Source organism: Nocardia sp. BMG51109 (assembly GCF_000526215.1).
GTDB lineage: Bacteria > Actinomycetota > Actinomycetes > Mycobacteriales > Mycobacteriaceae > Nocardia.
In genome coordinates this window covers 5,802,183-6,028,417 of the sequence record NZ_JAFQ01000004.1, presented here as the reverse complement: position 1 = coordinate 6,028,417, position 226,235 = coordinate 5,802,183, and the positions used below count along the sequence as shown (strand labels likewise).

Below are 226,235 nucleotides of genomic sequence, written 5' to 3'. Positions count from 1 at the left end.
ATCGCCCCCATGCTGGACAGCGCGAACGACTCGGTGGCCGCCGGGGTGAACAGCCCGGAGAAGCTCGTGGCGATGAACGCCGACAGCCCGCCGATCTCCCCGCCCTGCGCGATCAGCGCCTCGACCAACGTCTGCGGCTCACCGCAGGCCTGCCCGACCACGATCCGGTCACCCGGCCGCAGGATCTCCCGCAGGTCCAGCTCGTCGGGGGTCATCGCGCCCGGCCGTTCGTCTCGGCGGACCGCAGCTCGGACACCACCTGCGCGGTATCGGCGCCCAGCCGCGGCGCCGGTCCCGCGACCCGCCCGGGCGTGCGCGAGAACCATGCCGGCGGCCCCGGAAACCGCACCGGGCCATTCGGGCTGTCGACGGTCTCGAAGAATCCGGAGTCGAGCAGATGCGGATTCTCGAACAGGTCGTCCAGCGAGTTGACGCGGGCGGCCGGAATATCCAGGGCGCGCAGGAGTTCCAGCCACTCGTCGGTGGTCCGCTCGGCGAAGGTCTCGCCGAGCCGGGCGTAGATCGTGTCGATCCGCGCCGCCCGCTGTTCCAGGGTCGCGAATTCCGGTCCGGCCCAGGGCGGTTGCACCGCCTCCACGAACGCCGCCCACTGCTTGTCGTTGTAGACCAGCGCGGAGATGTGGCCGTCGGCGGTGCGGTAGGGCTTGCGGTTGGGCGCCACGGCGCGCGGGTAGGCCGCACTGCCCAGCGGCGGGTCGAACATCGCCCCGTTCGCGTGTTCCACGAGCATGAACGCGGCCATGGTCTCGAACATGGCGACCTCGACCTCCTGCCCCTCCCCCGTGCGTTCGCGATGGAACAGCGCCATCGTCGTCGCGTACAGCGCGGTCAGCCCGGCGATCTTGTCGGCCATGATGGTGCCGACATAGCCGGTACTCCCGGTGAGTTGCCGCTGGACGTCCGGCAATCCGCACTCCGCCTGGATGGTGTCGTCGTAGGCGGTGCGACCGGCATCGCGACCGCGCCTGCCGTAGCCGTAACAGTTGGTGTAGACGATCGCCGGGTTCACGGCGGCCACCGCGTCGTACCCGAAGCCCAGCCGCTCGACCGCCGCGGCGCGCATCGAGTGGATGAACACGTCGCTCCCGGCGATCAGATCACGCAGTGCCGCTTCACCTTCCGCGCTCCGCAGATCGAGCACCACACTGCGTTTGCCGCGGTTCACGTTGACGAAGACACCGGCCATCCCCCGCTCCGGACCCACCGAGATGTAGCGGGTGTTGTCCCCGGCGGGCGGCTCGATCTTGATGACCTCCGCGCCCATATCGGCCATGATCTGTGTGCAGTACGGACCCATGACCATCGCCGTCAGGTCGATGACACGGATACCGGACAGCGGACCTGCATATTCCATCGCCACGTCCTTGTTCGCGACCGCACCGGCACCGGGGACATCGGTCTCGCTCTCGGCGCTTTCCGGTCTATCTGATGAATCTTTGTAAGGATAGTGATATCAAGGACTGCGTGGACAGTGTCAATGGCGGCGGCCCACGCGGTGTCAACGGCGACGGCCCACGGGAAGGCGACGGCGGAGGCCCGCCGGGTCCCCCGCGGCCGATCGCCCGGGTGCTGGACGCCGCCCTCGCCGCGCGTCCCGACGCCCCGGCCGTCGAAGCCGCCTCGGGCGCTTGGAGTTACGCCGAACTCGACGAACAGGCCGAGCGTGCGGCCGGTGCGCTGTGGTCGCTGGGCGCGCGGCCCGGCGACCGGGTGGCGGCCTGCCTGCCCAACGATCTCGACATCGTGGCCGCCTTCCACGGTGCGCAGCGCATCGGCGCGGTGTGGGCGGGTATCGGCGAGGCGTTGTCCGGGAGCGAACAGCGGCACCTCGCCGACCTCATCGATCCGGCGGTCGTACTCGCCGGCGCGCGCTGCCGGGTGGAATCCCCGGCGACCGTCGATCCCGAACGCTGGGCGTCGCTGCTGGGCGCCGGCTCGCAGGCACCGCACGTCGACCACGACATCGACGCCCCGGCCGGAATCGCCTTCACCAGCGGCACATCCGGGCAGCCCAAGGCGGTGGTGCACAGCCAGCGCAACCTGATGCTGCCCGGCGCCGCCCTGGTCGCCACCCGCGGCTGGGGCCCGGACCTGCGCAAGGGCGACAGCTTCCCGTTCACCGTGCTCAATATGCTGGTGCTGTCGACCCTGCTCACCGCCCAGGCGGGCGGCTGCGCGGTGGTCATGGATCGCCGCGACGTCGACGGCGTCGCGGAATGGATTGCCGCGCACCGGGTCACGGTCTGGAACGGCGCACCCGCCCAGCTCTACGATCTGGCGCGACAGCCGCATCTGGATCTCGGATCGCTGCGGGAGGTCTGGAGCGGCGCCAGCGACACCCCCGACTCGGTCCGCACCGCCTTCGCCGAGGCGCACGGACCGGTCCCCCGCGCCACCTACGGGCTGACCGAGGCGCCGACCGTGGTCTCGATCGACCCGCCCGGCCGCGACTGGCTCTCCGGCGGCAGCGGCCGGCTGCTGCCGCAGTACGACGTCGCCGCCTACGACGACGACGGCCACCGGCTGCCCCCCGGAGAGCCTGGCGAACTGCGGCTCGCGGGCACTCGCACCGGCCCGTGGGCCGGGCTCTGGACGCCGCTGCTCGGCTACTGGGAGGGCGGCCGCGTCCGCCCGGCCCCGCCCGCCCCGATCCCGACCGGCGATATCGGCACCGTCGACGCCGAGGGCAATCTCTCGGTGCTGGACCGCAAGAAGATGGTGATCATCCGCGGCGGCGCCAACGTCTATCCGCTCGAGGTGGAGCGCGTCCTCGGCGCGCACCCGGACGTCGCCAAGGCCGCGGTCTGCGCGGTGCCGGACGAACGGCTCGGGCAGAAGGTCGCCGCGATCATCGAGAGCGTCGGCTCCGCAGTCGATTTCGAGGAACTCGCCGCACTGTGCCGCCGCGAACTGGCGGGCTACAAGGTGCCCGAGATCTGGACCCGGGTGGACGCCCTGCCGATGAACGCCATGGGCAAGATCGAACGAACCCGCCTCGCCGAACTCGTCGCACCCCCGGCCGGGAGGCAGCCGTGAGCACGCCGCTGGACCGTCTCGCCCACCTCTTCGGCCTCGACGGCCGGGTAGCGATCGTCACCGGCGCGTCGTCCGGGCTCGGCGAGGTGGTCGCGGAATCGCTCGCCGCGCTCGGCGCCCGGGTCGCGGTGGTGGCCCGGCGCGCGGACCGGCTGGCCGAACTCGCCGCCCGGATCGACGGCCACCCGGTGGCCTGCGATCTGGGCGAGGGGGTCGACGCGGTGGTTCCCTCGGTGACCGATGCGCTGGGGCCGCCGGAAATCCTGATCAACGCCGCCGGGAACCGCTTCGGCGAGGATCCGGCGGAGTCCGAAACCCCGGACGCGATCGAGCGGACCCTGGCGCTCAACCTGGTGGCTCCGTTCCGCCTGTGCCAGGCGGTCTTTCCGCATATGCGGGACGTCGGGCGGGGCTCGATCGTCAACGTCTCCTCGATCAGCGGCCGGGTCGGCATCCCCGGCATTCCCCAGGCTTCCTATGCGGCAAGCAAATCCGGCATCTCCGGCCTGACGACCGAACTGGCCGTGCAGTGGGCGCGGCACTCGATCCGGGTGAACACGGTGGCGCCCGGCTTCTTTCGCAGCGAGATCACCGACAGCCTCTACGACGACGAACGCGGTGCCAGATATCTGCGCCGCAACACTCCGCTCCCCACCGAGGCGAAGGCCGAGGACATCGCCGGCGCGATCGTCTGGCTCGCCGGAGACGCGGCCCGCTACGTGACCGGTCAGACCATCGTCGTCGACGGTGGCTGGACCGCGCGCTGACCAGCACTTCCGGCGACCGCCGGTTGACACCCCACACCAATGGAAATACCATTCGCCACAGTGGAGAATTATATTCTCATGATCGACACATGTAGTGCACAGCGTGCACAGCGTCGTCGTCCACGGGCGAAGAAAGGACTCGCCGGCGAATGTTTGCGGCATTGCTCATCGACAAGAACGAGGCGGGCCAGCAGGTCACGCTGACGAACGTGGACGAGGCGAACCTCCCCGAGGGCGACGTCACCGTCGACGTCGCCTACTCCACCCTCAACTACAAAGACGCCCTGGCCATCACGGGGAGCTCGCCGATCGCCCGGTCGTTCCCGATGGTGCCCGGCATCGACCTCGCCGGGGTCGTCACCGACAGCACCCACCCGGACTGGTCCACGGGCGATCAGGTGGTCCTCAACGGCTGGGGCGTCGGCGAGGGACACTGGGGCGGTCTGGCCCAGCGCGCCCGGCTGAACGGCGACTGGCTCGTACCGCTCCCCCCGGAGTTCACCGCCCGCCAGGCGATGTCGATCGGCACCGCCGGTTACACCGCGAGCCTGTGCGTCGATGCCCTGCTGCGCCACGGCATCCGGCCCGATCAGGGCGAGATCCTGGTGACGGGTGCGACCGGCGGCGTCGGCAGCATTGCCATCGCGCTGCTCACCAAGGCCGGGTTCACGGTCGCCGCCGCCACCGGAAAGTCCTCGGAGACGGCCTATCTCCAGCAGCTCGGCGCGGGCACCGTGGTGGACCGCGCGGAACTCGGTGAGCGCGGCAAGCCCTTGCAGAAGGAGCGCTGGGCCGGCGCGATCGACACCGTCGGCAGCCACACCCTCGCCAACGTCTGCGCGCAGACCCGGTACAACGGTGCGGTGGCGGCCTGCGGGCTCGCCCAGGGCATGGACTTCCCCGGTACCGTCGCACCCTTCATCCTGCGCGGCGTCACGCTGCTGGGCGTCGACAGCGTGAAGGCCGACAAGCAGCGCCGCCTGGACGCCTGGGGCCGGCTCGCCCGCGATCTCGACCCGGCCGCGCTGGACTCGATCGCCCGGGAAGTCACTCTGGCGGAGGCGATCCCGACGGCGGACAAGCTCATCGACGGCACCGTCCGCGGGCGCTACGTCGTCGACGTGAATCGGTGATCAGGAGTATTCATGACCGACAAGACCGAATCCACCGTCGAACTCGACCTGAGCGATGTCGACCACCGGGTCGGCAAACCGGTCGGCGGCGGCCAGCTGTGGGATCCGTGCAGCACCTCGGACATCCGCCGCTGGGTGATGGCGATGGACTATCCCAACCCGCTGCACTGGGATCAGGAGTTCGCCCGCGAATCGCGCTACGGCGGGCTCGTCGCACCCCAATCCATTGCCGTCGCACTGGATTACGGGCACGGTGCCCAGCCTGCCTGCGTGGGCCACATCCCGGAGAGCCACCTGATCTTCGGCGGTGAGGAATGGTGGTTCTACGGCTGCCCGGTCCGCCCCGGCGACCAGCTGTTCCAGGAGCGGCGGTTCCACGACTACAAGGTCACGGACACGAAGTTCGCCGGGCCGACGATGTTTTCGCGCGGCGACACCACCCACCGCAATCAGCACGGCGCGCTGGTGGCCCGCGAACGCTCCACGGCCATCCGCTATCTGGCCGCCGAGGCCACCAAGCGCGGCATGTACGAGAACCAGCTGGGCGCGGTGAAGAGCTGGACCGCGGAGGAACTGGCCGCGGTGGACCAGCTGCGGCACGAGTGGCTGCTGTCCAATCGTGCCGGTGTCTCACCGCATTTCGACGAGGTCAAGGTCGGCGACAAGCTGCCGCGCCGGGTGATCGGGCCGCACACCCTCGCGAGCTTCACCACCGAGTACCGCGCCTTCCTGTTCAACATCTGGGGCACCTTCCACTGGACCGCGCCCGCGGGCATCGAGGATCCGTGGATCTACCAGGATCCGGGCTGGACAGAGGGTTTCGGGTTCGACGAGGAGGGCGCCCGGATCGATCCGCGCAAGCGCGACGGCCTCTACGTCGGCCCCTCGCGCGGGCACATCGACGCCGACAAGGCCGGCGAGGTCGGCATGGCGCGCGCCTACGGGTACGGCGCCACGATGGGCGCCTGGTGCACCGACTATCTCGCCTACTGGGCGGGCCTCGACGGCATGGTGCGCCACACCAAGGCCGACTTCCGCGGTCCCGCGTTCGAGGGCGACGTGACCTATTTCGACGCCGAGATCGTCGGCAAGGACGCGGATTCGGCGTGGGGTGTGCCGCTGGTGCAGGTGAAGCTGCGGCTCACCAATCAGGACGGCGGTGTGCTGGTGAGCTGCACCGCCGAAGTCGAGTTGCCGTACTGACGCGGCGGACAGGGACGGAGCGGACCGTGACCAGCGGGGCCAACGACACCACCGATACCGGAATCGCGCGGGCGATCGCGTCCGGCCCGCCGCTCGCCGAGGAACCGGCGCTCGGGCCGCTCACCCTGCCCGGTTTCCTGCGCGAGGTGACCGAGCGTTACGGCGGCCGCGAGGCGCTCGTCTTCGGCGACACCCGCTGGACCTACACCGAGTTGTGGGAGCGGGCCAACGCCGTGGCCCGTGCGCTGCGCGCCTGCGGTGTCGGCAAGGACAGCCGGGTGGGCGTGCTGATGACGAACCGGCCCGAGTGGCTCGCGGGCGTCTTCGGCGCCGCGCTGGCCGGCGGGGTCGCGGTCACGCTGAGCACCTTCTCGACTCCCGCGGAGCTGGATCATCTGCTCGACATCTCCGGGGTGTCGGTGCTGCTGTTCGAACGTGCCGTTGCCGGTAAGGATTTCGCGGCCGTGCTCACCGAACTGGAGCCGCTGATCGGCGAGTCGGAGCCCGGAGCCGTGCGATCCGCGAAATATCCCTTCCTGCGGCATCTTTCGGTGGTCGGTGCGCCCGCGGCCGGTGCCATCGAGAGCTGGGCGGATTTCCTGGCCCGCGGCGACGGCGAACCGCAGGAGCTGATCGATGCGGCCGCCGCCTCGGTGCGCCCCAGCGACACCGCGGTCATCTTCTTCTCCTCCGGCTCCACCAGCAAGCCCAAGGGGATCCGCAGCGCCCATCGGGGCGTCGCCATCCAGATGTGGCGGTTCCGCCGCATGTACGACTTCGGCCCGGACGACGACGTGCGCTGCTGGACCGCCAACGGCTTCTTCTGGTCCGGGAATTTCGGCATGGCACTGGGCGCGACGCTGGCCGCCGGCGGCTCGCTGGTATTGCAGTCCACCTTCGACGCCGCCGAGGCGCTGCGCCTGATGGAGGCCGAGCGGGTGAACTTTCCCGTCGCCTGGCCGCACCAGTGGGCCCAGCTGGAGGGCGCATCCAACTGGGCGGCAACGGATCTGAGCAGCCTGCGGTTCGTGGACGTGTCGACGCCCGCCGCGCGCCACCCGCGCACCTCGATCGCCTACACCGAACCGGGCCACGCCTACGGCAACACCGAAACCTTCACCATCACAACGTGTTACAAGGCCAACACCCCGGAAGACGTGATCGCCGGAAGCAGCGGTCTGCCGCTGCCGGGCAATACGGTCGAGATCGTCGACCCGCTCACCGGCGACCTGCTCGCCCGCGGCGAACGCGGCGAAATCTGCGTCAAGGGACCGACTCTCATGCTCGGCTACGTCGGCACGCCCCTGGACGAGACCCTGGACCCGGACGGCTACTTCCACACCGGCGACGGCGGCTACCTCGACGCCGACGACCGCCTGTTCTGGGAGGGCCGCCTCACCGACATCATCAAGACCGGTGGCGCCAATGTGTCCCCACGCGAGGTGGACGAGGAACTGATCCGGTATCCGGGCGTCAAGGTGGCCCGCACGGTCGGCGTACCCCACGACACCCTGGGCGAGGTCGTGGTCGCCTGCGTCGTCCCGCATGCCGGAAAGACTTTGGACGCCGAGGAGATTCGCGCCTTCCTGCGCGAACGCCTCGCCAGCTACAAGGTCCCCCGCCAGGTCCTGTTCTTCGGCGAGGAGGACATCGCCCTCACCGGCAGCGCCAAGATCAAATCCAGCGACCTGCGCAAGCTGGCGACGCAACGTCTGGCAGGTTGAGCTGCCTCCCAGATTCGCGCAGCAGTACGAGGGTTTGCTCTTGTCGGCCGTCCCTACTTCAGGGTGCCGTCGGCGATGAGGGTTCGCAGGTGGCGGCGGTCCAGTTTGCCGGAGGGGAGGATCGGGAGGCGGGCGCTGGTGGTGACCACCCAGCGGGTGGGGACCTTGTAGGCCGAGAGTTCGGAACGGGTTCGGGCGGTGAGGGATTCGAGGTCGAGGTCCGAGCCGGCGGGGATCACCACGGCGCAGACCTCCTCGCCGCGGGTCGGGTGGTCGAGGCCGACCACCACGCATTGCAGGACCTCGTCGAAGGATTCGATCACCGCTTCGACCTCGCGCGGGGACACGTTCGCGCCCGCCGGCTTGATCAGCTCGCTGGTGCGGCCTACATAGAACAGGCGGGGGTCGCGGGGGATCCGGTAGACGAGGTCGCCGGTGTGGAACCAGCCGTCGGCGTCGAAGACCGTCGAGCGTTCGCGCTTGTTGTATCCGGCCATCACGCCGATTCCGCGGATGAGCAGTTCGCCGACGGTCTCGTCCGGAACATCGCTGCCGTCCGGGGCGGCGATCCGGATGTCGGTGTGCGCGAAGCTGCCCGCGGTTTCGGTCAGGCTGCGGTGCACCGGGTACTGCCCGGGCACGCCGACCATCGCGAGATCCAGTGGTCCGTCCCGCAGCAGGGGTGCGCTCGACAGGTCCCGATCGGCGAAGGTCGGGTGCTCGCGGAGGCGTTGGGTGAAGGCCGGCCATCCGATCACGCCGGTGGCTTTCTCCCGTTCCATCAGGTCCAGCCCGGGGCCTGGATCCAGGCGCGGCAACAGCAACAGCGTGGCCGGTTCGTGCAGCGCACCCGTCACGGCGAGCATGCCGCCGACCCAGAACAGCGGCATCGCGCACAGTACCCGCGGTATTCCGTCGACTCCCGTGGCGTGGCGGATGGCGGCGGGCCAGGTGCTCGTCTGCCGGACGAGCGTGCCGTGCGTGTGCACGACGCCTTTCGGGTCGGCCGTCGACCCCGAGGTGTGGATCATGATCGCCGGATCGGCCGGCGACACCTCGTCTTCGACAGACGCCAGCACCTCCGGCGACACGGCGGTCAGGTCACTGCTCCACCGGCTCGCCCACCCGCGCGCGGCCTCTCCGGTCAGGACGATCTCACGCAGATACGGCGCCTCCGGCAGCTGCAAGCCCCCGGCCGACGCCCGAGCGAGATCGGGAAGCGCGGCCTCGAGAATCGCGCCGGTCTCGGTCCCGAGCACCGCATCCGCCGCGACCAACAGCTCGATATCGGCCAGCCGCAACACCTTCCGGATCTCCCCCGGCGCATACATCGTGCTCAGCGGAACGGCCACCGCGCCGATACGGCAGAGGGCCAGCCACCAGACGACCCACTCGCTGCCACTGGTGAAGAACAGCCCGACCCGGCTCCCCTTCCCCACCCGCGCATACAGCAACCGCCGCGCGATCTCGGCGGAACGCCGTTCGGCGGCCGCGTAGGTCAGCTCACCATCCGGGGTCACCACATAGCGCTCGCCCCCGAACTCGGCGACGCAGCGCCGCAGCAACGCGGGAACGGTCGGGCACGATTCGGCAACTGACGACGACACCCCACCCAGTGTAGATACCCATTACCCATTTGAGAGAATAACGTTTCCACCGCGTCGTCTCGGAGCCACTACCGCGTCCGAGACCGGCAGCAAGGCGTACTCGCCCAGTGCCGGTGAGCACATCGAGCCGTATCGACTGCTGGATGCCGGGCGTGTGCCCATCGACGGTGGGCCGGCCGGCGGCGACCCGCGTCAAAGACCCCGCAGAACACGATCGAGTGCCGCCCGGCCCGCAGGCCCCCAGTGCGGCTTGCCGCCGGGAAGGCCCCGATCTCCGTTCTGCCCCATGAGAATCAGGAACAGACTCTTCAGGGCGGCCAGCCCGCGAGCGCGCCGGATCGCCGACTCGTCCGCGTGCGCGTAGCTGTCGAAGAACCCTGCGGCCGTGCCCGCGGGGAGCAGCACCCATGCGGCGGCGAGGTCCCACGCCGGATCGCCGGCGAACATGTCACCGAAATCGACGATGCCCGAGAGCGTTCCGTCCGAGACGACGACGTTCGCCGGATGCAGGTCGCCGTGCACCCACACCGGCGGGCCCTCCCACGCGCCGGCCGCGACGGCGTCGTCCCAGACGGACCGGACGTCGGTGGCGATGTCGTCGAGGGCAACGGCCCGGAAGAAGTCCTCGAAGCCGTCCGTGCAGTCGCTCGGATGGGCGCCGCGGTCCGTGGCGCTCGGCGCCTCGGCGGGCGCCTCCACATGGAGCGCCCGGAGGAAGCCCGCCAGCGTATCGGCCGCGTGCGCGCCTCGGCTGATCGAACCGTGGTCCAGCGGCTCGCCGGGAACCCACGTCATCACGGTCCAGTGCTTGGGGAAGAGTTCGGACGGTTCACCGCACCGCACCGGGGTCGGCACCGGCAGCGGCAGGCGCGGAGCCAGCACGGGCAGCCACCGCCGCTCCTTGAACTGGAGTTCCGGGGTCAGGTCCATGCGCTGCATGCGCACGACCAACTCGTCCCCGAGACGCCACATCTGGTTGCCCCAGCCACCCGCCACCTCGCGGATCGCCAGCCCGGCAAGGTCCGGATGTTGCTCCCGCAGCAGGTCGCGGACCAGCTCTGCGGTGATCTCGGTGTCGGTCATGCGAAGTCACAGTACCGAGGCGTTCGAGCACACGGTGACCATGGACCCGCCCGCGCACACCCGCACGAGGGGCCGACCTGCTCGGCGTCCCGGAGGCCGAGACGAATTCCGCGACACCCCGGCTGGGCACCCGAAGCCGGGCAGCAGGGTCGGCACGCCGACGCACACTGGTTCCGTCTGTCGCCGCGCCGCAGGTCCCGGCGCAGGCGGCCGGGCCGGTCTCGACAGTGAGCACGCGTTCGACCGACGGCGGCGATCCGGCCGGAGGCCCGCCATGCCGAGCCGGGCGGTCCTACGGCGCTGTCCGCGAACCGGTTCCGAGCGCTGTCCGGTCCGGTTCGTGGGCGTCATCGGCCGGGGCCGCCTCCACCGGGCCGTTCACCCGGCGGCCCGGTGCCCACAGGCCCAGCACGACCGCGAGCACCAGCACCGCGGAGCCGAGCAGGAGGCACGCGTTGTGCAGTCCGTGCATGAATGCGCCCTCTGCCACTTCGGCCAGCGGTTTCGCCTGGGGCCCAATGTGTTCGGTGACCTCCAGCGCACCCGCGAGGGATCCGGAGACCGGGCCGCGGATCTGTTCGGGGACCATCGGCAGCACCTCGTCGATGCGCTCGCTGTAGCCGGCGGCGAGGATGCTGCCGGACAGGGCGATGCCGATGGCGGCGCCCACCTCGCGGGCCGCGTCGTTCACGGCCGCCGCGACGCCGTCCTTGCCCTCGGGCGCGCCGTCGACGATCGCGGCCGTCGCGGGCGCGGCCGAAAGCCCCAGGCCCACACTCATGATCAGCAGCGGCCACAGGATGTCGGTGAAGGTGCTGTCGGTCGACAGCCGCGACAACAGCAGCAGCGCCACACCGACGGTCGCCAATCCGGCCGCGGTCGGCAGCCGCAGCCCGTACCGCTCGGCGAGCCACGGCGCGATCACCGACAGGATCACCATCGGAGCGATCATCGGCGCCATGGCCAGCGCCGACATCAGCGGCCGGTATCCGAGAATCAGCTGGAAGAACTGCACGATCAGCATGAACAGGCCGAACGACACGAGGAACTGGATCGCGACCGACGCCGTCCCCGTACCGAATCCGCGCAGCGCGAACAATCGCACGTCCAACAGCGGATGCTCCGCCCGCAACTCGATCAGCGCGAAGGCCACCCCGGCCGCCACCCCCGCGATCGCGGCCGCGAGCACCACGGGATCCGTCCAACCGCGTTGCGGCGCTTCGAGAGCCGCCACCACGACCAGTCCGACGGCGGCCGCCCCGGAGACCGCGCCCCACGGGTCGAAGGCCGGACGCGCCGCATCCAGCGATTCGGGAATCGTGCATCCGGCGACCGCCAGGACGACACCGGAGATCGCCATCGCCACGGAGATCGACGCCCACGACCAGAATTCCATCAGCACACCGGAACCCAGAATCCCCAGCACGGCACCGACACCGACGGTCCCCGCCCAGATTCCGATGGCGACGTTGCGCCGCTCCCGCGGCAGGCTCGAGGTGAGGATCGACAGCGTGGACGGCATGACGAGCGCGGCCCCGACGCCACCCGCGGTGCGCGCGCCGATCAGCCACATCGGGCCGCCCATGAACAGCGGAACGGCCGACGAGACCGCGAACACGACGAGCCCGACGACGAGGATCAGCCGCCGCCCGAACCGATCGCCGAGCGCACCGGCGGGCAGCACCAGGCAGGCGAGGGCGAGCGTGTAACCGTCCACGACCCAGGTCAGCTGCGCTTGCGTGGCACCGGTTTCGGAGGCGATCTCCGGCAGTGCCGTGTAGAGCGCGGCCATGGACGCGATGACGAGCGCGACGGCCGAGCAGGCAACCAGCACCACCCATCGCAGCCGGGTGGACCACGCCGTCGCTGTCGTGCTCACCAAACCTCCCTAGAAACGAAACCAAAAGTATCGCTACGCTACTAGGAGTATCATAAGTAGGCCGACTCGCACTGTGAGCCCCGTCGCAGCAGGCATCCCGAGGAGGAATTCTTCGTCCATGACCACGACCAGCGCCGGGTCCCACGATCTCGATCCACGGAAGGTGCGCTCCCGCGCCCGGCTGCTCGACGCGGCCACCGAACTCCTGCAATCCGGTGGGCTGGAAGCGATCACGATAGACGCGGTCACCCGGCTGTCCAATGTCGCCCGCACGACGCTGTACCGGCATTTCGACAATGTCGTGCACCTGCGCACCGCGACGCTGGAGCAGATGCTTCCGGCGGTGGTCGAATCCCCGACCGAGGGCACCCTGCGCGAGCGGCTGATCGAACTGCTCGGCCGGTGGGCCGACGTGATCAACGAGGTTCCGCTGCATCTGACCACCCTCGCCTGGCTGGCGACCGCTGAGGACGCCACGCGCACCGGCTCGCTGCGCCACCATCTCGTCGAGAACTACCGCCGCCCGTTCGACGACCTGTTCGACTGCGACGAGGCCCGCACGATCCTGGGCGACCGCGAACTCGACTCCGTACTGCCGCAACTCCTCGGCCCGATCGTGTTCACCCGCCTCAGCGGTCTGGGCTGCGCCACCCGCACCGACTGCCTCCGCATCGTCGACGATTTCCTGGCGGCGTGCGCGGCACCAGGCACACCGACTCGCTGAACCGGGGCGAGGTCGTGCCGATCGGAAACCGCTCGTCCGCCCGGCCGTTCCGGGGCGGTCTCTCCGGGACGAGTGTGGCGATGTTTCGACCACTACTCTGTGATACAGTCTAGTAGTACTCGGTACCACCGAATAGTGATTCCGATCGAAGGAAGGCTGCCACGGACAACTTGACGGAGATGCTGAAAGGCACCCTCGAAGGCTGCGTCCTCGAAATCATCGGCGGCGAGGAGACCTATGGCTACGCCATTACGCGCCGGCTGAACGAACTCGGTTTCGACGATGTCATCGAGGGGACGGTATACGCCATCCTGCTGCGGTTGGAGAAGAACGGGCTGGTCGATGTTTCGAAGCGGCCTTCCGAGGTCGGCCCGCCGCGCAAGTTCTACACGCTCAACAGCGCGGGACGCAAAGAACTCGCGGAGTTCTGGGTGAAATGGGAATACGTCTCGGCACGCATCAATGAGCTGAAGGAAAGCAAGAAGTGAACTTCTGGGAGAAAATCACAGGCAACGATCTCACCAGGGAATACAAGGCCTTCGAGGCCCGGGCCGAGGCCCTTCCGGCCGAGTATCGAGCGGCGTGGGAAGAGATCAAGGCTCATCTCTTCCCCTTCGGGGACTTCACGGGTCGCAACCTGATGCCGATCCTCGACGGCGCCCTGGGGCTGCTCGAGGAAACGGCATCCGATGGTCAGAGCGTGCACGAGGCGGTGGGCGACGACATCAAGGGCTTCTGCGCGGCGATCGCGGGCGAAGAGGGAGCCAAGAGCTATCGCGACAAGTGGCGTGAGCAGCTGAACAGGAACGTGGCCAAGAAACTGAGCCGGCTGGGAGCATAGCGTGGGCATCCGCGACATCATCGAAGGTAAGCGAGAGTGGCGGGCGCACATGGCCCGCGTCAAGGCACTCCCGCCCGATTACCAGATCGTCTACAAGGAGATTCAAAAGTACTTCTTCAAGGTCGGTCCGGTCGGCCTGGTCGACGGCACCCTGCTCTCGGACCTTCTCGATTTCTTCGACGAGGGAGTCGCGGCCGGCACCCGGGTCACGGAACTCATCGGCACCGACGTCGCGGCATTCTGCGACGACCTGATAAAGGACTCCCGAACCTTTGCCGACATCTACCAGAAGTCCATCAGCGAGGAGGCCGGTAAGGCGAAGTAATCTCCGTGGTCCGACCGTCCCGACAGGCCGAGTTCGAGACCGATCTGTCGACCTACCGGCGCGGCCGACATAGGGTGGGGCGGGAGGGCGAGACGACGGGGTCTGCCCGCCCACGGAAGGAGTACGCATGATCGCCGTTATCGCCGAGTTGACCGTCCAGGCGGGCAAGGGGGCCGAGCTGGAGGCCGCGGTGGCCGAACTCGTCGAGCAGATCCGGCGGAACGAGCCGGGGAATCGGGAGTATCGGCTCGTGCGGTCCAAGCAGGATCCGAACTCCTACCGGATCTTCGAGCTGTACGACGATCAGGCCGCGCTCGAACTGCACGGCAAGTCCGACCACTTCCGGGCCGCGGGGAAGCGCTTCGCTCCGCTGCTGGCCGCCGCGCCGAAGATCGAGTACTTCGACGCTGTGTGAGAGGACGCGGTGTGAGGGTCAGGGGTGCTGCCGGACCGCCGTCAGCGCCTTGCGGGCGGCGACCAGCACCGGGTCCCAGACCGGCGAGAACGGCGGGGCGTAGCCGAGATCCAGGGAGATCATCTGCTCCACGGTCATCCCGGCCGTCAGAGCCACGGCGGCGATATCGATGCGCTTGCCCGCCCCCTCGCGGCCGACGATCTGCACGCCGAGCAGCCGGCCGGTCCGGCGTTCGGCGAGCATCTTCACCGTCATCGGGGCCGCGTCGGGGAAATACCCGGCGCGGCTGGTGGATTCGATGACCACGGTGACGTACTGCAATCCGGCGGCGCGAGCGTCCCGCTCCCGCAGGCCCGTTCGCGCGACCTCCAGATCACAGACCTTGCTCACCGCGGTACCGACCACACCGGGGAACGTGGCGTAGTCGCCGCCGACACCGGAACCGATGATCTGGCCGTGCTTGTTGGCGTGGGTGCCCAGCGGAATGTGCCGTTCGGCACCCGACATCAGATCGAGCACCTCGACGCAATCGCCTCCCGCCCAGATGTTTTCGTGGCCGCGCACGCGCATGGCCCGATCGGTGAGCAGACCGCCGTAGGCGCCCAGCGGTAGACCGGCGGCGCGCGCGAGATCGGTGGCCGGGTGGACGCCGAGGCCGAGCACGACGATATCGGCCGGGTACTCGGCGGCGCCGGTGCCGACCGCGCGGACCCGGCCCTCGCCGTCGGTGCGCAGGCCGGTCACCTCGGTGTCACCGATGACGCTGATTCCCATGCCCTGCATGGCTTTCCGGATCAGCACGCCCATATCGGGATCGAGGGTGGACATGGGCTCGGAGCCACGATTGATCATGGTCACCCGGAAGCCGCGGTTGATCAGCGCCTCCGCCATTTCGACGCCGATATAGCCCGCGCCGACCACCACCGCCTCCCGGCCGCGCGCCGAGTCGAGGCTGTCGATGAGTTCCTGCCCGTCGTCGAGGGTCTGCACGCCGTGCACGCCCGCGGCATCGATACCGGGCAGCGGCGGGCGGATCGGGGCGGCGCCGGTCGCGATCACGAGCTTGTCGTAGCCGGTCCAGGTTTCGTCGCCGGACTCCAGGTCACGGGCCCGGACGCGGCGGCCGGGAACGTCGATCTCCAGCGCCTCGGTACGCAGCCGCAGGTCGATGCCGCGCTCGCGGTGCTCGGCCGGCGTGCGGGCGATCAGATCGTCCCGGTCGCCGACATCGCCGCCCACCCAGTACGGGATGCCGCAGGCCGAGTACGAGGTGAAATGCCCGCGCTCGAACACCACGATCTCGAGCTCGCCCGCCTTCTTCAACCGCCGGGCCTGCGACGCGGCGGCCATCCCGGCCGCATCCCCACCGATGACCACCACACGTTCGCTCATGCCGGCAACGTTACGAGATGCCCGAGCGACCCCGGGTGCGCAGCGCCGGGCGGGCGCTGGCGATGACGCCCATGACCACGTCGGTGTACAGATGCAGGCCCGGGTCGATCGGCGGAAGGTCCGAGTCGTCGGGGACGGCGGCGTTCACGAACACCCCCGCGGTCCACCGTGCCTGCGGATCCAGGGTCCGTTGCGGTCCCTGAGCAGCTTGGCGATCCGGACCCACGAGGCGCCCGTGAGGGCCGAGGACGTGATCGGCGGCGGGGAGCCGTCGATCATGAAGTCCTCCCACTCCATCAGATCGAAAAGGAACTGGCCCCCCTTGACCACCGGCCATCGGGACACGGTGTCGATCAGCCGCGCCGCGCGGGCGGGATGGCGCCGGCGAAATCCTGCCCCGCGCCGGGCGAGGGTGCACAGGAAGCCGCGCAGCCAGTCGTTGCTCTCGCCGAGCAGCGCGATCAGGTCGTCGTCCCCGCGACGGTCCGGCTCGTCCCCGCCGGCACTCCGGGTGCCGCTCACAGGGGCCTCGTCGTGACGTAGTTGGCGATCTGCCGGAGTACGCCCTTTCCCTCGCTCTCGGGGAGGAATCCGAGATCGTTCTCGAACCGGGTGATTCCCCGGCGCGCCAGCCGGTCGGCGACATCGAGGGCGTAGTCGATCGAGCCGTACCGGCGCATGGCGAGGAGGATTCGTTCGGCCTCGTCCTGCGACTTGTCGGTGCGCTTTCTCGCGAGTGATCGCCTGAGCCACACCAGATCTCGCGCCGACGCCACACGCATGAGGTGGATCAGCATGACGGTGCGCTTACCCTCGAGGAGGTCACCGAGCGCTTCCTTGCCGTACAGCTCCTGCTCACCGACGAGGTTGAGCACGTCGTCCTGGATCTGGAAGGCGATCCCGATCCATCGGAACGCCTCGTTCAGGGCGTCAAGGCGGCCGGGAGCGGTCTCACCGGCGCACACCGCACCGAGCCGGCACGGCGAGATGCAGGTGTACCAGCCGGTTTTCTTGGTGCTCATGTGGTAGTAGGCGCGGTCGGTCCTGGGCACCGCGTTGCGTCGTATCCAATCCAGTTCTATCGCTTGCCCTTCCACGGTTTCCCGGCACATGTGCAGGGTCTCGTGGATCAGGCCGAGTGCGCGCGCGAGACCCAGAGTGTCGAGGTTGGACAGGATTCCGTCGATGGCGAGAAGATTCAGTCCGTCCCCCGCGTTCACCGCCAGCCCGATGCCGTACTTCTCGTGCAGGGTCGGTTTGCCGCGCCGGTGGGTCGACTCGTCGGCGATGTCGTCGTGCACCAGGAATCCGTTGTGGAACAGTTCCAATGCGGCCGCGGTGCGCACCGCGTCGTCCGGACGTCCCCCGAAGGCGGCGCAGGCGGCGATCGTCAAAGTCGGCCGCAGCCCCTTCCCCTGTCTGGTCGGATACGAGCGCACGAGATCGTACAGGGCGGCCTTCGGATCCCGCGCGGGGATCAGCCGAGCGATCTCGTCGCCGACACGGTCGCGGCAGGTGCGCATCGTCTCGAACAGATCGGCGTCCCACACCGGCGACGTCTTCCACCATCCCGTGCCGATAGTGCCGTCCCACAGCGATTGTGGGCGCTGATTGATCGTGCCGAGGGCCAATTCCGTGGCGCCGTCGGGCGATCGCGCATCGAGATAATCGAGGGCCCGCCAACCCGACTGTCGCGGTAGGGCGAAAGCCGGAGGACGGGGCCAGCGGTTCTCCGGCCGATCCGGGTGGCCGCCCCACAGGCGCGGCGATCGGTCGCGGTAGCGCCGCCACAGTTCCTGGACCGCACGAATACCCGATGCCCGCTGAGACAGCACCCGCAGCGCCCGCCACGCCGCCAGGACGTCACCGCGTTCGCCCCGGACATCGAGGCTGGCCGGCATCACCTCGTCGGCGGGGCGGCAGGACAGATCGAAGACGAGATTCATTGCCCGCTGGTCGAAGTGCACCTCGACGTCGGGCTCGGCGGACCTGCCCGCCGTCGTCTCGAGCCGGCTGCGGCGAACGCGCAGCACGGCATGTGTGTCGTCGCCGAAGTGCAGTTGCAGCAGGAGGGTGCCGAGTTCCGCTGCGGCGGCGGCGATGACGGCCGGTGCGCGGCGGGAGAGTTCGTCGATCGTGCCGGCCAGCACGTCGAATCCGGTGATCGGTTCCGCCGCGGTGTCAGTCGCCATCGGCACCGCCGGCGAATTCGACGATCGCCCCGGCCGTGAACGTGAACTCGGCGCCACTCACGACACCCGACACCGTGCACGGGCCGAGCACCTCGTGGACGCTGAACGGGAGCAGGCTCGATTCGGACGGATTGACGATCCTGCCCGCGGTCTCGGCCTCCATCGCGATCAGGAGGTGGTCGGCTCCCAGGCTCGCCGCGATCGCGAGATGCTTGGGCACGGGCGCCGTCGGCGGTGTTCCGAGCGTTACCGAGAGCGGCGGGCAGGTGTGCACGCGGTCGCGGGAAAGCAGGCCGGCGACGGCGACCTCGATGCGACGCCGCGGAAAGTGGCGGATCATCCTGCCGCGCCGCCAGAGCATCACCGATCCGGTGGCGGCATCATCCGGCCGGCTCGGCTGCACAAGCGTGAAGACGACCGAATAAGGCGGCGGCCCACCGGTTTCCACGGGTGCGTTGCAGAATCCGAACACCCATCCGCCGAGGTCCGGCCACGTCCATCTGCCGCGAACCCGTTCGTGGTAGCCGAGCATCCGGACCTCCGAGCGCATCGTGCGGGCGGTGTGCACGGTTCCGGTCGCGACGATGCCCGGCTCGGATTGCCAGCGGAGGTGCTGGCCCGGGCCGCACGGTGCGCACTGCGACGTGCACGGCCGGCCCGTGCGACTGAGATTCACGTCCACCAGCGGTGTCCGTGCCTGTCCCTGCATCCGCAGTCGGCCCGGCGAACCCGGATGACGGAACGACGACCACGGCTTGTCGGAGACAGGGGCGTTGAACTGGCTGGACTGCCACCCCGCCCGGCCGTCGTGCACCAGCAGGATCGCCATCTCCTGAGGCCGTTCCCTCCGCATGCCCGACGCGCCGAGAAAGGATTTGTTCGCGATGACGGACACGTTTCCGTCGGCGGACCGGAACGCGTAGTGCAGCCAGCGGCGGTCCAGCTCGTGGACCAGCGGCGCGTGCGGGAATGGGCCTGAGGGCCCCAACTCCGGCGATGACCCCATTCCACGAATTCTGTTGTGTCGTAGCCCGATACGCTACCCGGAACACCGGATATAATTAGGGGTTGCCCGTCTTCGTGCTGCCGGACCGACCTGATGCCGTGCGCCGCAATCACAGTGCGACCCGCGGCACCCCGCAACGCACCGACGCGGCGCAGAGCCCGGCCGTCGGCCCGGACGCGGCCGCTGAGCTGTGCCGGATGCTGAGCGAGCGCGCGCCCGGCTGGCGCGGCGACGTGACGCGCGGCAAGTTCGAGCTGAACACCACCGTGGCCGGGAACCACGCTGTCCCCTCCCTCTTCGTGCCGCAGCACGAAGCAGGCCGCCTCCAAGTGCACGAGGCACTCGTCAGGGCGGTGCTCCCGGTGGAGATACCGCAGTTCCCACGCCCGTTCCAGGGTCAGCTCCATCAAGGACGCCTGGCACAGGAACTCGGCCAGCTTGCCCTCGGCATAGACAAAGTGTCGGCAGGGCACCGGCTCTGGCAGCGTCATTGGCTCGGGTCACCACCCGAACCGTTGTCGCTTCGGCCGGTGGCCGGACCACCCGGCCCACCGTCGCCGGTGCCGGTCGGGTCACCACCCGCCGAACCTTCTCCGGCACCGCTGCCAGGAGCCGTCTCGCCACTGCCTCCAGCGGCCGTCGCGGCGCTCCACCCCTCCGGCCACACCCGCCGGGGCGGAAACTCCGCCCCGTCCGCCTCATCCCCCTGTTCCTCCGGCAGTCGCAGCTGCCCGGTTCGAACTGCCGTCACCAACTCATCGAATGAATGGACGTACCAGCTCAGTTCAGCTGCATCCCGCTCGCCGTGCTTCGGGTCGTGCTGCCGGAAGGCATACAACACATACTTCCAAACGAGCCAAGCAACCCATTGCCCGTACGATGACGGGCTGAGCGGTGCATCATCCTGGTACACAATGTCTTTGGTGTGTCCGCCCGCTTCACGGTCGATGAACCAGGTGTACAAGCTCAGCTGTTCATTGAGCTTGCTCATGTCCTTTGGTCGCTGCTCATAGACATGCCGCCAGATCCCCACAAACTCCCGCGCACCCCGGAGCATCACCGTGCTCGGTTCTTCCGCCCCGGCGCAGACCCGCAGAAACGGCCCGGCATCCGGCAACGGCGTCTCCGGCGTCGCTTCCACCGGCGGCACCGTGAAAGCAACGGGCCGATCCGGGCTAGAGCCATAGAAGACATGATGCACGGGGCGTTCGGCTGATTCGGTCGGGCGGTCAGAGGGCATGGCCGGGTGGTCGTCAGGCATGGGGCGATGTATCCCTTCGGTAGGAGTGAATAGGAAACGGAGGGGTGGACACGAAGCGCAAAGCAGACAGTGGACGAGCGAAAAGGGTTGGGTAAACCTCGTCATCGACAGTCACGACGAACTCCGGAAAGCCCTGCGCCAGTTCATCAGCCACGTTCTCGGCCTGCTCAGCCGAAGCCTGGAAATCCAAGCAGAGCGCACCGGATTCGATGTGGATGTGCCGGATACGCCGGGGAGGCCGCGGGAGACGGAGAGGCCGCATGGCGCATCACAACCCGGGCGGAACCCGTTGGCCCGCTGCAATATCCGCGATCAACAGGTCGTAAGCCTCGGCCACCACGCGCAGCCAGTTAGCCGCTGGTTCGATGCCATCACCGCTGGAACCGGCATCGACTTCGTCCCAGAACTCGGCCATCCGGGCCACCACATCGCCGACGGTTTCGGTATGCACCACAGCCGCACCCGCGATGGCGTCTTCCGAAGCCTGGCGTTTGCGCAGCTGCAGCACTTTGGCCGCTACCGCGTCGTCGATGACGCCGACGATGATCTCCCGGTCTTCCTGAGCGGCCACGAGATCAGCGGCGGCCTGGCGCAGCGCTTCGGTACCGGTCGTCGTTTCGGCCAGTACCTTCAGCGCCAGGCGGTACTGCCGCTGGCACTCCACCAGATCAGCGGCCGGATTCAGTATGTCGGCAGCGGCCATCGAGGTCACTCCGGCGAAGGCGGCCAGCACCATGGCCGACGAGGGGAAGAGATCAAGCGGCGCCCACTCGGGAATGACCGTTGGTGCATCCGCAGCGCTGGCGCCGCTCGACCGATCCCGAGGTGCGCTGTTATCAGGTGATGTCGTCATCGCCGATCACCGCGGATGGATGGGGGAGGACACGACGCGGCCGGCTTCAACGAGAACGTGCAGCGCGGCGCTCTTACGCGGGCACTTTCCGGCCCGGCAGGCGACGTGGAACTGCATGATGGTGTGGGGTGCGCCACGAGGCGCTGTTATCCATATTGGAGGTGGAATGACTCCGAAGTGATTGTGTCGCAGCACGATTGCTGTAGCTGAGGGCAGCCTGGTCCGGGAGACGCCGGGGAGGGTGGGAGCAGCCCTGACAAAGCCGGGACGCGTCAGTACTGCCGAATGGTGTGGGTCCGGCAAGCGTGGGACAAAGGTAGACGCGAGAAACCAGTGGTAGAAGCCCCTCGAGGTTATGCGCCGGCTCGAACTCGGTGGATATGGGCCGGATAGCGGTGCGCACCCGTCGCCTGTGAGGGCGGCGGGGAACTTTTCCGTCGGTGTCTCATAGTCCGGCGGGGAGGTCACGGTGAAGGTCTGCGGCGTAGCCGTGACGATGCCGCAGGGGTAGAGCTGGCTGCCTCCTGTCCCGAATGGATGACAGTGAACGTGGGAACCATCCCGTCTCGCCCACCGCACACCGCTGCCAGCGGTGTGCGGTGGGCAGGCCCGTCGTCGGCTGGTGGGGCGTGGGTGGGGCGGAGGGGTCGTAGTAGTCGGAGGCCGGGAGAGCCGGTCACAGGGCGAAGGACCCCAGTGGATTTCAGCGGAGAGGGGCTGTAATGGCCGGAGGCGCTTGTGAATACGGGTGAATCGTGGCCGGACTTCGACGAAGCCTGGTCGCGAGTACGGCGGATGCAGGCCAAACTGCACTGGTGGGCGATCCGGGATCCGGGTCGCGTGTTCGAGGATCTGCACAATCTGGTGAGTGATCCGGCGTTTCTGGTGCATGCCTGGGAACGGGTGCGTAGCAACAAAGGTGGCCGAACCGCCGGGGTTGATGGGGTGAAGCCTGCCTCGATCCCGAGGAACTCGATGGTCTTGTTGTCGCGGCTGCGAACGGAGTTGAAGGACCGGAGCTTCCGTCCGGACCGGGTCCGGGAGAAGTCGATTCCGAAACCGGGCAGCACGGACAAGAAGCGCCGGTTGGGGATACCGACCGCAGGCGACCGCATTGTTCAGGCGGCGTTGAAGTTGGTACTCGAGCCGATCTTCGAGGCGGATTTCCAGCCCGGTTCCTACGGGTTCCGCCCGAATCGTCGCGCTCAGGACGCGATCGCCGAGATTCACTTGTTCGGCAACCGGGGTTACACCTGGGTGCTGGAGGCCGATATCGAGGCGTGTTTCGACCGGATCGACCACACGGCCCTGATGGACCGGATGCGTCACCGGATCAGGGACAAACGCGTTCTCGCCCTGGTCAAGTCGTTTCTCAAAGCAGGAATCCTCAGCGAGGACGGCATCGACCGGGAAGCGCTCACCGGAACCCCGCAGGGCGGGATTCTGTCGCCTTTGCTGGCGAATATCGCCCTGTCGGTGCTCGATGACCACTATCAACACAAGTGGGATGCCTTCTCTGCCGGGAAGCCCTCGCCGAACGCGGGCTGGCAGGGACGGCAACGAGAGCGCCGCAACGGGGGCGCGACCTACCGGCTCGTCCGCTACGCGGACGATTTCGTGGTCCTGGTCAACGGCGAGAGACACCACGCCGAACAAGCCAGGACCGAGGTCGCGGACATTCTGGCCCCGATGGGTTTGACCCTGTCGGAGCCGAAAACCCATGTGGTGCACATGGATACCGGGTTCGACTTCCTCGGCTGGCGCATCCAGCGCCGGACGAAGCCGGGCACGGTGAACAAGGCAGTGATTCACACCTATCCGTCGAAGAAGTCGCTGGCTTCGATCATGCGGAAGGTGAAGTTTCACACGCGCAGATCCGCACCCTACAAGACGTTGGCCGACATGCTCTTTCACCTGAACCGAACGGTCCGGGGCTGGTGTCTCTATTTCCGACACGGTGTCTCGTTTGCTACCTACCGCTACCTGCAGCACTACACGTGGGTTCGCGCCATGAGGTGGCTCTACAAGAGACACTCGCGCCTGAGCTGGCGCAAAGTGCTTCGCCGGTATTGCACCCCGGCTCCGATGCGCCGCCCAGCAGAGAACGGGATCGTGCTCTATAACCCGACCGACACCGGAATCGAACGCTACCGGTGGCGTGGCTACACCATCCCGACACCCTGGAGCAACGCGGCACAACGTCTGGCGACAACCACGCCAGCATGAATTCCATGGAGAGCCGGATGCGGTGAAAGCCGCACGTCCGGTTCGGAGGGCGGTCACGGGAAACGGAACTGCGGCAACGCAATTACCGCGCCCGTGATCGACCCTACCGCGGTCGACGCTGAACGGCCGATCGGGCGCGTAGTGGGTTTCCTGCTCGGTCAGCGCGAGGGTGTGGTGCATGGCCAGGGTGTGCATGACGATTACCTCCGGGTAGGCAAGCTTGGGATCGAAAAGCGGTACCCGGCACCAAGGGCTCTTGGCCACCTACCCCGGCACCTATGGCGGGGCGCACGCCTGAAAGGGCTACGGCGCCAAGGCTTGGGGCCGGGTACCGGCCTGACCGTAAGCCGGGTTTTCAGGCCGCTACCGGCCGAAATAGGCAAACCCCCTGAAATATTGGGAAAACCGTATAAGGTGCGTTCACGGGGGTGAAAACCCCTGACCGGCAACGAGTCCCGAGCGTTTAGCCGATCTTGCAGATACACGTTCATTCAAGGAACGGAGATAGCAGGATGCACCTGACAACCGGCGAGGTCATCCGCCGGATCCGCAAATCGCTCGGCATGACGCAAACCGAGCTGGGAGCCGTCCTCGGCTACACCCAGCCCGTCATTTCGCAGCTGGAGCATGACGGAGCCGCCATCCACGATGTGCGGGTTCTACGCCGTATTGCCAAGGCGCTCCACGTTCCGCTTGCCATACTGGTGGTGGAGTCAGACGAGGAGGCGGATGTGAACCGTCGCAATTTCCTACGAGCCAGCGCTCTCGGGGCCGGAACCGCCGTGACTGCCGGGGCCGCGGGACACGCAGCTGCAGCAACGTCATCAACGGGCAGTGTCCAGGTTGGGGCCACTGATGTCGCTGAAATAACTGCCAGCACCAACCAAATCCACGAACTTGACCTGCTGGTCGGTGGTGACCGGCTGTGCCGGGTGGCGGCCAACGAAGTCCGCTACGTCGAGCAGCTGCTCGACAACAGTACCTACACCGAGGCGGTCGGGCAGACCCTGACCAGCGCTGCCGCTGAGATGATGACTGCCGCAGGTTGGGTTCACTACGACGCCGGCCGTTTGGACCAGGGCCGACGCTACTACGCCGATGCCGCTCAAGCTGCTACCGCGGCCGGTGACGGTATTGCGGTGGCGCATGCCCTTGGCAACGCCAGTTCACTGCTGACTGAATGGAACGGTGGCACGCCTGCCGGTACCCGGCAAGCGGTGCAGTATGCCCAAACTGCTTCCCGTGCGGCCATGAGTCAAGGTGGCCCAAAACTGCGTGCGCTCATGGCCATTCGCGAAGCCGATGCCCTGGGGATGCAGGATCCGAGCGGCAATAAGACGGCGGTTACCGATGCCCTGAGCCGGGCGTATCGGGCATACGAATCCAGTCGGGGATTCGATCCGGAGTGGGTCTATCTGCCCGACGCCTTGCTCAGTGGTATGACCGGCATCATGCACATGTACGTCGGTGAACATAAAGCGGCGTCGGAGCAGATCCAGGTAGCAATTGACGGGTCAGCGGCTTGGCCGCGTGAGCAAGCCGAATGGTACGTGCAGTTGGGGCGCAACCTGGTGCAGGCTGGCGAGATTGCCGAGGGGTGCCAAGTTCTCGCCGAGAACTTTGGGAGTATCCAGCAGATTGCCTCTACCCGCGTTCACCAGAAGCTCGATGCGGTGGCGACCGTGGTCCGGCCGCATGCGCAGGTGCCGGAGGTACGGGAGTTCTTGGGGATGATGGCGGCGCGTTGAAGAAGTGAATCCGGTTCATCACCTGGGCGCGTATCGCCTCTGGGGGCCGCGAAAGAAATTCGTGTGCTTACCGCCTGCGCTCAGCGGCGGCGGCGATCATCGCGCGGGCCTCGTCGCCATAGGCGGCTTGCTCGGCGAGGGTGGCGAACGTCTTCTCGTGCAAGGCGATCTCCGATGGCCGGGTAATCGTCAGCTCCGCGCTGACGGTTTCGGTCAGCACCTGGGTACGGTCGTAAATGACGAAATTTGTTGCTGGTAAACGGTATTCGGCAGTGAGCGGTAGGATGCCGAGCCGGATACATGGGTGGGCGATGGTTTCACTCAGGTGGTCGAGCTGTCCGAGCATGACCGTGTTGTCGCCGACGGTGCGGTAGAGCGCCCATTCACCAATGACCATGTGGAAGCGGCGCCGACCGCTACGCAGTACTCGCTGCCGCTGCATGCGGGCGGTCAGCGCTTCGTCCAGGTCGTTTCGGCCGTCGGTGACAGCAATGCAGGCGGTGAGCACGGCGCGGGCATACGCTTCTGTTTGCAGCAGGCCGGGGATGACATCGGGTACCCACCAGCGGATGAACTTCGTCTGACCTTCGAGTTCGATGGATTGCCGTTGCCGGTGCGCGTGTCCGGCGGCAACGGTGCGTTGCCATTCGAGATACATGGCACGCAGGTTACGAAGCGACGCCACCAGGTCATCCAGCACGGCCGGGTTGCCGACCGCATCGCACCACCGAGCGAGGTCATCCTCGGTCGGGCTTTGTTTGCCACGTTCGATTCTGGAGATCTTGGACGAGTGCCAGCCGCAGGCGCTCGCGAGGTCGATGCCGGACAGACGGGCATCTCGGCGCAGTTCCCGCAGGCGTGCGCCGAGTGCCGCTCGTGCCTGGTCGACATTCGTCACGCCCGAACGTGCTCGCTCGCGACGTAGGCGGCATGGTCGATGCCGTACGGCCACAAGCTATCTCGTGCCTCGACAGCCCACCCGACAAGGTGCGGGTCGGTGCTGATCGACAAACCCATAAACGCGCCGTCGTCGGCGAACGTGGTGTAGGCGACTTTAGCCTGGTCGAACAGCCAATAGTCATCAGCAGGGACTGTGGCCGGCTGAACTTGATGCCTCGGCAGCCAGCGCACGGTTTCGCCGGTTTCGACGTTGTCGTCGGTGTTGTCCAGCAACCATCGCACATAGTCGGAATGCGGCACCGTGACCACGCGCAGTCGCTCCAGCGCGACGCCGCGCCCCGCGGTTTCGATCATCAGCTCGTCCCACGCCCGCCAGGTGTCGGGTTGCTCCTCACGTTCGTACGGTTCACCGGCTGCCCAGCGGCGGAGTGCTTCGGCTTCGTCCGCCACGGCGTAGCTGTCGCGCACTTCGAGATGGAAAGCGCTGTCCATGGTTTCGCGAAACAGCGGCTCCCAAATGTCGTCTCCGGTGACGTGGAGCATCAGCACACCTCTACGGCGGTTTCGTGGTCGTCGAGTGTCAGCTGCCCAAGTATTTCCGAGGTGACCGGTCGACCGGGAACGAGGATCATGCCGGGCGTGTCGGTGGCTTCAACCGGCAACGCCATGCCCGGCTCGAGCCAGTCGAGCAGTCGATGAGGAACAGCGACGGCATGCCCATCGGCGATGCGATCGCCTTGCACGACGAGGCCGAAATCCGCAGCGTAAACGGCGGGGCAAGTGCCATGGTCGGAGTCGGATCCAAGCAAGCGGAGTGTTGTCATGAGGAGGCTTCCTTTGCGGAACCAGAAGGAGGGGATACGCAAATCGTCAGGCATCCACGCCGATAGCGTCAAGATGCCGCGCAAACAGCTGCAAAACTGTAGAGCGGCACCGCCGTCCGCTCATAGTCTGCGTGTTCAGGCACCCGAGACCAGGTGCGCTCGATCCTCAGTCGGCCCGCTGACCATTCGGAGAGAGGGCCGGTGATCGGCGGGTGGAGTAGCGCTGGCCTCGGGTCGCCGTGCCCCAACCGACTGAGGAGCGACCATGACTGCGAAGCGACGGATCGGGCTGATGATGATCACTATCAGCACCTCTCGAACGTCCCCAAGGCTGGGGTGCCACCTCCCCCAGCCTTGGGGATCGCCACCGATTGATGCGCTGGCTGAGGGGAGTGAACCGTGATGCGTCAGTACCTCGTCAAAGTGCATTGCTGCGGCAGCCGATGGCTGATCGAAGTGCCGGCGATTACCCGCTGGACACCCGTCGATGACAAGAAGGCCATCGCCCAGACTGCCAAGGCGATGATCACCGCGGTTACCGGAGCTGCCGCCGGATCCTTCGGTGTCGATCTCACCGAGGACCGGGTGGTGAGTAGCATCGAGGAGTACACCGCCGGTGCGCCCACGCTGCAGCGTTGGGATGGGGCGCCGGTGATGGCGGGGCCGCCGGATGCGGCGTAACTACGCGACGAGGGGCCACCTGGCATCAACTGAGTGCTTTGGACTCTAGAGGCCCTTGTGTCGTCAGGGAACGATGGTCGAACAAGCGCGGGGATCGGGTGGCTATCGCGTTCAGAGCAAACGGGGGATCGCTGGTAAGGCAGTGGTCACGATTAGATAGTTGAGAGTGCCATGGAGCTTTCCGCCTACCAGCAGGCGGCGCACGAGACAAGTCAGCTGCCTGAAGGAGGGCCGCGGGCGGCGTTGCAGCCGATGCTGGGATTGGCTTTTGAAACCGGCTCGATTCTGAACGTGTACATGCGGTATCTCCGGGACGGTATCGATATGGCGTCAAATTTGGAGATTCTGCGCGAGGAGATCGGCGACCTGCTCTGGTATGCGGCGGAGATCGCGACCGCAAGCAATCTGGATCTGAACGAAATTGCGGCCACAAATCTTAAGCGCACAAGGGATAGGTATCCGAGTCCCGCCAAGCCCGTTGATCTGGCGAGCCTCCCGGTCTATGACGCTGACAGCCCGGAAATCGAGCGTTTCCCCCGAAAGATGGTGTTCGACTTCATCGAGCGCAAATCACCGAACGGTTCCGTCGTAGCGACCATGGAACTCGTCAGCGCTGAGCCCAACACTTTCAAAGACGGGCCGGTGAGTCTGCCGAATGGCAAACAGGTCGGTTATGCGGTCGGCAAACAACTTGGCGATCCGCTGACCGATAACTCTCGCTATTCTGATGGCTATCGCTACCACGATGCCATCCACTTCGGTTTTATGGCCGTATTCGGATGGTCGCCGAACTCGCGGGCGCTGCTACGTATCAAGCGAAAGTCCGATCCGGTGAAAGACGAGTGCGAGGACGGCGCGCGTGCCATCTTTGCCGAAGAGGGCTTGGCGGCCGTCCTGTCAAAGCTCGCCAAGCGACGGCTCGGCTTTCTGCATGAGATGAGTGTCGACGGCGAGGTCGTCGAGGCAGCGCGAGCAGCTGCCGCCGATCTGGAGGTGGGGGATGCGCCAGCATGGCTGTGGCGACGGGCGATTGCAAGCGGCTTCCGTGCTTACCACCAGCTCATGGAGAACAAAGGCGGCTATCTGATCGCGGACCTGGACGAGCGCACACTGACCTACAAAAAAGTTCACTAGGTTGAATCGGCGGAATGAGACACCTTTGGATGACGTAGCCGATAGCCTCCGAATGAGGGGCGCTATTATGCGTCTTCACACTGCCAAGACGGCCGCATACCGTGATGCCTGGAAGAAGCGCGGTGAGGTGATCGGTGTGATGGCGAACATCGCTCGCAAAGTGGATAGGCTGGAATACGTTTCGGCTGGAGCCGCGGCGACAGAGGATGAATCGTTCGCCGATACTGTGCTCGATCTGTTTGTGTACGCCGTGAAGTATCTAACATTTCTTGCTGATCGGGATGCGGCCATTGCCGGACGACTATACGGCGATACAAGCGTGTTGCCGCCGTACAGTGATGGAACTGCTGGGTTCGATGGACTGGTTAGACAGATTGACTTTTCGCCGCACGATTCGCCAGTATCCACGATTCCGGCCGCAGTTCAAGCCGTAACAGCGACCTTTAGCGAACTTGAGCAATGCTTCACATTCGGTCGGCTTGCGCCGATTGAACGGCGTTTCCGCCTTGGACAGCATCTTGTGCGTGACGCCGTGGAACTGCTCGACGTGGTGAACCGTGATGCGCTCGCTCAGCTCACACTTGCTCTGCGTCCCTACAGCTCGGACAAGCACCCGTGAACGCCACCGATTACGACAAACTGCTGGAAGATGTGGAACAGGAGCTACTTGGCGGCGCGCGGTCGGTCGGCATCATCGGGCTGACCCGCACCACCGCGCGCTTGATCAAATCGCTGACGCCATCCGGACTCATCGCTGCCGTGGAGGCCATCTACACGCCTGAACCGTGCCACCTGCCGGTCACGGTGCCGGTTCGGACGGTCGACGCGCTGGCGAGCGCTCACCATGATGTGCTCGTGGTCGCCGCCGATGAGGAGAAGGAAGATCTCCTCTTGGGCGCGCTGCCGTTTGTGACTAACGTGCCGAAAGTCATCATCGCAGGTTATGGGCATCTGGCGTTCCGTGATCTCGTGTTCCGTGAGGAGCTGATGCAGGTACTGCCACCAAGCCTGGCCAACGGGTATCCGAACAGCCTGATTCACCTGTACCAGTGCCTGCTCAATGCTCACCGCCTCGGGCTGGACGGCGTGGTGGCCGAGTTCGGCATGTTCAAGGGCGGCACCACCATGTTCCTGTCACGAGTCATCGAACGACTCGGCCGGCCGTGGCCGGTGATCGGCTTCGACACCTTCGGTGGCTTCCCGCCACGTCGCAGCGCTCTGGACATGTACGACCATCCCGACTGCGTGTTCACTGACCTCCGCGGAGTCGAGCGGTATCTGGCAGGACGAAATATCCGGATCGTGCCAGGTGACATCGTGGAAACGGCTCCTCGGCTGCTCACGCACGATGTCATCCTGAGCTTCATCGACACCGACAACTACAGCTCGGCCAAGGCCGCACTTGCGGTACTACAAGATCGCACTGTGGTGGGTGGTGCCATCGTCTTCGATCACTTCACGGGCGTCGATCGATTTCGCTACACTCTCGGCGAGCGTATCGCAGGCCGGGCGCTCCTCGACGATCCGCGGTACTTCCACCTGCACGGCACGGGCGTCTTTTATCGGCAGCGGTAATTGCGTAGAATGGGAATACTATGAAACGGCCCCCCATTCCCCGAAAGGGGATTTACGAGTACTACTGGCAGTTTGCCTCCGAGCGTCAGCGGGCGTTCGAGCGCCGTGTCAGTGGTGCGCCGTGGCCGTGGACTGATGACCCTATTCTGCAGGAGTTCAAATTCTGCAACGTCTTCCGAGCGGCTGATCGGGTGAGTCAGTACATGATCAGGGACGTCTGCTATCACTCCGAGGGGTGTTCGCCGGAAGACAGATTGTTCCAGATTGTCGCCTTTCGGACGTTCAGCAAGATTGATACATGGCGCTCATTGCGGGAAATACTTGGCCACTATCCAACGCTCGATGACCTGGAAAGCGGCGGGTTCACCAAAGCTTTGGATGAAAGCAAGCAGCGTAACGGCGGTCTCTACACCGGCGCGTTCATCCTGTGCGCGACCGACGCCTACGGCCAGGGACTGAAGCATCTCAATCATGTTGAGCTGTTTCGACACATGTTCCTCATAGACGGGCTCGGCGAAGAAATACTCAAGGCTCAATCTTTGCGAGAGGTCTACGAGTCGCTGCACCGATACCCACTCATGGGCGATTTCATGTCGTACCAAGTCTCAATAGACCTGAACTATTCGGATTTGATCAACTTCTCCGAAAACGAATTCACCCAGGCCGGGCCGGGCGCGCTCCGGGGTATCAAGAAATGCTTTGAGGATCTGGGCGACTATACGCCAACCGATGTCATTTTGTGGATGGTCGAACACCAGAAGCAGGAGCTTGAACGCCTCGGCCTACCATTCGGTGGTTTGTGGGGCCGGCCACTCCACGCCATTGACTGCCAAGGGCTGTTTTGCGAGACCGACAAGTATTGCCGTCAGGCTGCGCCGGAACTGGCGAGTGCCCGCAAACGCATCAAGGCTAGGTTCTCAGCCACTCCTGAGCCGATCCAGTTGTTCTTCCCGCCGAAGTGGGGGATTAATGACAAGCTGCCGAGTGATGGAGTATTTGGTGGCACCGCGAGCCTATCCGAACAAGCGGTACTGTTCTAGTTCTGTAGGATCTACATTCTCATGGAACTAGAGATTACTGCCGAATCCTGATATTCGGTGTAGAGGATATTCTCTTGACATTTCTTCTGCATATGCTTAACTATGGAAGCACATGTCAAATTATTCTGCACTCAAATCATTACGAATTCACGATCTCCTCAGCGGTAAGGCCAAGTGGTCCGACGAGCTATGGGATGAGACGCTCGAGTATCTGTTAGAGCGAGTCGGCACTGATGACGCCTTAATTATGGCGAACGATCGGCTTGAAGATCGTGCAGCAGCCGCACCCGGTGCGCGAACTCCGGTTCCGCCTGTTCGACGTCCTGCCACGCCGTCATGCGGCCATGATCCCACCGCGGACCGACAACCGGAATACACCGCGACCGGGTCATCAGCCTGCCGCACAACGGGTACGCGCTCATTCGGCGCTCAGGCGCCTGCGGACCTCGGGCAGCACCTCCTCGCCCATCCGCTTGACGTTGGCCAGCACGCCGTCGTGGTCTCCGGCGATCTCCACCTGGCACAACACTCGCCGGCACCCCGAGCCACGGATCTGATCGACCAGGCGCTCGACGCAGATCTCCGGTGGGCCGACCGGATGCGTTGCCATCGCGGCATCGGTCAATCCGTCGATGATCCGCTCCTGCGGGACGCCGGGGTCGACTCGCGGCGGCACGTCGAGCAGCGGCCGGTAATGCGTGCTCGCCCTGACGAATTCGGTGGCGGCTCGGCGCACCACCTCGCGCGCCTCGGCCGGGTCGTCGGCCACATGCGCGAAAAGCGCAGTGCCGTGCGGGTATTCGCTATCGGGATGCCCCGCGTCGCGGGCGAGCCCGGCGTGCTCGGCGATCATCGCGGCCTTCGTGTCGATGTCCTTGTCGAAGAACAGCAGCATCGGCAGTCCGCGAGTCGCCGCCAGCGCCACCGAGGCCGGTGAGTTCGCGGCCAGATAGACCGGCGTCGGCCGCCCGGGCGCGGGGCCGGGTTCGGGCACGACCTCCCGGAACCGGTACAGAGCGGAATCCGCCGACACCGGCCCGGACAGCGCCGTCAGGGTCAGATCCAGTGCCTCGGGCAGCCCCCGCTGCCAATACTCGACGCCCCGCCCGATGACCTCGTAGTCCACCACCGGCTGCGCCCGGCCCACCCCGAGGTCGAACCGGCCACCGGACAGATGGTCCAGCAGCGCCGCCTGCTCGGCGACATGCACCGGCGAATGCAGCGGCAATACGGTGACCGCCGTCCCGACCCGCACCGTGCTGGTCCGGCCCAGCAGATAGCCGGCGAACGTCAACCCCGACGGGTTCACCCCGAACGGCACGAAATGGTGCTCGGTCACCCACACGTCGTCGAACCCCGCCGCCTCGGCGGCCTGCGCCGTGGCGACCCCCCGCGCCAGCACCTCGGCAGCCGACTGCCCCTCGTATCTACTGGTGAAAACGAATGCGCCGATCCGGACCTCGTTACCGATGCTCATGGCGACCATCGTCACGCAACGGCCGATCCCGACGCTTGGACAAAAGGGAACTACCGGTCAGTCGGCGGTGAGGCGGGGAATGTCGCCGGTCATCGGACGGTGTACCCTTTAATATAAGTCCTAACTTATAGAAGGAGGAGATCATGTCCCTGCTCACCGACCCGGCCGCCGTTGCCGGGCTGGTTACCCGCGAGGTCCGCACCGGGCACCGTGACAACACCCCGACCAGGATCGCGGTCGCCCGCCGGAGCTATCCCACCGACCGGGACGACCTGTGGGACGCGCTGACCGATGCCGAGCGGATCCCGCGGTGGTTTCTACCGATCAGCGGCGAGCTGCGGCTCGGTGGCCGCTATCAGACCGAGGGCAACGCGGGCGGGGTGGTCGAGCAGTGCGAGCCGCCCGAAAGTTTCGCTGTCACATGGGAAATGGGTGATCAGGTGTCGTGGGTGGCGGTCACCCTCACCCCTGCCGACGACGGCACCGTACTGGAACTGGTCCATGAGGCGCCGGTCGCTCCGGACTTCTGGGATCGGTACGGGCCCGGCGCGGTCGGCGTCGGCTGGGATCTGTCCCTGATGGCGCTCGGGCTGCACATCGCGAGCGGCGAGCCGGTCGACCCGGAGGCGGGGCTGAACTTCCCGCTCACCCCGGAGGGCCTGTCGTTCGTGCGCGTCGCGGGCACCGGATGGGCCGACGCAGCCGCGGCCGACGGCGACGACCCGGCCGCCGCCCGTGCCGCCGGAGAGCGGACAATCGCCTTCTACACGACGAATCCCGAGGATGGGACCCAGCAGCACGAATGAACGACCCCGGTCCCGCCGAGATCTTCCAGGCGCTCGGCGATCCCGTCCGGCGCGGCATCCTGGAACTGCTCGCCGGCGGCGAGCAGAGCGCGGGCGCGATCGTCGCCGAGGTCCGGCGGCACACACAGATCTCCCAGCCGGCCGTCTCGCAGCACCTCAAGGTGCTCCGCGAGGCGCGCCTGGTGGGCGTGCACGCGGAGGGAACGCGCCGCGTCTACGCCCTCGACGACACCGGAATCGCCACGGCCCGCACCTGGCTCGCCGCGCTGGCCGACCCACTGCGGCACTTCGCCCAGCCGCTCGACGCCCTCGCGACGGAGGTCGCGCGCGGCAAACGGGCCCGCCGGTCCACGTCGAAATCCGAACGCGCCCAACCGGTGACGCGGCAGCGCCCGACCGCGTGAACCGAGCGCTTCGGCACCCGGCATGCCGGCGCGGCCGATGAGTTTCCGGACGTCCGGTAGTCGTAGCAGCACGACAACCTTCGCTCTCGTTCACGGAGGCGGCGGAAGCGCATTCGACTGGCACCTGCTCGAGGCCGAACTCCGCGACCGAGGGCACGAGACCGTCGCGGTGGACCTGCCGATGTCCGATCCCGGGCGGGGCCAGTGATCGGCGGCAACTGTCCGACGGTCAGCGATAGCGGGTGGCCAACCGGGCGCGGTGATAGGCGGGGGTGCCGAACAGGGAGCGGTTCAAGGTGGCTCGCTTGAGGTACACGTGAATGCCGCTCTCCCAGGTGTATCCGATGCCGCCGTGTAGTTGCATGGCCTTGCCGGCGACCTGTACGGCGATGTCGGTGGTGAACGCCTTGGCCATCGAGGCCGCGACCGGAGCGTCCGGGGCGTGCTCGACCTGTGCGCGGACGGCAGCGTCCACCAGCCGCCGAGCCACCGTCACCTGGACCAGCATGTCGGCGCAGGCGTGCTTGACGGCCTGGAACGAACCCACCTGGCGGCCGAACTGTTCTCGCACGCGGACGTATTCGACGGTGGCATCCAGCATGGCCGCGCCGAGGCCGAGGCTGTCGCACGCGATCGCCACGGCCGCCCGGTCGTGCAGGCGGCGCAGCGCCGCGGCGGCATCGCCCGAGAACCGCAGCACCGCATCCGGTTCGACGGCCACGCCGTGGGCGGCCACTCGTCCGAAGCCGCGCGTGGCGTCGACCACGGGCTGCTCCGTCACCGCCAGCCCCTCCGCGCCCGGATCGACCACCGCCAGGACGATCGTGCCGTCCGGGTCACGGGCGGGGACGAGCAGCCGGTCAGCGGCCAGTGCATCCGGAACGAATTCCGTACTGCCGGACAGCGAGAGCGATCCCGCCTCGTCCGCGAGACGAAAATCCTTCTCCCCCCTGTCCGTCGGAGCGGCCGCCCGCTCCGCGTCGAAACCGCCGCCCACAGGCGCTCTGCCCCACTCCCCCGACAACACGGCGACGGGTACCGTATCGCCGGCCACGGCCTCGCGAAACAGCCTGTCCCGCAGAGCACCCGGTTCGGTCATCGCGAGGGCGCCGAGGCCGAGCGCGGCAACCGCCGGAAACGCGCTCCGCGCGGCCGCCCGGCCGACCTCCTCCAGCAGCACCGCGGCTTCGGCGAAAGTCGCCTCCGCGCCGTCGATCTCGGCGGGAGCCTCCAGCCCCAGCCACCCGGACCGGGCGATCTGCGACCAGTCGACGGCCGTCTCGTGATCGCCCTTGCCGAGCAGACCGCGCGCCACCGACCGCAGTTCCTCATGGATCGCGCCGAATTCGTCGTCCATCACGTCCCCGCAGGTTCCCTGGGCAGTCCGAGGCCCCGTTCGCCGATGATGGTGCGCTGGATCTCGCTGGTGCCACCGGGAATGGTCCATTCCCAGGAGCCGATGAAGTCGAGCACCCACGCTCCCGACTCCCAGCCGCCGGACATCGGCTTGCGCAACACCTCGTGCGCGGCCGGGCCGCCCACCTCGGCACCGAAATCCATGACCCGCTGCAACAGTTCGCTGTAGTACAGCTTCACGATGGAGGCGTCCGCCGGTCCGGCGTTGCCCGCCTCGTGCCGCTCCACCAGATCCCGGCACAGCCCGCGCAGACCGGTGATCTCGATCTCCAGCGCGGCCAGGCGGTCGGCCACCACCGGATCGTCGATCGCCCGTCCGCCCGCACCCGGCTGCGCACACCACTCGGCCAGCCACCGGAACCCGGCGTTCCCGAGCCGCTCGGCCAGTTCCAGCATGGTCAGCCCGCGTTCGGCGCCCAGCGTCTGCTGCGCCACCTTCCACCCGGCGTTCTCGGCACCGATCAACTGCTCGGCGGGAATCCGCACCTGATCCAGGAAGATCTCGCAGAAGTGCGATTCGCCGGTCGCCTGCCGGATCGGCCGCACCTCGATGCCGGGGCTGCGCATATCGAGCAGGAAGTACGAGATCCCGTGCCGCTTGGGCGCTTTCGGGTCGGTGCGGGCCAGCAGCAGGCACCAGTCGGCGTACTGCGCGCCGCTGGCCCACACCTTCTGGCCCGAGACCACGTAATGGTCCCCGTCGCGGCGCGCGCTCGTGCGCAGCGCGGCGAGGTCGGAGCCCGCGCCCGGTTCGGAGAATCCCTGCACCCAGAGCTCGCCGTCGAGGATCGCCGGCAGGTGCCGCTGCCGCTGCGCCTGCGTGCCCGCCGCCAGCAGCGTCGCCGCCGCGTGATGGACGGACACGAACGCCAGCACCAGCCGGGGCGCGTCGTGCGCGGCGAGTTCTTGATACAGCACGATCTGCTCCGGGATCGGCATGCCGCCGCCGTATTCGCGCGGCCAGTGCGGTACCGCGTAGCCCGCCCGGCGCAGTTCCTGGAACCACTCCTGTTGGAAGCGAACGAATTCCGTGTCCGGGACGCCCGTCTGCCGATGCCGCCAGTCGGCCGGGACGTGCGCGCGGCACCAGTTCCGGACCTCGGCGCGGAACTCGGCGAGATCGCGCCCCGTCACCGCGCTCGTTCCCGCAACGCGCGCAACCGGTCCCGATGTTCGGGCGTCTGCATGGTGACCACCTCGGCGGCGAACCCCGCCTGCATCGGACCGCCGAGCGCCTGGGACAGGTACATGTTCACCACCCGCTTGGTGCCGCGCAACGCCTCCGCCGGCTGCGCGGCCAGCCGGTCGGCCAATGTCCTTGCCTCGCCGAGCAATTCGTCCGGCGCGACGATCCGGCTGGCCAGCCCGACCTCGACGGCGGTGGCGGCGTCGATCCGGTCGCCGGTGTACAGGTACTCGCGGGTCCGCAGAATCGGTGTGAGCAGCGGCCAGAACGCGGCACCGCCGTCCCCGGCGACCAGCCCGACCGCGACGTGCGGGTCGGCCAGATACGCCCGCTCGGACATCAGCACCACATCGCACAGCACCGCCAGGCTGGCGCCGAGCCCGACGGCCGCACCGTTCACCGCGGCGATCACCGGCAGCGGAAAGCGCAGCATCTCCTCGATGATCTCGGCGCCCTCGCGAATGCTCTCGTCCCGCGCGACCGGGTTCTCCGGAAATGTACTGATCCAATCCAGGTCCCCACCGGCACTGAACGCCCGCCCGGCGCCGGTCAGGATCACCACCCGCGCTTCCCGGTCCGCCGCCAGCTGCCGCCACACCTGGGCCAGCGCCCGATGCAGATCGGCGTTCACGGCGTTCAGCTCGTCGGGCCGATCGATGATCACGGTGCGCACCGGCCCATCGGCTTTCACGGTGAGCACGGAGGGTAGGTCATAGCTCATCCGGCGGACACTCCTTACCAATCCTCGTCGCCCCGGCAGCTCGCTGCCCGTCAACCCGCTGTGCCGTTGCCCCGTCGTCCCGGCAAGCTGCCGCTCCGGCCGGTCGGGTTCCGAGACGAGAACCGGCGTCGTTCGCAGGATCCATCGCCGTCACGCCCCGTCCGGATCGAACAACCCGGCCAGGCCGTCCCGGCCCGCCAGGCCGGCCAGCAGTTCGTCGGTGCCGGCCGCTCCCAGCGGGAGCCGGCGCAGCGGGAGGCTGTAGCGCGACAGCCAGGACAGCGGGGATTCGTCGCAGAAGCCGGTGGCGCCGTGCAGTTGGTGCGCGATCCGGAAGACCGTCTCGGCAGCCGCCAGCGTCGCCGACCGCAGCGACAGCGCGTCGATCAGCGCATCGTCGCGGCCGGACTGGATGCTCCACAGCGCGTATCGGGCGAGCATGTCCGCGCCGCGGCGCTCCACCTCGGCATCGGTCAGCTGGAACTGCACCGACTGGAACTCCGACAGCGGCCTGCCGAACTGCTCGCGCACCAGCACATGATCGCGGGCGAGTTCGATCGCGCGATCCAGCATGCCGAGCAGGGTCCAGCACGGAAGTACCAGGGCGAGAGCGAGATCGGCGGCACCGTCGTCGTCCAGTGGCCGCACGTCCACACGTGTCACGAAGGCCGACGAACGCGCCGACCCGACCGGCGGCCGGACGGTCACCGCACCGCGAGAACCATCGAAAGCCACTGCCGCCCAGCGCAGATCGAGCCCCGCGACGGCCGCAGCGGGCTCGTCGCCGGACACCACCAGCAGCCCGTCCACATCCGGATCGACGGGCCGGGCCAGCCTCTCCGCCACCGGATACGGTGCCGCCCAGTACCCCGCACTCCGGCACAGCGCCGCGGCCGCCTCGAGTTCCTCGCCGTCGTGCCGCGGCCGCAGCTCCCAGGCCCCGAGCGCCCCGAGCACGGGCGCCACCAGCGACTCACGCCGCTCCGGCTCGCGCTCGGCCGCCTGCACCAGTTCGTCGCCCCCGGCCGCCTGCAACGCCCGGCGCACCTGATTCCCGAATTCCAGTGCCTCGCCGGACAACTCGATACGCATCTCGTGCCCGGACACAAACTCTGCGGTAGTCATCGGAACACCCTCCTCATCACGCACCGCGCGGCAGCTCGGCAGAGGTTCTCCGCCCAACGGCCGCACATCGCGATTCCTGGCCGCAGGTACGAAGCATGCCCAGCGCAGGCAGCACCGAAGCCGCAGGCCCCCGTTCGGCCGGCCGCAGCACCCCGGTGTCGACGCGCACCGCCGCATGCGGTTCCGCCGTGTCACCGAGCGCTACAGGGCCGCGCACCCCGGGCGGACCCGGCGTCTCGACCGGCGACGCATCGCCGCGCCACGACCGCTGCCCCTTCGGCCCGCGCCCGCCACCTCGCACAGCCGGGTTCACGCCGCCTCCCCTGGCCTGCGCCGATTACCCAGCAGCGCACGCGCCAGCAGGATCTGCTGGATCTCGATGCTGCCCGAGGCGACCGTGGCGGCGTTCGCGTAGCGCCAGTGGTCGTCCACCGCACGCCGGAATCGTCGTTGTGCCGCACCGTCTTCCGTAACGAAGCCGGCCAGTTCGGTGAGTACGCTCGCGCTCTCCTGGTCCAGGCGGGTCACCGCGATGCGGTAGGCGGCGGCATCGCCGGGTGCGACCTGGCCGGTGCTCTGCATGGACACCACCTGGTAGGCGAGCAGCCGGGCCCGCCGGGCCTTGGTCAGCGCCCGCACCCAGCGAGAACGCAGTTCGGCGGGCAAGGTCTCCCAGCGCGGGCCCAGCACCTCCGGCGCCGCCCGCAGCAGCCGCTCGCAGCGGGCGTAGCGGGCGATGCCGACCCGTTCGAATGCCAGCACCTCCCCCACCACCGACCAGCCCTCGTCGACCTCGCCGAGGACATCGGCCTCGGTCGCGCGCACGCCGTCGAAGAAGACCTCGTTGAGATGGTGCGGCCCGAGCATCGACCGGATCGGCCGGACCTCGATTCCGGGATCGGACATCGGGACCAGGAATACGGTGAGCCCCTGCTGTTTCCGCCCCTCCGACGAGGTGCGCGCGAGCAGGAAGCACCATTGCGCCATGCCGGCGTAGGAGGTCCAGATCTTCTGCCCCGAGATGCGCCACCCGTCGCCGTCGCGGCGCGCGGCGGTGCGCAGCGACGCCAGATCCGATCCCGAATCCGGCTCGCTGAAGCCCTGGCACCAGATCACCTCGCCGCGCGCGATCGGCGGCAGGTGCTTGCGCTGCTGTTCGGGCGTGCCGTGCCGCATGATCGTCGGGCCCACCCAGTTGACGCCCATGTACTGCGCGCCCCGAGGTTCGTGATGCGCCCACATCTCCTCGCGCACGACCGTCTGTTCCCAGATCGAGGCCCCGCGGCCGCCGAACTCCTCCGGCCAGGCCGCGCAGAGCAGGCCGCGTTCGGCGAGCATCCGGCAGAACCGCTGAGCGACAGCGAGATCCGCGGGATCGTCGGTGAACGCGCCGAGATAGTCGGCGGGGACCTCCTCGGCTATCAGCCGCCGCAGCTCGCCCCGAAGCTTCGCGGCGGACTCACCCATCGTGAAGTCCATTGCCGCACAGTACTTCAATCCTCATAAGGATAGCAATATTTGTACGGTCAGCCTGCGGTTGGCTAGACTGCCGCCATGAGGGAAAGGCGGCGCGCGTGAGGACAACCCCCGGGCGAGTGCGGTGACGGCACCCAAGCGCGGCCGGGTGCCGCAACGCCGGATCGCCGAAACCGTTGCGGCCGAACTGCGCTCACGCATCCTGGCCGGCGAGGAGGACTACCGGCTCCCCACTCAGGACCAGTTGGTGCAGGATTTCGGCGTCAGCTACCCCTCGATTCGCGAGGCGCTGCGCATCCTGGAGACCGAGGGCCTGGTCACCGTCCGGCGCGGCAACGTCGGCGGCGCCGAGGTGCATCGCCCCGACGAGATGTCGGCAGCGTATCACCTCGGGCTCGCCCTGCAGGGCGCCCGCGTGACCCTCGGCGACCTGGCCGCGGGGCTGCGCATGCTGGAACCGCTGTGCGCCGCCGCATGCGCCACCCGGCCCGACCGCGCCGAGACCGTCGTCCCCGCGCTGACCGAGAACGTCGACAAGTCGGCCGAACTGGTCGACGACGGCATGGCCTTCACCCACACCGCCCGCGAATTCCACGATCTCATCGTCTCGTTCACCCCGAACCTCACCGTCCGCTACGTGGTCAGTTCGCTGGTCGCGCTGTGGTCGGCGCAGGAGGAGGCGTGGGCGGAGGTGCTGACCCGGCGTGGCGAGTACCCCTCGCCCGACGAGGCGGCCGAGGCCGTGCGCACCCACCGCCGGCTGGTCAAGGACATCGCGGCGGGCCGCGCCGGCCCTGCCGAGCAGCTGTACCGCACCCACCTCGCCGCCACCCAGGCGCTGGTCCTGGAGCGATTCGACAACGGCGTGGTGAACGCCTCGCCCACCGGCGCCCGGCTGGCCATGCAGTCCGGGACGAACAAGCGGATCTGAGCGCCGGGCACGCGCGAAACCGCATGACATCCCGTCGGCCGGGGCTGCCCCCGATCGTCGACGCGTTCCCGCAATGCCGGTCGGCGCCTCTGCTCACACCTGTACGATAATCGCATTCTCTTTGAGAGAGAATGCGCTCTTGGTCCGGTTCCGCCGCGCGGACCCGGACGGCACCCCACACCGGGATGCCCCTCCCGAGCGCCGCACCCCGGCCCGGTCGCGGCGCTCCAGACCCGTGGGCGTCCAGCAGCGCCTCCAGGCACCTACCACTCGAAACCCGTGCAGCCGTGAGCCATCCGAACGACCTCCGCGAGCATCCCGCCGGCGCCGACGACCCCACAGCCCGCTACTGGGCAGTAAGTAATCACGCAAGTATTGCTATCCTTATGAGGATTGAAGTAGCGTGATCCGCGTTACATCACCGCACCCGACTCGACCGGATTGCCGCTTCCACGACACCTGCCGGGCCACGGGGCGGGCCATACAGCGAAAACGTCCTTCTCATCCCCCGGGAGGCCCGGCCTTGACCACAGGGGCGCGCTACCGCAGCACCGCACCGTTCACCGTCGCCGACGGCTGGAGCCTGGAGCGGCTCACCCCACCGAGCCGATTGTTCGGCGCGAACGGCCTGCGCACCGGCCCCGACGGCCGCGTCTACGTGGCCCAGGTCGCCGGCAGCCAGATCAGTGCGCTCGACGTCACCACCGGTGATCTGGAGACCGTCAGCGCGAAGGGCGGCGATATCGTCGCCCCCGACGATCTGGCCTTCGATCCCGAGGGCAACCTCATCGCCACCGAGTACATGGACGGGCGGGTCAGCGTGCGCGGCACCGACGGCCGCAGCCGGGTGCTGCGCGCCGATCTGCCGGGCGCCAACGGCATCACCGTGCACAACGGCCGGCTGTTCGTCAACGAGTGCCGGATCGGCGGCCGCCTGATGGAGCTGCCGTTCGACGGCGGCCGACCCCGTGTGCTGCAGGACGACCTGCCGATGCCCAACGCCATGGAGGTCGGGCCCGACGGGCTCCTGTACTACCCGGTCATGGGAACCAACGACATCTGGCGCATCGACCCCGAAGGCGGTGCGCCGCAACGGGTCGTGGGCGATCTCGGTGCGCCCGACGCGGTCAAGTTCGACGCGGCGGGCTTCCTCGTCTCCACCCAGGCGCAGACCGGCGAGGTGCTGCGCATCGATCCGCGCACCGGCGACCGGCAGGTGCTGGCGCGGCTGGAACCGGGCCTGGACAACTGCACCTTCGTCGGCGACCGGCTGTTCGTCTCGAACTTCTCCGGCTCGATCACCGAAATACTCGCCGGTGGCGACACCCGGGCCGTGCTGCCGGGCGGCCTGCTGTGGCCGCTGGATCTCACCGTCGGCCCCGACGGCAGCCTCTTCGTTGCCGACGGCACCTTCTTCCACGTGCTGCGCGACGGCGAACTGCACGTGGTGGCCTCGCTTTTCAGCGCCGGAAACCCGGGCTATGTGCGCGGTGTCGCCGCCGTCGGCGCGGGCGAGTTCGTGTGCGCCACCTCCACCGGGCAGATCTCGTACTTCCGTCCCGGCTCGGCCGACGAGCCCGAGGTCGTCGCCGACGGCTTCGACCAGCTCTACGGCGTGGCAGCGGCTCCCGACGGGACGATCGTCACCGCGGAGCTGGGCGGCGGGCGGGTGCTGGCCGTCCGGCCCGGCGGCGTCGAGGTGCTGGCGTCCGGGTTGAACGCGCCCCGGGGCGTGGCATTCGGGCCGGACGGCACCGTCCTGGTCTCCGAATCGGGCGCCGGGCGCGTGGTGTCGGTCGGCGGCGCCGGGGTCGGCACGGTGGTGGACGGCCTGGCGAATCCGCACGGAATCCTGGTGCGGGACGGGGCATTACATATCGTCGACGCCGACGCGAAGGAGCTGGTCCGGGTCGATCTGGAGACCAAGGCGCGCACCACGCTCGCGGCGAACCTGCCGGTCGGCGCGCCGCCCGGGGTGGTCCCCAAGCCGCTGCTCGGCACCCCGCCGTTCTCCGGGCCGATGGGCCCGTTCACGGGCATCGCCGCCGGACCCGATGGCACCCTGTACGTTTCGGCCGACGCGGAGGGCAGCGTGCTGGCGCTGCGGAGGAAGGCGTGAGCGAAATGGCCGCACAGGACAACTCGAACGGTTCCGCACCCGGCGAATCCGGATACGGCGGACTGGGTCTGGCGGGCCGCGTCGTCATCGTCGCCGGTGCGGGCGGCGGCGGGATCGGCACGGCCATCACCCGCCTCGTCGCCCGGGCCGGCGCCACCGTGGTCGCGGTGAGCCGCTCGCCGGAGAATCTGAGCACACATATCGAACCGCTTGCCGCCGAGGGTCTTTCGGTCGTGCCGGTCGCCGCCGACGTGAGCACCGACGCGGGCATCGAGACCGCGCTCGCCCACGCCCGCACCGCGCCGGGCGCCCTGCACGGCCTGGTCAATGTCGCCGGCGGCGCCGCCCCGTCGACCTGGATGCCCGCCACCCGGGTGACCCGCGAGGACTGGCGCGCGCTGTTCGAGCAGAACCTCGAGACGATGTTCTTCACCAGCCAGGCGGTCGCCGCGGAGCTGAAGGCGCAGGGCCGCCCGGGCTCGATCGTGTCGATCTCGTCGATCAGCGGAATGAACACGGCCCCTTTCCATATCGCCTACGGCACGGCCAAGGCGGCACTGGTGGCGGCGACCCGGACGATGGCCGCGGAACTGGCGCTGGACGGCATCCGCGTCAATGCCGTCGCCCCCGGCGTGACCGAGACCCCGGCCTCGGGCACCTACGTCGACGAGGATCCCGATCGCGACCGCACGGCCATCGCCATGGGCCGGCGGGGGCGGCCGGAGGAGCAGGCCGGGCCCATCCTGTTCCTGCTGTCGGACCTGTCGACCTACCTCACCGGGCAGACGCTGCTCGTGGACGGCGGCCTGAATCTCAAATGGACCCACCTGGGCGCCGACAACACCTCGCTGTTTCTGAAGGACGAGTCGTTCCGCGCCGCCATCACACGCTGAATCCGCGGTCTCCTGAGGAGGAAGTCATGACCGAAACCGTCGACAACGTTACCGAAACGCCCACTGGGACAACGGAACCGCTGTCGACACCGCTGCTCATCGGTGTCGAGGCGTACACCTCGCAGGAGTACGCCCGCGCCGAGGCGGACAAGCTCTGGTCCAAGGTGTGGCAGCAGGTCGACCGCGTGGAGGAGATCCCCCGGGTCGGGGACTTCCTCACCTACGAGATCCAGGACGACTCGATCATCGTGGTGCGCACCGCGCCCGACACCATCCGCGCCTACCACAACGTCTGCGCGCACCGCGGCCGCCGGCTGATCGACACCCCGCCCGGCGCGCACGACGCCCGCGGCAGCCGCAAGCAGTTCGTCTGCGGATTCCACGGCTGGCGCTACGACCTGGAGGGCAACAACACCTTCGTGGCCGAGCGCGACGACTGGCCGTGCGGGCTCACCGGGCGCAACGACGGGCTGAACCGGGTCCAGGTGGACACCTGGGGCGGCTGGATCTGGATCAACATGGATCCCGACGCCGGGCCGCTGCGCGAGTACCTGGAACCGGCGGCCAGCCTGCTCGAGCACTTCGAGCTGGAGAAGATGCGCTACCGGTGGCGGCGGTGGCTGACCTTCGACTGCAACTGGAAGGTCGCCTTCGAGGCGTTCATGGAGACCTACCACGTGCCCTACACCCATCCGGAGTTCATGAACTTCGGCCAGTTCCTGGGCTGGTCACGGGCACAGGGCAAGCACAGCAACATCGGCTACGACGCGCCGAAGGGCATGGAGGAGAACCAGGCCAAGGTGCGCATCGGCTCGGGTCCCGATGCCCGGGTGTCGACGGCCACGCTGCAGAACTTCACCTGGGAGAACGCCAACACCAACACCACCCGCACGCTGGTCGACGTCGCGAACCGGCTGGTCGACGAGCTGCCCGAGGGCACACCGGCCAACGAGGTGCTGCGGTACTGGCTCGACACGGCGCGGTCCGAGGACGAGGCGCGTGGCGTCGTCTGGCCGAAGGTCGACCCCGACATCGTCGCCCAGGCCGGCACCGCCTGGCAGATCTTCCCCAACTTCCAGATCGGCCACGCGCTGAACAACATGCTGTGCTACCGGTTCCGGCCCTACGGCGACGACCCGGACCGGTGCATCTTCGAGGCCGCCGTCTTCGAACTGTTCCCGCCCGGCGAGGAGCCGAAGACCGAGTGGGAGTACACCCCGGAGGGCGACCCGAACTGGAGAACCGTTCTGCCGCAGGACTTCTCCAATATGGCGGCCGTGCAGAAGGGGCTGAAGTCGCGCGGCTTCTCCGGCGCGAAACCGAACCCGTACCGGGAACGCAGCATCGTCAACCTGCATCACAACCTCGCCTCGTACATGGGCACCGGTGAGCCACGCGACCTGACCTGACAGTGCCGCGCGACCTGACCCGACAGTGCCGCGCGACCTGACCCGGCAGTGGCGAAATCGCCGGTCCCACACACGAACCCGAGTAACAGAGTGAGGAAATTCGAATGCAGCACTGCGAGCCCACGGTAACGCCGGACGTCGACAAGGAGGCCCTGCGCGCGAAGTATCTCGCCGAGCGCGACAAGCGGCTGCGTCCCGAGGGGCAGCAGCAGTACGTCGAGGCGGAGGACGAGTTCGCCGAGTTCTACGAGAGCGACCCGCATATGCCGGTCGTGCCGCGCGACCCGATCGTCGGCGATATCGAGGTGGTGGTCCTCGGCGGCGGTTTCGCGGGTCTCATCACCGCCCACCGGCTGCTGCGCGCGGGCATCTCCGACTTCCGGATCATCGAGCTGGGCGGGGACTTCGGCGGCGTCTGGTATTGGAACCGCTACCCGGGCATCCAGGTCGACTCGGACGCCTACTCCTATCTCCCGCTGCTCGAGGAAACCGGCTACATGCCGACGGAGAAGTTCACGCACGGCGACGAGAACTTCGAACACTCCCAGCGCATCGGAAAGCAGTTCGGGCTCTACGAGAAGGCGATCTTCCACACCCTGACCCGCTCGCTGGAATGGGACGAGCGGATCAAGCGCTGGCGGATCGGCACCAACCGCGGCGACGAGATCCGCGCCCGTTTCGTCGTGATGTGCCAGGGTCCCTACAACCGGCCGAAACTGCCCGGCATCCCCGGCATCACGGATTTCCGGGGGCACACCTTCCACACCGCCCGCTGGGACTACGAGTACACCGGCGGCAACCTGCACGGCGGGCTGGACCGGATCGCCGACAAGAGGATCGCCATCATCGGCACGGGCTCGACCGCCGTGCAGGCGATCCCGCACCTGGCGCGGGGCGCGAAGCACCTGACCGTCTTCCAGCGGACGCCGTCCTACATCTTCGAGCGCGACAACTACCCGACAGATCCCGAGTGGGTGCGGACGCTGCAACCGGGCTGGCGCGCGGAACGGCAGCGCAACTTCCACAACGCGGCCTTCTCGTTCTACAGCCCCGGCGAACCGGACCTCATCTGCGACGGCTGGACCGAGGTGGCCCGCAACCTGGCGGCGAAGCTGAACGAAACCAACGGCTGGGCCGCCCTGGCCGATCCGGTGAAGTTCCTGGAGCTCAAGGAGATCGAGGACTACCGGTCGATGGAGCGGCTGCGCCGCCGGGTCGAGGAGATCGTCGAGGACCCGGATACCGCGGAGAAGCTCAAGCCGTACTACCGCAACATGTGCAAGCGGCCGGTCTTCAACGACGACTACCTGCCGACCTTCAACCGCCCGAACGTCACCCTGGTCGACGTATCGGATACCAAAGGCGTGGAACGCATCACGGAGAAGGGCATCGTCGCGCACGGCGTCGAGCACGAGTTCGACTGCATCGTGTTCGCCAGCGGCTTCGAGATCACCACCTCGCTCGATCGCCAGTACGACATCAAGCCGTTCACCGGCCGGGACGGCCGCTCGCTCTACGAGCACTGGGGCAAGGGATTCCGCACGCTGCACGGCGTCGCGGCGAACGGATTCCCCAACATCTACTTCACCGGGTTCATCCAGGGCGGCGTGACCGCGGCCACGACCCCGATGTTCGAACAGCAGGCCGACCACATCGCCTACATCATCAAGCAGGCGCAGGAGCGCGGCGCCACGGCCGTGGAACCCACCGCCGAGGCCGAGGAGGGGTGGATCCGGACGATCCGGGAGAACACCGTCGACAACAGCACCTTCGTGACCGAATGCACCCCCGGCTACTACAACAGCGAGGGCGAGCCGAACGGCCGCTCGTTCCTCGGCGAGCCGTTCTGGGGCGGCTTCTACGTGCTCGAGGAGATGCTGCAGAACTGGCGGGGCACGGGCGATCTGGAGGGCCTGGTGCTCGAGAAGTGACGAGCCCGGAATCCCGCGACGGCAGAGAGGACCGAACACCTTGCAGCAACTCAGGTTCGACGATCGCGTAGCCGTGATCACCGGCGCCGGACGGGGACTGGGGCGGGCGTACGCCGAACTGCTTGCCTCCCTGGGTGCCAAGGTGGTCGTCAACGATGTCGGCGGCACGACTCGCGGCGACGTCTTCGAGGCCGACGTGGCCGCGGAGACGGCACAGCGGATCAAGGACGCCGGCGGTGCGGCGGTCGCCAACACCGACTCGGTGACCACGGCCGCCGGCGGCCGGGCGATCGTCGACTCGGCGCTGGACCACTACGGGCGCCTCGACATCCTCATCCACAACGCCGGCAACGTCCGCTACGGGCCGCTCACCGAGCTGAGCTACGAGGATTTCGAGGCGGTCGTGGATGTGCACCTGCGCGGCGCCTTCCACGTGGTGCGGGCCGCGTTCCCGGTGATGAGCAAGGCCGGGTACGGGCGGGTGGTGCTGACCTCCTCCATCGGCGGCATCTACGGCAACAAGGCGGTAGCCAACTACGCCGTCTCCAAGGCCGGCGTGATCGGCCTGTCCAATGTCGTCGCCCTGGAAGGCGCCGAGGTCGGGGTCACCTCCAACGTCATCATCCCGTCGGCACTCACCCGGATGGCCGCGGGCATCGACACCTCGGCCTACCCCGATATGCGGGCGGAGCTGGTGGCCCCCGCGGTCGGGTACCTGGCGCACGAAACCTGTTCGCTCACCGGCGAACTGCTGGTGTCGATCGCGGGCCGGGTAGCGCGCGCCTACATCGCCGAGACGCCGGGGGTGTACCAGCCCTCCTGGACCGTCGACGAGGTCGCCACACGTATCGACGAGATTCGCAACACCGACAACTCCTGGATCCTGCCGCCCGCGTCGGCACATGTCGACCACATCGGCCGCAGCTTCGCGATGGCCCGGGCAGGACAAGCAGGTCAGGGAAGTGAGGACGAAATATGACCGTGAAAGTCTACGAACGCATTCTGGATCTGTTCGAGGCCGAGGGCATCGACACGATCTTCGGCATCCCCGATCCGAACTTCGTGCACCTGTTCCATCTCGCCGAACAGCGCGGCTGGAATGTCGTTGCGCCGCACCACGAGGAGTCGGCCGGGTTCATGGCCGAGGCGGTGTCGCGGATGACCGGTAAGCCCGCGCTGGCCATCGCCACGCTCGGCCCGGGCGTCGCGAACCTGGCCGGCTCGGTCATGTGCGCCATGGTGGAGAACTCGCCGATCGTCTTCCTCGGCGGGCAGCGCGCGCGGATCACCGAGCAGCGGGTGCGCCGCGGCCGGATCCAGTTCGTGCAGCAGGCGCCGCTGATCGAGAACTCGGTCAAATACAGCGCCAGCATCGAATATCCGGACCAGACCGACGAGATCATCCGCGAGGGCCTGCGCAAGGCGCTGTCGGGAACACCGGGACCGGTGTACATCGAGTACCCCTCGCATGTGATCAACGAGGACCTCGACGTCCCGGCGGCGTTGCCGCCCAAGGATTATCGGCTCGTCGGGCAGACCGCGGGCGCGGACAAGATCGCCGAGGCGGTGGACTACATCCGCGCGGCGAAGCAGCCCATCCTGCTGGTCGGTCACGGGGTGCACACCGCGCGCGCCGGGGCGGCGGTCAAGGAGCTGGCCGACCTCGTCGCGGCACCGGTGCTGCAGACCTCCGGCGGCACCTCCTACATCGAGGGGCTGGAGGACCGCACGTTCCCGTACGGCTTCTCGAAGGCCGGGCTCGACGCGGTCGTGCAGTCCGACCTGTGCCTGGCCATCGGCACCGAACTCGGTGAGCCGGTGCACTTCGGGCGCGGACGGCACTGGGTGGCGAACGAGGCGAACCGGAAATGGGTTCTGATCGAACAGGATCCGGCCGCCATCGGCGTCAACCGGCCGATCGACGTGCCGCTGGTCGGCGATCTGCGGGCGATCGTGCCGCAGCTGGTCGAGGCGCTGCGCGACACCCCGCGCGAGCCCACGCCCGAGCTGCGCGGCTGGATCGAACAGGATGCCGCGCGGCTGACGGAGCTGGCGGAGACCGCGCCGTCCGGCGGCAGCCCGGTGCATCCGGCCCGGATGATCGTGGAGGCCACCAAGGTCTTTCCGCCGGACGGCATCATGGTCCGCGACGGCGGCGCCACCACGATCTTCGGCTGGACCTATTCGCAGGCCAAGCCGCACGACGTGATCTGGAACCAGAACTTCGGGCATCTCGGCACCGGCCTGCCGTATGCGGTGGGCGCCTCGGTCGCCGAGGGCGGTAAGCGGCCGGTCATGCTGGTCACCGGCGACTCGTCGTTCCAGTTCCAGATCGCGGAGCTGGAAACCGCCGCGCGCCTGAACCTTCCGCTGGTCTGCGTGGTCGGCGTCGACTACGCCTGGGGACTCGAGGTCGGCGTCTACAAGCGCACCTTCGGGCCGGAGGATGCGCTGCAGCCCGGCGTGCACTGGAGCAAGGACGTGCGGCTGGACAAGGTGGCCGAGGGCTTCGGCTGCTACGGCGAGTACGTCGAGCGCGACGAGGACATCGCGCCCGCCGTCAAACGGGCCTACGCCAGCGGCAGGCCGGGCGTCATCCACGTCGCCATCGATCCGAAGGCGAACTCGGAGGAGATGCCGAGCTACGACGAATTCCGCACCTGGTACGCAGAAGGACAGCAGTGATGCGCGAGTACTCGAAGTTCTACATCGGCGGCGAATGGACCGATCCGGACGGGCCGCAGACTTTCGACGTGGTGAATCCCGCCACCGAGGAGGTCTGCGGGAAGGTCGCGAGCGGCTCGGCCGCCGACGTCGACCGGGCGGTGGCCGCCGCCCGGCGGGCGTTCCCGGCATGGTCCGCGGCCTCCGCCACCGATCGGATCGCGGTGTTGCGCACCATCACCGAGGAATACGGCCGCCGCCGCGACGACCTCGCCGCCGCCCTCACCGAGGAGATGGGCGCCCCGGCCGCGCTCGCGAGCGGGTTCCAGGTCGATCTCGGCGGCGGGCATCTGGCGACCGCCCTCGAGATCCTGGAGAACTACGAGTTCGAGCAGCGGCGCGGCGCCACGCTGATCGTCAAGGAACCGATCGGCGTCTGCGGCCTCATCACCCCCTGGAACTGGCCGCTGAATCAGATTGCGGTGAAGGTCTTCCCGGCCCTGGCCGCCGGCTGCACGGTGGTACTCAAACCGTCGGAGCAGTCGCCGTTCAGCGGGCAGATCCTCGCCGAAATCCTCGACGCCGCAGGCGTTCCCGCCGGAGTGTTCAACCTGGTCCAGGGCGACGGGCTCGGCGTGGGCGCGCCGCTGTCGGCGCATCCCGGCGTGGACCTGATCTCGTTCACCGGATCCACCCGCGCGGGCATCGAGATCGCGCGCAACGCCGCGCCCAGCGTGAAGCGCGTGACCCAGGAACTCGGCGGCAAGAGCCCGAACATCGTGCTCGACGACGCGGAGCTGCCCGGTAACGTCGCCACCGCCGTCGCCACCCTGATGAACAACTCCGGTCAGACCTGTAGCGCCCTGTCGCGCATGCTGGTTCCGCGATCCCGCATGGACGACGCCGTCGCGGCGGCGAAGGACGCGGCTTCGCAACTGTCCGTGGGTGATCCGACGGGCGACGTGGCGCTGGGGCCGGTGGTGTCCGGCGCGCAGTTCGACAAGATCCAGGCGCTGATCCAGAAGGGCATCGACGAGGGCGCGACCCTCGTCACCGGCGGCACCGGCCGCCCCGACGGCCTCGCCAAGGGGTACTACGTCAAGCCCACGGTGTTCGCGAACGTCACCAACGATATGACCATCGCGCGCGAGGAGATCTTCGGCCCCGTCCTGACCATCCTCGCCTACGACGACCTCGACCAGGCCGTCGAGATCGCCAACGACACCGAATACGGCCTGGCCGGCAATGTCGCCGGAGCCGACCTCGAACAGGCCCGCGCCGTGGCCCGCCGCATCAGCGCCGGCTGGGTCACGATCAACGACGCCTTCGACTTCCACGCCCCCTTCGGCGGCTACCGCAAGAGCGGAAACGGCCGGGAGTGGGGCGAGTTCGGCTTCGAGGAGTACCTGGAGACCAAGGCGATCCTGGGGTACGCGCCGGAGGCGTAACGGGCACCGGTTCAGGGAACGATCAGGACCTGGCCCGGGAAAATGAAATCGGGGTTGTACAGGCGGCTGGCGGCGGCTATTTCGTGATAGCCGCTGCCATTCGCGTAGTAGCGCATCGCAATACCCGCGAGAGTCTCGCCGGCGGCGACTATGTGGATTCGCCGATTACCCTCCGCCGCTTCCGCTCGCACGGTGCCGTCGGTGGACGCGTCCCCGGTGCGGATGAGGTGGGTGCCGGATGTCGTCTCCTCGGCGCCGGACTCGTGCAGCGACAGGACACGACGCCCCAGGTCGACAATCGCGTCCGCATCGTGCTGGGCGACCAGTTCGATAGGAATGTCGGCTCCGCGGCGGAGGATATCGGCGACCATCCGGAGGGATGCCGCGGTATCCACTTCGCGCATCATCCGCTCCAGCGCTCGCGAACGGTAGTAATCGTGCTCGATCCCGGATATCACCTCGAAGGCGCGGCCGAGTTCCCCGGCATCGGCGAGGAGTACGGCCAGTTCGTATTGCCCGACCGGAAGGAGATCGATGGTGGCGACCCGCTGTAGCAGCCTGCTCGCCGCGTCGAAATCGGACCGCCCGGCCGCCGATCGAGCCCGCAGCAGCAGCGCCTGATCGGATACCGTCGAACTCTGCTCCCGGGAAAGCCGCTCCGCCCGCGTCACCCACCGCAGTGCCACCTCGTCCCTGCCGGTCGCGAGCGCAGCCTCCGACAACCGGAGCAGCGCCTGGGCTCGCAGCTCGTCCGACGAGAACTCCGGCATGCGGGATTCGAGTTCGTCCGGTACGCACCCGGATTCGCTGCCTGCCGCACCGGCGCGAGAGGCCACCTCGCACTGTTTCATGAGGCGCACATCCGGCGCCGTGACGTTGCCGAGGAATTCCCGCACCCGATCCCACCGCCGCATCGCCGCGGCGGCGTCCGCGAGTCGTGCGAAGTACCCGTCCCGAAGCTCCGGCACGTCCGCCGCCCGGGCGATCCCCTCCGCGGCGCCGAGCAGACGCGCGGCCGGTTCGGTTCTTCCGATGGCGTGGGCGGTCTCCGCGATCTCGCACCACACCCGCAGCCTGGTGCCCGGGTCCACGACCAGTTCCGCGAATCGCGTCGCACGCTCCAGGACCCGATCGGCGAAGGCGCCGTCGGCGGTGTGCGGCACCGCCGCGAGAAAGCCCCGCGCCCGGTCCCACCACATCTGCGGAACCACCGCCGAGCGGGCCCGCTGTTCGGCCCGCTCCGCGCAGTCGGCGGACCGCTCCCGGTCGCCGAGGGCACACCACGCCCGGGCGAGCGAGGTCAGCGCCCACGCCTCCAGCCGGGGCTCGACCGTCACGTCCGCCACCGACTCCATGATTCGCGCCGCGAATTGCGGATCGGTCCCGGCGGTGCACGTCACCAGTTCCACGGCCGTATGAATTTTCCGGTACGGCGAGCCCGATATCGCTCGGTAGGCCGATTCGGCGCTTTCCAGGTCGCCGCACAGCGCTGCCGTATCGGCCAGCGCGGACAACCCGAAGGATCTCGGCACATCGCCCCGGACCTCCTCGATATCGGAGTGCATCCGGTCCAGAATTTCCCGCACCCCCACCGCCTCGCCACCGGATCTCAATCCGCGCACCAGCCTGCGGAGCGCCTCGATACGCCACAGCGGCTGAGCCACACCGGACGCCACTCCCTCGGCCACGCTCCGGTACCCCACCGATCCCAGCGCCTCCACCAGATTGCACAGCGTCAGGACATACCCGTTTCCGGCGGGAATCCTTTTCCATTCTCGGAGCGCGTTGTCGCATATCTCCGCCGCGCGCTCGGGGTCCAATTGCAACCAGGCACCGACGAGAACTGAACACATATCGACACCCTTGGCGCCCGATGACGACACCGAGCCCGACAGCTCCTCACAGATCGCCACGGACTCCGCCCTGTCCACAGTGCGCAATGCGATCGCGACATCGCACAGCGCGGTGACCCGCAGCACCGGATCGACAATCCGGAGCGCGACCTCGCGGGCCGTACGCGCGAGTTCCCGCGCGACGTCCTGATTCGTCTCCGATCCGATCCGGGCGCAGTAGGCGCGCACCTCCGCGGTAGGCCACGAGATGGATTGCACGAGCGGGTCGATCGACTCGGCCTCACCCCTGGCGACCATGACCTCGACGAGTTCGCTCATCGCCAGCGAGGGCGAGACGGTGGTGCCCGACGTCCGCGCGAGCATAACCGCTCGGTCGATATCGCCGAGCTGAGCCCAGACCAGTGCGAGACCCCAGGGAACCAGTTCCGCATTACGTTCGATGCCGTTTCGATCCAGCGCCAATTCCAGCGCATTCTTCACATCCGGAACCGGTGACTCCGCGATCATATCCAGCGCATCGCTTATTTCCGCCAGGGCGTGCGCTCCCGATTTGTCAATCGTCGACAGCAGTCTCCGGCGGTCACGGTCCCGGGCCAGTGCGACGACCCGATCGACATCCCCTGCCGCCCGCAGCATGGTGAAGTAGTCCCGCAACAAGTAGCCGGGAGTATCTTCCGGCCAGCCCCGTTCCCGGTGTTCATCGGCCCATTCGTCCATCCGGCGGCGGTATCGGTCCATATCATGCTTCATTCGCACCTCAGCCTCTCGCCGCAACTCCCCGTGCGCGAAAGTGTACCTCGCGTCCCGCCGTCCGCGCATCGCCTCATATTTCGATACCACCCGGCTTTTGATAATCGATTCCACTCGCACATATGGTTTTTGCGCGAGACCGGCCAGTTCCGCACAGGACAATGCCGCTCCCGCCGCGACAAGATATCCGAGGACATCCAATCCCAGGTCATCGGCGATCAGGCGTTCCAGATCTTTTCTCGACTCGTCCCGTAATACTCGCGCGTGCGCGGATACCGACAGGTCCCGAATCACGCCGGGGTTCCGCAGGGGATGCCCCTCGGGCAGGTCGGACGGCAGCACGAGGTCGTTTCGCGCGGTGACGATCACCCGCACCCCCTCCGGCAACCGGGCCGGGAGCACACCGGCGATGCTGTACTCGGCGTCTCTTCTGGTCGGATCGACGCCGTCGTCCTCGTCCAGACCGTCCACCACCAGGACGAGACGATGGCCGTCACTACTGCAGTGCCACGCCGTTTCGGCCAAGTAGCTTTCCCACTCACCTGGTCCGACACCGTATTTGACGTCGAGATCTCCCCGCAGTTCCGACATCTGGCTGAGCGTGTTGTCGATGAACGCACGCCGGCCGGACGATTGCAGGCGTCGGCTGACGAACGACCACACCAGCCGCACTCGCGATTGCGGGTCCTCGAGCGTTCGCACGACGAACGACGACAGCAGCGCCGTCTTCCCCGACCATGCCGGGCCGCGCCACCACATCCATCCGGACCCGTCGCTCGCAGCGCAGAAGGATTCCAGTTCGGAGATCTCCCTTTCCCGCCCGATCAGCCTATCGGGCGCGAGCCAGCGGACATCCGCCGTCGTCTGAACGTGCGACGCCACCGGACGGCTGGAAAAACTGTTGTGCTCGTAGGTGATATTGCCGGAATTACCCGACACGGCAACTCCGTGGATGGCCGTCGCCCGGCCGGTGCGGGTCGCCGACTGCCGCCCTGTCACCGATTCGGTCCCCGGGCGGCGCTCCCGGCCGGGTGCCCCGAATCGCCCGGCGGATCCTCGCCGCCGCCGGGTGCGGACCGGTTGTCCGAGATCTGCGTTCCGGATACCGCCCGTCCGTCGACAGCGATGGCGTCACCGCTTTCCATACTTTCCAGCGTTCCGGAGGCGCCGGGTGGCGCCTGCACCCCGGAAATGCTCTCGCCGCGAACGGCGACCGCCGATCCGGTCTTCCGCGCCGTGACGGCCGGGCCGCGGCGGTCGACCGGGCGCAGTGCCGCCCAGACCGCGACTCCGACGGCCGCGACAGCGAAAACCGCGGAGACCGACTGGGCGATGGTGTCGGCCCGGCCCGATTCGACGGAGGCAAGCCACGCGGTCAGGCCGGCGGCCACGAGACAGGTGACGAACAACGCCCATCGATGCAGTCGCATCACCTCATTATCCACGACTCCTGTTGCGTATCAGTCGATTTCACTCCTCTCGAGTTTCTCACCAGCTACCACCGAGTCCACCGCATCATCCCGCGTCAACTGACGAGCAACGGCACGGCACGGCGGTACGGTTCACCACCGGACCGCCACCGCGGACATCACATTCGATTCAGCGGGGCGAACCGGGCGAGCCCCAGCTACTCCCGGGCGGATATTCGCCGACATTGTGCCGGGCTCTGCTGGCCTATTACGCGTCGGACGCGTTTACGTTCCCAGAGTTGGGGTGGAATTCCCCCCGGCGGTGATGCGGCCGCTGTTCGGCGGTTACGACGGCGATGCCGGATTACGCGCCGGAGGCGTAGGGCCGCAAGCCCCGAAACCCTTCGTCTGGCAAACCGGCGGTACCGGCTGACACCATGCGGTTGATCATCCGGGCGAACCGCCGGGAAACGGGGTGTCCGCCGCGGAAGCCGGGCCCCTCCGTCGGCCCGCGGTCGTCGTGCCCACCGAGAGCACGGGGCGTCCGGGACACGGGAGGGGCTGGATATGACCGAAACATCGGATACCGCAACGCGATTGCCGACGACCAGGGCACCCGGCCGGCCGTTCGACCCGCCGGGCGAGCTGGCCGCGCTGCGCGAGCGGGCGCCGCTGGTGCGGATGGAGTTTCCGGACGGGCACCTGGGCTGGCTGGCGACCGACTACGCCACCGTGCGGGCGATTCTCGCCGATCAGCGGTTCACCTCGCGGCACGAGCTCATGCACTACGCGCTGGCCGATATCGCGCTGCCGCCGGCGCCCATCGGTCAGTTCCTCGCGCTCGATCCGCCCGACCACACCCGGTTCCGGCAGTTGCTGATCGGCAAGTTCACCGCGCGGCGGATGCGGCTGCTCGCGGAGCAGGTGCAGGAGATCACCGCCGAGCATCTGGATGCCATGGAGCGGGCGGGCGGGCCCGCGGATCTGGTGAACGCCTTCGCCTATCCGATTCCGGCGATGATGATCTGCGAGCTGCTCGGCGTTCCCCGGGACGATCGGGCCCAGTTCCGCGGGTTGATGGAGATGCAAACGGATCCGGACCTGTCGCCCGACGAGCAGTTCGAGCAGGTGTACGCCGGGTTCGAGGCGTTGCAGGACTACATCCGCGGGCTGGTGGTGGCCAAGCGGACCGCGCCGACCGACGACCTGCTGAGCGATCTGATCACCGCCGACTCCGACCTGAGCGAGGACGAACTGGTCGGCGTCGGCGCGTTCCTGCTCGGCGCCGGCCTCGAGACGACCGCGAACATGTTCGCGCTGGGCACCTTCGCGCTCCTGCGCCACCCGGACCAGTTCGCCGCGCTGCGCGCCGAGCCCGGCCTGGCCGACCGCGCCGTCGAGGAGCTGATGCGCTACCTGAGCATCGTGCACACCTACTCCCGTGCCGCGCTGGAGGATGTCGAGGTGGCGGGCGAGGTCGTCAAAACCGGTGAGACCGTGGCCCTTTCGGTCCAGGCCGCCAACCGCGACCCGGCCAGGTTCGACGACCCCGACACCCTGGACATCCACCGCAACGCGGTCGGCCAGCTCGGTTTCGGCCACGGCATCCACCAATGCCTCGGCCAGCAGCTGGCCCGGGTGGAGATGCGAGTGGCCCTGCCCGCCTTGGTAACCCGCTTCCCCACCCTGCGCCTGGCCGTGTCCCCGTCCGAGGTGCCGCTGCGCGAGCAGATGGACGTCTACGGCGTCCACAAGCTCCCGGTCACCTGGTAGGCCGGGGGCTCATGGCACCGTCTCAGATCTGCGCCGGCCGCATGATCGCGTACGGGTAGGCCGCGGCGCGGCCCTGGAAGGAGAGGATCCGCGGGTTCCGGACCCGGCCCTCGCGAATCTCGATGGCGCGCCGGATCGTCTCGCTCCCGTCCCACGCTTCGGGGCCCGACATGACGATCGGCAGGTACTCCAGCAGGGCCTCGGAGATCTCCCAGGTGGCGGAGTTCCACAGGTACGAGGGGGTGTGGTCGACGCCGTAGTAGTACAGGTCCGCGCCGAGGGTGAACATCGGGTCGGCGAACGAGGTCGGCCGGGCCCATTCGAAGCCCATGCCCTCGTCGCAGGAGACGTCGACGAACAGCGTGCCGGGCGCGAAGAAGGGCAGGTCCTCCTCCAGCACGAACATCAACGGCTCGTCGGTGTCCTGCAGGATGCAGTTGACGACGATGTCGTACTGGGCCAGCATCTTCGCCAGCGGCCCCGGCTCCGGCGCCTTCAGTGCCAGGGTCCGGCCGGGGTTGTCCGGGTCCCGCTCGAAATGCTGCATCCGCACCGACGCGAAGGGCGCCGCGACCGCCGGGACGCTGCGTTGCGTCAGCACCGTCACGTCACTGATGCCGAGCGCCGAGAGGGCACGGACCGCGCCGCGGGCGGTGGCGCCGAAGCTGATCACGGCCGCGCGCAGCCGGCGCCCGTAGTCTCCGCAGGAGCCCCGCAGTTGCAGCGCGTGCAGCACCGAGCAGTAGCCGGCCAGCTCGTTGTTCTTGTGGAAGACGTGGACGCTGAAGTTGCCCTCCTTCGTCCAGTGATTCATTGCCTCCCAGGCGATCAGGGTCAGACCCCGGTCGACGGCGAGCTGGGTCAGCCGCTGGTCCTGGACGCAGTGCGGCCATCCCCACACGACCTGGCCGGGACGCAGATTCTCCAGATCCTCGGACGACGGCTTCGGCAACAGCAGCACGTCGCATTCGGAGAACAGCTCCGCACGGGTGCGATGGCCGGCGACCAGCGGCTCGAGGCTCTCGTCGGCGTAGCCGAACCGTTCACCGTAGCCGCGTTCGAGAAAGATGCGGTTGCGAAGCCCCGGATCGATCCGGTCGACATGGGCCGGATGAATCGCCAACCGCCGTTCGTCACTTTTCCGGGAGGTTCCGACGACACCGGCAGTAAGTTGCTTCACCTGCTGAGCCTACGCGCAGGTAAGCGCGCCGATGTCGCCGGGCGGAATCCGGCGCCGGTGCTACAGCCCCAGGTCCCGGGCCACGATCACCTTCATCACCTCGCTGGTGCCGGCGTAGATGCGGGCCACGCGGGCGTCGGTGTACAGGCGGGCGATGGGGTATTCCATCATGTAGCCGTAGCCGCCGAACAGTTGCAGGCAGCGGTCGACGACCCGGGCCTGGGTCTCGGTGCAGAACAGCTTCACCCGGGCCGCGTCCGCACCGGACAGGACACCGTCGAGCAGATCCGACACCGCGCGGTCGATCATCGTCTGGGCCGCCTCGACCTCCGCCGACATCGCCGCCAGTTCGAACTTGGTGTTCTGGAACGAGGCGACCGGTGTGCCGAATGCCTTGCGCTCCTTGGTGTATTCGATGGTGGTGGCGATGGCGGCGCGGGACTGGGCCACCGAGCCGACCGCCACGGTGAGCCGTTCCTGCGGCAGGTTGTGGCCCAGATACCCGAACGCCGCGCCCTCGTCACCGAGCCGGTTGGCCACCGGCACCCGCACGTCCTGGAAGGACAGCTCCATCGTGTCCTGCACCTTGCAGCCCATCTTGTCCAGCATGCGGCCGCGGGTGAAGCCGGGCATGCCGTCCTCGACGACCAGCAGGGTGAGCCCGGCGCGGCGGTTGTCCGGATCGGTCGCGGTCCGGGCGACCACGATCACCAGATCCGCGAGCAGGCCGCCGGTGATGAAGGTCTTCGCGCCGTTGAGGATGTAGTGGTCGCCGTCGCGGACCGCGGTGCTGCGCATACCCGCGAGGTCCGAACCGGTCCCCGGTTCGGTCATGGCGATGGCGGTGAGCAACCGCCCCGTCGCCAGTCCGGGGAACCACCGTTCCCGCTGTTCGGCATTCGCGTATTCCAGGAAGTACGGCAGGATCACATCCAGCTGGGTGCGCACGGTGCCGAGGGTGACCAGCGCGCGGGCCGCCTCCTCCTGGAGGATCACGTTGTAGCGGTAGTCGCGCAGCCCCGCTCCCCCGTGCTCCTCCGGCAGCGCGAAGCCGAGCAGCCCGAGATCGCCCATCTCGGTGAAGATTTCGAGCGGCATCACGCCGGACTTCTCCCATTCGGGGTAGTCCGGAACGATGCGCTTCTCGATGAAATCCCGTGCCAGCTGCCGGAACGCCTCGTGGTCGTCGGTGAACAGCTCTCGTCGCATGCCGTGGCTCCGTTCAGGCGATCAGCTCGACGACGGTGGCATTCGCGGTGCCGCCGCCCTCGCACATGGTCTGCAGTCCGTAGCGAATTCCGTTGTCGCGCATGTGATGAATCATCCGGGTCATCAGCACGGCGCCGGAACCGCCGAGCGGATGGCCGAGCGCGATGGCGCCGCCCAGCGGGTTCATCAGCTCCGGATCCGCGCCGGTCTCGGCCAGCCAGGCCAGCGGTATCGGCGCGAACGCCTCGTTCACCTCGAACACGCCGATTTCGGAGAGCGCCACACCCGCCTTGCCCAGGGCCTTGTCGGTGGCCGGGATGGGGCCGGTGAGCATCAGCACCGGATCGGAGCCCGCCACCGTACCCGCCCGGTAGCGCGCCAAGGGGGTCAGGCCGAGTTCACGGGCCTTGTCCGGCGTGGTCAGCAGCAGGGCCGCCGCGCCGTCGGAGATCTGCGAGGAGTTGCCGGCGTGGATCACGCCGTCGTCCTGGAACGCCGGTTTCAGCCCGGCCAGCTTCTCCGCGGTGGTGCCGCGCCGGATACCCTCGTCGGCGGTCACCACACCGGATTCCGTAGGGACACCGACGATCTGGTCGGTGAAGGCGCCCGCGTCCTGGGCCGCGGCCGCCCGCTCGTGCGAGGCGGCGGAGTACTCGTCGAGCCGGGTCCGGTCGAATCCCCATTTGCGCGCGATCAATTCGGCCGAGATCCCCTGGTTGAAGGAGAAGTCGTCGTAGCGTGCGAGCACCTTCGGCCCGTACGGCATGCCGGAGGCCCGGGCCGCGCCCAGCGGCACCCGGCTCATCGCCTCCACACCACCGGCGACCACGACGTCCTGCTGTCCCGACAGCACCGCCTGCGCCGCGAAATCCAATGCCTGCTGGCTGGATCCGCAGGCGCGGTTGATCGTGGTGCCCGGAATGCTCTCCGGCCAGCCCGCCGCCAGGACGGAATAACGGCCGATATTGCTCGACTGGTCGCCGACCTGCGAGACACAGCCCCAGACCACGTCCTCGACCACGGCCGGATCGAGGCCGGTCCGATCGGCCAGCGCGGTGAGCACCACCGCCGACAGATCGGCCGGATGCACGCCCGACAGCGCACCGTTGCGTTTACCGACGGCGGTGCGGACCGCCCCGGCAATGACCACCTCACGCATCTTGTTACCTTCCGTTCTCGGATTCGTGGCCCGTGCCGATCGGCGGCCGCCGGACCGTCCAGCGACCGGTGAACCGGGGCTCGCGCCGCTCGGCGAACGCCGCGAACGCCTCCGGCGCGTCGGCCGTCGCGAAGTTCAGCCCCTGCGCCCGGGCCTCCGCGGCCAATGCCTCGCGCAGTGTGGCGTCGGCGCCGTCGTCCAGTAGCGCCTTGGTCTGAGCGAGCGCCACCGGCGGTCCGGCGGCCAGGCGCGCACCCAGATCCGTGGTGAATTCGTCGATGTCGTCGGCCGCCACCACCCACGTCACCAGGCCCAGGTCCCAGGCCTCCTCGGCGTCGATCGTCTCGGCCAGCAGCGTGAGCCGCTTGGCCTGCTGCAACCCGACCAGCCGGGGCAGCAGCCACGAGCCGCCGAGATCCATCGACAGCCCCCGCTTGGTGAAGATCTGCGCGAAGGTCGATTCCGGCGTGGCGACGACAAGATCGCACCCCAGCGCCAGATTCCAGCCCGCCCCCACCGCGACACCCGTAACCTTCGCCACGGCCGGCTGCGGAATCTCGTGCAGCAGTATCGCGACATCGGTGAGGGCACGCATCCGATAGATCGGATGACTGTTGTCCGGCACCGAGATATCGGCACCCGAACAGAACGCACCACCCGCCCCCGTGATCACCAGCGCGCGCACGGAACGATCGGACGCCGTGTCGCGCAACGCATCCGCCAGCGCGGCCCACAACTCGGCATCGATGGCATTCTTACGCTGCGGGCGATTGAGCGTGAGAGTGCGCACACCATCACGGTCCTCACACAGCAGAACCGGCTCGTGCGTCACGACCGCTCCCCGATCGCACCGCGCTCGCGCAGGTCGGCCAGTTCCGCTGCCGTGCAGCCGAGTTCGGCGAGAACCCCGTCGGTGTGCTCGTCGAGGGCCGGGACTGCGCCCATCGGCGGCTCGTAGCCGTCCAGCAGGGCGGGGGGCAGGAGTGACGGGATCGGCCCGCCCGGAGTGTCGATGGTGCGCCAGCGATCTCGCTCCACCAGTTGCGGGTGCTCGAGCACCTCGCTGGGGCGGTTGAAGCAGGCGTTGCCGATTCCGGCGTCGTCGGCGGTCTTCTGGATCTCCGCCAGGTTGTGCCGGGCGCACCACTCCCCGATCGCCTCGTCCAGCTCCGCGCGATGCCGCACGCGGCCCGGATTGGTCCGGAACCGTTCGTCCGCGGCGAGATCCGGGCGGCCGAGGATGTCGGTGGCCAGCCGCTGCCACTCGCGGTCGTTGGTGGTGCCGAGCACCACGGTGCGGCCGTCGGCGGTGGGATAGGAGCCGTAGGGCGACACGGCCGGGGAACTCATGCCGATCGGCTGCTGGTCGATCCCCGAGTGCCGGGTATAGGTGAGGTGGTAGCCCATCATCTCGGCCATGGTGTCGAACAGGCTCAGCGAGAGGGTGCTGCCCTGGCGGGTGCCGCGCGTCCTGCCGTGCAGCGCGGCCAGAATCGACAGTGCCGCATAGAGTCCGGTGGTGACGTCGGCGACGGGCGGGCCCGGTTTCGCGGGGGCGTCCGCGGTCCCGGTCACCGAGCACACGCCCGACTCCGCCTGCGCGAGCAGGTCGTAGGCGCGCTTGTGCGACAGCGGCCCGCCCGAGCCGAATCCGTCGATCTCCACCGCGATCAGGTCGGGATACCGCGCGGCGAGATCCGCGGGCGCCAAGCCGAGGCGCCCGGTGGCGCCGGGCGCGAGATTCGACACCAGCACGTCGGCGTGGGCCAGCAAGCGGTGCAGAAGACCCACGCCCGCGTCGGATTTCAGGTCCAGGACCACCGATTCCTTGCCGCGGTTGACCCACACGAAGTGGGCGGCCTGGCCGTGCACGACATCGTCGTAGTAGCGGGCGAAGTCGCCGCCCGCCGGATTCTCCACCTTGATCACCCGGGCGCCGAAATCGGCCAGCGTGCGGGTGCACATCGGCGCCGACACCGCCTGTTCCAGCGCGACGACCGTGATCCCGGCGAGCGGCCCCCCGGACGGTCCCGACGGACCGTCCGCGTCTCCCCCGGTCTCCTGCGCCGCCATCAGATCACCGTGCCACCGTCCACCGGCAGCACCTGCCCGGTGATGAACGACGCCGCATCGGAGGCGAGGAACACGAACGCGCCCGCCACCTCCTCCGGTTCGGCCCAGCGGCGCAACAGGATCCGGTCGAGCATCTGCTCGGAGAACTTCTCGTTCGTGCGGATGGTCTCGGTCATCGGCGTCGCGGCCAGCGGAGCGAGGGCGTTGACCAGAATGTTCTTGCGCGCGAACTCTTTCGCCAGCGACTTGGTGATGCCGATGATCGCGGCCTTGGCCGCCGAGTAGTTCACCTGCCCGAGGGTGCCCACCAGACCGGCGGCGGAGGTCACGTTGATGACCCGCCCGGTGCCGTCGGTGGGCAGGTAGTCCAGCGCGGCCTGCGTGCAGTTGATGGTGCCGAGCGCGTGAATGTCGAACAGCCGCTTGACCGATTCCTCGGTCGTCTTGGCGAACATCGCGGGAGCGGTGACACCGGCGTTGTTCACGACGATGTGAAGTACGCCGTCGGCCAAGCCGGCGGCTTTCTCGGCGGCGGCGCCGGCCGCGGCCCGATCGGTGACGTCGAACGCGAAACTCGCCGCCGTACCACCGTTTCCGGTGATCTTCTCCGCGACCGCGGCGGCCGCGTCCCCGTTCAGGTCGGTGACCAGCACGGCCGCACCGGCGCCGGCCAGTGCCTGCGCGACGGCCGAACCGATCCCGCCGGCCGCGCCGGTGACCAGGGCCGAGCGCCCGGTGAGGTCGAACAGTGCCTGTGTCATCAGTAACTCCTCGGCATTCCCAGGGTGTGCGAACCCAGATAGTTCAGAATCATTTCCTGGCTGACCGGGGCGATGCGCATGACGCGCGCCTCCCGGAAGTAGCGGGCCACGTGATACTCCTCGGCGTACCCCATCCCGCCGTGCGTCTGCATCGCCCGGTCGGCGGCGGTGAAGCCCGCCTCGGCGCACAGGTACTTGGCCGTATTCGCCTCGCGCCCACAGGGTTTGCCCTGGTCGTAGAGCCAGGTCGCCTTGCGCAGCATCAGCTCGGCGGCATCCAGGTGGGCGAGCGAGTCGGCCAGCGGGAACTGGATGGCCTGGTTCTTCCCGATCGGCCGGTCGAACACCACGCGCTCCTTGGCGTAACGCACCGCCTTGTCCAGCGACACCCGGCCCAGGCCCAGCGCCTCGGCGGCGATCAGCATGCGCTCCGGATTGAGTCCGTCGAGCAGGTACCGGAACCCCTTGCCCTCCTCACCGACCCTGTCCTCCACCGGGATTCGCAGATCGTCGATGAACACCTCGTTGGAGGTCACGGCATTGCGGCCCATCTTGGGGATCGGCCGGACGTCGATGTGCGCGCGATCGATGTCGGTGAGAAACAGCGTCATGCCGTCGGTCTTCTTGGTGACCTCGTCGTAGCTGCTGGTGCGCGTCAGCAGCAGGATCTTCTCCGACTCCATCGCCTTGGAGATCCACACCTTGCGCCCGTTCACCACGTAGTGGTCGCCGTCGCGGCGGGCGAAGGTCTTGATGCGCGGAGTGTCCAGTCCCGCACCGGGTTCGGTCACGCCGAAGCACACGTGCAGATCGCCGGTCGCGACGCGCGGCAGCGTGCGCCGCTTGAGTTCCTCGGAGCCGTGCACGACCACCGGATGCATGCCGAAGATCGACAGGTGGATGGCGGTGGCGGCGTTCATGCCGCCCCCGGACCGGGAGACCTGCTCGGCCAGGATGGTCGCCTCGGTGATGCCCAGCCCGTGGCCGCCGTACTCCTCCGGGATGGCCAGGCCCAGCCAGCCGCCGGCGGCGATGGCCTCGTAGAACTCCGTGGGGAACTCGTGGTCGCGGTCCTTCTCCATCCAGTACTGGTCGTCGAACTTCCGGCACAGCTCGGCCACCGACGTGCGGATCAGCTCCTGATCCTCCGACAGCTCGAAATTCATGCCTTCGGCATTCGTGTCACCGGACACCGCTACACCTCCATCTCCTCGTCTCCCGGCGCGCTCACCACTGACGGGTCACGCACCGGGCGGGCACGTCCACCGGCCGGGCAGCGCGAAAACGGTTGCCCGGCCGGGCTGTTCGGCGGTTCGGTCACGGTGCGGCCGAGCCGACCCCGTCGAGCCGAATCTCGCTACCCACCACGCGATTCCCGAGCTCGTCGAGATCGTGCGACTGCCGCGCCAGCCAGAACCGCAGGAAGTTGGTCAGCGAATAGCGAAGAAACAGCGCCGAACCCACCACGGTCCCGGCGATACCGCCCAACGCCAGGGTAATGGCATCGCGCTGCACCAGCGGGTCGGTCGTGCTGTGCGACAGGAAGTAGGACGCCACCGCGACCGCCAGGCCGGCCACCATCAGCACGACGCCGACGCGCAGCCACAGCGCCGATCGCCCGGCCGCCGGATCGGGAATCTTCAACTCCTGCAATTCGCGGACGAATCTGTCCGCACGTGTTTCAGTCATGGGGTACTTCCTAGATAGAGGGCTGCCAATTCGTCGCGAATCTCGTCGGGATGCCCCTGCCGGGAGACGCGCCCGCGCACCAGCACCGCGGCGTGGTCGGCAATGCCCAGGACGGCGGCCGCGAACTGCTCCACCACCAGCACCGCGACCCCTTGGCGGGCGATCGCGGCCACTTCTTCGTAGAGCTGCCCGGCGACCAAGGGCGCCAAGCCCATCGACAGCTCGTCGAGCAACAGCACGGCCGGGTCGGTGGCCAGTCCCCGGGCCAGCGCGAGCATCTGCTGTTCGCCGCCGGACAGGGTGCCGGCGATCTGGCCGGCGCGCTTGCCGAGCACGGGGAACCGGTCGAACGCGGTCTGTTCGATCTCCGCGCGCGAGCGGCCGGTGAACGTCATCATCAGCAGGTTGTCGCGCACGGTGAGGTTCGGGAATACGCCCCGGCCCTCCGGGATCAGGCAGACACCCGCCCGGGCCAGGTCGCGCGGCTGCGCGCCGGTCGCGTCGCGCCCGCCGAGCAGCAGCCGCCCGGACGCGATCGGGTGCACGCCCGCGATCGCCTTCAGGGTCGTGGTCTTGCCCGCCCCGTTGGGACCCAGCAGCGCCACCACCTGCCCGGCCGCGACGTCCAGATCCACCCCGTGCAGCACCGTGACGGCATCGTAGGCGGCCCGCACCGCCCGCAGCCCCAGCAGTGCGGGGCCATCGGGAACCTCGGAACTCGTTGTCTCCGTGCCCTTCTCGGTCACGCTTCGAACGCTCATACGTCCCCCAGGTAGGCCGCCAGCACGGCCTGGTCGGAGCGGATGGCCGCGGGCGGGCCGGAGGCGATGACCTTGCCGAGGTCCAGCACGAACACCTCGTCGCACACGTTCATCACCAGGCCCATATCGTGCTCGACGAGCAGTACCGCGGTGCCGTCGTCGGCCAGCGAGCGCAGCAGATCGCCGAAACGCTCGGTCTCGGTGTGGTCCTGGCCCGCGGCCGGCTCGTCGAGCAGGATCAGCCCGGGACGCGCCGCAACGGCCCGGCCCACCTCCACCAGGCGGGCGGTGCCCGTCGGCAGGTCGTCGGCGGAGGTGTCGGCGACCTCGTGCAGGCCGAGCCGATCGATGATCTCGGCGACGGTCCGGTGCGCCTGCCGGCGATGCGGGCCGAGTTCGGCGGCCACCAGCAGATTGTCGCGAACGGTCAAGCGGCCGAACAACTCCAGCCGCTGGAACGTCCGGGCCAGGCCGTGCCGGGCGCGGCGCGAGGGCCCGAGCCGGGTGACGTCGGCGCCGCCGATCGCCACCCGCCCGCTGGTCGGCTTGCGCAGCCCGCAGATCACGTCGAACAGCGTGCTCTTGCCGGCCCCGTTGGGGCCGATCAACCCGGTCACCGCGCCGCGCTCGGCGCGCAACCCGGCGCCGTCCAGCGCCCGGTTGCCGCCGAACACGACGGTGACATCGTCAACTTCCAGTAGCGACGGCACGGTCGAGCACCTCCCTGTCCCGAGCGTCCCAGGGGCGCTGGAGGCCCCACCATTCGACCGGCACGTCGACCGGCCCGGGCTCCGGCCGGGTCCGCGACGCGTGCCAGATGCGTGCGGCCACCGCGGCCACCACGACCCCGAGGGTGAACATCCAGCCGTTGATCGCGTCGATCAGCCGCAGTCCCCACAGTCCGAGAACCACCAGTCCCAGCGCCGGGGCGACGATCCGGTCGCGCAGCATCGGGAACCAGTCCTTGCGCAGCGGCCCGATCGCGCCCTCCCGGAGAACGCCGCCGCCGAACGCGATTCCACCGAGCGAGGGCAGCACCTGCGCGAGATTCTGCAGGCCGGGCCACAGCACCGGGATGACGTTCAGCGGCCCGGCGAAGACCATGCCCGTGAACATGCCCGCGCCGACCGCGCCCAGCCCGGCGATGGTCACGATCAGGAAGATCGGCAACCCGGCGACGAAGTTGAACTGGTCCGGCCCCACCGCCCGCAGCTGCATGCCGTACAGCGCACCGCCCAGCCCGGCGATGGCGGCCGAGAGGGCGAACACCAGCACCCGGGCCACCAGCAGGCTGCCGCCGAGGGTGGCGTAGGCCGCCTCGCTGTCGCGCAGCGCGATCAGCCGCCGCCCGAACCGGCTGCGCCGCAACAGCGCAACCCCCACGCCCGCGACCGCCAGGCATACCGAGGCGAATACCGTGATCTCCGCGGTGGAGTCCAGTTCCAGGCCGAACAGGTCGGGCCCGACCAGCGAGACCGAGCCCTGATCGAACAGCGAGATCCGCACGCCGAGAATCTCGAACGAGGGCAGCGTGAAGATCCACCGGTCCAGCACGACCGCGAACGCGGCCGTCGCCAGCGCCAGGTACACGCCCGAAAGTCGCAGCGCCGGAACGGCGACCACCGCCCCGACGACACCGGCGATGGCCATCGCCGCGAGCAGCGCCCACCACTGGCCGTCCGGCCCCAGATGCGCGTACGCCACCGCACCCACGCCGGCCAGGCTCAGCTGGCACAGCGAGATCTGCCCGGCGAACCCCAGCAGCGGCACGTAGGACAGCGCGATCACGCCCCACGCGAACATGGCGCCGTAGGTGATCAGATCGGCCTCGCTGAGCATGGTCGCCAGCATCAGGCCGAACACCACGATCGCCGCGGCGAACGCCGCCGACCCGTTGATCGTCGGCAGCGGAACGGATTTCAGCTTGCGGTCGCGCCCGCGCAGCCGCCCGTGCGGGAACGCCAGCAGCGCCACGAACAGCAGCAGCGCGGGCGCCGCCAGCCGCAACCCGGGCAGATAGGCGTTGCTCGGGAGATATCCGGTGAGATAGCTCTCCATCAGCCCGATCACCACGGCGCCCAGGAACGTCATCGGCAGGTTGCGCAGGCGGCCGAAAATGGCCGCGCTGTAGGCGCTCACGATCAGCAGCGACAGTTGCTGGGCATCCAGCGTCACCGTCGGCGCGATCAGGATGCCGCCGATCGCGGCCAGTTCGATGCCCAGAATCCAGGCGATCCGGTTGGCCCGGCGTGGATCGGCGCCGGTCAGTCCCACCAGCGCCCGGTCGTCCACGGTCGCCCGCATCTCCGCGCCGGTTCTGGTGCGGAACAACAGGATTCGGAGCACGACCGCGACCGCCACGGCGACCGCCATGGTGAGCGCCTGATGCCAGGTGAGGGTGACCGGGCCGAGGTCGATCGAGGACCGGTCGGCGAAGAACCGTGGCAGCGACCGCGATTCGTTCGGATTCCAGACCCACCGCGCCAGCACGATCAGACCGCTCAGCAGCGCGATGGTCATCACCAGCTTCTCGGCGTCCCCGAGCCCCTGCGTCGGCGCCAGCGCCTTACCGAACGCCAGGCCGAACAGGGGCGCGAAGACCAGCAGCACCGCGACGATCGCCATCGGCACCGGCCAGTCCCAGCCGATCGTCAACTGCCAGTACACGAATGCCGAGATCATGCCGGCGGCGCCGTGCGCGAAGTTGAACACGCCCGTGGTGGTGTAGGTGAGCACCAGGCCGCTGCCGATGATGGCGTAGATCGCCGCCGTGCTGAGGCCGACGATCCCGAACGCTAGGAACTGCTCCATCAGTGCGAAAGCTCCGTCACTTCAGGTCGTTCATGCTCTTGCCGACATCGGCCAGCGTGGTCGGCTTACCGAAGTCGCGGGTGTACCGGTAAGGCGTGAAGCCGCACCGGAACTCGCCGTTGTTCGGCTTGAAGTCGGCGGTCTCCCAGCCGTCCGGGGTGGCCTTCTGCACGTTGAAGCAGCGGGTCTGCTCGGCGAGCGGGCGGGACAGATCGATCGGCGCCTGCAACCCGCCGGCGGTCCACGCGGTCTCCTTGCTCGCGGTGTTGTACACGCACGAGCGGGTGAGGGTGTCACCACAGCTGGACGCCGACTTCGCGAACAGCAGCCAGGACTGGAACGCGCGCAGCACCTGGAAGGTGATGTCGGCATCCGGGGCGTACTGCTCGAACAGATCCTTCAGCTGCTTGACGGCCGGCACCCGGTCGGCCGCGTCCAGCGGCGCGGTGCCGCTCATGTCGAGCACGTTGTTCTGCGAGCTCAGCGAGTTCTTCGCGCCGTCGAGGAAGATCTGGTTGTAGGAGTTGGCGTTCGCGTCGATCCAGTCCAGCTTGTAGTTCATGCTGGTCAGCGTGTCCTCCAGCTTGGCAAGATAGCGGAAGTCGCCGAAGAAGATGAGGCCCTTGACGTTCGCGGACTTGATCGCCTGCGCGTAGGGCGTCCAGTCGGCGACGCCCGCGATCGGGTACAGCTCGTTGTAGGTGATCTTCGCCCCGGCCGCCGTGAGCGATTCGCTCATCTTGTCGCCCATGACCTTGGTGATGGGCGAGTCGCCGTTGATCATCCCGATCGCGCCGGCCGAATCCGGGTAGGCCTCCTTGATCAGCCAGTCCTGAAAACCGCTGTACGGGTTGACCGGCTCCGACGCCGAGGAGCCGGCGCCGAGCTGCAGATCCGATCCGGTGTTCGCGGTCTGGGTGACCTGCGCCGGGAACTCGGGCAGCAGGCACGACAGCCGGTCCTTCACGCCCAGGCCGTCCAGCGCGGCGCTCCCGCCGACCAGGAAGAAGTCCTCGCGACAGGCGTCGAGCATGCGCTGGCGCGTCTCCATCAGCTTGGTGTCGCGCAGGTTCGAGACCAGCTTGCGCCCGTTGATCCCCCCGGCGGCATTGCACCAGGAGGTGAAGACCTTCGCGGCGTCGACGAAGTCGGGGTTCTTCGTGAAGCCGATGTCGGAGAAGGTGCCGACGTCGATCTCGTCGGCCGTAACACCCTGGGCCGAGGGGCTTTTCGCGCTGCCGGGTCCGCAGACTCCGGTCAGGTCGCCGAAGTTGCCCGTCGCCGCTGCCGGAGCGGGACCCGAGCCCTCCTCGGTCCCCCGCGTTCCGCCCTCGCGGCCGCAGCCGGCGGTCACCAAGAGCGCGAACGCCATCAGAGCAACGAGTATGCGTTGCGGTTTCACCGTGGTTCCTCCTTCGGTGCCGGACGGCACCCGATTCGCCGCCGGGGCGCCGCCGACACCGGATCCGCCTGCTCACGCGGATCCGCCTCGCCCTGGATGGCACTATAGCCACTATGGAAACTATATTCTCATAACTGGATAATCAATATACGGATTTTGGAGAGCACCATCTACACGCGCATCCCGAAGGAGATGCGGCCCCGACCCCCGGCGGCTGCCGGGACCCCCGACACCGGTCGGCGTTGACACCGCCACGGCGGCATGGAAATCTGATAGTCGAAAAGTGAGAATGCTATTCTCATCGAGAGGTCCCCGCCCGCGACACCCGTCGGCGCACAGCCGGACCACGAAAGGTAATCCGTTGGCACACTTCACCAAACCAGCCGCGGGAAGCTGGACAGAGAACTATCCCGAGCTGGGCACCGCGCCCGTCGACTACACCGACTCGATCGACCCCGAGTTCTACGAGGCCGAGCGCCAGGCGATCTTCCGCAAGAACTGGCTCAACGTCGGCCGCATCAACCGACTACCCAAGGCCGGCAGCTACTTCACCAAGGAGCTGTCCTGCATCGGCACCTCGCTGATCATCGTCAAGGACACCAAGGGCGTGGTGCGGGCGTTCCACAACATCTGCCGGCACCGCGGCAACAAGCTGGTCTGGGACGACTACCCGAACGAGGAGACCTCGGGCGTCTGCCGCCAGTTCACCTGCAAGTACCACGCCTGGCGCTACAGCCTGGAGGGTGACCTGACCTTCGTCCAGCAGGAGAAGGAGTTCTTCGACCTGGACAACGACAAGTTCGGGCTCAAGCCCGTGCGGTGCGAGGTGTGGGAGGGGTTCATCTTCATCAACCTCGACGAGCACGCCAAGCCCCTCACCGAGTACCTGGGCGGCTTCGCCAAGGGCCTGGAGGGCTACCCGTTCGAGCAGATGACCGAGGTGTTCAGCTACCGCGCCGAGATCGGCAGCAACTGGAAGCTGTTCATCGACGCGTTCGCCGAGTTCTATCACGCGCCGATCCTGCACATGAAGCAGGCGGTCAAGGACGAGGCCGACAAGCTCGCCAACGTCGGCTACGAGGCGCTGCACTACGAGATCGACGCGCCGCACTCGATGGTCTCGTCCTGGGGCGGCATGGCTCCGCCGAAGGACCCCTCGATGGTCAAGCCGATCGAGCGAGTGCTGCGCAGCGGGCTGTTCGGCCCGTGGGACCGCCCCGACATCGAGGGCCTCGATCCGCTGCCCGAGGGCATCAACCCGGCCAAGCACCGGGCCTGGGGCGTCGACGAATTCGAGTTCTTCCCGAACTTCTCGCTGCTGTTCTGGGCGCCGGGCTGGTACCTCACCTACCACTACTGGCCGACCGCCGTGGACCGGCACATCTTCGAGGCGAGCCTCTACTTCGTGCCCGCCCGCAACGCCCGGCAGCGGCTCGCCCAGGAACTCGCCGCGGTCACCTTCAAGGAGTACGCACTGCAGGACGCGAACACCCTGGAGGCCACCCAGACCATGGTCGCCACCCGCGAGGTCACCGAGTTCCCGCTCAACGATCAGGAGATCCTGCTCCGCCACCTGCACAAGACCGCCCAGCGCATCGTCGAGGAGTACCGCAATGGCCGTCCACAGTAATCAGCCCGCCCCGCAGCTGCCGGCCGAGTTCGCCGACCTCGCGCAGTTCTCGGACTGGATCCTGCCGACCGAGCCGGAGCGCTACAACAAGCGGCTGGCCTCCTCGATGGAGGAGATGCAGGCGCTGTACGACGCGGTGTTCCCCCGCCTGGAGCCGGCGATGGACTTCTGCGACAAGTACGACTGGGACGATCTGCCCGACGAGGTCCGCAACCTGTTCCATCTGTTGCAGTCGCTGGTGATGGTGTCGTTCCCGGTCGAGGTCTGGAAGCAGCCGCGCGTACCCGATTCCGGGGCGGCGTATCTCGACATCGTCCGCGAGCCGGTGGTCTGACCGGTGGCCGCGCCGGACGCGATCGCCGGCACCCCCGACGAGCAGATTGCCCGGTTCCGGTCGGGCCTGCGGGACTGGCTGGCCGCCAACGATCTCACGCCGGGCCCGGACCATTCGCTGGACGGGCAGGTCGAGCAGTTGCTGCGGGTGCGGCGCGCGCTGTACGACGCGGACTGGATGCGCTACGGCTGGCCCGCCGAGGTGACCGGGCTCGGCGGGCCGGCCGCGCTGCGCGCCGTCCTCGGTGAGGAGGTCGCCTCCCGCGATCTGGCCGAGCCGGGCATCTATTCGATGATCGAGGTGCTGGCGCCGACGATGATCAGCTACGCCCGGCCGGAACTGGCCGCGGAGATGGTGCCGCTGCTGCTGTCCGGTCGCGAGCAGTGGTGCCAGGGCTTCTCCGAGCCCGGCTCGGGCAGCGATCTGGCCTCGCTGAGCACCAAAGCCGTTGCGCGCGGTGACGATTGGGTGATCAGCGGGCAGAAGGTGTGGACCAGCCTGGCGCAGTACGCGGCCCGCTGCGTACTGCTCACCCGCACCGGGCCCGGGCACGACGGGATCACCGCCTTCTTCGTCGACATGGACTCCCCCGGCATCACCGTGCGGCCGCTGCGCACCATGCACGGCGTCGACGAGTTCGCCGAGGTGTTCCTCGACGACGTGGTGGTGCCCGGCGACCGCATGCTCGGCAATCCCGGGGACGGCTGGCGGGTGGCGATGGATCTGCTGCCCTACGAGCGTTCCACCTGCTTCTGGCACCGGATCGCCTACCTGTTCACGCGAGTGGACCAGGTCGTGGAGCAGACCGCGATCGCCGACGACGCCGAACTGGGCGCCGCCTACCTGGCCCTGCACACCGTGCGCTGCCGCTCGCACGCGACCCAGCGGCGGCTCGCCGGCGGCGCCCGGCTCGGCGCGGAGACCTCGGTCGACAAGGTGCTGCTGGCGACGGCGGAACAGCGCCTGTTCGACACCGCGCGCGACTTGCTGCCCGGCGCGGTGGAATTCACCGATCCGGCGTGGCGCACCGAATTCCTGTACTCGCGCGCCGCCACCATCTACGGCGGCACCGCCGAGATCCAGCGCAACATCATCGCCCGCCGCCTGCTGGACCTGGGGAAGGAGTAACCGTGGCCGCACTCGATCCGGCCGAGCTCGACCTGCTCGCCGAGACGCTGCGCAAGACCATGGCCGCGACCACCGGAAGCGCGCTCGACGCGGCGCTGGGTGAGCTGGGCTGGCCGGAGTTACTCGCCGAGGCGCCCGAAGTCGCTGTGCCGCTGGTGTTCCGGCTGCTCGGCGAGACCGGGGCGCACGCCGCCGTCCTGAACGACGTTGTCCGGCAGTATCTTTCGTCCAGCGGGAACGGGGCGGTGGCATCGGAGGACGTTGTTCGACAATACGACCCGCGCGGCGAGTCCGGGACGCAGGCTGCCGCATCGGAGGACGCCGCGCGGCAGGCCGCCGGACTCACCGAAACCGGCTGGGCGCCACTGCCGTTCGCCGGAGGGACCTGGGTGGTGTGGGACCGCGACGGCGCACCCGGTGCGGCGGTGGACGAGGAACTCCCGTTGCGCACGGTCCCGTCCGGGGATCGGCTCCCCGACGAGGCCCTGGCCGCCGGCCGCCGCGCCCTCGCCTGGTGGCTACTGGGCACCGGCCACACCATGCTGACCCTGGCACGGCAACACGTGCTGGAGCGCAAGCAGTTCGGCCGCCCCATCGCCTCCTTCCAGGCCCTCCGCCACCGCCTCGCCGAAACCTTCGTAGCCCTGGAGGGCGCCGAGGCCACCCTCCACCACGCCGACACCGCCCTCGGCGCCCTCCTCGCCAAGGCCGCCACGGGCCAGGCGGCCCTCACCGCCGCCCGCCACTGCCAGCAGTGCCTGGGCGGCATCGGCTTCACCGCCGAACACGACCTGCAACGGCATATCCGGCGGACGCTGGTACTGGACGGATTACTCGGCAGTACAAGGGAATTGACGCGCGAGGCCGGGGCACACATCCGCACCGCCGGCTCGGCCCCGCGCCTGGCCCAGCTCTGAACTCCGGCCGCGGTGGCCCTACGAAACCGCGGTCATCCCTGGGCCGTGGCGACCCATAGCGCCAGTTCTGCTTCACGAGACGGCGTCCCGTCCCACGGATGGTTGTGGAAGTCCCGGTCGGTGAGGTAATCCATGTACTTCGCCTCGCTGTATCCCCAATTGGTGACCTGCAGCTCGGATGTCTCCGGCCCGAGTCTGCTGCCCTTCCACGCATGCGCGATGTCCGTGGCGACGGGGCGGAGATCATCCGGTCCCGCCGCCGTGGGGACGCGAAGACTGACGAGAAATGTCGGCTTGTCCGGTTCGCCGTGTTTGGTGATCGGGCCCACGGAGGTGATACATGCTCCCGCCGGAAGGGCCACCGCTGCCAGGGCGGTCTTCATCTCCTCGGCAAAGGGGGTGTCCACGGTCGGGTTACGGCACGCTGCCGGTACGACCGTGGTCGAGGTCGTCGTCGAAGTCGCCGGGGCGGCTACACCGCTCGACTCCGCCACAGGATTTCCCGATTTCCCGGAACCGCAGCCCGCCAACACCGCCACACCGAGGCCGGCGATCAGCAGACTCGAACCGGCACGAACCACCGAGTGCACGATGTCCCCTCCCCACAGTTCCGGCTCCGTCGCCGGAACACGTCTCCTCCCGATGCCGAACAGCAGGCTACACCACAGGCCGGCAACGGGCCGGTGGTGAGTGGATCAGTGGTCCGAATCCGGTTGTGGCGGTGGGGGCGTGCGCTTGGCGGCGGTGTGTGCACGGAGATGGACTCGCTCGCCCTGCTGTCCGAAGATGATCAACAGCTCCACCGGGTCGGGGCCGATATTCACCGCGGCGTGGGGAATGCGGGTGTCGAACTCGGCCGCTTCGCCGGCGGTGAGGACGAAGTCCTTGTCCGCGAGGACGAGTCGTAGCCTGCCGGTGATGAGGTAGAGCCATTCGTAGCCCTCGTGCACCTGCTGGTCGGGGTGTTCGGGCGGGTCCGGGTCGACCGGAATGATCTGCTTGAAGGCGTTGAGTCCGCCTGGATTGCGGGACAACGGTAGCCAGGTGATGCCGTTGCGTACCGTCGGGCGGGGACGGATGCGTGGGTCCCCGGTGGCGGGCGCGCCGACCAGGTCGTCGAGGGCGACGTGGTGCGCCGTCGCGAGCTGGAGCAGCACATCGAGGGTGGGGCGGCGGCGCCCGGACTCGAGACGCGACAGGATGCTCACCGAGATGCCGGTGGTTTCGGCGAGCTGCTCCAGGGTGATGCCACGGGCTTTGCGCACGGCGCGCAGTCGCGGCCCTACCGCGGCGAGGATGGTATCGAGCTGATCGGCCATTCGACCATTTTGCATTTTCCGCAAGTTTGTTTGCCGGTTCCGCGGGACGAGCCGCACGATTCGACCATGACGAACAACCAGGAAGCCGCGGTTGCGCCGAACCGCAACGAGGAGCAATTCGCTAGGGAATGGCGTGCTTGGCGCGCCGGTTGGGAGCAGTTCGTGTCCCGGCCGTTCGGCTGGCTGTCCGCGGTATCCATCGACTGGGTCGACCCGGCACCGCAAGAATTCCCCGGACTTCCCGGCCGATGGTGGCAGCAGGGCACCGAACTCTACGTCGACCCGCAGGGTGCGACGATGTCGTACGACGGCGAATCCTTCAGTACGGTCCGCGGTCTCGATCTGAGCGCCACCCCGGACGACGTCCGGATCTCCGCCGCCGGCATCGAGATCGGCGTCACCTGTCGCGACCGGTATCTGCTCGTCGGATACCGGTCCGAAACACCCGCCCGTGCCGGGTTCGACGGCGTGCCGACCTATGCACCCGACCCGCGCTGGGCCGTCACGGCCACGTTCGAGCCCACTGCTTCGGCGCAGTCCCTGACGCTGGAGTCGGTAGGCACCGACAGCCACACCTACCGGTCGCCGGGCGTGCTCAGGTTCACCCACGACGGCGGCGAGTACACCCTGCTGGTCACCGGATCCGACAACGGGATGTACGCCGTTTTCGCCGACGCGACCAGCGGCGTCACCACCTACGGTGCGGGCCGCTCACTGGCGATTCCCGAGCCCGACGCCGACGGCACGGTCCTGCTCGACTTCAACCGCGCGACGAACCTGCCGTGCGCGTTCAGCGATTACTTTCCGATCTGCCCGATGGCGCCGGCGGACAACCGGCTCCCGTTCGCCGTCGAAGCAGGCGAGAAAATCCCGCACGAGCACGCGAAATGAAGCACCCGGCACGTTCGACCAGCGCTGGGTAACTTGTTGCAGGACTGGACCGTTCGCGCTGCACGCGGGCAACCACGTGACACGACCGACGGCCCGGTGCCGAATTTCGTTGCGGCACCGGGCCGTCGACCGGGAAGATCGGCTCAGCAGGCCGGGGATGCGCCGCCCTGGATTGCCAGCAGCGCGCAGAAGGTCGAGGTGGCGACCTTCCACTGGCCGCCCTCCTTGACCGCCTGGCCGGTCTGGTCGGGGAGCATGGGGTTGCCGCCGACCAGCAGCGTGTAGGTGACGTCGGCCTGGTCGGGACCCGTCGACTTGACCCCGGAGACGGTCACCGAGGTGCCCTGGGCCTGCGGGTTGCTCGCCTGAGCCTCGAGGATCGGCTTGAACGTGTCACCGTTCTGCACCGACGCGGCCTTCTGGTCGGCGGGGGTGGCACCGGCGAAGAAGGCCGTGTACACGTCGGTGACGGCCTTCGTGGTGGCGGCGTCGGCCTGTCCGGCCGCCGCGCTCGGCGCCGCGGCCGACGCGGAGGCCGACGGTGCGGCGTCGTCGGAATCGTCCGAGCTGCAGCCGGTCAGTGCCAGGGCCACGACGGCGACGGCCGAGCAGCCGACCGCTGCCCGGCGAAGGATGGAATCGCGCATGGATTTCCTCGTTTCGGAATGAACTTCGTCGGCGCCGGGTGCGCATGTCCCGGATCGCCGGTGGACCGCACGGCATGTGGTCTCGACTTCGCGAAACGACTGGACCGTACGGGTGCTGCCGGTGGACCCGACAGACGATCGCCCCGACAGCGCCCGATCTACTGGGACTTCATCTCGTCCAGCTGGGCCAGGATCGGGTAGCCGCTCACGCTCAGCGCATGGCCGTGACCGGTCTGGTGGACATCGAAGACGGACTGGATGGCGGCATAGAAGCCTTGCACGTCCAGCGTCTGGTTGACCGCGCGCTTGGCCTGGCGCAGCCCGAACGGCGGCATGGTCGCGATCTTGGCGGCCAGCGCCCTGGTCTGCTCGTCGAGCTCGGCGCGCGGCACCACCTGGTTCACCATGCCGACCTGCCGCGCCTCCTCGGCGGTCACCGAGCGCCCGGTGAACAGGATCTCCTTGGCCTTGCGTGGCCCGAGTTCCCAAGTGTGGCCGTGGTATTCGACCCCGCCGATGCCCATCAGCACCACCGGGTCGGAGAACTGCGCGTCGTCGGCGGCCACGATCAGATCGCAGGGCCAGCACAGCAGCAGCCCGCCGGCGATGCACCGGCCCTGCACCGCCGCGATGGTCGGCTTCGGGATGTTGCGCCAGCGCAGCGAGTACTCCAGGTAGCGGCGGGCCTCGTTCTCGTAGACCAGCTGGAGGGTGATCTTGTCGACCTTCTCCTTCGAGCCCGCCCGCAGATCGTGCCCGGCCGAGAAGTGTTTCCCCTCCCCGCGCAGCACGATCACCGACACGTCCGGATCCTCGGCGGCGCGGGTCCACGCGGCGTCGAGCTCGTCCAGCAGCTCGGAGTTCTGCGCGTTGGCCGCCTCGGGACGATCGAGCGTGATGGTCGCGATCCGATCGGCGGCCTCGTAGCGGATGTACACGTCGAACTCCTCAACTCCGGGAAGGACCGAGCCTGCCTGCCGTTGCGGCGGCCCCGGCACATGTTGCATGAGAATAACATTCTCTGATCTGAAAGGCTAAATCTCTACAGAAGAGACTGATATGGCGACAACCGATCATGTAACTGCCATTCTCCGGTACAGTACATTCATGTTCTCTTCCCATAACCGAGAACCGAGGCACCGGTGACCAGCCCCAGCGAGAAACCCGCCTGGAAGCAGCGGGCCGTCGAGCGCTCGTTGCGCACCGCCAAGCTGCGCGCCGAACAGCGCGTGCAGCGGTTCCTCGACGCCGCCCAGGCGATCATCACCGAGAAGGGAACCACGGACTTCACGGTGCAAGAGGTCGTGGACCGCTCGAGACAGTCGCTGCGCAGCTTCTACCTGCAGTTCGACGGTAAGCACGAGCTGCTGCTCGCGCTGTTCGAGGATGCGCTGGCGCGCACCGCGGATCAGCTGCGCGCCACCGCCGACGGCCAGACGGAGCCGCTGGAGAAGTTACGGGTGGCCGTCGAGCTGCTCTTCGAACTGTGCCGGCCGGATCCGGCCGCCCGGCGCCCGCTGTTCACCGATTTCGCACCGCAACTGCTGATCTCGCACCCGAGCCACGTCAAGGTCGCGCACGTGCCGATGCTGACGCTGTTCACCGAGCTGATGGATATGGCCAAGGAGTCCGGGCAGCTGCGCGCGGAATTGAACTCGCGGCGCACGTCGGCCATGCTCATGCAGACCGTGATGTTCATCGCGCAGTCCGCCGGCGCCTCCGACGAGGAGACTCAGCACCCCCTCACGGCCGCCGAGGCGTGGGAATTCTGCGCGCACGGCTTTACCCGTTCGTGAGAACGCTGTTCTCACGAACGAGAATTTCACTTACACTCGGCCTATGCCTGATTTGTGGAGCGACCTCGTCGATTGCCTCGACCTGTCCGCGGCACCGTCGCCCGACGACGCCGACGCCGGCTTCGAGGGCCGGAACCTGCGGCTGACCTATCATCGGGTGTTCGGCGGCCAGCTGCTCGGCCAGTTCGTCCGGGCCGCCACCGCCGCCGTGCCGGACAAGTCGATCAAGTCCCTGCACGCGATCTTCGTGCGCGAGGGCAAGGCCGACGAACCGATCCGCTACCGGGTGCGCCGCCATCACGCGGGCCGGTCGTTCGCCACCGTCTCCGTGGTCGCCGAGCAGTCCAAGGGTGTCGTCGCGACCGCCTCGATCTCGCTGCACGCCGAAGAGCAGGGTCCGGACGTGCAGACCGTCCCGGCCCCGTCGGCGCTGCTCTCGGCCGAGCACAAGGTGCAGTGGGATCTGCTCCCGTGGGAGACCCGCGCGGCCGTGGATCTCGACGATCCGGGCAGCGCGCCACCGGAATTCGAGTTCTGGATGCGTACTCCCGAGGTCGACCCGGCGCTGGCCCCCGCCCTCGTCTCCTACGCCACCGACCTCACCCTCATCGGCACCGCGCTGCTCCCCCTCGAGGGTTACGAGCAGCGCGGAAACGGCACCGTATTTCTGTCCGCGGTCACCACGCACACCCTCTGGTTCCACCGCGCCTTCCGCACCGACGAGTGGCTGCTGCTGCGCCAGCACAGCCCGCTGCTCGCCCACGCCCGCGCCTACGGCCGCGGCGACATCCTCACGGAGAACGGCAGTCTGGTGGCGTCCTACGCCCAGGAGGCCATGGTGCGGCTCCCGCAGGAGTGACGGCGCACCGAGCGGTGGAGCGCATCGACGGACGCGGGTGCGGCGACGGCGATCGTCCGTGCGTCGTCACAACGGTTGGAGCCGATCACAGTTCGACCGCGGCCGGGTGAGAGGCACGGACAAAATGCCTCGGGTGATCAACACCAGACCCATCGACGGTCGCTACTCTTTCGCGGGGGACCCCCCGAGTAGAAGACGAGGACCGTGAAAACGCTTCCCGCAGTTGTAGTTACCGTAGTTGTTGGCATGTTGCTAGTAGGCGGACAACCCGCCGCGGCCGAATCACCCACCCCCGCACCGTTACCGGGAGTTGCCGGTCCGCTCCAAGAGTGGATCGAGAACACCATCCCCGCACCACAACTGACCCCACCACCACAAACGGCCCCGGAACCACAGCACCTCACCGGTGACGACCAGACCGCACTGTGGAAATCCGTCCTGTCGTCGCCGGTCGGAGATCCGGCCTTCGACGCCTGGCCCGACGACCTGGATGCGATGAGCCCCGGCCAGATCATCGAAACCCGGGACGTGACCGCGCCGGCGGCCACGCTCATCGATGCCCCGATCGCCCGGGCGCAGCTGGTGAAGTTCCGATCCACCTCCGCGACGGGCACACCGTCGTTCGGGACCGCGACGTTCCTCGTTCCCGCCGTGGCGTGGCAGGGCCCCGATCCGCGGCCGGTGGAGGTGGATACGCTGCCGATCAACGCGCTCGGCCTGCGCTGCACCCCCGGCTACACGCTCGCGCACGGCGACCCCGACAACAAGGGCATCAACGTCTTCCTGCCGAACGTGGCCGCGGCGTTGAACAAGGGCCATGCCATCCTGATCCCCGATCACGAGGGACCGCTGGTGTCCTATGCCGAACCGAACGTCGCCGGTCACATGACCCTCGATGCCATCCGGGCCGTCCGGTCGTCGGCGCCGGACGAGTTCGCCGACAGTCGTTTCGCGGTCACCGGCTATTCGGGCGGGGCGATCGCCTCGTACGCGACGGCGATGCTGCTGGACGAGTACGCGCCGGAACTGGCCGGCGTGCTGGTGGGCGCGGCCGCGGGCGGCCTGGTGACCGACTACGGCGCGGTCGCGCGGATATTCAACGGGCGCACCGCCTCCGGGATCCTCCTCTCGGTGTCCCTGGCCATCGCGCGCGAACATCCCGAGATGCTGGAGTACATGAACAATCTCGCGCAGTGGGTGGCGACCTCGCCGCTGAAGAACATCTGCGGCGAGGCCGACGGACCGCTCGGCGCGGTAGGCATCCCGCTCGAGGTCGCGGCGAGCATCGATCACCCGCTCGACAGCGAGATCGCCGGCCACATCGAGCGGCTGACGGACCTGACCGACCGCAGATCGGGTGTGCCACTGTACATCTACCACGGCGCGAACGATTTCTGGATTCCCCTCGAGGAGTCCAGGAAGATGTACGGGCAGCAGTGCGGTCTCGGCGTGACGGCGCAATTCCGCACGGTGCCGGGCGAACACGTGTCCGCAATGATGAACGGCGCCGGCGGCGCCACCGACTGGATCGACGCCAGGCTCCGCGGCGAGCCGGCGCCGAACGACTGCGCCTGACACACATTTTCGCCCGGCCCGCCCGATTATGACGAGGGCGGGCCGGCGAATCGACGGGAACGCCGCCGGGTTTCGACACCGGCGGCGTTCCCGAAGATGGCAGCGACCCCGAACATTGCTGCGCCCCCGGACATTACGGCAGCCCGAGACCACGAGAAGCGCCTCACCTCGTGCGCATCCGCTCCGTCCTGCCCCTCAGCATTCGCTCGGCGCCGGTTCGCCACGCAGCCGCGCGAGGAGCCAATCGTCGAGACCCGGTGAGCCGGTGGCGTATCCGATCAGGTGCTCTCCGGGCACGACGCGGAAGACGGCCGGAACGCCGCGGCCGCATTGCTGCCGGGTCATGCGCCGGGCGTCCTCGAGCGGTATCCAGGGATCGTGCGCGCCGTGGTAGATGTACAGCGGCACAGCCGATGTCCGGTCGGTGAGGTCCAGCTTGCCGAACATCTCGTCGGCGAGCGGCCCGTCGAGCGAATTGGCCGTATTCGCCGCGACATCCATCGGGAATCCGACGATGCCGAGCGGTCCGTCGGCATCACCGCAGATGTCCTTCACCGGCGAGGTCGCCACCCACTGCGCGAGATGGTTGGTGTAGCCCAGCATCTCGGGATGTTCGCGCGCCACCGCCAGCGCTACGGACAGGAGGATTCCGGAGGAGATGTTCCCGTTGAACTGGTGGGCGACATTTCGGTTGTCGGTGACCAGTCCGCCGGCGGCCGCACCCGCCACGACGTCCGCCAGCTCCGGCGCGTACTCGTCGAGCAGCATCGCCGTCGCGTAGGAGGCGATCGCCCCGCCCGAGTAGCCGCTGACCACGAAGTGGCTGTCGCCGAACTGGTTCGAGTCCACCGCCCGGGTGGCGCGAATGGAATCGAGCATCACATGGCCGGCGACCTTCGGTTCGGCATACGCCATCAACGGTCCCTCGTGGTCGGGAACGAGCACCGCGTGCCCTTGGCCGAGGGCCCACCAGATGGAGGGCATGAACGCCGAGAGACTGGTGCTCGGCTTCTCCAGAATGCCGTGCGACATCTGGAATCCCGGCGTGCAGTGCGTCCCGAGCGAGTTGATCGGCAGCGCGTTCACCTCCACGGGCCGAGGCCCGGGACCGGCCCACGGGGCAGCCGGGGTGAGCAGTGTGGCGGTCCCGAACGACGGCTCCCCCGATGCCGTGGTGGACCGGAACTTCAGCAACAGCGCGCGCTGAATCGGAACGGCCATGAGCATGGCCGCCGTCGGAGTCACGTCGCGTACTTCGGTGATCTGCCCCGGATCCATCGCGTCGAGACCGTCGGGCCAGGCATCGAAGGTCGGATCCCCGGTCGGCGAGGACAGCACGGCTTTCCACAGTGCGGTCCGATCGTCACCGCTGAGGTGCTGCGGCGCCGGCTCCGCCGGCGCCGGCGGAGCCAATGGTGGTGCGGGAATGATGTTATCGATCCACTGCTGGAGCGGGGAGGGCCCCGGGGTCCCGGGTAACGGTGCGGGCGGCAACGGTTCGGCCGCAGCGGGCTGCCCGCCTACTAGCAACATGCCAACAACTAGGGTAACTACAACTGCGGGAAGCGCTTTCACGGTCCTCATCTTCTCTTCGGGTGATCCCCGCGAAAGAGTAGCGATCACCGAGAACCTCAATGTTGATCTCCTCGGCCATTTGTCCCGGCCTCTCACCCGACCACAGCCCGAACTGTGACACGCCCCAAAGCCTCGAGGCACGGCCCCCGGCGGATGTTGTGACGCCTGGCGTTGTGACACCGCGCATGACATAAACATCGGCGTCATAAACATAGATCCAATCTATGTAAGATGGGATCAGTGTTTACTCGGAGGAGGAGTTTATGCAGTTCAAGGGTCGTGCCGATGATCTACGCCTCCTGGACGGCCAGCTGAAGGCCGTCATGGACGGCACCGGTTCCGCGCGCGGCCGGGCGGTCATCATGGCCGGACGCCGCCGAGTCGGAAAATCCCGTCTGGCGCAGGAGTTCTGCGATCGCTCCGGACTCCCGTATGTCCTGTTCCAGGCAACCCGAGCCCGCAACCCCGAAGGCGAACGCGCCGACTTCGTCGCCTCCGTCGCTTCCTCGCCCTTCGCCGGCGCCGACCTGGTCGCCGGCCTGTCCGCCACGGACTGGAACCAGGCCCTGCGCACCGCCGCCATCGCGGCCGCCGACGACTCCCCCAGCCTGCTCGTCATCGACGAGGTGCCCTGGCTGGTCGAACAGGACCGCGAATTCGAGGGCGCGCTGCAAACGATCTGGGACCGTCACCTGTCTGCCAAACCCGTCCTGCTCGTCCTGGTCGGCAGCGACCTCTCGGTGATGGAAGCATTACAGTCCCACGATCGCCCCTTCTTCGGACGGGCCACGAAAATGACTGTGCGACCGCTGGATCCGGCCGCGGTTCAGGAGATCACCGAACTCTCCGCGGCCGAGGCGATCGACGCCCAGCTCATCACCGGCGGTTTCCCCGAACTCGTCCAATCCTGGGGCGCCGGCAGGAGCCGCATCGAATTCCTCCGGGAAACGCTCACCAGCCCGCTCTCCCCACTGCTCGTGGCCGGGGAACTCTCCCTGCTCGGGGAATTCCCCGAATCCTCCCGCTCCCGGCTGGTTCTCGAGGCCATCGGCACCGGCGAACGCACCTACAGCGCCATCGCCGCCCAGAGCGGAGGCACCGGCGCCCTCCCGGCCGGAACGCTCACTCCCATCCTGAACACCTTGCAGACCACGCGAATCGTCGCCACGGACTTGCCGCTGTCCACCAAATCGGACACCAAGAACAAGCGCTACCGCATCGCCGACTCCTACCTACGCTTCTGGCTCGCCTGCCTCGAGCGGGCTATCCCCCTCGTCGAACGCGGGCGTGGCGATCTGGCATCGACTCGAATCGAGCGAACGTGGACGTCGTGGCGGGGGCGAGCAGTGGAACCCCTGATTCGTGAGTCACTACAGCGGCTCCTGCCCGACGATCGATGGCCGCACGTGGAAGCCGTCGGCGGATGGTGGAATCGCCAGAACAATCCCGAGATCGACCTGATCGGCGCCGACCGCGATCCGGTCGCCGGCTCGATCGAATTCGCGGGTTCGATCAAATGGCTCGAAGACCGCCCCTTCGATCGCCACGACTACGACGAACTGACCCGCGGCCTACTCGCCGTTCCCGGTACGGCATTCGACACACCGCTCGTCGCCGTCAGCCGCTCCGGCACCGCTCCGGACCTCCCGCTGGCAATGTGCTGGGGGCCGGAAGACATCCTCGCCGCCTGGCAGTGAGTCGGGGCGGCCGTGCGGTCCGATAGCTGAACCTCGCTTCGCGGCAACGGGTTACGACAAACGGCTTACGACACCGGCGACGTCAACCGTTCTTCAGCCGCTGGAGCAGCGCGGTTCGCGCGACAGCCGCCAGGCCGCGCACGATCAGTCCGGCGGCTACCAGCGGGGCGAACACGATCCACGGGGATCCCCGGTGGTAGTCGCAGTAGAAGCGCAGGGCGCTGCGGTGGTGGGATCGGACCTTCCGGAACGGGGCGGAGCGCATGCTGCCGCCCTCGCGGTGGCGGATCTCGGCGTTCGGGTCGAGGACGACCCGCCAGCCGCCACGGTGCATGTCGAGAGCCATCTTGGTTTCCTCGAAATAGAGGAAGTAGCGGTCGTCGAAGCCGCCCACCGCCTCGAACGCCTCGCGGCGAAACAGCATGCAGCAGCCGGAGATCCAGTCCACATCGCTGACATCGGTGACGGGCTCGCCGAAATAGCGGCGCGTCGCCGGGTTGCCCGGCCAGATCCCGCCCAGCAGAGCGTGCGCGATGCCGACCGCCAGGGACGGGAACCGGCGCCCGCTCGGGTACGGCGTGCCGTCCAGCCGCAGGATGCGCGGGCCGATCATGCCGATTCGGGCGTCGGCCTTCGCCGTATCGATCAGGGAGGCGATCGAGCCTGCCGTGAGCACCGTGTCGGGGTTGGCGACGAGAATCCATTCCGTGCCGGTCGCCGCCGCACCCTGATTGATCGCCGCGGCCAAGCCGACATTTCGCGTGTTGCGAACGACCCGGCCGCCGAATTCCTCGACGATGCCGGCACTGCGGTCGGTGGAGACGTTGTCGATGCCGACCACGTCGACCGCGTACGGTTCCACCGCTGCCGGAAGCGTTTCCAGGAATCCCGGCAGATCCTCGGCGCTCTGGTAGGTGACGAGGGCCAGACCGACGGTCTTCTCCTCCGAGCTGGACATGCCGGCGAATCTATCAGTGCGAGAAAGGCAGCAGCCGTTCGGCCGCGTGGTAAGCATCGCACTCGCCGGCCGCGACCGCCGCGGCCAAACGGTCCAACTCCGCATGGGTGCGCAACCGGGTCTGCGCCAGCGACAGGATCTGCGCGCGGGCCCGCGCCGTCCGCCGTTCCGGCGTATCCGCGCGGTGATGGGCCTCGATCGCCTCGACCAGTTCCGCGACTCGCTCGCCGCGCGAGGCGATCAGGGTGAGGATCGGTGCGGCCGATTCGGCCCGCAGGTCGCGGACCGTCTGCTCGGCGCCCTCGCGGTCGGCCTTGTTCACCACCAGCAGGTCGGCGACCTCCAGCAGGCCCGCCTTCGCGGCCTGAACCGCGTCTCCCGCACCGGGATTCAGGATCACCAGGGTGGGGTCGGCGACGGCGGCGATCTCGATCTCGGACTGGCCCACGCCCACGGTCTCCAACAGCACCACGCCGTAGTCGAGGGCCGCGAGCAGGCCGACGGCGGCGGGGACCGCGGCGGACAGGCCGCCCATATGCCCGCGGGTGGCCAGCGACCGGATCAGGACGCCCGGGTCGTCGATGTGCTGGGCCATCCGGATCCGGTCGCCCAGCAGCGCGCCGCCGCTGTAGGGCGAGGACGGGTCGACCGCGAGGACGGCGACTCGCAGCCCGCGCTCACGGTAGGCGGCCGCGAGCGCGGCGATGGTGGTCGATTTACCCGCACCCGGCGGGCCCGTCACGCCGATCACCCGGATCGACGCCGGCGCGAGCACCGCCTGCACCTCGCCGCGCCGCGGCCCCTCGATCAGGCTCAGCAGCCGGCCGGTCGCCCGCGCCGAACCCGCCCGCGCCTGCGCGAGCAGTTCGGTCGGGTCGTGGCCGGGCGCCGTGCCGTTGGCCCCACTCACGCAGCGGGCACCTCGAGCACGGTGGCCGAACCCATGCCGCCGCCCGCGCACATCGCCACGATGCCGAAACCGCCGCCGCGACGGCGCAATTCGTGCACCATCGTGACGATCATCCGCGCGCCGCTCGCCGCCACGGGATGCCCCAGCGAGCAGCCGCTGCCGCTCACGTTCACCAGATCCGGATCGAGGTCGAGCGCCCGGATGGTCGCGATCGGCACCGAGGCGAATGCCTCGTTGATCTCGAGCAGCCGGACCTGCGACAGCGAGATCCCTGCCCGCGCAACGGCCTTGGTGATCGCCTCGATCGGCGCCAGGCCCGTGACGGCCGGATCGACACCCACCGACGCCCACGACCGGATGTAGGCCAGCGGCGCCAGCCCCACCCGCTCGCTGGCCACGACGAGCGCGGCCGCCGCGTCGTTGGCGCCGCTGGAGTTGCCCGCGGTGATCGAGAAGCCCTCGATTTCCGGATGCAGCACCTTCAGCCCGGCCAGCTTCTCCATGCTGGTGTCGCGGCGCGGATGCTCGTCGGTGTCGAACAGGCCGTGCGGGGTCTCGATCGGGACGATCTCCTCCTTGAACCGGCCCTCGTCAATGGCAGCGACCGCGTTCCTGTGCGAGCGCAGCGCCCAGGCGTCCAGGTCCTCGCGCGAGAGGCCGGCGCGCACAGCGGCATTCCAGCCGACGGTGATCGACATGTCCATCGCGGGGGCGTCGGGACGGTCGGGATGGCTGGGCGACACCCACGGATCAATCCACTCGTCCTCGCCGACCCGGAACCGCTGCCGGGGCGCCGTGGAATCGGAGTTCACCCCGCCCGCGATCACCAGCTCGTCCATTCCGGCGCGGATCCCGGCGGCGGCCGTCTGCACCGCGGACATCCCGGCCGCGCAGTGCCGGTTCAGCGCCGCGCCCGGCACCGAGGTGAGCCCGGCGGTCACGGCCGCGTGCCGGGCCACCACCCCGCCCCCGTACCGGCCCTCGCCCAGGATCACGTCATCGATGCGCGCGGCGTCGAGGCCCTCGGCGGCGGCCCCGACCACGTGGTTGGCCAGATCGAAGGCGTTCGTATCGCGCAGCGTCCCCTTCCGTGCGGTACCGATGGGAGTCCGCAGCGCGGACACGATGACGGCTTCAGGCATTTCGGGCCTCCATTCGGCGACAGGATCTCAGGGCGACCGCTCCGGTGTTCGTGCGGAACACGATGAGAATGCTATTTTCTCAATAGGAGAGCCGTAGTTGCAAGATAGGATTATCACATGCAAATCAGTGGAAGCTCCGCCCTGGTGGTGGGCGGAACCGGCGGCCTGGGCGAGGCCACGGTGCGCCGCCTGCACGCCGCGGGAGCCAAGGTCGTGGTCGCCGACGTCGCCGACGACAAGGGCAAACAGCTGCAATCCGAGCTCGGGATCCGCTACGTGCACACCGACGCCACCGACGAGGATTCGGTGCTCGCCGCCATCGCCGAGGCGGAATCGCTCGGCCCGCTGCGGATCTCGGTCGACACCCACGGCGGCCCCGCGACCGGCGGCCGGCTGGTCGGCAAGGACGGCTCACCGCTGGCCCTGGACGGCTTCCGCACCACGATCGAGTTCTATCTGATCGCCGTATTCAACGTGCTGCGGCTGTCGGCCGCCGCGATCGCCAAGTCCGAGCCGCTGGACGAGGGTGCGCGCGGCGTCATCGTGAACACCGCCTCGATCGCCGCCTTCGAGGGACAGACCGGCCAGATTCCGTACTCGGCGGCCAAGGGCGGCGTCGTCGGCATGACCCTGGTCGCCGCGCGCGACCTGTCGCCGCTGGGCATCCGCGTCGTCACGATCGCCCCCGGCACCGTGAACACCCCCGCCTACGGGCAGGCCGCCGACAAGCTGGAGGCCTACTGGTCCCCGCAGGTGCCCTTCCCGAAGCGCATGGGCCGCTCCGAGGAGTACGCCCAGCTGGCGACCTCGATCATCGAGAACGACTATCTCAACGGCGAGGTCATCCGCCTCGACGGAGCGCTGCGCTTCCCCCCGAAGTGAGCAGGCGAAAGGTCCCGGGAACGCGGGGTTCCCGGGACCTTCGCGCGTCAGCCCTTGCCCGCCGCGTCAGCCCTTGCCCGCGGTGAGCTTGCCGATCACCGCGCGGAAGTCCTCGGACTGGAAGGTGAGGTCCTCGGCGGTCGTCGCGTAGTCCAGCGTCGCCAGCACCGCGCGCTCCAGTTGCAGGTTCAGCAGGCGCTTGGTGCTCTCCACCGCCAGCCGGGGCAGTTCGAGAATGCGCTTCGCGCAGGCCGTCGCCTCGGCCAGCGGGTCGGCGACCACATGGTTGACCAGCCCCATCTCCCAGGCCCGCTGGGCGGGTATCTTCGCCCCGGTCAGCGCGTACTCCTTGGCCAGCAGCAGGCTGGTGTGCAGCGGCCAGGTCAGCGGCCCGCCGTCGGCGGCGACCAAGCCCACCTGAACGTGCGGGTCCTTCAGATACCCGGTCTCGGCGATATAGGCGACATCGCTGAGCGCCACCAAACTACAGCCCAGCCCGACCGCGGGACCGTTCACCGCCGCGATCACCGGCACCCGGCACCGCGCCATGCCGAGCACGATGTCGCGGCCGTGCGCGATCGTCTTGGCGCGCAGGTCCGAATCCCGGCTCAGCTCTTCGAGATAGGTGAAATCGCCGCCGGCGGAGAACGCCTTGCCGGCGCCGGTCAGCACCGCGACGCGCGCGTCGCGGTCCTCGCTCAGCCGCGGCCAGAGCCGGGCCAGGCCGGTGTGCAGGTTGTCGTCGACGGCATTGAGCGCGTCGGGCCGGTTCAGCGTGATGATCCGGACCGGGCCGTCGGAGCGGACGTCGATTTCGTCGGGCAGGTCGTACATATCAGACTCCAAGGCCGAGGATGCGGGAGGCGATGATGTTCTTCTGGATCTGCGAGGTGCCGCCCATGACGCTCTGCGCGCGGCTGTAGAAGTAGCTGCCGAGCAGTTCCTCGTCGGCGGTGCCGGTGACGGCCAGGGCCGCGTGGCCGACCGATTGGTCCACCCAGGTCATGAGCAGTTTGTCGAGCGATCCGTCGGGGCCGTGCACCACGCCGTCCAGTTGCTCGGACAGCCGCCGCCGCACATGCAGCCGCAGCATCTCGGTCTGCACCGCCGCCCACGCCAGATCGTCCGGCGGCGGGCCGTCGACCCGGGTGGCCAGCTGCCGCACCAGCTTCGCGTACCGGGCCGAGTAGCCCAGCGTCGAGGGCTCGCGTTCGTGGCCGACGACGGTCATGGCCATCTTCCAGCCGTCGCCGGGCGAGCCGATCAGCTGATCGGCGGGCACCGTCGCGCCGTCGAAGTGCACCTGGCCGAACTCGCGGGTGACGCCGCTGATCATCTTCAGCGGCCGCTGCTCGACCCCGGGCTGGTGCATATCGAGGATGAACGCCGAAATGCCTTTGTGCCGAGGCACATCCGAATCGGTGCGGGCCAGCAGCAGGCACCAGTCCGCGACATCGGAGTAGCTGGTCCAGATCTTGTGGCCGTGGATGACGTAGTGGTCGCCGTCGCGGGTCGCAGTGGTCGTCAGCGACGCCAGGTCCGATCCCGCACCCGGCTCGCTGAAGCCCTGGCACCAGCGCTCGGTGCCGTTGATCATGCCCGGCAGGAACCGCTGCTGCAGTTCCTTGCTGCCGTGCCGGCCCAGGCCCTGCACGAGATAGCCGAGGCTGGGCCGCGGCGGCGCACCGGCGATGGCGAGTTCCTCGTCCACGATCACGTCGTAGACCGGGGGAAGATTACGACCGCCGAACTCCTCGGGCCAGGACGTGCCGAAGAACCCGGCCGCGTAGAGCGCCTGATGCCATTCGCCCTGGCGCGCCCAATACTCGTCGCCGGAGGTCGGGAACTTGTGCGCGGTCTCGGCCAGCCAGTCGCGCAGGCGCGCACGGAACTCGGCCTCCTGCGGGGAATCACGAAAGTCCAAGATCGATCTCCTTCAGCGAGACGGGGAACAGTTCGGTGGAGACCAGCGCCCGCCGCAGATAGACGTGCGCCAGGCACTCCCAGGTGTTGCCGATGCCGCCGTGCACCTGGATCGATGCCTCGCAGACGGTGCGGGCCATCCGGGCGGTGTAGACCTTGGCGACACGGGCGGCCGCCAGCGCCTCGGCCGGTGTCAGCTCGTCGACGGCCCAGGCCGCGTGCCGCAGCACGCTGATCGCGCCCTCGATCAGCGCCTGGTTCTCGGCGAGCAGATGCGCGACCGCCTGGTAGGAGCCGATGCTGGCGCCGTACTGTTCGCGGACCTTCGCGTAGTCGACGGCCAGATCCTGTGCGCCGCGGGCGATTCCGAGCAGATCGGCGGTCGTGGTGGTGAGGGCGAGCGCGTGCCAGCGGGTGGCGGCATCGGCCGACAGTTCGCCGACCGGTTCGGGTTCGCCTGTCACAGCGGCTGTTTGGCGGGTGAGGTCGGCGCCGGGCACCACCCAGCCCAGCGCGACCGACAGGATCCGGCCGCCGTCCACGATCAGTGCCTGCCCGCTACCCCGGGCGTCGATGGCGCGCTCGCCGATCGCGATCGTCCGGGTGCGCTCGTCGCCGGACCCGGCGCCCAGTCCGTCGGCCAGCACCGGGCCGAGGAAGGCGACGTCGACCAGCCCGCGGCCGAACTCCTCGGCCACGATCGCGACCTCGACGCCGGAGGCGCCGTCGGTCCGCAGGCTGCGCCAGCCCGCGGTCTGCACCGCCCGCTCCAGCCGCGTGCGGCGCACCTCGTCGTCGAGTTCGGCGACCGAGCCGGGACCCAGGTCATCGGCCAATTTGGCCGCGGCATCGCGCAGTTGCCGCTGTTCGCTGCTCAGGCGGACATCCATAGCGCTCCTCGGAAGTCAGGCGCGGCACGCAGGTTTGGAACCCGTCGTGCTCGAGAACATATTTGAGAGATCCCGTCTCGTGGGTGAGAATATAATTCTCACTATACTAGAATCTACATACCAGGAGGACGCGGTTCATGGCGAGACCCCCGATGTTCCAGCTGGCAACCGTGACCCGGATCGTGAAGGAGAGCGTCGACGCCCGCACCTTCGTGCTGGCCCCGCACGACGACCCGGTGTCGTACCGCGCCGGACAGTTCTGCACGTTCCGGGTGCCGGTGGACGGCACCGCGCTCTTCCGCTCCTATTCGATGTCGAGCGCGCCGGAGACCGACGCCGAGCTGATGACGACCGTGAAGCGGGTGCCGGGCGGCAAGGTGTCGAACTGGCTGCTCGACAACGTCACCGAGGGCGACGAGGTGGAGATGTCGCGCGCCGCGGCCGGCCGGTTCTGCCTGCGCGAGACCGATGTGCCGCTGGTCGGATACAGCGGCGGCAGCGGCATCACCCCGATCCTGTCGCTCACCAAGTGCGCCCTGGCCACCACCGAGCGACGGATCCGGCTGCTGTGCGCCGACCGCGACGCCGACTCGATGATCTTCGAGGCGGTGCTCACCGAGTTGGCCGAGCAGTATCCGGACCGGCTCGAGGTGGTCCGGCACCTGGACTCCGACGGTGGCTTCCTCGACGCCACCGCGATCCGCGACTTCGTGGGCGCCGACGGGCATGCCGATCACTACCTCTGCGGCCCCGAGAAGTTCATGGAGATGGTGGAGCTGGCGCTGCCCGGTCCGGGGCTGGTGTACAGCGAGCGGTTCGGCGCGGCGGCGCCGGTCCCGGACACCTCCGCCTCGACGAGCCCCGAACCCTCCGGAAACACCGGAGCAGCGGAAAGCGCTGGAGCCGCGGGTAACTCGGCATCCGGCGAACCCGCGCAAGGCACCGTCACGATCAGGCTGAACCGCAAGAAGAAGTCGGTACCGCGCAAGGACGGCGAGACCCTCCTGGAGAGCGCCCGCCGCGCCGGCCTCACTCCCCCGTTCTCCTGCGAACAGGGCAACTGCGCCACCTGCATGGCCAAGGTGACCGAGGGCAGCGCGACCCTACGCCAGAACGACGCCCTGACCGACGACGAACTCGACGAGGGGTATGTGCTGACGTGCCAGGCGGTTCCGGACACGGAGTCGATCACGGTGGACTACGACCAGTGAGGGAGGCGCATCGCCAGGCCGCTGACCGGCGGATTCGGTTGCCGCTCAACCGGACCCAGTAGTCGAGGATGCCTTCGACGCATGGGGGATGCGGCTGCCGATCCGCCGTCAGGTTCGTTGTGGTGGTGTGTCGTAGCGGGAGTCCGCCCAGGAGGCCAGGATTCTCAGGCGCTCGGCGCTGGGCGAACCGGGTTCGGCCGTGTAGATCATGAGCACGAGGCCGGGTTCGGCGGTGATGGCGAGTTCTTCGTAGGCGAGGACCAGTTCGCCGACCTCGGGGTGGTGGAAGCGTTTCGTGCCGGTGCCGTGCGTGCGGACGTCGTGGGCGCCCCAGAGCCGGCGGAAAGTGTCACTGCGGGTGGATAATTCGCCGACGAGGTCTTGCAGGCCGCGGTCGTGCGGGTCGCGTCCGGCTTCGGCGCGCATGATGCCCACGCACATCTGCGCGAACAGGTCCCAGTCGGGATAGAAATCACGCGAGGCGGGGTCCAGGAAGGCGGGCGGGGTGCGCCTGCGCGGCTCAGATCTGTGCGGAGCCGCCGTCCACGGCAAGCTCGGAGCCGTTGACATAGCCGGACGCATCCGAGGCGAGGAAGACGGCCGCCGCGGCGATCTCTTCGGGCTCGGCCAACCGGCCGAGTGGAACCGACGCCCCAGCGGTGGCGACCGTCTCGGCTGAGATCAGGTCGACCAAACCCTGCGTGCGGGTACCGCCGGGGGAGAGCATGTTGATCCGGTACTGACGTTCCCCGGCGTCGTGGGCGAACCCGCGAACCAGGTTGCGGATCGCGGCCTTGGTCGCCCCGTACACGGGCAGGTACGGCTCGGGCCGCGAGGCCGCCGTCGATCCGGTGAGGATGATCGACGCCCCCGGCGAGAGCAGCGGCAGCGCCTTCTGCACGGTGAACAGCGAGCCCTTGACGTTGGTGGTGAACATGGCGTCGAACTGCTCCTCGGTGATCTCGCCCAGCGGCGCCACGATCCCGATCCCGGCGTTGGCGACCAGGACATCGATCCGGCCCGCCTGCTCGGCGACCGTCGCGTAGAGCGCGTCGAGGTCCTCGAGCCTGCCCACGTCGCAGCGGACCCCTGTCACCTCGGGACCGAGTTCGGCCTCGACCTCGTCGAGTTGCGCCCGGCGACGGCCGGCGACGAACACCCGGGCACCCTCGTCGAGGTAGGCCCGCGCGATCGCCCGCCCGATACCCGCGTTACCCCCGGTCACGACCGCGACCTTGCCCTCCAGAACCTTCATGGCAGCTTCCCACTTCCCTGTTATTGACTGGCCCGTCCATAACACCTGATATGGACCATTCAGTCAAGAACTCGGTCGGTGCTGTGCCTCACGCCACACCGGAACGCTCAGGACTTGGGCAATAGACCGTTGAGCAAGGTCTCGGCCATGGTCGACAAGGCGGCCGGATCCTGACCGACCCGGCCGAGGACGATCAGTCCGAGCTGACCCGCCAGCACCGCATGGGCGGCGCCGTCCGGGTCGACATGGGGCGCGATGTCGCCCTCGCGCTGCGCTCGCCGTATCGCGTCGACCAGCACAGAAGTGGTCGCGGCGTAGCTGCGCCGAGCCTCGGCCGCCACCTCGGAGGTGCTCACGGAGAGCTCCATCGCGGTATTGGCGAGCAGGCAACCCCGGCGGGCCTGTTCGCCGCCGGGATCGCGGACGGGTCCGGTCACGAAACCGCGAATCACGTCGATGGCGTGGTCGGCCTGCTCCAGCCACGTCCGCAGCATCCGGTCGTTGGCCTCGTCGTATTCGCGCAGCACGCGCAGGAACAAGCTCCGCTTGTCCCCGAACGCCCCGTACAGACTCCCTTTGCCCAGTCCGCTGGCCGCCAGGAGATCTTCGAGTGATGTGCCTGCGTACCCGTTGTCCCAGAACACCGCCTGCACGGCCGCCAGGACGCGCTCTTCATCGAACTGGCGTGGACGCGGCATGCACCCAGGCTACCTATAGTGGACCGCCCGGTCCATCATTGCGCCGAGAGGCGACATCCGCTGGTAACTCGCGCAACCAGCCACAGCAAATGGCGTTCCTGCGAGCATCACTCGGGGGCGCCGGCCGGAACCGTGAGGCAGAAGGGGTGTCCCGACGGATCGAGGAGGACTCGCCAACGATCGGGGGCGGGCTGGAAGTCGGCCTTGACCGCGCCGCAGTCGATCGCTGCCCGCTCTGCGGTATCGAGATCGGTGACGAACAGATCGAGGTGCATTTGCTTGGGGACCTCATTGCCTGGCCAGTCCGGTGGCGTGTGGTCGGCCACGTGCTCGATCGTCAGCATCACCCCCGCACCCTGCAGCGCGACCAACTCGTCCGATTCGTACCGCACTTCGAAATCCAGCAGGGCCCGGTAGAACCGACCGAGACCGCGCGGATCCCGGCTGTCGAGCGCAATCGCACCGAACCTGGCTATCGCGGTCATAACACTCCCCCTAACTCCTGGCCCCTGACCCTCGTGCCGGGGCAGCACTCTCACCACTCTCGATACCACAGTCTGCACCGCCCGGATGGATGATTCCAAGCGGCGACACGCGGAATCGACTGCCGCGCACGGTGGTTCACCGAACAGAACCCGCACCCAGCCGACGTCGGCAGTGCGGTGCGCTTCCTCAGCCCTGCTACTCTTACACCCGTGACTGCCGGGTCGGCTGTAAGCCGCACACAGACAGGGCTCCCGGCCGCGCGGTGAGCGCGGCGCGGGCCAGAGGTCCGCCCTCCGAACGCATTCCCCATCAATATCTCAGGGACTGCGAAAGGAGGTGAAATCAATGTCCTCGCATGAGGTTTCGCTTGCCGTATGGCAGGCATTCCAAGACGAGCACGGCGTGGGTGCCGTCGTCGAAGCGACCGTGGTGTCGGTCGTTCCGTTCGGTGCGTTCGTCGAGGTCGCTCCCGGAATCCACGGCTTGCTGCACAAGGATTCCTGGGACCGGACCCCGGAAGTCGGTGATTCGATGCCTGTCCGCATCGCGGATTGGGGACCGCCGCGACTGAGCGTCGCACCGGCCCGATAACACCCGGCACGGGGCCGCCGCCCAGCCGATGGCACGGCCGCCGTCGTCGCCTGGCGGCGTCGGCACGTCGACCTCGCGGCCTGGTTGGGCCGACGATTTCGGTGCTCCGAACACCTCGCGCACGACAGCCTCGCGCAGGTGCCCGAGCTGGGGCACGAATGCGCCGACGGCCGCAACGCGCCGGGCATCGGCATGCCGGGTGGCGCCGGCGGCGCGGCTGCGCTACTGTCCGCGGCGTCTGCGGACGGCTGGGGCGGAGTCGACCTATTGCGGAGGTGCCCGGTGGATCGTCGAAATTTCCTGCGAGTCAGCGGTGTCGGGGGTGCGGTCGCGGCGTTCGGGGGTGCGTCGTGGCTCGCGGCCTTCCGGTCCGGGGCCGCGGCGGGCGAGTCGCCGTACGGGGCGCCGGCCGGACCGGACGCCAACGGGGTGTCGCTGCCCCCGGGGTTCACCAGCCGGATCGTCGCGCGGTCGGGGCAGCCGGTGGCGGGCACGAGCTACGTCTGGCATCCCGCGCCCGACGGCGGTGCCTGCTTCGCCGACGGTCCCGGCTGGATTTACGTGTCCAACAGCGAGATCAGCGGCAGCGGCGGGGTCGGCGCGATCAAGTTCGGCGGCGACGGCGCGATCCTCGGCGCGCACCGTACGCTGTCGGGCACCAACCTCAACTGCGCCGGCGGCGCCACACCGTGGAACACCTGGCTGTCCTGCGAGGAACTGGAGGGCGGTGCGGTCTTCGAGACCGACCCGTGGGGCCTGCGGCCGGCGGTCCGGCTGCCCGAGATGGGCCTGTTCACCCATGAGGCGTGCGCCGTCGACACCGATCGCCGGGTCGTCTACATGACCGAGGACCGCCCCGACGGCCGGTTCTACCGTTTCGTTCCCGCCGTCTGGCCCGTGCTGATGGCCGGACGGCTCGAGGTGCTCGTCGAAAACGACGGAAACGTTTCCTGGCGAGAGGTTCCCGATCGATCGGGAGCAACCGCGCCGACCCGGCATCAGGTCCCGGAGTCGAAGACTTTCCACGGCGGCGAGGGGTGCTATTACGCCGGCGGCACCTGCTGGTTCACCACCAAGGGCGACAACCGGGTCTGGGCCCTGGACGCGGCGAACAACCGGCTGTCGGTCGCCTACGACGGCGATGCGGAACTGTCGGGCGTGGACAACGTGACCGGCGCCGCCAACGGCGACCTGTTCGTCGCCGAGGACGGCGGCGATATGCAGATCTGCCTCATCTCCGGCGGTGTGGTCGCGCCGTTTCTGCAAGTGCACGATTCGGACGGCTCCGAGATCACCGGCCCGGCATTCAATCCCGCCGGCAACCGCCTGTACTTCTCCTCGCAGCGCGGCACCACGGGCTCGAGCGGCGACGGCATCACCTACGAGGTCACCGGCCCGTTCCGGCGGTAGCCAGGACACTGGAGACGTGACAGCCGAACTGCGTTCCCTCACCGTCGACATCGACACCGGCCGCTGGCGCGACACCGTCCTCACGAAGGTGGATCTGAGCGTCCCCGCCGGGCAGATCACCGCCTTGCTCGGCGGGCCCGGCGACGGCAAGACGATGATCGCCTACGCCCTGACCGGCCGCCTGCCCGAATCGGCCCGCACCACCGGTGAAGTCCTGACCGACGGCTCCGTCGGCTATGTCCCCCAAGACGGCATAGATGCCTTCACCCCCGACCTGACCGTCGGCGAGCAACTCCGGAACCTGGCACAACGGCACCGATCGGTGACCGTCGAAAACGCCTGCGCCGCCGCCTATTACCCGTCCGAAGCCATGGATCTCCTGCCCCAGCAGAACTCGGCCGGCCAGATCCAGCGCGCCGCGGTCGCCGCCGCCCTCCTCACCGCCCCCGACGTCCTGGTCGCGGACAGCCCGACCGCCTCGCTGGACCAGGGCACCGCCCACGGCGTGTGGAAATCACTGCGCGAGTACGCGGACACCGGCGCGGCCGTCCTCGTCATCACCCACGACATCCCCTTGCTGACTGCGACCGGCTATGCCGACCGCCTGGTGATCATGGGCAGGGGGCAGATCCTCGGGACCGGGACCGTAGCGGAGCTGGCGGCCTCCGAGGATCCGCAGGTACAGATGTACTTCCGAGGCGTCCGGGGCTGATCACGGACCTCGAAAGGGAACAGGCGGGACCGGTCGCTCCGGCGCAGTTCGGTGGTGACTCGGTGAGACATCTCGCCGTGAGCTCGAGCGTTCCGATGAACCGTCCCGGGACTCCCGAGGACGCCGCCGAGCTGGTCGCATTCCCGGTATCCGACCGAGCCGGTTGGCTGACCGGGGCCCGCTATCGGGTAGACGGAGGCATTCTCGCCGAGGTGTAGACCGAGCTCGGTGCGCGCCGCCCGAACTTCGCAGGCGGCGAGTGAGCCCGCCGGGGCGTGGGACTAGCTGATCGGTAGCGCGCCGAGGATCGGCCCGTAGCCCCAGTCCAGCATCCGCTCGGCGTCGGCGGCCGCGGCTTCGTCGCTGTCGGGTGAGCTGTGCAGGACCACGCCGATCAGTGGCTGTCCGGCCCGGACCGCCTCGAACAGCAGGCAGGTCCCGGCGGCGTCGGTGGACCCGGTCTTGATACCTACCGTGCCGCGGTAGCTCTCCAGCAGCAGGTTCGTGGTCTCCCAGAGATGATCGCGGTTACCGGGACCGGCGGGCAGGTGGTAGACCGGCAGCCGGACGATGTCGCGGAACTCCGGACGGCTCATCGCGTGCCGGCCGAGGGTCAGGAGATCCGCCGGCGTGGAATGGGTGGCGTAGTCGGTAGGGATCGGAAACCCGCTGGGGTCGGTGAAATGCGTTCCCGCCAAACCCATTCGGTGGGCGGTGTCGTTCATCTTCCCGAGGAAGGCGTCTTGTCCGGGGCCGTACTCCTCGGCGAGTGCGTAGGCGGCGTCGCAGCCGGAGGGCAGCAGCAGCGCATGCAACAGCTGCCGACCGGTGAGCACCTCGCCGGGCACGAGATCCGCCGTGCTTCCGTTGTTGGCGCCGCAGTAGGAGACGATTCCCTGCGGCACGGTGATATTCCGGTCGAGATCTCCGGCGTCGAGCACGACCTGCGCCGTCATCACCTTCGTGATGCTGGCCATCGGCACGGGGGTGTTCAGCTCCCGTGACCACCGCACCGCACCGGTATTGCCGTCCGCCAGCGCCGCTCCCACCGCCTGCACGCCCTCAGGCTCGGGCGTCGGCGAGGGCAGCTCGCTGTGCGAGACGTTCGCGGCGGGGACCTCGGCGACGGCATGGCCGGCCGCCAGCACCACCATCCCGGCCACGACAATCTGCAACATCCTGGCAAATGTTCGCATGGCCACATTCTGCCCGCCGGCGGTGCGGAAACCGGGATGTCCGGGCCGGAACCTCGCAGGACTTGCGGACCTACCGGGTAGCGCGCGAGACCGGCGCCCGGTCCAGCCATGTCGCGAACGCGTCGAAGGCGAACGGACGACCGAGGAAGTCGGCCACCAGGTCGGCCGCGTCGCGCGATCCGCCGGGAACGAGAACGCGGTCGCGATAGCGGTGCGCCACCGAGGGATCGAACAGGTCGGCGGCATCGAACGCCGAGAACAGATCCTTGGCGATGACCAGGCTCCACAAATACGTGTAGTACGCGGAGGTGTAGCCCGCGAGATGTCCGAACGATGTCTGGAAATGAGTGCCCGGCACACCGGCGATCAGACTGTGACGTTCCAAGGCGTCGAAGACCGCTTCGGTGTGGGCGGTGGGCCGGTCGCGGTGCAGGAGATAGGACACCGCGGTGTAGCCGACCTGGGTCCGGACCCAGGTCCCCTTGCCGAAGTCCTTCGCCGCACGCATCCGCTCCACCAGCTCCACCGGGATCGGGGTCCCGGTCTCGTCGACGGCGAAGGTGCCCAGAACCGTGGCGTCCCAAGCCCATTCTTCGAGCATCTGCGAGGGAGCCTCGACGAAGTCCCACTCGGTGGCCACCCCGGAGAACCGCGCCCACTCCTGCTGCCCGCCGAGCACATGGTGCAGCAGATGCCCGAACTCGTGGAACAGCGTCACGACCTGCTGGTGTTCCATCAGCCCCCGGGGGAAGTTGCACACCAGCACTCCCTCGGGCAACAGCCGGTCCGTGATCCCACCGACGAGATCGAACTGCGCGGCGTGCTTGAATTTGCCCTCGCGCGGATGGAGGTCGAGATGGATCCGTCCGCGCCGTTCGCCTTCGGCGTAGACGTCGTAGACGGTGACATCCTCATGCCAGCGGGGAACGTCGACCGGCCGATATTCCAGGCCGAACAGCCGACCGGTGACCTCGAGCAGACCGGCTCGCACCCGCGGGAAATCGAAGTACCGGCGCACCTCCCGGGCATCGACGTCGTACTGTTCGCGCCGGATCAGCTCGGTGTAGTAACCGATCTCGGAGCGGTCGACCGTGGTGGCGGCGGGCTCGTCCGCCCGGCGGCGCGCGAGCACCGTCTCGAGGTCGCGCCGGCCCGCGGCGTCGGCGGTGGCCGAGATCCGCTGGATGAACTCGTCGATGGCGGCGCCGGTGCCGATCATCTTGACGGCCGCGTCGTAGTCGGGCCAGCTGTCGTAGCCGACGAGCCTGGCCTTCTCGGCGCGAAGGTCGAGCATCTCGTGCAGAACGGCGTCGTTGGCCGGCCAGCCGCGGCTGTCGAACTCGACCGTGAGATCGCGACGGGCCTCGGCGTCCCGGGCGTAGGCGCGGAACGGGTGATAGTCCGGATAGTCGGTGGTGACCGTGACCAATCCGTCCTCGGCGGGCGCATGCGCGGCGAGGAAGTCGGCGGGCAGCCCGTCGAGTTGCTCGGGGATGAGCCGTATCTCGCGAACGTCGTCGCGGATGGCGCGGCCGAAGTCCTGGTCGAGCACGGTGAGTCGCTCGGAGATCTCCCGCAGCCGGGCTCGGGTCCGATCGTCGCGGTCCACGCCGCTGCGACGGAAATCGCGCAGCACATGCTCGCGCATGCGCCGGGCCGCCTCGTCCAGCCCAGCCGAATCGGTTTCTGCGACAACGTCGTAGAGCGCACGATCGAGGTCGCGATCCGTCCGGACCCGATCGACCTGCTGGACGAGCTCCTCGGCACGCCGACGCACGTCGGGATCGGGGTGGACCTCGACGAACAACGCGGCGGCCGAGCCGGCGCCTCGCAACGCGATGTCGGCGTCGTTCCACAAGCCGAGCACCTCGGCGGTCCCCCGGAGGGTGCCGTCCCCGAGCCGCTCCAGCACCTCCGACACGGTCCGTAGCCCGCCGAGCACGTAATCGACGAGCCAGTCGGACCAGTCGCGGGAGGGCAGAGCAAGCGGTTCGGGACTCATGCCTCGACAGTAACCTGCCATTCGGCACCGAGGTGGCACCGACCATCGGACCGCCGGCAACGCACCGCCGTGTTCACCCAACTGATAGGGGCGGACCGTATTTCGGCTCGTAGCAGAGGATTCCGGGTTCGCGTGCAGTGGCCGGCGGTCTACCTGTTCTGCTACTACCTCGGCTCCAGCGCGGGCGCTCGGAGGCCGAGCACCGCGCCCGACAGGAGGCCGAGATACCGGAGAGCGGCTTCCTCGAGCGGGGCTGGTGACCCATTTCTGCGGGGGATGACGCGGCCGGACCTGCCGCGCGAGGGCCAGAGCCTACTCAGAAGCTGATCCCGCCCTCGATATCCCGGGCCTGCACGACTTTTCCGCTGACGTCGCCCGAAATCTGGTTGACCACACCGTCGCGATCGGCGCGCTGCGCGACCGAGATCTCCTGCCACAGCGCCCGGAGTTCGGCGGAGAACTGTGGATCCTCACGTTCCGTGCGCGCCAGTTCCTCGCTCAGTACTTCTACTTGTGGCGATTCGGCATCGGCGTCACGCGCGGCCTCGAGCGCCGCTTTCGCCTCCGACCGGCCTGCGAACTTTTCCCGCACGAGGTCGTAGAGGTTCCCCACACCCTTGCCGGCCAGGGCGGCGGCGATGGCCACCAGGATCGGATCCGGCATGACAGCCTCCCTTTTTCGCTCCCCTGACGACCCTAGCATCGCCGTGTGAGAACGGCCCTCGCGTGAGAACGACCCTGCGGTCGAGGCGCGGAGCAACCGAACAGAGTCTTCACCAGTGCCATATCGGCGGCTTCCAACGGGCGCCGGCGAAACGGCGCAACGCCTCGTCGAGTTCGGGCCCGACGACACCGTTCTCGACCGGCAACACCGTTTGCCAGCCGTCCTCGTCCGCCTGATCCCGAGACTCTTCGCCGGCGTCCGGAAGTAGCTTCACTCCCAGGCTGAATTCGGGCCTTCTCCCCACTTCGGCGAAGTTCTCCACGGTGATTTCGGCGATGTCGGACCACGGGAAGCTGGTGACGTGCCGTGTGGTCCCGGCCGGTACCGTGGACCGGACGCCTTTCTCGTGCAGCCGCAACTCGACCGATGGGACAGTGCGTCTCGCCAACCACATGCCGAGAGCCAGCGCAACGGCAACCCCGGACAGTGTGAAAAGTATGGTCAGCACCATCGCGAGGGGATCGGTTGTCAGGAGCTCGGTCAGAACCGCCTCCACCAGCGCCAGGAACGGGAGTGCCAGCACCAGGTACTGCCCGAGGTACGGACCCCGCGGCCACAAGGACATCTGCCTCGTCAGCCGCACTTCGTACGGTCCACCGGACCCGGTTGCGGTCTCCGGGCGCAATGCTTTCCGCCGCACGGGAATCGGCGCTCCGCCCGCTCGCCACGTGGCGGCGAGCCGCGCCTGCACCTGTGCGTGCCGGAACTGGTAGACACCGCCGACCTGTCGAAGAACGCCCGCCTGATGGGCGTCTTCCAGGAAGGTCATCGTGGTCACGGGCAACCGCCCCGCCATCGAATACGTGATCTTCGCCAGCGCCCACAGGCTCCACGGGCTCACCACGAGTGCCAGCTTCATGGCACCCGAACCGGCTGCGAGACAACATCCCACCGCAGTCACGACGTTCGAGGGCCCCACGGAAACCGCTGCGGCCGTTCCGCACACGGCGCCGAGCAGTAACGTGGTCGACGCGGTACCGACCTGCTCGCCCCGCAGCAGCTCCCGCGGCCCGATTGCCTGTGGCGCGGCAAAACCCAGGCACACCATGGCGATTGCGGCGAGCACCGTGGCCAACCCCAGCGGCGTCCCGCCCACCCACCACACCGCCAGGCACAACCCGCCGGACAAACCGGCGAACATGATCTGAATCGGCTGCATTCGCGCTCGCCGAACGCTGAAGAACGCTCCGGGCCGGCGCGGCCGATTGTTGCCCGTCCAGAGGAAAAAAGGCGCCCGTGCCGCCAGGATCGCGATGCCGCCGATCCATATACCGTCGAATGCGGCGGCGTCGAGCTTGTCGTGATCGGCGCCGGTGAATCCGCCGTACCAGGCGACGAACCAGCTCGTACCCAGCGTCAGCAGAACGTACAACGCGAGTATCAACGGTACGGAGACCACGGTGGGCAGGGCCCGATACAGCTCCCACCACGCCAGCTCGCTCGTTCGCCGGCGGGTCAGATGCGATGCCAGAAAACCGAGCCAGCGCCGGGACCGTTCCGGGCCCCAGTCCCGGATCTGGTGTGGCTGATCGGGCGACGCGGGGCCCGCGCGGAAAACCGCCGGCACCAGGCTGTCCAGCAAATGCAGTTCGATCGTTTCGGCGTCGGGAAACCGTTCCTCGCCCAGGAGTTCGGCGGGGTCGGTGTCCGGTCTCGCGTAGTCCGTGCGCGCCAGCCACAGCATCAGCGGTGACGACAACGCCGTCGCCAGCCGCCCACCGGGGTGAGCGGTGAGTTCCGTCAGGACCGGTGCCCAGCGTTGCGGACGGTGAGGGTGCGCGGTTCGCCGCAGATAGTCCGCCCCGTCGGGCGCACGTACCGGCTCGGCCCGGATCACCGAGGCAGAGCGCACCGCGGTCCCGGCGATGACCGCTCTCGTGTACTCGTGCGTCCGGGACAGGAGTATCAGCGATCTACCCTCCCGCAGTGCCCGATTGACACCTTCCAGCGCCCTCCCCCGGACCTCGAGGGGCAACTCGTCGAACCCGTCGACGATCGGCAGAATCCGGTTGTCACGCACCAATTCTCGAATCCGCGCAGGGACCAGCCCCGACTCCCGCCCACCGTATTCCTCGGCGATGCGGCGGGCCAGCCAGCTGTCGAAGTGTTCCTTTCCCGGGTTCCGCCAGGACGATGCGAGCAGGATGACCGGAACCTGGGGAGCCGTCGTCTTGTCCCACAACCGCGTCAGCTCCAGCGTGAGCAGGATCGCCAACGATGTCTTGCCCGCCCCCGGCTCGCCGAGGATCACGAGGCGCCGCGTCGGCCGAGCCAGCAACGCGGACGTCAACTCGGCGAGTCCGTGTTCCTGTGCGGCCAGTTCTCCGGCGACGTTGTCCCGATGATCGGCCACCGACCATTCCGCGGTCCAGCGCACGGCCAGCTGCCCGGAATCGGCGAGCCCGCGGAGTACGGCCTCGTCCGCCCATTGGGCGCGAACTTTCCGCGCCAGCTCCGCCACGGCACGGTCCTGCCGGGTCTCGACTACCGGGGCGGGAAAATGGATGTCTCCGAAGATCTTCCCGGCCTGGACCACATAGGTGGCCCGGCCGGAGAACTCGTTGTGCACCGGCGGCTGGTCATCGATCATGCCCCTCCCGCGAGCCGACTGCCGTTCCCTCATCGAGAATTATAGTGCGGAATCAATCCAAGATCGGGAAACCCCACTCCGTGACGGGCCGTCGTCGGCACCAGGACTCGCGGTGCGAAGCACGGGCCGGTGTGCGGGGGCTTGACACCGTTCTTCCGGCGGGAAGTCGGTGATGGTGACCGATGACCGCTAATCTGTTGCGGCGCCGCCGTGTTCGCCCAGTCGCGGGGGCGGGCCGTATGACGGCTCGTAGCCCGGGATTCGGACCGGGCTACCGACGAGTCGGTACTCCCCCGCCGTCACCACGGCCTCGGGACTGGCCTCCAGGGCCTCCGGCATCTCGCGTACGGCAGCCGCCGGGATACCGAGGGGCCGCAGCCGCGCTTCCCAGTTCGCCGCGGTGTCGGCGGACAGGGCGGTGGTGACCACCTCCAGCACCTCGTCGCGGCGCTCGGCCCGCTCGGCCATGCGCTCGAAGCCGTCGATGCCGGCCTCGGTGGCAAAGCTCTTCCAGAATCCGTCGTGGGTGACGAACAGGGCCAGATAGCCCTCGGCGGTCGGAAAGATCTGTGCGGGAACGTAATACGAGTGGGCGCCGAACGGGCGGCGTTGCGGGCGTTTGCCTCCGTTGAGGTATGCGGCGGCGTGGTAGTTGAGCTGGGAGAGCATGACCTCGTACAACGAGACATCGATCTGCCCGCCGCGCCCCGAGACGATCTGCGCCAGCAGGCCCAGTGCCGCGGTGAGCCCGGTGGAGTTGTCCGCCGACGAATATCCCGGCAAGGTCGGCGGTCCGGCGGGATCGCCTGTGAGAGCGGCGATTCCGGCCGCCGCCTGGATGACGTAGTCGAACGCCGGGTCGTCGCCGCCGTGCAGGCCGTAGCCGGTGATCGCGACGCATACGATCCGCTCGTTCCAGCGCCGCAGCGCGTCGTAGGTGAGGCCGAGCCGCCGGATCGCCGACGGCTTCAGATTCACCAGCAGCGCATGCGATTTCGACACCAGCTCACCGAGCTCGGCCTGCCCCGCGTCGCTGTCCAGCTCGATGCGCACGCTGCGCTTGCCGCGGTTGAGGCTCGCGAAATACGTGTCGCTCACCTTCCGCGAGATATCGCCGCCGGCCGGTTCCAGCTTGGTGACCTCCGCGCCGAGATCGGCGAGCATCATCGTGGCGTACGGCCCGGCGAGCATGGTGCCGACCTCGAGGATCCGGATCCCGGTGAGGGGCCCGGAATCCGGAGTACTCACCGAAGCTCCCGGGCCAGTTCCGCGATCATCTCCCGGGTGCGCTGCTTGGACGCCACCAGCTCGTCGCGGGTGTCGCCGATCGGCAGCAGGCGCACCGAGACGTCGGTGGCACCGGCGGCGGCATAGCGGCGCAGCCCGGCCGCGATCTCCGACTCGTCACCGGCCAGGCACAGGTCGCCGACGTCGCGAGCGTCACCCTGTTCGAGCAGCCGCTGATAGTTCGGCGACACCTCGGCCTCGCCGAGAATCCGGTTGGCCCGCGCCCGGGCCTCGTCGGCCCGGCCGGGCTCGCACAGGCAGATCGGCAGCCCGGCCACCACGCGCGGGGCCGGGCGCCCCGCGTCGGCGGCCGCCTTCGTGATCTTCGGGACGATATGTTCGGCGATCGCGCGGTGGTCGGCCATCCACAGCACCGTGCCGTCGGCCCGCTCCCCCGCGATCCGCAGCATCACCGGCCCCAGCGCGGCGACCAGCACCGGAACCGGCGCCACCGGACCGAGATTCAGCGGATTGTGCACGGTGAACGTCGCGTTCTCCACGTCCACCGCACCCGAGCCGGCCAATCCCGCGTGCAGCACCTCGAGGTAGTCACGGGTGTAGGCGGCGGGCTTGTCGTAGGGCAGGCCGAGCATGTCCCGGATGATCCAGTGGTGCGACGGACCGACGCCGAGAGCCAGCCTGCCCCCGGCCGCGGCGTGCGCCGAGAGTGCCTGGCGCGCAAGCGCTACCGGATGCTGCGCCTGCAACGGCACCACGGCGGTACCCAGTTCGATCCGCGACGTGTTCAGGCCCATCGCGGCGATCGTGATCAACGCGTCGAAATCGGTGGGCACCTGCGGAATCCACGCCGTGTCCATACCGGCCGACTCGGCCCACTCGATATCGCGCAGCATCCGCTCCAGCTTGCGCCCGGAGTCACCCTTCTCCGGTCCGATCATCACTCCGATGCGCACTGTCTCTCCCAACTGCGTGGATTCGGGGTCCGGCCGCTCCCGGAGCGGCGGTCGTTCACGGGGCCGCGGTTCCGGTCAGCGCCCGGATCTCGGTGACGAGCTTCTCCAGCGGAGTGTTGGTCGGAAAGACCGCGGCCGCACCGACTTCCAGCAGGCGCGGCACATCGGCCTGCGGGATCGTGCCGCCCACGACGACCGCGATATCGCCCGCGTCGGCCGCGCGCAACGCCTCCACCACCCGGGTGGTCAGCGCGACGTGCGCGCCGGAGAGGATGCTCAGGCCCACCACGGCCACGTCCTCCTGCAGCGCGATCGACACGATGTCCTCCACGCGCTGCCGAATTCCGGTGTACACCACCTCGAATCCGGCGTCGCGCAGCGTCCGCGCCACGATCTTGGCGCCGCGGTCGTGCCCGTCGAGGCCCGGCTTGGCGACGAGAACGCGGGCGGGGGCCTGTTCCCCCGACGGCGCGGCCATCAGAACACCACCGGCTGCTGGAATTCGCCCCACACCGATTTCAGCGCCGCGGTGATCTCACCCACGGTGCAGTAGGCGTTGGCACAGTCGACCAGACGATGCATCAGGTTCTCGTCCCCTTCCGCGGCGTGCGACAGCGCGGTCAGGGCCGCGCGCACCGCCGCCGAATCACGTTCGGCCTTCACCTTCGCCAGCCGCTTCAGCTGCCGTTCGCGGCCTTCGGCATCGAGTTCGTAGGTGCCGATATCGGGCGCCGGCTCGTCGGAGACGAACTTGTTCACGCCGACCACCGGCCGCTCGCCGGACTCCTCGGCCTGGTGCAGCCGGTACGCCTCGTCGGCGATCAGGCCCTGCAGATAGCCGTCCTCGATGCAGCGCACCATGCCGCCGTGCTCCTCGAGATCGCGCATGATCTCGACGATCTTGTCCTCGGTGGCGTCGGTCAGCGACTCCACGAAATACGAACCGCCGAGCGGATCGGCCACCCGGGTCACGCCGGTCTCGTAGGCGAGCACCTGCTGGGTGCGCAGCGCCAGCGTCGCCGACTCCTCGCTGGGCAGCGCGAACGGCTCGTCCCAGGCGGCGGTGAACATCGACTGCACCCCGCCGAGCACCGCGGCCAGCGACTCGTAGGCCACCCGGACCAGATTGTTCTGCGCCTGCGGCGCATACAGCGAGGCGCCGCCGGCGACACAGCCGAACCGGAACATCGACGCCTTGTCGGTCGTCGCGCCGTACCGCTCGCGCACGATGGTGGCCCAGCGCCGGCGTCCCGCACGGTATTTCGCGACCTCCTCGAAGAAGTCGCCGTGCGTGTAGAAGAAGAACGACACCTGCGGGGCGAACTGGTCGATGGTCATCCGGCCGCGCGCGACCACGGTGTCGCAGTAGGTGACTCCGTCGGCGAGCGTGAACGCCATCTCCTGCACCGCGTTCGCGCCGGCGTCGCGGAAGTGCGCGCCCGCCACCGAGATCGCGTTGAACTTCGGCACCTCGGCCGCGCAGAACTCGATGGTGTCGGCGATCAGCCGCAGCGACGGTTCGGGCGGCCAGATCCAGGTGCCACGCGAGGCGTACTCCTTGAGGATGTCGTTCTGGATTGTCCCCGTGAGCTTTTCGCGCGGCACGCCCTTCTTCTCCGCGGCGGCCACGTAGAACGCCAGCAGGATCGCGGCCGTGCCGTTGATGGTGAAGCTGGTGCTGATCTTGTCCAGCGGGATCTCGTCGAACAGCACCTCGGCGTCGGCGAGCGTGTCCACCGCGACGCCGACGCGCCCGACCTCCTCGCTCACCTCGGGATCGTCGGAGTCGTAACCGCATTGGGTGGGCAGGTCCAGTGCCACCGACAGCCCGGTACCGCCCTGCTCCAGCAGATAGCGGTAGCGCTGATTGGACTCCTCGGCGGTACCGAAACCGGAGTACTGCCGGAAGGTCCACAGCCGCCCCCGGTATCCGGTGGCGTAGTTGCCGCGGGTGAACGGATAGGCGCCCGGAGCGGGCGGGTCCTCGCGCCGATCGTCCGGCCCGTAGACCGGCTCCAGCGGGATCCCGGAGGAGGTGTGCACTTGGTTGTCCATCATCGAATATGCTACTTCCGGAAAATGAGAATGCCAATACCATTGAGGGTAAGCGCCTGATCACAGGCGTGTTTCGAGTACCGAGGAGCGCCATGTCCGACCAGCATCACTCGCTGACCGACCGCACGGTGGTGATATCCGGCGCCAGCCGCGGTATCGGATTCGCGATCGCGCTCGCCGCGGCCCGGCACGGCGCGAACATCGTCCTGCTCGCCAAGACCGCCGACCCGCATCCGAAGCTGCCCGGCACCGTGCACACCGCCGCCGCCGAGGTGGAGGCCGCCGGCGGCCGGGCCGCCGCGGTGGTCGGCGACGTCCGGAAGGAAGAGGACGTCCGCCGGGTGGTGGACATCGCCGTGCAGCGGTTCGGCGGCATCGACCTGTGCGTGAACAACGCCAGTGCCATCGCCACCGAATCGACCGAGCGGCTGTCGGTCAAGAAGTTCGATCTGATGCAGGACATCAACATTCGCGGCACGTTCCTGCTGACCCAGGCATGCCTGCCGCACCTGCGCGAGGCGGCCAACCCGCACGTGCTGACGATCGCGCCGCCGGTGAACACGAACCCGCGCTGGCTCGGCGCGCATCCGGCCTACACCCTCTCGAAATACGGGATGACCCTGCTGTCCCAGGGCTGGGCGGCCGAATTCGCCGACGCCGGAATAGGTTTCAACTGCCTGTGGCCGCAGACCTACATCGCCACCTCGGCGGTCGCCAACCTGCCCGACGCCGAGCGGCAGCTGGCGTCCGCCCGCAGCCCGCAGATCATGGCCGATGCCGCGCTGGCCATCGTCACCCAACCGGCCAAGCAGGTCACCGGCAACTGCTTCGTCGACGTCGACGCGCTGACGCTGTACGCCGGGGTCGACGACTTCACCCCGTACGGCGGCGGCGACAACCCCACGCCGGACATGTTTCTGGACTGATCCGGCGGCGCCCACCCCTGTCATTCCGGCACGACCCATCCCCTCGCCATTCCGGCATGCTTTCGGCCGGAATCGATTCGGTACAGCCACGGTGTGGATCCCGGCCCAAAGCGCGCCGGGATGAGGGGGACGGTGCGCCGGGACGACAGGGACGGTCGCCGGGACGACGGGGACGGTTCGGAACCGGCTCGGGCGGGTATGGAACTTCTCAACCGGCGGCGAGCTGTTCAGTCGGGGGCGGCTCGCCGACCGGGTGTATGGGGCGGTCGGTGGCGGAGAGCGGGCGGGTGGATCCGCCGCGGCGGACGGCCACGATCTCCGCCCCGATCGCCACTGCCGTCTCCTCCGGAGTCTGGCCACCCAGTTCCAGGCCGATCGGCGAGTGCAGGCGGCTCAGCTCGTCTTCGGTCAGGCCGGCCTCCCGTAGCAGGCGGCGGCGTTCCCGGTCCGAGCGGCGCGAGCCCATCGCGCCGACATAGGCCACCGGGAGCCGTAGCGCCTCGGTGAGCATCGGGATGTCGAACTTGGGGTCGTGGGTCAGCACGCAGATCGCGGTGCGGCCGTCGACCCGCGTTCCGGCCAGGTACCGGTGCGGCCAGTCGCGCACCACCTCGTCGGCCTCGGGCAGCCGCGCCCGGTCGGCGAAGGCGGGGCGGGGTTCGCACACCGTCACGTGGTACCCGAGCAGGCGGCCGACCCGGCACAGCGCCGTGGCGAAATCCGTGGCGCCGCAGACGATCATGCGCGGCGGCGGCGCGAAGGATTCGACGAAGACGGTGCGCTCCCGGTCCGCGCACCCGACGACGCGCAAACCCGTGGCACCGAGATCGAGCATCGCCCGCGCGTGTCGCATGACGGCGGGATCGAACTCGGCACCCACGACTGTTCCGAACTCCGCGCCGGCGGCAGTGCGGAATTCGGCCCCGGCGGCAGTGCGGAACCCGGCGTCGGCGACAGTGCGGAACCCGGCGTCGGCGACAGCGCCCTGACCGAGCGTGACCAGCTCGCCGGATTCCAGATCGCGCACGACGGCGACGGGACCCTCGGCATCGAGCGCCGCCTCGATCGCCGGGTACTGCGCCGAGGTGATCCGGTGTACGAAGACCTCCAGCTCTCCCCCGCAGGTCAACCCGACCGCGAAGGCGTCGTCGGCGCTGAAGCCGAACGTCCGGCGGGCCGGTTCGCCGGAGGCGAGCACCTCCTGGCACAGCTCGTACACAGCCCCCTCGACACACCCGCCGGACAGGCTGCCGCGCACCGTGCCGGCCTCGTCCACCGCCATCGTGGCGCCCGCCGGGCGCGGGGCACTGCCGCTCACGCTCACGATGGTCGCGAGCGCATAGACGGTGTTCGCGGCATGCCATCGCAGCAGCTCCGCGCCGAGTTCACGCATGGTGACCTCCCGCAATCGTCGACCGCGGGCCGATCGGACCCGCCCCGCCGCCCGATCCGGGCGACGTTCCACCACAGCATGATGAGAATGCTATTCTCATCTCATTCTAGCGTCATACTCATATTTGACATACATGACATTGACACTGTGGGAACGCCGATGCTAAACACATGCTCAGCAGGCGCTCGTCCGTATCCGAGGCGAACAAGAGGATCAGCCCGATGATGTCGACACCGTTCCGCGGCCGGATCGGCCGAACCCAGCGAGCCGCCCGATGAGCTCACTGGAGACCCCCACCCCCACCACTCCCGTCCGCAACGCCGTCGGCGCCCGGGTGCCGCGGCTCGAGGACGCCCGCCTCGTCGCCGGTGCGGGCACCTTCGTGGACGACGTGACGCGCCCGGGCATGGTGCACGCCTGTTTCGTGCGCAGCCCGTTAGCGCGCGCCCGGATCGGCGAGATCGACGTGTCCGGCGCCCTGGAGCTCGACGGCGTGCTGGCGGTCTACACCGCCGCGGATCTCAATCCGGCCGCGCACGAGATCTCCTTCGACCTGGACATGGCCGGCATGCCGCCGGTGCCGCGGCCGCCGCTGGCCGAGGAGGAGGTGCGGTTCGTCGGCGACCCGGTGGCCCTGGTGATCGCGACCGACCGGTACCTCGCCGAGGACGCCGCCGAACAGGTGATCATCGACTACGACCCGCTGGATCCGGTGGTCGACTACACCACCGCCGAACAGTCGCCGAACCTGGTACATGCCGGTTTCGCGGGGAATTCGGCCGGCGAGATGGGCGGGCGCCCCGCCTCCGACCTCGAGCCGATCTTCGACTCGGCCGCACACGTGGTGCGCCAGAGCATCTTTCAGCAGGCCTACCTGCCGGTGCCGATGGAGACCCGGGGCATCGTCGCGGAATGGTCGGCGCCGACCGCGGAGATGACGGTCTGGGCCTCCACCCAGTCGCCGCACGAGATCCGCGCGTTCACCGCCCGGCTGCTCGGCATCGACGAACACCAGGTGCGCGTCATCGCCCGCGACACCGGCGGCGGGTTCGGGCTCAAACAGCTTCCGCTGCGCGAGGATACGTGCGTCCTGCTGGCCGCGCGCGTCCTCGGCGTCGCCGTGAAATGGACCGAGGACCGCCAGGAGAACCTGATGGCCTCCGGCATGTCCCGGCACGAACATGCCGATGCCGGCATGGCTTTCGACGCCGACGGCACCATTCTGGCCGCGTCCATCGCGCACGTGCAGAACGTCGGCGCGTACCCGACGCCCTCCCCGATCGTCGGCGGTATACCCGTCGGAATCCTGTTCCCGGGGCCCTACCGGATCACCGAGACCTCGTTCCACGCGAAGTTCATCTACTCCAACACCGTCGGGCGGGTCGCCTATCGCGGACCGTGGCAGTTCGAGTCGGTGGCCCGCGAGATCCTGCTCGACCACGCGGCCCGGCGGATCGGCATCGACCCGATCGAACTGCGTCGGCGAAACATGTTGCGGCGCGACGAACTTCCCTGGCCGAACCCGAACGGCATGGTCTACGACAACATCTCGCCGCTGGAGACGCTGGAGCAGGCCGTCGACATGCTGGACTACGAGGCGTTCCGCGAGGACCAGAGCGCCGCCCGCGCCCAGGGCCGCTATCTCGGCGTCGGCACCTGCACCTATGTGGAGCCGACCACCGGCGCCAGCCCGTTCCTGGCCACCGAGGGCGCGACCATCCGGATCGAGCCCAGCGGCAAGGTCAACGTGTACGTCGCGGGTGGTTCGGCGGGCAACAGCCTGGAGACCACCGTCGTGCAGCTGACCGCCGACGCCATCGGCGCCACCCTGTCCGACGTGCGAACCATCCAGGGCGACACCGCGATCACGCCGTTCGGCGGCGGCACGGGCGGCAGCCGGTCGGGCTCGATGACGGCGGGCGCGATCGAGCAGACCGCCTCGGTGCTGCGCGAGAAGATCCTGGCCATCGCGGCGCACCGGCTGGGCAGCACGCCCGGCGAGATCGAGTTCTCCGGCAGCCGGGCGACCGTGCGCGGCGTACCGGACAAGGCGCTCACGCTGGCCGAGATCGCCGACATCGCCTACTTCCAGTCCGACAGCCTGCCGCCCGGCATGCAACCGGGGCTGGAGTCCAGCGGGCGATACAAGACTCCGCAGATCGCCATCTGGGCCAACGCGACCCACGTGTGCACCTGCGAGGTCGATATCGACACCGGCGAGGTGACGCTGCTGCGCTACATCGTCAGCGAGGACGTCGGGCCGATGATCAACCCGAGCGTGGTGGAGGGCCAGATCTACGGCGGCACGGTGCAGGGCATCGGCGGCGCGCTCTACGAGCATCTGGCCTACGACGAGAGCGGTAACCCGGTGGCGACGACCTTCCTGGACTACCTGCTGCCCACCGCGTGCGAGGTGCCGACCATCGAGGTCGGGCACGTCGAGACGCCCAGTCCGGGACCGGGCAACTTCAAGGGCGTCGGCGAGGGCGGCGCCATCGGCTCGGCCCCGGCGGTGCTCAACGCCGTCGCCGACGCGCTCTCGCCGTTCGGGGTGGAGATCTCCCAGCTGCCGCTGTCGCCCTCCCGGATCGTGGACATGATCGAACAGGCGCGTGCCGGAAAGGACTCGGAATGAAGCCCGCGGCCTTCGAATATCACGCACCCGGCACCGCCGCCGAGGCGGTCGGGCTGCTGGGTGAGCTCGGCGACGAGGCCAAGATCATCGCGGGCGGCCAGAGCCTGGTTCCCATGCTGGCCTTGCGGCTCGCGGTCTTCGAGCATCTGGTCGACCTGCGCCGCGTCACCGAACTGCGCGGCGTCCGGACCGATGCCGACAAGGTCCGGATCGGCGCGGGGACAACGCATGCCGCGGTCGGCGCGTCCGAGGAGATCCGCCGGGCGGTGCCGCTGCTGACCCGGGCGACGCCGCTGATCGGGCACTTCCAGATCCGCAACCGGGGCACGATCGGCGGCGCCATCGCGCACGCCGACGCCGCCGGCGAGTATCCGGTCGTCGCGCTGACCCTCGACGCCGATATCGAAACCCTCTCGCCGCGCGGGCCGCGCACCATTCCGGCGTCGTCGTTCTTCACCGGCCTGTGGACCACCGATCTGGCCGACGACGAGATGGTGACCGGTATCGTCTTCCCGGCGTGGCACGGCCGGTGCGGCTTCGCGATCGAGGAATTCGCCCGCCGCAGTGGCGATTTCGCGCTCGCGGGGGCCACGGTCGCGGTGCGCCTGGACGCGGACTCCCGGATCGACCGCTGTGCGATCGGACTGTTCGGCCTCGCGCCCACCCCGGTGCGGGCACACGAAGCGGAGGCCGAGGCGACCGGGCGGCCGATCGATGCGGTATCGGCCGAGGAGGTCGGCCGCGCCGCGACGGCCGGACTGGACGCGGTCCCCGCGGATGTGCACGGATCCTCCGACTACCGACGCCGGGTCGGGGCGGCCATGGTGACGCGCGCGTGGCAGCGCGCCGTACAGGAGGCGAGCAATGACTGACGTCGACATCGAGGTACGCATCAACGGCGCGCTGCGCCACGACCGGGTGCCCCCGCGGCTGACCCTGGCCGACTATCTGCGCGAGCGGTGCGGCCTGACCGGCACCCATCTCGGCTGCGAACACGGCGTGTGCGGGGCCTGCACGGTCCTGCTCGACGGCTCGGCCGTGCGGTCCTGCCTGATCTTCGCGGTCCAGGCGGACGGCGCCGAGCTGACCACCGTCGAGGGAATCGCCGGTGCCGACGGCGAGCTGTCCCCCGTGCAGTCGGCGTTCCGCGATCAGCACGGACTCCAATGCGGTTTCTGCACACCGGGATTCATCGTCTCGGCCACGGCGTTCCTGCGCGAGAATCCCGATCCCACCGACGCCGAGATCCGCGAGGCCGTTTCGGGCAACCTGTGCCGCTGCACCGGCTACCAGGGCATCGTGCGGGCGGTCCGCGCCGCGGCCGATTCGGCCGATGCCGCGGAGCCCGCCGACACCCCGAAGCCGACCACGCAGCAGGCGTGACCACCTGAAGGATTTCCCATGAAACTCGACAACACCTTCACCATCCCGGTCCCCGCCGCGCAGGCCTGGCCGGTGCTGCTCGACCTGGAACGCATCGCGCCCTGTGTGCCGGGCGCCGCGATCACCTCGGTCGAGGGCGACGACTTCCACGGCAAGATCAAGGTCAAGCTCGGCCCGGTCGGGTTGAGCTACAGCGGCATCATCAAGGTCGTCTCGCAGGACGAGCAGGCCGGTATCGCGGTGCTCGAGGGCCGCGGCCGCGAAACCCGCGGCAACGGCACGGCGAAGGCGACGATCACCTGCAAGCTCGTCGAAACCGACGGCGCCACCGATGTCTTCGTCGACACCGACCTGTCGATCACCGGGAAGCCGGCGCAGTTCGGGCGGGGCGCGCTGGCCGATGTCGCCGGCACCCTGATCGGCCAGTTCGCCACCAACCTGGCCGACGAGATCACCTCGGCCACACCGGAAGCCGCGGAACCCGGCGCGGCGGAGCCTTCCCCCACCGTCTCCGCGTTCCCCGGGAGTGGGAACAACTCCGCACCTGCCGCGAGCGCGCAGCCGACCCGCAAGGCGGCCGAGCCCATCGACCTGCTCGCGGCGGCCGGGGCGAACAACGCGACGCGTTACGGCGGCGTGGCCGCCCTGGTGCTCATTGGACTACTCTTCGCGGTCTTCCGACGCAGGCGGTCTGCCCGGCCGCTCCGGTGAGGGCCGGCTCCGGAGTAGGGATCATGCCGTTCAGTAATGGCGTTACTTCGGTCCGCGACATCCGCGGACCGGAGAACGGCGAGCCGCGACGGATCCGGCACATCCACATCGAAACCGGCGTCTTCACCATGGATTACCAGGCCTGCGCCGAGCAGATCGCGGATATCGTCGCCGAACTGGGCGCGAACACGGACTTCGTCGTCACCGTGGACGACGACGTCCGCCCGGACCTGCCTCCCCTGCCCTGCGCCGCCCTCTGGGACTGAGGGGTCTCGCGTCGCGCTGAGGCTGACAGCGCGCCGCGCGCGGGTGCCGGGCCGACTCCACACAGCCGGCCCGGCACCACCAATCCCGCATCACAGCAAGGGGTTCCGGGATCAAGGGGGTCCGGGATCCAGCCCGGCCCGAGCCGACGATCCACGCCCGTCGGGCCCGGCGGCTCCAGCACGCCGGGCCGCCGATCTCAGCCGACCGGGCTGAGATCGGCGCCTATGGACGACAACCCCGACAGTCCGCTGCGGAACACCTCCGTCGTCCCGACCGCCGAGGCCGGGACCGCGGCGGCCGTCAGCGCCTGCGCCTTGAAAGCCTGTGCGGCGACGCTCAATCGGTGCAGCACCGGATCGACCCGGGCCTCCGGCGGCGTCGGCCAGCCCTCGCCCCAGACCACGACCTCGATACCGCCGTCGCCCAGGGCGTTCACCAGGCCGCGGCGGGCGCGCGGATCGCATTCGCACACATCGCACGCGACCGCCAGCGCGTGCGGGCGCCGCCCCTGCCCGCCCGACGACAGCACCGTCTCGAGCTCCAGCATCTCGGCCCCGAGGATGCGCAGCGGCCGGGAATCCGACAGGTCGGCCACCAGCACGGTGACGTCCCAGCCGGCCACGGCGCGGTCGAACAGCCAGCCCCCGGCGTGCTCGACGACATCGACGATGCTGGTGGCGACGACGTCCAGGCGGTACCTCATCGTTCCGCGTCCGGACATAAATCTCGAGCCAGCGACCTGGTGTACTCGGTGAACACCTCGCTCAGCGGGATCGAGTGATCGAGCAGCCATGAGATCTCCATTCCATTGATGAAAGCGACGATTTCGATAGCCCGGATGTCAGGGTCGAGGTCGGGCCGATACCGTCCGATCTCCTGGTTGCGACGGATGATGTCGGCGACGATGCCGACGGCGATTTTCCATCTGTCGAGCAGGCGGTCGTGCAGGGGAGCATCGGGCATCAGGTTCTCCACCAGCATGACCACGAAGGTGCCCACCAGATCCGGTGAGCGTTCGATACGTTCGGCAACCTTGCCGATCTCGACGATCAGGTCGCCGCCCAGATCGGCGCCCTCGGCGTCGGCCGCGTCCCGGGCGTCCAGCACCGCGTGCAGCAGCTGATCCTTCGACTGGAAGTGATGCAGCAGCCCGGCCGGACTCACGCCCGCTTCGCGCGCGATCTGAGCCAAAGTCGTACTACGCCAACCGTTCTGGGTGAGCATTCGCTGAGCAACGGCCAGGATGCGCTGCCGCCGATCTTCGCCCTTGGCGAGCAGGGAAGCGTAAGGACGAGGAGTAGTCACGAGACGCTCTCTTCCGAATAAACCTAATGAACACACAGTAGGTTGGTTTTTCCGGTGTGACAAGGGTCTCAGGACGATGAACGGGATCCGGCCAGGTCCGGACGCCGGGCCACCCCGAGACGGTCCGGCGACGCACCCCGAATGACGGGCTCCGGCCGTTGGCAGCCGATGCTGACGGTAATGGCATTCTCGCAGCTAAACGGGCTTAAACCAGCCAGTAATGGCCAAGAACCGTATACGTGCCTCTCCCGCTGTGATAACTTCATTCCCATGCGGAAGCCGCGGTAGCCCCCCGGGAGACCGATCCCGCGCCGTCACGCGCGGGCGGCCCCGGGCCCCGGGCGGCGGCACGTTGTTCGCGGGGCGCCGGCCGGATCCGCCGCTCGCGACGAAACGTACAACTCCATTGGAGGGACAAGATGTCGGTTCCGACCAGCAGTGCTTCGTTGTACCCACCCGGCGGATTCGGGGCACCCAAAGATCGTCGCGGCCACGCCCAGGGTTCGGTGGGCCTGCCGGCCGGCACCCAGGTGTTCTCGGCCGACAACCACATCTCGCTGGCCGACGACATCTTCTACGAGCGGTTCCCCGAGGACATGAAGGACCGGGCGCCGCGCATCTGGTACGAGGACGGCGCCTACCAGATCGGCCGCAAGGGAAAGTCGTTCCTGCCCGGCGATTTCAGCAGCGTGCTGATGCAGTACGACCCCCTCGACGGGTCCGGCAGCGCCAACATCGACGCGCGGGCGGCGGATCTGCGCGCCGACGGCATCGCCAAGGAGCTGGCGTTCCCGAATGCCTTGCTGGCGTTGCTGTTCTACCCGGACAAGGAGGTCCGGGAGCTGGCGTTCCGGGTCTACAACGAGTACATCGCCGATCTGCAGGAGCGCTCCGGCGGCGCCTTCTACGGCGTCGGGCTGATCAACTGGTGGGACCCGGCCGGCGCCCGGCGCACCCTGGACGAGCTGAAGTCGCTGGGGCTCAAGACATTCCTGCTGCCACTGTCGGCGGGCAAGGACGACGACGGCAAGGTCATCGACTACGGCAGCACGGCGATGATCCCGGTGTGGGACGCGATCGAGGAGTCCGGAGTGCCGGTCTCCCACCATATCGGCGAGTCGCCGCTGTCGGCCCCGTGCGAGGTGAACAGCGTGGTCGTCGGCATGATGCACAATGTCGCGCCGTTCCGGGAGTTGTTCTCCAAGTACGTCTTCAGCGGCATCATCGACCGGCATCCGGGCCTGAGCATCGGCTGGTTCGAGGGCGGGATCAACTGGGTGCCCTCGGCCATCCAGGACGCCGAGCACATGAACGCGTCCTACCAGCACATGTACAACCGCCCGATCGAGCACGAGGTGCGGTACTACTGGGACAACCACATGCGCGCGTCGTTCATGGTGGACCCGCTCGGCCTGTCGCTGATCGATCGCATCGGCCGCGACCGGGTGATGTGGTCCTCGGACTACCCGCACAACGAGAGCACGTGGGGCTACTCGGAGAAGTCGCTGGCGAGCGTGGTCGAGGCGGTCGGCCCGCACGACGCGGCGAAGATCGTCAGCGGCAACGTGATCGACTTCCTGGGCCTGTAGCCATGACCAGCACACATACCACCGCCACGGGCCTCGTGATCCCCGAGGTGCCCGACCGCGCGCGGATGCGCCGCGAGACCGGCGCCCGGCTGCGGTCGTCGATGGCCGCCCGGGGCGTCGACGCGCTCGTCCTGCTCAACAACAGCAATGTCGTCTACGCCACCGGCGCCAACTGGCCGCTCGGCGACGCCGGACTGGCGCACGTCGAGCGACCGGTCGCCATCGTGGTCGCGGGCGATCCGTGGCCGCATCTGTTCATGCCGTTCCGGGAGGGCTCCTCGGACGATTCCGACCTGCCCGCCGATCACCTGCACGGTCCCGTCTATCTCGAATTCGACGAGGGCGTACGGGATTTCGCGCGGATACTGGCCGATCTGGTACCGGCCGGGTCCGCCGTCGCGGTCGACGAGTCCACCGGCGCGATGTCGCGGGCACGGTCCGAGCTGTTCCCCGCCGGCCCGCCCTCCGACGCGGCCCTGGTGGTCGGCCCGGCCAAGCTGATCAAGACCCCCGACGAGATCGCCTGCATTCGCACGGCCGCCCGGATCACCGATACGGCCATGGTCGACGTGCAGGCGGCACTCGCACCCGGCCGCCGGCAGATCGATCTCTCGGCGCGTTTCATCCGCCGGGCCTTCGAACTGGGCGCCACCGCCAGCATGCTGGACGCGATCTGGCAGGTGATGCCCGATACCAAGGCCGACGGCGTCTGGACCACGCACGGCGACCTCGCGCTGCCGCTGCTGACCACCGAACGGGAACTGGCGGCCGGCGACGTGCTGTGGACCGACGTCAGCATCACCTACGGCGGCTACTGCTCCGACTTCGGCCGCACCTGGACCGTCGGCACGGAACCCACTGCGCGCCAGCGGAAACAGTTCGAGCGGTGGCACGAGATTCTCACGGCGGTGCTGGACGTCACCCGCGCCGGCGCCACCGCGGCCGATCTCGCCCGCGCGGCGACCAAGGCCAACGGCGGGGACAAGCCCTGGCTGCCGCATTTCTATCTGGGCCACGGCATCGGCGTCAGCGCGGCCGAAACACCCATGATCGGAACGGATCTCGGCGCGGAGTTCGACGAGAACTTCGTCTTCGAACCCAACATGGTGCTGGTACTCGAGCCGGTGGTCTGGGAGGACGGCACCGGCGGCTACCGCAGTGAGGAGATCATCGTGATCACGGAGGAGGGCTCGATAGCCCTGACCGACTACCCCTACGCGCCCTATGGGCACTGAGGTTCTCGCCGACGATCGCGCCCTGCGGCATGGGCGGCGCGATCGCGCACTGGCGCAGATGCGAGCCCATGATCTCGATGTCCTCGTCCTCGGCCGGCAGGGCAACGCCCGGTACATCGCGGGCGCGCCCCAGCTGTGGGTCGCCGGGACCAGGCCGTTCGGGCCGGTGGCGACGGTGGTGCGCGAGACGGGCGCGGTGCATCTGCTGAGCACCTGGGACGAGGGCATCCCCGACGACATCCCGCACGATCATCTGTACGGCCTGGCGTGGAATCCGATGACCACCATCGCCGTGCTGCGCGACATCGAGGGCGCGGCCACCGCGCGGCGGGTCGGCACCGACGCCCTGTCGCCGAACTTCGCGAAGCTGCTCCCGCTGGCCTTCCCGAACGCCGAACTGGTGGACGGCGAGCTGGCCATGCGCACCGCCCGGCGCACCAAGACTCCCGAAGAGATCGCGGTGCTGCGCCATTCGATCCGGGTCGCCGAGACCGGCCTCGCGGCGGCGGTGGCCGGACTCGCGGCGGACAGCAGCGAGCAGGATCTCACGGGCGTGCTGATGGAGGCCATGACGGCCGGCGGCGTCAGCACGCCGGCGTCGCAGGATTCCGTCTGGGTGACCTCCCGCGAGCATCCCTGGCGGCGGGCCGGAACCGATCGGCGCGCGCGGCCGGGCGATCTCGTCGCCTTCTCCTCCGGCGTCCTCGGCGACGGATACATCGGCGAGGTCGGCCGCACCTGGCCGGTCGGCGACGGCGACGACCGCGCCCGGAAACTGTACGGGCGTCGGGATGCGTTGTGGGGCAGGCTTATCGAGGCCTGTCGTCCGGGCGCGGCGGCCGGCGAGCTGCTCACCGCCTACGAGACCGCGGGCGAGCCGCTGCCGCCGATGCCGGTCGCCCGGGGGCTCGGCATGGGATTCGACCCGCCGGTCGTCTCGCCGCAGCTGCGCGAGACCGCCGCCGCGGAACGCCTGGAACCGGGAATGGTCCTGTCGGTCACCGGATACGTGTGGCAGGAGGGCGTCGGCGCGGTGTTCGGGCGGGATGCCGTGCTGATCACCGACGACGGCTGCGAGGTGCTCACGACCGCACCGCACTGGGATCACTGAGCATCTGCAAGGAGGCCGACCATGCCCGGACAACCCTCGGCTGAAGAGATCGTCCGCTACGCCAAGGATCCCGAGACACGGATCGCGACCATCACCTTCGACCGCGCCGACCAGCTCAACGCGCCGACCATCGCCGCGCGGCTGCGCTACGCCGATCTGCTGCACCGGGCGAGCGTCGACGACGAGGTCAAGGTGCTGGTGGTCCGGGGCTCGGGCGACGACCTGGGCACCGGGGCCGATCTCCCCGAGTTCATGGACGTGCAGAAGTCCGACGATCCGGGGCCGCGGCTGGGTGAGTTCAAGATCGGCGCGGACGAGGTGCGCTATCCGCCGCGCGACTCCTTCCGGCACGGCGCCACCATCAGCCAGTGGTACGCCAACGCGCAGGCCGGCTGCCGCAGCCTGCAGGAGTTCAAGAAGATCAGCATCGTCGAGGTGAAGGGCTACTGCTACGGCTGGCACTTCTACCAGGCCGCCGACGCGGATATCGTGCTCGCCTCCGACGACGCGCTGTTCGGGCACCCGTCGTTCCGGTACTACGGCTGGGGCCCGCGCATGTGGACCTGGGCACAGACCATGGGGCTGCGCCGGTTTCAGGAGATGGTGTTCACCGGCCGGGCGTTCACCGCGCAGGAGATGTACGACTGCAACTTCGTGAACCGGGTCGTCACCCGCGACGAGCTGGAGGACCTGACCGAGAAGTACGCGCTGGCCTGCGCGCGCAACCGGCCCACCGACACGGTCTTCATGCAGAAGATCTTCTTCGAGGTGGTCAAGCAGCATCAGGGCGAGTACATGGGCAGCCTGCTGAGCGGGTTCTTCGAGTCGATGGGCGGTCACATCCGTCCCGACGACGACGAGCTGATGCTGGACGACGCCTTCGACGGCGGGCTGAACAACTCGGTCAAGGACAACGACGCGCGGTTCCCCCCGGATTTCCGGCTGAGCAAATCGGGGCGCAAGAAGCAGGAGTGATCACTGCGGCGACACGCTCGTCGTTCCGGGCCGCCTGTGGCCGGAATCCATGGGCACCGGGAGTGGACCCCGGCCGGAGACATGCCGGGACGGCGACATACCGGGACGGCGAGGGCCGGTGACGGCGAAAGTCGGTGGGAGAGTATGGCATCGAGAAATTCGGCACACAATGCGGAGAACCCCGCGGAGCCCCCGCTGCGCGGATGTGTCGTGGCCGATCTGTCCACCGGCATCGCCGGCGCGTACTGCACCAAGCTGCTGCGCGACGGCGGCGCGGAGATCGTGAAGATCGAACCGCCGGAGGGCGATCCGCTGCGCCGGTGGTCGGCCTCCGGCGCAGCCGTCGAAACCGGGTGCGACGGTGCGCTGTTCAGCTTCCTGGCCGGCGGCAAGGCGAGCGTGGTCGCCGATCCGGACGTTCCCGCCGACCTCGATCTCGTCGACGCCGTGCTGGAGTCGGCCGATGTCGTGGTGTGGTCGCCGGGTTCGCGGCTCACCGAGCATCCCCGGTTCGCCGCCACCGCCCTCCGCCGCGCGCACCGGCACCTGGTGGTCACCGCCGTCACGCCGTTCGGGCTGGACGGCCCCTGGAGTGACCGTGCCGCCACGGAATTCACCCTGCAAGCCTGGTCCGGCGGCATCGTCGGGCTGGGGCGCGGCGCACCCGAGCAGGCTCCCGTGCATGTCGGCGGCCGGATCGGCGAATGGTTCGCCGGGGCGTACGCCTCGGCCGCCACCATGACCTCGCGGCTGCGCACGCTCGGATCCGGCGCCGGCGAACTGGTCGACCTGTCGATCCTGGAGGCGCAGATCCTCGGGCTCACCTACTATCCCGTCTCGTTCCACGAGGCGCTGGGCCGGCCGTTCCGCACCGAGCGACGGCTCACCGTGCCGGGGGTCGCCGCGGCCGCCGACGGGCTCGTCGCCCTCGGCTGCGGTACCGCGCAGCAGTGGTTCGACCTGTGCGCGATGGTCGGCCACCCGGAATGGATCGAACAGGACACCGACCTGTCGATCACCGAGCGCGCTCTCGCGAACGCGCCCGAGATCTACGCGTGGCTGGCCGACCGGCCCTCCGAGGTGATCCGCGACCTGGCCTCGGCGTTCCGCATACCCAACGGCCCGGTCGTGCACGGCGCCAACGCCGCCGAGATGGACCATCACGTCGCCCGCGGCTCGTTCACGACCAACCCCCGCGACGGGTTCACCCAGCCGGTCGCGCCGTACCGCACCCGGCCCGCGCTGCTGCGCGAGCCGCGGCGCGCGCCGCGGCTCGGCGAGCACACCGAGCAGTACCGGTCCGCGAGCCCGCGCCACCGCGGCCCGCTGCCCCGGGTCCAGCCGGATCCCTTGCCGTTCCGGGAACTTCGCGTCCTGGACCTGACCACCTACTGGGCGGGTCCGTCCTGCACGCATTTCCTCGCCATGCTCGGCGCCGAGGTCATCCACGTCGAATCCGCGGGCCGGCCGGACGGCACCCGGCTCATCGCCGGTGTCCCGGCCTCCGAGGAACAGTGGTGGGAGAAGTCGCCGATCTTCTCCGGGCTGAACACCGGCAAGAAGGGCATCACGGTCGACTTCCGCACCGAACGCGGGCGCGACCTGCTGCTGCGGCTCGCCGCCACCTGCGATGTCGTCGTCGAGAACTACACGCCGCGGGTGCTCGAGCAGGTCGGCCTGGACTATTCCGCGCTGCGGAAGCTGCGACCCGACACCATCATGGTCCGGATGCCGGGCTTCGGCCTGGACGGTCCCTGGCGCGACAACCCGGCCTTCGCCTACATCATCGAGGACACCTCCGGCCTGACCTGGCTGACCGGTCACCCGGATCGAAACCCCTTGGAGCCCTATGCGATCGGCGATCCGAACGCCGGTGTGCACGCGCTCAACGGGCTGCTGCTCGCGCTCGAACACCGGCGGCGGTCCGGTCGGGGCGCACTGGTGGAGGCCGCGATGGTGGATGCCGCGCTCAATGTCGCCGCCGAGCAGGTGATCGAGTACTCCGCCTACGGCGCCCTGCTGGAGCGCGACGGCAACCGCGGTCCCGAGGCCGCACCCCAGAACCTCTACCGCGCCGCGGGCGTGGACGAGTTCGGCAGGCCGGACTGCTGGGTCGCGATCGCGGTGGCCACCGACGCGCAGTGGCGGCAGTTGCGGGAGGCGCTCGGCAACCCGTTCTGGGCGCTGGTCCCCGAACTGTGCTCCGCCGCGGGCCGCCGCGAACAGCACGACGCCATCGACGAGCGGCTCGCCGAATGGTGCGCCGCCCGCGACAGCGACGAGATCGTCCGAATCCTCTGGGACGCGGGCGTTCCCGTCGCCAAGGTGATGCAGCCGCACCGCCAGGCCGAACTGCCGCAACTGCGGTTCCGGGGATTCTTCGAACCCGTCGACCACCCGGTCGCCCGGACCGCCGGGCACAGCACGGTTCCCGCGCGCTTCTCCGGCGGGCCGGACCGGTTCCACCGCTCCCCCGCTCCCCTGCTCGGCCAGCACAACGACGAAATCCTCACCGCCCTGGGCTTTTCCGAGGCAGAGATCCGCGCGCTGGAAGCCGACGGAATCATCGGGGGTTTCCCCGAGGTCGTCCGCACCCCCGTGAAGTCCGAGTAATCACACCCGCGCACCGGATCGGCAGCCCGTTCTCGGCCGCCCCAGGAGGAAAGCCTCCGCGTTCTCATCGCCCGCCGGACGACCTCTGCCGCCACACGCCGCCGCGGGGAATGTGACCACCGACCGGGCCGGGCACGGGCTCGCCGGTAGGGGGATCCGCGCGGGGTTCGTGGTCGACCACAACGAATTACCGAGTCGGCAATTAAGCTCGATCGATGGCCCCATCGAGACCGGACGAATCTCCCGCTCCGTCAACCGATCCCGTAGCCTCGACCGCGCTGTGGATGGCCGCGGAACGGGCCCGCGAGTCGGCGCGGCCGGATCGGCTGTTCGACGATCCCTTGGCCGATGCCCTCGCCGGGCCGGAGGGCGGCAGGATCATGGCCGAGATGGGCGCCGAGATGCCGGAGAATCCCGCGCTGCCGATTCGCACCCGCTACTTCGACGACCGTCTGCTGAACATGGTGGGAGCCAACGGGATCACACAGGTCGTGCTGTTGGCCGCGGGCATGGATACGCGCGCGTTCCGGCTCGGTTTTCCCGACGACGTCGTCGTCTTCGAACTCGACAGACCCGCACTGCTCGCGCTGAAGGAGCAGCGCCTGGAGACGACCGGGGCGCGGCCCACCTGCGACCGCCGAACGGTCCCGGCCGATCTGGCACGACCGTGGACCCACCCGCTGCTGTCGGCCGGATACCTGGAGACGAAACCGGCCGTATTCGTGGCCGAGGGTCTGCTCGGTTACCTGTCGGAACCGCAAGTGCACGAGCTGCTCGGCACGGCGGCACGGCTGAGCAATCCGAACAGCGTGGCGCTGGCCGATGTTTCCGGCCGGGTGCCGCCCGGAACCCCGTTCCTGGACACCTGGTCGGCCCGGCTCACGGAGGCGGGTGTCAGCCGGCGCTTCGCCACCGACGAACCCGAGGCGCTGTTCGCCGCGCACGGCTGGCGCGCCGAGGTCGCCGGATACGGCGAGGAGACCGCCGATTTCGGGCGGTGGCCGTGGCCCGTCCCGGACCGCGACGACCCGAACTGGCCGCACAACTACCTCGTCACCGCCCACCGCTCGGGCAGCTGAGCCGGCTCGGGAGTACAGGCCATACTCACAGTTGCTGGTCGATCGGGGTCGCGGTGTGCAGGGTCAGCCATTCGCTGTCGGGCACTCGCTGTTCGGTGACGCGCAGAAGACGGTCGGTGCCGGGGTCGCGCCAGTTCATCGGCGTCGGGCCGGGGCTGTCGGTGAGCGCGCGGAAGTCCGACCAGGCCGCGTCGAAGAACTCGTCGCTCTCGCAGCGCCGGAGGATGTCTTCGAATTCGGGGTCACCTAGGAAGGTTCCGTAGGTGAGTTTGAAGCGGCCGACGAGCTTGCGGGCCTCGGCGGTGTGGTCGATGACGATCGAGCGGGCGCGGTCGTCGAGGAACATCCAGGCGAGGAGGTTGTTCTCGCCGGCGCCGATGCCGGGCAGCACACGCCGGTAGCCGGCGTTGGCGTGCAGGACGTTCCAGCGGTGGTCGAGGAGTGCGGCGGGGTGCGGTGAGTGGTCGTCGACGCGGCGGCGGTGCTCGTTGGTGACGACGATGTCGGGGACGGGCGCCGGCCCGTCGACCTCGCTGGAGTACAGGTCGTGGAGGTGCCGTCGGGCGAGGTCGCCGAGCTGGTAGACGTCGGCAAGGCGGTCGATGACCTCGGGCGACGGCAGGACTTCGCCCTCTTCGATCTGCCGGAGGTATTCGGGGGTGATGCCCGGCAGCCGACCGGATCGCTTGCGGTGGGAGCGCCCGCGGTTCGAGCGCTTGCGGTTAGAGCGGTCGCCCATGCGTAGCTCCTCTGTTCGAGAACGACCAGTGCGCCGCAACGGCCTCGCCCCGAACCGGTTCGAGGCCAGGCCGTTTCGCTTACTCGGTGTGCCGTCGCAGATATGCTACGCCGAGAGGCAGGAGCGCGTGCCGACGCCGGTGTCGTCGGCATCGGACAAGGGTGACGCGGGCGCAACCCACGGTCGGCCCGGCCCCCTCCGCACGGGAGAAACGCCCGCCACGCCGGCCGTACGTGCTCGCGGCGGCCGTGGCGGTGGCCTGCTAAGCGGTGATCGCCGGCAGGTTCTCCCAGCCGCGCACGGTCGAGGTGGGCGAGAGCTTGGCCCCGGACATGTCGACCTCCCACTCCGGGAACCGCGCCAGGATCTCCTCCAGCGCGATCCGGCCCTCCAGGCGGGCCAGCGCCGAACCGAGGCAGTAGTGCGTGCCGACGCTGAAGCTCAGATGCTGGCGGGTGTCGCGGTGGATGTCGAAGACGTCGCCGTCCGGCGGGAACTGCCGGTGATCGCGGTTGGCCGCGCCGATGAGCAGCATCATGGCGCTGCCCTCGGGCACCGTCTTGCCGTGCACTTCCACGTCGCGGGTCACGTAGCGCGCGACATGCGGTGCGGGCGGCTCGAATCGGAGCAGCTCCTCCACGGCGTTCGGGATCAGCGTCGGGTTCTCCACCAGCTGCCGCCGCTGATCCGGGTGTTCGGCCAGCACCTTGCCCGCCCAGCCGATCAGCCGCGTCGTGGTCTCGTTGCCCGCGCCGGACACCACGTTCACGTACGTCAGCAACTCGTCGCGGGTCAGCTTGCGCACCTCGCCGGACTCGTCCGCGAATTCGACGTTCAGCAGCTCCGTCATGATGTCGTCGGAGGGGTGCTCGACGCGCCAGTCGATGTAGGCGCCGAAGATGTCGCCGCTGACCAGCCCGTCCTCGGCGGCCTTCATCGGCTGGCCCTCCTCGGTGCGCATCTGGTCGTTCGCGAAGTCGCGGATGGCCTCCTGGTCCTGCTCCGGAATGCCGAGCAGCGAGCCGATCGTGCGCATCGGCATCTGCGCGCCGATGTCCGCGATGAAGTCCAGCTTGCCGGTGCCCACGTGCGGATCCAGGCTCTGCGCGCAGTATTCGCGGATCTTGTCCTCGAGCTCACGGATCTTGCGCGGAGTGAACATGCGCGACAACAGTTTCCGGTGGATGTCGTGGATCGGCGGATCCTCGAAGATCAGCACGCCCGACGGCATCGGGAAGTTGGCCTTGATCAACTCGATGATCGCGCCGCGCGCGGAGCTGTAGGTGCCGTGATCCAGCAGCGCCGCGTTCACATCCGGCCAGCGGCTGATCGCGTAGAAGTCGTGCTGCTCGTTGTAATAGAGCGGCAGTTCCTCGCGGAGCCGCTTGAACATCGGGTAGGGATCGGCATTGAGCTGGACGTCGTACGGGTCGTAGTAGACGTCGCTGGCCGCGCTGGTGGTCACAGAGATTCACCTCTCGCAGGAACTACATCGTCCTCTGTTCACGGACTGGACTGTTCACGGACTCGACTCGGCCGACACCGAGTCTCCGAGGGTCATCCCAGTGTAAATGTGACAATACCTTGCTGCAACTAATCTTCTCATCACACGAGAGTGCCATTCTCGTCGGAGAACGGGGAGAGTAGCCGCCGGATCGCGGCCGCACCGGACTCGCCAGGTGCGGCGCCCGGGTGGCGGAGGCGCCGCCGCCCGGACCGCCCCGGTCCGATATTCTCGGTTCCGCTGTCGTAGTTCAGGAGATACATGCCCACCGGAATCCGCTCCGCGACCCGGACACTCGCGCACTTCGCCGCGGGCGCGCTGCTCGTCAACACCGTCCCGCACACGGTCAAGGGCCTCACCGGGCAACGGTTTCCCACCCCGTTCGCCGACCCGCCGGGCGTCGGCCTGTCCTCCCCCACCGAGAACATCACCTGGGGCGCAATCAATCTCGCGGCCGCGGGCCTGCTGCTGCGCGGCGGCGTCCGGTCGAAGGGGCAGCGCCTGACGGTCCTGACCGGCGGCACCCTGATGGCCTTCGGCCTCTCCCGCTACTTCGGCGCGCTGGATCCGGAGGCGGGCGCCGCCGAGCACGAGCACGCCACGGAGAACGCGTCGTAGGCGGGTTCCCGCGCCCGGATGCCTCGGCCGGTCATCGAGAAGCCCCGCGCAAGCCCGATATCCGCGCGCTGAGCGATTTGGCGGCGGGGCTCGGCCCCGGCACGGGCCGAATCCGGTTGCCCGGCTGGAGGTTCCACTCGGACGCGATGTCGGCGGGGCGCACGGATTCGGACCGCTCGCGCGATTCCACTGCCGGCCAGCTGTATTCCGCACCCGTGACCCGCTCGGGACGGATCCGGAAGAGGCGGCCGTCCCGGGGTTGATCCCACAGGTGCCGATACCTCGTGCGCCGGTCCGGATCCGTGATCTCTTCGGCAACGCCCGCCGCAGTGGCGAACCAGCCGGCATGGGTGTCGTGATCTATGGCGTCGGCCTCGAAGGCGACGACCTGGCGATCGCCGGTGATCGTGAGTACCGCCGGGTCGACGTGCAGCACAATCGTGCCGTCCTCGATGATGTGGTCGGCCGGACGCACCGCGAACAGCGCGTGCCTGGAGTACACGAGCCGTCCGAATCGGACGGTGGCCAGGCGCCGCAACGCTTCGTCGGCCGATAACAGGCGAGAGACGGACAGGCTGGGCATCGTGCTCCTCCGGGGTGCGTCGCGGTCGCTCGGACGGCTCTCGCCCGCGCGGGACCGCTCTGTGCCGCACCGAGTGGTTCATGACCCGACCGGCCGTCCTCGTACCATCGACGACCGGTCGGTCACCCCCGCACGAAGTCCCCGCAGCCGACCCCACTGTCGGCGGCGCCCGTATATCGGCTGTGCCGCACTTCCGGGGTGGCGTTGGGAAGGGCACCCACACCGGCCGATCTACCTGGACCCCGATCGGGTCCTTCCACTGTCGCTGCCCGCGGCGCGCGAAGCACTGCCGGATCGCGCCAAGGCACTGACGGGATGGGTCAGGAGCGCGGTCCGGTCAGGGGCGCAGAGCCGGTCCAGAATGCAGAGTGGCGTGTTCACACAGCAGGGCCGTACCCGCCGGATCGGCCTGCTCCATCTCGAGGAGTCCGCGGAAGAACTGCGCACCCCGCACCGCTGCCGACTGCCGTATCGAGCCGTTTCCCTGCCTCCCCCCGGTGAACCGGCCTCAGCTCAGGTGCGCGGACAGCAACCAGGCGGGAATCGACTTGCGGCCGTTGCCCAGGTCCTGAATGTCGTTGCCGGCGAACTGCTCCGCCATGACGCCGTCGGGGATGTTCGCGTGGATACGGGCCGGGCGGATCTCATCGATGGTCCAGTACTCGCCCACCACTTCGCGCAGTTCTTCGGCGGTGACCGGATTGATCGGGCCGACGGGGACGGTGTTCCGGTCGAACGTCAGGATGAAGTACGAGGCGCCGGGCGCGGCGGCCCGCACGATCGATTCCTGGTAGCCGCGGCGCAATTCGACCGGCATCGAATGGAACAGGGTGCTGTCGACGATGGTGCCGAAACGCCCGTCGTAGCCGGTGAACGCACTGATGTCGGCGACGTCGAAACGCGTACCGGCCAGGCCGCGCTCGGCGGCCTGGGCCTTCGCGAGTTCGATGGCGGTCGGCGACTGGTCCAGGCCGACGGTGGTGAAGCCGCGCTCGGCCAGATAGAACGACACCGCGGCCTCGCCGCAACCGGCGTCGAGGACCTCGCCGTGAAATTGTCCGGCGTCGATGAGTGCGGCGATCTCGGGCTGCGGCTCGCCGATGCTCCACGGCGGCCGCATGGTGCCGATCTCGGGAGATTCACCACGGTAGGCGGATTCGAACATCGCTTCGTTGGAAGGGCTCGTCATGCACCGATTTTATGTCAACCAAGTTGATATGTGTCAAGATGTTCGGCATGGTAGATCTCGAGGACGAACCCCTCGGCTACCTTCTGTACCGGGTCGCCACGGCCTTGCGTGCCGAGGTGGCCACCAGCGTACTTGCGTCGTTCGATCTGGCGTTCCCCGAATATCTCTGCCTGCGCCTGCTGTCCCGGTCGCCCGGGCGGTCGAATGCGCAACTGGCTCGCGACAGCGGTGTGTCACCGCAGGCGATGAACAAGGTGATTCGCGAGTTACAGGATCGCGGCCTGATCACCCGGCCCGCCACCGTCCCGTCCGGCAGGTCGCTGCCTGCCACGCTGACGCGGGAGGCCACGGCCATATTGGAGCGCATCGACCCCGAGATACTCGAGGCCGAGCGCCACGTCCTCGCCGACCTCAGCGACCGGGAGCGGCGCGAGCTGCGGCGGTTGCTCGCCGCCGTCGGTTAGCCACGTGCGCACGATAGGCATGCGCATACATCTCGTAGGGTCCCGGATATGACCGTGCTCCGTTCGATCCTGCTGTTCCTCGCGGCCGCCGTTGCCGAGATCGGCGGGGCCTGGCTGGTGTGGCAGGGTGTGCGCGAGCATCGCGGCTGGGTGTGGATCGGCGCGGGCATCATCGCGCTCGGGCTCTACGGGTTCGTCGCCACGCGGCAACCCGACGCCGAATTCGGCCGCATCCTCGCCGCATACGGCGGCGTGTTCGTCGCCGGATCGCTGCTGTGGGGCATGGCCCTCGACGGCTACCGTCCCGACCGCTGGGACGTCACCGGCGCGCTGATCTGCCTGGCCGGCGTCGCGGTCATCATGTACGCGCCGCGCGGCCACTGATCTCCGCTACCGGCCCGCGGCCTCAACCGGGCTGCGCCGCGAAGTACTCCCGCACCGCCCGCGCGAACCACGCGTCGCGGGCCCGGCGGGCTCGGACACTCACCTCGGCTTTGGGCGCTACCTGGTCGAATCCGTGCCAGCAGCCCGGATAGATCTCGAATTCGACCGGCACACCCGCGGACCGGAGATTCTCGACGTAGGCGATCGTCTCGTCGCGGAACGGCTCCAGATCGCCGACGTAGGTGAATGCCGGTGGCAGGCCGGCGAATTCGGTGGCGCGCGCCGGTGCGGCGTAGGCCGGGACGTCGCCGGTCCCGTGGCGGCTGCCCAGATACAGCCGCCAGGCCGAGGCGTTGGTGACCGAATCCCACACCGGCGCATCGTTGTCGCGGGCCGATTCGGTGATCGCCCGGTCGTCGATCATCGGATAGATCGGCATCTGGAACGCTATGGACACCTCGCCGCGATCGCGCGCATACAGAGTCAGGGCCGCGGTCAGCCCGCCACCGCCGCTCTCCCCGCCGACCGCGAGCTGATCGGTGCGCACGCCGAGCTGGGTGGCGTTGTCGCGCAACCATTTCAGTGCCAGATAGCAGTCCTCCAGCGCAGCCGGGTACGGGGCCTCGGGGCTGAGCCGGTAGTCGGGGGCGACGACGATGGCCCCGCTGCGGGCGATCAGGCGGCGGTAGGTCGCCACATCCTGCTCGGGACAACCGAATGCGTAACCGCCGCTGTGCAGCCAGAGCAGCCCGGCAACGCCCGACCGATGCTCGCGCGGACCGTACACCAGCAGCCGCAGCCGCGTTCCGTCGCCGCGCTCGACGAACTCCTGACGGACGCGCAGATCGCCGGGCTTCCGGAGCGACATCGCCGGTCTGATCAGCCTGAGCAACCGGTGCCCACGACGCAGAGCGGCCTCGCTCCGCCCGGACAACAGGCGCCCCATCTGCCCGCGCCGACGCAGCTGCGGGTCCATCATCTCCGGACCGACCTTCATCGACCTCGCCACCATCCTCCGGATGCGACCGGGCCCGCCGTGTGGTCACCGGATGCGCCAAAAGCTCTCTGGCACAGGACCTTCAGACTCGCTTCCGGAATATAACATCTGTCCATAATGCTGTCCAGTCATGTCTTCATACCGTCGGCGGCGCCCGAAGGACACTTGCTGGGTTCGTGATCGGCAGGCGTGGACGTGGGGCCGATGACGGAGCGGAAAGAACATCTCGATCACGGAAAATCGAAACCCTCGTCCGCGACCACCCCGCGATATCGGATATCACCGTAGTCGGCGTCCCCGACCCGATCTACGGCGAACGCGTCTGCGCCGTAGTCGTTCTCGCACCCGAAACAAACCCGGATACCGAATCGCCGACCGTTTGGCTCCGCACCCGCGGGTCAGCCCGGAATACCTACCCGAATACGCCGTCCCGGTCGACCATCCGGAGATCGGCCCGGGCGGAAAAACCGACCGCAGAGCCGCGCGGGCAGCAGCGGCGCGCGTGCTGAATCTCGCGTGATCCGGGAGAATCGGCTCGACCTCGCCACCGACGCGTGCCCGGTCAGGCATCCACCTGGTCGGCATCGGCCAACTCGCGGGAGACACAGCTACCCTGGTCTACGACCCGGACGAATGGGACACATTCACCACAGGGTTTCCGGCGGCGAGTTCGACCGTCGGTGAACACCTTTCACTATTCGTAGCCCAGGGATTCGATCCGACCCACTTCCCCACCGCCACATGGTTTCCCACCGCTCGCGGTCGAAGATCTGGTCGGCGCTGACGAAACGAACGGCCGATCGGGTGTATTCTGTTTCGCCATGAGCACAGCCGCACCCCATTCCGATGCAGGCTTCGTCACACCGTCGCGCAGTGGCGCGAACAGCGCGTGTGTCGAGGTAGCGCACGTAGGCGACGCCGTGCTCATTCGCGACAGCAAGTACACCGGTCCACCCGGTGAGCAACCGGCCATCTCGGTCCCGGCGGCGCACTGGCAGGAATTCCTGGACCTCGTTCTGAGCGCCGGCTCCGGAAACATCGGCGGCGCTGTGGAAGTCGCGTTGCACCCCAACGGCGGGGCCACACTTGTCGGCAACAACGCCGCGCTGGTCTACACCGCCGACGAATGGGACGCCTTCGCCAAGGGTATCGCCGGCGGCGAATTCGACCTGCGCTGAACAACTCTCGTCTCGGCACGGCCGGTCGGTAGGGACTTCTGGCATCGGCCCAGGTGTAGTCAGGCCGCGGTGCGGTCGTGGGCGGCGCGGCGGCGCAGTTCCGGCTGCTGGAGCGGCGGCGGCTCGTAGGCGACGTCGATCGGCCCCGTGTCGGTTCCGGGCGGCACGATGTCGTCGATGCGGTCGAGGAGATCGTCGTCGAGGGAGGTGCCTGCTCCTGCGAGGAGGTCGTCCAGCTGTTCCAGGGTGCGTGGTCCGATGATCGCCGAGGTGACCGCGGGGTGGGCGACGACGAATGCCAGCGCGAGGTGTGTCAGCGGCAGCCCGGCCTGCCCGGCGACCGGTATGAGCGCTTCGACGGCGTCGAGTTTGCGTTCGTCGGTCATGTGCTGCGGGACCCAGTGCAGCAGTGTGGCAGACGCTGTTTCGCCGCCGCGTTTGCGGTAGCGACCGGTGAGCAGCCCCATCGCCAGGGGGCTCCACACCAGAGCGCCCAGGCCGTAGGTCTGGCAGAGCGGGAAGATCTCGCGTTCGGCGCCCCGGTTGAGGATCGAGTAGTGTGGCTGCTCGGTGCGGTATCGGGCCAGCCCGCGGCGTTCGGATACCCATTGGGCCGCAACGATTTCCGAGGGCGGCAGGTTCGAATGACCGATGGCCCGCACTTTTCCCGAGCGAAGTAGATCGGTCAGGGCGCTCAGGGTTTCCTCGATGTCGGTGCCGGGGTCGGGGTGGTGGACCTGGTAGAGGTCGATGTGGTCGACGCCGAGGCGGCGCAGGGACGCTTCGGCGGCGGAGATGATCCAGCGGCGAGAGTTGCCGCGCCGGTTGGGGTCCGAGCCCATCGGGCCACTGAACTTGGTGGCGAGGACGACGTCGTCGCGGCGGCCGCGCAATGCCTTCCCGACGATCTGCTCGGATTCGCCGTCGCCGCCGTACACGTCGGCGGTGTCGATGGTGTTGATGCCGCTGTCGAGCGCGCGGTGGACGATGCGCACGCACTCGTCGTGGTCGGGGTTGCCGAAACGCCCGAACTTCATGGTGCCCAAGGCGTAGGTGCTGACCTGGATGCCGGTGCGGCCGAGTGGGCGAGTGTGCATGGGGTGTCTCCTGTGTCGAGTGTCGCGCCGGACGGAGGCGCCGGGGTGCGACCGGATTCCGGCCGCACCCCGAGCAGTTGGTGAAAGGTCAGGCCGGGGCGTACTCGGCCGCGACGTCGAGAATCCAGGTGATGCCGAAGCGGTCGCACAGCATTCCGGAGGCGGGCGCCCACGGCGCCGGCCCGAACTCCTCGATGACCGTCGCGCCGTCGGTGAGGCGTTCCCACAGCGCGCCGACCTCGTCGACGGTCTCGCCGCGGACGGACAGGAAGAACGGCTCCTCGGTGAGGGTGGCGCCGTTCTCGCGGCGGGTGGTGGGAGCGGCCGGCGCGGCCGGTTCGTTCTCACCGGGCACGTCGTAGGCCATGACCCGGAAGCCGTTGTCCGCGACGACCTGGCCGAACACCACCTTGGCGGCGTCGGGCAAGTCGGCGGGCATCCCGAGGTCGCCGTAGGTGGCGACGGTGATCTGCCCGCCGAACACCGACTGGTAGAACTCCAGGGCCGCGCGGGCCTGTCCGTGGAAGTTCAGGTGGGCAACAGCGTTGACCGACATGGTGATCGAGTCCCTTCGGAATGGTTTCGCGCCGGAGGCTTCCGGCGACGAGGGCCACTCTGGCACCGGTACCGGCCAGGGAATGTCCGCTTCTTGTGGCAGTCTGGCCGACATGCCGACCGCTTCCTCGACGGTGACCTCCCGCCGCCTGCTCTCGCTGTTGTCGATGCTGCAGGTCCGCCGCGATTGGCCGGGGGTTCTGCTCGCCCGGCGGCTGGGTGTCAGTGAACGCACGGTGCGCCGCGACGTCGATCGCCTCCGCGACCTCGGTTACCCCGTCCGGGCGGTCAAGGGGCCGGAGGGTGGTTACCGGCTCGAGGCCGGCAGCGAGCTGCCGCCCCTGCTGTTCGACGACGAGCAGGCGGTCGCGCTCGCCGTGGCACTGCGCACCGCGGCCGGGACGGGTGCAGGTATCGAAGAGTCCGCCGCGCGGGCCCTCGCCACCGTCCGCCAGGTCCTGCCGTCCCGCTTGCGGCAGCGGGTCGACGCTCTCGAGATCAGCGCGGTCGAGTCCGCTGAGCGCGGGGCAGATCCCCCAGCCGACACCCACGTACTGCTCACTCTCAGCGCTGCCATCCGGTCCGGTGAGGAGGTGCGGTTCGACTACGTGTCCGCGGCGCGGCCGGACGACGCCGGTCCCCGGCCGCCGCGGCGGGTGCAGCCCCACCATCTGGTCGTCCGGAACGGACGCTGGTACCTCGTCGGATGGAATCCCGAGCGCGGGGACTGGCGGATCTACCGCGCCGACCGGATGACCCTCCGAGTCCCCAACGGCCCGCGCTTCACACCCCGGCCGGTGCCGGGCGGCGACGTCGCCACCTTTCTCTCGGCCCGCTTCAAGGGCTCCGAAACCACGAACATCTGGCCGTGCCGCGGCGAGGTGATCCTGGACCTCCCTGCCGCACAGGTGATTCCGTTCGCCGGCGACGGTATCGTCGAGAAACTCACCCCCACCCGGACCAGGCTGCTCGCCGGTTCCTGGTCCTGGGCAGCCCTCGCCGCAACCCTGACACGCTTCGACAGCGAGATCGAGGTCATCGGCCCGCAGCCGCTGCGTGACGCGTTCGCCGACCTCTCCCGTCGCGCAGCCCGAGCCGCCGGATTCAGCTGATCCCCGGGCAGGTCGCAGAACGATCGCCTCGGTCCTGCGTCCCCTACTCCGCGACATGCCGATCGCGACCGGTGTATCCGGGCGCGATCACGGCGATGAAGGATGTACGGGGTAATACCCTGCGCGGCAAGGCGATCCGCTACGGTGCGGCCGATTCGCCTGCTCGCCGGTGCGGCGGCACTCGGCATATCGGTGACGCCGGCGCAGGGCACTCGGTTCGGCGTTACTGCAGTAGTTCGGCGATGTCGGCCGCGGCGGTCATCAGGACCAGGACCGGGACAACTTTCGGCGCCGGTATGTGGTAGGCGCCCCGGCCGTGCTGTTCGATGAGCTTCGCCGATGTCAGGGCGCGTACGTGGTGATACAGCTGACCGGTGGAATTGAGGCCCACGGCGTCGGCCAGCTCGGTGCTGCTGCGGGGGCCGTCGAGGAGCGTCCGGACCAGCGCGTGGCGGATCGGATGCCCCAGGGCGGCAAGCACTTCCACGCGGGCGTTGGCGGGGAGCCGGAGCACCGATGCGGCGCCGTAGCGAATGGTCCACTCGAGTTCGCGATCGAAGTCGACCTTGCCGCGGTATTCGATGAACCCGCGCGCGAGGTCGTCGGTGTCGCGGTGCCCCTCCAGGGCCTCGATCCGCGCCTCCAGTTCGGCGAGCTTGGCATCGACATCGGTCATGCGGCACACGCTAATCGCTGCACCATCTCCGGTTCCGTCATGGCCCGGACGAGCAGGCCCTGCTCGGCCGGATGTTGCGTGGCGGTCATCCAGATATCCGCGGGCATGCGGCGATTGAGCAGGACCGCCGTGGCGACCGTGCCGTCGGCTCGGCGCAGATAGAACGCATCGGCCAGGATGCCGGGATACGAGCCTCCCTTGAAACCGATCGCCACCAGCCCGGGCGGGGCGGGCTGCCATTCCAGGTGTGCGCGAGCGATATCCGAGCCGGGCCCGAAGCCGCCGGTGGCGATCGAGCGGTGCATCGATGTCAGCTGCCTGGCGGATGCCGTCGGCGTGGTGTCGGCCCACGATGCTTGAGCTTCGTAGGGCGGCACCGGTTTCGAGAGCACCGCCTCGCGATACTCCGGATCGGCGGCGTAGCGCCGCGCCGCGGCCCAGACGTCGGCGACGTCCGGCTCGACCAGGCGGATCGCGTCACCGAGCTTCGAGGACGGCTGGTAGTCGTGCCACCCGCCCGCTTCGGCGGCGGCGACCAGCGCGCTGTCGCCGAGACGGTCGCGCAGATAATCGGGGACCGCGTTGTCGCTCTCGCGGATCATCGCGCTCACCATCCGATCGAGGGTGACCGTGTCGCCGGGCAGGCGGCTGCGCGCTTGTTCGTGCGCTCCCCCGTCGGAACCGGGGAAATACCAGCGCTCCCACTCGGTGACGGGGACACGCTCCTGCGGGTCGAGCACTCCCGTCGCGACCGCACGGGCGTAGGCCGCGAGCGGGACGACCTTCACCGCCGAGGCGATGGGCTGCTGGTCGTCGACGCGCCGATCGACGGTGCGCCCGTTCCCGTCGTCGACGGCGATCGAGATGTTCTCCGGATCCTGGCCGATCCGCCCCAGCCACCCGTCGGCCGTGGTCACGTCCGCGGCCGGGGTCGGCGCGCACGCCTCCCCCTCGGCCCCGGTATCCGAACACCCCGCGAGCACCGGCACCGACACGGCCACCACGACGGCGAGCTTGCGCAACATCCTTACCCCCAATAATCCGTAATTCCGTAATAACGAACCATAGCCGCCGTGCCGGGAAAAGTCGAGGCCATACCGTGGTATCCGACATCGAACGGCGCGTAAGCGGGCAGAGTCCGGCCTCGGTCGCGAATCTGTTGGGCTACTTGCCCGTGGGCGTGCGCAGAAAGGTAACGCGTTCTCCCGAAAGGATGGCGTTTCCGGTCTAGCATTTCGCTTGTGCCCGACTATTTTTCGATCGTCGACCGCAGCTGGTCGTTGCTGCGGTACGTGTCGGACGCGCACACGGCCGTGTACCGGGCTACCGGGGGGCGTATCGGTCGGCGGATGCCCGGCGTGCCTCCGGTCCTGCTGCTCGAGCATGTCGGGGCCAAGAGTGGCCGCAAGCGAACCATGCCGCTGGTCTACATGCCCGATGCCGGGGACTTCGTGATCGTGGGCGCCAAAGGCGGTCATCCGAAGAATCCGGCGTGGCTGTACAACCTGCGCGCCAACCCCGACACCGAGATTCAGGTCGGGCCCCGCCGCCTGCGGGTGCACGCGCGTGAAGCGGTGGGTGAAGAGCGTCAGCGGCTTTGGGAGCGCGCGCTCGAATACAACCGGCACTGGCGCTACTACAGCCGGCGCACGAACCGGACCATCCCGGTCGTCATCCTCGCCGTGTCGGATACACCGGCCGATCGACCGCGGTAGAACGACACGAACACCGGCTATACGAACACCGCTGTGCCGCAAAGCGTCCTGACCGATCCGACTACCGTCCGACAGGGCCCGACGGCAGCGGCATCGCGCCGCGCGAGAAACCATCACCACCGGAACACGGCGAGAGGGCCGACCGGAAACCCGGCCGGCCCACCCGGTTCGACTTACTGCGGCATCTCTCCCACGGTCACGGTGGTGTCGATGAGGCCGAACAGCTCGCCCTGCGGCGCCATGACCATCGCCATTCTGCCGACGGGCGAATCGGTCGCGGGCATCGGAATGGTCGCGCCCAACTCGGCGGCCCGGGCGACACCGGCGTCGACATCGTCGAACTGGAACCAGGTCAGCCAGTAGCTCGGCATCGGTTCGCCGGGCATCACGGTGTCGTCGTTCATTCCGCCGGCGGGCTGTTCACCACCGCGCGTGCTGAACATCGAGTAGATCATGGACTCGCCGTCACCGACATCGGTGTACGTGAAACCGAAGGTCTCGGCGTAGAACCGCTTCGCGGCGTCGAGCTGCCTGGTGTGCAGTTCGTTCCAGCAATAGGCACCGTGTTCGTTGTACACGGCGGCGCCGCTGTGCGCGCGGGCCTGCCACACGGCGAACACCGCGCCGACGGTGTCCGTGCCGAGGAGCATGCGGCCGGCGTCGAGCACGTCGAACGGCGGCATGACCACCTGGCCGCCGGCGGCGCCCACCTTCTCGGCGATCGCATCGACATCGTCGGCGGCGAAGTAGGTGGTCCACACCGAAGGCGTTCCGGCCCGCGGTTTCGGGCCGATTCCGGCGATGGTGTTCGCGCCTTTCCTGCCCATGAGATATCCGCCGGAATCGTCACCTCCGTCCTCGATGGTCCAGCCGAACAGGTCGCTGTAGAACTCGCTCTCCTTGACCGGGTCGTCGACCTGGCAGTCCACCCAGCAGGGCGTGCCTTCCGGCCAGGGCGTAGTGCGTACGGGCATCGGGTCTCTCCATCCTGAATTGTCGGCTTCCCGCGACCACTGCGTCGCAGGACCGTTGACCATCCCCGCGATACGGACGAATCACCGAGACTCCGGTCCGCACGCCCACGCTTCCTCCGTCCCGAACACGATCGGAATCACGCGCGAAAGCGCTCGTACACCCGTATCCTGCTCCCCCTGACCTGCAAACACCAGGATCGTAGCCCTAGCTAACGACTGACACGCCGGTCGTCGCCCGACACGAATGCACCGGCTGCCCGACGGCGCGTGCACGGCCTCGGTTTCCGGTCCGCACAACTCGCACAGGGCGTACTTCGCACCGCAAGGGGCGTTGCCACCTGCTCGGCCCGCGCCACGCCGTGGCCGCTGCTCACACGGCCGTCCCCGGTGACCGGCAGCACCACCCCCGTCACATACGACGCACGATCACTCAGCAACCAGGCAGCCGATTCGGCGATCTCGCGCGGCTCGGCCGCCCGCCCCAGCGGCGTATCTCCGACGATCCGGTCGATCACCCCCGGATCGTGCCGGTTCCAGTCCTCGACCATCTCGGTGATCGTCAGCCCGGGGGCGATCGCGTTGACCCGAATTCCCTTGGCCCCGTAGGTGACCGCGGCCGATTCGGTGATGCTGTCGACGGCCCGCTCGGCCGCGCCGTACGCGGGCAGCGCCGGATTCCCGATCAGGATCCCCACGCTCCAGTTCCTCGCCGTGGTCGGCCTGCAACAGATGAGCTAGCCGATCCTCCCGGCGGCTCAGCCATCCGGTATCAGCGATTCCCACGAGAGCAGATCCCGCAGCCCGGGGTCTCCGATCGTACGTCGGCACGGCCGGGTCGATGGCCCTGCGGGCGAGCTACCAGGCCACCGGCAGTTCGTACAGCCCGTAGGCCAGGCGGTCGTGCTTGAACTCCACGTCGTCGAACGGGATGGCCAGGCGCAGGGTCGGGATGCGGCGGACCAGGGTGTGGAAGACGATCTGGAGTTCCGCGCGGGCGAGCTGCTGACCGACGCACTGGTGCGGGCCGAAGCCGAAGCCCACGTGCTGGTTGGCGGGGCGGCGCAGATCGAGATTTTCCGGCTGGTCCCAGGCCTTTTCGTCCCAGTTGGCCGGGGCCAGGTCGAAGATCAGGCCCTCGCCGGCGCGGACGGTCGTCCCGGCGATCTCGATATCGTCGATCGCGACACGGCGCTGGCCGTTCTGGATGATGCTGAGATAGCGCAGCAGCTCCTCGATCGCCGACGCGACGACCTTCGGATCGTCGGTGTCGCGCAGCAGCGCGAACTGCTCCGGATTCTCCAGCAGGGCAAGGGTTCCCAGCGAGATCATGTTGGCGCTGGTCTCGTGCCCCGCGATCAGCACGCCGGTGCCCAGCTGCGCGGCCTCGCGCATATCGATCTCGCCGTTACGGACGCGCTCGGCGATATCGGAGACCAGATCCTCGGCGGGCTCGTCCATCTTCTTCTTCACCAGTTCGACCAGATAGCGCGCCAGGCCCGACCGGCTCTCCTCGGCCTGCTCCTTGGTCGCGAAGCGGTCGACGTTCACCGTGGCGTGCCGCTGGAAGAACTCGTGATCGCCGTACGGCACCCCGAGCATCTCGCTGATCATCAGGGTCGGCACCGGAAGGGCCAGTCCGGCAACGAGATCCGCGGGCTGGGGACCGGCCAGGATGCTGTCGATGTGCTCGTCGGTGATCTGCTGGATGGCCGGGCGCAGCGCCTCGACGCGCTTGAAGGTGAACGGCTTGGTGAGCATCCGCCGGTACCGGCTGTGCTCCTCGCCGTCGGTGGTGAACAGCGACTTCGGCCGGCTGTCCTTGATCGCGGCCATGCCCTCGTTCCAGTGCGGGAAGCCGGGAACATGATCGTTCACGCTCACCCGCGGATCGGACATCAGCTGCTTGAACGCCTCGTACCCGGTGACCAGCCACGGCGTGCTGCCGTCCCAGATCCGCACGCGCGACAGCGGCCGCTCACGGCCCATCCGGGTGATCTCCGGCGGCGGCGCGAACGGGCACGCCGCGGAACGCAGCATCGGATAGTCGGGGATCCCCGCCGTGGCGGCGGTGTCTTCGGTCAGTGTTTCGGACACAGTCACTCCTGTTGCTCGGCTGCGGGCGGGGCCGCAGGGTGTGCTCGGCTGCGGGCGAATCCGCAGGGTGTCGGTTCATTCCTCGACGTGAATGGCCATGGCGGGGCATACGGACGCCGCCTGGCGCACGTCGTCGGCGAGTTCCGCCGGCGGGCTCTCGTCGAGCAGCACGACGACACCGTCCTCGTCGCGCTGGTCGAATACGGCGGCCGCGTGCATGACGCAGTGCCCGGCCGCAATGCATTTGTCCTGGTCGACTGTCACCTTCATCGGGACCTTCCTCCTACGGGGAGTGCGCTGGGGTGAGGGACGACCCGGGACGCCGCGCGTCGACCACGTGCTGACGCTGCATCCGGGTCTGTTTGGGCATGTTCCAGCCGAGCACCGCGGTGGCCGCGCCGTCGCGCTCGAATCGGAGCACGAACCGTCCGGTGGCCGGATCTCCCTCGGCGACAACGGCTTCCGCCTCGGGAGTGATGGTTCCGTGCACCTGGATCTTGGCCGTGTACTGGTCGGTCCAGAAGTACGGGACCGGCTCGTAGGCGCGGTCGGCGCCGAGGATGTTGGCCGCGACGATCCCGGCCTGTTCGGCGGCGTGCGTCCGGTTCTCCAGGCGGACCGCCCTGTTCACGGTGCGGTCGTGCCAGCGGGCGACGTCGCCGACGGCGTAGATGCCCTCGGCCGCGCGGCACCGGTCGTCGCAGACGACGCCGTTGTCGACCGTCAGCCCGCTGCCGGCGAGCCAGTCGGTGGCGGGCGCGGCGCCGATCGCCACCACGACCAGGTCGGCGGGCAGTGTTTCGCCGGTCGCCAGCGTGACGCCGGTGACCTCGCCGTTGCGGTCGGTGAGGCCGTCGACCCCGACGCCCAGCCGCAGGCGGACGCCGTTGTCGGCGTGCAGTTCGGCCAGCTGCCCGGCCGCCAGGTCGCCGAGCTGCGTCGCCATCGGCGCGTGCTGCAGACCGGTCATGGTGACCTCGAGGCCGGATTGCCGTGCCGTCGCGGTGATTTCGGCACCGAGCACGCCCTCGCCCACGACGACCACGCGCGGGCCCGCGGCCAGATCGTCGCGCAGGGCCAGCGCGTCGTCGAGGGTGCGCAGCACGTGGACGCCGCGCAGGCCGGGCGGGGTGGGCAGGGTGCGCGGGGCGGCGCCGGTGGCGATCACGACGGTGTCGGCGGTGATCGACCCGGATGTGGTCCGCACCGTCCGGGTGGCGGCATCGAGTCCCACCGCCGGAGTGCCCAGCACCAGATCGACATTCAGCTCCGACAGCATGCGCGGGGCGCGCAACAGGGTCCGTTCGGGCCGCCACGCGCCGGACAGGATCTGCTTGGACAGCGGCGGGCGGTCGTAGGGCAGGTGCGGTTCGGCGCCGAGCAGGGTGATGCGCCCCTCGAAACCCTGGCGGCGCAACGCTTCCGCGGTGGCCAGACCGGCCACCGACGCGCCGACGACGAGCACCCCGGTGTGGCGGTTCATCGCGCACCGGCCCGCGTCGCCACCCGAAGATGTGGTGTCCCACCGGTTCTCGTCATATCAGGATGTCCTCTCCGTGGGCCGGCGGTGCCGGCGCTTCGGTCCGCGCCCTCACGGCGTGACCGGTGCCAGATACAGCCCGGTGATCGCGTCGACCAGGCCGGCCGCGGTCTCCTCCCAGGTCGATCGGCGCAGCAGGGTGTCGTCGGCCAGGGCCCGCTCGCGTTCCGCGCAGGTGTGCACGATCAGCAGGCGCGCCATGGCATTGCGTTCCCGGTGCAGCCGCGGCGACAGCTCGGGCAGGCTGTGTTGCAGCCCGTCGATCACGCGCAGCAGCGACCGGGAGGTCAGCGACTCGTCCGAGAGCAGGTCCCGATAGGCCGGGTCGGGCATCAGCTGTGCGCTGAAACGCGCGTACCAGGTCGGATTGCCCAGTGCCGCAAGATGTTCGGTGACCGGGCGGACCAGGCAGCCCACCCAGTCGCGCAGGTCGCCGGATTCCTCCGCCCGCGCCACCATCTCGCGGCACAGCTGTTCGGTGTGCGCGTGGTGCTTGCGCACGATCGCGCGGACCAGGTCGGCCTTGGTACCGAAGTGGTAGCCGACCGCCGCGTTGTTGCCCTGCCCCGCCGCCTCGCTGACCTGACGGTTGGACACCACCGCGATCCCGCGCTCGGCGAACAGGCGCTCCGCCGCGGTGAGAATCGCCTCCCGGGTGGTACCGACCCGCTCCGCGCGAGCGGATCCGTCGACAGTGCTCATCTCGGGTCCCTCCGGATTTCCGGCCCGGCCGCCGTGTCCCGCGACCCGTCAGAATCACGTTCTCGATTCTGAATACCGGTACTTCCAGTCAACTCCACCCGGGAATTTAAGTCAAGCGATTGAATTAAGGACATGCTCACGAGGTGGCCGGGACGGACTGCTCCGCGGGCTTCTTCTTGAACTTCAGCGGCTTGCCCGCCACCGTGCCGCCGTCGATCGGGAGCATCGTCCCGGTGACGTACCCGGATCGGTCGCTGCCGAAATACAGGGCCGCCTCCGCCACGTCCTCGGGGATGCCGTCGCGCCGCAGCGGGCGGTCCTCCTGCATGGACGCCCGGACCGACCTGGTGAACCGCTCGATGCGCTCCGCCGACATCTCCGTGGCCGACGCGGCCAGGAACGGGGTCGGGATGTTGCCGGGCGCGATGCAGTTCACCCGAATGCCGTACTGCGCCAACTCGATCGCGGCCGACTTGGTGAAGTGGATGACCGCCGCCTTGGAGGCCCGGTAGGTCTGCACTCCCCCGCCGGCCTGGACGCCGCCGATCGAGGACAGGTTGATGATCGAGCCGCCGCCGCCCTCGACCATCTGCCGCGCCGCGAACTTGGTGCCCGCCATCACCCCGAGCAGGTTCACCCCGAGCACCCGGTGGAAGTCGGCGAGGTCGTCGACCAGCAGGCTCCTGTGCATCGTGCCCGGGACACCCGCGTTGTTGCACATGACGTGCAGTCCGCCGAAGGTGCGCACCGCGGTATCGACGAGGCGCTCGAGCTGTTCCTGGTCGGCGACGTCGGTCTGCTGGAACACCGCCGCGCCGCCGTAGTCGGCCACCGACGCCGCGCCGCGTTCGGGATCCAGGTCGCCGACAACGACTTTCGCGCCCTCGGCGACGAACCGCGCCACCATCGCACTGCCGATTCCGGAGGCGCCGCCGGTGACCACGGCGACCTTGCCGGCCAGTTCGTCGGTCATGCCTGCCTGCCTTTCGATTCGAGGAAATCCGTCAGGAGTTCGTTCACGATCTCCGGCTGCTCGATCTGCGGGCAGTGCCCGGCCTGCGGCACCACCGCGTGGCGCGCGTCCGCGATCTGCCCGGCGATCTCCGCGGCCCACCCGTCCGGCAGCAGCTTGTCGCACGCGCCCTCGACGATCAGGGCCGGGACCGCGATGCGTTCGTAGGCGCGCTTACTCGACGGACCGGCCACCGGCTCGGCACCCGGGCGACGGAAACGCGCGGCCGCCAAGGCTTCCCAGGCGCCGGGCGCGATGCTGGACTCGTAGCGCCGGCGCACGTAGACCTCGTCGGCAGGGTAGGTCGGCGCATGGAACAGCGCCGTGACGATGCGGCGCATCCCGTCCATCGTGGCGTCGTAGTCGTAGAGCGCGCGCATGTGCTCGTTGTTCTGGATCTCGCCGCCGCCGCAGATCGCGACCAGGCTGCGCATCGGCAACCGGGGCGCGTCCGACGTCGCGTCGACCAGCAGGTTGATCGCGCCCATCGAATTGCCGATGAAATCCGCCGAATCCACGCCCAGCAGTTCGAGGAACCGGGCGATGTGCCGGATGCGCAGCCCGCGGCCGTCGTTGAAGTCGATCACCTTCGCCGACTCGCCGAAGCCCAGCATGTCCGGGGCGAGCACCCGGTAGCGCCGCGCCAGGGCGTCGATGGTGTGCTCCCAGCCCAGTTCGGCGCCGACGCCGAACTCGCCGCCGTGCAGCAGCACGACCGGACGGCCGGAGCCGGCTTCCAGGTAGCTGGTCGCCGAGCCGTCGACGACCAGGGTTCTGCGCTGTGCGATCACGAGGCTGTTCCTATCCTGTCGGCGAAGGGCGGTGCAACGGTGGTGGTGCGCGGCCGGGCCGTATCCGCGCTGTCCCACAACGGAATTCGTTCGAGGATCCGCACGGGCCCGGCGGCCGCTTCGTAAGCGGTGCATCGGCCGGTCACCGTCCGTCCGTCGGCGGGCTCCTCGGCAGCAGACCGTCCGGCCACGGGTTCCCCGGCGGCGGGCCATGCGGTACCGGACCCTTCGGCGGAGGGACCTTCGGCTGCGGGCCCTCCGGTGGCCGAACCGCTCGCGGCGGCCTCGTCGGCGGCGTCGGTGAGCAGCCGGATCTCGTGGATGCCGAGTTCGTCGAGGATGTCGAAGGCGGAACACAGATCGCCGGCCTCCACCGGATGCGCTGCGGCGGAACCGGTTCCGCCGCCCAGCGCACGAGCCAGGCGCTGTACGGCACCGCCACCCGAGCGGACGTACACGAGCACACCGTGACCCGCTCGCGCGATCCGCTCCAGCGCGTGCTCCATCCCGGCACGGCACCCGCACAGCCGGGAGCCGAGCGCGTCGCCGAACAGGCACTCCGCGTGCACCCGGACCAGCGGAGTGATACTCGCGACGGGGTGTCCGTACACGAACGCGATATGGTCGCGGCCCAGCCCATCGGTGAACCCGACCGCACGAAACTTCCCCACCGGCAACGGGATTCGCGCCGTGCCGCACCGGCGCACCCGGCGCAGCTCGCGCCGGCGATAACCGGCCAGGTCGTCGACCGAGACGACCGGCAGGCCGTGCCCGCGGGCGACCTCCGACAGTTCCGGCAGCCGGGCCGGCTCCCCGTCCGCGCCGCAGACCTCGCACAGCGCCGCGGCGGGCGCCTTTCCGGCCTGTTCGGCCAGATCGACCGCGGCCTCCGGCGCCGCGGGCACCGACAGCACTCCCCCGGCCGCACAGCCTAGCGGAAAGATGTGCCCCAGCCGGGTGAAGTCGCCCGGCACACTGTCCGGATCAGCCAGCGCCCGTACGGTTTTCGCCCGCTGCGAGGCACTGACTCCGAGGAAGGAGTCGCCCGCGAGCCCCACCGGCATCCGGAACAGCTCCCGGCTCGGCCCGGTGGCGGTCGGATCGGCGGGCGGAATCTCGAGCCGGTCGAGCGCCGCCGAGCGCATCGCCACGTACACCAACCCGCGTCCGACGGTCGTCATGAGATTGACCGTCTCGGCCGTCGCGCTCTCCGCGGCCACGACAAGATTGCCGCGGTGTCCCCCGTCCTCCGCGCTGATGACGAGAACCATCCGGCCGGAACGCAGAACGCCCACAGCAGCGTCCACCGCCGCCGCATTCGCACGGTCCGGCCCCGTCGAACCCCGGCGCGCGGCGGACGGATCCCCCCGGCCCGGATCCCTCGCGGCCGGGTCTGCGGCGCGTGGCGAGACACTCACGCCCGCGCACCACCTGCCGGGGCGAAGGTGAGCACCTGGGTCGCCAGCACCTCGAGCTGCCCGCCGACGGCCTCGTCGGTCAGTCCGCCCTCGGAATCCCAGATCTTCTCGGCCGAGTTGATCGCCACACCCAGCGGTGTCGGCCAGGCGCGCAGGGCGTGGCCGATCGCGCGCAGCTGGCCGAGGGTGCCGACGGCCGCCTGCCAGCCGTAGGCGCAGGTGATGCAGCCCCAGGGCTTGTTGTCCAGGTACACCGTCGGATCGCCGCGCAGGTCCTCGATGTAGTCGAGGGCGTTCTTCACCATGCCGGAGATTCCGCCGTGGTACCCGGGCGATCCGATCACCACGGCGTCCGCCCGGCGCAGCGCCTCCACCAGCGCGACCGCCTGCGGCGTGCGGGTCGCGTCGTACGGGTTGTACATGGGCAGGTTGATGTCCTCGCCGCAGAACAGCGCGGTGCTTCCGCCCTGGCGTTCGACCGCCGCGAGGCAGTGCCGCAGCGCCCGTTCGGTCGACGAGTCCGCGCGCAGCGTGCCGCCGACGCCGACCACGAACGGCCGGCCCTCGTCGATGTCGACGGCGGGGGTCGTGCTTGCCGTGCTTGCGGTCATGACCCAAACCTCCTGGTTGGCTTACTTGATGGCGATCGGGTTGAGCGGGGAGCCGACCGCGCCGACCACCCGCAGCGGCGGGGCGATCAGCTGGAACTCGTAGACGCCGTCGGCGGCGCAGTCGGCCGCCAGCGCCGTCAGATTCCAGTACTCGCCGAGCATCAGGCCCATATCGCGCAGGCAGAGCATGTGCATCGGCAGGAAGGTGCCGTCCACCGCGGACACCACGTCCTCGACCATCAGGTTGTCGGCCGCCACCGCCGCCACCTCCCGTTCGTGCAACCACCTGGCGCACATCCAGTCCAGGCCCGAGTACGGTTCGGCGCCGTCGCCGGTCTCCTCGAACCGTGCCTGCCAGCCGGTGCGGACGAGCACGATATCGCCCCGGCCGACCTCGACGCCCTGGGCCTTGGCGACCTCGTCCAGTTCGTCGGGAGTAATCGGATTACCCGGTTCCAGGAACACGTCGGCGCCGCGATGGCGGACCAGGTCGAGCAGCACGCCCCGAGACGTGATGCCCTTGCCGTCGACCTTGTCGATGCCGCAGTGGAACGCGCCGGCGCTGTTGACCGAGCTGGCCGGGAAACCGTTGTACAGCTGGTCGTCGTAGTAGACGTGCGACAGTGCGTCCCACTGCGTGGCCGCCTGCAGCGGCATGATGATCAGGTCGTCGTTGAACCGGAACGGGTTGTCCGCACCGGCGAAGAAGCCGCCGAACTCCTGACCGAAGCCGTTGCTCACCCACTTCGGGCCGTATTCGGCCATCGTCCGCGCGTCGCCGCCGTCGACGGTCATCACGTGCACCGGGTTCTGCCGGAACTTGAACGCGCCCTGCGGCCCCGACGAGTCGAAGTCGATACCGAGCGGGAACACCCGCCCGTGCCGCACCAGGCCCGCGGCCTGGGCGACCTTGTCCGGGGTGATGAAGTTGAGCGTGCCGAGCTCGTCGGCGGCGCCCCAACGGCCCCAGTTTCGTACTTTCTCGGCGACACGCCGGAACTCGGTCAGGGTGGCCACTATGCCTCTCCTTCAACGGTATTCGCCGCGTCGGGAGCGACGCTGGCGGGTCCGCCCGCGATCCGGGCGGCCACGTTTCCGCCGTCCACCCACAACACCTGTCCGGTCACGTAGCTCGCGGCCCCGCTGTTGAGGAACACCAGGACGGCGGCCTGCTCGGCGGGTTCGCAGACCCGTCCGAGCGGCTTGGGGATGGTGTCGAGATACTGCGATCCGTATGCCGACCGCAGCTGGTCCAGGATCGGCGTCTCGGTGACCCCGGGCCCGGTGCAGTTGATGCGGATGCCGCGCGCCCCGAGGGGGACGGCCTGGCGCATCGTGTAGTAGATGATCGCTTCCTTCGACAGCCGGTAGCCGCCGTCGGCGAGTGCGTCCGGATTGCGCTCGCACCAAGCGATTCCGGCCGCCATATCGGTCGTGTCGAGCAGGCTCAGGGCCTGCTCGCGATGGTCCAGGTAACCGGCCGCCGCGAGCGAGGAGACGTTCACGATCGTCGATCCCGGACCCATCGCCGGCACCAGGGCCTCGGTGCAGTGGCGCAGGCCGAGCAGGTTGATCGTGACGACGCGGAGCGGGTCGCCGATGCCCGACGAGACCCCGGCGACGTTGAACAGCGCGTCGACCGGGCCGCCGATCGCCTCGACGGCCCGGTCGATCGACGCCGCGTCGGTCATGTCCACCCGGTGGAACTCGTCGAGTTCGACTGCGGGCGTGGCGATATCGAGGCCCACCACCTCGCCACCGAGCTCACGGACCTGCTCCGCCACGCACGCGCCGATCCCCGAGGCGCAGCCGGTCACGACGACCCGGCGGCCGCCGTAGCGCCACAGCTCATCCATCCGTCCCACGTCGGGCACCTCGTCCTCGCGAAACGAGCTACTGCTCGTCCTTGGCGCGCTGCGCCGCCTGCACCCGGCCCTCGTTGATCTCGGCCATCGCCTCCGGGATCTCGCTGGCGGTGAACTTGCCGCCGCGACCGGTGGGCAGGCCGCCGAACGCGTAGGACTCGTCGAATTCGGGCGACGCCAACGGCTTCCGCCGCGCCTCGACCTTCTCGATGACCGGCTCCAGCCGCTTCTTCTTGGCCGCGACCGCCTTCTCGTCGCGCTCGATGAACTCGGGCAGCACGTGCTTGCCCATCAGCTCGATGGACTCCATGGTGCCCTCGTGGCTGCGCGGGTTGAGCAGCAGGATGATCTCGTCGACGCCGCTCTCCTCGTAGCCGCGCAGGAATTCGCGGACGGTGTCGGGCGAGCCGATGGCGCCGCGGCCCGGGCCGTAGGCCAGCGTCTCGTCCTCCTTCACCGCGTCCAGGTAGCGGTCCCAGACGCCGGTGCGGCCCGGCGTGTGCTGGCCGGTCATGTAGTAGTGCATGATGCCGAACGAGAAGAAGCCGCCGCCGACGTCGAGGCGCTTCAGCGCCTGCTCGTCGGTCGGCGCGACCATCATCGACAGGTCGCCGCCGATGGCCAGCAGGTTCGGATTCAGCTGCGGGATGGTCGGTTCCGCGTTGTCCTCGAACTCCTGGTAGTAGCCGCGCACGCGCTCGGCGAGCGGTCCCGGGCCGGTGTAGGCGAAGCTCAGCGCGCCGAGCCCCTTCTGCGCCGCCATCTGCACCGACGAGGGCCGGGTGCAGGCCACCCACACCGGCGGGTGCGGGGTCTGCTGCGGCTTGGGAATGACGTTGCGCGGGGGCATTTCGAGGTGGTTGCCCTTGAAGCCGGTGAACGGCTCCTCGATCATGCAGCGGATGGCGACGTCGAGCGCCTCCTCCCACTGGCCGCGCTTGTCGGCCGGGTCGATATTGAAGCCGCTGAGCTCGCCCACTGAGGAGGATTCGCCGGTGCCGAATTCGACTCGCCCGTTGGAGATCCGGTCCAGCGTCGACACCCGTTCGGCGACGCGGGCCGGGTGGTTGATGGCCGGCGGCAGGTGCATGACGCCGAAGCCGAGCCGAATGTCCTTGGTGCGCTGGCTCGCCGCGGCGAGGAACATCTCCGGCGCGGTCGAGTGACAGTACTCCTCCAGGAAGTGGTGCTCGGTGAGCCAGACCGTGGAGAAGCCCGCCTTGTCGGCGGCCTCCACCTCGTCCAGGCCGTCCTGGAACATTTCCCGCTCGTCGTCGTGGGTCCACGGCCGCGGCAGGGCGAATTCGTAGAACAGCGAGATCTTCATTTACTTCCTCCGTTGGAATCGGTGGTCGTGTGCTGCACCGAGCCGGATCGCGCCCGATCCGAGATGTGCTGGGCCGCTATGTATCCGAACGCCATCGCGGGCCCGATGGTCGCGCCCGCACCGGCGTAGCTGCGGCCCATGACCGCCGCGGACGTGTTGCCGGTCGCGTACAGACCGGGGATCGGCGTGCTGTCCTCGCGCAGCACCCGCGCGTACTCGTCGGTGCGCAGGCCGCCCGAGGTGCCGAGATCGCCGGGGACGATCCGGAACGCGTAGTAGGGCGGCTTGCCGATCGGATACAGATTGGGGTTGGGCAGCGTGGGGTCGCCGTAATAGTTGTCGTAGACGCTGTCTCCGCGATTGAAGTCGTCGTCGTGCCCCTGGCGTGCGAGTTCGTTGAATCGCTCGGCGGTGGCACGCAATTCGGCGGCGGGGACGTCGATCCTGGCCGCCAGTTCCTCCCACGAGTTCGCCGTCTTGACCACGCCGGATTCCAGCCACTGCTTCGGCATCTTCCAGCCGGTCGGCACCGGGGCGAACGGCACCTTCGGGATCGGGAGGTGCCCGGCCACGACATACCGGCGCCACGAGCGGGTGTCGGTGATGAGCCAGCTCGGGATGTGCGTGACCCCCGACTTCTGGCCCTCGATCATGGCATGCCCGAAGTCCATGTACGGCGCGGCCTCGTTGATGTACCGCTTACCCGCGCCGTTGACGATGAACTGGGCCGGCATCATCCGCTCGTTGAGCATGAACTGCATGCGGCCGTCGGGCCATTGGATGGAGGGGAACCACCACGCCTCGTCCATCAGGTCGGTGCCCGCGCCGATCTGCTGTCCGGCGCGGATGCCATCGCCCATCGACGCCGGGTTGCCGAAGCTCCAGTCCTGGTCGATCGCCGGCTCGAATTCCTTGCGCCAGGCCATGTCGTGCTCGAAGCCGCCGGTCGCCAGGATCACGCCGCGCTCGGCACGCACGCGCAGCTTCCGGCCGTTGCGCTCGATCACCGCGCCCACCACCGTGCCGTCGGGACCGGTGAGCAGCGAGGTCATCGGGGAATCGAGCCACAGCGGAATGTCGCGCTCGCGCAACGCCAGTCGCAGCCGGGCGGCCAGCGACTGCCCGATCGCGGCGATCCGGTCGCCGAACACCCGGGCCCGGAACATCCGCCACACCAGCTTCACCAGCACGGCCTTGCCGCGCCAGTTCTGCCGCACCTGATAGAACAACCGGAGATCCTTGGGGCCCAGCCAGATTCCCTTCGGCGCCAGGGCCAGCGGGCGCAGCAGCAGCTCCTCGTCGGGGCCGAGCCGGCGCAGGTCGATCGGCGGCACGTTGATGGTGCTGCCCTCCGGGGAACCGCCGGGAATCTCCGGGTAGTAGTCGGCGTAGCCGGGTTTCCACACGAATTCCAGCCACGCGCTGCGCTGCTCCAGGAACGCCATCATCTCCGGCGCCCGGTCCACGTAGGCGCGCAGCCGGTCCTCGCCGACCAGCCCCTCGGTGATCGTGCGCAGGTACCCGACCACGCCTTCCAGGTCGATGTCGAAGCCGTCGCGCCGCTGGGACGGTGCGCCCGGCACCCAGATCCCGCCGCCCGACAGCGCCGTGGATCCGCCGTAGTACGAGGACTTCTCGACGACGAGGGTGTCGAGCCCGGCGGCCTCGGCGGCCAGCGCGGCGGTCAGCCCGCCGCCCCCGGAGCCGATGACGAGCACGTCGACGGCCCGGTCGAAGGTCTCCGGCGCGTCGGTCGGTTCTGCGGTCACGGTCGCCTCCTGGTCTGGTCGGAATCGAGGCCGGGCTCCGCGACCGCGGTCCGCACGGCGAACCCGGCGATCAGTGCGGGAGCGGGCCGGTAGTAGCGCAGCGCGGTGCGGTAGGGGCCCTGGCTCGCGAGGGCGGCGAAGGCGGCGGCCCAGGTGCGGACCTCGTGCGCGGAATTGCCCGCCGTCTCGGCGATCCAGTCGTTGGACCAGTCGTCGAACTCGTCGAGCCGTCCCTCGTCGAGGGCCGCGAGGAAGCGCCGGTCCCAGTCGGGGTTCAGCGGCTGCGACGGGCCCTCGCCCGCCGCGAACTCGCGGGCCGCCTCGATCACCTTCTCCTGCCGGGCGTCCCGCTGTTCCCGCGTCATCGTGCCGCCGTGCAGGATGCGTTCGCGGACGGGACCGGTCGCGGTGGCCAGCGCCGGGACGGGCGGATCATGCGACAGCCCACCGGAACCGAGCACCAGCACCCGCTTACCCAGGCCCGCCAGATGCGCGCCGACGGCCGTGCCGAGCGCCACCGCCCGGCGCAGCGGACTCAGCGGCACCGCAACGGAATTCACGAAGATCGGCACGACCGGCCGGGCCGTGGCCGACCCCAGCAGCCGCTGCAAGGGCTGCACGGTGCCGTGGTCGACCTCCATCGACATCGACACGGCCACATCGACATCCGCGGCCAGCACCGATTCGGCCAGCCCGAGCGCCAGCTCGGCGGGCACGTCCAGGGGGCCGGCGTGGGTGCCGTAGTCCCCCACGCCGGATGCGGCCGTGCCGACGCAGAACGGCGGCATGAGCTTGTAGAAGAAGCCGTTGTAGTGGTCGGGCGAAAAGGTCACCACGAGTTCGGGATCGAACTCGCGCACGAAACGCGCGGCCTCGTCGAGCGCCGACTCGATGTCGTCGAGCAGCTCGCGTTCCGGCCCGGGGAGATCAAGAAGAGGGCTGTGCGACACGCAGCACAGGGCCAGCGGCATCGTGTCCTCCTCCCGGCTTCAGGGTGAGGGTCGCGAACAGGTCCGCGCTGAGTTCCGGCGCCAGCTGCGCGATGGTCGCGCCGGCGACACACCGGTCGGGGCGCAGGAACAGGACGGAATCGTGCTGTCCGTCGAACCAGCGCTTGAGCGCGCCCGTGCCGTCGCCGAGCACCGTCACATCCGGGTCGTCGTGCCCGGTCCAGTGCAGCTGGGTGGCCGGGCGCAGCTCGAAGAACCTGGCGCCCAGCGCTTTCCACTTCTCGAACTGCTCGGCGCCGAGCACCTCGCGGGGCCGGTTGTTCCAGCACAGCACCGCGAACCGGGGCCCGAGCAGATCGTCGAGCAGCACGTTCGCGCGGTCGCGGGTGTCCACCCGGGGCTGCACGAACAGGGTGCCGACCGACGAGTTCGGCGAGCGGGACCAGCGGTGCACCACCGCGCCCCGCTCGTAGCGCGGCATCGGCTTGAACCGCATGCCGAGCACGTAGCGCCGCACCGGCGGGATCGCGGCGGCCGCGCGCACCAGGACGTCGCGCACGGCGGCGACCTTGCGGTCGGTCGGCGAGATCACCCGGCCGACCATCGTCGACAGGTCGATCATGGCCCGGGCGTGCTTGCGCCGCTCCAGGTCGTAGCTGTCGAGCAGGGTGTCGCCGGCGTGGCCCTGCACGACCGCGGCGAGCTTCCAGCCGAGATTGAACGCGTCCCGGATGCCGCTGTTGTAGCCCTGGCCCTGCCACACCGGCATCAGGTGCGCGGCGTCGCCGGCCAGCAGCAGCCGGCCCTTCCGGAACGCGCCCGCGATCCGCGAATGATGGGTGTAGACCCGGCGGCGGATCACGTCGAGCCGCTCCGGATGCGGGACGAACGGGGCCACCATCCGCGCCACGAAGGCCGGATCCTCGGCGAGTTCGTCGGGCTCGTCGTCGTGGATCATGAATTCGAAGCGCCGGATGCCGTGCGCGATCGACACCGACACGTTCGGCCGCGCGGGATCGGCGCCGACCTCGATATTGGGGTGCCCCAACGGATCCGACGCCAGGTCGACCACCAGCCAGCGGGTCGGCGAGGTGGTGCCCTCGAACGTGACGTCCATCTGCCGCCGGGTCGCGCTGCGCCCGCCGTCGCAGCCGATCAGATACCCGGCGGTCACGGTCACCGGCCCGTCGGCGGTATCCAGCTGCGCCGTCACCCGGTCCCCGGAATCGTCGCAGGAGGTCATGGCCGCGCCCCAGGCGACCTCGACGTGCGGGAACCGGTCCAGCCCGGCCAGCAGTTCGGCGTCGACCAGCGGCTGCACGAATCCGTTGCGCTTCGGCCAGCCGAACTGCGCGTCGGTCGGGGCGATCTCGGCGAGCAGGCGGCGGCGGCCGTCGACGAACCGCATGATCTGATTCGGGGTGGTGTGCGGCAGGATCCGGTCGACCAGGCCGATCGACTGGAACGCCCGCAGGCCCTCGTCGTCCAGGCCGACGCCGCGGGGATAGTCGATCAGGGTCGGGCGTTCGTCGACCACCCTGGTCCGCACGCCGTACATGCCGAGCGTGTTCGCCAGCGTCAGGCCCACCGGGCCCGCGCCGACCACGAGCACGTCGACATCGGTGCCTGTCGAATGACCTTCCGGCACCACCGGATCGCCGCCCGGCTCTGCGGCAGCACTGTCCGCTGTCACCGCATCGCTGCTCCGCGCTGCCGAATTGCCGTCCGGCGACACCGAATTGCGCCCCGGCACCGTGGCGCCGTCGCCCGGTGTCGCCGCATTGTTCTGTCCGGCCACGATCAGCCGCCCAGCAAGAAGTCGAGATGTACCGCGTCGAAGGTCTTGGCGTCCTCGTACTGCGGCCAGTGCCCGCAGTCGGGCAGCACCTCGAAGCGCGCGCCGGGAATCATCGACGCGATCCGGCGGCCCTCGGCCACGTCCGCGGTCGGGTCGTGGCTGGTCCACAGCACCAGCGTCGGCGCGGTGATGCTGCCGTATTCCTTGGGGCCCAGCAGGTTCCGCTGCCGGATTTCCGGATCCTGCAACGCCATGATGTCGCGCATGGCCGCCACGAAGCCGGGCTGCCGGTAGATGCGCTGCCGGCTGGCGACGAGATCGTCGTAGTCCTTGGACTTGTCGGCCATCAGCCACTTGATCCGGGCCTGCACCGTCTCCCAGGTGGGATCGGAGACCGCGGCCATGGACAGCGTGACGATGCGCTTCATCACCTCCGGGTCGGCCTGCGATCCCCCCGCGGTGTTGAGCACCAGCCGGTTGATCCGGCCCGGGTGATCCACCGCCGCGCGGGCGGCCACCCAGCCGCCCAGCGATTCACCGCTGATGGCGGCCCCCGGCACGCCGATGGCGTCGAGGAAGCCGATCAGGTGCGCCACGTAGTGCTCGATTTCCAGCGGGTGACCGGGCCGCTCGGTGTAGCCGTGCCCCAGCATGTCGATCGACCACGTGGAGAAGTGCTCGGCATGTGCCTCCAGGTTGCGCACGTACGCCTCGGCGTGCCCGCCCGATCCGTGCAGCAGCACCAGCGCCGGCTTGCCCTTGTCGCCCGCGTGCAGATAACGGGTGCGCACGCCGCCGACGTCCAGATATCCCTGGCTGAAGGGGACGCCCTGGAGATCGCTCCAAATGCTCTCGTACTCCGACAACTTCGCTACCTCCCGTAACCCGCCGCCTCGGCTCGACCGGGCGATGCGGCCCGTCCGCTCCCTCTCATGACTCCGGCCCTGACTCGCTCATACCGGCACCGACTCGCCGGTCGCCGCCGCGTATCCGGCGCGATAGCCCCAGACCATGCCGGGGCCGAGGGTGCCGCCCGCGCCGCCGTAGGCCCGGCCGGTCACGCCCGCCATCGCATTGCCGACGGCGAACAGTCCGGGGATCACGCTGCCGTCGACGTGCCGCACCCGGGCGTCGCGGTCGGTGCGCGGCCCGCCCTTGGTTCCCATGGCGCCCACGGTGATCGGGACCGCGTAATAGGGTGCGGTGTCGATCGGGCCGAGGGTGCGGCCCGCGACGGTGGCGGCGTCCTGGTCGCCCCACCAGCCGTCGTAAGCGCTTGCGCCGCGGCCGAAGTCGGGGTCGACCTCGGTGTCCATGTTCCGGTTCCACTCGGCCACCGTCGCCGCCAGCCCGGCCGGGTCGATGCCCGTCCTGGCGCCCAGTTCGGCCAGGTCCGCGGACTCGCAGAACCATTCCGGAACGGGATCGCCCGGCGCCACACCGAGGAAGCCGTAGCGCTGTAAATGCTCGGCGTCGAACACGATCCAACCCGGATCGTTGACGTACCCGCCCTTGGGGTCGAGGTAGTGGAACGCGCCGGCCATCGAGTTGTACTCCGACGCCTCGTTGACGAACCGCCGGCCGGAGCGGTTGACCATGATGCTGCGCGGGCGGGTCCGCTCCAGCCGCACGCTGCGGCTGCGCGGCTTGCCCTGGATGGTGTCGCCCGGGATCCGCACGACCGGCACCCACCACGCCTCGCTCATCGTGCCGAGATCCGCGCCGTGCGCCATCGCCATGCGCAGGCCGTCGCCGGTGTTGTTCGGCGGCGAGACCGGCCCGTGCATCGGCCCGCGCAGATAGGCCCGGACCAGGTCGGCATCCCATTCGAAGCCGCCGGTCGCCAGCACGACGCCGCGGCGGGCGCGCAGGACCGACTCACCGTCCGCCGTGCCGATCCGGACGCCGGTGATGGTCCGGCCGTCGGCGAGCAGTTCGACGGCGCGCGCCTCGGTCCGGGGTATCACCCCGGCCTCCAGCACCCCGGACAGCAGACCGGCGACGAGAGCCGTTCCCGCCACACAGAAGTCGGCCGAATCGCTGCCGGTGATGGCGTGCAGCCGGGCCCTGGTCTCGGCGTCGAACCCGACATTGCTCCAGTCGGCGGGGAACGCGGTGATGCGGTCGTGCCACCCGCCGAGCCGGGTGAGATCGAAGGCAGCCGGGCTCAGCGACCGGCCGCCGGAGGGGCGGCCGCCGGGCAGTTCGGGTTTGTAATCCGGGAAACCGTCGGCGATCTCGAAGCGGGCGCCGCTGTGCTTCTCGACGAAGTCCACCATCGCCGCGCCGGTGCGCACGAAGGTGTCGACCAGCTCGTCGTCCATCGAATCCAGCGACTGGGCCCGCAGATACGCCAGCGCGTCGGCCACGCTCAGCGGCCCGTCCGGGGAGCGGTCGTGGGCGGGGATCCAGATGATGCCGCCCGACACCGCGCTGGTGCCGCCGACGGTGGCCGCCTTCTCCACCACCGCCACCGAGGCGCCGTGCACGGCCGCGGTGAGCGCGGCGGTCAGACCCGGTGCGCCGCTACCGAGTACGACGACATCGACCTCGTCCGGCGGCGCGTCGCCGCGCGCTGCGCGAGAATCCATGAGACCTCCATTTACGAATGAGAAGAATCATATTCTCCTCATATGGATGTGGCAATCCGCTCGCGGACCAGATGTTTGCGCACCTTGCCGCTGGCCGTTCGCGGGTAGTCCTCGACCTCGAACAACCGCTCCGGCCACTTCTGCCGTGCGATGCCGGCCTCCGCGAAGCGCTCGCGCACCACCGCCAGCGACGGCAGCACATGCCCCGGACGCAGGCGCAGCACCGCGCCGACGGCCTCGCCCAGGCGCGCGTCGGGGACGGCCACCACCACCGCCTCGGCCACCTCCGGCAGCTCGGCCAGCAGCTCCTCGACCTCCAGCGCGCTGACGTTCTCGCCGCCGCGGATGATCACGTCGGCCTTGCGGTCGGTGACCGTCAGGCAGCCGTCGTCGCGCAGCACCCCGATATCGCCGGTGCGGTACCAGCCGTCGGCGTCGAAGACCCGGTCGGTCAGCGCGTCGTCGGTGTAGCCGAGGCACAGATCCGGTCCGCGGCTGAGGATTTCGCCGTCCTCGGCCAGCCGGATCTCCACTCCGGGCATCGGCCGGCCGTCGGTCGCCAGGCGCTCGTGTTCCGGCGCTGTGTAGCGGGAGGCGGTGATCGACGGGTGCTCGGTGCTGCCGTAGGCGCGGAACGCGGTCAGGCCCAGATCGGTGAGCCGCCGGGTGACCGCGACGGGCACCGCGGAGCCGCCGAGGCCGACGTAGCGCATGTGGTCCAGGCAGTCGGGCCCGAAGTCCGGGTGGTCGAGCAGGCTGGTGACGAAGTACGGCGGACCGCCCCCGACCGACAGCCCGTCGCTGCGCATCAGCGCCAGCGCACGGCCCGGCTCCCAGACGTCGAGCAGATGAATCGGCTTGCCGTGCAACACCGGAAGCAGGAACGCGCCGATCATGCCGATGAAATGGCCGACCGGCGTCGCGGTGAGCTGGGCGCTGCGATCGAGCTCGTTCTGCTCGGCCAGCTGCCGGGCCTCGCAGCTCAGCGTCTGATGGCTGTGCACCACGCCCTTGGGCGCGCTGGTGGTCCCCGAGGTGAAGGCGATCAGCGCCGGGCCCGCCGGATCCGCCGACAGCGTTCCCGCCATCGGCTCGGTGGCCAGCAGCCGGTCGAAGTCGGCCCCGACCACGCCGACGATCGGCACCTCCGCGCTCACATCGGGTTCGAAACGCATCCGGCCGAACGACTCCGCCGTCACGAAGACCGCGGGCCGGACGGTCCCGAGGATGTGCGTCAGTTCCTTACGGCCGTAGAAGTGGACGATCGGCACCACCACCGCGCCGAGCAGCGCCGACGCCCAGAAGGTCGCCGCCGCTTCCATCCAGTTGGGCAGCTGGAACGCGATCGCGTCGCCCGGACCGACGCCGCGCGCCCGCAGACCGGCCGCCAGCCGGCGCGCGGTCCGCTCCACCTCCGCGCAGCTGCCCGACCACGGCCGCACCTCGGAATGCACGCGGAACTCCGCGCCCGGCGCCGCCGCCAATCCCCGGACCAGCACGTCACCGAGGGTTTCCCGGCGCCACCAGCCCGCATTCTCGTACTCGGTCCTCAGTTCCTCGGGGACGGTTCGCATCTCGGCCCTCGCTCATTCGTGGCTCATTCGTGCGGTACGGCGCGGGGGCCGTCACGCACCCGCGCACGCTTCTCGGACATCCATCCTTCTCGGACCTTGATGAAAATACCGTTCTCATAGATCGGAAACGGACGATTCATCCAAGCCGTCGGCGATCGACGGTGGTGGGTCGGCTTTTTCGAGAAAGAGACGGACGCCGGACAGCGGCCGGCCTACGGTCGAACGACCTTGCGACGAGAGGTGTGCAAGAGTAACGTTCTCATCTATTGCAAGGAAAATTCTTGCTTCGTGCGCGGCAGGCGCTGCCGACGCGCGTCGCCGGGCGGCACAGCCCCGTTCCGGCCGGTACAAACAGGAGGGTCAGCTGTGGGACGTGTCGAGGGTAAGGTCGCGTTCATCACCGGTGCCGCGCGCGGGCAGGGCCGCAGCCACGCGGTCCGCCTCGCCGAGGAGGGCGCCGACATCATCGCGGTCGATCTGTGTGAGGACATCTCGACCATCGGATATTCGCTGGCCCGGCCCGAGGACCTGGAGGAGACCGCCAACCTGGTCGCCAAGACCGGCCGCCGCGCGGTGACCGTCAAGGCCGACGTGCGCAGCGTCGACCAGCTGCAGAAGGCATTGGACGAGGGGCTTCGCGAACTGGGCCGGCTGGACGTCGTCGTCGCCCAGGCGGGCATCGCCGGTATGAAGGGCCAGCCGCAGATGCAGGCCTGGATCGACGTGATCAACACGAACCTGATCGGCACCATCAACGCCATCCAGGTCGCGCTCCCGCACCTCACCGAGGGCGGCTCGATCATCGCGACCGGCTCCACCGCGGCGCTGATCGATATCAACAAGATCGACCAGCCGGGCAACGACCCGGGCGGCATGGCCTACGTGCATTCCAAGCGGTCGCTGACGGCCTACGTCTACGAGCTGGCGCGGCAGCTGGCGCCGCGTGGCATCCGCGCCAACGTCGTGCACCCCACCAACTGCAACACCGCGATGCTGCAGAGCGAGCCGATGTACCGCTCCTTCCGCCCCGACCTGGAGAACCCGACCCGCGCCGACGCCGAGCCGGTGTTCGGGGTGCAGCAGGCCATGAAGATCCCCTACGTCGAGCCCGAGGACATCAGCCAGGCCGTGGTCTACCTGGCCTCCGACGAGGCCCGCTACGTCACCGGCACGCAGATGCGGGTCGACGGCGGCGGCTACCTGAAGTCGTACGACTACCACATCTGATCGCCGGACAGCACTCTACCGATTCCGAGTCCGCGGCGAATTCCGCGGCGCGGCAACGAAATCCGGGAGCAGCGGAGGAAGAATATCGTGAGCACCGACGACACACTCACCGACCGGGACCGCAAGAAGAACAAGTACCACTTCGACCGGCACACCCCGGAGTACCGGAACCAGTTCGTGCAGATCACCCAGGAGATGCAGAACAAGTGCCCGGTCGCGTGGAGCGACACCTACGAAGGGCACTGGGTGGCCGCCGGCAGCAGCGCGGTATTCGAACTCGCCCGCTGCCCGTACGTCTCCAACGATCACGATATCCACGGTGAGCGCAAGGGCTACCAGGGCATCTCGATTCCCAAGGCGCGGCGGGCGGCGGCCGTGCGCGGCGGCATGCTGGAGATGGACGATCCGGAGCACCGCACCTACCGCGCGGCGCTCAACCCGTACATGTCCCCCGCCGCGATCAAGCGCTGGGAGCCGGTCGTCGACGAGATCGTCCGGGCCGCGCTCGACGAGAAGATCGAGAGCGGCAGCATCGATTTCGTCGACGATCTCGCCAATGTCGTTCCGGCCGTGCTGACTCTGGCCATGATGGGCATCCCGCTCAAGCAGTGGTCGATGTACAGCGAGCCGGTGCACGCGGCGGTGTACACCCCGGAGGATTCGCCGGACGTGCAGCGGGTCGCCGACATGCACCGGGAAATGGGTCTCGACCTGCTGAACAACCTGATCGAGATCAAGGCCGATCCGCGCCCGGGACTGGTCGACGGCCTGCTGAAGCTCCGCATCGACGGCGAACCGGCGCCGGATATGGAAGTGCTCGGCATGCTCGGCCTGATCATCGGCGGCGGCTTCGACACCACCACCGCGCTCACCGCGCACTCGCTGGAATGGCTGTCGGAGCATCCCGATCAGCGCGAGCTGCTCAGCCGCGAGCGGGAGGAGCTGCTCGACTCGGCGACCGAGGAGTTCCTGCGCTACTTCACCCCGGCCCCGGGCGACGGGCGCACCATCTCCGAGGACTGCGAGATCCAGGACACCCGGTTCAAAGAGGGTGAGCGCCTGTGGCTTTCGTGGGCGATGGCGAACCGGGATCCGAACGTCTTCCCGGACCCGAATGACGTCGTGCTCGATCGGCGCGGCAACCGGCACTTCAGCTTCGGGCTGGGCGTGCACCGGTGCATCGGATCGAATGTGGCGCGCACGGTGTTCAAGTCGATGGTCACCGCGGTGCTCGACCGGATGCCCGACTACCGCTGCGATCCCGAGGGGACCGTGCACTACGACACCATCGGCGTCATCCAGGGCATGCGCAAGCTGCCCGCCACCTTCACCCCGGGCCCGCGCCTGGGCGCCGGGCTGGACGAGACGCTGGACAAGCTGCAGCGGATCTGTGACAAGCAGGAACTCGCCGCACCGGTGACGGAGCGGCCCGATCGAGCGCGCATCGAGTGACGCGGCGCGCACCGGGAGACCGTGGATGAAAGCGCTACCGGACGGCATCGGCACACCTGTCATCGACGCCAGCGTGCACATCTTCTTCGCCTCGAACCGGGATATGCGCGGGTTCCTGCGTGAACCGTTCGCCAGCCGCGGCGTCCCGGACTACGAGATGGACTGGTACGGCGCACCGGGCGGGGAGTACGCCGACGGTACCAAGGGGCCGACGAAGCGCGGGCCGAACAAGGGTTATCCCGGCTCGGATCCCGAATTCGCCGGTGAGCAGCTGTTCGTCGAACGCGGCGTGGATGTCGCCGTGCTGCACCCGATGACGCGCGGCATCCTGCCCGACCGGCACCTGACCACGGCGGTGCTGGCGGCGCACAACGAGATGATGGTCTCGCGCTGGCTGGAGTCGGGGACGTACGCGTCCCGCTACCGGGGCACGATCCGGGTGAATCCCGAGGACATTCCGGGCGCGTTGCGCGAGATCCGCAGGTGGGCGGAGCATCCCGGGGTCGTGCAGGTCGGCATCCCGCTACAGTCGCGCGAACTGTACGGCAAACCGCAGTTCTGGCCGCTGTGGGAGGCCGCGGCCGAGGCCGGGCTGCCGGTGGCCGCGCACATCGAGACCGGTGAGAGCATCGCGTTCCCGCCCACCCCGTCCGGGCACACCCGGACCTACGAGCAGTACCTCGGCTTCATGTCGATGAACTACATCTATCACCTGATGAACATGATCGCCGAGGGGGTATTCGAGCGGCTGCCGGAGCTGAAGTTCGTCTGGGCCGACGGGGCCGCCGATATGCTCACGCCGTTCACCTGGCGGATGGACACCTTCGGCCGGCCGCACCTGGAACAGACCCCGTGGTCGCCGCGCATGCCCAGCGACTACCTTCCCGGCCACGTCTACTTCGTGCACGGCAGCCTCGACGGGCCCGGCGACACCGAATTCGCCTCCGAATGGCTGGGATTCACCGGGAAGGAGGACATGGTGATGTTCGGCTCCAGCTACCCGCACTGGCACTGCGGCGACATCGACACCCTGCCGTCCACGCTGACCGCCGAGCAGCGCGACAAGGTCCTCTGGCGCAACGCGTCCCAGCTCTACGGCATCGAGGTCCCGGCCGCGGCGGCCACCACCTAGCCGAATCCAGAACGAGGAGACGACCATGACGCTGGCACACCAGCAACACCGAGCCCCGGCGCCCGAACAGGTCGCCGTGCGGGTGGTCGACTCGGACGTGCATCCGGTGCCGCGGCGCGGCGAACTCCTGGAGTACATCCCGGAGCCGCACCGCAGCACCTACTTCCTCAGCCACCGCGTCGGCGACACCATCATCTACGACGCCCCCGACTACGCCTACACCTACGCCATGCGCGCCGACGCCTTCCCCGACGGCGGCGAATTCCCGGGCAGCGACCCGGAATTGGCGCTGCGGCAGCTCATCGTCGAGGCCGGGTCCGATATCGCGATCCTGGAGCCGACCGTGAAGGCGACCCGGCTGCCGGAGGCCACCCAGGCGATGGCGACCGGAATCAACCACTGGCTGGCCAACCACTGGCTGGATCCGGAGCACAACTGGCATCAGCGGTGGCGCGGGTCGATCTGCGCGGCCATCGACGACATTCCCGGTGCGGTACGGGAGATCGAGACCTGGGCCGGGCATCCGTACATGGCGCAGATCCTGATCAAGGCCGAACCGCGCCCGTCCTGGGGCGATCCGAAGTACGACCCGATCTGGGCGACGGCCGTGAAGCACGATCTCGTGGTGAGCTGCCACCTCGGCCGCGGCGCCTACGAGACGATGCCCATGCCCCCGGTCGGGTTCCCCAGCTACAACCACGATTTCATGGTCACCTACTCGCTGCTGGCGGCGAACCAGATCATGAGCCTGATCTTCGACGGGGTGTTCGACCGGTTCCCGGGCCTGCGGATCGTGTTCGTGGAGCACGCCTTCACCTGGATTCTGCCGCTGATGTGGCGGATGGACGCGATCTACGCCGCGCGCGGCTCGTTCACCGGAATCCGGCGCAAGCCTTCGGATTACGTGAAGGACCACATCAAGTTCACCACCCAGCCGCTGGACTACCCGGACGACAAGACCGAGCTGACGCGGGCCTTCGAGTGGATGAGCGCGGACAAGATCCTGCTGTACTCCTCGGACTATCCGCACTGGACCTTCGACGATCCGCGCTGGCTGGTCAAGCATCTGCCCGCCTACGCGCGCGATCGCGTGATGTACCTGAACGGGATCGAGACCTACCACCTTCCGGAGTCGGTGCCCGCCATCGACGGTCAGCGGCGGGTGCTGTAATGGCCGCCGAATCCGAGCCACCCCGGCCGGCGCAAGGGCGCGAGCACGTCGTGGCCACCGTCGGCGAAATCCCGCCCGGCTCTTCGAAAGTGGTACCGATCGGCCGGCACGGGGTCGGCGTCTACAACGTCAACGGCACGTTCTACGCCATCGCGAACTACTGCCCGCACGAGGGCGGCCCGCTGTGCTCGGGCCGCGCCCGGGGCCGCACGATGGTCGACGAATCCGTGCCCGGCGACCAGGTCATGGTGCGCGATCAGGAGTTCATCTACTGCCCGTGGCATCAGTGGGGCTTCGAGCTCGCGACCGGGACCACGGCCGTGAAACCCGAATGGAGCATCCGCACCTACCCGGTGCGGATCGTCGGTGACTCCGTCGTCGTGCTGGCCTGAACCGGTCGCCGAATGGAGCGCGGAAAGGAGGCCGGATGCCCTCCGTGGAGGTGAACGGCGGCCGCGTCGTCTACGAAATCCTCGGTGACGCTGCGAGTTCGGGTGATGCTGCGAGTTCGGGTGATGCTGCGAGTTCGGGTGATGCTGCGGGTTCGGGTGGCGCCGCCGATGTCGTGGTGCTGACGCCGGGCGGGCGATTCGGGATGGACGTGCCCGGACTGCGCCCGCTGGCCGAGGCGATCGCGGCCGGCGGCTATTCGGTGCTGCTGTGGGACCGGCCCAACTGCGGCGCCTCCGATGTGCAGTTCTACGGGCAGACCGAATCGCATATGCGCGCGGAGACCCTGAACGCCCTGCTCGATGCGCTGGGCATCGAATCCTGCGTGCTGGCAGGCGGTTCCGGCGGCGCCCGCGATTCGATGCTCACCACCATCCTCTATCCGGAGCGGGTCACCGGGCTGGTGCTGTGGAATATCGTCGGCGGCATCTACGGCACGATCAATCTCGCCGCCGTCTACGTGCTGCCCAGCCTGCAGGCCGTGCGCGCCGGCGGGACGGCGCTGCTGCCGCGCGTGCGGGAGTGGCGCGAACGCATCGAGGCCAATCCGGCCAACGAGCAGCGGCTGCTCGACCTGGATTCCGACGAGTTCGTGAAGCTGTCGCTGCGGTGGCTCAACGCCTACGTGCCGAAGCCGGGGCAGACCATTCCCGGTGTCGACGACGAGCTGTTCGACCGAATCCGGGTGCCCACGCTCATCATTCGTGGCGGCGAGAACGACCTGGACCACCCCAAGCGTACGGCGCTCGAGGTGAGCTGCCTGATCAAGGGCTCGACGGTGATCGACCCACCGTGGCCCGAGGACGCCTGGGAACGTGCGATGCGGGACCGCGCCTCGGGAAAGGTCCAGCACAACAACCTCTTCGACACCTGGGTCCAGGCGGCCCCGGCAATCCTGAAGTTCCTGGACGGCTGATGCAGGGGCATCCGCTACCGATGCCCGGCAGCCATCCGCCCGGCTCACCGAATCCGGATCCGCACCTCGCAGTTGAGCGATGCCTCCAATGCGGTGTGGATGCGGCTCTCCGGCACCCGCGCCAGCTCGGACTCGGGCAGCGTCACGGACACGATGTCGACGCCGTCGGCGCCGGGTTCGCGCTCGATCTCTCCGGTGATTCCGAACCCGGCGAGCACGCCGTGCGCGTCGTCGTCCGTGCCGCGGCTGACGAACGTCGTCACCCCGGCCACGGGCTCGGTCCCGAATGCCTTGGCGCACAAGCGGACAGCGGCGTCGACGGTGGCATCGGGATCATCCGTGGCGACCAGCACCTGGACCTCCCGCCGATGCGCAGGCCGCCCCGCGAGGTCGGCGTCGAGCACCTCGGCCCCGATCGATCCGGCGCCGTCGCGCAATGCGGCCATGCCCTGCGTCAACCGGTCGGCGTCGAGCTCGCCCGCCGGATCGACATCGATACGCACCACCGCCGTTCTCATGATCGCCAGCGTAGCGCCGGGCCCCGGCCCGCACACCGCCCGGCACCGCCTCAGGAAGCCGGCCGCGCCATCGCCTCCGAGTGCGGCACCAGCCCGACACGCCGAGCCACCGAGCGCACGATGCGCGGCACCGCGGCGGCCCCTGGGCACACCACCACCGCCATCCCGGCCCGCTCTCGGCCGGGATCCACAGCCCCACAACGATTCCCGGCGAGCGATTTCCAGCCGAAAGAGGTTGCCATGCAAGAGACCGTCGACCCGATCGAGGCGCTCATCGTGACGTCGCTTCCCGGCTGCGAGCCACGCCTGCTGCGGGCGGGCGAGGGAGTCGAGGACCTCGCCGAGTACCGCTCCACCGGCGGCTACGGGACACTCGGCGACCCGGACGCGTTCCTGGAGCAGGTGCGCGACAGCGGCCTGCTCGGCCGCGGCGGCGCGGCGTTCCCGATCGCGGTCAAGCTCGCCACCGTCCGGGCGGCGCACCGGCGCGGCAGCGCGACGATCGTGGTGGCCAACGGCGAGGAGGGCGAGCCGACCTCGGTGAAGGACAAGTGGCTGCTGCGTCACCGCCCGCATCTGGTGCTGGACGGGTTGCGTCTGGCGGCGGCCGTGGCCGGTGCGCGGCACGCCTACGTCTACGTCTCCGATCCCGAGTCGGCGCGCCGCGTCGATGCCGCCCTCACCGAGCTCGACGCGGCCGCGCTCACCGATCTCACCATCGAATTGGTCACCGTCGCAGCGGGTTACGTCGCCGGTGAGGAAACCGCCGCGATCCGCGCGATCGACGGCGGCCCCGCCAAACCCTCCGACAAGCCACCGCGACCGTTCGAGCGGGGCGTGGCCGGCCTGCCGACGGCGGTCGGCAACGTCGAGACGCTGGCGCATCTGCCGTTCGTCCAGCGGCACGGCGGGGCGGAGTTCCGCTCCGTCGGCACCGCCGACTCCCCCGGCACCTTTCTCGCCACGGTCACCGGAGGCGGACGACCGGCGGCCCTCTACGAGCTTCCGCACGGCACGCACGTCACCGACCTTCTTGCCCTGCACGGTATTTCCTCGTCCGAAGTACGGGGAGCGTTGCTCGGCGGCTACTTCGCAGGCATGACCGACCGTGCGATCCTCACCGCCACACTGGACCACGCCGCGTTCCGGCGTCTCGGCGGCGGGCTGGGTTGCGGCGCGATCTCCGTGATCACGCGGGAATGCCCGGTCGCCGTGGCAGCGGCCGTGCTCGGCTATTTCGACCGCGAGAACGCCGGCCAGTGCGGCTCGTGCTTCAACGGCACCGCCGCCATGGCCGCCGCCGCGGCCGCACTGCGCGACGGCCGGGCCACCGATGCCGACGTCGACAGATTGCGGCGCTGGTCGGTGGTGCTGCGCGGCCGCGGCGCCTGCGGCACTCTCGATGGCGCCACCAATGCCGCCGCCTCGCTGCTGGCCCGCTTCCCCACCGCGGTCGCCGCCCACGTCGCGGGCCGGTGCGAAACCTGCGCCGACGGAATCTTCCTGGCCGACAAGCCTTTCGACGCACAGGGGTGATGATCTGATGAGAATCCGTCTCGACCGGACGCTGTGCGACGGCTTCGGTGTCTGCGCCAAACACGCCCCGAAACACTTCTCCCTCGACGACTGGGGATACGCCTCCCCGGCCGGTGACGGCGAGGTCGAACCGGCCGACCACGACGACGTCCAGCGCGCACTGCTCGACTGCCCGGTCCATGCCATCACCGTCCTGCCGGACCGCGAAAACGGCACTCCCCCAGCCGTTTCCCGGGCCACGACCGCCGACAGAGAGCCGAGCCCATGACCGACTCCGACGACACCGGGCCGGCGGAAATCACCACGGGAACGACCTCCGCCGACGGCACCGAACAACTACCACCCTGGAAACAGCGCGCGGTGGAACGTTCGCTGCGCTCGGCGAAAGTCCGTGCCGGACAACGAGTCCAGCGCTTCCTGGACGCCGCCCAGTCCATCATCACCGAGAAGGGCAGCACCGATTTCACGGTCCAGGAGGTCGTCGACCGCTCCCGCCAGTCCCTGCGCAGCTTCTACCTCCAGTTCGACGGCAAACACGACCTCCTGCTGGCCCTCTACGAGGACGCCCTGGCCCGCACCACCGAACAGATCCGCGCCGCGACGACCAACGGAACGCACCCCCTGGAAAAGGTCCGCACCGCGGTCGAACTCCTGTTCCACCTCTGCCGCCCCGACCCTTTGGCCCGCCGCCCCCTGTTCACCGAATTCGCCCCCCAACTCCTCAGCTCCCACCCGGCTCAGGTCCGCCTGGCCCACGCCGCCCTGTTCACCCTCTTCACCGAACTCCTCACGGAGGCCGACCACGCCGGCCGCCTGGCCACCGACGCCACCCCCCGCCGCCTGGCCGCCCTGACCATGCAAACGGTCATGTTCATAGCCCAACCCAACGCCACCCACTCCGAAACCTCCCCCCTCACCGCCGAGGAGGTCTGGAACTTCTGCGCCAACGGAATAGCCAACGGCCACAGCTGAACCCGCGCCGATACACCCGCTCGATCGCTTCATCGCCCGAGGAGCGTGGGCGGTCCTGGGAGCAGCTCACGCAGCCGGATCTGTGGGCATCTTCAGCAGATGTCCACCGATATCTACCAGCAGTTCCAACTTCCCACCCAATGCGGCAACATACGCGGCAAGGGCCTCAACTGTCGCGACTTCCCCGTGCTCGATCTGGGACACCCGCCCCGGACTCACCCCCATGATGTCGGCCAAACCCGCCTGCGTAAACCCCAGGCGCTTCCGTTCCTCCGCAAGCTGATACCCCCATTGCTCCGCCATGATCGCACGGCGACGACGCGCAGCCTCCTCCTCGCCCACACGGCGACGGTAGCCGTCGCGATCCCACTTGGTGAAACTGCTCATCGCTCTCCCTCCTCTGCTCGTTCCTTCAGATACACCGCGTACAGTTCCTCCGCACGAGGAATCGCCTGCTCATACCAACTCTTCCATTGTCCGGTCTTGTCACCTCCGGTGAGGAGGATCGCGGATCGCCAAGGATCGAAGGCGAACAGCACGCGGATCATCGTCTGCCGTGGCCGTAGCTCTTTCAAGTTGGCAAGCCGCGAACCTGTCAACGTGTCAACAAGTGGCCGACCAAGGGTCGGGCCGTGTTCGGCAAGCACATCGACAGCCGCTTCGACTCGCTCAGCAGCCCCTGGATCAGCGCGCCGCAGATCCATCATCCAAGCAGCGATTTCATCGGTCTGGTAGATCTCCCAGTGATCCACACTCGAACTATAGCAAAACCTATAGTCGCGGTACGAGCCGAGTGCCTCATGGACACGACGGACATTCGTTGTGTCGCACGCGACCGTCACCAATGGAGGCGCAACCCGACTCACATGTCCGAACTCCTGTCCGGAGTTGCGGCGGTTCGCGGCCCGTCCGGATGCGCACAGCACCCGCAACCCACATTGATCGTTAGGGTGAACACCATGGGTCCCGCGAAGATCGTGATCATCGGTGGTGGTTTCTCCGGTGTCGAGTGTGCTCGGTATCTGGAACGGCAGCTGCGGCCGGAGGAGGCGTTCATCCAGCTCGTCACGCCGGATGCCGGGTTGCTCTATCTGCCGCTGCTGCCGCAGGTTGCCTCGGGGGTGCTGAATCCGCGGTCTATATCGGTGTCGTTGCGGCGGGTGCTGCGGCGTACCGAGGTGGTGCCCGGGATGGCGATCGGGGTGCATCCGGAGACGCGGCAGGTCGTGGTGCAGCGGTCGGCGGGGGCCGACTGTGCCCTCGACTACGACCATCTCGTGCTGGTCCCGGGCAGTATCACGCGCGTGCTCGACGTGCCCGGGCTGCACGAGCACGGTTTCGGCATGAAAACCCTTGCGCAGGCCATGTTCCTGCGCGACCACGTGCTACAGCAGCTGGACGTGGCCGCGATGCGCGGCGAGGAGGACGAGGACCGCGAGCGGCTGCACTTCGTCACCATCGGCGCGGGATACGCCGGCACCGAAACGACGGCGGTGCTCAACAAGGTCACCCAGGCCGCCGCGCGCCGCTACTTCCCGGCGCTGGAATCCGGCATGGTGCGCTGGCATCTGGTCACCCGCGGCGACCGGATCATGCCCGAACTCGGCGAGCGGCTCGGCGAGCAGACCAAACAGAATCTCGCCGAACGCGGCATCGAGCTGATCACCGGCGCCTCGGCGAAAGAGGTTACCGCGCACGGCGTTCAGCTCACCAACGGGCGGTTCATCCCGTCCCGCACGGTGCTGTGGACGGCCGGCGCCGAACCCAGTCCCCTCGCAGGTCATCTCGGCGCGGCCACCGCGAAGGGCCGCATCGTCGCCGACGCCGACCTCACCGTGCCGGGCCTCACCGGCGTGTGGGCGTGCGGCGACGCGGCCGCGGTGCCCGACCTGACGGCCGACGCCGGCGCCGTGTGCGCACCCACCGCACAGCACGCCATGCGGCAGGGCCGCCATCTGGGCAAGAACCTGGTGGCCGAAATCCGTGGCGGGAAACGGGTTCCGTACCGCCACCCGGACCTTGGCATGGTGGTCGACCTCGGCGGCGCGGACGCGGTGGCCCGCCCCCTGAAGATCGGATTGCACGGCATCCCGGCACAAGTCGTCACCCGCGGCTACCACCTGATGGCCCTGCGCACCCTCGTCGCCCGCGCCCGAGTCGCCTTCGACTGGACCATCCACGGCCTCAGCGGCGACGACTTCCTCCGAATCGGCTACGGCGACTACGACACCCACACCATCGACGGCTTCGAACAAACCAACTGCTACCTCCCCGCCGAGGAGGTACCCCGAGCCCTCGAGGAACTCTGCGACACGGACTGATCGCCGACCGCCTGATGCCCGGTCGATCCCTCGAAGCCGGGATGGGCATCGGCTACGAAGTACCGGATTCCAGGCCGCGGAGTCCCTGTCACCGCGATCCTGACCATGTCGATCATCGTCATCTCCCAACACGCCACGGCCCCAGCTCATTTCGGGCTGGGGCCGCTTTGCTCATGTCACGGCGGGTCGTGGCCGGGTCGTCGCTCGTCGGCAGCCACCCGGCCACGAGGAAGGATGGATCGGCATCGGCCGGACAGGCCCGGGGCCGATCACTGTGATTCCTCGGCGAGTGCGGCTTTGCGTTCGTCGCGGATTTTTCTGCGGGCGATCACGCACACACCGATGAGGACGAACCCGGCCAGGTCCACCGTGAACCACAGCGGCCAGGGGGCCTGGTAGGAGACGCGCACGACGTTCGCCAGCGCGATCAGTCCCACGGCGACAGTGGCGGTCAGCACGGAGATCGTCCGCCACAGTGTCATGCGTGTGATCACGATACCGTCACTCATTCGAACTCCCGAATTCTTCTGTGGAACTGGAGTTTTCGTCCGCCGGAGGGGATGTTCTCGGCTCGCCCGGCAGGCGCAGGCGGCGACGGCCGGCGAGGAGGCTGTTCAGCATCTCCTCGTACTCGTCGCAGCGCTTCTCCAGCTCGGCGATCGCCGGGACGTGTATCGGAATACCGGCCGGCAGTTCGCCGCTCTCGGTGCGTTGTCGGGCCGACTCGATAGCCAGGGCCACCTCGACCCAGGCTTTCGCCATGCGCGCCAGCAACTCACCGGGCGCGACGTCGATGGGCGGTGCCTGCGCGGAGCCGGGAAGCATCCGGGCGAATTCCCGGTCGACCTCGGCCTGCCGTGCCGCCAGCGCGAGCGCCGACTGCACGGGAAAGTCGTCGGACCGTGCCAGCAACTCGAGCGCGTCGTGGTGTCCGGCAGCGAGCTGGGTCAGCGCCCAGTGCTGTATTTGCCACTGGCACTGCGCGATGTCGAACGCCATCGCCAGCAGCGGCACGTCCGGCGGCCTGTTCCGCTCGTTCCAGATGGTCACGATCACCCGCCACGTCGGGACCGTGCCGAGCGCCCGAGGAGACGAGGAAGACGGCGGCGGTGTCTCGGTCACCGGCTCTCACCGGCCTTCGCGTTGTGGTATCTACCGGTCATAGACACGGTTCCCTTCTCGCTGATAGTGGTTGTTGCACTGCGGGTACGACTCTTTTCTGAATCCGCGTTCACGGATTCAGCTGGTCGAAGCCGGCATCGAGATTTGCGGCGGCCTGGCGGCCTTTGCCGGTGATCACGAACACCTCGTCGGTGCGGTCTTCCCCGATGACGACGTACGCATAGTCGTCGTCGTCCCGGACGCGGCTGATATACCCGTAGCGGAACAACCAGTTGAGCGTGTACATGGCACTGTTGCGGCGCGGCATCCCGAGCCGGGAATACAATTCGTCGGCCCAATGCCGCTCACCATCGTTCATCGCCTCGAGAATGCGGCGCTTGTTGGGCGTGAACGGTTTCCGTGCATGAGTCACCGGCCACCCCGCTCTCCACCCGTCCCGCTGGGGCCGTCGCTCACCATCAACACTCGAGCACCTTTCCCTCCATTATCGGATTCTTCTTTCAAAGTTGTTGCTGCTCTTGGTATCTGCTGCTCACACTCGGCTGGTTGCCTCGGGCTTCGTACCCACCGCGCCGGACAGGATCAGCCGGGTTTCGGGAAGGTCGCCGCCGAGCCACCGCTGGATCGGCGCGACGCCGGGAGCGTGGAGGTCGAAGCCGTCGCACAACGTCTCCACCTCGCGGGCGGATCGGAAGACCCATTCGGCCGGGGTGCCGCAGGTGGCGTCGGTGATCCGTTGTTTCAGCTCGTCGTCGGTGTCGGCGCAGGCGTGCGTGAGCACCAGCCGGCTGCCCGGGGCCATCGCCTGCCGGAATCGGGCGAGGATTCCGGCCGGGTCCTCGGTGTCGGTGAGGAAGTGCAGGACGTCGACGGCCAGCAGCGCGATCGGCTGTTTGCGGTCGAACCAGGGTGTGGCACGCAGTCGGCCGATGACCTCGCCAGGGTCGCGGATGTCGGCCTGGATCACCGTCACGTAGGGTTCGTGGTCCCACAGCGCGGTCGCGTGGGTGATCACCACGGGATCGAAGTCGACCACCGCCACACGCGCGGACCGGTCCACCTGGTGAACAGCCCGGTGCACCGTCGGCGCGAGGGGGAAACCCACACCCAGATCCACGAACTGCCGTATCCCGGCCTCGGCGGCCCGCCGCGCCGCATCGGTGAGGAACTGCCGGCTGTGACCGGCCGCGGTGCGGGTGTCCGGCGCGGCGGTCAGTATCGGTTCGGCGGTGACACGATCGACCTCATAGTGGTCTTTTCCCCCGGCCAGATAGTTGCCCATGCGCGCCGAGGTCGGCATCGACGAATCGAGACTCGTCGGCGCTGCTCGAACCCCGGTGTTCGACATCCTTGTCGCTCCTTTCGTTCCCGGGAAAAGGCACGACACTGCTGCATGCGGTGCCGGAACCTCTGTTCCCGGAGTCGGCTGTGTCCTCGTATCCGCGATCGCGCACCTGGCCGGAATCCGACGGCGGAATGGCGTAGTGGCGGCGTCCCATCATTCGGCGGATATCCATCAGTGAGCGTTTCGCCATGCACGACGTCTCGGTATCGCCGTGGCCGGGCCAGCAATTGCGGTGGATACGCAACAGTTCGTCCACCGCGTCCGGAGGCCGTAATTCCCACCAATGGAAGCGGAGGCCGTGACCGGCCCCATCGGCGATCGATCCCGCCAGACTTCCCTCCTCCCCATGTTGTGCCATCACACTCCTGTTCTCGAATCATGTTGTGCGCGTGTTTATTCGGCCAGTTCCGCCAGGGCCACGGCAGCGGTCAGCACGGCTGTCACGGTCGTGACGACAGACAAGGAAACCGGGCGATTTGGTAGTTGATCGACGTCAGTTGGGTGATGCTGGTGGTAGCGATCGGGAACGATGGTCGCGAGGCCAGTACGGCACGACGTGCGGAACAAGGGCCGGTGTGGTCCACGCGGCGGCCGATTCGGCCTCGGTCAGGGTCGAGTACGGCCCCCACACCCCGGTCGGGCACGGACCGGGGTGGCGGTCGCAGGTACCGCTGATGGTGACGACGGCCCATTGCATGTAGTCGTCGGTGCTCAATGGCGCCGCCTGTCGATCGCACGCGTTCGGCGTGCGGCGGGGTTGTATTCGTGCCAGAACTCGCGGCGTATCTTGTCCCACAAGAGTTCCCATTCCGGTTGCCGCTCGCGGGCGTCGGCCAGATCGGTGCCCGGCGGGAAGGTCACATCGGGTACCGGGTTCTCGCGGGTGTCGTGCACGGTCATCACCTCGATTTCTCTGCTGGTGTCGTGCGTGGAACGCCACAGCGCCTGTAAGCCGTCGATCTCTGTCCAGTGCTCGCCGTCGCCCATCCCGGAATCCCTGGCCGCACAACCGGTTACGGGGTCTCGGCCAGCAACGCGACACCACCGGCAAGCACGGAGACGGGCACCGGTATGCCACGCTCGCGGGCACGTTCCTCGGCCGTGGTGGCTTGCGGTACCAGCCGCCCGGCGGCCACCAACCGGCCGTAGGCGGTGGATTTACGGGGACAGCGCTGGACCGAGCAGTCGATGTGCACCTGCATGGTCCGGACGGCCTCGTCGACCGACAACCGATGGTCGGGGAACCCGTGTGCGTCCGGATCGGCCAGTGGGACGCGCGCCCAGGTTTCCGGCGGGCACACGGTTTCGAGGTCGCACACCTCGCAGACCCGCGCGGGCGAATGATCCACCGTGGCAAGGTCGAACACGACAATGGCGGCGAGTTTCATGCCGACCACGAAGTTCAGCGCGTACCCGATCGGGTCGTCCGCGTGCGCGGGCGGACGCACGGTGTAGACGTGCCGGTAGCCCATCTGCTCGGCGTGCCGGCGCAACGCGACCGCGTGACGCGGTCCGTGCAGCCCCGACACGTCGTGACGCAACAGTCCGATCGATGCCGGCCGGAGGTCGACGGCGGTCGAGGTATTCGGTTGTGTCGCTTGGTTATCTGTCATCGTTCCGGCTCTCGGTCGATGGGGCAGGTGATAGCCCGAGACCGGAGCGCGATGCGCGCCTAGTGGGAAGTTGAAGAACCGGAAACGCCGGTAAGAGGCTCTTCGGGTGTCGGTGGCTGCGTGTAGCTTCCGATCACCGGGCTGGTTCCAGGTCTACGCCGGTAAGCCAAAACATGGAAGCTCCAACTCGTTGTTCACGTATCGTTGGTGTCATCATTCCATCGCGGGGTGCTCCGAGAAGATGCGGTCCGACGCGGGGGCTTCCGAAAACCCGTACACAACCAGTAGTGAGGCTAACTAGAATGGCCACATCAGGATCGACCCTTGCCCGCCGAGCGTTGGGACGCCAGATGCACATGCTGCGCGAACGTGCACAGGTCAAGCAGGCCGAGGCGGCTCGGATCCTCGGCGTATCCGCCCAGACCATCGGCCGGCTCGAAGACGGCCAAACAACGCGGCCGAACGACATCTTCCTCAATATCCTGTGCAACTCCTACAACGCATCCGACACGGAACGGCAGACCGTGCTGGCGCTGGCGCACGAGGTCAGGACCACCCACAAACAGGGCGGAGGCTGGTGGCGAGGCTATGCAGAGGCGCACATGTCAACCGGGTTCGATCACTACCTGTCGCTGGAGGAGTCAGCTCGCAGCCTGACGATCTGGAAGACCAACCTGGTGCCCGGCCTGCTCCAGACGCCCGACTACAGGCGAGCCATCGCGTGGTCGCAGATCCCCCCGCTATCGCAAGAATCCATCGAGCAACGAATTCAGGTAGTAACGAAGAGGCAAGGGCGGCTTGACAACCCGGACTTCACCATGACAGCGCTTCTGTCCGAATCGGTCCTCAAGGAGCAGGTTGGCGGCCCCGCTGTGATGCTGGGGCAGGTTCATCAACTGCTGAGGGTAGCCGAGCGGGACAACGTCACAGTTCTCGTCGTGCCGTTCGCGGCCCCTCAGCACCTGGGCCCCTTGATCGGCTCGTTCAGTTTCCTGGAGTTCGCGGAGTTGCCACAGTCCAGGGTGCCGGAACCGCCGGTTGTCTACGTAGAGGAGTACGCGGGTGACCTCTACCTGGAGCTGGAGGAGGATATCGAGCGTTACCGGGCTGCACTGACCGAGATTCGACGTGTAGCGTTGTCCGAAGTCGAGTCCAGGAACAAGATCCTGGAAGCAGTAGAGGAGTACGAGTGAGCATCGACCTGTCCGGGGCCCGGTGGTTCAAGTCGAGCCGCAGTTCAGATAAAGATACGTGCGTGGAGATCGCGCACCTGGACGGGGGCATGGTCGGGGTGCGTGACTCCAAGAACCCCAACGGCCCAGCGCTGGTCTTCGCTCCGGGCGAGTGGGACGCCTTCACCGCCGGTGTGAATGACGGCGAGTTCGACTGACCCGCTGCATGATCAGAGACAGCAGAGGAATATGCCACATGAACGTTGACCTGTCCGGTGCTCGCTGGTTCAAGAGCACCCGTAGCACGGGGACCAAGGATTGTGTGGAGGTCAAATTCGCTGGTGTGACGGTGTTCATGCGTGACAGCAAGTACCTCCGGAACCCGGCGAACAACCCACACGCGCAGCCTGTCATCGAGATAGCTGCGGATCGCTGGACCCTCGTCCTCGATCTGTCCCTGAGTAAGACCTCCGGCGCAGTTGTCCTGAGCGAAGCAGCCTCCGACCGACCACGGGATGTCCTGACCATCACGGTTCAGGCCGACGGTGCAGCGATGGTTCGGAGCAGCGGCCAGAGCGTGGAGCTGATCTTCACCCCAGACGAATGGGACGCCTTCACCAAGGGTGTCGCGGACGGCCAGTTCGACCACTGACCTGCACGCGAAGGGCCTGATGCGACGCGATGCCCGCCGCATCAGGCCCTTCGTCGTTCGTCATCGGCGAGCAGGAGGGATGAGTGGCACATCGAGATGCTCTGCTCCGGCGTCCTCGCCCCGCCCTGAAGGGGTACGGGACTCAGCGACGTAGCTCTACTACGAGTCCGGCCGCGTGTTGTCTTGTCGGTGCGAATGCTGGGGCGGAATCGAATTGGGGATCGTTGAGATCTTTCGAACAGCAGAACAGCGCCATGATCTTGCCTGATCGGATGTCCAAATCGGCGCACCGCGCCCGGAATACCTTGTCGGCCAAGGCGGGAACCATCAGCGAGGCCACCCACAGCGTCGCGGCGTCGAGGCCGCGTGGGGCAAGGCCGACGTCTTCCCAATCGAGTATCCAGCACTCCGGCGCGGTGAGGTTGGACCAATTCAGGTCCGCGTGGGCGGGTACCCACCGCTGATCGGTGATCGTCGTGTCCACTTGCAGCACAGGGGTTCACGCTGTTCGAGTTTCCGCCGCTGTCCAACGACCTTCGTGAAAGCCCTGTGGTGTTCGTTGAGTCCTTCGCGCCGGGGTCGCTGTTCCTCGAGGAACCCCGGGATGTAGACCGATACCGGGCTGCGCTGGACAGCATCCGGGGCGTAGCGTTGGATGTTGAGGAGACCAGGCAACTGGTACTACGGATCGCAGAGGAGTTCGAGGCGTGGACATCGGCCTAACTGGGGCTAATTGGTACAAATCCAGCTACAGCCAGCCTGATCAAACTGTGTAGAGGCTGCACACCTCCAGGGCGGGATGGTTGGCGTTCGGGACTCGAAGAATCCGACCGGCCCGGCGCTCGTGTTCACCCCCAGCGAGTGGGATGCCTTCACGACTGGAGTGAAGGATGGAGAATTCGACCGGCCGTAGCCGGGGACGATGAAATGGGCCTTCGGGAAACCCGGGGCCTTTTTCGTACTCAGGTCCGGATTTTCCAGAATGATGTTACGTCCGTTACTTCCGCTACATTGTTGGTGAGATTCACCTCACTCACCGGCACCGGTATGCGTCATCGTCGCCCATCTCGGTAGTGTCGCAATAGATTACACGACGCTACTCGTCGTAAGGGTTGTCAAAGAATCTCTCGAATGCGATTTGATCCGGATGAATCCCGCAACTAATTGCGTGTTCTTTAGCCTCGGCAGTAGCTTGATCGTCACCCTGAGTCAACTTGAAATATTTGTTACGGTAGACAACATACATTTGACCATCGCGAACGAGATGGATGTACCAAGCTGGCTTGATTGTCTGAGTTGCGGTGTCCACCAGCAGCTCGACGTCACAGTCCGGCACTTCTATGAGATGGAAATGGAAGCGACCTCGTCCTTCTTCTCCTTCAAGAATCTCGGTTTTGGTGCGGACCGTTCGGCTACGTTCGATGACGTCGTTTTTCTCGAAGCTCTCGGCGATGATAACTCCGCGCCACGGTGTGTTCTTCATCTGATCTCCGGTCGGTAATCTCGACTGAGCTGTTAGGGGCGATCGAGGTTATGGCGAGTCATTGCCCGTGGTCTGATATCGCCGACGCGGGTCGGTTCCTCGCTGTCTGCTTGCAATCGGCCGGAGCTGTGTGCATCCGCCAGTCGTTCGGCTGCTCGTGCGATCGTTGATCGCAGTGCTTCGGGTTCGAGGATCGTGACGTCGCCAGCGTAGGAGAGCGCGAGCGGTATGAGCCATTCGTATCGGTCGACCATCATTTCGGCGATCCAGTAGTCCGGATGTTTTTCGATCTTGTTTTCGCGTTTCCAGTTGAAGTTCTCGAATTCTGGAATAGCGGCGAGGCCGATGCGGATGACGACCTTGGTCGTGCCTTTGCCGAAGTCTTCCAGTTCTTTGTCCCAGGCGGCGAGGAGGTCGAAATCAGAGTCGCGGTCGAATTGTTCGCCGGTTTCGGTGATGTCGACTATCCGCTGCAGCCGGATTCGAATGAACCGATGGGTCGTTGGTACTTGACCGAATACGTACCAGACGCCTCCTTTCCAGATTATCCCGTATGGGTCGAATGGGCATTGTTCGAGTCGCGACTCTGCGCGTTCGGTGTAGATGAGGATCAGTCGTGAGTTGGAGAAGACGGCGTGCCGGACGTCTTCGAAATGGGGCGGCTTTTCCTCGGTGGTGTACCATTCGCGGTTGTCCACCAAGATTCGGTTCCGTGCGTCCAGGAGCGCTAGATAGTCGTCGCGGTGGAGCGAGGTTTCCGCGACTTTGACGATCTCGTCGCCGGGAGCGTTCTCGGGCTCGGGGGTTTGTACGCCGGCGCGCTCGAAGAGGTTGGCGAAGCCGTGGTCGATCGACAGGCCGGAGGCGCCGACGGCTTGGTAGTCGAAGGTGAAGCCGCCGCGGCTGCCGGGTATCGACTTGATGGGGACGCCGAGGTTCTGTAGCCGGGATATGTCGCGGTATACGGTGCGGAGGTTGACGTCGAGTTTTTCGGCGAGTTCGTCGCCGGTTGCCTTGCCGTGGGCGTACAGCAGCAAGGCCAAGGCGGAGAGCCTTGTGCCGATGCTTCGTTGCCGCTGACTTACTTTCATGGACTGTCACCCGCTTCGGGTCAGGACGAGTCCTGCCTGCTTCTGGTTGCTGCCTTCCGGTCGTCGTGGTGTCACCGCTCGATCAGAACGATGCTAGCCGGTCCGCAGTGCCTGACCGACGTGTGCCATCCGGGCTCCAGGTGTTGCAGTACGGCCGACGCTTGCCCGGCTCCGAGTTGCAGCACCATGGCTGTGCAGGACGATGCGCTGTGCTGGAGCCTGGTGATGGTGTCGGTGATCAGGTCCAGGCCGCCGTGTCCACCGTCGACTGCGGTTGTGGATGCGTAGGCGGTGAAGCGCTTGGGGAGCGTGGCGACGTCAACTGAAGGGACGTAGGGCAGGTTGGCGACGACGACCTCCACGCCATCGAGATGGTCTGCGGCGGCCCGCACGTCTGCCTGGACAACGTCTGCCCGACGATCCAGGCCGAGCCGGGCCACATTGTCACGGGCGCAGGCGCAGGAAAGGGCATCGACGTCGAGGAAGAGTCCGGATCTGGTCTCGCATTCCAGGAGCGCGGCTATACCGAGGACGCCGGAGCCGCTGCCGAGGTCAGCGATCACCTGTCCCCGGGTGGCTGTCACCTCGCGGATGGCCTGGATCATCGGTGCCGTCGCACAGCCCGGCGGCATGACGTTCGGCCATATGTCGACGACGGTGTCGCGATCCGGGACCGGATAGCAGCCGAAGACGTGATAGGGGGATTCGCCCTGTCGCAGCCGGTCGACAATGGTGAGCTGCGTGTCGATGGGTTCCAGATCGGCCATCGCGAGCGCGAATTCGGCTTCTCGTTCGAGGTCGTCGGTGCCGCCGTCGGTGAGCGCTTTCCTGATGGCGGTGGACAGATCGTAGGTGTCGAGCATCGGTCACAACCTGATGAGGGGGTCGAGCCATTCGGGTCCGTCGCCCCGTTCGCGCCGCCAGAACAAGCTCTCGAACACCGCGTGTACCGCGAGCATGGTGAAAGGCGACCACCGTTTCTGGCAGAACCGGATCAGCTCGGGCGGTGTGGCCTCTTGGGAGTCGAACAGTACTTTGGTCAATATCTTGTGCTCCCATGGTGATACGTGGTCGAACTGGTCGAGGCATTTGAGCCATTCGAAACTGATGTATCCGGCCGACGCCGGTCCCACGCCGTAGATCTCCTTGAGTGCCTGTACTGTGTCGCTGGGGTTTCCCTGGGTGAGAAGGTCATCGGTCAGGGTCGGATTATCGAGAAAGTGGCGTGCCAATCGGGTCACTGTTTTTGCGCGATAGCCGAGTTTCAGCTCGCGCAGTCGAGCCTCGCCGATGTCGGCAAGCTGATCGGGCCGCCCCAGTCCCCAGATCGCTTGCCCGGAGGGGAAGGTGTATCGGGTGCCGAATTCGAGTGCCAGTGTATTCATCATCTGGACGGTGCGTCGGACGACGGTGTTTTGGAGCACTGTGCAGATGATGAGGAATTCGAATAGGGAGAAGGGGCTGCTGGGACGTGCGCCGACCATGCGGCGCGGAAGATCGCTGAGAATGGTGTCTTGTTCCCAGATGGCCTCGTATCCGTCCAGGCCCACAGTGAACCCCAGCCGGCGCTGGATTTCGTCCAGAACGCGCGGATGGTTCTGGTCATCGGCGCTGGAACTCTTCGGCCGGTATAGCGTGATATCCACATCGTTCGAGCCGTCGAGGTAGTCGATGATGCAGCCGTAGTTTTGCCCGGCTACCTCGGTGACGAACTGATATGTGCCGGTACCGCGGACCTCGATCGGGCTCGGGAAGTGTGAGGGCTTGTTGAGTGTGGCTTCGGCGTCGAAGGGTGGGTCGACGGTGACGTGTTTGCTGTAGACGTCGATCAGCGGTGTGGTCGGAGCGTGTGGATCGGGGTCGGTGGTGATCATGGTGCCCAAGGCAGTGTTCTCCTTTCGCAGGTATACGCCGAGACAGGCCACAGTGCCGTTCGTACTGCGAGCGCGGTCGCCCATCCGTGTCGTTGTGCTCCGGTAGTGATCTCGCGGGAGTCGTCGTACAGCGTCACCGTCCGGTGGCCTGCCAGCGTGTGGACGATGTGCGCAAACGCCGGGCCGGGCTTCTCGGCTGCGTCGCGTTCGGAATTGATTGTCCGGTCGAAGATGAGGTCGAGCCGGTACCGTTCGACCCATTTTTCGAACGACGCCTGCTTGCCGTTGTTGGCGAGGATCTTGATCGCGGGTGCTCGGCAGACCGTCGTCCACAGCCGCCAGTTCGGTGCGTACATGTCGGCCAGAAGGCCGGGATCGTCGACAAGCCGCCCCTGCTGCGGGAGGCGTGATTCCTCAGCCGTCCAGAGCAACGGGTCGGGATGCTTCCATGTCCGCGCGCCGAGAAGCACACCGACGCAGTCGAACACGCGAAGCTCCGTGCCGTGGTCGGCGCGAGGGGATCGGAACACCTCGGTGGGATGCCGGACTGCGCCGGAGGGTTCGGCGACGAGGACGGGACCGTCACGGCGTTCGGTGGCCAGCACCGGCCGCACGGTGAATCCCCATCGGAGGCTCGCGAGTTGGTGAAATTCATAGTCGGACAACGTGGCTGGTCCGACAACGTGGCGGATGCCTCGCTCGTCCCTGTCGACCATCTGCTTGACGGCACGGACCAGGTCCGGCACGTAGGTCGGTGTGGTGTGGCGGTTGTCGCTGGCGTTGATCGTCTCGCCCGCGCGAAAGGTTCGGCCGCGGGTGCCGTCGTCATCGTAGAGGCCCGACACCCGGACGATCAGGGACTGCGGCGCTGCCGCGAGCACCCGACGTTCTCCGGCTGCTTTGGTATGCGCATAGGTGGAGTCGGGTGAGCATGGTGTATCCGGCGACAGCCGGCCGGGCTGGGAGAATACGTAATCGGTGGAGAAGTAGACGAACTTGCGAGCCACTTCCGCCAGGCGTGCCGGGACGTCGCAGTTGATGCGGCGCGCTGCAGTGGGTGCGGCGATGGCGGCTTGGCGCCCACCAACGTTCGCGCAGTAGAAGACGATCGCGTCGCGGCACACCTCGGCCACGGCCTCAACGCCATCGTCCTCGAGGAGATCGGCCACTTCGGCATCCGGCTCATCGGCGGAGCGGACGACGCCGATGGCCGCGACCTCTTGGCTGACATCGTCGAGAAGACGACTCCCGAGGTAACCTCCTGCCCCGATCACGACAACCGGTGCCACAGCGTCAGCCCTCCGGGAAAATAAGCACACGCTGGATATCGTTGCCGGACACCAGGGCCGCGATACGGTCGATCCCCATGCCGGTGGTGAAGGTGGCGTCGGTCATGGTGTCGAGATCGGCGAAGAACTCCTCCGGCAGGTGGTTGCCGTCGAGCCCCAGCTGCGTTTCGCGGTAGGCGGCGTTCGTCTCGTACACCTGCCGGTACTCGGTCGAGCCCCGGAACTTGATTCCCCCGTCCGAGCACTCCACGCCGTTGACGACGGAGGAGGCCCGCAAGGCATGCCTCGGTTGCCCGCTCTGCCCGGACTCGATGGTACAGACGTGGCACAGTTCGGCGGGGAAGTGCGTAATGATGGTCGGCAGTGTGCACGCCGGTTCCACCGCGTGCTTCATGATGTCTTCCAGCACTTCCCAACTCGTCACATAGGGCCGCTCGGGGGTGATGCTGTGGGCGGTGAGCCACCGCTTCGAGTCTGCGATCAGTTCGTCACCGTGCGAGTCGATTCCGGTTGCCTGCTCGAGGATGTCGCGCCATCGCTGGGTGACGATGCCCCGGAAGGCCGCGCCGTTGCCGTAGACGTCATCGGCCGCTGGGCCGATGGCCTCGGTGTAGAGCCCACGGATGAGGTCGATGCCGTTCTCGTAGGTGAAGCGACGGAACACGAGTTCCAGTACCAGGAATTCGCTGGCATGCGAGGGACTGCGGCGATCGGCTCGGATGGCCTTGCCGATCTCGAAGACGCGGTCGTGGGCGATCGACACCCGCCGAAGATGGTCCTCCATGCAGTGCCGCAAGTACCACCGCTTGCCGGTGTGCGGGTCGGTGGTGGTCCACTGGTCGACCGGCGCTCCCTCGCGGGTTGCCTGCAAGACCGGCATCGGCACTTCGAGCGCCCCCTGCTCACGCAGGTAGGTACGAATTCGCCAGGTCAGGTTTGCTTTGAATTCAACGATCTTCTTGATGTCAGGGTGGGTGGCGACCGGGAAATGTGGCATTGTTCTACTCTCGTGATAATCGCTTCCAGCCGGTGAGTCTGCACGTCGCTGTGCTGTCGGTGACATCGACGACGGCAGTTTTTCCGAGCGGCCACGTCACATTGTCGACGTTGTGCCCGATGTCAGCATTACTAATGATCGGGAATCGGCCACGCAGGCCGAGAACATCGAGGAGGAATCGGTCGATCGGGACAACCTTGTCAACACCATAAAAGGGGTCTCCCAGGGTGTCGACACGCCCGACAATCATGGCCGCCAAATCGGCGAACGCTCCGGCGTTCGACAACTGTGTCAAGTTCTGGGCGACGGCATGCAGCGGGTCCATGCTTTCCCAGAACATGATCTTGCCGGACCAATCGGGCCACCACGGAGTGCCGGCGAGCGAGGCGAGCCCCTTCAGGTTTCCGCCGAGCAGCGTCCCCGAGCCAGTACCGGTCTGTACCGGGCGCCAGCCACCGCGGCCGGTCAGGTCGAGGGGGTCATCGTTGACAGCGGCGATGAACGTGCGCTCGGCGATCTCGAAGCCTCCTTCGGCGAAACGGCCGAACCCGAAGGTGGCGTCGCAGGCAGCGTGGTAGGTGACGAGGCCGGTTCTCTCCGTGGTGATCAGGGGGATGATCGAGCTGTCGCTGAAGCCGAACAGCTTGGTCCCGCCGGCGGAGACGCGCTCGAAGTCGATGTGATGAAGCAGCTGCGAGGCGACGTGTCCTCCGATCGACGGAATGATCGCGTCGACGGCCGGGTCCGAGCACAGTTCGTAGAGGTCACTCACCCGGTCGGTGGGCGACGCGGAGGCGTGGAACCACGAGCCTCGGCAGTGCTTGGATTCGACAACAGCGAATCCATCGGCACGGAGCCTTGCCACGCCTTTGTCGAACAATTCCACCTTATCCGGAGCATCCGAAAAAGACCCCGACGGGGAATATATTCCGATGGTCGGTGCCTGGCCCGCGCGCTCGTCTGTCATGTCTGTGTAGTCTCCTTCCGGATTACATCGAAATAGCCGCCATGCTTACACCTTTGAGCGACTGATGTCGTACAACGGTAGCCCAAGGTGGTGGGTGGCGCGGAGCGTTGCGAAGGAACGTGCATCGGGCGTCGCCGCTTCGACATCAGAAAGGACGTTTCGAAGAAGTCGGTCTATTTCGGCGGGATCGGCTTCTTGTGGGAGATGGACACCGAGGTCGTCCCGGTTGCTCGGGCACGTCGTGATCCACCCCTCGACGGAATGCTTGATCCCGTAGATGCCTTCCTGGCAATAGGACGAGCAGCCTTGACACTTGGGTGCCCGCATGGTCGCGCCGAACGAGTCCTTGACTCTGATATCGAATCCATCGGCGTCGAACCAGTAGAACGTGCAACCGAACCTCTCTTGGACGGCCGGGTCGCCGTACCACTTGCGCAGGAGGTCGAGCACCTGGGAGGTGGGGACGAAATCCGCCAGCCATTCCTGGCGGCGGCTGGGGGTGTAGTAGAAGTCCAGCAGGCTCAGATGGAGCCGACTGTCCGGCACACCCGATACCATCGATCGGGCGAAACCGATGGTGTCGCGGAGATCGTCCAGGGTGCGACGCATGAGCACGACGTTGATACCGACCGGCACTCCCTCGCCGAGCGCCCATTCGATGGCAACCCGCGCGTGATCCATGGTGTAGCTCCGGCCGGTGATCAGCCGCAAGTCACTTTCACGGACCGTGTCGAGCGATACCTTCATCAGGTCGATATGCTGGCGCACAACGTCTTTCACCCGGTCGAGCCGCGCACCGTTGGTGGTGAGTTCGACGCGGTCGAAGTGCGGGCGGACTTCCTCGATGATCCGGTCGAGGTCGAGCCGCAACGTCGGCTCACCGCCCGTGAACGAGACGCCGCGAACACCGGCGGCAGCGATCGAGCGCAGATTCCGGATGTACGAGTCTGTCGACAATCGTTGTCCCGCAAGATGGTCCGGGACACGGTTCTCCATGCCCTCCTCGATCGGGCAATACGTGCAGCGGAGGTTGCAGGACCGCCATACCGACGCGCGGACGTAGACGGGATCGGGCTTAGGCTTCGACATAAGGGGACAGCTCCTCGTTTGCCTGGCGGATTCGTTGCTCCCACTCGGCCGCGTGCAAGACTGGAAGGTGGGCGAAGTAGTAGTCGATATCCGCCCACTCCCGCAGGGTCCTGGTCGGCAGCAGGAGGTTCTTCTTCGTCAGCAGCGTCGCCATCGGCGTGCCCGGCCACGGCTCCAGGAAGTGGATCTTCGCCTGGTGCAGAGGCGAGACCGCACGGATCGCGAACGCCGCGTCGATCGTGCGCTGGTAGTGCGATTCATCGGCACCCGGCCACCCGACGATGAAGGTGAACATGCCCGCAATCCCGTGCGCGGCAAGCCGATCGGCGATGAACGGGATGCGATCGACCTCGTAACGCTTGCCTGCCAGGTTGACCAATGACTGGATCGGGCTCTCGAGACCGACGAGCACGCGGCTCAACCCCAACTCCGCGAGTTCGGCGAGCCGCCGTTCGTCAATATGGATCAAATCGTCCGGATGAATGGTGGCCGCCCACGGTACCGAACGGACCTCGCTGAGCCGCCGGGCGAACGCCAGCCCACGGTCGACATCATGCAAGAAGTTCGGATCGTGCAGCTTCAGCCCGTCGGCCCGCGCCCGGTCGATCAGCTGCCCGGCCATAGCAGCGCAGTCATCGACATCGTAGGTCAGCCATGAATGCTGCGAGGTAGTCGGCTCCGAACAGTAGGTACAGCGGCGCAGGCAACCCTCGGACGTGATGAGGTTGACCGACCGCTCACCGATCGCCTGGTCGGCATTGACGTAACCGTCCCACGACTCGATCAGCGACAGGTCCGGCCGGAATCGCGTTGCAGCCGTGGGTTGTTTGAGCTTCGTCACTCGTAGCAGGCTGCTACTCCCGCGGCCGTCGAGGATCGCCGGCGCCTCCTCACCGGCCACCAGGGACGCGATCGACCGTCCGAACACTTCGGCACCGAACCCCATGATGACGTGGTCGACGAACGGCTCAGCCCGGACGTCGGCCGGGAACAGTGTCGGGTGCGGCCCGCCCCAAAACACCCGCGCGCCCAGCTCTTTCGCCGTCTCGCTGGCGCTGATGGCGTCTTTGATCGCGTGCCCTGTCATCACCGACACCGCCACGACCGACCCGGGCGTGATCGCCTGTACCAGCTGTTCGTGCCACTGGCTGTCTCGGCGAGCGTCGATGAGCACTGCCTCATCGACATCGGGTTTGGCGTGGCCGTTCAGCAGCAGCGCCCACCACGGGCACCAGACCTGCTCGGACCCGCTCTGGTTCCGATAGTTCTTGTCAGCCTGCAACCGCGGCTGGAAGTAGACGATCTTCACGGCGCTGCCCCGTCCGACGAACACCTCGGCACAACGCCCACCGGACCGAGCCGCCCACATGGCCCCCAGAGTCTCATTCCTCAACCATGACAGATTATTGTCAGGTATACAAGGTATATATGACTCATTGCTGTCAGTTTTATTCGCGGTCGTACCGAGTGGCCGAGCAACGCGATTCGCCGGAACCGGTTGGGAAACAGGGTTTCGGCGAGCGATAGCCGTCGAGGACGACCAGGCTGGCTGGGCAAAGCGGCCGGCCTCATGGAGCCAGTTCGGTGGCTAGCTGGACACCCCACCGGGTGAACGGACGGCTGAGGCTGGGTGGCAGGCCACGGGCGCGGCTCCCGGTACAGCGTGCGGACCACTGCGGGTGCTGCGGACTCAATCCGACATCGACCGGCTGATGCCTGGCGATATCGCCGTGGTTCCCGACTCCGGTCCGGTGTGGGGATGGCTGGCGGTGGCCGGAATTGGTCTCATCGTCGAGCACGGCGGGCTTCTCGGTCATGCCCCGGCGTTGGCGAGGGAATGCGGCACTGCGTGTGTCGTCGGTGCTCATGGCCTCGGCGAACTGGTGAGAGAGGGCCGCGTTGTTAAGGTATCAGGCGACACGGGAGAGGTGACCTGGTGAACGCTGGTCAGCCCTGGTATCGCGCGAAACCCCCAGATCAGATAGTCCGGGACGCGCTGATGATGGCAGCACGTAAACGCCGGGAGGGATGCGACGCCTGCGTTGACGCCTACGTCGACCTCGCTCGTGACCACGGAGCGACTGACGCCGACATTGCAGCGGCGCTGGGCGACGATGCAGCAGACGGGAAGGGAACCTATGACAGCGGCAGGTAAGAAGCGCGTCCTGAGCGGAATTACCGCGACCGGACGCCTGCACATCGGCAACTACATCGGCGCGATCAACCAATGGGCCGACAACCAGAGCGAATATGAAAACTTTCTGTTCGTGGCCGACCTGCACGCGCTGACGATTCCCGAAGCCGTCGCGGGCAAGAACCTCCGCGCCCGGGTAGAAGAAATCTTCGCGCTCTATCTCGCCTGCGGCATCGACCCCGAGCAGTCGACCCTGTTCGTGCAAAGCGACGTCGCCGAGCACGCCGAACTGACCTGGCTGCTGACGTGCGTCACTCCGGTGTCGTGGCTCGAGCGCATGACCCAGTTCAAGACGAAAGGAAAAGTCGCGGATGTCGACGCGGGTGTCGGTGCGGGGCTGCTGTGCTATCCGGCACTCCAGGCCGCCGACATTCTTCTCTACGACCCCGACCTTGTGCCGGTCGGCGAGGACCAGAAACAACACGTCGAAATCACCCGGGATATCAGCCAGCGATTCAACGCGATGTACGGCGAAACCTTCAAGCTCCCTGACGTGATGATCCCCAAATCCGGCGGCCGGATCATGGGCTTGGACGATCCCACCGCCAAGATGAGCAAGAGCACCGCCGAAAAGAGCCCCGGCCACGCTATCGGGCTGCTCGATCCGATCGGCCAGGCACGCAAGTCGATCATGCGAGCAGTGACCGATTCCAAGTCCGGTGTGGACTTCTCCGATGAACTCGCCCCCGGCGTGACCAACCTGCTCACGATCTTCGAGTGCTTCACCGGCACGACCCGGGACGAGAGTCGTGAGCGATTCGACGGCGCCGGTTACGGAGTGCTCAAAGGCGCGGTGGCCGACGCGGTGACCGAACGGCTCGGCGACATTCAGCGCCGCTATCACGACATCGCCGACGACCGCACCCACCTGAACAAGCTGCTCACCCAAGGTGCCGAACGAGCGCGGAACCTGGCCGCGGACAAGCTTTCCCAAGCCTACCGAGCCGCAGGACTCCGGTAATGATCCCGGCCGCCAGCCCTGCCGATGTCGCTTCGCACGTCGAAGCCTTCATCGAGCAGGGCTACCGGCATTTCCAGAACGTCTACAGCACCGAACAGGTCGCGATGTTCCACGACCTCTACCACAGAGCGGTAGCCGACTGGCAGTTCAGCAACGGCACCGACGACGACCCCGGCGCAGTCGGCGGACTCCTGGAGCGCTACCCGCGTGAAGTGCTGCCCGCCGTTGCTCATCCGATGTTGCTGGGATTCGCGGAAGCGGTGATGGGACCCTTCGTCCAGCTCGACTCAGCGGTACTCAACAGCGATGCGCCGGCTGGAGCCGAAAGCCATGGGCGGCCGGTGATGTGGCATCGCGACCGATTCGGGTCCGTGCCGTCAGGGACGTATCAACGGCCGCCGAGCATCGTGTTCCTGTCGTACCTCCAGACCATGACCGACGACGCCGGACCGCTGCGGGTGATACCAGGATCGCACCGCGAGCCCCGGCTGGTACCCGAAGAACGGCTATACGATCCCCAGGCCGGTGAGGTGCTGATCCGAGCCGAGGCAGGCGATACCGTCGCCATCCACAACCAACTGCTGCACTCGGGCACCCGGAACAGCGGCACAGCCGATCGGCGGTTCTTCGGGTTCATCTACAACCTGTCCACACTGCGGCAAGAGGACAACTTCGCCGGTCCCAACTGCCGGGCGCTGGTCTCGTCGGCACAGCAGACCCACGACCGACGCCTACAGCGGCTGCTCGGCGACGACCCGCTCATCTTCCCGCGTCAGAACAGCGGTTTCACCGAAGAACACCACCGTGATTGGGCACGGTGGAACGACGAAGACACCCGGTACGCGAAGGAAGCCGAAGACGCCGCCGCGACCGCTGCGCGGGTACGCACACGTCTTGGTTGACCAGAAGTTCATGGGCCGCAGTGATGCGGCCTCGGCTCAGCCTGTCATGCCAGCAGCGGAGGGTGGAGCAGGGCACGGTGTACCGCTGGAATATCCGGAACGGGACCGGGGTACTGACTCGGCCGGACGGCCCGCCGGTGTGGTTTCACCTGTCCAGCGTCGAGCAGGGGGGCGTACTCGCGTTGAACGAAGGCGACACGGTCGACGTCGAGATCGAAGACATTCCGCAGGGGGACTACGAATGCCGGGCCGTATCCGTGCGAAGGCACGCTCAGTAGCATTCATTCCGGCCGCACTGTCGGCCATCGTGGCCGCGCTACTCTGCCGTATGCGGCTCGCCTCGGGGGCGCCATACCGACACAGCAAGGGTCGACATGTCCAGGGCCGGGCTGAGTCCGATCTCTCCGCTTCCCGCGCGCTCGACGAACTCCTTGACGACCTCGTCCGGGGCGCCGGTCAGGTCGTAGACCGCCAGGTACCGGTGTGCCGGGGCGCCGCCGGTCGAGGAGGCGGGGACGACGTCGAAGCGCCGGCCGCCGACCACGCCCGGGACGGCGGTCACCTGGGCGAGGTGCTCGGTGTCGTACCACTCGTTGAAGGCGTCCTCCTGGCCGGCGACGGGGTTCGAGAACACCAGCATCTTGGCTCCGGAATCCGCCACGGTCGCCCCCTCTTTCGGTCAGTCGCTGGCGGGCAGCGGCTTGGCTTCCTTCAGCGCCAGCGGGGTGGCGCCGACGCTCAGGGTACCGGCGCCGGGCTTGGTCACCAGGACCTCCGCGCCGGATTCGTCGACGTAGCGCTTGCCCAGCAAGCTGCCGTCGGCGAAGTTCGCGTCCAGTTGTGCGCCGGCGGCGGGTTCCTCGCCGATCGGGATCATCGCGATGCCGCCGGCCCGCAGATCGTCCAGACTGTCGGCCGCCTTCACCACGATCACCTCGGTGTCGCACACCTGGCTCCGCAGCCGAGTACCGTTGTTGACCATTGTGTTCCTTTCCTGACGCCGATTACCTGCTCGGCGTCGCATCCACGGCGGGGCCGTATTCCTCGACGAGGGTGCGCCGCAACACCTTTCCGGTCGGCGTCACGGGCAGCGCGTCCCGGAACACGACCCGGTCCGGCGTGCGCGAGCCGCGCAGGCCGGCGCGGACGTGTTCACGCAGCGCGTCCGGGTCCGGGGTCGCGCCGGCGCGCGGCACCACCACCGCCACGATGATCTGCCCCCATTGCGCATCCTCCACGCCGACCACCGCGACCTCGTGCACGTCGGGGTGCTCGACCAGTACGTCCTCGATCTCGGCGGGCGCGATGTTCTCGCCGCCCCGAATGATCGTGTCGTCCGAGCGGCCGCCGAGATACAGGTAGCCGCCGGCGTCGAGCATCGCGACGTCCTTGGTCGGGAACCAGCCCTCGGCGTCGAGCACCGAGCCGATCCCGGTGTACCGGCCGGACACCTGCGGCCCCCGGACGAACAGCTCGCCGGTCTCCTCGGCCCCCAGCACCCGGCCATCGCCGTCGCGGATCTGCACCTCGATGCCGGGCACCGGCTGCCCGACGGAGCCGAGCCGCCGCGCGACGGCGGGATCGTCGGCGCCGTGCGCGGCCCGATGGTCGTCGGGACCGAGCACCGCGATCGTCGAACTCGTCTCGGTCAGCCCGTAGGCGTTCACGAAACCGACCTCGGGCAGCAGCTCGAGGGCCTTGCGCACCAACGGAAGTGCCACCTTGGATCCGCCGTAGGCGAAGTTGCGCAGCGTGGGCAGCCGCGTGCCGGAGCGCTCCAGCTCGGCCACGATGCGGTCGAGCATGGTGGGCACAACCGTTGCGGTAGTGACCGATTCGCTGTCGATCAGGCTCACCCAGCGACCGGCATCGAACGCGCGCAGGTACACCATCCGGCGCCCGGCGTACAGATTCGACAGCGCCGCACTGATTCCCGCGACATGGTAGGGCGGCACGCAGATCAGCGCGGCGTCGGCAGGCTCGGCGGAGGCGAACTCGACCGTTCCGGTGATGTAGCTCAGCAGATTCTGGTGTGACAGCTCGACCGCCTTGGGTGTCGAGGTCGTCCCGGAGGTGAACAGCACCACCGCCACCTGCTCGGGATCCACCGCCTCCGATACCGGGTCCGCCGACCCGGCCGCCGCGACGAATTCCGCCGAACGCATGGTACGGACACCGAATTCGGCCACGATATCGTGGTACTCGTCGTCGCACACGAGCAGCGGATCGTCGAGCCGGCCGATCAGCTCACGCAGCGATTCGGCGCTGAGCCGATAGTTCAAGGGCGTCACGGGAACTCCGGCACCGGCCGCGGCGAAGATCAGCAGCGGCAGCATGTGCCCGCCGGTTCCCACGTAGGCCACGCCGCGGGCGCCCGAGGCCGCCACGACACCGGCCCCGCCCTGCGCGAGGGCGTGCAATTCGCCTGTGGTCCACCGGGTTTCGTCGCAGACGACGGCGGTCCGGTCCGGATCGCCGGACAGCGCCATATCGAGCAGCAGCGATACCGTCATGGCCGCACTCCGTCGGCTTCCGGCACGCACGCGGCGCGCTCCCCCGCGATTCGCTCATTGTGTCGGCTCATTCGCACCCTCTCCGCGAGCACCGCGCCCCGGGCAACGACCCCGGGCGCGGATCGGTCGGCAGATTCTGTGATATCGCCATTCTCCTTTGGCGAGAATATCATATTCACTCAGCCCGCCGAGATCAGATCCGCGCCGCCCCACGGGCCGGTGAGCAGCAGTTCCCCGCATCGGAGCCGTTCCGTACCGCCGATCTCGGCGGTCGCCACCCCGGCCGCCGCCAGCGCGGCGCGCTTGAAGGCCCGCGCGGCCACGCTGAGCCGGTGCTGCACCACGTCCAGCCGGCCGGCCAGCTCCGCGGGCAGGTCCCCATCGCACAGCGCGACCTCGATCAGGCCGTGGTCCAGGCACTCCAGCACGCCGCGCCGCACCCGGGCGTCGGTGGTGTACAGCTCCGGCGCGATCGCGACGGCGTGCGGCCAGATGTCGTGCACCGGCGTGGACAGCGACGCCTCCAGGTCCAGCACGGTGGCGCCGAGGATCTCCAGCGACCGCGCGCCCGAGGTGTCGGAGGCATCGGCGAGCACGACGGTCACCTCCCAGCCGGCCATCGTCCGGTCGCACACGAAACCGCCGATGGACCGCGTCACCTCGACGGCGTTCGAGCCGACGACCGCGAGACGGTAGCGCAGCAGATGTTCGCGGGAGTGCGCCCGCCGGCCCGCGATCGGATTTCCCGCACCGGCCCTGCCGGTCTCGGATCGAGCAGCCATGATGTTCCGTCCTCGGTAGCGGATATCAGCCGCGCGGCAGTCCGAGCACTCGCTCGGCGATGATGGTGCGCTGAATCTCCGAGGTGCCGCCGGCGATGGTGCCGGCGAAACTGCGGATGTAGCGCTCGAACCAGCCGGCCCAGTAGTGATCGAGGGTCCACGGACTCGGCTCGGCGCTGGCCGTCGGGTGCAGAAGTCCTTGCTCCCCTGCGGAATTCAGCGCCGATTCGGAGGCCGACTGGATGGCCTCGGACCCGATCACCTTCAGCACCGACAGCGACGGGACGTCCTGTTCCCCGCGCGCCTCCCGCGACAGCGCCGCCGAACCGAGCAGCTTCAGCGCCTCGGTATCCATCACCAGCTGGGCGAAGGCGTCCCGGTCGTTCGTGTCCCGGGGATCGAAGTCGCGGATCAGATCGTCCAGCCGGTCGGCATAGCTCAGCCACAGCATCGTGCGCTCGTGACCGAGCGAGCCGTTGGCCACCGCCCAGCCCTTGTTCAGCTCGCCGATCAGATTCTCCGCCGGCACCCGGACACCCTCGAAGTAGACCTCGTTGAAATCCAGATCGTCCGGGGAGCTGATCGAGGGGAACGGCCGCCTGGTCACCCCGGGCAGGTCGGTCGGGATCATCAGCACGCTGATCCCCCGGTGCTTGGGCGCGTCCGGATCGGTGCGGACGAAGGTCAGCAGCACGTCGGCGTCGTGGGCACCCGACGTCCACACCTTCTGCCCGTCCACCACGAACTCATCACCGTCGCGCACCGCCCGGGTGCGCAGCGACGCCAGGTCGGAACCCGCTCCGGGCTCGCTCATCCCGAGCGACGCGGTGATCTCGGCCCGCAGGATCGGCACCGCCCAGCGCCGCTTCTGCTCCTCGGTGCCGAACGACAGCAGCGAGGCCGCCACGATGCCGACGCCCTGCGGGTTGAAGCTGTGATAGATCCGCCGGTTGGACAGCTCGGCCAGGTGCACGTACTGCTGCAGCACCGAGGCGTTGCGGCCGCCGAACTCCGGCGGATTCGCGGGCAGCAGCCAGCCGTTGTCGAACAGCAGCCGCTGCCAGCGCCGGGACCATTGCGGCACATCGGAACTCGAATGCGACCGCTCGCTCGTCTCGGACGCGGCGGGCAGATGTTCGTCGATGAAGGCGGCGAATTCCGCGCGGAACTCCTCGACCTCGGGATCAAACGTGAGCTGCACGGTACTCCTCGGCGATCAGTGCCCGGTGCTGGGCCGCGCCGCCGAGCATCAGCTCACCGGCCTTGGCCCGCTTGAGCGCGAACTGTAGGTCGTTTTCCCAGGTGAAGCCCATCGCGCCGAACAGCTGCAACCCGTGCCGGAACACCAGCGACTGGCACTCGCCGGCCGACGCCTTGGCCATGGAGGCCGCCAGCCGCCGCCGCGGGTCGTCCGCGGCCAGGCACAACGCGGCGAAATAGCCGAGCGCGCGGGCCCTTTCGATGGCGATGTGCATATCGGCGGCCTTGTGCTTGACCGCCTGGAACGAACCGATCGGCGCGTCGAACTGGCGGCGGGTGCGCACGTGCTCGAGCACGAGATCCAGAATGCGCTGGCAGGCACCGACGGTCGTGAGCGAGAGGCCGGTCAGCGCGTGCTGGCGGGCGCGTTCGGGATCGATGTCGACGCGATCGCCGGCGGTGACCCGAAACCCGGCCACGGCGACCTCGGCCACGTGCAGCACCGGATCGAACACCGCGCTGCGCGTCGCCACCACCGCCTCGGCCGGCACGACGAACACGCCCGCGTCGGTGACCACGGCCAGCCGCTGCGCCCGGTCGCCGTCGAGCACGAAACGCGCCGCGCCGTCCAGCCGCCACCCCGCGCCGTCCGCGGTGGCCGTGATGCCGGAATACACTGCGGCACCCGGCTTGTCGATCCGTTCCGACTGCGGGACCAGCGGCGCGAACTGCGACACGGTGGCCAGGAACGGAGTCGGGTCGGTGGCGCGGCCGAGGCCCTCCAGCACGATACCCAGCTCGACGGTCAGGGCCGGATCGGTCAGTTCCGTCCAGCCGAGGTCGACGTAGGTCCGCCACAGCCCATCGGGCTCGGCGTCCTTGTCGACGATGTCCCGGACCAGCCCGGGCGGGCATTCCCGCGCCGTCACCTCGCGCACCGTGTCGCGCAACAGTCGCTGGTCGGCGTCGAACTCGAAGAGCATCGCGGCCTCCCTTCCTTCGCAGCCTCACATGCTCCGTTTGATGTCGCGCGCATCCCGAATCCGGCATGCGCACACCGTTTGAGAATAGCATTCTCTGATTGGGAGAGTACACTTTCGACGCTTGGGCGTCAGACCGCATCGACCTCCGACACCCGGCTCGTCGCCCGGGACAGCGCCGCGTTGAAGTCGCGCACGAAGCCCAGCAGCGCGGCCAGCGCCTCGTCATCCTTCGGAAGGCTGTCGCCGAGGGCGGCGAGTTCCCCGAACAGCGGCGCCACCGCCACCTCCGCGCGGACCGCGATCAGTTCGACCCGCACCCGGCGCCGATCGTCGGGATCCTTGCTCCGGCGCACGTAACCCGCGCGTTCGAGCCGGTCCACGACGGTCGTGATGGCCCCGCCGCGCGCGATGCCGAGCAGTTCGGCCAGCTCGCCCGGGGTGAGCGCGCCGCGCATGCGCAACAGGTTCAGGCAGGTCAGATCGGTGACGGTGATGCCGAGCCGGGACGCGACCGCCGAATACAGCATCACCGTCCGGGTGGTCTGCACCCGCAGTTCCTCGCGCAGCTCACGCACGATCTCGGCCCGCGTCGCGGTTTCCGACGGCATCACGGCCTCCTTCCCGCCGCCCCTGCCGGCCCACGGAGCCATCCCGAACCGCCGGACCGGTCGACAGCCCTGTCACGTACCATTCAGAGAATACCATTCTCACTATTAGGTAAGTCCAATCTCTTGGGTTGTCGACAGAACCCGCCCTTCCCGGCTTGGCGGCAGGTCAACCGCTGGTCAGCCCCGGCGTTTCCCGGCCGGGGTCCGTGCTGCGGCCGTGTTGCTGGATTCCGGCCGAAGGCACGCCGGAATGACGCGAGGGGCGCCCACCGGAGGACACACGGAACGACAGGGCGTGCCGAAGGGTGCGCGGGTAGCGGCGGATGATGGTGTGGCGGCGGTAGTTCCGGTCGGGAACGCACGGCCCGCCCGGTTACCGACCGGCCGTTGCGACGACCTGCCGCACGACAGTCTCCCCGAACTCGGCCAGCGTCGCGGCCGGGGCGAAGTCGGCGAACCAGACGTAGAACCGTTCGACGCCACGGCGATTCAGGTCGGTGAAGTAGTCCGTCAGCCGATCGGCGTCGCCGCAGAGCAGACCGTCGCCGAGATATCCGAAGCGGCGCGTGCTCCGTTCGCGGACCTCGTCGGCCGATTGCCCGCGGCCGACGAAACCGACCATCTGCTGCACCGACACCCGCGCCCGGCCGACCGAGGGGGCCAGCTCCCGCAACCGCCCGATCTCGGTCACCGGGAGATTCCACCAGGTCGCGTACTTGCGGACCAGTTCCAGCGTCCCCGCGCCGGTCCCCCCGATGACCAGGGGTATCGGCGTAGTGGGTTGCGGCACTTGAGCGTTCGCCGATCCACCCCAATACCCGGTCATGGCCTCCAAGCTCTCCGCCAGCCGCTCGCGCCGCTGCGCCGCCCGCGCCCGGGTGATGCCGAACCGCACCAGTTCCCGCGGCACCGACCCCGAACCCAGGCCGAGTTCGAATCTCCCCCCGGACGCTTCCTGCAGTGTCACAGCCTGTTTCGCGAGGACCGCCGGATGCCGGAACGCATCGCACAGCACCAGGTGGCCGATCCGCAGCCGCTCGGTCCGCGCCGCCACCCAGCTCGCCACGGTCATCGCCTCCCAGAGGGGCTGATGTTCGGCCCCCGGCGCCTCGAGGTGGTCGATGAACGCCATCCCGTCGAATCCCGCGGCCTCCGCGGCCCGCGCCCGCTCCACGATGTCCGTCATGGGCAGCCGGACCTGCGGCAGGAACAGGAAGAATTCGACCGGCCCGCCCGTCACAGCGCCAGTCCGCCGTCGACGGGCACCACCGCACCGGTCATGGCGGTGTTCTCGGTCCCGGCGAGGAAGGCCAGTACCCCGGCGATCTCCGCGGGCTGCAACAGCCGGCCGACGGGTTGCTGCCGGGCGAACCGTTCGGCCTCCGGCAGGTCGTAGATGCGCGCGATCTCGTCCAGCAGCGCGGTATCGGTGTTACCCGGACTGACCGCGTTCGCCGTGACACCGGTATCGGCGAGTTCCGCCGCCAGCGCCCGGATCAGCCCCGCCACACCGGCTTTCGCCGCACAGTAGGCCGCCAGCCGCGGCAGGCCCTTGGTCGCCGCGGCCGATGCCACGGCCAGCAGCCGTCCCGATCGCGGCTCGGGGCGGGCCAGCAGCGCCGGCACCGCCGCCCGGGCCAGGTTCACCACCCCGCCGAGGCAGACGTCGAGCACCGCCCGCTCCTGCTCGACCGGCATGTCCCACAACGGATCACCGCCCGCGATCACACCGGCGGCGGCGACGGCGGCGTCCAGCCCGCCCCAGGTGTCCACGGCCTCGGCCACCGCCGCGCGCAGCGCCTCCGGATCCCGGACGTCGGCCACGAACGGCCGCACCGCCCCGACCCGGTTCACCCGGCCGCCCGCCTCCGTGGCGACCGCGAGCAGTTCCTGCTTGGTCCCCATCGAATACGTCAGCGCCGGATCGTCGGCCGCCACATCGACCGCCAGCACCGACCACCCGCGGTCGGCCAGCGCCAGCACCGTCGCCGCGCCGATCCCCCGGGCCGCCCCGGTCACCACCGCGACCCGGCGATGTCCACCGGCGTCCACTATTCCCCGAGCCCGCACCACCGCACTACCTCCCGGCCCCGCGCGGGGCCGCCAACCTCTTCGACCAGCGCCTCGTCCGCGATCAGCGCCTCGACGAGCTCGATGTCGTTGTCGAACATGGCGACTCCCGGATCGTGCCCACGGCACCACCACCGGATGCCGACGGAAATACTATTCTCACTTTACGGTAATCGCATTACATTAAGGATAACAAGAACGGGCCGGCCGCCGCCGGAACCCGATCCGGTCGCCCGGCCGCCCCGGGCCCGGCCGACGCCCGCGACGTGGGCCGCCGACACCACCCTGGCGATCCGGCCGATCGCGAGAGTATGATTCTCTTCGACGGAGATTGATCGTCTCGCACTGCGATCGAGGTCGATCCATCCGAGAGACCGTACGACCAGCGAGGAGTCACGTGAACATCGACGACATGATCCTGGTGAGCATCGACGACCATGTGGTCGAGCCGATCAACATGTTCGACGGCCACGTCCCGAAGAAGTGGGCCGACCTGGCCCCCAAGGTGATCGTCGACGAGAAGGGCGTCGACCGGTGGGTCTACCGGGACAAGCCGACCGGCGTCACCGGCCTCAACGCCGTGGTCTCCTGGCCGGCGGAGGAATGGGGCTACGACCCGGCCGGCTACGCGGAGATGCGGCCGGGCGTCTACGACATCCACGCCCGGGTCCGGGACATGAACGCCAACGGCATCCTCGCCTCGATGTGCTTCCCCACCTTCGCCGGATTCAGCGCGGGCCACCTCAGCCACTTCAAGGACGAGATCACCGTCGCGATGATCCAGGCCTACAACGACTGGCACATCGAGGACTGGGCCGGCGCCTACCCGGGCCGGTTCATCCCGCTGTCGATCCTGCCGCTGTGGGATCCGAAGCTGGCCATCGCCGAGATCGAGCGGGTGGCCGAGAAGGGCTGCCACTCGGTGTCCATGCCCGAGCTGCCGCACCTCGACGGCCTGCCCAGCTATCACGACATGGACTACTGGGGTCCGGTGCTCTCGGCGCTGGCCGATCACGGCACGGTGATGAATCTCCATATCGGCCAGGGCTTCCGGGTGCTGAACCTGGCGCCGAACGCGCCGATCGACAACCTGATGGTGCTGGCGCCGAGCGTCTCGCTGATCGCCGCGCAGGATCTGCTGTGGGGCCCGGCCTTCCGCAACCACCCGGGCCTGAAGGTCTCGTTCTCCGAGGGTGGCGTCGGCTGGATCCCGTTCTTCCTGGACCGCTCCGACCGGCACTACACCAACCAGAAGTGGCTGCGCCGCGACTTCGGCGGCAAGATGCCCAGCGAGGTCTTCCGCGAGCACGCGATCGCCTGCTACGTCACCGACCGCAACTCGCTGAAGATGCGCTACGACATCGGCATCGACAACATCGCGTGGGAGTGCGACTACCCGCATTCGGACTCGATCTGGCCGAACGCGCCCGAGTTCGTGCTCGAGGAGCTGAACGCCGCCGGCGCCACCGACTCCGATATCAACAAGATCACCTGGGAGAACGCCTGCCGGACCCTGAACTGGGACCCGTTCGCGCACATCCCGAAGGAGCAGGCGACGGTGGGCGCGCTGCGGGAGCAGGCCAAGGACGTCGACACCTCGACCACGTCCCGCAAGGAGTACGCCGAAGCCTACGCACGGCGGGCGGGCTGATCGGGCGCCGGGCGGAGCCTATGGGCGCACAGCGCCGGACGGCGGAGACGCAGCCCGTACCGTGGAGCCAGCGCCGATTGCTCGAGCTGATGGACGTGCGGCCGCAGGGCACGGGCCACTACCGTGCCCCGGCGCACGGGCCGACGGTCCGCAATGTGGTCGAGGCCGGGCAGATGCTCGGCGACGCGGTGGTCGCGGCCGCGAAAGAGGTTCCGGGACAACGGGTCACCTCGGCCTCGATGATCTTCTCGCGGGTCGCCGAACACGAGGCGCCGCTGGACATCGGGATCGACGTGCTGCGCTCGGGCCGCACCTTCACCACCGCGCACGCCCGGATCCACCAGCACGACAAGCTGTGCTGCGCCGGCATGGTCCTGCTCGACGCCGGCGCCCCCGACCTGGTGCGCGCGGTGGCGGACCTACCGCGGGTCACCGGGCCCGAACGGCTGCGGCCGATGGCCATCCCGGGCACGGAGGTGGAGGGCCGGGACATCCGTGTGGTCGACGACGCCTACGACCCCGACCCGGATCGCATCGGCCCGCCCGAACTGTACGTCTGGACGCGGTTCCGGGACGCACCCGAGCACGAGTACCTGCACGCGGCGCTGCTGAGCCAGTCGACCACGCACTGGACGGTCGCCGCCGCCATGCGCCCGCACGCCGGCCTCGGCGAGGCGATGGCACACCGGTCGGTCTCTACCGGAATCACCATGGCCACCGTCACGTTTCACGATGACGTGGACGTCACGCAGTGGCTGCTGTACGCCACCCGGGCCACCTATACCGGCCGCGGGCAGGCGCACAGCGAGGGACGGGTGCATACGCGGGACGGGCGGCTGGTCGCCTCCTACACCGTGCACGCCATGCTCCGCGGGTTCCGGGCCTCCGGCGGGTCCGGCACCGAATCCGGCTCGCTACTCTGACGCCGCCCGTTCCACACCTCCGACACCGAGGAGACGACAGCATGGGAGACGAGAGCACGCAGCAGTCAGGGTATGCCGACTGGCCGGACTACCGCGTCGACCTGCGCCGCGTCCGCAACCTGATCCGGGTCACGCACGGCGACCGGGTGATCGCCGAGACCACCCGGGGCCTGCTGGTCGACGAGCAGGACCACGGCATCGCGTTCTACGTACCCGAATCCGACGTGCGTTTCGACCTGCTGGTGGCCGATCCGGAGACCACCACCCGCTGCCCGTTCAAGGGCAACGCCCGGTACTGGCGCCCGGCCGATCACCCGGACCTCGTCGCCTGGATGTACCCCGAGCCGTACCCGGAGGTCGCCCTGCTGCACGGGCACGTCGGGTTCTACCAGGATCGGGTGCGGGTCGAGGTCGGCGTGGCCGATCCGGCGGTCAGCGCGCCGTACGCGAGGAGTCGCTGACACACTACGCCCGGCCGGATCGCGTACGCGCCGAGGAGGATTCGGCTCGCGACCGCACCGAGCACTCCGACGGTGTCCGCTCGGTGGACTCGGAGCGCGTTCCCTCCAGGCGGCGCAGGTGCTGTTCGACGAAGGCCAGGGTCTCGGCGTGGCCGCCGGTCACGTCCAGCGACTCCTCCAGCATCAACACCCGCGACAGCCCGGCGGTCATCACGGCGAAGACCGCCGGCGGGAATGCCTCGGTATCGATGTCGTAGTGCCGCATGATCTTTCGCAGTGCGGTGACCTCGTTCTCGCGAAACCGCATGGAGTACTCGGTCAGGGCATCCCGGATCACCTGGCGGTGGTTGGCCAGCGCGACGAACTCGATGATGATCTGGGCGGCACCGGGCCGGGTGCTGTAGTCCCATATCGCCCGCAGCGGATGCGGTGAGGCCAGGGCCTCCGCCTGCCGCCGCAGCCCCTCCTCGGCGCGGCGCTGGAACACGGCCAGCAGCAACTCGTCCATCGTGCGGAAGTAGTAGTAGACGAGCTGATACTTCAGGCCCGCCCTGCGGGCTACGCCGCGCGAGGTGACCGCGGCGTAGCCCTCCTCCAGCATCAGCCGCTCCGCCGCATCCAGCAGGACCGCACGATTCTTGGCGTCGGGTGCACCGAGCCGCCGCGGCGATGCCATCGCGAACTCCTCCATTGCTCATGTGTGTTCGCCCGCGCGGCCCCGAATCCGCGCGGACATCTTCCACGGCAATGTTAAACGCTTGTCATTAAATGCTTGTCCGGCTTCGGCGTTCGGCGCGGCCAGACGGCTACCGCCGGCCACCGATTCCGGGACCTACGGCAGCTCGACCTTGCTCGCCAGCCAGCGATCGCCGACCTTCTCCATGGTCATCAGGATGCGGTTGCGATCGATGCGGGGCTGCGGGTTGGTCACGTTGGTGATCTCCGCGTCCACGAACAGCATGACCACGGCGTGCTCCTCGGTCGCCGACTGCACGCTCGCGGCGACCACATGCCCCTTGCTGACCGACTTCGCCTGCTGCAGCATCGGTTTGAGCTGACCGGCCGACTGGCTGTACATATCCTTGAACTGGCCGGTCGCGCCGTCCAGCACGGTCGCGAAATCGGTGTCCAGCCGCGAGGAGTCGATGCTGGTCAGCGCCACCGCGTAGTTCTGGGCGGCGGCCAGCGCCGCCTCGCCGGCGGCGTTGCGATCGTTGCGGCCCTCGAGCTTCCAGCCGAATACCGCCGCGAACACGACCGCCACCACCAGCAACACGATCAGCACCGCGGTCAGCGGACGAGGCACCCATCGGCGCCAGGACGGGCCCGGTTTCTCGCCGGCCTCATCCTTCTCGTCCGCCGCCTCGCCTGGCGCGGCCGGTGATTTCGGCTCTTCGGTATCGGCGACGTCCTCGGCATCCGGGGACGCCGGGTCGGTGCCCTTCTCCGGTGTCACCACCGATGTCTTGTTCATCCTGATCTCCCATCGTCACGGTCGTGCGCACCGGGCTGTGGTGCGCTATGCCCCCGGCACGAACGGGCCGCCATACGTGTTCGGCACGGTGTACGGCCCGGTCGGCGTCGGATCCGCACGCTGCAGCGGATCCGCGTCGGGCGGCATGGTCGCGGTGTTGTCGCCGGGCGGGCGCGGCGCGTTCGCGGCGCCGCGGGGCATCAGCGACGGATCCGAATTTTCACACCGCGCGTGCAGGAACGGCTCCGGATAGTCCGGGATCGAACCCGGGTCGCGGGGCAGGTTGTAGTCGCACGAATACTTCGGGTAGGGACTCACCGACGCCCAGACCGCGCCCTCGTGCATGGCGGAATGAATCGCGTCGAGCGTCGAGCCGGTGCGCTGCTGCGGCCAGAAGAATTCGCTCATGGCCGGGATGTGCTGGTACGCCATCTGTCCCGTGGTGGTCAGATTGCCGAGCAGCTGCACCATGGTCGGCGAGTTCTCGGCGATGAGCTTGTCCGCCTGGGCCAGGGTGTTCGGCGCGTTGCCGACCAGCGTCCGGTATCCGCCCGACATCGACCCGACGCCCGCCGCCGTCTGCGCCAGATTCCCGGCGGTCGCCTGCAGGCCCGGGGTCACCTCGCCCACCGTGGTGAGCACCGCCTTGCTGTTGTGCAACAGCGAAACCGTCTGCGGCAGCACCGAATCCAGCGTCGAGAGCAGGAACATGCCGCCGTCCACCATGGCGGTCAGCTTCTGCGGGCCGTCCGCACCCGCGCCGACCTCGCGCACGATGGCCTCGATCTTGGCCGGATCGATCTGGGTCAGCGTGCCGCTCATGCTGGCCAGCGCCTCGGCCATGGTGGTCGGCGTCGCGGTGTGGTCGGAGGTGACGACGGAACCGTTGGACAGGAAGGGCCCGCCCTCGGCCGCGGGCAGGAAGTCGAGGAACTGCTCACCGGCCGCCGACAGCGAGGAGACCCGCACGTCGCCGCCCGCCGGAATGCGCACACCGGAGTCGATCGCGGCGACCGCGACGACCTTGTCGCCGGCCACATCGACCGTCCGCACCCGGCCCACCCGCACGCCGCGCAGCGTGACGTCCTGATCGGGCAGCAGACCGCCGGACTGCGCCAGCTCGACCCGCACCTGGTACTGCGGCCGGAAGGGGTTGATCTGCAGAGAGCCCAGCAGCAGGTACCCGACGCCGAGGGCCAGCACGAGCACCAGGCCGAGGCAGGAGGTCAGCAGGCGGTGCCGCGACAGCAGCCGCGCCGAGTACACCACCGCCCGCGCCGGTGGCTCGAGAATCACGTTTCGCATGGCAGCTGTACTCATCGGGGCGGCTCGACTCTGTCCTTCAGACGGTTGAGTGTGTAGGTCAGCGACCCGACGAAATTCGTCCAGTCGGTGGCGTCGAGTGGTCTGGCGCCGGAGTCGGCGGGGGTGTTCGGGTCCGGGACCGTGCCGATCGCCAGCCTGGCGATGTCGACATTCACGTGCGCGGACCCGGCATTCGTCACCTTCATGATGAGCGGAATGTTCGAGATGAGCGCATCGAGGTTCGCGCCGGGCGTATTCGCCGCGACGTTCAGTCCTTCGGACAGTTTGTTCACCGATTCGATGAGGCTGCCGTCGTTGGTGCCCTGGATCGACGGGAACGTCGCGATCTGGCCGGTGATCCGGTTCACCTGACCGACCAGATCCACGATGTTCTGCGTGTTGTCACCGATGGTCTGCAACGCCGGCCCGGCCGAGGCCATCGCGTCGGTGACACCCTGCCGCTGCGCGGCCATCGTCGCACTCAGATCACCCGTCGCGGCCAGTACCTCACGGATCCGGCCGGACCGCGCCGCCAGATTGTTCACCAGCTCCCGGGTCTGGCCGATCATGTCCGCCAGCCGGTCACCACGCCCGCCGACCGCCTCCCCGAGACTGTTCACCAGGCTCGTCATGTTCTCGATCGCCCCGCCGTTGACCAGCAGCGAGGCCCGGGTGAGGACCTCCTCGATCGTCGCCGCCGCCGACGTCTGCCCGACCGGAATACTCGCGCCGTCACCGAGATCCGGGGCACCGGCCACCGGCTGCGCGGGCGGTGTCAGCGCGACGAACACATCACCCATCGGCGTCGCCGACCGCAGCTCCGCGGTGGTCCCCGCCGGCAACAGCACACCCGACCGGATACGCATCGACACCACCGCCGTGTAGTCCTGCGCCTGCATCGACTCGACCTCGCCCACATCGGCGCCGTTGAGCCGCACCTTCGCCTTCGACGGCAGATTCAGCGCATTCGCGAACGTCGCCGTCAGCGCATAACCATCCACACTCGGCGCCGGCAACGGCAGCCGATCCAGACTCACCGAACACCCGGCCGTCGACACGGCCACCGTCGCGGCGACGCCGAGCAGGCATGCTTTCGCACCACGCTGTTTCGGACCGAATTTCATCCCCATATCTGCCATCCCTGCTATTTCGGCGGTGCTCCCGCGATCACGGAAAGCATCTGGCCGATACCGAAATCCGGCCCCATATCACGCGCGGTTCCGGTCGCACAGCCGAGCTCCCGCAGACCGAGCAAATTGCACACCGACTTCAGCATCTGCCCGTCCAGGAGGAATTTGTCCAAGCCCACGGTGCCGCGCAACGCCTTCAGGTTCGGGTCGATCGCGTTGTAGGCGTTGTCGGCCACGAGCGGGAAGACGTCGAGGAATTCGGCGAGATTGTCGTTGTAATCCTTCAGCGACGTGGTCATCGTGTTCGAATTCGCCATCGTATTCCGCAGATTGCCCTGATTGCGCTCCAGCAGCGCGGTCATCCGGATCATGATCTCGTTGAGCTTCGCCCCGGTGTCGCCGGTGCCGAGGTTCTGGTCCGCGAGGATGTCGCTGAGTTGCCGTACGCCGGAACCGAATTCGCGCAGCGCCTGATCGTTGCGGGAGGCGGCGGCGGTGAGGGTGTCGAGGTTCTGCACCACCTTCGTCACCGCGGCGCGGGTCGCCTCGCCGTTGTCGGGGCCCAGTTGCAGCGCGCGCGACAGTTCGCTCATCGCGTCGCGCAGATCGTTGCCGTTGCCGGTGGCGATCTGCGAGCCGACGTCGAGCAGGCCGGCCACCGGGCCCTGGCCGTTCTGGTTGGTGCCCAGCGAGGTGGACAGCTTCTCGGCCATCGCCAGCAGGCTGTCGAACTCCACCGGAACCCGGGTGCGGTCGGCGGTCAGGACGGCGTGGTCGGCCAGGGCCGGGCCCCCGCGGTAGACCGGGGTGAACTCGATGTGCCGGTCGGTCAGCACGGAATCCGAGACGGTCACCGCCTGGGCGTCGGCGGGGATCTTGACCCACTTGTCGACATCCATGGTGACGTCGACGTGCGGCCCGCGCGGCCGGATATCGGCGACCTTGCCGACCTTCATGCCCAGCACCGACACCGGATTGCCGACGTACAGGCCGTTCGCGTTCGCGAACTGCGCGGTCACCGTGATCGACGAATCGGTCACCCCGCCCAGCGGACCGCTCGAACACGCGCCCGCCACGATCGCGCCGAGCAGCGCGACGGCCGCCAGCTGCACTCCTCGAATCACATTGCTCATTTGCAGTCCTGGAGGTATGTGGGCTGGTTCACCTGCTGCGCGTATCCGCTCAGCGCGCACATGAAGGAGTCGATGAAGGCGCCGTCCGGCCCGTTGCCCACCAGTTCCTGACCGGTCCCGGTGGCATTGGCGAACAGCCGCCACGGCACCGGCAGGATCTGCAGGATGTTGCGCAGCAGATCGTCGTGGCCGGCGATCATCCCGGTCATCTGCGTCAGGTTGTCGAGCAGCTGCTGGATCTCCTGCTCGTCGCCCACCGCGATCGGATGCAGCTGCTGGATCAGGACGGTCGCGGCGTGCAGCAGGCCCTCGATCGCCTGTTGCCGGGAAATGAGCTGCTGCAACACGTTCCGGCCCTGGTCGACCATCCCCGCCAGTTCGCCCTGCTGATCTCGCAGCACCGTGGTGACCTGTTCGGTGCTGGTGAGCAGCGTGCCGATCTGCGCGCGCCGGTCGGCGATCACAGTCGCGAGGGTCTTCATGTTCCGCAGCGTCTCCGGCATCAGCGCCGGGGTGCCGCGCAGCTGATCGGTCAGCGTGCTCATGGTCTGCGCGATCCGGTCGGCATCGATACTGTTGAACGTCGTGGTCGCGTTCTGCAGCGCGGTCTCCAGGTCGTAGGGAACCTCGGTGCGCGACAACGCGATCGAGTTGTCCGGCAGTCGGCCCGAACCGGCCGGGCGGAGTTCGACGTACCGCGATCCCAGCAGCGTGGTCAGCTTGATGGCGGCCCCGGTGTCGGCGCCCAGCGGCAGGCCGCGATCCAGCTTCATGGTCACCACCACGTGGTCTCCCGCCAGCTTCGTCCCGGTGACGGTGCCGACCTGGATGCCGGCGAGGGTCACGCCGTCACCGGCGTCCACCCCGGCCGCCTGCGCGAAGTCCGCGCGGTAGGTCTCCTGGCCGAGGTGCAGCGAGTTCAGGAAGATCGTCACCCCGAGCACCACCGCGAGCACGGTGAGCGCGGCGATGCCGATCCGCAGCCTGCTGTGCTCCTCGATCGGGCGGTCGCGCAACCGCCGCCACATCCGGTTCAGTCGTGTCACCATCGCCTCCTCACCTACAGATCGCCGAGTTCTCGACCTTGCCGCTGGGGGTGGTCGCCCCCAGAATCTGCGACATCAACGGGTCGACCCCGGGAAGCATGCTCACCTTGACGTCGCAGACGTAGGCGTCGAGATAGGCGCCGTTGTTGGTGATCCGGGCCAATCCCTTGAGCAGGAACGGCAGATTGAAGCCCACGACCGCGAACTTGTCCTTGCCCTGCACGAAGTGCTCGGCGAAGCCCGGTTCGCGGTCCATGAACTGGTTGAGCGACGGGCTCGCCCCCTGCACCACGGCCGCGGCCCGGCTCAGCGTGCCGGAGATCGCGTCGACCTGCTGGAACAGCTGGTCGCGGTGCTGCGCCAGGCCGTCGAAGATCCGGTGCGTCTGCTGTAGCACGGTCTGCAGGTTGGCGCTCTGCTGCGACAGGTCGCCGAGCACCCCGCTGAGATTGTCGATGACCTGACCCAGGATCTGGTCCGGCCCCGCGAATGCCTCTGCGAGCGAAGCGGTTTCGGCGATCAACGTGGTCACCGCGCCGTCGTCGCCCTGCAGCGCCCGCACCACCGCCGCGCTGATGTTGTCGACCTGCTGCGGATCGAGCACACTGAACAGCGGCTCGAATCCGTTGAGCAGCTTGGAGATATCGAACGAGGGCTCGGTGTGCTCCACCGGGATCTGCCCGCCCGGCGACAGCACCTTCGGATCGCCGAACTCCCGCAACGACAGTCCGACGTACCGCTGCCCGATCAGATTCTGATACGTGACCGAGGCCGCGGTATTGCCGTACACCTTCTGGCCCTGCTGCACCTCGAAGGTCACCTTCGCGCGCACGCCGTCGAGGTCGACGGCCTGCACCCGGCCCACCCGCACGCCGGCCATGCGCACGTCGTCACCGGCGTGCAGTCCGGACACATCGGTGAAGATCGCCGAGTAGGTGTCGGTCTTCCCACTCACGCTGCGCGACAACGTCACATACATCATCCAGGTCAGCCCGATCGACACCACCAGGAACAGGATCAGGCCGATCAGCGGCTTACGGTAGCTCATCGGGGCTCTCCTGTCGGTGCGGGGATGCCGGGTACAGGGGCGGGCAGGCCCGGAATCGGTAGGGGCAGACCAGGTATCGGTGCGGGCAGAGCAGGTGTCGGTGCGGGCGGAGCGGGCGCGGCATCGGCCGGTGCGCCCGGGGCCGGAGTCAGCCGCACGTCGTTGCCCCGCAGCAGCGGGCCCAGCAGGATGTCGGCCGCGGAGTTGGGCGCGATGCCGAGCAGCGCCGCGATCTGTTCCTGCTCCTGCTTGCTGCCGATCCCGCCCACGTTGCCGCCGATCACGGTCGGAGCGCTCGCGGGCGTCGCGTTGGGCCCGATGATGGTCTGGTCGCCGGGCGGGCCGCTCCGGCAGCTGGGCCCCTCGAGGTTGCCGTAGCGCGGGCAGTCGGCCCGGGTATACGGCCGGTGCGGCGTGAGCTCGAGGATGATCTTGGCGTTGATGTTCTGGTCGCCCTCGTCCCACAGCTTCATGAAGTCGTAGGACATCTGGCTCTGCGAGGTGGCCATCTGCGCGAAGTTCGGGCTGCCGTCGGCGATTACGCCGAGCGCGGGGCCCAGCTTGCCGGTGACGTCGGTGATGGTCCCGATCCGGTTCTCCAGCCCGGCTCCCACCGTTCCGGTCGTGGTCAGGCCGGCGCCCAGCAGGGTCGCCAGCTGATCCCGGTTCTCCGCCACCGTGCGCAGCGGGGCCACCGCGCTGTGCACGGCGCCGAGCAGGTCGGGCGCCGAGGTGCGCAACCCGTCCAGGGCCTGGGACAGCGCATCGAGCGTGGAGCCCGTCCCGTCCGGCACCATGGCCGCGTTGAGTTCCCGCGAGATCCGGGTCAGCTCGGCGCCCGCCCGGACCGCGTCGGTGCCGTGCCCGGCGGTGGCGCGCTCCACGACGGCCAGGATGCCGAGCGTCGGATCCGAACCGGAACGTCCTGCGGCGGCGGCGATCCGGCTCAGCGCGGTCAGCGAGGTCTGCAGCCGGACGGTGGCCTGGCTGCGGTCCTCGGGGATGCGCGCACCGGCCGCGAGCGGCTTGCCCGCGCCGTTGTAGACCAGCTGGATCGACGGCACCGCGAAGACGTTGCTGGGCACCACGCGCGCGGTCACCGTCCCCGGGATCCCGGACACGAAACCGGGTTTCATGTCGATGTGCACGTAGTTGGGCCCGCCGTCGGTGGACGGGGTCACCTCGGTCACCTGACCGACCAGCACGCCCTGATACTTCACATCGGATTTCGCCGGCAGGCCGTCACCCACGTTGACCAGTTCCGCGGTGACCCGCACGGTCTCCCGGAAGGCGCCCTGGGACCGGGCGACCATCACGCCGGTCACGACCGCGACCACCACCAGGAACGCGAGCCCCCGCAGGAACAGCTTCCAATTGGGCAGTACCTTGCCGTCGGATTCGAATGCAATCGACATCTGCTGCTACCCACTGATTCTCGCGCCGGCGTCGAAGCCCCACAGGGTCATCGTCATCAACAGGTTCACGAAGATCATCACCGTGATACTGGCGCGCATCGCACGCCCGGCCGCCACCCCGACCCCCTGCGGGCCACCCGAGGCGTAGAAACCGAAGTAACACTGGATCGTCGTGGTGAGGATGACGAAGACCACGGCCTTCGACAGGGAATAGATGATGTCGGTACTGCTGAGCACCAGACGGAAATAGTGTTCGTAGGTCCCCGGCGACTGCCCGCCCGACAGCCCGACGACGATCTCCACGGCCAGATAGCTGAACGCCAGGCAGGCCAGGAACAACGGCACCATCGCCACGATCGAGGCCAGCATCCGCGTCGTCACCAGATACGGGATCGGGCGGATCGCGATCGAGTCCAGCGCGTCGATCTCCTCGGAGATCCGCATCGACCCCAGCTGCGCGGTGAACCGGCAGCCCGCCTGCGCCGCGAACGCGATCGAGGCCATGATCGGCGCCAGCTCGCGGGTCACCGCCGTCGAGGCGATCATGCCCGTCGCCGGCGCCATCCCCAGCAGCTTCAGCGCACTGAACCCCTCGATCCCGACGATCGCCCCCGCCGCGGCCCCGAGCACGAGAATGACCTGCCCGGTCCCGCCGCCCACGACGATGGAGCCGTTGCCCCACGTCACGTTCGACAGGATCTTCAGGAACTCCGCGCGGTAGTGCCGCAGCACCACCGGGATACCGGTCAGCACCCGCACGAAGAAGGTGACCATATACCCCAGGCGCGCAACGGGGTTCGAGACCGAGGCCCCGGCGGCCAGTACCGGCCGGACCCCTGGCGGATAGTATCGCGAGGCCATCAGAGCGTCGTCCTCGGGAACAGGATCGTGTACAGCTCGGTGAAGCCCGCGTTCACCAGCATCAGCATGATGATCGACGCGACCACCGCCGCGTTGACGGAATTGGCGACACCACCGGGACCCCCCTTGGTACTCAAGCCCTTCTGGCACGACACGACCGTCACGATGATCCCGAACACCACGGCCTTCACCATGGCCAGATACAGATCACCGACCCGCGCGAACGACGAGAACGTCGCCAGATAGCTACCCGGCGTGCCGTCCTGCAGATAGACATTGAACAGATAGCCGGCCAGGAATCCGACGAACGCGCTCAGCCCGGTCAGCCCGAGGGCGACGACGATGCCCGCCGCCAGCCGCGGCACCACCAGCGCCCGCAGCGCGGACACGCCCATGACCTCCAGGGCGTCGATCTCGTCGCGGATCTTGCGGGCGCCCAGATCCGAGCAGATCGCCGAACCCACCGCGGCCGCCAGCAGAATGGCCGTCACCATGGGCGCGGCCTGCCGGATCACCGCGAGACCACCGGCCGCACCGGCCAGCGACGTGGCACCGACCTGCCCGGCCAGCAGACCGAACTGGATCGACATCGTCGCACTGATCGGCAACGCCACCGCGATCGTCGGCAGATACGCCGTCTTCGCCATGAACACCGACTGCAACACGAACTCCCGGAACGGGAACTGCCCGCGCACGATATCGACCACCAGGTACCGGATGGCCTGCACGGCCAGCACCACCTGGCTCCCGACCGTCTCCAGCGAGGCGACCGGATGCCGGCGCAGATATCCGCGAACCCACCCCGTGATCTCACCGGTCGCGGACCGCCCGGTGATCTCGTGTGGCGCGACCGACGGCGCGGCCATCACTGTTCTACTTCCCTCGCGGCGCGATACGCAGCGTCGGTCATCGTTACCTCCCAGATGCCGATGGTCCGGTGTTGCGCGACGCCGCTGGGCCGGGGCGTCGCCACCAGAGGTTTCGCCGGGCGATCCGCTATGCTGAGCACTCGTTCAGCGTGGGGGCTGTGGATCCGTCCGGTATCCGAGGCCAGGCCGGTCGAGGGAAGTCCTGACATCCCGCCTCCTCTTCGAGTGGGAAAGGTCCATTCTCACTGAAGGAGAATGATACATTCATCACAGAGGGACTGTAGCAATATTCCACCCTCGGCAACACCCTCGGAACCGGGCGGCCGACGGGGGGTTCGGCCCTTCGGACATCCCACCGCAACCCGACCGGCAGAGCCTGATTCCCACATACGTGAGAGTATGGTTCTCACTTGAGAGACGGTTATTCTTGTCGTCCGGACCGGACAACGCCGGCGACCGCACGGCCCCCCATCGACACCCGAGCAACGGCGTAAGCCCCCACGACACCGGCGCGGGGGCCGTCAGCTCCGGCCGGACCGGGCGGTTCGCAGGCAGAACGCGGTAACCCGGTCGACATCGGCATCGGCCGGCTCGACGCACCGCCGCAGGAAGTCGGCGAGCAGGCCGATCGTCGCGTGGGCGGCCAGCGAGGCGTCGAATTCCGGATCGGCACTGCCCAGTTCGGCGAACGGCCCGTGCAACAGCGGCGCCAGGCGCGCGACGGGCACCGCCGAGCCGCGGGCGAGCCCCGCGCCGCCACCGCCGGCGTTCCACAGCACGGCCCTGGTCGTGGCCGCCGTATCGGCCCCGGCCTGCCGCAACACGGCCGTCACCCACGCGCGCACCCGGGCCTCCGGCGCCCCCTGCTTGCCCATCCGGTGCGCCACGTAACCGCGCAGCCGATCCGCGCCGTCCTCCAGCAGCGCCTCCACCAACGCGTCCTTGGACCGGAAATGCCGATAGAAGGCGTCGTTGGACAACCCGGCCGCCGCCACGATGTCGGCGACCCGCGGCCGCGCGGCGATGCCGCCGACCCGCATCAACTCCAGCGCGGCATCGAGCAATCGGCGCACCTCGCCGGCGTAGCTCGCCTCCCGCCCGGCCAGCGACCGGCGAGCGATCCGGCCGGCCACATCGCCCGAGGACGTCACGGCCGCACCGCGATTCGACGAACGGGCCTCCGGCTGCCGCGGCACGCACCCGTCGTGATCACCTCTGCCGGCATCGGCACCTCCCCGGCGGACCAACGATCTCAGAATTGCATTCTTGGTATCGAGAAGCATATTCTCATACAGGAGAGGAGGTCTCAATATGGCGTGGGATTTCGAGACCGATCCGGAGTACCGGGCGCAGCTGGATTGGGCCGACGAGTTCGTCCGGGAACAAGTGGAACCGCTCGATCTGGTCTGGCCGCACGAGCAGTTCGTGCCCCTGGAGGGCGCCCGGCGCAAGGCGATCGACCCGCTCAAGGACGAGGTCCACCGGCACGGGCTGTGGGCCACCCATTTGAGCCCCGAACTCGGCGGGCAGGGGTACGGGCAGCTGAAACTGGCGCTGCTCAACGAGATTCTGGGCCGGTCGTCGTGGGCGCCGATCGTGTTCGGCTGCCAGGCCCCCGACACCGGCAATGCCGAGATCATCGCCCACTACGGCACACCCGAGCAGAAGCGGCGCTACCTGCAACCATTACTGGATGGCGAACTGTTCTCCTGCTATTCGATGACCGAACCGCAGGGCGGCGCCGACCCGGCCACGTTCACCACCCGGGCGGTGCGCGACGGCGACGACTGGGTCATCGACGGCTGGAAGTTCTTCTCCTCCAACGCCAGGACGGCGTCGTTCCTGATCGTCATGGCGGTCACCGATCCGGATGTGCCCGTGTACCAGGGCATGTCGATGTTTCTGGTGCCCGCCGACACCCCGGGCGTCGAGATCGCCCGCGACGTGGGCCTGTACGGCGACCCGCCCGATGCGGGCCAGCACGCGCTCATCCACTACGACAACGTCCGGGTGCCGGCGGCGGCGCTGCTCGGCGGCGAGGGCAAGGCGTTCGCCATCGCCCAGACCCGGCTGGGCGGCGGCCGGATCCACCACGCCATGCGCACCATCGGCCTGGCCCGCTCGGCGCTGGACATGATGTGCGAGCGCGCGCTGTCCCGCGAGACCGCGGGAAGCCGGTTGGCGGACAAGCAGTTCGTGCAGGGCTACATCGCCGACTCCTATGCGCAGTTGCAGCAGTTCCGGCTGTTCGTGCTCTACACCGCCTGGGAGATCGACAAGTACAACGACTACCGCAAGGTGCGCAAGGACATCGCGGCCGTCAAGGTGGTCATGCCGACGGTGCTGCACGACATCGCCTGGCGCGCGATGCAGGTGCACGGCGCCCTGGGCGTCACCGACGAGATGCCGTTCTTCCGCATGATTCACGGCGCGGGGGTCATGGGCCTGGCCGACGGGCCGACCGAGGTGCACAAGGCCACGGTCGCCAAGCAGGTACTGCGCGACCACTCCCCCACCGACGACACCTGGCCCACCCAGTGGCTGCCGCGCAAACGCGAAGCGGCACTGGCGAAGTACGCGCAGTACCTGGAACACGAGTTGGGTAACCGATGAGCACCGAGGCGAACGCCGACACAACTGGCACAGCGGCGAACGCCGGCACAACCGGCACAGCGGCGAACACCGACGCGACCGGCACATCGGCGAACGCAGGCACCGACACGACGCCGACGATCGACGGGGCGCGACTGGCCGCGTGGATGGACCGCATGCGGCTGCCCGGGGCGGGAGAACCGCTGCACACCCGCTTCCTGTCCGGGGGCACGCAGAACGAGATCTACGAGATCCGCCGCGGCGAGCACCGCAGCGCGCTGCGCATCCCGCCGGTGAACGCACCCGCCGACCGGGACAAGGGAATCGTGCGGGAGTGGCGCATCATCGAGGCCCTCGACCGCACCGACGTGCCGCACACACCCGCTGTCGCGGTCTGCACCGACACCGCCGTCCTGGGGCGCACGTTCTATCTGATGGGCTTCGTCGAGGGCTGGTCGCCGATGGAGTACGGAAAGGTCTGGCCGGCGCCGTTCGACGCCGACCTGCGGGCGCGCACGGGCCTGGCGTATCGGCTGGCGGAGGGGATCGCGCTGCTGTCGAACGTCGACTGGCGCGGCGTGGGCCTGCACGACCTGGGCCGCCCCGACGGCTTCCACGAACGTCAAGTCGACCGCTGGACAGGCTTTTTCGAGCGGATCAAGGGCCGCGAGCTGGACGGCATGCACGCCGCCACCACCTGGCTGCGCACCCACCGGCCGCTGGACTTCATCCCGGGCGTCATGCACGGCGACTACCAGTTCGCCAACGTCATGTTCCGCGACGGCGCGCCCGCGACGCTCGCCGCCATCGTCGACTGGGAGATGGGCACCGTCGGCGACCCCAAGCTGGACCTGGCCTGGATGCTGCAGGACTGGCCGGAGGACACCAGCGGCCCCGAGGCCGCCGCCGGCTACGTCGACCTGACCGGAATGCCGAGCCGCACCCGGCTGGCCGAACACTATGCCGAGGTGTCCGGACGCCAGGTCGACGACCTCGACTACTACCTGGTGCTCGCCAAGTGGAAGCTCGCGATCGTCCTGGAACAGGGCTTCCAGCGCGCGGGCGACGACGTGAAACTCCAGTCGTTCGGCCCGATAGTCCCCCAGCTCATGCGCTCAGCTGCCGAACTGGCCGAGACCAGCGAGTACCGATGAACGAGCCACACCGCGGGCCGACGAGGGCCAGCACAGCGCAGACCGGCGCGGGCAGGGCGCACGTTCGAGGGGGCCGGGCTCGCCGGGACGCCCCAGAAGTCGGGACGCCCCAGAAGTCGATGTCGTACAGCACCAGTGAGGACAGACAGTGAGTGATACTGCGGAAATACAGCTCGAGCGGCGCGGAGCCGTGCTGGTGGTGCGGCTCGACCGCCCCGAGGCCCGGAATGCCTTGACCATTCCCATGATGCGCGGCATCGGGGCGGCCGCCGCCACCGCGGAGAGCGATCCGGACGTTCGCGTCCTGGTACTCACCGGGTCCGGGGACCGGGCGTTCTGTGCCGGGATGGATCTGCGGGCCTTCGCCGAGGGCGCGACATTCGACGAGCACGACGCGGATATCGTTGCCTACAACCGGCTTTCGCGCGGGGAACTCACCGTGCCCGTGATCGGCGCCGCCAACGGGTCGGCGGTCGGCGGTGGGCTGGAGCTGCTGCTGGGGGCCGACCTCATCATCGCCTCCGACGCGGCGAAGTTCGCCTTCCCCGAGGTGAAGCGGGGGCTGTTCCCCGGGGGCGGCGGGACGTCGGTCGCCGCGCGCATCCCGCTGAGCATCGCGCTCGAGATGACCCTGACGGGCGAGCCGATCACGGCGGCACGCGGTTACGAGCTCGGGCTGATCAACGCCGTCGTGGAACCCGACCGGGTGCTGCCGGCGGCGCTGGAGTTCGCCGAGCGGATCGCCGCGAACGCCCCGCTGGGCCTGGCCGCGTGCAAGGAAATCGTCCGGCTCGCCGCCACCGATCCCGCGGACGCCGCCCTGCGGCTGCCGGAGTTGCAGGTCGCCGTGTTCGCCAGCGAGGACGCGAAGGAGGGCGCCCGCGCGTTCGTCGAGAAACGCCCCCCGGCCTGGCAGGGCCGCTGATTTGCGCGCCGCCGTCTGCCCTGCTTATGGGCCGCCCGAAGTCGTTCGCGTGCAAGACCTTCCATCACCGCGACCGGCGCCGGGCCAGGTGCGGGTGCGGGTCACCGCCGCGGCGGTCAACTATCCGGACGTGCTGCTGATCGCCAACCGGTACCAGATCAGCGTGCCGCCCCCGTTCGTGCCGGGCAGCGAATTCGCCGGAGTCGTCACAGCTCTCGGCGACGCACCGGACGACCTTGCCCCGACAAGCGGCCCCGGCACAGTCGGCAACCCGGACGCCGCAAGCGACTTCGGTAGAGTGAGCAGCCTCGGCACGGCAAGCAACACCCGCTCAGCCGACAACCCGGACACGGCAGGCAACTCCGGCGCAGCGAGCCACCTCGGCACAGCAGGCGACCTCGGCGCGGTCACCGGCCTCGGCAGGGCAAACAGCTTCGGCACGGCGGGCGACCTCGGCGCGGCACACGACCCCGGCTCGGCGGGTGAACTCGACACCGCATGCAACCTCGCGATCGGCGACCGGGTCACCGGTACCGTGCTGCACGGCGCGTTCGCCGAGGAGGTGGTCGTCGCGACCGGATCCGTGGCGCGCATCCCCGACGGCATCGACGACCGGACCGCAGCCGCCTTCGGGGTCGCGCACCGGACCGCCTACCACGCCCTGCGTTCGGTTGCCCGCGTCGGCTCCGGCGACCACGTGATCGTGCTCGGCGCGGGCGGCGGCGTCGGCCTGGCCGCGGTGCAGCTGGCGGCGCTGCTGGGCGCCGAGGTCACCGCGGTGGCCTCCTCGGCCGCGAAGCTCGAGGCGGCGGCGTCCTGCGGCGCCCGGAACCTGGTCGACCACAAGGCATCCGGTGCGGAACACGACCACGCCCGGGCACTCCGGGAGGCGCTGCGCGCGACGGTGCCCGAGGGCGCCGACGCGGTCGTCGACCCGGTCGGCGGCGACCTCTCCGAACCCGCGCTGCGCTCGCTGCGCCGCGGCGGCCGGTTCGTCACCGTCGGCTACGCCTCCGGCACCATCCCCCGGATCCCGCTGAACCTGGTGCTGGTCAAGGGGATTCAGATCCTCGGCTTCCAGTTCGGCGACATCGGCCCGGAGGAGTTCCGCCGCCACGACGAGGAACTCACCGCCCTGCTCGCCACCGGCCGCATCCGGCCGCACATCGGCGCGACCTACCCGCTCGGCGAGACCGCGAGCGCCCTCCGGCAGGTCGCGGACGGCCGCGCCATCGGCAAGATCCTGATCGATCCGCGCTAGCACGATTCCCGCCGGAGCGCGAGATTGACTCCGGAAGCACCTCGTGGAAATCTAGTATCAGAATTTGAGAATGTGATTCTCGTGAAAGGAGGGCGGATGCGCCTGCCGCCGCTTCCGGCCGACCAGTGGGACGACCGGACCCGCGCCGCTCTGCGGCCGCTGCTGCCCCGCGACCGCCGCAACCCGGACGGCGCCGGCCCCGCGATGTCCACCCTCGCCCGGCACCCCGACCTGACCGAGGCGTTCCTGAGGTTCGGCGTCTACCTGCTGTTCCAGTCGAGCCTGCCGCACCGCGTGCGGGAGCTGGCGGTCCTGCGGGTGGCGCACCGCACCGAGTGCGCCTACGAGTGGCACAGCCACGTCGACATGGCACCGCAGCTCGGCCTGTCCGGCGACGACATCACCGGTGTGCGGAACGGCCGGCTGGCCGACCCGCTCGAGCAGGCCGTGCTCGACGCGGTCGACGAACTCAGCGAGAAGTTCTGCCTGTCCGACGCGGTGTGGTCCGCACTCGGCGAGCACCTCACCGAGGACCAGCGCATGGATCTGATCTTCACCGTGGGCGGCTACACCACGATGGCCATGGCCTACAACACCTTCGGCGTCGAGCCGAAGAAATCCGACCCGGCCGCACCGGCCGCCACCCCATTCCCCGACCGAGAGCAGGTGGTCTGAATGCCCAAGGGCTACGTCATCTTCACCGAGGCAGTCAAGGATCCGGAGGGCATGAAAGCCTACGCCAAGGCCGCCGCCCCCGCGACCGGCGCGAACGGTGTGCGGGTGCTCGCGGTCGACTCGACACCGGACGTCCTGGAGGGCACCTGGCACGGCGACCAGACCGTCATCCTGGAATTCGAATCGGTCGAGGCGGCCCGCGCCTGGTACAACTCCCCCGAGTACGAGAAGGCGAAGCCGCTGCGGCACGCCGCGGCCGACACCAACGTCGCGATCATCTCGGGTCTGGGCTGATGCTCACGCTGCGAGCCGCCGGCCTGCTGGACGTCGAATCCGGTGAGATCGTCCGGCCCGGCATACTGCGCGTCGACGGCGACCGGATCGCCGGCGTCGGCGGGGCCGCCAAGGCCGCGGGCGACGAGGTCATCGATCTGGGCGATACCGTCCTGCTGCCCGGCCTGATGGATATGGAGGTCAACCTCCTGATGGGCGGCCGGGGCGAGACGGGCCTGTCCTCCAGCGTGAAGGACGATCCGGCGCTGCGCATGCTGCGCGCGGTCGGCAATGCCCGCCGCACGCTGCGCGCCGGCTTCACCACCGTGCGCAACCTGGGCCTGTTCGTGAAGACCGGCGGCTACCTGCTGGACGTGGCGCTCGGCAAGGCGATCGATGCGGGATGGATCGAGGGACCCCGGATCGTCCCGGCCGGCCACGCCATCACGCCCACCGGCGGCCACCTGGATCCGACCATGTTCTCCGCCTTCGCCCCCGACGTGCTGAAGCTGACCCTCGAGGAGGGCATCGCCAACGGCGTCGACGAGGTCCGCAAGGCGGTGCGCTACCAGATCAAGCACGGCGCCCAGCTGATCAAGATCTGCGTCTCCGGCGGCGTCATGTCGCTCACCGGAGCACCTGGGGCGCAACACTATTCGGACGAGGAACTGCGCGCGATCGTGGACGAGGCGCACCGGCGCGGCCTGAAGGTCGCCGCCCACACGCACGGCGCGGACGCGGTCAAGCACGCCGTCGCGGCGGGTATCGACTGCATCGAGCACGGCTTCCTGATCGACGACGAGACCATCAAGCTGATGCTCGAGGCGAACACCTGGCTGGTGCCGACCACCCGGCTGGCCGACGCGATGGACATGTCCAAGGCCGACGAGGCGCTGAAGGCCAAGGCGGCCGAGATGTTCCCGAAGGCACGCGCCTCGGTCAAGGCGGCCTACGAGGCCGGCGTGCGGATCGCGGTCGGCACCGACGCCCCCGCGATCCCGCACGGGCGCAACGCCGACGAGCTGGTGGCACTGGTCGAACGCGGGCTGAGCCCGGCCGACGTACTGCGGGCGGCGACCGTGAACGCCGCCGACCTGATCGACGCACCCGACCGCGGCCGGCTGGCCGAGGGGCTGCTCGCCGACATCATCGCGGTCCCCGGAGATCCCTTGCGGGACATGACCGTCACCCGGGACGTGCGGTTCGTGATGAAGGGCGGCAAAGTCATGAAAGGCGGCACAGCCGATGTCGAGAAGCGATGACCTGCTCGAGATCCAGCAGACCCTCGCCCGCTACACGGTGACCATCACCAAGGGCGACATCGACGGGCTGCTGGCGGTGTTCACCCCCGACGGCACCTACAGCGCCTTCGGCGACACCTACACCCTGGACCTGTTCCCGGACCTGGTCGCGGCCGCCCCGAAGGGCCTGTTCCTCACCGGCACACCGGCTCTCGACATCGACGGCGACACCGCCACCGGCACCCAACCGCTGTGCTTCATCGACCACAGCACGCACGACATGCGCATCGGGTACTACACCGACACCTACGCGCGCACGGCCGACGGCTGGCGGATCCGCACGCGGCGGATGACCTTCATCCGCCGCAACGGCGACCACGACTCGGGCATCCCGCACGCTTTCGAGCGCACCCGCGGCTGACGGACACGCCGCGGCACAACAGAACTCACGGAACGAAACACGGAGGACGCCCGATGGCGAAGGCACTCGCGCCAGAGGTCTCGACCTGGCCCGACCGGAACCCGCAGTTGATCGGCAGCCGCTGCGACGCGTGCGCCGCGACCACCTGGCCCCGGCAGCCGCGCTGCCCGCGCTGCAGCGCGCCGGACATGACCGACCTGCTGCTCCCCCGGCGCGGCACGCTGATCGCCTGGACCACACAGGGATTCGTGCCGAAGCTGCCGTACGCCGGCAAGGAGAACGCCGACAACTTCGAGCCGTTCGGCATCGGCCTCGTCCAGCTCGGCGAGGACGTGCGCGTGGAAACCCGGCTGACCGAGGCGGATCCGGAGGTGCTGCGCTTCGGCATGGACGTCGAGCTGACCTTCGTCCCGCTCTACGTCGACGACTCCGGCGAAGAGGTCCTCACCTGCGCATTCACCCCGGTCGCCTAGGCCGCACGAAAAGGCTTGGCAAGAAGGAGCTTTGAGATGAACGACGTTGCCATCATCGGCGTGGGCCTGCATCCGTTCGGCCGATTCCCCAAGACCGCCATCGAGATGGGCGCCGAGGCGATCCAGCTCGCGCTCGGCGACGCCGGCGTGCAGTGGAAGGACATCCAGTTCGGGTTCGGCGGCAGCTACGAGGTGAGCAACCCGGACGCCGTCACCCGGCTGGTGGGACTCACCGGAATCCCGTTCACCAACGTGTTCAACGCGTGCGCGACCGCGGCCAGCTCGATCGAGCAGACCGCCGAGGCGATCCGGTCGGGCCGCTACGACATCGGCATCGCGGTCGGCATGGACAAGCATCCGCGCGGCGCGTTCACCGACGACCCGGCCAAGCTCGGCCTGCCGTCCTGGTATGCGGAGAACGGGCAGTTCGTCACCACGAAGTTCTTCGGGATCAAGGCGAATCGCTATATCCACCAGCACGGCATCTCGCAGCGCACGCTCGCCAAGGTGGCCGCCAAGAACTTCCGCAACGGGGCGATGAACCCGAACGCCTTCCGCCGCAAGCCGATCGCCGAGGACGACATCCTCTCCTCCACGGTGCTGAACTATCCGCTGACGCAGTACATGTTCTGCTCGCCCGACGAGGGCGCCGCCGCCGTGATCATGTGCCGCGGCGATCTCGCCGCCCGCTACACCTCGAAGCCGATCTACCTGCGCTCGACGGCCATCCGCACCCGCCGCTACGGCGCCTACGAGGTGCACAGCACCTGGGCGGCCATCGATGAGGACGTCTCGCCGACGGTGTACGCCTCGCGCGCCGCCTACGAGGCGGCCGGCGTCGGTCCCGAGGACGTCGGCGTCGCCCAATTGCAGGACACCGACGCGGGTTCGGAGGTCATTCACATGGCCGAGAACGGTTTCTGCGCCGACGGCGATCAGGAGAAACTGCTCGCCGAGGGTGCGACCGAGATCGGCGGACGGATTCCGGTGAATACCGACGGCGGCCTCATCGCCAATGGCGAACCCATCGGCGCCTCCGGTATTCGGCAGGTCTACGAACTCGTGCTGCAACTGCGCGGACACGCCGGCGACCGGCAGGTCCCCGGACGGCCGACGGTGGGGTATGCCCAGGTCTACGGCGCTCCCGGCACCGCCGCGGCATCGGTGTTGACCACCTGATCCCGCACCGTGCCGAGCACCTGATCCCACACTGTGCCGAGCACCTGATCTCGCACTGTGCTGAGCACTTGATCGGACGGGAAAAGGACAGATCCGTCCGAGAGTATCATTCTCATGATTTAGAAATAAGAATCTAGTGAATGATCGTGGACACACGACCTGGTAACCGAGTATCACGTCATTCTCCGGTACAGTGCGATCATGTTCTCTTCACGTGACCGAGGACCGTGGCGCCTGTGACCAGTCCGAGCGAAGAGCCCGCGTGGAAACAGCGTGCCGTCGAGCGCTCGCTGCGCACCGCCAAGCGGCGGGCCGAGCAGCGCGTGCAGAAGTTCCTCGACGCCGCCCAGGCCATCATCACCGAGAAGGGCACTACCGACTTCACCGTGCAGGAGGTGGTGGACCGCTCGCGGCAGTCGCTGCGCAGCTTCTACCTGCAGTTCGACGGTAAACACGAGCTGCTGCTCGCGCTGTTCGAGGATGCGCTGAACCGCACCGCCGAACAGCTGCGCGCCGCGGCCGACGGGAAGAAGAAGCCCCTGGACAAGCTCCAGGTCACCGTCGAGTTGCTGTTCGAGCTGTGCCGCCCCGATCCGGCCGCGCAGCGCCCGCTGTTCACCGATTTCGCCCCGCAGCTGCTGCTGTCACACCCCACCCAGGTCAGGGTCGCGCACGCGCCGCTGCTGGCGCTGTTCACCGAGCTGATGGAGGGCGCCGACCGGGCCGGTCAGCTGCGCGCGGGCCTCGAGCCGCACCGGGCGGCCGCCATGGTGATGCAGACCGTGATGTTCACGGCGCAGTCGGCCGGCAGCGCCGACGACGAGAGCCTCGCGCAGAATCCGCTTACCGCCGGTGAGGTCTGGGACTTCTGCTCCCGGGGGTTTGCCACGAAGTGAGAACCGGGTTCTCGCGGTAGGCCGAGGGCGTTCGGCGGGTCACCACTCGTCGGCGTTCTCGAACTGAGTCGCCGAGTCCCGCAGATTCGTGGCGTTGTCGTCGAAGACGGTGACCAGGTTCTTCAGGCTGTCGAACGTGTTGTCCCGCCCGGCCAGATAGCCCTTCTCGCCCTCGGCGAACTGCTTGCCGGTCTTGTCGTGGCCCCACGGTTCACCCTTGCTCTCCGCATTGCCCCGCAGGGTGTCCAGGATGGAGCGGGTGCGGTCCGCGATATCCTCGAATTCGTCTGCGGCGCGGCGTAATCCCTCGGGGTCGACCTCTACCGGATCGCTCATGGCAGTGCTCCGTCCGTGTTCACAAGTTGGGCCCGAAGTCCGTCCGCTTGGGGTCCGGCGCATCGTCCGGCGGTTCGGAGGCCGGGCGCTTGCGATCGGCCCACGGAGTGTAGTGGTTGTCCGCGAGCGACAGATGGAGGGGATCGCCGGTGGTGTGCGGCTCGGGCCAGAGGGGCTCCATCGTGTGGACGCCGTCGGCCGTGTGGATCACCAGGGGCCGGCCGAGGGCCGAGGCCACCAGGCGCGGCACCAGATCTCCGGCGTCGGTGTCCCAGTTGCCCGTCAGGGCGATGGTGCCGACCAGCTCGTTGATATCCGTGCCGTGCGCCGTCGCGTAGTCGGAGACGCGCCCGAGGTTCTCCGGGCGCATCGTCCACTCCAGAACCTGATTGCGAAGGCCGAGTGCCGTACCGCTGTCGACGTCGTTGCCCCACGTCGCGTTGATCGCGTGGTACAGGCAGTCGCCGTCCGCCGGGATGACCGGCTGCTCGGACCTGACATCGGCCAGCAGCCCACCGAGGCGCTGCCGCGTATCCGGGCCGTAGAGTGTCAGCGCGGCGGGGCCGGTCACGGACACACTGCCGAATTTCGGTAGATGGCCGAGATCCACCGCGACGACTCCGCCGCGAGGCGGAACGGTCATGTCCCCGGGGTCGTCGGCTCGCTGGGGATCCGGGACGAGGTCGGTGCCGGGACTCCTGCGCCATTTGTCGCCGTTGGCCATCGTCCAGTACTCGGTGCCGTCGGGATCCTGGCGCAGGCGCCTGCCGTCCGGGAAGGCCTGGAACTCGGTACCGTCGGGGTTCTCCCGGTAACGGATGCCGTCCGGCGATATTCCGTAGAGGGTGCCGTCGGAGAGCACGAGTTCTTGGTCGCCATTGGCCAACCGCCGGTATTCGGTGCCGTCCGCATCGGTGCGGAACCGGTCGCCGTCCTCGTCGTGCTGGTATTCGTGATCGGAACCGTCCGGGTCGTACCGGTATTCGACGCCGTCGACGGGTCCGGGATACCTGCCGTTATGGTTCCACGGGTTCTCCAGCAACAACCGCACCGGATCGCCGGCGGCGTCGCGCTCGACGCCCACGACCGCATACGCATGCCCGCCCACCAGGCCCGGCACCGCGGTCCTGTTTTCCAGCCCCTGGCCGAATCGTCTCGTCCCCATCGTGACCGGGGTGTCGTGTTGTAGCGCGTAGTCGATGCGATCTGCGAACCAGCGGGAGAAGTGCTCGTATTGCCGCGGCATCACCCGGTTCTCGACCTCGCCGCCGGAAAGGCTTCGGTGGTAATCGACCAGGTGCTGCTTCTCGGTATCCCAGCGCCCAGAGAAGCGCTCGTCGAGATAGCCGCGCAACCCGGCGGGCGAGGCGAGGTCCCGATGCTGCACGAAGTGGTCCATGGCCTGACGGAAGCCCGCCGGATCCGTTTGGTACTGCTGCTGCAAGTGCTGCCGGGTGGTCGTTATCAGCTGAAGTCGCTGCTGCCGCCAGTGGTCGTACGTATCGGCCACGTTCCGAGCGAATTCCGGGTCACCGCCCGTCAATTCGTGCATCGTATCGGCATCGAACCGGAGCGGATGCACCAGGTCGTTGTCTCCGACGGCCCGAACCGGCTGCTGAAACCAGCCGCCTGCCGACTCGTGGAAGCCCATGCCCAGATGTTCCGCGGCGGCGAACGGCATGCCGCCCTGGCTGCTTCCGTGATATCCGTCGCCGTTGCCGAAGCGTTGTGCGTAGGCCTTCCCGATCATCGACGCCCACAACGGCTCTCCGGGGTTGTGGAGCACGAAGTACCCGGTCTCGCTGCGCGGTAGCACATGGATCTGTTTTTCGACGCGAACCCATTCGGGCCTGCCGTCGGCGAAGAACCGGACACTGACGGTGCCGTCACCGTGGTCGTGCACGATCTCGCGAAGCGCGCCCGGGTTGTGGATCGCGAGATTCTTCAGCTCGGCGAACAGAAAGCAATCGCCCGCCGCGTTCTGGCGGACATCCTCCGGCCTCGGGCCCGCGGGACCGAACAACGGATCCTGGTACCTGTCGGCGAGATCGGGCAGGCTCACCAGGCCGTCCGGATCGGCGACCCGGACCCATTCGGAGTCGCGGCCACCCACCCGCGGGTGCTTGATCCACTTCGACGTCCCGCCCGCGCTCGTCGCGACGATCGTGGATCCGTTCGGCAGATGCACGACCCGGGGGCTGTTCCGGCCGTCGACGCCGCGGAACCGAATCTGGCCGCCCGGCACGTTCCAGCTCAGACGGCCGAGACCGCCGGGGTGGCCCGGCGGGTCGTAGGTGAAGTCACGGACCAGACTGGGCGACACATACCTGTACTGACCGGACGGCTGCGGGATCGCGTAGGTGGGGCGCCCGTTGTTCCCCGGGACGAGTATCGCGGGGCTCTGTGCGGCGGCCGACAGCCGGAGCACCTGACCGGTGTGGTCGATGAGGGTGAGCGTATCGCCTCCGGCATCACGTATTCGCGGCACCTGCACCGGAACCGGCACAAGGGGCATCCGCCGCACCCGGTCCTGCGGCGAAAGATTGTGCAACAGCTCGTTCTCCGACAGGGTCGGCCGTTCCAGCCCCGTCCGATCGAAATGAGCACGCGCGGGGACGGTGCTATCGCCCGGATCCGTACTCAGCTGCTCGAGCAGATCGGCGCCGAAATACGTATCACCCTCCTCAGGGTCGAACACCGGGTCCTGCCGAGAACCGCCCGGGTCGAATGTCTTGTCCGGTACGTGGTCGTCCAGGTCGTCCATATCGGTCGAGTCGTCGAGATCCTCGAATTCCGGTGTGCGCGAGGAGTTCGCGTCGTCCGGCCGGTGCGGAGCCGACGGGGTCGGCGGTGCCGACGGGGTCGGCGGTGCCGAAGGAGCCGACAGAGTCGACGGGGTCGGCGGTGCCGACACGGCCTGGTCGGCCGGCAGCGGGCCGTAGAGTCCGTGCGCACCGGCGCCGGTCACATTCATGCCCTTGAATTTCGGCAGATGCCGGAGATCCACCGCGATGACTCCGCCGCGAGGCGGCACGACTATATCCCTCGGGGCATCGACTCGCTGAGGATCCGGGACCAGATTCGCATCGGTGGGGCCCTTGCTCCATTTGCCGCCGTCGGGCATCGTCCAGTATTCGATGCCGGAGTCCCTGCGGAGGCGGTGGCCGTCCGGGAAGATCTGGAACTCCGTGCCGTCGGGGTTGTGCCGGTAA

General features: G+C 68.3%; 225 protein-coding genes and 1 pseudogene (2 of these 226 cut by a window edge). 95 read left to right on the top strand and 131 right to left on the bottom strand.

What is annotated here, in order from left to right; all coding sequences use genetic code 11:
• Positions 1–215: the 5' portion of an acetyl-CoA hydrolase/transferase family protein gene (locus D892_RS0128680; RefSeq protein WP_036567549.1), read on the bottom strand. The gene continues 1,045 nt to the left of window position 1, outside the view; only the first 215 of its 1,260 coding nucleotides appear in the window; its start codon is at positions 213–215; its stop codon lies off the left edge, out of view.
• The gene (locus D892_RS0128675) at positions 212–1,375 is read right to left on the bottom strand and encodes a CaiB/BaiF CoA-transferase family protein (RefSeq protein WP_024804536.1); all 1,164 of its coding nucleotides are present in this window, start codon (positions 1,373–1,375) and stop codon (positions 212–214) included. The genes D892_RS0128680 and D892_RS0128675 overlap by 4 nt, the downstream gene beginning before the upstream one ends.
• A 110-nt stretch (positions 1,376–1,485) precedes the next feature.
• On the opposite strand from D892_RS0128675, the gene D892_RS0128670 reads away from it, so the two are divergent.
• The 5 genes from D892_RS0128670 to D892_RS42325 all read left to right on the top strand — a co-directional run bounded on the left by D892_RS0128670 (position 1,486) and on the right by D892_RS42325 (position 7,884).
• Complete coding sequence (locus tag D892_RS0128670; RefSeq protein WP_232236194.1) at positions 1,486–3,057, top strand: class I adenylate-forming enzyme family protein; 1,572 nt, start codon at positions 1,486–1,488, stop codon at positions 3,055–3,057.
• Complete coding sequence (locus D892_RS0128665) at positions 3,054–3,824, top strand: SDR family NAD(P)-dependent oxidoreductase (RefSeq protein ID WP_024804534.1); 771 nt, start codon at positions 3,054–3,056, stop codon at positions 3,822–3,824. Before D892_RS0128670 ends, D892_RS0128665 begins: the two co-directional genes overlap by 4 nt.
• Positions 3,825–3,973: 149 nt before the next feature.
• A complete protein-coding gene (locus tag D892_RS0128660; RefSeq protein WP_024804533.1) occupies positions 3,974–4,957 on the top strand; it encodes an MDR family oxidoreductase in 984 nt (327 codons plus the stop codon).
• Positions 4,958–4,969: 12 nt separating this feature from the next.
• Complete coding sequence (locus tag D892_RS0128655) at positions 4,970–6,160, top strand: MaoC family dehydratase N-terminal domain-containing protein (RefSeq protein WP_024804532.1); 1,191 nt, start codon at positions 4,970–4,972, stop codon at positions 6,158–6,160.
• Positions 6,161–6,186: 26 nt separating this feature from the next.
• Positions 6,187–7,884 (top strand): class I adenylate-forming enzyme family protein, encoded by a 1,698-nt coding sequence (locus D892_RS42325; RefSeq protein ID WP_232236193.1) that lies wholly within the window; start codon positions 6,187–6,189, stop codon positions 7,882–7,884.
• A 53-nt stretch (positions 7,885–7,937) separates the two neighbouring features.
• Here the strand turns inward: D892_RS42325 and D892_RS0128645 are convergent, their stop codons facing one another.
• The 3 genes from D892_RS0128645 to D892_RS0128635 form a co-directional block, all read right to left on the bottom strand.
• Complete coding sequence (locus tag D892_RS0128645; RefSeq protein WP_024804531.1) at positions 7,938–9,491, bottom strand: class I adenylate-forming enzyme family protein; 1,554 nt, start codon at positions 9,489–9,491, stop codon at positions 7,938–7,940.
• A 192-nt stretch (positions 9,492–9,683) separates the two neighbouring features.
• On the bottom strand, positions 9,684–10,574 hold the full coding sequence (locus D892_RS0128640) for an aminoglycoside phosphotransferase family protein (RefSeq protein WP_024804530.1): 891 nt from the start codon (positions 10,572–10,574) through the stop codon (positions 9,684–9,686).
• Positions 10,575–10,866: 292 nt separating this feature from the next.
• Positions 10,867–12,453 carry an MFS transporter gene (locus tag D892_RS0128635; protein ID WP_024804529.1) on the bottom strand — a complete coding sequence of 529 codons (1,587 nt, stop codon included), beginning with the start codon at positions 12,451–12,453 and terminating at the stop codon, positions 10,867–10,869.
• A gap of 118 nt (positions 12,454–12,571) precedes the next feature.
• Here D892_RS0128635 and D892_RS0128630 point away from each other — a divergent pair, with 118 nt between their 5' ends.
• The 5 genes from D892_RS0128630 to D892_RS0128610 all read left to right on the top strand — a co-directional run bounded on the left by D892_RS0128630 (position 12,572) and on the right by D892_RS0128610 (position 14,758).
• Positions 12,572–13,177: a TetR/AcrR family transcriptional regulator gene (locus D892_RS0128630; protein WP_024804528.1), complete on the top strand. Its 606-nt coding sequence runs from the start codon at positions 12,572–12,574 to the stop codon at positions 13,175–13,177.
• A 179-nt stretch (positions 13,178–13,356) separates the two neighbouring features.
• Positions 13,357–13,665, top strand: coding sequence for a PadR family transcriptional regulator (locus tag D892_RS0128625; RefSeq protein WP_036567548.1), 309 nt, complete (start codon positions 13,357–13,359; stop codon positions 13,663–13,665).
• On the top strand, positions 13,662–14,018 hold the full coding sequence (locus D892_RS0128620) for a DUF1048 domain-containing protein (protein WP_024804526.1): 357 nt from the start codon (positions 13,662–13,664) through the stop codon (positions 14,016–14,018). The genes D892_RS0128625 and D892_RS0128620 overlap by 4 nt, the downstream gene beginning before the upstream one ends.
• Position 14,019: 1 nt before the next feature.
• On the top strand, positions 14,020–14,343 hold the full coding sequence (locus tag D892_RS0128615) for a DUF1048 domain-containing protein (RefSeq protein ID WP_024804525.1): 324 nt from the start codon (positions 14,020–14,022) through the stop codon (positions 14,341–14,343).
• A gap of 127 nt (positions 14,344–14,470) precedes the next feature.
• Positions 14,471–14,758, top strand: a complete 288-nt coding sequence (locus tag D892_RS0128610; protein ID WP_024804524.1) for a putative quinol monooxygenase — start codon at positions 14,471–14,473, stop codon at positions 14,756–14,758.
• Positions 14,759–14,776: 18 nt separating this feature from the next.
• Here the strand turns inward: D892_RS0128610 and D892_RS0128605 are convergent, their stop codons facing one another.
• The 7 genes from D892_RS0128605 to D892_RS0128575 form a co-directional block, all read right to left on the bottom strand.
• Positions 14,777–16,150, bottom strand: coding sequence for an FAD-dependent oxidoreductase (locus D892_RS0128605; protein ID WP_024804523.1), 1,374 nt, complete (start codon positions 16,148–16,150; stop codon positions 14,777–14,779).
• A gap of 10 nt (positions 16,151–16,160) precedes the next feature.
• Entirely contained in the window at positions 16,161–16,298 is a 138-nt protein-coding gene (locus tag D892_RS47095; RefSeq protein ID WP_156959728.1) for a hypothetical protein, read from the bottom strand.
• The gene (locus tag D892_RS42320; protein WP_024804522.1) at positions 16,295–16,672 is read right to left on the bottom strand and encodes a hypothetical protein; all 378 of its coding nucleotides are present in this window, start codon (positions 16,670–16,672) and stop codon (positions 16,295–16,297) included. The genes D892_RS47095 and D892_RS42320 overlap by 4 nt, the downstream gene beginning before the upstream one ends.
• Positions 16,669–18,342, bottom strand: a complete 1,674-nt coding sequence (locus D892_RS0128590) for a polyprenyl synthetase family protein (protein WP_024804521.1) — start codon at positions 18,340–18,342, stop codon at positions 16,669–16,671. Before D892_RS0128590 ends, D892_RS42320 begins: the two co-directional genes overlap by 4 nt.
• Complete coding sequence (locus D892_RS0128585) at positions 18,332–19,348, bottom strand: hypothetical protein (RefSeq protein WP_024804520.1); 1,017 nt, start codon at positions 19,346–19,348, stop codon at positions 18,332–18,334. Before D892_RS0128585 ends, D892_RS0128590 begins: the two co-directional genes overlap by 11 nt.
• A 487-nt stretch (positions 19,349–19,835) precedes the next feature.
• Positions 19,836–20,609 carry a hypothetical protein gene (locus tag D892_RS0128580; RefSeq protein ID WP_156959727.1) on the bottom strand — a complete coding sequence of 258 codons (774 nt, stop codon included), beginning with the start codon at positions 20,607–20,609 and terminating at the stop codon, positions 19,836–19,838.
• A gap of 268 nt (positions 20,610–20,877) precedes the next feature.
• Positions 20,878–21,462 carry a hypothetical protein gene (locus D892_RS0128575; RefSeq protein ID WP_156959726.1) on the bottom strand — a complete coding sequence of 195 codons (585 nt, stop codon included), beginning with the start codon at positions 21,460–21,462 and terminating at the stop codon, positions 20,878–20,880.
• 738 nt (positions 21,463–22,200) lie between these two features.
• Here D892_RS0128575 and ltrA point away from each other — a divergent pair.
• Positions 22,201–23,688 carry a group II intron reverse transcriptase/maturase gene (gene ltrA / locus D892_RS0128570; protein ID WP_024801232.1) on the top strand — a complete coding sequence of 496 codons (1,488 nt, stop codon included), beginning with the start codon at positions 22,201–22,203 and terminating at the stop codon, positions 23,686–23,688.
• Between the two features lie 512 nt (positions 23,689–24,200).
• Positions 24,201–25,436 (top strand): helix-turn-helix domain-containing protein, encoded by a 1,236-nt coding sequence (locus D892_RS0128565; protein WP_024804517.1) that lies wholly within the window; start codon positions 24,201–24,203, stop codon positions 25,434–25,436.
• 67 nt (positions 25,437–25,503) lie between these two features.
• Here D892_RS0128565 and D892_RS0128560 read toward each other — a convergent pair whose 3' ends face one another.
• Genes D892_RS0128560 through D892_RS42315 form a run of 3 tightly spaced genes read right to left on the bottom strand, consistent with a single transcriptional unit; the run spans position 25,504 to position 27,160 of the window.
• Positions 25,504–26,334, bottom strand: coding sequence for a helix-turn-helix transcriptional regulator (locus D892_RS0128560; protein ID WP_024804516.1), 831 nt, complete (start codon positions 26,332–26,334; stop codon positions 25,504–25,506).
• Positions 26,331–26,879, bottom strand: coding sequence for a DUF6879 family protein (locus D892_RS0128555; protein WP_024804515.1), 549 nt, complete (start codon positions 26,877–26,879; stop codon positions 26,331–26,333). The genes D892_RS0128560 and D892_RS0128555 overlap by 4 nt, the downstream gene beginning before the upstream one ends.
• Complete coding sequence (locus D892_RS42315; protein WP_051499929.1) at positions 26,879–27,160, bottom strand: hypothetical protein; 282 nt, start codon at positions 27,158–27,160, stop codon at positions 26,879–26,881. The genes D892_RS0128555 and D892_RS42315 overlap by 1 nt, the downstream gene beginning before the upstream one ends.
• 399 nt (positions 27,161–27,559) lie before the next feature.
• Between D892_RS42315 and D892_RS0128545 the strand changes: the two genes are divergently transcribed.
• The 5 genes from D892_RS0128545 (at position 27,560) to D892_RS0128525 (ending at position 31,590) form a co-directional block, all read left to right on the top strand.
• Positions 27,560–27,841 carry a hypothetical protein gene (locus D892_RS0128545; RefSeq protein ID WP_156959725.1) on the top strand — a complete coding sequence of 94 codons (282 nt, stop codon included), beginning with the start codon at positions 27,560–27,562 and terminating at the stop codon, positions 27,839–27,841.
• A 171-nt stretch (positions 27,842–28,012) separates the two neighbouring features.
• The gene (locus tag D892_RS44030) at positions 28,013–28,975 is read left to right on the top strand and encodes a nucleoside triphosphate pyrophosphohydrolase family protein (protein WP_156959724.1); all 963 of its coding nucleotides are present in this window, start codon (positions 28,013–28,015) and stop codon (positions 28,973–28,975) included.
• A 67-nt stretch (positions 28,976–29,042) separates the two neighbouring features.
• A complete protein-coding gene (locus D892_RS47090) occupies positions 29,043–29,594 on the top strand; it encodes a hypothetical protein (protein WP_156959723.1) in 552 nt (183 codons plus the stop codon).
• Positions 29,591–30,550, top strand: a complete 960-nt coding sequence (locus D892_RS42300; protein WP_024804512.1) for a TylF/MycF/NovP-related O-methyltransferase — start codon at positions 29,591–29,593, stop codon at positions 30,548–30,550. The genes D892_RS47090 and D892_RS42300 overlap by 4 nt, the downstream gene beginning before the upstream one ends.
• Before the next feature lie 20 nt (positions 30,551–30,570).
• Entirely contained in the window at positions 30,571–31,590 is a 1,020-nt protein-coding gene (locus tag D892_RS0128525; RefSeq protein ID WP_024804511.1) for a nucleotide kinase domain-containing protein, read from the top strand.
• 418 nt (positions 31,591–32,008) lie between these two features.
• On the opposite strand, the gene D892_RS0128515 is transcribed toward D892_RS0128525, so the two are convergent.
• A complete protein-coding gene (locus D892_RS0128515; protein ID WP_036570112.1) occupies positions 32,009–33,067 on the bottom strand; it encodes an LLM class flavin-dependent oxidoreductase in 1,059 nt (352 codons plus the stop codon).
• Between the two features lie 143 nt (positions 33,068–33,210).
• Here D892_RS0128515 and D892_RS0128510 point away from each other — a divergent pair, with 143 nt between their 5' ends.
• Both D892_RS0128510 and D892_RS0128505 read left to right on the top strand, forming a co-directional pair.
• Positions 33,211–33,873 (top strand): SRPBCC family protein, encoded by a 663-nt coding sequence (locus D892_RS0128510; RefSeq protein ID WP_024804509.1) that lies wholly within the window; start codon positions 33,211–33,213, stop codon positions 33,871–33,873.
• Positions 33,870–34,277, top strand: coding sequence for a helix-turn-helix transcriptional regulator (locus tag D892_RS0128505; protein WP_024804508.1), 408 nt, complete (start codon positions 33,870–33,872; stop codon positions 34,275–34,277). Before D892_RS0128510 ends, D892_RS0128505 begins: the two co-directional genes overlap by 4 nt.
• Positions 34,278–34,506: 229 nt before the next feature.
• Here the strand turns inward: D892_RS0128505 and D892_RS0128495 are convergent, their stop codons facing one another.
• The 5 genes from D892_RS0128495 to D892_RS0128475 form a co-directional block, all read right to left on the bottom strand.
• Positions 34,507–35,634 (bottom strand): acyl-CoA dehydrogenase family protein, encoded by a 1,128-nt coding sequence (locus D892_RS0128495; protein ID WP_024804506.1) that lies wholly within the window; start codon positions 35,632–35,634, stop codon positions 34,507–34,509.
• Complete coding sequence (locus D892_RS0128490; RefSeq protein ID WP_024804505.1) at positions 35,634–36,827, bottom strand: acyl-CoA dehydrogenase family protein; 1,194 nt, start codon at positions 36,825–36,827, stop codon at positions 35,634–35,636. Before D892_RS0128490 ends, D892_RS0128495 begins: the two co-directional genes overlap by 1 nt.
• Positions 36,824–37,600: an enoyl-CoA hydratase/isomerase family protein gene (locus tag D892_RS0128485; protein WP_024804504.1), complete on the bottom strand. Its 777-nt coding sequence runs from the start codon at positions 37,598–37,600 to the stop codon at positions 36,824–36,826. The genes D892_RS0128490 and D892_RS0128485 overlap by 4 nt, the downstream gene beginning before the upstream one ends.
• 150 nt (positions 37,601–37,750) lie before the next feature.
• Complete coding sequence (locus D892_RS0128480; RefSeq protein ID WP_024804503.1) at positions 37,751–38,692, bottom strand: acyl-CoA dehydrogenase family protein; 942 nt, start codon at positions 38,690–38,692, stop codon at positions 37,751–37,753.
• A gap of 342 nt (positions 38,693–39,034) precedes the next feature.
• Positions 39,035–40,204, bottom strand: a complete 1,170-nt coding sequence (locus tag D892_RS0128475) for an acyl-CoA dehydrogenase family protein (RefSeq protein ID WP_024804502.1) — start codon at positions 40,202–40,204, stop codon at positions 39,035–39,037.
• Between the two features lie 121 nt (positions 40,205–40,325).
• Between D892_RS0128475 and D892_RS0128470 the strand changes: the two genes are divergently transcribed.
• The 8 genes from D892_RS0128470 to D892_RS0128435 all read left to right on the top strand — a co-directional run bounded on the left by D892_RS0128470 (position 40,326) and on the right by D892_RS0128435 (position 51,596).
• Positions 40,326–41,132, top strand: a complete 807-nt coding sequence (locus tag D892_RS0128470; protein WP_024804501.1) for a FadR/GntR family transcriptional regulator — start codon at positions 40,326–40,328, stop codon at positions 41,130–41,132.
• Positions 41,133–41,655: 523 nt separating this feature from the next.
• A complete protein-coding gene (locus D892_RS0128465) occupies positions 41,656–43,251 on the top strand; it encodes an SMP-30/gluconolactonase/LRE family protein (protein WP_024804500.1) in 1,596 nt (531 codons plus the stop codon).
• A gap of 5 nt (positions 43,252–43,256) precedes the next feature.
• Positions 43,257–44,144 carry an SDR family NAD(P)-dependent oxidoreductase gene (locus D892_RS0128460; RefSeq protein ID WP_024804499.1) on the top strand — a complete coding sequence of 296 codons (888 nt, stop codon included), beginning with the start codon at positions 43,257–43,259 and terminating at the stop codon, positions 44,142–44,144.
• 26 nt (positions 44,145–44,170) lie between these two features.
• Positions 44,171–45,553 (top strand): SRPBCC family protein, encoded by a 1,383-nt coding sequence (locus tag D892_RS0128455; protein WP_024804498.1) that lies wholly within the window; start codon positions 44,171–44,173, stop codon positions 45,551–45,553.
• A 104-nt stretch (positions 45,554–45,657) separates the two neighbouring features.
• Entirely contained in the window at positions 45,658–47,484 is a 1,827-nt protein-coding gene (locus D892_RS0128450; protein WP_024804497.1) for an NAD(P)/FAD-dependent oxidoreductase, read from the top strand.
• A 40-nt stretch (positions 47,485–47,524) separates the two neighbouring features.
• A complete protein-coding gene (locus D892_RS0128445; RefSeq protein WP_024804496.1) occupies positions 47,525–48,463 on the top strand; it encodes an SDR family NAD(P)-dependent oxidoreductase in 939 nt (312 codons plus the stop codon).
• Complete coding sequence (locus tag D892_RS0128440; protein ID WP_024804495.1) at positions 48,460–50,169, top strand: thiamine pyrophosphate-binding protein; 1,710 nt, start codon at positions 48,460–48,462, stop codon at positions 50,167–50,169. The genes D892_RS0128445 and D892_RS0128440 overlap by 4 nt, the downstream gene beginning before the upstream one ends.
• Entirely contained in the window at positions 50,169–51,596 is a 1,428-nt protein-coding gene (locus D892_RS0128435; protein ID WP_024804494.1) for an aldehyde dehydrogenase family protein, read from the top strand. Before D892_RS0128440 ends, D892_RS0128435 begins: the two co-directional genes overlap by 1 nt.
• Before the next feature lie 11 nt (positions 51,597–51,607).
• Here the strand turns inward: D892_RS0128435 and D892_RS0128430 are convergent, their stop codons facing one another.
• Positions 51,608–55,198 carry a LysM peptidoglycan-binding domain-containing protein gene (locus tag D892_RS0128430; RefSeq protein WP_024804493.1) on the bottom strand — a complete coding sequence of 1,197 codons (3,591 nt, stop codon included), beginning with the start codon at positions 55,196–55,198 and terminating at the stop codon, positions 51,608–51,610.
• Positions 55,195–55,629, bottom strand: a complete 435-nt coding sequence (locus D892_RS42295; protein WP_156959721.1) for a hypothetical protein — start codon at positions 55,627–55,629, stop codon at positions 55,195–55,197. Before D892_RS42295 ends, D892_RS0128430 begins: the two co-directional genes overlap by 4 nt.
• A 546-nt stretch (positions 55,630–56,175) precedes the next feature.
• On the opposite strand from D892_RS42295, the gene D892_RS0128415 reads away from it, so the two are divergent.
• Positions 56,176–57,381 carry a cytochrome P450 gene (locus D892_RS0128415; protein ID WP_024804491.1) on the top strand — a complete coding sequence of 402 codons (1,206 nt, stop codon included), beginning with the start codon at positions 56,176–56,178 and terminating at the stop codon, positions 57,379–57,381.
• Positions 57,382–57,403: 22 nt separating this feature from the next.
• Here the strand turns inward: D892_RS0128415 and D892_RS0128410 are convergent, their stop codons facing one another.
• The 12 genes from D892_RS0128410 to D892_RS0128355 form a co-directional block, all read right to left on the bottom strand.
• A complete protein-coding gene (locus tag D892_RS0128410) occupies positions 57,404–58,561 on the bottom strand; it encodes a N(5)-(carboxyethyl)ornithine synthase (protein WP_024804490.1) in 1,158 nt (385 codons plus the stop codon).
• A 60-nt stretch (positions 58,562–58,621) separates the two neighbouring features.
• The gene (locus D892_RS0128405; RefSeq protein ID WP_024804489.1) at positions 58,622–59,770 is read right to left on the bottom strand and encodes an acyl-CoA dehydrogenase family protein; all 1,149 of its coding nucleotides are present in this window, start codon (positions 59,768–59,770) and stop codon (positions 58,622–58,624) included.
• 13 nt (positions 59,771–59,783) lie between these two features.
• Positions 59,784–60,929, bottom strand: a complete 1,146-nt coding sequence (locus tag D892_RS0128400; protein WP_024804488.1) for an acetyl-CoA C-acyltransferase — start codon at positions 60,927–60,929, stop codon at positions 59,784–59,786.
• 4 nt (positions 60,930–60,933) lie between these two features.
• The gene (locus tag D892_RS0128395) at positions 60,934–61,761 is read right to left on the bottom strand and encodes an enoyl-CoA hydratase/isomerase family protein (protein WP_024804487.1); all 828 of its coding nucleotides are present in this window, start codon (positions 61,759–61,761) and stop codon (positions 60,934–60,936) included.
• Entirely contained in the window at positions 61,758–63,002 is a 1,245-nt protein-coding gene (locus D892_RS0128390; RefSeq protein WP_024804486.1) for a CaiB/BaiF CoA-transferase family protein, read from the bottom strand. Before D892_RS0128390 ends, D892_RS0128395 begins: the two co-directional genes overlap by 4 nt.
• Positions 63,002–63,763: an SDR family NAD(P)-dependent oxidoreductase gene (locus D892_RS0128385; RefSeq protein WP_024804485.1), complete on the bottom strand. Its 762-nt coding sequence runs from the start codon at positions 63,761–63,763 to the stop codon at positions 63,002–63,004. Before D892_RS0128385 ends, D892_RS0128390 begins: the two co-directional genes overlap by 1 nt.
• The gene (locus tag D892_RS0128380) at positions 63,763–64,929 is read right to left on the bottom strand and encodes an acyl-CoA dehydrogenase family protein (protein ID WP_024804484.1); all 1,167 of its coding nucleotides are present in this window, start codon (positions 64,927–64,929) and stop codon (positions 63,763–63,765) included. Before D892_RS0128380 ends, D892_RS0128385 begins: the two co-directional genes overlap by 1 nt.
• Before the next feature lie 151 nt (positions 64,930–65,080).
• The gene (locus D892_RS0128375) at positions 65,081–65,452 is read right to left on the bottom strand and encodes a hypothetical protein (protein WP_024804483.1); all 372 of its coding nucleotides are present in this window, start codon (positions 65,450–65,452) and stop codon (positions 65,081–65,083) included.
• Positions 65,449–66,198, bottom strand: a complete 750-nt coding sequence (locus D892_RS0128370) for an ABC transporter ATP-binding protein (RefSeq protein ID WP_024804482.1) — start codon at positions 66,196–66,198, stop codon at positions 65,449–65,451. Before D892_RS0128370 ends, D892_RS0128375 begins: the two co-directional genes overlap by 4 nt.
• An 11-nt stretch (positions 66,199–66,209) precedes the next feature.
• The gene (locus D892_RS0128365; RefSeq protein WP_024804481.1) at positions 66,210–66,923 is read right to left on the bottom strand and encodes an ABC transporter ATP-binding protein; all 714 of its coding nucleotides are present in this window, start codon (positions 66,921–66,923) and stop codon (positions 66,210–66,212) included.
• Positions 66,901–69,024, bottom strand: a complete 2,124-nt coding sequence (locus tag D892_RS0128360; RefSeq protein WP_024804480.1) for an ABC transporter permease — start codon at positions 69,022–69,024, stop codon at positions 66,901–66,903. Before D892_RS0128360 ends, D892_RS0128365 begins: the two co-directional genes overlap by 23 nt.
• A 16-nt stretch (positions 69,025–69,040) precedes the next feature.
• Complete coding sequence (locus tag D892_RS0128355) at positions 69,041–70,396, bottom strand: ABC transporter substrate-binding protein (RefSeq protein ID WP_036570099.1); 1,356 nt, start codon at positions 70,394–70,396, stop codon at positions 69,041–69,043.
• Positions 70,397–70,787: 391 nt separating this feature from the next.
• On the opposite strand from D892_RS0128355, the gene D892_RS0128350 reads away from it, so the two are divergent.
• Genes D892_RS0128350 through D892_RS0128335 form a run of 4 tightly spaced genes read left to right on the top strand, consistent with a single transcriptional unit; the run spans position 70,788 to position 74,435 of the window.
• On the top strand, positions 70,788–72,056 hold the full coding sequence (locus D892_RS0128350) for an aromatic ring-hydroxylating dioxygenase subunit alpha (RefSeq protein WP_024804478.1): 1,269 nt from the start codon (positions 70,788–70,790) through the stop codon (positions 72,054–72,056).
• On the top strand, positions 72,040–72,390 hold the full coding sequence (locus D892_RS0128345) for a hypothetical protein (protein WP_024804477.1): 351 nt from the start codon (positions 72,040–72,042) through the stop codon (positions 72,388–72,390). The genes D892_RS0128350 and D892_RS0128345 overlap by 17 nt, the downstream gene beginning before the upstream one ends.
• Positions 72,391–72,393: 3 nt before the next feature.
• A complete protein-coding gene (locus tag D892_RS0128340) occupies positions 72,394–73,518 on the top strand; it encodes an acyl-CoA dehydrogenase family protein (protein ID WP_232236192.1) in 1,125 nt (374 codons plus the stop codon).
• 59 nt (positions 73,519–73,577) lie between these two features.
• Positions 73,578–74,435 (top strand): acyl-CoA dehydrogenase family protein, encoded by an 858-nt coding sequence (locus D892_RS0128335; protein WP_084161752.1) that lies wholly within the window; start codon positions 73,578–73,580, stop codon positions 74,433–74,435.
• A 32-nt stretch (positions 74,436–74,467) separates the two neighbouring features.
• Here the strand turns inward: D892_RS0128335 and D892_RS0128330 are convergent, their stop codons facing one another.
• Complete coding sequence (locus D892_RS0128330; protein ID WP_156959720.1) at positions 74,468–74,842, bottom strand: hypothetical protein; 375 nt, start codon at positions 74,840–74,842, stop codon at positions 74,468–74,470.
• Positions 74,843–75,130: 288 nt separating this feature from the next.
• Positions 75,131–75,754, bottom strand: a complete 624-nt coding sequence (locus D892_RS0128325) for a helix-turn-helix domain-containing protein (RefSeq protein ID WP_024804473.1) — start codon at positions 75,752–75,754, stop codon at positions 75,131–75,133.
• 66 nt (positions 75,755–75,820) lie between these two features.
• Here D892_RS0128325 and D892_RS0128320 point away from each other — a divergent pair, with 66 nt between their 5' ends.
• Positions 75,821–76,645, top strand: a complete 825-nt coding sequence (locus D892_RS0128320) for a DUF1684 domain-containing protein (RefSeq protein ID WP_036570095.1) — start codon at positions 75,821–75,823, stop codon at positions 76,643–76,645.
• 143 nt (positions 76,646–76,788) lie between these two features.
• Here D892_RS0128320 and D892_RS0128315 read toward each other — a convergent pair whose 3' ends face one another.
• Positions 76,789–77,292: a hypothetical protein gene (locus D892_RS0128315; RefSeq protein ID WP_024804471.1), complete on the bottom strand. Its 504-nt coding sequence runs from the start codon at positions 77,290–77,292 to the stop codon at positions 76,789–76,791.
• A gap of 158 nt (positions 77,293–77,450) precedes the next feature.
• Positions 77,451–78,230: an enoyl-CoA hydratase gene (locus D892_RS0128310; protein WP_024804470.1), complete on the bottom strand. Its 780-nt coding sequence runs from the start codon at positions 78,228–78,230 to the stop codon at positions 77,451–77,453.
• A gap of 204 nt (positions 78,231–78,434) precedes the next feature.
• Here D892_RS0128310 and D892_RS0128305 point away from each other — a divergent pair, with 204 nt between their 5' ends.
• The 3 genes from D892_RS0128305 (at position 78,435) to D892_RS0128295 (ending at position 81,522) form a co-directional block, all read left to right on the top strand.
• Positions 78,435–79,088, top strand: a complete 654-nt coding sequence (locus D892_RS0128305) for a TetR/AcrR family transcriptional regulator (RefSeq protein ID WP_024804469.1) — start codon at positions 78,435–78,437, stop codon at positions 79,086–79,088.
• 43 nt (positions 79,089–79,131) lie between these two features.
• Positions 79,132–79,947, top strand: coding sequence for an acyl-CoA thioesterase II (locus D892_RS0128300; protein ID WP_024804468.1), 816 nt, complete (start codon positions 79,132–79,134; stop codon positions 79,945–79,947).
• A 246-nt stretch (positions 79,948–80,193) separates the two neighbouring features.
• Entirely contained in the window at positions 80,194–81,522 is a 1,329-nt protein-coding gene (locus D892_RS0128295) for a lipase family protein (protein WP_024804467.1), read from the top strand.
• A 195-nt stretch (positions 81,523–81,717) separates the two neighbouring features.
• Here D892_RS0128295 and D892_RS0128290 read toward each other — a convergent pair whose 3' ends face one another.
• Positions 81,718–82,860, bottom strand: a complete 1,143-nt coding sequence (locus D892_RS0128290; protein WP_232236191.1) for a lipase family protein — start codon at positions 82,858–82,860, stop codon at positions 81,718–81,720.
• A 500-nt stretch (positions 82,861–83,360) separates the two neighbouring features.
• Here D892_RS0128290 and D892_RS0128285 point away from each other — a divergent pair, with 500 nt between their 5' ends.
• Positions 83,361–84,794: an ATP-binding protein gene (locus D892_RS0128285; protein ID WP_024804465.1), complete on the top strand. Its 1,434-nt coding sequence runs from the start codon at positions 83,361–83,363 to the stop codon at positions 84,792–84,794.
• Positions 84,795–84,876: 82 nt separating this feature from the next.
• On the opposite strand, the gene D892_RS0128280 is transcribed toward D892_RS0128285, so the two are convergent.
• From D892_RS0128280 to D892_RS0128270, 3 genes are read right to left on the bottom strand one after another with little or no spacing between them, the layout of a single operon-like run.
• Positions 84,877–85,752: a glycosyltransferase family 2 protein gene (locus D892_RS0128280; protein WP_024804464.1), complete on the bottom strand. Its 876-nt coding sequence runs from the start codon at positions 85,750–85,752 to the stop codon at positions 84,877–84,879.
• 13 nt (positions 85,753–85,765) lie between these two features.
• Positions 85,766–86,662: an ArgK/MeaB family GTPase gene (locus D892_RS0128275; RefSeq protein ID WP_024804463.1), complete on the bottom strand. Its 897-nt coding sequence runs from the start codon at positions 86,660–86,662 to the stop codon at positions 85,766–85,768.
• A complete protein-coding gene (locus D892_RS0128270; protein ID WP_024804462.1) occupies positions 86,659–87,804 on the bottom strand; it encodes a thiolase family protein in 1,146 nt (381 codons plus the stop codon). The genes D892_RS0128275 and D892_RS0128270 overlap by 4 nt, the downstream gene beginning before the upstream one ends.
• A gap of 117 nt (positions 87,805–87,921) precedes the next feature.
• On the opposite strand from D892_RS0128270, the gene D892_RS0128265 reads away from it, so the two are divergent.
• Entirely contained in the window at positions 87,922–88,686 is a 765-nt protein-coding gene (locus tag D892_RS0128265) for an SDR family NAD(P)-dependent oxidoreductase (protein WP_024804461.1), read from the top strand.
• A 66-nt stretch (positions 88,687–88,752) separates the two neighbouring features.
• Here D892_RS0128265 and D892_RS0128260 read toward each other — a convergent pair whose 3' ends face one another.
• From D892_RS0128260 to D892_RS0128250, 3 genes are read right to left on the bottom strand one after another with little or no spacing between them, the layout of a single operon-like run.
• Entirely contained in the window at positions 88,753–89,520 is a 768-nt protein-coding gene (locus D892_RS0128260; protein WP_024804460.1) for an enoyl-CoA hydratase/isomerase family protein, read from the bottom strand.
• Position 89,521: 1 nt separating this feature from the next.
• Positions 89,522–90,610 (bottom strand): acyl-CoA dehydrogenase family protein, encoded by a 1,089-nt coding sequence (locus D892_RS0128255; protein ID WP_024804459.1) that lies wholly within the window; start codon positions 90,608–90,610, stop codon positions 89,522–89,524.
• Entirely contained in the window at positions 90,597–91,499 is a 903-nt protein-coding gene (locus D892_RS0128250; RefSeq protein ID WP_024804458.1) for an acyl-CoA dehydrogenase family protein, read from the bottom strand. The genes D892_RS0128255 and D892_RS0128250 overlap by 14 nt, the downstream gene beginning before the upstream one ends.
• 137 nt (positions 91,500–91,636) lie before the next feature.
• On the opposite strand from D892_RS0128250, the gene D892_RS0128245 reads away from it, so the two are divergent.
• Complete coding sequence (locus tag D892_RS0128245; RefSeq protein ID WP_024804457.1) at positions 91,637–92,710, top strand: ferredoxin--NADP reductase; 1,074 nt, start codon at positions 91,637–91,639, stop codon at positions 92,708–92,710.
• A gap of 108 nt (positions 92,711–92,818) precedes the next feature.
• On the opposite strand, the pseudogene D892_RS0128240 reads toward D892_RS0128245, so the two are convergent.
• The 4 genes and pseudogenes from D892_RS0128240 to D892_RS0128225 all read right to left on the bottom strand — a co-directional run.
• A pseudogene (locus D892_RS0128240) lies at positions 92,819–93,205 on the bottom strand (transcriptional regulator); the annotation flags it as partial.
• Between the two features lie 25 nt (positions 93,206–93,230).
• Positions 93,231–93,965, bottom strand: coding sequence for an SDR family NAD(P)-dependent oxidoreductase (locus tag D892_RS0128235; RefSeq protein ID WP_024804455.1), 735 nt, complete (start codon positions 93,963–93,965; stop codon positions 93,231–93,233).
• Between the two features lie 107 nt (positions 93,966–94,072).
• On the bottom strand, positions 94,073–94,663 hold the full coding sequence (locus tag D892_RS0128230; protein WP_024804454.1) for a TetR/AcrR family transcriptional regulator: 591 nt from the start codon (positions 94,661–94,663) through the stop codon (positions 94,073–94,075).
• Positions 94,664–94,770: 107 nt separating this feature from the next.
• Complete coding sequence (locus D892_RS0128225) at positions 94,771–95,148, bottom strand: VOC family protein (protein WP_024804453.1); 378 nt, start codon at positions 95,146–95,148, stop codon at positions 94,771–94,773.
• 346 nt (positions 95,149–95,494) lie between these two features.
• Here D892_RS0128225 and D892_RS0128220 point away from each other — a divergent pair, with 346 nt between their 5' ends.
• From D892_RS0128220 to D892_RS45690, 4 genes are all read left to right on the top strand, one after another.
• The gene (locus D892_RS0128220; protein ID WP_024804452.1) at positions 95,495–95,740 is read left to right on the top strand and encodes a S1 RNA-binding domain-containing protein; all 246 of its coding nucleotides are present in this window, start codon (positions 95,495–95,497) and stop codon (positions 95,738–95,740) included.
• A gap of 138 nt (positions 95,741–95,878) precedes the next feature.
• Entirely contained in the window at positions 95,879–97,150 is a 1,272-nt protein-coding gene (locus D892_RS0128215; protein WP_232236190.1) for an alkaline phosphatase PhoX, read from the top strand.
• A gap of 16 nt (positions 97,151–97,166) precedes the next feature.
• Positions 97,167–97,862: an ATP-binding cassette domain-containing protein gene (locus D892_RS0128210; RefSeq protein ID WP_024804450.1), complete on the top strand. Its 696-nt coding sequence runs from the start codon at positions 97,167–97,169 to the stop codon at positions 97,860–97,862.
• A gap of 62 nt (positions 97,863–97,924) precedes the next feature.
• The gene (locus D892_RS45690) at positions 97,925–98,080 is read left to right on the top strand and encodes an SDR family oxidoreductase (RefSeq protein WP_369801779.1); all 156 of its coding nucleotides are present in this window, start codon (positions 97,925–97,927) and stop codon (positions 98,078–98,080) included.
• 63 nt (positions 98,081–98,143) lie between these two features.
• Here the strand turns inward: D892_RS45690 and D892_RS0128200 are convergent, their stop codons facing one another.
• The 8 genes from D892_RS0128200 to D892_RS0128165 form a co-directional block, all read right to left on the bottom strand.
• A complete protein-coding gene (locus D892_RS0128200) occupies positions 98,144–99,058 on the bottom strand; it encodes a D-alanyl-D-alanine carboxypeptidase family protein (RefSeq protein ID WP_036567539.1) in 915 nt (304 codons plus the stop codon).
• Between the two features lie 70 nt (positions 99,059–99,128).
• Entirely contained in the window at positions 99,129–101,060 is a 1,932-nt protein-coding gene (locus D892_RS0128195) for a M3 family metallopeptidase (RefSeq protein WP_024804448.1), read from the bottom strand.
• A 316-nt stretch (positions 101,061–101,376) separates the two neighbouring features.
• Positions 101,377–101,724, bottom strand: a complete 348-nt coding sequence (locus tag D892_RS0128190; RefSeq protein WP_024804447.1) for a hypothetical protein — start codon at positions 101,722–101,724, stop codon at positions 101,377–101,379.
• A 109-nt stretch (positions 101,725–101,833) separates the two neighbouring features.
• Positions 101,834–104,374 (bottom strand): NACHT domain-containing NTPase, encoded by a 2,541-nt coding sequence (locus D892_RS44025; protein ID WP_024804446.1) that lies wholly within the window; start codon positions 104,372–104,374, stop codon positions 101,834–101,836.
• Between the two features lie 189 nt (positions 104,375–104,563).
• Positions 104,564–105,622: a CaiB/BaiF CoA-transferase family protein gene (locus D892_RS0128180; protein WP_024804445.1), complete on the bottom strand. Its 1,059-nt coding sequence runs from the start codon at positions 105,620–105,622 to the stop codon at positions 104,564–104,566.
• Entirely contained in the window at positions 105,619–106,575 is a 957-nt protein-coding gene (locus D892_RS0128175) for an LLM class F420-dependent oxidoreductase (RefSeq protein WP_024804444.1), read from the bottom strand. The genes D892_RS0128180 and D892_RS0128175 overlap by 4 nt, the downstream gene beginning before the upstream one ends.
• A 55-nt stretch (positions 106,576–106,630) precedes the next feature.
• Positions 106,631–107,053, bottom strand: coding sequence for a cobalamin B12-binding domain-containing protein (locus tag D892_RS0128170; protein ID WP_024804443.1), 423 nt, complete (start codon positions 107,051–107,053; stop codon positions 106,631–106,633).
• Complete coding sequence (locus D892_RS0128165) at positions 107,053–108,630, bottom strand: methylmalonyl-CoA mutase family protein (protein WP_024804442.1); 1,578 nt, start codon at positions 108,628–108,630, stop codon at positions 107,053–107,055. The genes D892_RS0128170 and D892_RS0128165 overlap by 1 nt, the downstream gene beginning before the upstream one ends.
• A 92-nt stretch (positions 108,631–108,722) precedes the next feature.
• Here D892_RS0128165 and D892_RS0128160 point away from each other — a divergent pair, with 92 nt between their 5' ends.
• The gene (locus D892_RS0128160; RefSeq protein ID WP_024804441.1) at positions 108,723–109,556 is read left to right on the top strand and encodes an NAD(P)-dependent oxidoreductase; all 834 of its coding nucleotides are present in this window, start codon (positions 108,723–108,725) and stop codon (positions 109,554–109,556) included.
• A gap of 208 nt (positions 109,557–109,764) precedes the next feature.
• Here D892_RS0128160 and D892_RS0128155 read toward each other — a convergent pair whose 3' ends face one another.
• Entirely contained in the window at positions 109,765–110,949 is a 1,185-nt protein-coding gene (locus tag D892_RS0128155; RefSeq protein WP_024804440.1) for an XdhC family protein, read from the bottom strand.
• 274 nt (positions 110,950–111,223) lie between these two features.
• Between D892_RS0128155 and D892_RS0128150 the strand changes: the two genes are divergently transcribed.
• The 5 genes from D892_RS0128150 to D892_RS0128130 are packed head-to-tail and all read left to right on the top strand — an operon-like array spanning position 111,224 to position 115,944.
• Positions 111,224–113,584, top strand: a complete 2,361-nt coding sequence (locus tag D892_RS0128150; RefSeq protein WP_024804439.1) for a xanthine dehydrogenase family protein molybdopterin-binding subunit — start codon at positions 111,224–111,226, stop codon at positions 113,582–113,584.
• Entirely contained in the window at positions 113,581–114,456 is an 876-nt protein-coding gene (locus D892_RS0128145) for a xanthine dehydrogenase family protein subunit M (protein WP_024804438.1), read from the top strand. Before D892_RS0128150 ends, D892_RS0128145 begins: the two co-directional genes overlap by 4 nt.
• Complete coding sequence (locus D892_RS0128140) at positions 114,449–114,967, top strand: (2Fe-2S)-binding protein (RefSeq protein ID WP_024804437.1); 519 nt, start codon at positions 114,449–114,451, stop codon at positions 114,965–114,967. The genes D892_RS0128145 and D892_RS0128140 overlap by 8 nt, the downstream gene beginning before the upstream one ends.
• 18 nt (positions 114,968–114,985) lie before the next feature.
• Positions 114,986–115,678 (top strand): SRPBCC family protein, encoded by a 693-nt coding sequence (locus tag D892_RS0128135; RefSeq protein WP_024804436.1) that lies wholly within the window; start codon positions 114,986–114,988, stop codon positions 115,676–115,678.
• Positions 115,679–115,701: 23 nt separating this feature from the next.
• The gene (locus D892_RS0128130; protein WP_024804435.1) at positions 115,702–115,944 is read left to right on the top strand and encodes a hypothetical protein; all 243 of its coding nucleotides are present in this window, start codon (positions 115,702–115,704) and stop codon (positions 115,942–115,944) included.
• A 197-nt stretch (positions 115,945–116,141) separates the two neighbouring features.
• Here D892_RS0128130 and D892_RS0128125 read toward each other — a convergent pair whose 3' ends face one another.
• Together D892_RS0128125 and D892_RS0128120 are read right to left on the bottom strand one after the other, a co-directional pair.
• Complete coding sequence (locus tag D892_RS0128125; RefSeq protein WP_024804434.1) at positions 116,142–116,648, bottom strand: hypothetical protein; 507 nt, start codon at positions 116,646–116,648, stop codon at positions 116,142–116,144.
• Positions 116,645–117,250, bottom strand: coding sequence for a TetR/AcrR family transcriptional regulator (locus D892_RS0128120; RefSeq protein WP_024804433.1), 606 nt, complete (start codon positions 117,248–117,250; stop codon positions 116,645–116,647). Before D892_RS0128120 ends, D892_RS0128125 begins: the two co-directional genes overlap by 4 nt.
• A gap of 419 nt (positions 117,251–117,669) precedes the next feature.
• On the opposite strand from D892_RS0128120, the gene D892_RS0128115 reads away from it, so the two are divergent.
• From D892_RS0128115 to D892_RS0128090, 6 genes are all read left to right on the top strand, one after another.
• The gene (locus D892_RS0128115) at positions 117,670–118,839 is read left to right on the top strand and encodes an amidohydrolase family protein (protein ID WP_036567536.1); all 1,170 of its coding nucleotides are present in this window, start codon (positions 117,670–117,672) and stop codon (positions 118,837–118,839) included.
• A 2-nt stretch (positions 118,840–118,841) separates the two neighbouring features.
• Positions 118,842–120,074, top strand: coding sequence for a Xaa-Pro peptidase family protein (locus D892_RS0128110; protein ID WP_024804431.1), 1,233 nt, complete (start codon positions 118,842–118,844; stop codon positions 120,072–120,074).
• Positions 120,064–121,185, top strand: a complete 1,122-nt coding sequence (locus D892_RS0128105; RefSeq protein ID WP_024804430.1) for a Xaa-Pro peptidase family protein — start codon at positions 120,064–120,066, stop codon at positions 121,183–121,185. The genes D892_RS0128110 and D892_RS0128105 overlap by 11 nt, the downstream gene beginning before the upstream one ends.
• 21 nt (positions 121,186–121,206) lie before the next feature.
• Positions 121,207–122,160, top strand: coding sequence for an enoyl-CoA hydratase/isomerase family protein (locus tag D892_RS0128100; RefSeq protein ID WP_024804429.1), 954 nt, complete (start codon positions 121,207–121,209; stop codon positions 122,158–122,160).
• 144 nt (positions 122,161–122,304) lie between these two features.
• Entirely contained in the window at positions 122,305–124,773 is a 2,469-nt protein-coding gene (locus tag D892_RS0128095; protein WP_051499192.1) for a CoA transferase, read from the top strand.
• 215 nt (positions 124,774–124,988) lie between these two features.
• Positions 124,989–125,852 carry an SAM-dependent methyltransferase gene (locus D892_RS0128090; RefSeq protein ID WP_024804427.1) on the top strand — a complete coding sequence of 288 codons (864 nt, stop codon included), beginning with the start codon at positions 124,989–124,991 and terminating at the stop codon, positions 125,850–125,852.
• A gap of 25 nt (positions 125,853–125,877) precedes the next feature.
• Here D892_RS0128090 and D892_RS44020 read toward each other — a convergent pair whose 3' ends face one another.
• Positions 125,878–126,591, bottom strand: a complete 714-nt coding sequence (locus tag D892_RS44020) for a helix-turn-helix domain-containing protein (RefSeq protein WP_024804426.1) — start codon at positions 126,589–126,591, stop codon at positions 125,878–125,880.
• Positions 126,592–126,853: 262 nt separating this feature from the next.
• The gene (locus D892_RS0128080; RefSeq protein WP_024804425.1) at positions 126,854–128,056 is read right to left on the bottom strand and encodes a cytochrome P450; all 1,203 of its coding nucleotides are present in this window, start codon (positions 128,054–128,056) and stop codon (positions 126,854–126,856) included.
• Between the two features lie 300 nt (positions 128,057–128,356).
• On the opposite strand from D892_RS0128080, the gene D892_RS0128070 reads away from it, so the two are divergent.
• A complete protein-coding gene (locus D892_RS0128070) occupies positions 128,357–128,713 on the top strand; it encodes a hypothetical protein (protein ID WP_024804424.1) in 357 nt (118 codons plus the stop codon).
• Positions 128,714–128,744: 31 nt separating this feature from the next.
• Here D892_RS0128070 and D892_RS42280 read toward each other — a convergent pair whose 3' ends face one another.
• Positions 128,745–129,296 carry a pyridoxamine 5'-phosphate oxidase family protein gene (locus tag D892_RS42280; RefSeq protein WP_024804423.1) on the bottom strand — a complete coding sequence of 184 codons (552 nt, stop codon included), beginning with the start codon at positions 129,294–129,296 and terminating at the stop codon, positions 128,745–128,747.
• Positions 129,297–129,804: 508 nt separating this feature from the next.
• Positions 129,805–130,485, bottom strand: a complete 681-nt coding sequence (locus D892_RS0128060) for a class I SAM-dependent methyltransferase (RefSeq protein ID WP_024804422.1) — start codon at positions 130,483–130,485, stop codon at positions 129,805–129,807.
• Between the two features lie 47 nt (positions 130,486–130,532).
• Between D892_RS0128060 and D892_RS0128055 the strand changes: the two genes are divergently transcribed.
• Both D892_RS0128055 and D892_RS0128050 read left to right on the top strand, forming a co-directional pair.
• A complete protein-coding gene (locus D892_RS0128055; protein WP_024804421.1) occupies positions 130,533–130,949 on the top strand; it encodes a MarR family transcriptional regulator in 417 nt (138 codons plus the stop codon).
• Positions 130,950–130,997: 48 nt separating this feature from the next.
• Positions 130,998–131,333: a YnfA family protein gene (locus tag D892_RS0128050; protein WP_024804420.1), complete on the top strand. Its 336-nt coding sequence runs from the start codon at positions 130,998–131,000 to the stop codon at positions 131,331–131,333.
• A 22-nt stretch (positions 131,334–131,355) separates the two neighbouring features.
• Here the strand turns inward: D892_RS0128050 and D892_RS0128045 are convergent, their stop codons facing one another.
• Positions 131,356–132,330 carry an alpha/beta hydrolase gene (locus D892_RS0128045; protein ID WP_024804419.1) on the bottom strand — a complete coding sequence of 325 codons (975 nt, stop codon included), beginning with the start codon at positions 132,328–132,330 and terminating at the stop codon, positions 131,356–131,358.
• Positions 132,331–132,371: 41 nt separating this feature from the next.
• Here D892_RS0128045 and D892_RS49770 point away from each other — a divergent pair, with 41 nt between their 5' ends.
• Positions 132,372–132,839, top strand: a complete 468-nt coding sequence (locus D892_RS49770; protein WP_084161267.1) for a hypothetical protein — start codon at positions 132,372–132,374, stop codon at positions 132,837–132,839.
• A gap of 312 nt (positions 132,840–133,151) precedes the next feature.
• Complete coding sequence (locus tag D892_RS0128035; RefSeq protein ID WP_024804418.1) at positions 133,152–133,508, top strand: DUF397 domain-containing protein; 357 nt, start codon at positions 133,152–133,154, stop codon at positions 133,506–133,508.
• Positions 133,509–133,567: 59 nt separating this feature from the next.
• Here the strand turns inward: D892_RS0128035 and D892_RS0128030 are convergent, their stop codons facing one another.
• Together D892_RS0128030 and D892_RS0128025 are read right to left on the bottom strand one after the other, a co-directional pair.
• Positions 133,568–134,605, bottom strand: a complete 1,038-nt coding sequence (locus D892_RS0128030) for an aldo/keto reductase (RefSeq protein ID WP_024804417.1) — start codon at positions 134,603–134,605, stop codon at positions 133,568–133,570.
• Between the two features lie 88 nt (positions 134,606–134,693).
• Positions 134,694–135,161, bottom strand: coding sequence for a VOC family protein (locus D892_RS0128025; RefSeq protein WP_024804416.1), 468 nt, complete (start codon positions 135,159–135,161; stop codon positions 134,694–134,696).
• A 112-nt stretch (positions 135,162–135,273) separates the two neighbouring features.
• On the opposite strand from D892_RS0128025, the gene D892_RS0128020 reads away from it, so the two are divergent.
• Entirely contained in the window at positions 135,274–136,272 is a 999-nt protein-coding gene (locus tag D892_RS0128020; RefSeq protein WP_024804415.1) for a YafY family protein, read from the top strand.
• A 223-nt stretch (positions 136,273–136,495) separates the two neighbouring features.
• Here D892_RS0128020 and D892_RS0128015 read toward each other — a convergent pair whose 3' ends face one another.
• Positions 136,496–136,948 carry a helix-turn-helix domain-containing protein gene (locus D892_RS0128015; protein WP_024804414.1) on the bottom strand — a complete coding sequence of 151 codons (453 nt, stop codon included), beginning with the start codon at positions 136,946–136,948 and terminating at the stop codon, positions 136,496–136,498.
• Complete coding sequence (locus D892_RS0128010) at positions 136,945–137,973, bottom strand: serine hydrolase (RefSeq protein ID WP_024804413.1); 1,029 nt, start codon at positions 137,971–137,973, stop codon at positions 136,945–136,947. The genes D892_RS0128015 and D892_RS0128010 overlap by 4 nt, the downstream gene beginning before the upstream one ends.
• Before the next feature lie 216 nt (positions 137,974–138,189).
• On the opposite strand from D892_RS0128010, the gene D892_RS0128005 reads away from it, so the two are divergent.
• The gene (locus D892_RS0128005; RefSeq protein WP_024804412.1) at positions 138,190–138,663 is read left to right on the top strand and encodes a nitroreductase family deazaflavin-dependent oxidoreductase; all 474 of its coding nucleotides are present in this window, start codon (positions 138,190–138,192) and stop codon (positions 138,661–138,663) included.
• A 173-nt stretch (positions 138,664–138,836) separates the two neighbouring features.
• On the opposite strand, the gene D892_RS0128000 is transcribed toward D892_RS0128005, so the two are convergent.
• The 19 genes from D892_RS0128000 to D892_RS0127910 all read right to left on the bottom strand — a co-directional run bounded on the left by D892_RS0128000 (position 138,837) and on the right by D892_RS0127910 (position 159,679).
• Positions 138,837–139,637, bottom strand: a complete 801-nt coding sequence (locus D892_RS0128000) for a VOC family protein (RefSeq protein ID WP_024804411.1) — start codon at positions 139,635–139,637, stop codon at positions 138,837–138,839.
• A gap of 209 nt (positions 139,638–139,846) precedes the next feature.
• Positions 139,847–140,332 carry an SDR family NAD(P)-dependent oxidoreductase gene (locus D892_RS45680; RefSeq protein ID WP_024804410.1) on the bottom strand — a complete coding sequence of 162 codons (486 nt, stop codon included), beginning with the start codon at positions 140,330–140,332 and terminating at the stop codon, positions 139,847–139,849.
• Positions 140,333–140,492: 160 nt separating this feature from the next.
• Complete coding sequence (locus D892_RS0127990; RefSeq protein ID WP_024804409.1) at positions 140,493–141,731, bottom strand: cytochrome P450; 1,239 nt, start codon at positions 141,729–141,731, stop codon at positions 140,493–140,495.
• Positions 141,732–141,806: 75 nt separating this feature from the next.
• On the bottom strand, positions 141,807–142,001 hold the full coding sequence (locus tag D892_RS0127985; RefSeq protein ID WP_024804408.1) for a ferredoxin: 195 nt from the start codon (positions 141,999–142,001) through the stop codon (positions 141,807–141,809).
• 13 nt (positions 142,002–142,014) lie between these two features.
• A complete protein-coding gene (locus D892_RS0127980) occupies positions 142,015–143,214 on the bottom strand; it encodes an NAD(P)/FAD-dependent oxidoreductase (RefSeq protein WP_024804407.1) in 1,200 nt (399 codons plus the stop codon).
• Between the two features lie 108 nt (positions 143,215–143,322).
• Positions 143,323–143,973, bottom strand: coding sequence for a TetR/AcrR family transcriptional regulator (locus D892_RS42270; protein ID WP_036567531.1), 651 nt, complete (start codon positions 143,971–143,973; stop codon positions 143,323–143,325).
• A gap of 136 nt (positions 143,974–144,109) precedes the next feature.
• Positions 144,110–144,946, bottom strand: a complete 837-nt coding sequence (locus D892_RS0127970; protein WP_024804406.1) for an SDR family NAD(P)-dependent oxidoreductase — start codon at positions 144,944–144,946, stop codon at positions 144,110–144,112.
• On the bottom strand, positions 144,943–145,776 hold the full coding sequence (locus tag D892_RS0127965; RefSeq protein WP_024804405.1) for an alpha/beta fold hydrolase: 834 nt from the start codon (positions 145,774–145,776) through the stop codon (positions 144,943–144,945). Before D892_RS0127965 ends, D892_RS0127970 begins: the two co-directional genes overlap by 4 nt.
• Entirely contained in the window at positions 145,773–147,071 is a 1,299-nt protein-coding gene (locus D892_RS42265; RefSeq protein ID WP_156959718.1) for a 3,4-dihydroxy-2-butanone-4-phosphate synthase, read from the bottom strand. Before D892_RS42265 ends, D892_RS0127965 begins: the two co-directional genes overlap by 4 nt.
• 119 nt (positions 147,072–147,190) lie before the next feature.
• Entirely contained in the window at positions 147,191–147,805 is a 615-nt protein-coding gene (locus D892_RS0127955) for an NADPH-dependent FMN reductase (protein WP_024804403.1), read from the bottom strand.
• Between the two features lie 21 nt (positions 147,806–147,826).
• A complete protein-coding gene (locus D892_RS0127950; protein ID WP_024804402.1) occupies positions 147,827–148,822 on the bottom strand; it encodes a cyclase family protein in 996 nt (331 codons plus the stop codon).
• On the bottom strand, positions 148,822–149,670 hold the full coding sequence (locus D892_RS0127945; RefSeq protein WP_024804401.1) for a coniferyl-alcohol dehydrogenase: 849 nt from the start codon (positions 149,668–149,670) through the stop codon (positions 148,822–148,824). The genes D892_RS0127950 and D892_RS0127945 overlap by 1 nt, the downstream gene beginning before the upstream one ends.
• Before the next feature lie 28 nt (positions 149,671–149,698).
• Positions 149,699–150,997, bottom strand: a complete 1,299-nt coding sequence (locus tag D892_RS0127940) for an LLM class flavin-dependent oxidoreductase (RefSeq protein ID WP_024804400.1) — start codon at positions 150,995–150,997, stop codon at positions 149,699–149,701.
• Positions 150,994–152,766, bottom strand: a complete 1,773-nt coding sequence (locus tag D892_RS0127935; RefSeq protein WP_024804399.1) for an FAD-binding protein — start codon at positions 152,764–152,766, stop codon at positions 150,994–150,996. Before D892_RS0127935 ends, D892_RS0127940 begins: the two co-directional genes overlap by 4 nt.
• Positions 152,763–153,737: a 3-carboxyethylcatechol 2,3-dioxygenase gene (locus D892_RS0127930; protein WP_084161265.1), complete on the bottom strand. Its 975-nt coding sequence runs from the start codon at positions 153,735–153,737 to the stop codon at positions 152,763–152,765. Before D892_RS0127930 ends, D892_RS0127935 begins: the two co-directional genes overlap by 4 nt.
• On the bottom strand, positions 153,694–155,367 hold the full coding sequence (locus D892_RS0127925; RefSeq protein ID WP_036570065.1) for a bifunctional 3-(3-hydroxy-phenyl)propionate/3-hydroxycinnamic acid hydroxylase: 1,674 nt from the start codon (positions 155,365–155,367) through the stop codon (positions 153,694–153,696). Before D892_RS0127925 ends, D892_RS0127930 begins: the two co-directional genes overlap by 44 nt.
• 149 nt (positions 155,368–155,516) lie before the next feature.
• The gene (locus D892_RS0127920) at positions 155,517–156,380 is read right to left on the bottom strand and encodes an alpha/beta fold hydrolase (RefSeq protein ID WP_024804396.1); all 864 of its coding nucleotides are present in this window, start codon (positions 156,378–156,380) and stop codon (positions 155,517–155,519) included.
• Between the two features lie 87 nt (positions 156,381–156,467).
• Entirely contained in the window at positions 156,468–158,105 is a 1,638-nt protein-coding gene (locus D892_RS0127915) for an FAD-dependent oxidoreductase (protein WP_024804395.1), read from the bottom strand.
• A gap of 38 nt (positions 158,106–158,143) precedes the next feature.
• On the bottom strand, positions 158,144–159,679 hold the full coding sequence (locus D892_RS0127910) for an AMP-binding protein (RefSeq protein WP_024804394.1): 1,536 nt from the start codon (positions 159,677–159,679) through the stop codon (positions 158,144–158,146).
• A gap of 366 nt (positions 159,680–160,045) precedes the next feature.
• On the opposite strand from D892_RS0127910, the gene D892_RS0127900 reads away from it, so the two are divergent.
• The 6 genes from D892_RS0127900 (at position 160,046) to D892_RS0127875 (ending at position 166,027) form a co-directional block, all read left to right on the top strand.
• The gene (locus D892_RS0127900) at positions 160,046–160,906 is read left to right on the top strand and encodes a mycofactocin-coupled SDR family oxidoreductase (RefSeq protein WP_024804393.1); all 861 of its coding nucleotides are present in this window, start codon (positions 160,046–160,048) and stop codon (positions 160,904–160,906) included.
• Positions 160,907–160,993: 87 nt separating this feature from the next.
• Entirely contained in the window at positions 160,994–162,358 is a 1,365-nt protein-coding gene (locus D892_RS0127895) for a cytochrome P450 (protein WP_024804392.1), read from the top strand.
• A 25-nt stretch (positions 162,359–162,383) separates the two neighbouring features.
• A complete protein-coding gene (locus D892_RS0127890; RefSeq protein ID WP_024804391.1) occupies positions 162,384–163,490 on the top strand; it encodes an amidohydrolase family protein in 1,107 nt (368 codons plus the stop codon).
• A 25-nt stretch (positions 163,491–163,515) separates the two neighbouring features.
• A complete protein-coding gene (locus tag D892_RS0127885) occupies positions 163,516–164,661 on the top strand; it encodes an amidohydrolase family protein (protein ID WP_024804390.1) in 1,146 nt (381 codons plus the stop codon).
• Positions 164,661–165,053: a Rieske (2Fe-2S) protein gene (locus tag D892_RS0127880; RefSeq protein ID WP_024804389.1), complete on the top strand. Its 393-nt coding sequence runs from the start codon at positions 164,661–164,663 to the stop codon at positions 165,051–165,053. Before D892_RS0127885 ends, D892_RS0127880 begins: the two co-directional genes overlap by 1 nt.
• Positions 165,054–165,088: 35 nt before the next feature.
• Positions 165,089–166,027, top strand: a complete 939-nt coding sequence (locus D892_RS0127875; protein WP_024804388.1) for an alpha/beta fold hydrolase — start codon at positions 165,089–165,091, stop codon at positions 166,025–166,027.
• Between the two features lie 44 nt (positions 166,028–166,071).
• Here the strand turns inward: D892_RS0127875 and D892_RS0127870 are convergent, their stop codons facing one another.
• Together D892_RS0127870 and D892_RS47085 are read right to left on the bottom strand one after the other, a co-directional pair.
• Positions 166,072–166,545: a hypothetical protein gene (locus D892_RS0127870; protein WP_036567527.1), complete on the bottom strand. Its 474-nt coding sequence runs from the start codon at positions 166,543–166,545 to the stop codon at positions 166,072–166,074.
• 50 nt (positions 166,546–166,595) lie between these two features.
• Positions 166,596–166,787, bottom strand: a complete 192-nt coding sequence (locus D892_RS47085) for a hypothetical protein (protein ID WP_156959717.1) — start codon at positions 166,785–166,787, stop codon at positions 166,596–166,598.
• On the opposite strand from D892_RS47085, the gene D892_RS0127860 reads away from it, so the two are divergent.
• Genes D892_RS0127860 through D892_RS0127850 form a run of 3 tightly spaced genes read left to right on the top strand, consistent with a single transcriptional unit; the run spans position 166,786 to position 169,053 of the window.
• The gene (locus D892_RS0127860) at positions 166,786–168,081 is read left to right on the top strand and encodes an NADH-ubiquinone oxidoreductase-F iron-sulfur binding region domain-containing protein (protein ID WP_024804386.1); all 1,296 of its coding nucleotides are present in this window, start codon (positions 166,786–166,788) and stop codon (positions 168,079–168,081) included. The two genes, D892_RS47085 and D892_RS0127860, sit on opposite strands and share 2 nt — an antisense overlap.
• A gap of 7 nt (positions 168,082–168,088) precedes the next feature.
• On the top strand, positions 168,089–168,349 hold the full coding sequence (locus D892_RS0127855; protein ID WP_024804385.1) for a ferredoxin: 261 nt from the start codon (positions 168,089–168,091) through the stop codon (positions 168,347–168,349).
• Entirely contained in the window at positions 168,346–169,053 is a 708-nt protein-coding gene (locus tag D892_RS0127850; protein ID WP_024804384.1) for a TetR/AcrR family transcriptional regulator, read from the top strand. Before D892_RS0127855 ends, D892_RS0127850 begins: the two co-directional genes overlap by 4 nt.
• A gap of 66 nt (positions 169,054–169,119) precedes the next feature.
• On the opposite strand, the gene D892_RS0127845 is transcribed toward D892_RS0127850, so the two are convergent.
• Complete coding sequence (locus D892_RS0127845; RefSeq protein ID WP_024804383.1) at positions 169,120–169,440, bottom strand: helix-turn-helix domain-containing protein; 321 nt, start codon at positions 169,438–169,440, stop codon at positions 169,120–169,122.
• Positions 169,437–169,805 (bottom strand): type II toxin-antitoxin system RelE/ParE family toxin, encoded by a 369-nt coding sequence (locus tag D892_RS0127840; RefSeq protein WP_024804382.1) that lies wholly within the window; start codon positions 169,803–169,805, stop codon positions 169,437–169,439. The genes D892_RS0127845 and D892_RS0127840 overlap by 4 nt, the downstream gene beginning before the upstream one ends.
• A gap of 207 nt (positions 169,806–170,012) precedes the next feature.
• Between D892_RS0127840 and D892_RS0127835 the strand changes: the two genes are divergently transcribed.
• Complete coding sequence (locus tag D892_RS0127835; RefSeq protein WP_024804381.1) at positions 170,013–171,374, top strand: NAD(P)/FAD-dependent oxidoreductase; 1,362 nt, start codon at positions 170,013–170,015, stop codon at positions 171,372–171,374.
• 269 nt (positions 171,375–171,643) lie between these two features.
• Here D892_RS0127835 and D892_RS0127830 read toward each other — a convergent pair whose 3' ends face one another.
• From D892_RS0127830 to D892_RS0127800, 6 genes are all read right to left on the bottom strand, one after another.
• Entirely contained in the window at positions 171,644–171,883 is a 240-nt protein-coding gene (locus D892_RS0127830; RefSeq protein WP_156959716.1) for a hypothetical protein, read from the bottom strand.
• Complete coding sequence (locus D892_RS0127825; protein WP_156959715.1) at positions 171,876–172,496, bottom strand: hypothetical protein; 621 nt, start codon at positions 172,494–172,496, stop codon at positions 171,876–171,878. Before D892_RS0127825 ends, D892_RS0127830 begins: the two co-directional genes overlap by 8 nt.
• 109 nt (positions 172,497–172,605) lie before the next feature.
• Positions 172,606–172,908, bottom strand: coding sequence for a hypothetical protein (locus tag D892_RS0127820; RefSeq protein ID WP_156959714.1), 303 nt, complete (start codon positions 172,906–172,908; stop codon positions 172,606–172,608).
• Between the two features lie 120 nt (positions 172,909–173,028).
• On the bottom strand, positions 173,029–173,844 hold the full coding sequence (locus tag D892_RS0127815) for an SAM-dependent methyltransferase (RefSeq protein WP_036567525.1): 816 nt from the start codon (positions 173,842–173,844) through the stop codon (positions 173,029–173,031).
• 708 nt (positions 173,845–174,552) lie between these two features.
• Positions 174,553–174,828, bottom strand: a complete 276-nt coding sequence (locus D892_RS0127805) for a hypothetical protein (protein ID WP_024804376.1) — start codon at positions 174,826–174,828, stop codon at positions 174,553–174,555.
• Between the two features lie 26 nt (positions 174,829–174,854).
• Positions 174,855–175,454 (bottom strand): hypothetical protein, encoded by a 600-nt coding sequence (locus D892_RS0127800; protein WP_024804375.1) that lies wholly within the window; start codon positions 175,452–175,454, stop codon positions 174,855–174,857.
• Between the two features lie 302 nt (positions 175,455–175,756).
• Between D892_RS0127800 and D892_RS0127795 the strand changes: the two genes are divergently transcribed.
• The 3 genes from D892_RS0127795 to D892_RS0127785 are packed head-to-tail and all read left to right on the top strand — an operon-like array spanning position 175,757 to position 177,278.
• On the top strand, positions 175,757–176,647 hold the full coding sequence (locus D892_RS0127795) for a helix-turn-helix transcriptional regulator (RefSeq protein WP_024804374.1): 891 nt from the start codon (positions 175,757–175,759) through the stop codon (positions 176,645–176,647).
• Positions 176,644–176,844, top strand: a complete 201-nt coding sequence (locus D892_RS0127790) for a DUF397 domain-containing protein (protein WP_024804373.1) — start codon at positions 176,644–176,646, stop codon at positions 176,842–176,844. The genes D892_RS0127795 and D892_RS0127790 overlap by 4 nt, the downstream gene beginning before the upstream one ends.
• Before the next feature lie 38 nt (positions 176,845–176,882).
• A complete protein-coding gene (locus tag D892_RS0127785) occupies positions 176,883–177,278 on the top strand; it encodes a DUF397 domain-containing protein (RefSeq protein WP_036570061.1) in 396 nt (131 codons plus the stop codon).
• A 142-nt stretch (positions 177,279–177,420) separates the two neighbouring features.
• Here D892_RS0127785 and D892_RS0127780 read toward each other — a convergent pair whose 3' ends face one another.
• On the bottom strand, positions 177,421–177,771 hold the full coding sequence (locus D892_RS0127780; protein WP_024804371.1) for a hypothetical protein: 351 nt from the start codon (positions 177,769–177,771) through the stop codon (positions 177,421–177,423).
• Between the two features lie 11 nt (positions 177,772–177,782).
• Between D892_RS0127780 and D892_RS48820 the strand changes: the two genes are divergently transcribed.
• Complete coding sequence (locus tag D892_RS48820) at positions 177,783–178,001, top strand: Scr1 family TA system antitoxin-like transcriptional regulator (protein WP_369801840.1); 219 nt, start codon at positions 177,783–177,785, stop codon at positions 177,999–178,001.
• 76 nt (positions 178,002–178,077) lie between these two features.
• Complete coding sequence (locus D892_RS49765; protein WP_084161263.1) at positions 178,078–178,191, top strand: DUF397 domain-containing protein; 114 nt, start codon at positions 178,078–178,080, stop codon at positions 178,189–178,191.
• A 183-nt stretch (positions 178,192–178,374) separates the two neighbouring features.
• On the opposite strand, the gene D892_RS47080 is transcribed toward D892_RS49765, so the two are convergent.
• The 9 genes from D892_RS47080 to D892_RS0127730 all read right to left on the bottom strand — a co-directional run bounded on the left by D892_RS47080 (position 178,375) and on the right by D892_RS0127730 (position 187,377).
• Positions 178,375–178,761, bottom strand: coding sequence for a hypothetical protein (locus D892_RS47080; RefSeq protein ID WP_156959713.1), 387 nt, complete (start codon positions 178,759–178,761; stop codon positions 178,375–178,377).
• A 32-nt stretch (positions 178,762–178,793) separates the two neighbouring features.
• Entirely contained in the window at positions 178,794–179,804 is a 1,011-nt protein-coding gene (locus D892_RS0127765; protein ID WP_024804369.1) for a YafY family protein, read from the bottom strand.
• Positions 179,805–179,923: 119 nt separating this feature from the next.
• Complete coding sequence (locus D892_RS44015; protein ID WP_024804368.1) at positions 179,924–180,715, bottom strand: methyltransferase; 792 nt, start codon at positions 180,713–180,715, stop codon at positions 179,924–179,926.
• Between the two features lie 3 nt (positions 180,716–180,718).
• Positions 180,719–181,735, bottom strand: a complete 1,017-nt coding sequence (locus D892_RS0127755; RefSeq protein WP_156959712.1) for a hypothetical protein — start codon at positions 181,733–181,735, stop codon at positions 180,719–180,721.
• Positions 181,723–183,015 carry a sugar nucleotide-binding protein gene (locus D892_RS0127750; RefSeq protein WP_198037006.1) on the bottom strand — a complete coding sequence of 431 codons (1,293 nt, stop codon included), beginning with the start codon at positions 183,013–183,015 and terminating at the stop codon, positions 181,723–181,725. The genes D892_RS0127755 and D892_RS0127750 overlap by 13 nt, the downstream gene beginning before the upstream one ends.
• 4 nt (positions 183,016–183,019) lie before the next feature.
• A complete protein-coding gene (locus tag D892_RS0127745) occupies positions 183,020–184,012 on the bottom strand; it encodes an amino acid--tRNA ligase-related protein (protein WP_024804365.1) in 993 nt (330 codons plus the stop codon).
• A 4-nt stretch (positions 184,013–184,016) separates the two neighbouring features.
• The gene (locus D892_RS0127740; RefSeq protein WP_084161259.1) at positions 184,017–184,979 is read right to left on the bottom strand and encodes an LD-carboxypeptidase; all 963 of its coding nucleotides are present in this window, start codon (positions 184,977–184,979) and stop codon (positions 184,017–184,019) included.
• 45 nt (positions 184,980–185,024) lie between these two features.
• Positions 185,025–186,068 (bottom strand): radical SAM protein, encoded by a 1,044-nt coding sequence (locus D892_RS0127735; RefSeq protein ID WP_084161258.1) that lies wholly within the window; start codon positions 186,066–186,068, stop codon positions 185,025–185,027.
• On the bottom strand, positions 186,055–187,377 hold the full coding sequence (locus D892_RS0127730; RefSeq protein WP_198037005.1) for a radical SAM protein: 1,323 nt from the start codon (positions 187,375–187,377) through the stop codon (positions 186,055–186,057). Before D892_RS0127730 ends, D892_RS0127735 begins: the two co-directional genes overlap by 14 nt.
• Positions 187,378–187,780: 403 nt before the next feature.
• On the opposite strand from D892_RS0127730, the gene D892_RS49760 reads away from it, so the two are divergent.
• The 4 genes from D892_RS49760 to D892_RS0127720 are packed head-to-tail and all read left to right on the top strand — an operon-like array spanning position 187,781 to position 190,125.
• Positions 187,781–188,008: a PEP-utilizing enzyme gene (locus D892_RS49760; RefSeq protein WP_084161256.1), complete on the top strand. Its 228-nt coding sequence runs from the start codon at positions 187,781–187,783 to the stop codon at positions 188,006–188,008.
• Positions 188,009–188,067: 59 nt separating this feature from the next.
• On the top strand, positions 188,068–188,223 hold the full coding sequence (locus D892_RS49755; protein ID WP_369801839.1) for a carboxymuconolactone decarboxylase family protein: 156 nt from the start codon (positions 188,068–188,070) through the stop codon (positions 188,221–188,223).
• Complete coding sequence (gene trpS, locus D892_RS0127725; RefSeq protein WP_369801778.1) at positions 188,183–189,223, top strand: tryptophan--tRNA ligase; 1,041 nt, start codon at positions 188,183–188,185, stop codon at positions 189,221–189,223. The genes D892_RS49755 and trpS overlap by 41 nt, the downstream gene beginning before the upstream one ends.
• On the top strand, positions 189,223–190,125 hold the full coding sequence (locus D892_RS0127720) for a phytanoyl-CoA dioxygenase family protein (protein WP_024804360.1): 903 nt from the start codon (positions 189,223–189,225) through the stop codon (positions 190,123–190,125). Before trpS ends, D892_RS0127720 begins: the two co-directional genes overlap by 1 nt.
• A gap of 316 nt (positions 190,126–190,441) precedes the next feature.
• On the opposite strand, the gene D892_RS0127710 is transcribed toward D892_RS0127720, so the two are convergent.
• The 9 genes from D892_RS0127710 to D892_RS0127670 form a co-directional block, all read right to left on the bottom strand.
• Positions 190,442–190,786 (bottom strand): DUF4286 family protein, encoded by a 345-nt coding sequence (locus D892_RS0127710; protein ID WP_024804358.1) that lies wholly within the window; start codon positions 190,784–190,786, stop codon positions 190,442–190,444.
• Between the two features lie 18 nt (positions 190,787–190,804).
• Positions 190,805–191,107, bottom strand: a complete 303-nt coding sequence (locus D892_RS0127705) for a hypothetical protein (protein ID WP_024804357.1) — start codon at positions 191,105–191,107, stop codon at positions 190,805–190,807.
• Positions 191,108–191,129: 22 nt separating this feature from the next.
• The gene (locus D892_RS0127700; RefSeq protein WP_024804356.1) at positions 191,130–192,638 is read right to left on the bottom strand and encodes a class I adenylate-forming enzyme family protein; all 1,509 of its coding nucleotides are present in this window, start codon (positions 192,636–192,638) and stop codon (positions 191,130–191,132) included.
• 179 nt (positions 192,639–192,817) lie between these two features.
• Complete coding sequence (locus D892_RS0127695) at positions 192,818–193,420, bottom strand: hypothetical protein (RefSeq protein ID WP_084161255.1); 603 nt, start codon at positions 193,418–193,420, stop codon at positions 192,818–192,820.
• A 25-nt stretch (positions 193,421–193,445) separates the two neighbouring features.
• Complete coding sequence (locus tag D892_RS0127690) at positions 193,446–194,621, bottom strand: acyl-CoA dehydrogenase family protein (protein ID WP_024804354.1); 1,176 nt, start codon at positions 194,619–194,621, stop codon at positions 193,446–193,448.
• Positions 194,605–195,603 (bottom strand): acyl-CoA dehydrogenase family protein, encoded by a 999-nt coding sequence (locus tag D892_RS0127685; protein ID WP_024804353.1) that lies wholly within the window; start codon positions 195,601–195,603, stop codon positions 194,605–194,607. Before D892_RS0127685 ends, D892_RS0127690 begins: the two co-directional genes overlap by 17 nt.
• Before the next feature lie 128 nt (positions 195,604–195,731).
• Positions 195,732–196,211, bottom strand: a complete 480-nt coding sequence (locus D892_RS0127680; RefSeq protein WP_036570052.1) for a MarR family transcriptional regulator — start codon at positions 196,209–196,211, stop codon at positions 195,732–195,734.
• Between the two features lie 373 nt (positions 196,212–196,584).
• Complete coding sequence (locus D892_RS0127675; protein WP_051499926.1) at positions 196,585–197,397, bottom strand: LLM class flavin-dependent oxidoreductase; 813 nt, start codon at positions 197,395–197,397, stop codon at positions 196,585–196,587.
• Between the two features lie 50 nt (positions 197,398–197,447).
• Positions 197,448–198,284, bottom strand: coding sequence for a mycofactocin-coupled SDR family oxidoreductase (locus tag D892_RS0127670; protein WP_232236188.1), 837 nt, complete (start codon positions 198,282–198,284; stop codon positions 197,448–197,450).
• A 394-nt stretch (positions 198,285–198,678) separates the two neighbouring features.
• Here D892_RS0127670 and D892_RS42255 point away from each other — a divergent pair, with 394 nt between their 5' ends.
• Genes D892_RS42255 through D892_RS0127655 form a run of 3 tightly spaced genes read left to right on the top strand, consistent with a single transcriptional unit; the run spans position 198,679 to position 201,316 of the window.
• Positions 198,679–199,932 (top strand): amidohydrolase family protein, encoded by a 1,254-nt coding sequence (locus tag D892_RS42255; protein WP_036567523.1) that lies wholly within the window; start codon positions 198,679–198,681, stop codon positions 199,930–199,932.
• 20 nt (positions 199,933–199,952) lie between these two features.
• Positions 199,953–200,855, top strand: a complete 903-nt coding sequence (locus tag D892_RS42250) for an acyl-CoA thioesterase II (RefSeq protein ID WP_051499190.1) — start codon at positions 199,953–199,955, stop codon at positions 200,853–200,855.
• Positions 200,856–200,896: 41 nt separating this feature from the next.
• The gene (locus tag D892_RS0127655) at positions 200,897–201,316 is read left to right on the top strand and encodes a DUF427 domain-containing protein (RefSeq protein ID WP_024804349.1); all 420 of its coding nucleotides are present in this window, start codon (positions 200,897–200,899) and stop codon (positions 201,314–201,316) included.
• Positions 201,317–201,320: 4 nt separating this feature from the next.
• Here D892_RS0127655 and D892_RS0127650 read toward each other — a convergent pair whose 3' ends face one another.
• The 11 genes from D892_RS0127650 to D892_RS0127595 form a co-directional block, all read right to left on the bottom strand.
• Complete coding sequence (locus D892_RS0127650; protein ID WP_024804348.1) at positions 201,321–201,992, bottom strand: TetR/AcrR family transcriptional regulator; 672 nt, start codon at positions 201,990–201,992, stop codon at positions 201,321–201,323.
• A gap of 156 nt (positions 201,993–202,148) precedes the next feature.
• On the bottom strand, positions 202,149–202,790 hold the full coding sequence (locus tag D892_RS42245; RefSeq protein WP_024804347.1) for a hypothetical protein: 642 nt from the start codon (positions 202,788–202,790) through the stop codon (positions 202,149–202,151).
• A 45-nt stretch (positions 202,791–202,835) separates the two neighbouring features.
• A complete protein-coding gene (locus D892_RS0127640; protein ID WP_024804346.1) occupies positions 202,836–204,095 on the bottom strand; it encodes an MlaD family protein in 1,260 nt (419 codons plus the stop codon).
• A gap of 11 nt (positions 204,096–204,106) precedes the next feature.
• Positions 204,107–205,225: an MlaD family protein gene (locus D892_RS0127635; protein WP_369801777.1), complete on the bottom strand. Its 1,119-nt coding sequence runs from the start codon at positions 205,223–205,225 to the stop codon at positions 204,107–204,109.
• A gap of 14 nt (positions 205,226–205,239) precedes the next feature.
• Positions 205,240–206,358 (bottom strand): MCE family protein, encoded by a 1,119-nt coding sequence (locus D892_RS0127630; RefSeq protein ID WP_024804344.1) that lies wholly within the window; start codon positions 206,356–206,358, stop codon positions 205,240–205,242.
• On the bottom strand, positions 206,355–207,407 hold the full coding sequence (locus tag D892_RS0127625; protein WP_024804343.1) for an MCE family protein: 1,053 nt from the start codon (positions 207,405–207,407) through the stop codon (positions 206,355–206,357). The genes D892_RS0127630 and D892_RS0127625 overlap by 4 nt, the downstream gene beginning before the upstream one ends.
• A gap of 7 nt (positions 207,408–207,414) precedes the next feature.
• Positions 207,415–208,452, bottom strand: coding sequence for an MCE family protein (locus tag D892_RS0127620; protein ID WP_024804342.1), 1,038 nt, complete (start codon positions 208,450–208,452; stop codon positions 207,415–207,417).
• Entirely contained in the window at positions 208,449–209,867 is a 1,419-nt protein-coding gene (locus D892_RS0127615) for an MlaD family protein (RefSeq protein WP_024804341.1), read from the bottom strand. The genes D892_RS0127620 and D892_RS0127615 overlap by 4 nt, the downstream gene beginning before the upstream one ends.
• Positions 209,868–209,873: 6 nt before the next feature.
• Positions 209,874–210,728, bottom strand: coding sequence for an ABC transporter permease (locus tag D892_RS0127610; protein ID WP_024804340.1), 855 nt, complete (start codon positions 210,726–210,728; stop codon positions 209,874–209,876).
• Entirely contained in the window at positions 210,728–211,594 is an 867-nt protein-coding gene (locus D892_RS0127605; protein WP_051499924.1) for an ABC transporter permease, read from the bottom strand. The genes D892_RS0127610 and D892_RS0127605 overlap by 1 nt, the downstream gene beginning before the upstream one ends.
• A gap of 524 nt (positions 211,595–212,118) precedes the next feature.
• Positions 212,119–212,748: a TetR/AcrR family transcriptional regulator gene (locus D892_RS0127595; RefSeq protein WP_036570034.1), complete on the bottom strand. Its 630-nt coding sequence runs from the start codon at positions 212,746–212,748 to the stop codon at positions 212,119–212,121.
• A gap of 160 nt (positions 212,749–212,908) precedes the next feature.
• On the opposite strand from D892_RS0127595, the gene D892_RS0127590 reads away from it, so the two are divergent.
• The 11 genes from D892_RS0127590 to D892_RS0127540 all read left to right on the top strand — a co-directional run bounded on the left by D892_RS0127590 (position 212,909) and on the right by D892_RS0127540 (position 222,687).
• Positions 212,909–214,210 carry an acyl-CoA dehydrogenase family protein gene (locus tag D892_RS0127590; protein ID WP_024804337.1) on the top strand — a complete coding sequence of 434 codons (1,302 nt, stop codon included), beginning with the start codon at positions 212,909–212,911 and terminating at the stop codon, positions 214,208–214,210.
• A gap of 146 nt (positions 214,211–214,356) precedes the next feature.
• Positions 214,357–215,343 carry a phosphotransferase family protein gene (locus D892_RS0127585; protein ID WP_051499918.1) on the top strand — a complete coding sequence of 329 codons (987 nt, stop codon included), beginning with the start codon at positions 214,357–214,359 and terminating at the stop codon, positions 215,341–215,343.
• Between the two features lie 148 nt (positions 215,344–215,491).
• Positions 215,492–216,268, top strand: a complete 777-nt coding sequence (locus tag D892_RS0127580) for an enoyl-CoA hydratase/isomerase family protein (protein WP_024804335.1) — start codon at positions 215,492–215,494, stop codon at positions 216,266–216,268.
• Positions 216,269–216,317: 49 nt separating this feature from the next.
• A complete protein-coding gene (locus D892_RS45665) occupies positions 216,318–217,529 on the top strand; it encodes a zinc-binding dehydrogenase (protein ID WP_369801776.1) in 1,212 nt (403 codons plus the stop codon).
• A gap of 96 nt (positions 217,530–217,625) precedes the next feature.
• Positions 217,626–218,204, top strand: coding sequence for a carboxymuconolactone decarboxylase family protein (locus tag D892_RS0127570; protein WP_024804333.1), 579 nt, complete (start codon positions 217,626–217,628; stop codon positions 218,202–218,204).
• A complete protein-coding gene (locus D892_RS0127565; protein ID WP_024804332.1) occupies positions 218,205–218,498 on the top strand; it encodes a DUF1330 domain-containing protein in 294 nt (97 codons plus the stop codon).
• Positions 218,498–219,739, top strand: a complete 1,242-nt coding sequence (locus D892_RS0127560; protein ID WP_024804331.1) for an amidohydrolase family protein — start codon at positions 218,498–218,500, stop codon at positions 219,737–219,739. The genes D892_RS0127565 and D892_RS0127560 overlap by 1 nt, the downstream gene beginning before the upstream one ends.
• Entirely contained in the window at positions 219,723–220,139 is a 417-nt protein-coding gene (locus D892_RS0127555) for a nuclear transport factor 2 family protein (protein WP_024804330.1), read from the top strand. The genes D892_RS0127560 and D892_RS0127555 overlap by 17 nt, the downstream gene beginning before the upstream one ends.
• Before the next feature lie 53 nt (positions 220,140–220,192).
• The gene (locus D892_RS0127550) at positions 220,193–220,612 is read left to right on the top strand and encodes a Zn-ribbon domain-containing OB-fold protein (RefSeq protein WP_024804329.1); all 420 of its coding nucleotides are present in this window, start codon (positions 220,193–220,195) and stop codon (positions 220,610–220,612) included.
• 36 nt (positions 220,613–220,648) lie between these two features.
• Positions 220,649–221,791, top strand: coding sequence for a thiolase family protein (locus D892_RS0127545; protein ID WP_024804328.1), 1,143 nt, complete (start codon positions 220,649–220,651; stop codon positions 221,789–221,791).
• Positions 221,792–222,027: 236 nt separating this feature from the next.
• Positions 222,028–222,687, top strand: coding sequence for a TetR/AcrR family transcriptional regulator (locus D892_RS0127540; protein ID WP_024804327.1), 660 nt, complete (start codon positions 222,028–222,030; stop codon positions 222,685–222,687).
• Between the two features lie 39 nt (positions 222,688–222,726).
• Here D892_RS0127540 and D892_RS0127535 read toward each other — a convergent pair whose 3' ends face one another.
• Positions 222,727–223,023, bottom strand: coding sequence for a WXG100 family type VII secretion target (locus tag D892_RS0127535; RefSeq protein ID WP_024804326.1), 297 nt, complete (start codon positions 223,021–223,023; stop codon positions 222,727–222,729).
• Between the two features lie 19 nt (positions 223,024–223,042).
• Positions 223,043–226,235: the end of a C2 family cysteine protease gene (locus tag D892_RS0127530; RefSeq protein ID WP_024804325.1), read on the bottom strand. It continues 19,676 nt past the right edge of the window; only the last 3,193 of its 22,869 coding nucleotides appear in the window; its start codon lies off the right edge, out of view — the gene reads right to left on this strand; the stop codon is at positions 223,043–223,045.

What these genes read in the sequence shown, in the direction of transcription:
- D892_RS0128125 (WP_024804434.1), bottom strand. Translation starts at nt 116,648, where the DNA reads ATGAGGTACCGCCTGGACGTCGTCGCCACCAGCATCGTCGATGTCGTC.
- D892_RS47085 (WP_156959717.1), bottom strand. Translation starts at nt 166,787, where the DNA reads ATGGCAACCTCTTTCGGCTGGAAATCGCTCGCCGGGAATCGTTGTGGG.
- D892_RS0127610 (WP_024804340.1), bottom strand. Translation starts at nt 210,728, where the DNA reads ATGGCCTCGCGATACTATCCGCCAGGGGTCCGGCCGGTACTGGCCGCC.
- D892_RS49765 (WP_084161263.1), top strand. Translation starts at nt 178,078, where the DNA reads ATGGTTGGCGTTCGGGACTCGAAGAATCCGACCGGCCCGGCGCTCGTG.
- D892_RS42295 (WP_156959721.1), bottom strand. Translation starts at nt 55,629, where the DNA reads ATGCGACTGCATCGATGGGCGTTGTTCGTCACCTGTCTCGTGGCCGCC.
- D892_RS0127680 (WP_036570052.1), bottom strand. Translation starts at nt 196,211, where the DNA reads ATGCCGTCGGAAACCGCGACGCGGGCCGAGATCGTGCGTGAGCTGCGC.
- D892_RS0128020 (WP_024804415.1), top strand. Translation starts at nt 135,274, where the DNA reads ATGCCGACCGCTTCCTCGACGGTGACCTCCCGCCGCCTGCTCTCGCTG.
- D892_RS0128655 (WP_024804532.1), top strand. Translation starts at nt 4,970, where the DNA reads ATGACCGACAAGACCGAATCCACCGTCGAACTCGACCTGAGCGATGTC.
- D892_RS0128505 (WP_024804508.1), top strand. Translation starts at nt 33,870, where the DNA reads ATGAACGACCCCGGTCCCGCCGAGATCTTCCAGGCGCTCGGCGATCCC.
- D892_RS0127740 (WP_084161259.1), bottom strand. Translation starts at nt 184,979, where the DNA reads ATGACAGACGAGCGCGCGGGCCAGGCACCGACCATCGGAATATATTCC.
- D892_RS0127555 (WP_024804330.1), top strand. Translation starts at nt 219,723, where the DNA reads ATGTCGAGAAGCGATGACCTGCTCGAGATCCAGCAGACCCTCGCCCGC.
- D892_RS0127745 (WP_024804365.1), bottom strand. Translation starts at nt 184,012, where the DNA reads ATGCCACATTTCCCGGTCGCCACCCACCCTGACATCAAGAAGATCGTT.
- D892_RS0128400 (WP_024804488.1), bottom strand. Translation starts at nt 60,929, where the DNA reads ATGCGTGAGGTGGTCATTGCCGGGGCGGTCCGCACCGCCGTCGGTAAA.
- D892_RS0128440 (WP_024804495.1), top strand. Translation starts at nt 48,460, where the DNA reads ATGACCGTGAAAGTCTACGAACGCATTCTGGATCTGTTCGAGGCCGAG.
- D892_RS0128475 (WP_024804502.1), bottom strand. Translation starts at nt 40,204, where the DNA reads ATGGACTTCACGATGGGTGAGTCCGCCGCGAAGCTTCGGGGCGAGCTG.
- D892_RS0128070 (WP_024804424.1), top strand. Translation starts at nt 128,357, where the DNA reads ATGCCCACCGGAATCCGCTCCGCGACCCGGACACTCGCGCACTTCGCC.
- D892_RS44015 (WP_024804368.1), bottom strand. Translation starts at nt 180,715, where the DNA reads ATGCTCGACACCTACGATCTGTCCACCGCCATCAGGAAAGCGCTCACC.
- D892_RS0128225 (WP_024804453.1), bottom strand. Translation starts at nt 95,148, where the DNA reads ATGACCGCGATAGCCAGGTTCGGTGCGATTGCGCTCGACAGCCGGGAT.
- D892_RS0128230 (WP_024804454.1), bottom strand. Translation starts at nt 94,663, where the DNA reads ATGCCGCGTCCACGCCAGTTCGATGAAGAGCGCGTCCTGGCGGCCGTG.
- D892_RS0128610 (WP_024804524.1), top strand. Translation starts at nt 14,471, where the DNA reads ATGATCGCCGTTATCGCCGAGTTGACCGTCCAGGCGGGCAAGGGGGCC.
- D892_RS0127605 (WP_051499924.1), bottom strand. Translation starts at nt 211,594, where the DNA reads ATGGCCGCGCCGTCGGTCGCGCCACACGAGATCACCGGGCGGTCCGCG.
- D892_RS0128525 (WP_024804511.1), top strand. Translation starts at nt 30,571, where the DNA reads ATGAAACGGCCCCCCATTCCCCGAAAGGGGATTTACGAGTACTACTGG.
- D892_RS0128385 (WP_024804485.1), bottom strand. Translation starts at nt 63,763, where the DNA reads ATGACACAGGCACTGTTCGACCTCACCGGGCGCTCGGCCCTGGTCACC.
- D892_RS0127560 (WP_024804331.1), top strand. Translation starts at nt 218,498, where the DNA reads ATGCTCACGCTGCGAGCCGCCGGCCTGCTGGACGTCGAATCCGGTGAG.
- D892_RS0128585 (WP_024804520.1), bottom strand. Translation starts at nt 19,348, where the DNA reads ATGGGGTCATCGCCGGAGTTGGGGCCCTCAGGCCCATTCCCGCACGCG.
- D892_RS0127655 (WP_024804349.1), top strand. Translation starts at nt 200,897, where the DNA reads ATGGGAGACGAGAGCACGCAGCAGTCAGGGTATGCCGACTGGCCGGAC.
- D892_RS0128405 (WP_024804489.1), bottom strand. Translation starts at nt 59,770, where the DNA reads ATGCGACGAGAGCTGTTCACCGACGACCACGAGGCGTTCCGGCAGCTG.
- D892_RS0128320 (WP_036570095.1), top strand. Translation starts at nt 75,821, where the DNA reads ATGACGAACAACCAGGAAGCCGCGGTTGCGCCGAACCGCAACGAGGAG.
- D892_RS0127675 (WP_051499926.1), bottom strand. Translation starts at nt 197,397, where the DNA reads ATGACGGACATCGTGGAGCGGGCGCGGGCCGCGGAGGCCGCGGGATTC.
- D892_RS49760 (WP_084161256.1), top strand. Translation starts at nt 187,781, where the DNA reads ATGCCTGGCGATATCGCCGTGGTTCCCGACTCCGGTCCGGTGTGGGGA.
- D892_RS0127720 (WP_024804360.1), top strand. Translation starts at nt 189,223, where the DNA reads ATGATCCCGGCCGCCAGCCCTGCCGATGTCGCTTCGCACGTCGAAGCC.
- D892_RS0128265 (WP_024804461.1), top strand. Translation starts at nt 87,922, where the DNA reads ATGCAAATCAGTGGAAGCTCCGCCCTGGTGGTGGGCGGAACCGGCGGC.
- D892_RS0127830 (WP_156959716.1), bottom strand. Translation starts at nt 171,883, where the DNA reads ATGAGTGACGGTATCGTGATCACACGCATGACACTGTGGCGGACGATC.
- D892_RS0127650 (WP_024804348.1), bottom strand. Translation starts at nt 201,992, where the DNA reads ATGGCATCGCCGCGGCGGCTCGGTGCACCCGACGCCAAGAATCGTGCG.
- D892_RS0127590 (WP_024804337.1), top strand. Translation starts at nt 212,909, where the DNA reads ATGGCGTGGGATTTCGAGACCGATCCGGAGTACCGGGCGCAGCTGGAT.
- D892_RS49755 (WP_369801839.1), top strand. Translation starts at nt 188,068, where the DNA reads ATGATGGCAGCACGTAAACGCCGGGAGGGATGCGACGCCTGCGTTGAC.
- D892_RS44020 (WP_024804426.1), bottom strand. Translation starts at nt 126,591, where the DNA reads ATGGGCGACCGCTCTAACCGCAAGCGCTCGAACCGCGGGCGCTCCCAC.
- D892_RS44025 (WP_024804446.1), bottom strand. Translation starts at nt 104,374, where the DNA reads ATGATCGATGACCAGCCGCCGGTGCACAACGAGTTCTCCGGCCGGGCC.
- D892_RS0128285 (WP_024804465.1), top strand. Translation starts at nt 83,361, where the DNA reads ATGCAGTTCAAGGGTCGTGCCGATGATCTACGCCTCCTGGACGGCCAG.
- D892_RS42315 (WP_051499929.1), bottom strand. Translation starts at nt 27,160, where the DNA reads ATGACAACACTCCGCTTGCTTGGATCCGACTCCGACCATGGCACTTGC.
- D892_RS0128035 (WP_024804418.1), top strand. Translation starts at nt 133,152, where the DNA reads ATGAGCACAGCCGCACCCCATTCCGATGCAGGCTTCGTCACACCGTCG.
- D892_RS0127785 (WP_036570061.1), top strand. Translation starts at nt 176,883, where the DNA reads ATGAACGTTGACCTGTCCGGTGCTCGCTGGTTCAAGAGCACCCGTAGC.
- D892_RS0128140 (WP_024804437.1), top strand. Translation starts at nt 114,449, where the DNA reads ATGACTGACGTCGACATCGAGGTACGCATCAACGGCGCGCTGCGCCAC.
- D892_RS0127880 (WP_024804389.1), top strand. Translation starts at nt 164,661, where the DNA reads ATGGCCGCCGAATCCGAGCCACCCCGGCCGGCGCAAGGGCGCGAGCAC.
- D892_RS0128450 (WP_024804497.1), top strand. Translation starts at nt 45,658, where the DNA reads ATGCAGCACTGCGAGCCCACGGTAACGCCGGACGTCGACAAGGAGGCC.
- D892_RS0128345 (WP_024804477.1), top strand. Translation starts at nt 72,040, where the DNA reads ATGGCCGTCCACAGTAATCAGCCCGCCCCGCAGCTGCCGGCCGAGTTC.
- D892_RS0128390 (WP_024804486.1), bottom strand. Translation starts at nt 63,002, where the DNA reads ATGGCGGCGCAGGAGACCGGGGGAGACGCGGACGGTCCGTCGGGACCG.
- D892_RS0127910 (WP_024804394.1), bottom strand. Translation starts at nt 159,679, where the DNA reads ATGCGAACCGTCCCCGAGGAACTGAGGACCGAGTACGAGAATGCGGGC.
- D892_RS0128565 (WP_024804517.1), top strand. Translation starts at nt 24,201, where the DNA reads ATGCACCTGACAACCGGCGAGGTCATCCGCCGGATCCGCAAATCGCTC.
- D892_RS42280 (WP_024804423.1), bottom strand. Translation starts at nt 129,296, where the DNA reads ATGCCCAGCCTGTCCGTCTCTCGCCTGTTATCGGCCGACGAAGCGTTG.
- D892_RS0128220 (WP_024804452.1), top strand. Translation starts at nt 95,495, where the DNA reads ATGTCCTCGCATGAGGTTTCGCTTGCCGTATGGCAGGCATTCCAAGAC.
- D892_RS0128115 (WP_036567536.1), top strand. Translation starts at nt 117,670, where the DNA reads ATGTCGGTTCCGACCAGCAGTGCTTCGTTGTACCCACCCGGCGGATTC.
- D892_RS0128315 (WP_024804471.1), bottom strand. Translation starts at nt 77,292, where the DNA reads ATGCGCGATTCCATCCTTCGCCGGGCAGCGGTCGGCTGCTCGGCCGTC.
- D892_RS0128160 (WP_024804441.1), top strand. Translation starts at nt 108,723, where the DNA reads ATGTCCGACCAGCATCACTCGCTGACCGACCGCACGGTGGTGATATCC.
- D892_RS0128625 (WP_036567548.1), top strand. Translation starts at nt 13,357, where the DNA reads ATGCTGAAAGGCACCCTCGAAGGCTGCGTCCTCGAAATCATCGGCGGC.
- D892_RS0127915 (WP_024804395.1), bottom strand. Translation starts at nt 158,105, where the DNA reads ATGGATTCTCGCGCAGCGCGCGGCGACGCGCCGCCGGACGAGGTCGAT.
- D892_RS0128575 (WP_156959726.1), bottom strand. Translation starts at nt 21,462, where the DNA reads ATGACGACATCACCTGATAACAGCGCACCTCGGGATCGGTCGAGCGGC.
- D892_RS47090 (WP_156959723.1), top strand. Translation starts at nt 29,043, where the DNA reads ATGCGTCTTCACACTGCCAAGACGGCCGCATACCGTGATGCCTGGAAG.
- D892_RS0127705 (WP_024804357.1), bottom strand. Translation starts at nt 191,107, where the DNA reads ATGGTCAACAACGGTACTCGGCTGCGGAGCCAGGTGTGCGACACCGAG.
- D892_RS0128130 (WP_024804435.1), top strand. Translation starts at nt 115,702, where the DNA reads ATGCCGTTCAGTAATGGCGTTACTTCGGTCCGCGACATCCGCGGACCG.
- D892_RS0127875 (WP_024804388.1), top strand. Translation starts at nt 165,089, where the DNA reads ATGCCCTCCGTGGAGGTGAACGGCGGCCGCGTCGTCTACGAAATCCTC.
- D892_RS0127870 (WP_036567527.1), bottom strand. Translation starts at nt 166,545, where the DNA reads ATGAGAACGGCGGTGGTGCGTATCGATGTCGATCCGGCGGGCGAGCTC.
- D892_RS0127695 (WP_084161255.1), bottom strand. Translation starts at nt 193,420, where the DNA reads ATGGCTGCTCGATCCGAGACCGGCAGGGCCGGTGCGGGAAATCCGATC.
- D892_RS0127630 (WP_024804344.1), bottom strand. Translation starts at nt 206,358, where the DNA reads ATGAGCAATGTGATTCGAGGAGTGCAGCTGGCGGCCGTCGCGCTGCTC.
- D892_RS0127800 (WP_024804375.1), bottom strand. Translation starts at nt 175,454, where the DNA reads ATGACAGATAACCAAGCGACACAACCGAATACCTCGACCGCCGTCGAC.
- D892_RS0128000 (WP_024804411.1), bottom strand. Translation starts at nt 139,637, where the DNA reads ATGCCCGTACGCACTACGCCCTGGCCGGAAGGCACGCCCTGCTGGGTG.
- D892_RS0127890 (WP_024804391.1), top strand. Translation starts at nt 162,384, where the DNA reads ATGAAAGCGCTACCGGACGGCATCGGCACACCTGTCATCGACGCCAGC.
- D892_RS0128455 (WP_024804498.1), top strand. Translation starts at nt 44,171, where the DNA reads ATGACCGAAACCGTCGACAACGTTACCGAAACGCCCACTGGGACAACG.
- D892_RS0128605 (WP_024804523.1), bottom strand. Translation starts at nt 16,150, where the DNA reads ATGAGCGAACGTGTGGTGGTCATCGGTGGGGATGCGGCCGGGATGGCC.
- D892_RS42245 (WP_024804347.1), bottom strand. Translation starts at nt 202,790, where the DNA reads ATGAACAAGACATCGGTGGTGACACCGGAGAAGGGCACCGACCCGGCG.
- D892_RS0127850 (WP_024804384.1), top strand. Translation starts at nt 168,346, where the DNA reads ATGACCGACTCCGACGACACCGGGCCGGCGGAAATCACCACGGGAACG.
- trpS (WP_369801778.1), top strand. Translation starts at nt 188,183, where the DNA reads ATGCAGCAGACGGGAAGGGAACCTATGACAGCGGCAGGTAAGAAGCGC.
- D892_RS0127815 (WP_036567525.1), bottom strand. Translation starts at nt 173,844, where the DNA reads ATGTCGAACACCGGGGTTCGAGCAGCGCCGACGAGTCTCGATTCGTCG.
- D892_RS0128355 (WP_036570099.1), bottom strand. Translation starts at nt 70,396, where the DNA reads ATGGCGTTCGCGCTCTTGGTGACCGCCGGCTGCGGCCGCGAGGGCGGA.
- D892_RS0128580 (WP_156959727.1), bottom strand. Translation starts at nt 20,609, where the DNA reads ATGCCTGACGACCACCCGGCCATGCCCTCTGACCGCCCGACCGAATCA.
- D892_RS0128375 (WP_024804483.1), bottom strand. Translation starts at nt 65,452, where the DNA reads ATGACTGAAACACGTGCGGACAGATTCGTCCGCGAATTGCAGGAGTTG.
- D892_RS0127640 (WP_024804346.1), bottom strand. Translation starts at nt 204,095, where the DNA reads ATGCGAAACGTGATTCTCGAGCCACCGGCGCGGGCGGTGGTGTACTCG.
- D892_RS0128360 (WP_024804480.1), bottom strand. Translation starts at nt 69,024, where the DNA reads ATGGAGCAGTTCCTAGCGTTCGGGATCGTCGGCCTCAGCACGGCGGCG.
- D892_RS0127930 (WP_084161265.1), bottom strand. Translation starts at nt 153,737, where the DNA reads ATGCCGCTGGCCCTGTGCTGCGTGTCGCACAGCCCTCTTCTTGATCTC.
- D892_RS44030 (WP_156959724.1), top strand. Translation starts at nt 28,013, where the DNA reads ATGGAGCTTTCCGCCTACCAGCAGGCGGCGCACGAGACAAGTCAGCTG.
- D892_RS0128060 (WP_024804422.1), bottom strand. Translation starts at nt 130,485, where the DNA reads ATGACGAGCCCTTCCAACGAAGCGATGTTCGAATCCGCCTACCGTGGT.
- D892_RS0128660 (WP_024804533.1), top strand. Translation starts at nt 3,974, where the DNA reads ATGTTTGCGGCATTGCTCATCGACAAGAACGAGGCGGGCCAGCAGGTC.
- D892_RS0128010 (WP_024804413.1), bottom strand. Translation starts at nt 137,973, where the DNA reads ATGTTGCGCAAGCTCGCCGTCGTGGTGGCCGTGTCGGTGCCGGTGCTC.
- D892_RS0128045 (WP_024804419.1), bottom strand. Translation starts at nt 132,330, where the DNA reads ATGAAGGTCGGTCCGGAGATGATGGACCCGCAGCTGCGTCGGCGCGGG.
- D892_RS0128510 (WP_024804509.1), top strand. Translation starts at nt 33,211, where the DNA reads ATGTCCCTGCTCACCGACCCGGCCGCCGTTGCCGGGCTGGTTACCCGC.
- D892_RS0128460 (WP_024804499.1), top strand. Translation starts at nt 43,257, where the DNA reads ATGGCCGCACAGGACAACTCGAACGGTTCCGCACCCGGCGAATCCGGA.
- D892_RS0127685 (WP_024804353.1), bottom strand. Translation starts at nt 195,603, where the DNA reads ATGCTCTTCGAGTTCGACGCCGACCAGCGACTGTTGCGCGACACGGTG.
- D892_RS0128170 (WP_024804443.1), bottom strand. Translation starts at nt 107,053, where the DNA reads ATGGCCGCGCCGTCGGGGGAACAGGCCCCCGCCCGCGTTCTCGTCGCC.
- D892_RS0127845 (WP_024804383.1), bottom strand. Translation starts at nt 169,440, where the DNA reads ATGAGCAGTTTCACCAAGTGGGATCGCGACGGCTACCGTCGCCGTGTG.
- D892_RS0127985 (WP_024804408.1), bottom strand. Translation starts at nt 142,001, where the DNA reads ATGAAGGTGACAGTCGACCAGGACAAATGCATTGCGGCCGGGCACTGC.
- D892_RS0128090 (WP_024804427.1), top strand. Translation starts at nt 124,989, where the DNA reads ATGGCCCCATCGAGACCGGACGAATCTCCCGCTCCGTCAACCGATCCC.
- D892_RS0128325 (WP_024804473.1), bottom strand. Translation starts at nt 75,754, where the DNA reads ATGGCCGATCAGCTCGATACCATCCTCGCCGCGGTAGGGCCGCGACTG.
- D892_RS42270 (WP_036567531.1), bottom strand. Translation starts at nt 143,973, where the DNA reads ATGAGCACTGTCGACGGATCCGCTCGCGCGGAGCGGGTCGGTACCACC.
- D892_RS0128295 (WP_024804467.1), top strand. Translation starts at nt 80,194, where the DNA reads ATGTTGCTAGTAGGCGGACAACCCGCCGCGGCCGAATCACCCACCCCC.
- D892_RS0127615 (WP_024804341.1), bottom strand. Translation starts at nt 209,867, where the DNA reads ATGTCGATTGCATTCGAATCCGACGGCAAGGTACTGCCCAATTGGAAG.
- D892_RS0128190 (WP_024804447.1), bottom strand. Translation starts at nt 101,724, where the DNA reads ATGCCGGATCCGATCCTGGTGGCCATCGCCGCCGCCCTGGCCGGCAAG.
- D892_RS0127635 (WP_369801777.1), bottom strand. Translation starts at nt 205,225, where the DNA reads ATGGGGATGAAATTCGGTCCGAAACAGCGTGGTGCGAAAGCATGCCTG.
- D892_RS0128485 (WP_024804504.1), bottom strand. Translation starts at nt 37,600, where the DNA reads ATGAGCTATGACCTACCCTCCGTGCTCACCGTGAAAGCCGATGGGCCG.
- D892_RS47080 (WP_156959713.1), bottom strand. Translation starts at nt 178,761, where the DNA reads ATGAAGAACACACCGTGGCGCGGAGTTATCATCGCCGAGAGCTTCGAG.
- D892_RS0128335 (WP_084161752.1), top strand. Translation starts at nt 73,578, where the DNA reads ATGGCCGCGACCACCGGAAGCGCGCTCGACGCGGCGCTGGGTGAGCTG.
- D892_RS42250 (WP_051499190.1), top strand. Translation starts at nt 199,953, where the DNA reads ATGGGCGCACAGCGCCGGACGGCGGAGACGCAGCCCGTACCGTGGAGC.
- D892_RS0127855 (WP_024804385.1), top strand. Translation starts at nt 168,089, where the DNA reads ATGAGAATCCGTCTCGACCGGACGCTGTGCGACGGCTTCGGTGTCTGC.
- D892_RS0128145 (WP_024804438.1), top strand. Translation starts at nt 113,581, where the DNA reads ATGAAGCCCGCGGCCTTCGAATATCACGCACCCGGCACCGCCGCCGAG.
- D892_RS0127565 (WP_024804332.1), top strand. Translation starts at nt 218,205, where the DNA reads ATGCCCAAGGGCTACGTCATCTTCACCGAGGCAGTCAAGGATCCGGAG.
- D892_RS0128675 (WP_024804536.1), bottom strand. Translation starts at nt 1,375, where the DNA reads ATGGAATATGCAGGTCCGCTGTCCGGTATCCGTGTCATCGACCTGACG.
- D892_RS0128260 (WP_024804460.1), bottom strand. Translation starts at nt 89,520, where the DNA reads ATGTACGACCTGCCCGACGAAATCGACGTCCGCTCCGACGGCCCGGTC.
- D892_RS0127570 (WP_024804333.1), top strand. Translation starts at nt 217,626, where the DNA reads ATGCGCCTGCCGCCGCTTCCGGCCGACCAGTGGGACGACCGGACCCGC.
- D892_RS0128555 (WP_024804515.1), bottom strand. Translation starts at nt 26,879, where the DNA reads ATGCTCCACGTCACCGGAGACGACATTTGGGAGCCGCTGTTTCGCGAA.
- D892_RS0128150 (WP_024804439.1), top strand. Translation starts at nt 111,224, where the DNA reads ATGAGCTCACTGGAGACCCCCACCCCCACCACTCCCGTCCGCAACGCC.
- D892_RS0128050 (WP_024804420.1), top strand. Translation starts at nt 130,998, where the DNA reads ATGACCGTGCTCCGTTCGATCCTGCTGTTCCTCGCGGCCGCCGTTGCC.
- D892_RS0127550 (WP_024804329.1), top strand. Translation starts at nt 220,193, where the DNA reads ATGGCGAAGGCACTCGCGCCAGAGGTCTCGACCTGGCCCGACCGGAAC.
- D892_RS0128495 (WP_024804506.1), bottom strand. Translation starts at nt 35,634, where the DNA reads ATGGACGACGAATTCGGCGCGATCCATGAGGAACTGCGGTCGGTGGCG.
- D892_RS0128095 (WP_051499192.1), top strand. Translation starts at nt 122,305, where the DNA reads ATGGCATCGAGAAATTCGGCACACAATGCGGAGAACCCCGCGGAGCCC.
- D892_RS0128245 (WP_024804457.1), top strand. Translation starts at nt 91,637, where the DNA reads ATGGCGAGACCCCCGATGTTCCAGCTGGCAACCGTGACCCGGATCGTG.
- D892_RS0128195 (WP_024804448.1), bottom strand. Translation starts at nt 101,060, where the DNA reads ATGAGTCCCGAACCGCTTGCTCTGCCCTCCCGCGACTGGTCCGACTGG.
- D892_RS0128200 (WP_036567539.1), bottom strand. Translation starts at nt 99,058, where the DNA reads ATGCGAACATTTGCCAGGATGTTGCAGATTGTCGTGGCCGGGATGGTG.
- D892_RS0127860 (WP_024804386.1), top strand. Translation starts at nt 166,786, where the DNA reads ATGCAAGAGACCGTCGACCCGATCGAGGCGCTCATCGTGACGTCGCTT.
- D892_RS0128025 (WP_024804416.1), bottom strand. Translation starts at nt 135,161, where the DNA reads ATGTCGGTCAACGCTGTTGCCCACCTGAACTTCCACGGACAGGCCCGC.
- D892_RS0127535 (WP_024804326.1), bottom strand. Translation starts at nt 223,023, where the DNA reads ATGAGCGATCCGGTAGAGGTCGACCCCGAGGGATTACGCCGCGCCGCA.
- D892_RS0128015 (WP_024804414.1), bottom strand. Translation starts at nt 136,948, where the DNA reads ATGACCGATGTCGATGCCAAGCTCGCCGAACTGGAGGCGCGGATCGAG.
- D892_RS0128165 (WP_024804442.1), bottom strand. Translation starts at nt 108,630, where the DNA reads ATGGACAACCAAGTGCACACCTCCTCCGGGATCCCGCTGGAGCCGGTC.
- D892_RS0128155 (WP_024804440.1), bottom strand. Translation starts at nt 110,949, where the DNA reads ATGCGTGAACTCGGCGCGGAGCTGCTGCGATGGCATGCCGCGAACACC.
- D892_RS0127805 (WP_024804376.1), bottom strand. Translation starts at nt 174,828, where the DNA reads ATGGGCGACGGCGAGCACTGGACAGAGATCGACGGCTTACAGGCGCTG.
- D892_RS0127700 (WP_024804356.1), bottom strand. Translation starts at nt 192,638, where the DNA reads ATGACGGTATCGCTGCTGCTCGATATGGCGCTGTCCGGCGATCCGGAC.
- D892_RS0128030 (WP_024804417.1), bottom strand. Translation starts at nt 134,605, where the DNA reads ATGCACACTCGCCCACTCGGCCGCACCGGCATCCAGGTCAGCACCTAC.
- D892_RS0128270 (WP_024804462.1), bottom strand. Translation starts at nt 87,804, where the DNA reads ATGCCTGAAGCCGTCATCGTGTCCGCGCTGCGGACTCCCATCGGTACC.
- D892_RS0127625 (WP_024804343.1), bottom strand. Translation starts at nt 207,407, where the DNA reads ATGGTGACACGACTGAACCGGATGTGGCGGCGGTTGCGCGACCGCCCG.
- D892_RS0128630 (WP_024804528.1), top strand. Translation starts at nt 12,572, where the DNA reads ATGACCACGACCAGCGCCGGGTCCCACGATCTCGATCCACGGAAGGTG.
- D892_RS0127940 (WP_024804400.1), bottom strand. Translation starts at nt 150,997, where the DNA reads ATGAAGATCTCGCTGTTCTACGAATTCGCCCTGCCGCGGCCGTGGACC.
- D892_RS0128515 (WP_036570112.1), bottom strand. Translation starts at nt 33,067, where the DNA reads ATGAGCATCGGTAACGAGGTCCGGATCGGCGCATTCGTTTTCACCAGT.
- D892_RS0128055 (WP_024804421.1), top strand. Translation starts at nt 130,533, where the DNA reads ATGGTAGATCTCGAGGACGAACCCCTCGGCTACCTTCTGTACCGGGTC.
- D892_RS0128435 (WP_024804494.1), top strand. Translation starts at nt 50,169, where the DNA reads ATGCGCGAGTACTCGAAGTTCTACATCGGCGGCGAATGGACCGATCCG.
- D892_RS0127980 (WP_024804407.1), bottom strand. Translation starts at nt 143,214, where the DNA reads ATGAACCGCCACACCGGGGTGCTCGTCGTCGGCGCGTCGGTGGCCGGT.
- D892_RS0127585 (WP_051499918.1), top strand. Translation starts at nt 214,357, where the DNA reads ATGGACCGCATGCGGCTGCCCGGGGCGGGAGAACCGCTGCACACCCGC.
- D892_RS0128640 (WP_024804530.1), bottom strand. Translation starts at nt 10,574, where the DNA reads ATGACCGACACCGAGATCACCGCAGAGCTGGTCCGCGACCTGCTGCGG.
- D892_RS0128415 (WP_024804491.1), top strand. Translation starts at nt 56,176, where the DNA reads ATGACCGAAACATCGGATACCGCAACGCGATTGCCGACGACCAGGGCA.
- D892_RS0127795 (WP_024804374.1), top strand. Translation starts at nt 175,757, where the DNA reads ATGGCCACATCAGGATCGACCCTTGCCCGCCGAGCGTTGGGACGCCAG.
- D892_RS0128480 (WP_024804503.1), bottom strand. Translation starts at nt 38,692, where the DNA reads ATGCGTATCGAGTTGTCCGGCGAGGCACTGGAATTCGGGAATCAGGTG.
- D892_RS0128280 (WP_024804464.1), bottom strand. Translation starts at nt 85,752, where the DNA reads ATGTCCAGCTCGGAGGAGAAGACCGTCGGTCTGGCCCTCGTCACCTAC.
- D892_RS0128100 (WP_024804429.1), top strand. Translation starts at nt 121,207, where the DNA reads ATGCCCGGACAACCCTCGGCTGAAGAGATCGTCCGCTACGCCAAGGAT.
- D892_RS0128110 (WP_024804431.1), top strand. Translation starts at nt 118,842, where the DNA reads ATGACCAGCACACATACCACCGCCACGGGCCTCGTGATCCCCGAGGTG.
- D892_RS0127885 (WP_024804390.1), top strand. Translation starts at nt 163,516, where the DNA reads ATGACGCTGGCACACCAGCAACACCGAGCCCCGGCGCCCGAACAGGTC.
- D892_RS0128300 (WP_024804468.1), top strand. Translation starts at nt 79,132, where the DNA reads ATGCCTGATTTGTGGAGCGACCTCGTCGATTGCCTCGACCTGTCCGCG.
- D892_RS0128590 (WP_024804521.1), bottom strand. Translation starts at nt 18,342, where the DNA reads ATGGCGACTGACACCGCGGCGGAACCGATCACCGGATTCGACGTGCTG.
- D892_RS0127955 (WP_024804403.1), bottom strand. Translation starts at nt 147,805, where the DNA reads ATGACCGCAAGCACGGCAAGCACGACCCCCGCCGTCGACATCGACGAG.
- D892_RS0127970 (WP_024804406.1), bottom strand. Translation starts at nt 144,946, where the DNA reads ATGACCGACGAACTGGCCGGCAAGGTCGCCGTGGTCACCGGCGGCGCC.
- D892_RS0127620 (WP_024804342.1), bottom strand. Translation starts at nt 208,452, where the DNA reads ATGAGCTACCGTAAGCCGCTGATCGGCCTGATCCTGTTCCTGGTGGTG.
- D892_RS0127735 (WP_084161258.1), bottom strand. Translation starts at nt 186,068, where the DNA reads ATGTCGAAGCCTAAGCCCGATCCCGTCTACGTCCGCGCGTCGGTATGG.
- D892_RS0128135 (WP_024804436.1), top strand. Translation starts at nt 114,986, where the DNA reads ATGAAACTCGACAACACCTTCACCATCCCGGTCCCCGCCGCGCAGGCC.
- D892_RS0128380 (WP_024804484.1), bottom strand. Translation starts at nt 64,929, where the DNA reads ATGAATTTCGAGCTGTCGGAGGATCAGGAGCTGATCCGCACGTCGGTG.
- D892_RS0128235 (WP_024804455.1), bottom strand. Translation starts at nt 93,965, where the DNA reads ATGAAGGTTCTGGAGGGCAAGGTCGCGGTCGTGACCGGGGGTAACGCG.
- D892_RS0127545 (WP_024804328.1), top strand. Translation starts at nt 220,649, where the DNA reads ATGAACGACGTTGCCATCATCGGCGTGGGCCTGCATCCGTTCGGCCGA.
- D892_RS0128105 (WP_024804430.1), top strand. Translation starts at nt 120,064, where the DNA reads ATGGGCACTGAGGTTCTCGCCGACGATCGCGCCCTGCGGCATGGGCGG.
- D892_RS0128250 (WP_024804458.1), bottom strand. Translation starts at nt 91,499, where the DNA reads ATGGATGTCCGCCTGAGCAGCGAACAGCGGCAACTGCGCGATGCCGCG.
- D892_RS0127835 (WP_024804381.1), top strand. Translation starts at nt 170,013, where the DNA reads ATGGGTCCCGCGAAGATCGTGATCATCGGTGGTGGTTTCTCCGGTGTC.